This window comes from Gordonia alkanivorans (assembly GCF_004011905.1).
Classification (GTDB): Bacteria; Actinomycetota; Actinomycetes; order Mycobacteriales; family Mycobacteriaceae; genus Gordonia; species Gordonia alkanivorans.
In genome coordinates, this window is sequence record NZ_CP027114.1 from 4,194,484 (window position 1) to 4,425,169 (window position 230,686).

215 protein-coding genes, 2 tRNA genes, 3 pseudogenes and 1 riboswitch (2 of these 221 running past the window's edge) are annotated in these 230,686 nt (G+C 68.1%); of the genes and pseudogenes, 109 read left to right on the top strand and 111 right to left on the bottom strand.

Going from position 1 to position 230,686, the window contains the following annotated elements; genetic code table 11:
* On the bottom strand, window positions 1–919 hold the 5' portion of the coding sequence (locus tag C5O27_RS19015; protein ID WP_006359202.1) for a thymidine phosphorylase. 425 nt of this gene lie to the left of the window's left edge; 919 of the gene's 1,344 nt are visible here — the first part of the coding sequence; its start codon is at window positions 917–919; its stop codon lies off the left edge, out of view.
* Complete coding sequence (locus C5O27_RS19020) at window positions 916–1,320, bottom strand: cytidine deaminase (RefSeq protein WP_006359201.1); 405 nt, start codon at window positions 1,318–1,320, stop codon at window positions 916–918. Before C5O27_RS19020 ends, C5O27_RS19015 begins: the two co-directional genes overlap by 4 nt.
* 225 nt (window positions 1,321–1,545) lie before the next feature.
* On the opposite strand from C5O27_RS19020, the gene sdhC reads away from it, so the two are divergent.
* Genes sdhC through C5O27_RS19040 form a run of 4 tightly spaced genes read left to right on the top strand, consistent with a single transcriptional unit; the run spans window position 1,546 to window position 4,975 of the window.
* Window positions 1,546–1,950 (top strand): succinate dehydrogenase, cytochrome b556 subunit, encoded by a 405-nt coding sequence (gene sdhC / locus C5O27_RS19025; protein WP_006359200.1) that lies wholly within the window; start codon window positions 1,546–1,548, stop codon window positions 1,948–1,950.
* Between the two features lie 12 nt (window positions 1,951–1,962).
* A complete protein-coding gene (locus C5O27_RS19030) occupies window positions 1,963–2,418 on the top strand; it encodes a succinate dehydrogenase hydrophobic membrane anchor subunit (protein WP_005195959.1) in 456 nt (151 codons plus the stop codon).
* A gap of 14 nt (window positions 2,419–2,432) precedes the next feature.
* Window positions 2,433–4,187: a succinate dehydrogenase flavoprotein subunit gene (gene sdhA, locus C5O27_RS19035; protein ID WP_006359199.1), complete on the top strand. Its 1,755-nt coding sequence runs from the start codon at window positions 2,433–2,435 to the stop codon at window positions 4,185–4,187.
* Window positions 4,187–4,975 (top strand): succinate dehydrogenase iron-sulfur subunit, encoded by a 789-nt coding sequence (locus C5O27_RS19040; protein WP_006359198.1) that lies wholly within the window; start codon window positions 4,187–4,189, stop codon window positions 4,973–4,975. The genes sdhA and C5O27_RS19040 overlap by 1 nt, the downstream gene beginning before the upstream one ends.
* A 106-nt stretch (window positions 4,976–5,081) precedes the next feature.
* Here C5O27_RS19040 and C5O27_RS19045 read toward each other — a convergent pair whose 3' ends face one another.
* Window positions 5,082–5,648, bottom strand: a complete 567-nt coding sequence (locus C5O27_RS19045; protein WP_127963392.1) for a TetR/AcrR family transcriptional regulator — start codon at window positions 5,646–5,648, stop codon at window positions 5,082–5,084.
* Window positions 5,649–5,821: 173 nt separating this feature from the next.
* Here C5O27_RS19045 and C5O27_RS19050 point away from each other — a divergent pair, with 173 nt between their 5' ends.
* From C5O27_RS19050 to C5O27_RS19065, 3 genes are all read left to right on the top strand, one after another.
* Window positions 5,822–6,985 carry a cytochrome P450 gene (locus C5O27_RS19050; RefSeq protein ID WP_127963393.1) on the top strand — a complete coding sequence of 388 codons (1,164 nt, stop codon included), beginning with the start codon at window positions 5,822–5,824 and terminating at the stop codon, window positions 6,983–6,985.
* Between the two features lie 564 nt (window positions 6,986–7,549).
* Window positions 7,550–9,088, top strand: coding sequence for an APC family permease (locus tag C5O27_RS19060; protein ID WP_127963394.1), 1,539 nt, complete (start codon window positions 7,550–7,552; stop codon window positions 9,086–9,088).
* Window positions 9,078–9,995 (top strand): universal stress protein, encoded by a 918-nt coding sequence (locus C5O27_RS19065; protein WP_127963395.1) that lies wholly within the window; start codon window positions 9,078–9,080, stop codon window positions 9,993–9,995. The genes C5O27_RS19060 and C5O27_RS19065 overlap by 11 nt, the downstream gene beginning before the upstream one ends.
* 25 nt (window positions 9,996–10,020) lie before the next feature.
* On the opposite strand, the gene C5O27_RS19070 is transcribed toward C5O27_RS19065, so the two are convergent.
* Both C5O27_RS19070 and C5O27_RS19075 read right to left on the bottom strand, forming a co-directional pair.
* Window positions 10,021–11,451, bottom strand: a complete 1,431-nt coding sequence (locus C5O27_RS19070) for an NAD(P)/FAD-dependent oxidoreductase (RefSeq protein WP_127963396.1) — start codon at window positions 11,449–11,451, stop codon at window positions 10,021–10,023.
* The gene (locus C5O27_RS19075) at window positions 11,448–12,947 is read right to left on the bottom strand and encodes a gamma-aminobutyraldehyde dehydrogenase (RefSeq protein ID WP_127963397.1); all 1,500 of its coding nucleotides are present in this window, start codon (window positions 12,945–12,947) and stop codon (window positions 11,448–11,450) included. Before C5O27_RS19075 ends, C5O27_RS19070 begins: the two co-directional genes overlap by 4 nt.
* Before the next feature lie 110 nt (window positions 12,948–13,057).
* Here C5O27_RS19075 and C5O27_RS19080 point away from each other — a divergent pair, with 110 nt between their 5' ends.
* The 3 genes from C5O27_RS19080 (at window position 13,058) to C5O27_RS19090 (ending at window position 16,312) form a co-directional block, all read left to right on the top strand.
* Window positions 13,058–13,522: an Lrp/AsnC family transcriptional regulator gene (locus C5O27_RS19080; RefSeq protein ID WP_035750597.1), complete on the top strand. Its 465-nt coding sequence runs from the start codon at window positions 13,058–13,060 to the stop codon at window positions 13,520–13,522.
* A 16-nt stretch (window positions 13,523–13,538) separates the two neighbouring features.
* Window positions 13,539–14,930 (top strand): aspartate aminotransferase family protein, encoded by a 1,392-nt coding sequence (locus C5O27_RS19085; RefSeq protein WP_035750595.1) that lies wholly within the window; start codon window positions 13,539–13,541, stop codon window positions 14,928–14,930.
* A 77-nt stretch (window positions 14,931–15,007) separates the two neighbouring features.
* Window positions 15,008–16,312: a D-alanyl-D-alanine carboxypeptidase family protein gene (locus C5O27_RS19090; RefSeq protein WP_127963398.1), complete on the top strand. Its 1,305-nt coding sequence runs from the start codon at window positions 15,008–15,010 to the stop codon at window positions 16,310–16,312.
* Window positions 16,313–16,332: 20 nt separating this feature from the next.
* On the opposite strand, the gene C5O27_RS19095 is transcribed toward C5O27_RS19090, so the two are convergent.
* Genes C5O27_RS19095 through C5O27_RS19105 form a run of 3 tightly spaced genes read right to left on the bottom strand, consistent with a single transcriptional unit; the run spans window position 16,333 to window position 19,368 of the window.
* On the bottom strand, window positions 16,333–17,397 hold the full coding sequence (locus C5O27_RS19095) for a YhjD/YihY/BrkB family envelope integrity protein (RefSeq protein ID WP_127963399.1): 1,065 nt from the start codon (window positions 17,395–17,397) through the stop codon (window positions 16,333–16,335).
* 51 nt (window positions 17,398–17,448) lie between these two features.
* The gene (trpS, locus tag C5O27_RS19100) at window positions 17,449–18,483 is read right to left on the bottom strand and encodes a tryptophan--tRNA ligase (RefSeq protein WP_127963400.1); all 1,035 of its coding nucleotides are present in this window, start codon (window positions 18,481–18,483) and stop codon (window positions 17,449–17,451) included.
* 48 nt (window positions 18,484–18,531) lie between these two features.
* On the bottom strand, window positions 18,532–19,368 hold the full coding sequence (locus C5O27_RS19105; protein WP_127963401.1) for an exodeoxyribonuclease III: 837 nt from the start codon (window positions 19,366–19,368) through the stop codon (window positions 18,532–18,534).
* 168 nt (window positions 19,369–19,536) lie between these two features.
* On the opposite strand from C5O27_RS19105, the gene C5O27_RS19110 reads away from it, so the two are divergent.
* Window positions 19,537–19,719: a (2Fe-2S)-binding protein gene (locus tag C5O27_RS19110; protein ID WP_006359176.1), complete on the top strand. Its 183-nt coding sequence runs from the start codon at window positions 19,537–19,539 to the stop codon at window positions 19,717–19,719.
* Between the two features lie 107 nt (window positions 19,720–19,826).
* Window positions 19,827–20,312: a bacterioferritin gene (bfr, locus tag C5O27_RS19115; RefSeq protein ID WP_035750583.1), complete on the top strand. Its 486-nt coding sequence runs from the start codon at window positions 19,827–19,829 to the stop codon at window positions 20,310–20,312.
* A gap of 10 nt (window positions 20,313–20,322) precedes the next feature.
* On the opposite strand, the gene C5O27_RS19120 is transcribed toward bfr, so the two are convergent.
* Together C5O27_RS19120 and C5O27_RS19125 are read right to left on the bottom strand one after the other, a co-directional pair.
* Entirely contained in the window at window positions 20,323–21,597 is a 1,275-nt protein-coding gene (locus tag C5O27_RS19120; protein ID WP_042376719.1) for an MFS transporter, read from the bottom strand.
* Window positions 21,598–21,686: 89 nt separating this feature from the next.
* Window positions 21,687–23,591 carry a cutinase family protein gene (locus C5O27_RS19125; RefSeq protein ID WP_042376717.1) on the bottom strand — a complete coding sequence of 635 codons (1,905 nt, stop codon included), beginning with the start codon at window positions 23,589–23,591 and terminating at the stop codon, window positions 21,687–21,689.
* A 271-nt stretch (window positions 23,592–23,862) separates the two neighbouring features.
* A riboswitch (SAM riboswitch) is annotated at window positions 23,863–23,984 on the top strand.
* Window positions 23,985–24,047: 63 nt separating this feature from the next.
* On the opposite strand from C5O27_RS19125, the gene C5O27_RS19130 reads away from it, so the two are divergent.
* Both C5O27_RS19130 and metX read left to right on the top strand, forming a co-directional pair.
* Window positions 24,048–25,370 carry a bifunctional o-acetylhomoserine/o-acetylserine sulfhydrylase gene (locus tag C5O27_RS19130; protein ID WP_127963402.1) on the top strand — a complete coding sequence of 441 codons (1,323 nt, stop codon included), beginning with the start codon at window positions 24,048–24,050 and terminating at the stop codon, window positions 25,368–25,370.
* Between the two features lie 16 nt (window positions 25,371–25,386).
* Window positions 25,387–26,541: a homoserine O-acetyltransferase MetX gene (gene metX / locus C5O27_RS19135; protein ID WP_006359171.1), complete on the top strand. Its 1,155-nt coding sequence runs from the start codon at window positions 25,387–25,389 to the stop codon at window positions 26,539–26,541.
* 41 nt (window positions 26,542–26,582) lie between these two features.
* Here metX and C5O27_RS19140 read toward each other — a convergent pair whose 3' ends face one another.
* From C5O27_RS19140 to C5O27_RS19150, 3 genes are all read right to left on the bottom strand, one after another.
* Window positions 26,583–28,112: an Hsp70 family protein gene (locus C5O27_RS19140; RefSeq protein WP_035750896.1), complete on the bottom strand. Its 1,530-nt coding sequence runs from the start codon at window positions 28,110–28,112 to the stop codon at window positions 26,583–26,585.
* Window positions 28,113–28,275: 163 nt separating this feature from the next.
* Window positions 28,276–28,509: a DUF3017 domain-containing protein gene (locus C5O27_RS19145; protein WP_210735478.1), complete on the bottom strand. Its 234-nt coding sequence runs from the start codon at window positions 28,507–28,509 to the stop codon at window positions 28,276–28,278.
* Window positions 28,510–28,676: 167 nt separating this feature from the next.
* Window positions 28,677–29,582 carry a bifunctional methylenetetrahydrofolate dehydrogenase/methenyltetrahydrofolate cyclohydrolase gene (locus C5O27_RS19150; protein ID WP_208651396.1) on the bottom strand — a complete coding sequence of 302 codons (906 nt, stop codon included), beginning with the start codon at window positions 29,580–29,582 and terminating at the stop codon, window positions 28,677–28,679.
* Between the two features lie 55 nt (window positions 29,583–29,637).
* Between C5O27_RS19150 and C5O27_RS19155 the strand changes: the two genes are divergently transcribed.
* Both C5O27_RS19155 and C5O27_RS19160 read left to right on the top strand, forming a co-directional pair.
* Window positions 29,638–30,576 carry a serine/threonine dehydratase gene (locus tag C5O27_RS19155; protein ID WP_127963404.1) on the top strand — a complete coding sequence of 313 codons (939 nt, stop codon included), beginning with the start codon at window positions 29,638–29,640 and terminating at the stop codon, window positions 30,574–30,576.
* A gap of 46 nt (window positions 30,577–30,622) precedes the next feature.
* The gene (locus C5O27_RS19160; protein WP_006359166.1) at window positions 30,623–31,087 is read left to right on the top strand and encodes a tRNA (cytidine(34)-2'-O)-methyltransferase; all 465 of its coding nucleotides are present in this window, start codon (window positions 30,623–30,625) and stop codon (window positions 31,085–31,087) included.
* On the opposite strand, the gene C5O27_RS19165 is transcribed toward C5O27_RS19160, so the two are convergent.
* Complete coding sequence (locus tag C5O27_RS19165) at window positions 31,084–31,311, bottom strand: DUF167 domain-containing protein (protein WP_006359165.1); 228 nt, start codon at window positions 31,309–31,311, stop codon at window positions 31,084–31,086. The genes C5O27_RS19160 and C5O27_RS19165 overlap by 4 nt on opposite strands.
* A 46-nt stretch (window positions 31,312–31,357) precedes the next feature.
* Entirely contained in the window at window positions 31,358–34,642 is a 3,285-nt protein-coding gene (locus tag C5O27_RS19170) for an error-prone DNA polymerase (protein ID WP_006359164.1), read from the bottom strand.
* 171 nt (window positions 34,643–34,813) lie between these two features.
* Between C5O27_RS19170 and C5O27_RS19175 the strand changes: the two genes are divergently transcribed.
* Together C5O27_RS19175 and C5O27_RS19180 are read left to right on the top strand one after the other, a co-directional pair.
* The gene (locus tag C5O27_RS19175) at window positions 34,814–36,754 is read left to right on the top strand and encodes an SDR family oxidoreductase (RefSeq protein ID WP_127963405.1); all 1,941 of its coding nucleotides are present in this window, start codon (window positions 34,814–34,816) and stop codon (window positions 36,752–36,754) included.
* Window positions 36,751–37,836 carry an alanine racemase gene (locus tag C5O27_RS19180; protein WP_127963406.1) on the top strand — a complete coding sequence of 362 codons (1,086 nt, stop codon included), beginning with the start codon at window positions 36,751–36,753 and terminating at the stop codon, window positions 37,834–37,836. Before C5O27_RS19175 ends, C5O27_RS19180 begins: the two co-directional genes overlap by 4 nt.
* A gap of 5 nt (window positions 37,837–37,841) precedes the next feature.
* Here C5O27_RS19180 and C5O27_RS19185 read toward each other — a convergent pair whose 3' ends face one another.
* The 3 genes from C5O27_RS19185 to C5O27_RS19195 form a co-directional block, all read right to left on the bottom strand.
* A complete protein-coding gene (locus C5O27_RS19185; protein ID WP_127963407.1) occupies window positions 37,842–39,488 on the bottom strand; it encodes a DNA polymerase Y family protein in 1,647 nt (548 codons plus the stop codon).
* The gene (locus C5O27_RS19190; protein ID WP_035750570.1) at window positions 39,488–40,255 is read right to left on the bottom strand and encodes a hypothetical protein; all 768 of its coding nucleotides are present in this window, start codon (window positions 40,253–40,255) and stop codon (window positions 39,488–39,490) included. Before C5O27_RS19190 ends, C5O27_RS19185 begins: the two co-directional genes overlap by 1 nt.
* Before the next feature lie 289 nt (window positions 40,256–40,544).
* Window positions 40,545–41,576, bottom strand: a complete 1,032-nt coding sequence (locus C5O27_RS19195; protein ID WP_127963408.1) for an Rv2578c family radical SAM protein — start codon at window positions 41,574–41,576, stop codon at window positions 40,545–40,547.
* A 78-nt stretch (window positions 41,577–41,654) separates the two neighbouring features.
* Here C5O27_RS19195 and C5O27_RS19200 point away from each other — a divergent pair, with 78 nt between their 5' ends.
* Window positions 41,655–42,914 (top strand): serine/threonine-protein kinase, encoded by a 1,260-nt coding sequence (locus C5O27_RS19200; RefSeq protein ID WP_040535576.1) that lies wholly within the window; start codon window positions 41,655–41,657, stop codon window positions 42,912–42,914.
* Window positions 42,915–43,006: 92 nt separating this feature from the next.
* Here the strand turns inward: C5O27_RS19200 and C5O27_RS19205 are convergent, their stop codons facing one another.
* Entirely contained in the window at window positions 43,007–43,753 is a 747-nt protein-coding gene (locus tag C5O27_RS19205) for a LuxR C-terminal-related transcriptional regulator (protein ID WP_244216541.1), read from the bottom strand.
* Entirely contained in the window at window positions 43,750–45,024 is a 1,275-nt protein-coding gene (locus tag C5O27_RS19210; protein ID WP_075862861.1) for an ATP-binding protein, read from the bottom strand. The genes C5O27_RS19205 and C5O27_RS19210 overlap by 4 nt, the downstream gene beginning before the upstream one ends.
* 152 nt (window positions 45,025–45,176) lie before the next feature.
* Between C5O27_RS19210 and C5O27_RS19215 the strand changes: the two genes are divergently transcribed.
* Window positions 45,177–46,661: a PspC domain-containing protein gene (locus tag C5O27_RS19215; RefSeq protein ID WP_042376710.1), complete on the top strand. Its 1,485-nt coding sequence runs from the start codon at window positions 45,177–45,179 to the stop codon at window positions 46,659–46,661.
* Window positions 46,658–46,888, top strand: a complete 231-nt coding sequence (locus C5O27_RS19220) for a hypothetical protein (RefSeq protein WP_006360732.1) — start codon at window positions 46,658–46,660, stop codon at window positions 46,886–46,888. Before C5O27_RS19215 ends, C5O27_RS19220 begins: the two co-directional genes overlap by 4 nt.
* Before the next feature lie 61 nt (window positions 46,889–46,949).
* On the opposite strand, the gene guaA is transcribed toward C5O27_RS19220, so the two are convergent.
* A complete protein-coding gene (gene guaA, locus C5O27_RS19225) occupies window positions 46,950–48,542 on the bottom strand; it encodes a glutamine-hydrolyzing GMP synthase (protein ID WP_127963409.1) in 1,593 nt (530 codons plus the stop codon).
* Window positions 48,543–48,591: 49 nt separating this feature from the next.
* Between guaA and C5O27_RS19230 the strand changes: the two genes are divergently transcribed.
* From C5O27_RS19230 to C5O27_RS19240, 3 genes are read left to right on the top strand one after another with little or no spacing between them, the layout of a single operon-like run.
* Entirely contained in the window at window positions 48,592–49,218 is a 627-nt protein-coding gene (locus tag C5O27_RS19230; RefSeq protein ID WP_127963410.1) for a biotin transporter BioY, read from the top strand.
* Window positions 49,219–49,243: 25 nt separating this feature from the next.
* Window positions 49,244–49,918: an energy-coupling factor ABC transporter ATP-binding protein gene (locus C5O27_RS19235; RefSeq protein WP_127963411.1), complete on the top strand. Its 675-nt coding sequence runs from the start codon at window positions 49,244–49,246 to the stop codon at window positions 49,916–49,918.
* Window positions 49,915–50,517 carry an energy-coupling factor transporter transmembrane component T family protein gene (locus C5O27_RS19240; RefSeq protein ID WP_006360728.1) on the top strand — a complete coding sequence of 201 codons (603 nt, stop codon included), beginning with the start codon at window positions 49,915–49,917 and terminating at the stop codon, window positions 50,515–50,517. The genes C5O27_RS19235 and C5O27_RS19240 overlap by 4 nt, the downstream gene beginning before the upstream one ends.
* Window positions 50,518–50,576: 59 nt before the next feature.
* Here C5O27_RS19240 and C5O27_RS19245 read toward each other — a convergent pair whose 3' ends face one another.
* The 3 genes from C5O27_RS19245 to guaB all read right to left on the bottom strand — a co-directional run bounded on the left by C5O27_RS19245 (window position 50,577) and on the right by guaB (window position 55,160).
* Window positions 50,577–52,340, bottom strand: a complete 1,764-nt coding sequence (locus tag C5O27_RS19245; RefSeq protein WP_127963412.1) for a GMC family oxidoreductase N-terminal domain-containing protein — start codon at window positions 52,338–52,340, stop codon at window positions 50,577–50,579.
* A 51-nt stretch (window positions 52,341–52,391) separates the two neighbouring features.
* Window positions 52,392–53,546, bottom strand: a complete 1,155-nt coding sequence (locus tag C5O27_RS19250) for a GuaB3 family IMP dehydrogenase-related protein (RefSeq protein ID WP_075862860.1) — start codon at window positions 53,544–53,546, stop codon at window positions 52,392–52,394.
* A 102-nt stretch (window positions 53,547–53,648) separates the two neighbouring features.
* The gene (gene guaB / locus C5O27_RS19255) at window positions 53,649–55,160 is read right to left on the bottom strand and encodes an IMP dehydrogenase (protein ID WP_035750559.1); all 1,512 of its coding nucleotides are present in this window, start codon (window positions 55,158–55,160) and stop codon (window positions 53,649–53,651) included.
* Between the two features lie 168 nt (window positions 55,161–55,328).
* Here guaB and C5O27_RS19260 point away from each other — a divergent pair, with 168 nt between their 5' ends.
* Entirely contained in the window at window positions 55,329–55,718 is a 390-nt protein-coding gene (locus C5O27_RS19260; protein ID WP_005195870.1) for a DUF5319 domain-containing protein, read from the top strand.
* A 91-nt stretch (window positions 55,719–55,809) separates the two neighbouring features.
* On the opposite strand, the gene C5O27_RS19265 is transcribed toward C5O27_RS19260, so the two are convergent.
* From C5O27_RS19265 to C5O27_RS19275, 3 genes are all read right to left on the bottom strand, one after another.
* Window positions 55,810–56,871 carry an anti-sigma-D factor RsdA gene (locus C5O27_RS19265; protein ID WP_127963413.1) on the bottom strand — a complete coding sequence of 354 codons (1,062 nt, stop codon included), beginning with the start codon at window positions 56,869–56,871 and terminating at the stop codon, window positions 55,810–55,812.
* Complete coding sequence (locus C5O27_RS19270) at window positions 56,855–57,442, bottom strand: sigma-70 family RNA polymerase sigma factor (RefSeq protein ID WP_035750555.1); 588 nt, start codon at window positions 57,440–57,442, stop codon at window positions 56,855–56,857. Before C5O27_RS19270 ends, C5O27_RS19265 begins: the two co-directional genes overlap by 17 nt.
* 120 nt (window positions 57,443–57,562) lie before the next feature.
* Entirely contained in the window at window positions 57,563–58,429 is an 867-nt protein-coding gene (locus tag C5O27_RS19275; RefSeq protein ID WP_127963414.1) for a hypothetical protein, read from the bottom strand.
* 417 nt (window positions 58,430–58,846) lie between these two features.
* Here C5O27_RS19275 and C5O27_RS19280 point away from each other — a divergent pair, with 417 nt between their 5' ends.
* Window positions 58,847–59,143 carry a WhiB family transcriptional regulator gene (locus C5O27_RS19280; protein ID WP_006360721.1) on the top strand — a complete coding sequence of 99 codons (297 nt, stop codon included), beginning with the start codon at window positions 58,847–58,849 and terminating at the stop codon, window positions 59,141–59,143.
* A 139-nt stretch (window positions 59,144–59,282) separates the two neighbouring features.
* On the opposite strand, the gene groL is transcribed toward C5O27_RS19280, so the two are convergent.
* From groL to alr, 8 genes are all read right to left on the bottom strand, one after another.
* A complete protein-coding gene (gene groL, locus C5O27_RS19285; RefSeq protein WP_075862858.1) occupies window positions 59,283–60,899 on the bottom strand; it encodes a chaperonin GroEL in 1,617 nt (538 codons plus the stop codon).
* 121 nt (window positions 60,900–61,020) lie between these two features.
* Complete coding sequence (gene groES / locus C5O27_RS19290; protein WP_004019185.1) at window positions 61,021–61,320, bottom strand: co-chaperone GroES; 300 nt, start codon at window positions 61,318–61,320, stop codon at window positions 61,021–61,023.
* 211 nt (window positions 61,321–61,531) lie between these two features.
* Window positions 61,532–62,578, bottom strand: coding sequence for a tRNA (adenosine(37)-N6)-threonylcarbamoyltransferase complex transferase subunit TsaD (tsaD, locus tag C5O27_RS19295; protein ID WP_127963415.1), 1,047 nt, complete (start codon window positions 62,576–62,578; stop codon window positions 61,532–61,534).
* Window positions 62,575–63,084, bottom strand: a complete 510-nt coding sequence (rimI, locus tag C5O27_RS19300) for a ribosomal protein S18-alanine N-acetyltransferase (protein WP_006360716.1) — start codon at window positions 63,082–63,084, stop codon at window positions 62,575–62,577. Before rimI ends, tsaD begins: the two co-directional genes overlap by 4 nt.
* Window positions 63,081–63,818, bottom strand: coding sequence for a tRNA (adenosine(37)-N6)-threonylcarbamoyltransferase complex dimerization subunit type 1 TsaB (gene tsaB, locus C5O27_RS19305; protein WP_075862857.1), 738 nt, complete (start codon window positions 63,816–63,818; stop codon window positions 63,081–63,083). The genes rimI and tsaB overlap by 4 nt, the downstream gene beginning before the upstream one ends.
* Before the next feature lie 3 nt (window positions 63,819–63,821).
* Entirely contained in the window at window positions 63,822–64,349 is a 528-nt protein-coding gene (gene tsaE, locus C5O27_RS19310) for a tRNA (adenosine(37)-N6)-threonylcarbamoyltransferase complex ATPase subunit type 1 TsaE (RefSeq protein ID WP_075862856.1), read from the bottom strand.
* A complete protein-coding gene (locus C5O27_RS19315) occupies window positions 64,346–65,488 on the bottom strand; it encodes an alpha/beta fold hydrolase (protein ID WP_075862855.1) in 1,143 nt (380 codons plus the stop codon). The genes tsaE and C5O27_RS19315 overlap by 4 nt, the downstream gene beginning before the upstream one ends.
* A complete protein-coding gene (gene alr / locus C5O27_RS19320) occupies window positions 65,485–66,642 on the bottom strand; it encodes an alanine racemase (RefSeq protein ID WP_127963416.1) in 1,158 nt (385 codons plus the stop codon). Before alr ends, C5O27_RS19315 begins: the two co-directional genes overlap by 4 nt.
* Window positions 66,643–66,810: 168 nt before the next feature.
* Between alr and C5O27_RS19325 the strand changes: the two genes are divergently transcribed.
* Window positions 66,811–67,260, top strand: coding sequence for a hypothetical protein (locus tag C5O27_RS19325; protein ID WP_006360711.1), 450 nt, complete (start codon window positions 66,811–66,813; stop codon window positions 67,258–67,260).
* Here the strand turns inward: C5O27_RS19325 and C5O27_RS19330 are convergent.
* From C5O27_RS19330 to C5O27_RS19355, 6 genes are all read right to left on the bottom strand, one after another.
* Window positions 67,217–68,674 carry an NAD(P)H-hydrate dehydratase gene (locus C5O27_RS19330; RefSeq protein ID WP_127963417.1) on the bottom strand — a complete coding sequence of 486 codons (1,458 nt, stop codon included), beginning with the start codon at window positions 68,672–68,674 and terminating at the stop codon, window positions 67,217–67,219. The genes C5O27_RS19325 and C5O27_RS19330 overlap by 44 nt on opposite strands.
* A 10-nt stretch (window positions 68,675–68,684) precedes the next feature.
* Complete coding sequence (gene glmS / locus C5O27_RS19335) at window positions 68,685–70,547, bottom strand: glutamine--fructose-6-phosphate transaminase (isomerizing) (RefSeq protein ID WP_006357761.1); 1,863 nt, start codon at window positions 70,545–70,547, stop codon at window positions 68,685–68,687.
* 97 nt (window positions 70,548–70,644) lie between these two features.
* Entirely contained in the window at window positions 70,645–71,634 is a 990-nt protein-coding gene (locus tag C5O27_RS19340) for a dienelactone hydrolase family protein (RefSeq protein WP_006357760.1), read from the bottom strand.
* 10 nt (window positions 71,635–71,644) lie between these two features.
* Window positions 71,645–71,905: a hypothetical protein gene (locus tag C5O27_RS19345; RefSeq protein WP_006357759.1), complete on the bottom strand. Its 261-nt coding sequence runs from the start codon at window positions 71,903–71,905 to the stop codon at window positions 71,645–71,647.
* Complete coding sequence (locus tag C5O27_RS19350) at window positions 71,902–72,888, bottom strand: hypothetical protein (RefSeq protein WP_127963418.1); 987 nt, start codon at window positions 72,886–72,888, stop codon at window positions 71,902–71,904. The genes C5O27_RS19345 and C5O27_RS19350 overlap by 4 nt, the downstream gene beginning before the upstream one ends.
* Window positions 72,885–73,247 carry a hypothetical protein gene (locus C5O27_RS19355; RefSeq protein WP_006357757.1) on the bottom strand — a complete coding sequence of 121 codons (363 nt, stop codon included), beginning with the start codon at window positions 73,245–73,247 and terminating at the stop codon, window positions 72,885–72,887. Before C5O27_RS19355 ends, C5O27_RS19350 begins: the two co-directional genes overlap by 4 nt.
* A gap of 260 nt (window positions 73,248–73,507) precedes the next feature.
* Here C5O27_RS19355 and C5O27_RS19360 point away from each other — a divergent pair, with 260 nt between their 5' ends.
* The 13 genes from C5O27_RS19360 (at window position 73,508) to C5O27_RS19420 (ending at window position 87,782) form a co-directional block, all read left to right on the top strand.
* The gene (locus C5O27_RS19360; RefSeq protein ID WP_127963419.1) at window positions 73,508–74,542 is read left to right on the top strand and encodes an LLM class flavin-dependent oxidoreductase; all 1,035 of its coding nucleotides are present in this window, start codon (window positions 73,508–73,510) and stop codon (window positions 74,540–74,542) included.
* Complete coding sequence (locus tag C5O27_RS19365; protein WP_127963420.1) at window positions 74,539–76,185, top strand: long-chain fatty acid--CoA ligase; 1,647 nt, start codon at window positions 74,539–74,541, stop codon at window positions 76,183–76,185. Before C5O27_RS19360 ends, C5O27_RS19365 begins: the two co-directional genes overlap by 4 nt.
* 10 nt (window positions 76,186–76,195) lie before the next feature.
* Window positions 76,196–77,371, top strand: a complete 1,176-nt coding sequence (locus C5O27_RS19370) for an LLM class flavin-dependent oxidoreductase (RefSeq protein ID WP_127963421.1) — start codon at window positions 76,196–76,198, stop codon at window positions 77,369–77,371.
* Window positions 77,352–78,152, top strand: a complete 801-nt coding sequence (locus C5O27_RS19375) for an alpha/beta fold hydrolase (protein WP_127963422.1) — start codon at window positions 77,352–77,354, stop codon at window positions 78,150–78,152. Before C5O27_RS19370 ends, C5O27_RS19375 begins: the two co-directional genes overlap by 20 nt.
* Entirely contained in the window at window positions 78,149–78,880 is a 732-nt protein-coding gene (locus C5O27_RS19380) for an SDR family oxidoreductase (protein ID WP_127963423.1), read from the top strand. The genes C5O27_RS19375 and C5O27_RS19380 overlap by 4 nt, the downstream gene beginning before the upstream one ends.
* 149 nt (window positions 78,881–79,029) lie before the next feature.
* Entirely contained in the window at window positions 79,030–79,452 is a 423-nt protein-coding gene (locus C5O27_RS19385) for a nuclear transport factor 2 family protein (RefSeq protein ID WP_005195822.1), read from the top strand.
* A gap of 89 nt (window positions 79,453–79,541) precedes the next feature.
* Window positions 79,542–80,633 carry an LLM class flavin-dependent oxidoreductase gene (locus C5O27_RS19390; protein WP_006357751.1) on the top strand — a complete coding sequence of 364 codons (1,092 nt, stop codon included), beginning with the start codon at window positions 79,542–79,544 and terminating at the stop codon, window positions 80,631–80,633.
* Between the two features lie 82 nt (window positions 80,634–80,715).
* Window positions 80,716–81,216, top strand: coding sequence for a flavin reductase family protein (locus tag C5O27_RS19395; RefSeq protein ID WP_006357750.1), 501 nt, complete (start codon window positions 80,716–80,718; stop codon window positions 81,214–81,216).
* Window positions 81,213–82,523, top strand: coding sequence for a bifunctional 3,4-dihydroxy-2-butanone-4-phosphate synthase/GTP cyclohydrolase II (locus C5O27_RS19400; protein WP_006357749.1), 1,311 nt, complete (start codon window positions 81,213–81,215; stop codon window positions 82,521–82,523). Before C5O27_RS19395 ends, C5O27_RS19400 begins: the two co-directional genes overlap by 4 nt.
* Before the next feature lie 64 nt (window positions 82,524–82,587).
* Window positions 82,588–84,444 (top strand): GAF domain-containing protein, encoded by a 1,857-nt coding sequence (locus C5O27_RS19405; RefSeq protein ID WP_127963424.1) that lies wholly within the window; start codon window positions 82,588–82,590, stop codon window positions 84,442–84,444.
* A gap of 86 nt (window positions 84,445–84,530) precedes the next feature.
* Window positions 84,531–85,622 carry a phosphotransferase family protein gene (locus C5O27_RS19410; protein WP_127963425.1) on the top strand — a complete coding sequence of 364 codons (1,092 nt, stop codon included), beginning with the start codon at window positions 84,531–84,533 and terminating at the stop codon, window positions 85,620–85,622.
* Between the two features lie 71 nt (window positions 85,623–85,693).
* Window positions 85,694–86,980, top strand: a complete 1,287-nt coding sequence (locus C5O27_RS19415) for an acyl-CoA dehydrogenase family protein (RefSeq protein ID WP_127963426.1) — start codon at window positions 85,694–85,696, stop codon at window positions 86,978–86,980.
* Window positions 86,981–87,029: 49 nt separating this feature from the next.
* On the top strand, window positions 87,030–87,782 hold the full coding sequence (locus tag C5O27_RS19420) for an SDR family NAD(P)-dependent oxidoreductase (protein WP_006357745.1): 753 nt from the start codon (window positions 87,030–87,032) through the stop codon (window positions 87,780–87,782).
* A 9-nt stretch (window positions 87,783–87,791) separates the two neighbouring features.
* Here C5O27_RS19420 and C5O27_RS19425 read toward each other — a convergent pair whose 3' ends face one another.
* From C5O27_RS19425 to C5O27_RS19450, 6 genes are all read right to left on the bottom strand, one after another.
* Window positions 87,792–88,505 (bottom strand): HAD family hydrolase, encoded by a 714-nt coding sequence (locus tag C5O27_RS19425; RefSeq protein WP_006357744.1) that lies wholly within the window; start codon window positions 88,503–88,505, stop codon window positions 87,792–87,794.
* Window positions 88,502–89,881: a phosphoglucosamine mutase gene (glmM, locus tag C5O27_RS19430; RefSeq protein ID WP_006357743.1), complete on the bottom strand. Its 1,380-nt coding sequence runs from the start codon at window positions 89,879–89,881 to the stop codon at window positions 88,502–88,504. The genes C5O27_RS19425 and glmM overlap by 4 nt, the downstream gene beginning before the upstream one ends.
* Window positions 89,882–89,883: 2 nt before the next feature.
* The gene (gene rpsI, locus C5O27_RS19435) at window positions 89,884–90,423 is read right to left on the bottom strand and encodes a 30S ribosomal protein S9 (protein WP_006357742.1); all 540 of its coding nucleotides are present in this window, start codon (window positions 90,421–90,423) and stop codon (window positions 89,884–89,886) included.
* Window positions 90,420–90,863, bottom strand: coding sequence for a 50S ribosomal protein L13 (gene rplM, locus C5O27_RS19440; RefSeq protein ID WP_035750536.1), 444 nt, complete (start codon window positions 90,861–90,863; stop codon window positions 90,420–90,422). Before rplM ends, rpsI begins: the two co-directional genes overlap by 4 nt.
* A gap of 178 nt (window positions 90,864–91,041) precedes the next feature.
* Window positions 91,042–92,349 carry a type VII secretion-associated protein gene (locus tag C5O27_RS19445; RefSeq protein ID WP_127963427.1) on the bottom strand — a complete coding sequence of 436 codons (1,308 nt, stop codon included), beginning with the start codon at window positions 92,347–92,349 and terminating at the stop codon, window positions 91,042–91,044.
* Between the two features lie 27 nt (window positions 92,350–92,376).
* Entirely contained in the window at window positions 92,377–96,474 is a 4,098-nt protein-coding gene (locus tag C5O27_RS19450; RefSeq protein WP_035750530.1) for a type VII secretion protein EccC, read from the bottom strand.
* Between the two features lie 99 nt (window positions 96,475–96,573).
* Between C5O27_RS19450 and eccD the strand changes: the two genes are divergently transcribed.
* Together eccD and mycP are read left to right on the top strand one after the other, a co-directional pair.
* A complete protein-coding gene (eccD, locus tag C5O27_RS19455; protein WP_035750527.1) occupies window positions 96,574–98,127 on the top strand; it encodes a type VII secretion integral membrane protein EccD in 1,554 nt (517 codons plus the stop codon).
* Window positions 98,127–99,524, top strand: coding sequence for a type VII secretion-associated serine protease mycosin (mycP, locus tag C5O27_RS19460; RefSeq protein WP_127963428.1), 1,398 nt, complete (start codon window positions 98,127–98,129; stop codon window positions 99,522–99,524). The genes eccD and mycP overlap by 1 nt, the downstream gene beginning before the upstream one ends.
* Window positions 99,525–99,536: 12 nt before the next feature.
* Here the strand turns inward: mycP and C5O27_RS19465 are convergent, their stop codons facing one another.
* On the bottom strand, window positions 99,537–100,490 hold the full coding sequence (locus C5O27_RS19465; protein ID WP_035750524.1) for a 4-hydroxy-3-methylbut-2-enyl diphosphate reductase: 954 nt from the start codon (window positions 100,488–100,490) through the stop codon (window positions 99,537–99,539).
* Window positions 100,491–100,542: 52 nt separating this feature from the next.
* Here C5O27_RS19465 and C5O27_RS19470 point away from each other — a divergent pair, with 52 nt between their 5' ends.
* Genes C5O27_RS19470 through C5O27_RS19480 form a run of 3 tightly spaced genes read left to right on the top strand, consistent with a single transcriptional unit; the run spans window position 100,543 to window position 102,847 of the window.
* Entirely contained in the window at window positions 100,543–101,328 is a 786-nt protein-coding gene (locus tag C5O27_RS19470; protein ID WP_127963429.1) for a lipid droplet-associated protein, read from the top strand.
* Entirely contained in the window at window positions 101,325–102,593 is a 1,269-nt protein-coding gene (gene xseA, locus C5O27_RS19475) for an exodeoxyribonuclease VII large subunit (RefSeq protein ID WP_127963430.1), read from the top strand. Before C5O27_RS19470 ends, xseA begins: the two co-directional genes overlap by 4 nt.
* A complete protein-coding gene (locus C5O27_RS19480; protein ID WP_006357733.1) occupies window positions 102,590–102,847 on the top strand; it encodes an exodeoxyribonuclease VII small subunit in 258 nt (85 codons plus the stop codon). The genes xseA and C5O27_RS19480 overlap by 4 nt, the downstream gene beginning before the upstream one ends.
* Window position 102,848: 1 nt before the next feature.
* Here C5O27_RS19480 and C5O27_RS19485 read toward each other — a convergent pair whose 3' ends face one another.
* Together C5O27_RS19485 and C5O27_RS19490 are read right to left on the bottom strand one after the other, a co-directional pair.
* Window positions 102,849–103,169, bottom strand: a complete 321-nt coding sequence (locus tag C5O27_RS19485; protein WP_042378375.1) for a hypothetical protein — start codon at window positions 103,167–103,169, stop codon at window positions 102,849–102,851.
* A gap of 211 nt (window positions 103,170–103,380) precedes the next feature.
* Complete coding sequence (locus C5O27_RS19490) at window positions 103,381–103,956, bottom strand: DUF4245 domain-containing protein (protein ID WP_127963431.1); 576 nt, start codon at window positions 103,954–103,956, stop codon at window positions 103,381–103,383.
* 144 nt (window positions 103,957–104,100) lie between these two features.
* Between C5O27_RS19490 and glpX the strand changes: the two genes are divergently transcribed.
* From glpX to C5O27_RS19515, 5 genes are all read left to right on the top strand, one after another.
* Window positions 104,101–105,096: a class II fructose-bisphosphatase gene (gene glpX, locus C5O27_RS19495; protein ID WP_006357730.1), complete on the top strand. Its 996-nt coding sequence runs from the start codon at window positions 104,101–104,103 to the stop codon at window positions 105,094–105,096.
* Window positions 105,097–105,214: 118 nt separating this feature from the next.
* On the top strand, window positions 105,215–106,912 hold the full coding sequence (locus C5O27_RS19500) for a fumarate hydratase (RefSeq protein ID WP_127963432.1): 1,698 nt from the start codon (window positions 105,215–105,217) through the stop codon (window positions 106,910–106,912).
* 7 nt (window positions 106,913–106,919) lie between these two features.
* Window positions 106,920–108,332 (top strand): class II fumarate hydratase, encoded by a 1,413-nt coding sequence (locus C5O27_RS19505; RefSeq protein ID WP_127963433.1) that lies wholly within the window; start codon window positions 106,920–106,922, stop codon window positions 108,330–108,332.
* Window positions 108,333–108,345: 13 nt separating this feature from the next.
* Window positions 108,346–109,029: a PIG-L deacetylase family protein gene (locus C5O27_RS19510; protein WP_127963434.1), complete on the top strand. Its 684-nt coding sequence runs from the start codon at window positions 108,346–108,348 to the stop codon at window positions 109,027–109,029.
* Window positions 109,030–109,196: 167 nt separating this feature from the next.
* On the top strand, window positions 109,197–109,361 hold the full coding sequence (locus C5O27_RS19515) for a hypothetical protein (RefSeq protein ID WP_006357726.1): 165 nt from the start codon (window positions 109,197–109,199) through the stop codon (window positions 109,359–109,361).
* 28 nt (window positions 109,362–109,389) lie between these two features.
* Here C5O27_RS19515 and C5O27_RS19520 read toward each other — a convergent pair whose 3' ends face one another.
* On the bottom strand, window positions 109,390–111,117 hold the full coding sequence (locus C5O27_RS19520) for a GAF domain-containing sensor histidine kinase (protein ID WP_127963436.1): 1,728 nt from the start codon (window positions 111,115–111,117) through the stop codon (window positions 109,390–109,392).
* A 246-nt stretch (window positions 111,118–111,363) separates the two neighbouring features.
* Here C5O27_RS19520 and C5O27_RS19525 point away from each other — a divergent pair, with 246 nt between their 5' ends.
* From C5O27_RS19525 to C5O27_RS19535, 3 genes are all read left to right on the top strand, one after another.
* Window positions 111,364–112,011, top strand: coding sequence for a response regulator (locus tag C5O27_RS19525; protein ID WP_006357724.1), 648 nt, complete (start codon window positions 111,364–111,366; stop codon window positions 112,009–112,011).
* A 183-nt stretch (window positions 112,012–112,194) separates the two neighbouring features.
* Complete coding sequence (locus tag C5O27_RS19530) at window positions 112,195–113,070, top strand: universal stress protein (protein ID WP_127963437.1); 876 nt, start codon at window positions 112,195–112,197, stop codon at window positions 113,068–113,070.
* A gap of 145 nt (window positions 113,071–113,215) precedes the next feature.
* Window positions 113,216–113,422: a hypothetical protein gene (locus C5O27_RS19535; RefSeq protein ID WP_035750516.1), complete on the top strand. Its 207-nt coding sequence runs from the start codon at window positions 113,216–113,218 to the stop codon at window positions 113,420–113,422.
* Here C5O27_RS19535 and C5O27_RS19540 read toward each other — a convergent pair.
* Together C5O27_RS19540 and phoH2 are read right to left on the bottom strand one after the other, a co-directional pair.
* On the bottom strand, window positions 113,409–114,356 hold the full coding sequence (locus C5O27_RS19540; RefSeq protein WP_127963438.1) for a L,D-transpeptidase family protein: 948 nt from the start codon (window positions 114,354–114,356) through the stop codon (window positions 113,409–113,411). The two genes, C5O27_RS19535 and C5O27_RS19540, sit on opposite strands and share 14 nt — an antisense overlap.
* 631 nt (window positions 114,357–114,987) lie before the next feature.
* Window positions 114,988–116,295 (bottom strand): RNA 5'-3' helicase PhoH2, encoded by a 1,308-nt coding sequence (gene phoH2 / locus C5O27_RS19545; RefSeq protein ID WP_127963439.1) that lies wholly within the window; start codon window positions 116,293–116,295, stop codon window positions 114,988–114,990.
* 467 nt (window positions 116,296–116,762) lie between these two features.
* Between phoH2 and C5O27_RS19550 the strand changes: the two genes are divergently transcribed.
* Complete coding sequence (locus C5O27_RS19550; protein ID WP_127963440.1) at window positions 116,763–117,782, top strand: IS481 family transposase; 1,020 nt, start codon at window positions 116,763–116,765, stop codon at window positions 117,780–117,782.
* Here C5O27_RS19550 and C5O27_RS19555 read toward each other — a convergent pair.
* Entirely contained in the window at window positions 117,779–118,651 is an 873-nt protein-coding gene (locus C5O27_RS19555) for an acyl-ACP desaturase (RefSeq protein WP_006357720.1), read from the bottom strand. The genes C5O27_RS19550 and C5O27_RS19555 overlap by 4 nt on opposite strands.
* A gap of 68 nt (window positions 118,652–118,719) precedes the next feature.
* Entirely contained in the window at window positions 118,720–120,027 is a 1,308-nt protein-coding gene (gene glyA / locus C5O27_RS19560; RefSeq protein ID WP_279636557.1) for a serine hydroxymethyltransferase, read from the bottom strand.
* A 128-nt stretch (window positions 120,028–120,155) separates the two neighbouring features.
* On the opposite strand from glyA, the gene C5O27_RS19565 reads away from it, so the two are divergent.
* Entirely contained in the window at window positions 120,156–121,175 is a 1,020-nt protein-coding gene (locus tag C5O27_RS19565; protein ID WP_127963441.1) for an IS481 family transposase, read from the top strand.
* Between the two features lie 19 nt (window positions 121,176–121,194).
* Here C5O27_RS19565 and C5O27_RS19570 read toward each other — a convergent pair whose 3' ends face one another.
* The gene (locus C5O27_RS19570; protein WP_006357719.1) at window positions 121,195–122,415 is read right to left on the bottom strand and encodes a hypothetical protein; all 1,221 of its coding nucleotides are present in this window, start codon (window positions 122,413–122,415) and stop codon (window positions 121,195–121,197) included.
* 126 nt (window positions 122,416–122,541) lie between these two features.
* On the opposite strand from C5O27_RS19570, the gene coaA reads away from it, so the two are divergent.
* A complete protein-coding gene (gene coaA, locus C5O27_RS19575; protein WP_006357718.1) occupies window positions 122,542–123,483 on the top strand; it encodes a type I pantothenate kinase in 942 nt (313 codons plus the stop codon).
* 20 nt (window positions 123,484–123,503) lie between these two features.
* On the opposite strand, the gene C5O27_RS19580 is transcribed toward coaA, so the two are convergent.
* Window positions 123,504–124,076, bottom strand: coding sequence for a TetR/AcrR family transcriptional regulator (locus tag C5O27_RS19580; RefSeq protein ID WP_006357717.1), 573 nt, complete (start codon window positions 124,074–124,076; stop codon window positions 123,504–123,506).
* A gap of 71 nt (window positions 124,077–124,147) precedes the next feature.
* Between C5O27_RS19580 and C5O27_RS19585 the strand changes: the two genes are divergently transcribed.
* Window positions 124,148–125,311, top strand: a complete 1,164-nt coding sequence (locus C5O27_RS19585) for an acyl-CoA dehydrogenase family protein (RefSeq protein WP_006357716.1) — start codon at window positions 124,148–124,150, stop codon at window positions 125,309–125,311.
* A 90-nt stretch (window positions 125,312–125,401) separates the two neighbouring features.
* Here the strand turns inward: C5O27_RS19585 and C5O27_RS19590 are convergent, their stop codons facing one another.
* Both C5O27_RS19590 and C5O27_RS19595 read right to left on the bottom strand, forming a co-directional pair.
* Entirely contained in the window at window positions 125,402–125,890 is a 489-nt protein-coding gene (locus C5O27_RS19590; RefSeq protein ID WP_006357715.1) for a carboxymuconolactone decarboxylase family protein, read from the bottom strand.
* Window positions 125,887–126,681: an SDR family oxidoreductase gene (locus C5O27_RS19595; RefSeq protein ID WP_006357714.1), complete on the bottom strand. Its 795-nt coding sequence runs from the start codon at window positions 126,679–126,681 to the stop codon at window positions 125,887–125,889. The genes C5O27_RS19590 and C5O27_RS19595 overlap by 4 nt, the downstream gene beginning before the upstream one ends.
* Window positions 126,682–126,778: 97 nt before the next feature.
* Between C5O27_RS19595 and pdxR the strand changes: the two genes are divergently transcribed.
* Window positions 126,779–128,281, top strand: coding sequence for a MocR-like pyridoxine biosynthesis transcription factor PdxR (gene pdxR / locus C5O27_RS19600; protein WP_006357713.1), 1,503 nt, complete (start codon window positions 126,779–126,781; stop codon window positions 128,279–128,281).
* Here the strand turns inward: pdxR and C5O27_RS19605 are convergent.
* Window positions 128,240–129,022 carry an isoprenyl transferase gene (locus tag C5O27_RS19605; RefSeq protein WP_127963442.1) on the bottom strand — a complete coding sequence of 261 codons (783 nt, stop codon included), beginning with the start codon at window positions 129,020–129,022 and terminating at the stop codon, window positions 128,240–128,242. The two genes, pdxR and C5O27_RS19605, sit on opposite strands and share 42 nt — an antisense overlap.
* Before the next feature lie 114 nt (window positions 129,023–129,136).
* Between C5O27_RS19605 and trhA the strand changes: the two genes are divergently transcribed.
* Both trhA and C5O27_RS19615 read left to right on the top strand, forming a co-directional pair.
* On the top strand, window positions 129,137–129,811 hold the full coding sequence (gene trhA / locus C5O27_RS19610) for a PAQR family membrane homeostasis protein TrhA (protein WP_006357711.1): 675 nt from the start codon (window positions 129,137–129,139) through the stop codon (window positions 129,809–129,811).
* Between the two features lie 337 nt (window positions 129,812–130,148).
* Complete coding sequence (locus tag C5O27_RS19615; RefSeq protein WP_035750507.1) at window positions 130,149–131,783, top strand: alkaline phosphatase D family protein; 1,635 nt, start codon at window positions 130,149–130,151, stop codon at window positions 131,781–131,783.
* Between the two features lie 36 nt (window positions 131,784–131,819).
* On the opposite strand, the gene C5O27_RS19620 is transcribed toward C5O27_RS19615, so the two are convergent.
* Entirely contained in the window at window positions 131,820–132,905 is a 1,086-nt protein-coding gene (locus C5O27_RS19620) for a 3-deoxy-7-phosphoheptulonate synthase (protein ID WP_006357709.1), read from the bottom strand.
* A 231-nt stretch (window positions 132,906–133,136) separates the two neighbouring features.
* Complete coding sequence (locus C5O27_RS19625; RefSeq protein ID WP_006357708.1) at window positions 133,137–133,583, bottom strand: Lrp/AsnC family transcriptional regulator; 447 nt, start codon at window positions 133,581–133,583, stop codon at window positions 133,137–133,139.
* Between the two features lie 255 nt (window positions 133,584–133,838).
* Here C5O27_RS19625 and C5O27_RS19630 point away from each other — a divergent pair, with 255 nt between their 5' ends.
* Window positions 133,839–134,240, top strand: coding sequence for a hypothetical protein (locus C5O27_RS19630; RefSeq protein WP_006357707.1), 402 nt, complete (start codon window positions 133,839–133,841; stop codon window positions 134,238–134,240).
* Window positions 134,210–135,457 (top strand): ornithine--oxo-acid transaminase, encoded by a 1,248-nt coding sequence (rocD, locus tag C5O27_RS19635; RefSeq protein ID WP_127963443.1) that lies wholly within the window; start codon window positions 134,210–134,212, stop codon window positions 135,455–135,457. The genes C5O27_RS19630 and rocD overlap by 31 nt, the downstream gene beginning before the upstream one ends.
* On the opposite strand, the gene C5O27_RS19640 is transcribed toward rocD, so the two are convergent.
* The 4 genes from C5O27_RS19640 to mca are packed head-to-tail and all read right to left on the bottom strand — an operon-like array spanning window position 135,449 to window position 139,219.
* A complete protein-coding gene (locus C5O27_RS19640) occupies window positions 135,449–135,949 on the bottom strand; it encodes a TspO/MBR family protein (protein WP_006357705.1) in 501 nt (166 codons plus the stop codon). The genes rocD and C5O27_RS19640 overlap by 9 nt on opposite strands.
* A 51-nt stretch (window positions 135,950–136,000) precedes the next feature.
* Window positions 136,001–137,989 carry a thioredoxin domain-containing protein gene (locus C5O27_RS19645; RefSeq protein WP_127963887.1) on the bottom strand — a complete coding sequence of 663 codons (1,989 nt, stop codon included), beginning with the start codon at window positions 137,987–137,989 and terminating at the stop codon, window positions 136,001–136,003.
* Between the two features lie 13 nt (window positions 137,990–138,002).
* Entirely contained in the window at window positions 138,003–138,323 is a 321-nt protein-coding gene (locus C5O27_RS19650) for a hypothetical protein (protein ID WP_006357703.1), read from the bottom strand.
* Complete coding sequence (gene mca, locus C5O27_RS19655) at window positions 138,323–139,219, bottom strand: mycothiol conjugate amidase Mca (RefSeq protein WP_127963444.1); 897 nt, start codon at window positions 139,217–139,219, stop codon at window positions 138,323–138,325. Before mca ends, C5O27_RS19650 begins: the two co-directional genes overlap by 1 nt.
* Before the next feature lie 48 nt (window positions 139,220–139,267).
* On the opposite strand from mca, the gene C5O27_RS19660 reads away from it, so the two are divergent.
* From C5O27_RS19660 to greA, 3 genes are all read left to right on the top strand, one after another.
* On the top strand, window positions 139,268–139,726 hold the full coding sequence (locus C5O27_RS19660) for a DUF4307 domain-containing protein (protein ID WP_006357701.1): 459 nt from the start codon (window positions 139,268–139,270) through the stop codon (window positions 139,724–139,726).
* On the top strand, window positions 139,723–140,499 hold the full coding sequence (locus C5O27_RS19665; protein ID WP_127963445.1) for a queuosine precursor transporter: 777 nt from the start codon (window positions 139,723–139,725) through the stop codon (window positions 140,497–140,499). The genes C5O27_RS19660 and C5O27_RS19665 overlap by 4 nt, the downstream gene beginning before the upstream one ends.
* A gap of 129 nt (window positions 140,500–140,628) precedes the next feature.
* The gene (greA, locus tag C5O27_RS19670) at window positions 140,629–141,123 is read left to right on the top strand and encodes a transcription elongation factor GreA (protein WP_005195705.1); all 495 of its coding nucleotides are present in this window, start codon (window positions 140,629–140,631) and stop codon (window positions 141,121–141,123) included.
* A 143-nt stretch (window positions 141,124–141,266) separates the two neighbouring features.
* Here greA and C5O27_RS19675 read toward each other — a convergent pair whose 3' ends face one another.
* Window positions 141,267–141,704, bottom strand: a complete 438-nt coding sequence (locus C5O27_RS19675; protein WP_035750500.1) for an Ltp family lipoprotein — start codon at window positions 141,702–141,704, stop codon at window positions 141,267–141,269.
* Window positions 141,705–141,819: 115 nt separating this feature from the next.
* Window positions 141,820–142,755, bottom strand: a pseudogene (locus tag C5O27_RS19680) (hypothetical protein).
* Window positions 142,756–142,938: 183 nt separating this feature from the next.
* Here C5O27_RS19680 and C5O27_RS19685 point away from each other — a divergent pair.
* Window positions 142,939–143,457 carry an SRPBCC family protein gene (locus C5O27_RS19685; protein WP_127963446.1) on the top strand — a complete coding sequence of 173 codons (519 nt, stop codon included), beginning with the start codon at window positions 142,939–142,941 and terminating at the stop codon, window positions 143,455–143,457.
* 12 nt (window positions 143,458–143,469) lie between these two features.
* Here the strand turns inward: C5O27_RS19685 and C5O27_RS19690 are convergent, their stop codons facing one another.
* The 4 genes from C5O27_RS19690 to C5O27_RS19705 form a co-directional block, all read right to left on the bottom strand.
* Complete coding sequence (locus C5O27_RS19690; RefSeq protein WP_127963447.1) at window positions 143,470–143,979, bottom strand: hypothetical protein; 510 nt, start codon at window positions 143,977–143,979, stop codon at window positions 143,470–143,472.
* Between the two features lie 327 nt (window positions 143,980–144,306).
* Window positions 144,307–145,509, bottom strand: coding sequence for a threonine ammonia-lyase (gene ilvA, locus C5O27_RS19695; protein WP_127963448.1), 1,203 nt, complete (start codon window positions 145,507–145,509; stop codon window positions 144,307–144,309).
* A gap of 40 nt (window positions 145,510–145,549) precedes the next feature.
* Window positions 145,550–146,722 (bottom strand): cystathionine gamma-synthase, encoded by a 1,173-nt coding sequence (locus C5O27_RS19700; RefSeq protein WP_127963449.1) that lies wholly within the window; start codon window positions 146,720–146,722, stop codon window positions 145,550–145,552.
* 12 nt (window positions 146,723–146,734) lie between these two features.
* A complete protein-coding gene (locus C5O27_RS19705) occupies window positions 146,735–148,129 on the bottom strand; it encodes a cystathionine beta-synthase (RefSeq protein WP_042375963.1) in 1,395 nt (464 codons plus the stop codon).
* A gap of 98 nt (window positions 148,130–148,227) precedes the next feature.
* Between C5O27_RS19705 and C5O27_RS19710 the strand changes: the two genes are divergently transcribed.
* Window positions 148,228–149,175, top strand: a complete 948-nt coding sequence (locus tag C5O27_RS19710) for an SGNH/GDSL hydrolase family protein (RefSeq protein ID WP_187346475.1) — start codon at window positions 148,228–148,230, stop codon at window positions 149,173–149,175.
* A 51-nt stretch (window positions 149,176–149,226) separates the two neighbouring features.
* Window positions 149,227–150,450 (top strand): acetyl-CoA C-acetyltransferase, encoded by a 1,224-nt coding sequence (locus tag C5O27_RS19715; protein WP_127963450.1) that lies wholly within the window; start codon window positions 149,227–149,229, stop codon window positions 150,448–150,450.
* On the opposite strand, the gene C5O27_RS19720 is transcribed toward C5O27_RS19715, so the two are convergent.
* The 5 genes from C5O27_RS19720 to C5O27_RS19740 all read right to left on the bottom strand — a co-directional run bounded on the left by C5O27_RS19720 (window position 150,443) and on the right by C5O27_RS19740 (window position 156,397).
* Window positions 150,443–151,003, bottom strand: coding sequence for a DUF6790 family protein (locus C5O27_RS19720; RefSeq protein WP_127963451.1), 561 nt, complete (start codon window positions 151,001–151,003; stop codon window positions 150,443–150,445). The genes C5O27_RS19715 and C5O27_RS19720 overlap by 8 nt on opposite strands.
* A 136-nt stretch (window positions 151,004–151,139) precedes the next feature.
* Window positions 151,140–152,006, bottom strand: coding sequence for a Bax inhibitor-1/YccA family protein (locus C5O27_RS19725; RefSeq protein WP_006357690.1), 867 nt, complete (start codon window positions 152,004–152,006; stop codon window positions 151,140–151,142).
* A gap of 126 nt (window positions 152,007–152,132) precedes the next feature.
* Window positions 152,133–152,834 (bottom strand): TetR/AcrR family transcriptional regulator, encoded by a 702-nt coding sequence (locus tag C5O27_RS19730; protein ID WP_035750487.1) that lies wholly within the window; start codon window positions 152,832–152,834, stop codon window positions 152,133–152,135.
* Complete coding sequence (locus C5O27_RS19735; protein WP_035750484.1) at window positions 152,791–155,118, bottom strand: MMPL family transporter; 2,328 nt, start codon at window positions 155,116–155,118, stop codon at window positions 152,791–152,793. The genes C5O27_RS19730 and C5O27_RS19735 overlap by 44 nt, the downstream gene beginning before the upstream one ends.
* 61 nt (window positions 155,119–155,179) lie before the next feature.
* Window positions 155,180–156,397: an oxygenase MpaB family protein gene (locus tag C5O27_RS19740; RefSeq protein WP_042375960.1), complete on the bottom strand. Its 1,218-nt coding sequence runs from the start codon at window positions 156,395–156,397 to the stop codon at window positions 155,180–155,182.
* 91 nt (window positions 156,398–156,488) lie between these two features.
* Here C5O27_RS19740 and C5O27_RS19745 point away from each other — a divergent pair.
* Window positions 156,489–156,562, top strand: a tRNA-Leu gene (locus C5O27_RS19745).
* 14 nt (window positions 156,563–156,576) lie between these two features.
* Here the strand turns inward: C5O27_RS19745 and C5O27_RS19750 are convergent.
* Together C5O27_RS19750 and C5O27_RS19755 are read right to left on the bottom strand one after the other, a co-directional pair.
* On the bottom strand, window positions 156,577–157,446 hold the full coding sequence (locus tag C5O27_RS19750) for an SGNH/GDSL hydrolase family protein (protein ID WP_244216542.1): 870 nt from the start codon (window positions 157,444–157,446) through the stop codon (window positions 156,577–156,579).
* A 75-nt stretch (window positions 157,447–157,521) separates the two neighbouring features.
* Window positions 157,522–158,361, bottom strand: coding sequence for an SDR family NAD(P)-dependent oxidoreductase (locus C5O27_RS19755; protein WP_006357685.1), 840 nt, complete (start codon window positions 158,359–158,361; stop codon window positions 157,522–157,524).
* A 131-nt stretch (window positions 158,362–158,492) separates the two neighbouring features.
* Between C5O27_RS19755 and C5O27_RS19760 the strand changes: the two genes are divergently transcribed.
* The 4 genes from C5O27_RS19760 to C5O27_RS19770 all read left to right on the top strand — a co-directional run bounded on the left by C5O27_RS19760 (window position 158,493) and on the right by C5O27_RS19770 (window position 161,861).
* The gene (locus C5O27_RS19760; protein WP_006357684.1) at window positions 158,493–158,738 is read left to right on the top strand and encodes a hypothetical protein; all 246 of its coding nucleotides are present in this window, start codon (window positions 158,493–158,495) and stop codon (window positions 158,736–158,738) included.
* A 99-nt stretch (window positions 158,739–158,837) separates the two neighbouring features.
* Complete coding sequence (locus C5O27_RS23175) at window positions 158,838–159,146, top strand: TetR/AcrR family transcriptional regulator (protein WP_341867523.1); 309 nt, start codon at window positions 158,838–158,840, stop codon at window positions 159,144–159,146.
* On the top strand, window positions 159,143–159,508 hold the full coding sequence (locus C5O27_RS23180) for an acyl-CoA-like ligand-binding transcription factor (RefSeq protein ID WP_006357682.1): 366 nt from the start codon (window positions 159,143–159,145) through the stop codon (window positions 159,506–159,508). Before C5O27_RS23175 ends, C5O27_RS23180 begins: the two co-directional genes overlap by 4 nt.
* 1 nt (window position 159,509) lies before the next feature.
* The gene (locus C5O27_RS19770; RefSeq protein ID WP_127963453.1) at window positions 159,510–161,861 is read left to right on the top strand and encodes an MMPL family transporter; all 2,352 of its coding nucleotides are present in this window, start codon (window positions 159,510–159,512) and stop codon (window positions 161,859–161,861) included.
* Between the two features lie 12 nt (window positions 161,862–161,873).
* On the opposite strand, the gene C5O27_RS19775 is transcribed toward C5O27_RS19770, so the two are convergent.
* Window positions 161,874–162,194, bottom strand: a complete 321-nt coding sequence (locus C5O27_RS19775; RefSeq protein WP_006357680.1) for a putative quinol monooxygenase — start codon at window positions 162,192–162,194, stop codon at window positions 161,874–161,876.
* A gap of 184 nt (window positions 162,195–162,378) precedes the next feature.
* Here C5O27_RS19775 and C5O27_RS19780 point away from each other — a divergent pair, with 184 nt between their 5' ends.
* Window positions 162,379–163,803, top strand: a complete 1,425-nt coding sequence (locus C5O27_RS19780; RefSeq protein WP_006357679.1) for an aldehyde dehydrogenase family protein — start codon at window positions 162,379–162,381, stop codon at window positions 163,801–163,803.
* An 82-nt stretch (window positions 163,804–163,885) separates the two neighbouring features.
* On the opposite strand, the gene C5O27_RS19785 is transcribed toward C5O27_RS19780, so the two are convergent.
* On the bottom strand, window positions 163,886–165,121 hold the full coding sequence (locus C5O27_RS19785) for a benzoate/H(+) symporter BenE family transporter (RefSeq protein WP_006357678.1): 1,236 nt from the start codon (window positions 165,119–165,121) through the stop codon (window positions 163,886–163,888).
* 118 nt (window positions 165,122–165,239) lie between these two features.
* On the opposite strand from C5O27_RS19785, the gene C5O27_RS19790 reads away from it, so the two are divergent.
* From C5O27_RS19790 to C5O27_RS19800, 3 genes are all read left to right on the top strand, one after another.
* Window positions 165,240–166,043 carry an alpha/beta fold hydrolase gene (locus tag C5O27_RS19790; RefSeq protein ID WP_127963454.1) on the top strand — a complete coding sequence of 268 codons (804 nt, stop codon included), beginning with the start codon at window positions 165,240–165,242 and terminating at the stop codon, window positions 166,041–166,043.
* A gap of 94 nt (window positions 166,044–166,137) precedes the next feature.
* The gene (locus tag C5O27_RS19795; protein ID WP_035750474.1) at window positions 166,138–167,637 is read left to right on the top strand and encodes an alpha/beta hydrolase; all 1,500 of its coding nucleotides are present in this window, start codon (window positions 166,138–166,140) and stop codon (window positions 167,635–167,637) included.
* A gap of 106 nt (window positions 167,638–167,743) precedes the next feature.
* Window positions 167,744–168,187 (top strand): hypothetical protein, encoded by a 444-nt coding sequence (locus C5O27_RS19800; protein ID WP_119031744.1) that lies wholly within the window; start codon window positions 167,744–167,746, stop codon window positions 168,185–168,187.
* Between the two features lie 92 nt (window positions 168,188–168,279).
* Here C5O27_RS19800 and C5O27_RS19805 read toward each other — a convergent pair whose 3' ends face one another.
* Window positions 168,280–170,328 (bottom strand): hypothetical protein, encoded by a 2,049-nt coding sequence (locus tag C5O27_RS19805; protein WP_127963455.1) that lies wholly within the window; start codon window positions 170,326–170,328, stop codon window positions 168,280–168,282.
* A 92-nt stretch (window positions 170,329–170,420) separates the two neighbouring features.
* Here C5O27_RS19805 and C5O27_RS19810 point away from each other — a divergent pair, with 92 nt between their 5' ends.
* A complete protein-coding gene (locus C5O27_RS19810; RefSeq protein ID WP_119031742.1) occupies window positions 170,421–170,969 on the top strand; it encodes a TetR/AcrR family transcriptional regulator in 549 nt (182 codons plus the stop codon).
* A gap of 46 nt (window positions 170,970–171,015) precedes the next feature.
* Here the strand turns inward: C5O27_RS19810 and C5O27_RS19815 are convergent, their stop codons facing one another.
* Together C5O27_RS19815 and C5O27_RS19820 are read right to left on the bottom strand one after the other, a co-directional pair.
* Complete coding sequence (locus C5O27_RS19815) at window positions 171,016–171,852, bottom strand: alpha/beta hydrolase (RefSeq protein ID WP_127963456.1); 837 nt, start codon at window positions 171,850–171,852, stop codon at window positions 171,016–171,018.
* A 50-nt stretch (window positions 171,853–171,902) separates the two neighbouring features.
* A complete protein-coding gene (locus C5O27_RS19820) occupies window positions 171,903–172,283 on the bottom strand; it encodes a hypothetical protein (protein WP_005195626.1) in 381 nt (126 codons plus the stop codon).
* A gap of 128 nt (window positions 172,284–172,411) precedes the next feature.
* Between C5O27_RS19820 and C5O27_RS19825 the strand changes: the two genes are divergently transcribed.
* From C5O27_RS19825 to C5O27_RS19835, 3 genes are read left to right on the top strand one after another with little or no spacing between them, the layout of a single operon-like run.
* Entirely contained in the window at window positions 172,412–173,383 is a 972-nt protein-coding gene (locus C5O27_RS19825) for a pirin family protein (protein WP_035750462.1), read from the top strand.
* 3 nt (window positions 173,384–173,386) lie between these two features.
* Window positions 173,387–173,869: a MarR family winged helix-turn-helix transcriptional regulator gene (locus tag C5O27_RS19830; RefSeq protein ID WP_035750459.1), complete on the top strand. Its 483-nt coding sequence runs from the start codon at window positions 173,387–173,389 to the stop codon at window positions 173,867–173,869.
* Complete coding sequence (locus tag C5O27_RS19835) at window positions 173,869–174,597, top strand: pirin family protein (RefSeq protein ID WP_127963457.1); 729 nt, start codon at window positions 173,869–173,871, stop codon at window positions 174,595–174,597. Before C5O27_RS19830 ends, C5O27_RS19835 begins: the two co-directional genes overlap by 1 nt.
* 14 nt (window positions 174,598–174,611) lie before the next feature.
* On the opposite strand, the gene C5O27_RS19840 is transcribed toward C5O27_RS19835, so the two are convergent.
* Entirely contained in the window at window positions 174,612–175,544 is a 933-nt protein-coding gene (locus tag C5O27_RS19840) for an LLM class F420-dependent oxidoreductase (protein ID WP_127963458.1), read from the bottom strand.
* Window positions 175,545–175,687: 143 nt separating this feature from the next.
* Between C5O27_RS19840 and C5O27_RS19845 the strand changes: the two genes are divergently transcribed.
* Window positions 175,688–176,104 carry a DUF6764 family protein gene (locus tag C5O27_RS19845; protein ID WP_006357658.1) on the top strand — a complete coding sequence of 139 codons (417 nt, stop codon included), beginning with the start codon at window positions 175,688–175,690 and terminating at the stop codon, window positions 176,102–176,104.
* An 81-nt stretch (window positions 176,105–176,185) separates the two neighbouring features.
* On the opposite strand, the gene C5O27_RS19850 is transcribed toward C5O27_RS19845, so the two are convergent.
* Window positions 176,186–176,689 carry a mycothiol transferase gene (locus C5O27_RS19850; protein WP_127963459.1) on the bottom strand — a complete coding sequence of 168 codons (504 nt, stop codon included), beginning with the start codon at window positions 176,687–176,689 and terminating at the stop codon, window positions 176,186–176,188.
* Between the two features lie 92 nt (window positions 176,690–176,781).
* On the opposite strand from C5O27_RS19850, the gene C5O27_RS19855 reads away from it, so the two are divergent.
* The 5 genes from C5O27_RS19855 to C5O27_RS19875 all read left to right on the top strand — a co-directional run bounded on the left by C5O27_RS19855 (window position 176,782) and on the right by C5O27_RS19875 (window position 182,462).
* Window positions 176,782–178,239, top strand: coding sequence for an LLM class flavin-dependent oxidoreductase (locus tag C5O27_RS19855; RefSeq protein WP_127963888.1), 1,458 nt, complete (start codon window positions 176,782–176,784; stop codon window positions 178,237–178,239).
* A 13-nt stretch (window positions 178,240–178,252) separates the two neighbouring features.
* Entirely contained in the window at window positions 178,253–179,326 is a 1,074-nt protein-coding gene (locus tag C5O27_RS19860; protein ID WP_127963460.1) for a methionine ABC transporter ATP-binding protein, read from the top strand.
* The gene (locus C5O27_RS19865) at window positions 179,323–180,030 is read left to right on the top strand and encodes a methionine ABC transporter permease (RefSeq protein WP_127963461.1); all 708 of its coding nucleotides are present in this window, start codon (window positions 179,323–179,325) and stop codon (window positions 180,028–180,030) included. Before C5O27_RS19860 ends, C5O27_RS19865 begins: the two co-directional genes overlap by 4 nt.
* A 72-nt stretch (window positions 180,031–180,102) precedes the next feature.
* The gene (locus tag C5O27_RS19870) at window positions 180,103–181,041 is read left to right on the top strand and encodes a MetQ/NlpA family ABC transporter substrate-binding protein (protein WP_127963462.1); all 939 of its coding nucleotides are present in this window, start codon (window positions 180,103–180,105) and stop codon (window positions 181,039–181,041) included.
* An 89-nt stretch (window positions 181,042–181,130) separates the two neighbouring features.
* On the top strand, window positions 181,131–182,462 hold the full coding sequence (locus tag C5O27_RS19875; RefSeq protein ID WP_127963463.1) for a YibE/F family protein: 1,332 nt from the start codon (window positions 181,131–181,133) through the stop codon (window positions 182,460–182,462).
* A 13-nt stretch (window positions 182,463–182,475) separates the two neighbouring features.
* On the opposite strand, the pseudogene C5O27_RS19880 reads toward C5O27_RS19875, so the two are convergent.
* From C5O27_RS19880 to C5O27_RS19890, 3 genes and pseudogenes are all read right to left on the bottom strand, one after another.
* Window positions 182,476–183,322, bottom strand: a pseudogene (locus C5O27_RS19880) (hypothetical protein).
* Window positions 183,323–183,471: 149 nt separating this feature from the next.
* Window positions 183,472–184,389 carry a serine hydrolase gene (locus tag C5O27_RS19885; protein WP_127963464.1) on the bottom strand — a complete coding sequence of 306 codons (918 nt, stop codon included), beginning with the start codon at window positions 184,387–184,389 and terminating at the stop codon, window positions 183,472–183,474.
* Window positions 184,389–185,957: a serine/threonine-protein kinase gene (locus C5O27_RS19890; RefSeq protein WP_208651516.1), complete on the bottom strand. Its 1,569-nt coding sequence runs from the start codon at window positions 185,955–185,957 to the stop codon at window positions 184,389–184,391. The genes C5O27_RS19885 and C5O27_RS19890 overlap by 1 nt, the downstream gene beginning before the upstream one ends.
* Before the next feature lie 101 nt (window positions 185,958–186,058).
* On the opposite strand from C5O27_RS19890, the gene C5O27_RS19895 reads away from it, so the two are divergent.
* Complete coding sequence (locus tag C5O27_RS19895) at window positions 186,059–187,267, top strand: TerD family protein (protein ID WP_127963466.1); 1,209 nt, start codon at window positions 186,059–186,061, stop codon at window positions 187,265–187,267.
* A 70-nt stretch (window positions 187,268–187,337) separates the two neighbouring features.
* Here the strand turns inward: C5O27_RS19895 and C5O27_RS19900 are convergent, their stop codons facing one another.
* The 4 genes from C5O27_RS19900 to C5O27_RS19915 form a co-directional block, all read right to left on the bottom strand.
* Window positions 187,338–188,585: an SfnB family sulfur acquisition oxidoreductase gene (locus C5O27_RS19900; RefSeq protein WP_127963467.1), complete on the bottom strand. Its 1,248-nt coding sequence runs from the start codon at window positions 188,583–188,585 to the stop codon at window positions 187,338–187,340.
* Window positions 188,582–189,694 (bottom strand): dimethylsulfone monooxygenase SfnG, encoded by a 1,113-nt coding sequence (gene sfnG / locus C5O27_RS19905; protein WP_127963468.1) that lies wholly within the window; start codon window positions 189,692–189,694, stop codon window positions 188,582–188,584. Before sfnG ends, C5O27_RS19900 begins: the two co-directional genes overlap by 4 nt.
* 58 nt (window positions 189,695–189,752) lie before the next feature.
* Window positions 189,753–190,931 (bottom strand): LLM class flavin-dependent oxidoreductase, encoded by a 1,179-nt coding sequence (locus C5O27_RS19910; RefSeq protein WP_127963469.1) that lies wholly within the window; start codon window positions 190,929–190,931, stop codon window positions 189,753–189,755.
* A gap of 335 nt (window positions 190,932–191,266) precedes the next feature.
* The gene (locus tag C5O27_RS19915) at window positions 191,267–191,926 is read right to left on the bottom strand and encodes a TetR family transcriptional regulator (RefSeq protein WP_244216543.1); all 660 of its coding nucleotides are present in this window, start codon (window positions 191,924–191,926) and stop codon (window positions 191,267–191,269) included.
* Window positions 191,927–192,085: 159 nt separating this feature from the next.
* Between C5O27_RS19915 and C5O27_RS19920 the strand changes: the two genes are divergently transcribed.
* The 4 genes from C5O27_RS19920 (at window position 192,086) to C5O27_RS19935 (ending at window position 195,710) form a co-directional block, all read left to right on the top strand.
* Window positions 192,086–193,210, top strand: coding sequence for a ferredoxin reductase (locus C5O27_RS19920; RefSeq protein ID WP_127963470.1), 1,125 nt, complete (start codon window positions 192,086–192,088; stop codon window positions 193,208–193,210).
* Between the two features lie 58 nt (window positions 193,211–193,268).
* The gene (locus C5O27_RS19925) at window positions 193,269–194,483 is read left to right on the top strand and encodes a fatty acid desaturase family protein (protein WP_127963471.1); all 1,215 of its coding nucleotides are present in this window, start codon (window positions 193,269–193,271) and stop codon (window positions 194,481–194,483) included.
* A 127-nt stretch (window positions 194,484–194,610) separates the two neighbouring features.
* Window positions 194,611–195,108 (top strand): hypothetical protein, encoded by a 498-nt coding sequence (locus C5O27_RS19930; protein ID WP_127963472.1) that lies wholly within the window; start codon window positions 194,611–194,613, stop codon window positions 195,106–195,108.
* Between the two features lie 104 nt (window positions 195,109–195,212).
* Window positions 195,213–195,710 carry a DUF4395 domain-containing protein gene (locus C5O27_RS19935; protein WP_127963473.1) on the top strand — a complete coding sequence of 166 codons (498 nt, stop codon included), beginning with the start codon at window positions 195,213–195,215 and terminating at the stop codon, window positions 195,708–195,710.
* An 82-nt stretch (window positions 195,711–195,792) separates the two neighbouring features.
* Here the strand turns inward: C5O27_RS19935 and C5O27_RS22785 are convergent, their stop codons facing one another.
* The 6 genes from C5O27_RS22785 to C5O27_RS19960 form a co-directional block, all read right to left on the bottom strand.
* Window positions 195,793–195,963: a hypothetical protein gene (locus C5O27_RS22785; RefSeq protein WP_164905332.1), complete on the bottom strand. Its 171-nt coding sequence runs from the start codon at window positions 195,961–195,963 to the stop codon at window positions 195,793–195,795.
* A 27-nt stretch (window positions 195,964–195,990) separates the two neighbouring features.
* On the bottom strand, window positions 195,991–196,938 hold the full coding sequence (locus C5O27_RS19940; RefSeq protein ID WP_127963474.1) for a Ppx/GppA phosphatase family protein: 948 nt from the start codon (window positions 196,936–196,938) through the stop codon (window positions 195,991–195,993).
* Entirely contained in the window at window positions 196,935–197,465 is a 531-nt protein-coding gene (locus C5O27_RS19945; protein WP_127963475.1) for a DUF501 domain-containing protein, read from the bottom strand. Before C5O27_RS19945 ends, C5O27_RS19940 begins: the two co-directional genes overlap by 4 nt.
* 11 nt (window positions 197,466–197,476) lie before the next feature.
* Window positions 197,477–198,175 (bottom strand): septum formation initiator family protein, encoded by a 699-nt coding sequence (locus C5O27_RS19950; protein ID WP_127963476.1) that lies wholly within the window; start codon window positions 198,173–198,175, stop codon window positions 197,477–197,479.
* Between the two features lie 12 nt (window positions 198,176–198,187).
* Entirely contained in the window at window positions 198,188–199,471 is a 1,284-nt protein-coding gene (gene eno, locus C5O27_RS19955) for a phosphopyruvate hydratase (protein ID WP_006867450.1), read from the bottom strand.
* 126 nt (window positions 199,472–199,597) lie between these two features.
* A complete protein-coding gene (locus tag C5O27_RS19960; protein ID WP_127963477.1) occupies window positions 199,598–200,368 on the bottom strand; it encodes a lytic transglycosylase domain-containing protein in 771 nt (256 codons plus the stop codon).
* Window positions 200,369–200,794: 426 nt separating this feature from the next.
* Here C5O27_RS19960 and efeU point away from each other — a divergent pair, with 426 nt between their 5' ends.
* Genes efeU through efeB form a run of 3 tightly spaced genes read left to right on the top strand, consistent with a single transcriptional unit; the run spans window position 200,795 to window position 204,299 of the window.
* Window positions 200,795–201,772, top strand: a complete 978-nt coding sequence (gene efeU, locus C5O27_RS19965; protein WP_127963478.1) for an iron uptake transporter permease EfeU — start codon at window positions 200,795–200,797, stop codon at window positions 201,770–201,772.
* Window positions 201,769–202,977: an iron uptake system protein EfeO gene (gene efeO / locus C5O27_RS19970; protein WP_127963479.1), complete on the top strand. Its 1,209-nt coding sequence runs from the start codon at window positions 201,769–201,771 to the stop codon at window positions 202,975–202,977. Before efeU ends, efeO begins: the two co-directional genes overlap by 4 nt.
* Complete coding sequence (gene efeB, locus C5O27_RS19975; protein WP_127963480.1) at window positions 202,974–204,299, top strand: iron uptake transporter deferrochelatase/peroxidase subunit; 1,326 nt, start codon at window positions 202,974–202,976, stop codon at window positions 204,297–204,299. The genes efeO and efeB overlap by 4 nt, the downstream gene beginning before the upstream one ends.
* A 101-nt stretch (window positions 204,300–204,400) precedes the next feature.
* On the opposite strand, the gene C5O27_RS19980 is transcribed toward efeB, so the two are convergent.
* Window positions 204,401–205,117 (bottom strand): GntR family transcriptional regulator, encoded by a 717-nt coding sequence (locus tag C5O27_RS19980; protein ID WP_244216544.1) that lies wholly within the window; start codon window positions 205,115–205,117, stop codon window positions 204,401–204,403.
* A 168-nt stretch (window positions 205,118–205,285) separates the two neighbouring features.
* Here C5O27_RS19980 and C5O27_RS19985 point away from each other — a divergent pair, with 168 nt between their 5' ends.
* From C5O27_RS19985 to C5O27_RS20010, 6 genes are read left to right on the top strand one after another with little or no spacing between them, the layout of a single operon-like run.
* Window positions 205,286–206,275 carry a BMP family ABC transporter substrate-binding protein gene (locus C5O27_RS19985; protein WP_127963481.1) on the top strand — a complete coding sequence of 330 codons (990 nt, stop codon included), beginning with the start codon at window positions 205,286–205,288 and terminating at the stop codon, window positions 206,273–206,275.
* 34 nt (window positions 206,276–206,309) lie between these two features.
* Window positions 206,310–207,830, top strand: a complete 1,521-nt coding sequence (locus C5O27_RS19990) for an ABC transporter ATP-binding protein (protein WP_127963482.1) — start codon at window positions 206,310–206,312, stop codon at window positions 207,828–207,830.
* Window positions 207,827–208,975, top strand: a complete 1,149-nt coding sequence (locus C5O27_RS19995; protein WP_127963483.1) for an ABC transporter permease — start codon at window positions 207,827–207,829, stop codon at window positions 208,973–208,975. Before C5O27_RS19990 ends, C5O27_RS19995 begins: the two co-directional genes overlap by 4 nt.
* Window positions 208,972–209,898 carry an ABC transporter permease gene (locus C5O27_RS20000; RefSeq protein WP_127963484.1) on the top strand — a complete coding sequence of 309 codons (927 nt, stop codon included), beginning with the start codon at window positions 208,972–208,974 and terminating at the stop codon, window positions 209,896–209,898. The genes C5O27_RS19995 and C5O27_RS20000 overlap by 4 nt, the downstream gene beginning before the upstream one ends.
* A gap of 23 nt (window positions 209,899–209,921) precedes the next feature.
* Window positions 209,922–210,905 (top strand): ornithine cyclodeaminase family protein, encoded by a 984-nt coding sequence (locus C5O27_RS20005; protein ID WP_127963485.1) that lies wholly within the window; start codon window positions 209,922–209,924, stop codon window positions 210,903–210,905.
* A complete protein-coding gene (locus tag C5O27_RS20010) occupies window positions 210,902–211,378 on the top strand; it encodes a nucleoside deaminase (protein WP_127963486.1) in 477 nt (158 codons plus the stop codon). Before C5O27_RS20005 ends, C5O27_RS20010 begins: the two co-directional genes overlap by 4 nt.
* A gap of 82 nt (window positions 211,379–211,460) precedes the next feature.
* On the opposite strand, the gene C5O27_RS20015 is transcribed toward C5O27_RS20010, so the two are convergent.
* From C5O27_RS20015 to C5O27_RS20035, 5 genes are all read right to left on the bottom strand, one after another.
* The gene (locus tag C5O27_RS20015; protein WP_127963487.1) at window positions 211,461–212,366 is read right to left on the bottom strand and encodes a nucleoside triphosphate pyrophosphohydrolase; all 906 of its coding nucleotides are present in this window, start codon (window positions 212,364–212,366) and stop codon (window positions 211,461–211,463) included.
* A gap of 56 nt (window positions 212,367–212,422) precedes the next feature.
* Window positions 212,423–215,998: a transcription-repair coupling factor gene (mfd, locus tag C5O27_RS20020; protein WP_042375942.1), complete on the bottom strand. Its 3,576-nt coding sequence runs from the start codon at window positions 215,996–215,998 to the stop codon at window positions 212,423–212,425.
* A 47-nt stretch (window positions 215,999–216,045) separates the two neighbouring features.
* Complete coding sequence (locus tag C5O27_RS20025) at window positions 216,046–217,299, bottom strand: Dyp-type peroxidase (protein WP_127963488.1); 1,254 nt, start codon at window positions 217,297–217,299, stop codon at window positions 216,046–216,048.
* Entirely contained in the window at window positions 217,292–217,837 is a 546-nt protein-coding gene (locus tag C5O27_RS20030) for a copper chaperone PCu(A)C (protein ID WP_127963489.1), read from the bottom strand. Before C5O27_RS20030 ends, C5O27_RS20025 begins: the two co-directional genes overlap by 8 nt.
* Before the next feature lie 75 nt (window positions 217,838–217,912).
* Window positions 217,913–218,452 (bottom strand): hypothetical protein, encoded by a 540-nt coding sequence (locus C5O27_RS20035; protein WP_127963490.1) that lies wholly within the window; start codon window positions 218,450–218,452, stop codon window positions 217,913–217,915.
* A gap of 74 nt (window positions 218,453–218,526) precedes the next feature.
* Between C5O27_RS20035 and C5O27_RS20040 the strand changes: the two genes are divergently transcribed.
* Window positions 218,527–219,075, top strand: a complete 549-nt coding sequence (locus C5O27_RS20040) for a GNAT family N-acetyltransferase (RefSeq protein WP_127963491.1) — start codon at window positions 218,527–218,529, stop codon at window positions 219,073–219,075.
* 7 nt (window positions 219,076–219,082) lie between these two features.
* Here the strand turns inward: C5O27_RS20040 and C5O27_RS20045 are convergent, their stop codons facing one another.
* Window positions 219,083–220,666, bottom strand: coding sequence for a cation:proton antiporter family protein (locus C5O27_RS20045; RefSeq protein ID WP_127963492.1), 1,584 nt, complete (start codon window positions 220,664–220,666; stop codon window positions 219,083–219,085).
* A gap of 165 nt (window positions 220,667–220,831) precedes the next feature.
* On the opposite strand from C5O27_RS20045, the pseudogene C5O27_RS20050 reads away from it, so the two are divergent.
* Window positions 220,832–221,628: pseudogene (locus C5O27_RS20050) on the top strand (dioxygenase family protein).
* A 33-nt stretch (window positions 221,629–221,661) separates the two neighbouring features.
* On the opposite strand, the gene C5O27_RS20055 reads toward C5O27_RS20050, so the two are convergent.
* Together C5O27_RS20055 and C5O27_RS20060 are read right to left on the bottom strand one after the other, a co-directional pair.
* On the bottom strand, window positions 221,662–222,363 hold the full coding sequence (locus tag C5O27_RS20055; protein WP_006359497.1) for a TetR/AcrR family transcriptional regulator: 702 nt from the start codon (window positions 222,361–222,363) through the stop codon (window positions 221,662–221,664).
* Window positions 222,364–222,467: 104 nt separating this feature from the next.
* A complete protein-coding gene (locus C5O27_RS20060) occupies window positions 222,468–223,130 on the bottom strand; it encodes a vitamin K epoxide reductase family protein (protein WP_006361225.1) in 663 nt (220 codons plus the stop codon).
* Between the two features lie 197 nt (window positions 223,131–223,327).
* Here C5O27_RS20060 and C5O27_RS20065 point away from each other — a divergent pair, with 197 nt between their 5' ends.
* The 4 genes from C5O27_RS20065 to C5O27_RS20080 are packed head-to-tail and all read left to right on the top strand — an operon-like array spanning window position 223,328 to window position 227,071.
* Window positions 223,328–223,972 (top strand): ABC transporter permease, encoded by a 645-nt coding sequence (locus C5O27_RS20065; RefSeq protein WP_035750881.1) that lies wholly within the window; start codon window positions 223,328–223,330, stop codon window positions 223,970–223,972.
* The gene (locus tag C5O27_RS20070; protein ID WP_127963493.1) at window positions 223,969–225,294 is read left to right on the top strand and encodes an ATP-binding cassette domain-containing protein; all 1,326 of its coding nucleotides are present in this window, start codon (window positions 223,969–223,971) and stop codon (window positions 225,292–225,294) included. The genes C5O27_RS20065 and C5O27_RS20070 overlap by 4 nt, the downstream gene beginning before the upstream one ends.
* Entirely contained in the window at window positions 225,291–226,106 is an 816-nt protein-coding gene (locus C5O27_RS20075) for an ABC transporter permease (protein ID WP_006361222.1), read from the top strand. The genes C5O27_RS20070 and C5O27_RS20075 overlap by 4 nt, the downstream gene beginning before the upstream one ends.
* Complete coding sequence (locus C5O27_RS20080) at window positions 226,103–227,071, top strand: glycine betaine ABC transporter substrate-binding protein (RefSeq protein ID WP_127963494.1); 969 nt, start codon at window positions 226,103–226,105, stop codon at window positions 227,069–227,071. Before C5O27_RS20075 ends, C5O27_RS20080 begins: the two co-directional genes overlap by 4 nt.
* 16 nt (window positions 227,072–227,087) lie before the next feature.
* Here C5O27_RS20080 and C5O27_RS20085 read toward each other — a convergent pair whose 3' ends face one another.
* The 3 genes from C5O27_RS20085 to C5O27_RS20095 form a co-directional block, all read right to left on the bottom strand.
* On the bottom strand, window positions 227,088–227,450 hold the full coding sequence (locus C5O27_RS20085) for a hypothetical protein (protein WP_005200954.1): 363 nt from the start codon (window positions 227,448–227,450) through the stop codon (window positions 227,088–227,090).
* 160 nt (window positions 227,451–227,610) lie between these two features.
* A tRNA-Gln gene (locus C5O27_RS20090) sits at window positions 227,611–227,682 on the bottom strand.
* Between the two features lie 119 nt (window positions 227,683–227,801).
* Window positions 227,802–228,557 (bottom strand): SDR family oxidoreductase, encoded by a 756-nt coding sequence (locus C5O27_RS20095; RefSeq protein WP_127963495.1) that lies wholly within the window; start codon window positions 228,555–228,557, stop codon window positions 227,802–227,804.
* A gap of 278 nt (window positions 228,558–228,835) precedes the next feature.
* Between C5O27_RS20095 and glmU the strand changes: the two genes are divergently transcribed.
* Window positions 228,836–230,299: a bifunctional UDP-N-acetylglucosamine diphosphorylase/glucosamine-1-phosphate N-acetyltransferase GlmU gene (gene glmU, locus C5O27_RS20100; RefSeq protein ID WP_127963496.1), complete on the top strand. Its 1,464-nt coding sequence runs from the start codon at window positions 228,836–228,838 to the stop codon at window positions 230,297–230,299.
* 81 nt (window positions 230,300–230,380) lie between these two features.
* Window positions 230,381–230,686: the beginning of a ribose-phosphate diphosphokinase gene (locus C5O27_RS20105; RefSeq protein WP_005200959.1), read on the top strand. It continues 672 nt past the right edge of the window; only the first 306 of its 978 coding nucleotides appear in the window; the start codon lies at window positions 230,381–230,383; the stop codon falls past the right edge of the window.

Genomic DNA, 230,686 nt, shown 5'->3' on the forward strand with positions numbered 1-230,686 from the left:
CGGGATCGGCGTCGGGAAGGCCTGCGGCGTCGAGCATCTCGCGAGCGAGTGCCAGGGTCAGCTCGACGACGTCGGCGGGTCCGCCGCCGGCGAGCACCTCGATCGATTCGGCGACCTCGACGGCGTTGCCGACGGTCAGGCCCAGCGGAACGCTCATGTCGGTGATCAGCGCCCGGGTGTCGACCCCGGCGTCGTGTCCGAGTTCGACCATCGTCGACGCCAGTTCGCGGGCATCGGACTCGTCGGGCAGGAAAGCGCCCGATCCGGTCTTAACATCGAGGACCAGCGCGCCGGTGCCCTCGGCGATCTTCTTGCTCATGATCGAGGTGGCGAGCAGCGGGATGGACTCGACCGTCCCGGTGACGTCACGCAGCGCGTAGAGCTTGCGGTCGGCGGGAGCGAGGTCGGCGCCGGCGGCGCAGATGACCGCGCCGACGCGTTCGAGCTGGGTGAACATCTCCTCGGTGCTCAACTCGGCCCGCCAGCCCGGGATCGATTCCAGCTTGTCGAGGGTGCCGCCGGTGTGGCCCAGACCCCGACCGGACAGCTGCGGCACCGCGACGCCGAACGACGCGACGAGCGGCGTCAGGGGCAACGTGATCTTGTCGCCGACGCCGCCCGTGGAGTGTTTGTCGACCGTGATCAGCCGACGGCCGTCTCGACGCAGGCCCGTCAGGTCCATTCGACGTCCGCTGTCGATCATGGCGCGGGTCCAGGTCGCGATCTCCCGGCGGTTCATCCCGCGTAGATAGACGGCCATCAACAACGACGACATCTGCTCCGGAGCGACCTCGCCGCGGGTGTAGCCGTCGACCATCCACGCAATCTGCGCGTCGCTGAGTTCGCCGCCCCCACGCTTGGTCGCGATGACCGAGACGGCGTGGATCACCTCGTCGGCGGTCTCGATCTCCGACGTCACGACACGACCTGGGCGATGTCGTCGGGCCCGAAGGCGTCAGGCAGCAGGTCGGAGAGGAGACGCGGACCGGCGGGGTGATCGACGAGGAGGTCACGGCCGCCGTGTTCGAGGAGCACCTGCCGGCACCGCCCGCACGGCATCAGGACCTTGCCGGAGGCGTCGGTGACGGTCACCGCACGCAGGGACCTGTCACCTTGTGAGATCAACTGTGCGACCAGCGAGACCTCGGCGCAGATCCCCAGACCGTATGAGACATTTTCCACATTGCAACCTGCGACGACACGCCCGTCGGAGGTGACTCCCGCGGCCCCCACGGGGTAGTGCGAGTACGGGGCGTAGGCATGGGACAGCATCTCAGTTGCTCTGTGTCGCAGGACATTCCACTGGATTTCGGTACTCACGCCCACCTCCTGGCAAATGGTGTAACCAACCGGACATGCGCAGTTCATCGGCGCAAAGGCTTGGGTAAGGCAAACCTAAGTCGTAATGTCTTGTGCCTCAAATCGGTTCGGGCAATTTATCACCGGAATGGGCATGGGTTTAGAGTCTCTTGTCATGGGTCCATGGTCGAGTCGGAGCATGCCGATTCGACGCGTCCATCGACGATGTTGGAGGCCACTTTTCCGATGAGCACCTCGACCGAAGTCGCACCTGACCCGGTGCGTCGACGTTCCCTGTATCGCGGCGACCCGGGCATGTGGTCCTGGGTTCTGCACCGCATCACGGGCGTCACCATCTTCTTCTTCTTGTTCGTACACGTGTTGGACACCGCGGTCATCCGCGTCGATCCCAACCAGTACGACCAGATCATCGAAACCTACAAGACCCCGATCATCGGTCTCATGGAGATCGCGCTGGTCGCGTGTGTCCTGTTCCACGCCTTCAACGGCGTGCGCCTGATCCTGGTGGACTTCTGGTCCAAGGGTCCCAAGTACCAGCGGCAGATGCTGTGGGTCGCCCTGACCCTGTTCGTCGTCGTGTTCGGTGCCGGCGCGATCCGCCTGCTGCAGATCCTGTTCAGCCACCTGTAGGAGACACCAGAGATGACCACCTCGGAAGCCACCGGTGTCGCCAAGACCCTCGGCAAGGAACACGACCGTCCGGCGAGCCTGGACAATCCCCGTTCGCCCCGCAAGCCCAAGGGCGGCAACTTCGAGAAGAACGCATGGATGTTCATGCGCTTCTCCGGCCTGATCCTCGTCTTCCTGACCATCGGCCACATGTTCATCATGCTGGCCTGGGACGGCGGCGTGCACCGCATCGACGCCTCGTTCGTCGCCGCTCGCTGGAGTTCACCCGGCTGGCAGATCTGGGATCTGACCATGCTGTGGCTGGCCCAGCTGCACGGCGGCAACGGTGTCCGCACCGTCATCGCCGACTACTCGCGCAAGGACTCGACCCGATTCTGGCTCAACGTGCTGCTGGCCGTGTCGATGATCCTGACCCTGGTGCTGGGCACCTACGCGATCCTCACCTTCGACGTCAACAGCGTCGGCTAAAGGAGACCAAGAACATGCAGGAACACCGCTACGACGTCGTCATCGTGGGCGCCGGCGGCGCCGGGATGCGCGCGGCGATCGAAGCCGCACCGCGTGCCCGCACCGCGGTTCTGACCAAGCTCTACCCCACCCGTAGCCACACCGGCGCGGCTCAGGGCGGCATGTGCGCCGCGCTGGCCAACGTCGAGGAGGACAACTGGGAGTGGCACACCTTCGACACCGTCAAGGGTGGTGACTACCTCGCCGATCAGGACGCCGTCGAGATCATGGCCAAGGAGGCCATCGACGCGGTGCTCGATCTGGAGAAGATGGGTCTCCCGTTCAACCGGACGCCCGAGGGCAAGATCGACCAGCGTCGCTTCGGCGGGCACACCCGCGACCACGGCAAGTCGCCCGTGCGTCGTGCCTGCTACGCCGCCGACCGCACCGGTCACATGATCCTGCAGACGCTGTACCAGAACTGCGTCAAGCACGACGTCGAGTTCTTCAACGAGTTCTATGCGCTCGACATCTGCCTCACCGAGAACGAGGACGGCGAGCAGGTCGCGACCGGTGTCGTCGCCTATGAGCTGGCCACCGGCGAGATCCACGTCTTCCACGCCAAGTCGATCGTCTTCGCGACCGGCGGCTCGGGCCGCATGTACAAGACGACGTCGAACGCGCACACGCTGACCGGCGACGGCATGGGCATCATCTTCCGCAAGGGCCTGCCGCTCGAGGACATGGAGTTCCACCAGTTCCATCCGACCGGCCTGGCCGGCCTCGGCATCCTCATCTCGGAGGCCGTCCGCGGTGAGGGCGGCATCCTGCGCAACGCCGACGGCGAGCGTTTCATGGAGCGCTACGCCCCCACCATCAAGGACCTCGCGCCCCGCGACATCGTCGCCCGCTCGATGGTTCTCGAGGTGCTCGAGGGCCGTGGCGCCGGACCGAACAAGGACTACGTCTACATCGACGTGACGCACCTCGGCGAGGACGTCCTCAACGAGAAGCTCCCGGACATCACCGAGTTCGCCCGCACCTACCTCGGCGTCGACCCGGTCACCGAGTACGTGCCGGTGTTCCCGACCTGCCACTACGTCATGGGCGGCATCCCGACCAACATCAACGGTCAGGTGTTGCGCAACAACGACGAGGTCGTCCACGGCCTGTACGCCGCCGGTGAGTGTGCCTGCGTGTCGGTGCACGGCGCCAACCGCCTCGGCACCAACTCGCTGCTCGACATCAACGTCTTCGGACGCCGCGCCGGCATCGCCGCCGCCGAGTACGCCAACAACGCCGAGTTCGCCGAGCTGCCCGAGCAGCCGACCGAGATGGTCGACAGCTGGCTCGACCTGCTCCTGTCGGATCACGGCCACGAGCGTGTCGCCGACATCCGCACCGAGCTGCAGGCGTCGATGGACAACAACGCGTCGGTGTTCCGCACCGAGGAGACCCTCAAGCAGGCACTGACCGACATCCACCGCTTCAAGGAGCGTTACGCGCACATCCGCGTCCACGACAAGGGCAAGCGTTTCAACAGCGACCTCCTCGAGGCGATCGAGCTGGGCTTCCTGCTCGAGATGGCCGAGGTCACCGTGGTGGGCGCCCTCAACCGCAAGGAGTCGCGCGGCGGACACGCCCGCGAGGACTACCCGGATCGCGACGACGTGAACTACAAGCGTCACACCATGGCGTACAAGAAGGGCACCGACCTTCTCGCGGACATCGAGTTGGACTACAAGCCAGTGGTCGAAACCCGTTACGAGCCGATGGAGCGTAAGTACTGATGACATCTGTTCTGGACAAGCCCGCACCGTCCTCCGACGAGCCGCCGCTGCCCCCGGTGCCCGAAGAGGCCACCATGGTGACGCTCAAGATCGCCCGGTTCAACCCGGAGAATCCGGATGCCCAGGGCTGGGAGAGCTTCCGCGTCCCGGCGCTCCCGACGGACCGCCTGCTCAACCTGCTGCTGTACGTGAAGGGCTACCTCGACGGCACCCTGACCTTCCGCCGCAGCTGCGCGCACGGCGTGTGCGGCTCGGACGCCATGCGCATCAACGGCGTCAACCGTCTCGCCTGCAAGCTCCTCATGAAGGACATGCTCCCCAAGGACAAGTCCAAGGAGATCACCATCACCATCGAGCCGATCCGCGGCTTGCCGGTGGAGAAGGATCTCGTGGTCGACATGGAGCCGTTCTTCGACGCCTACCGCGCCATCAAGCCGTTCCTGATGACCACGGGCAACGAGCCGACCCGCGAGCGCATCCAGAGCCAGAGCGACCGCGCCCGCTTCGACGACACCACCAAGTGCATCCTCTGTGCCTGCTGCACCACGAGCTGCCCGGTGTTCTGGACCGAGGGTTCCTACTTCGGCCCGGCCGCGATCGTCAACGCGCACCGCTTCATCTTCGACAGCCGTGACGAGGGCGCCGTCGAGCGTCTCGACATCCTCAACGACGTCGACGGCGTGTGGCGCTGCCGCACGACCTTCAACTGCACCGACGCATGCCCCCGCGGCATCCAGGTCACGCAGGCGATCTCGGAGGTCAAGCGCGCACTCATGTTCTCGCGCTAATCGATTCAGCTTTCTCTGCAGCCCGGCAACGGCCCGCACCGATCTCGGTGCGGGCCGTTGCTCATTCGCACATGTAGCGGATCGTGCTGCCGGTCGACACGAACCGCTACGTCTGGCGGACGTCCGATGCCTCGCCCCGGAAGATCCCCGCGATGATCGAGTCCACGAGCGCCGCCTCTTCCTCGGGGGTCGCCGGCCAGAGCAGCATGGTCAGCACCGACCGGATCGCGAACCGGGCGGCGACGGTGTCGTCGGGGTCGATGCCGATGAGTTCTGCGGCCACATCGAGCACGGTCGGTGAGGCGAGCACGGTCGGTGTCGTCGCGATCAGGCTTCCCGGCCGGAGGAACTGGCGGATCACCCGGTCTGCACGCAGGGCGCCGACCGCCGCGGTGATCGCGATCCGTGCGCGCTCATCCCCTGTCGTGCCGGCGGCCTCCTCGCGGATCGATTCCAGGACCGGGGCGGCGGTCATCGACAGCACCGCCTCGATCAGCTGGGCACGGCCGCCCGCATGGCGGTAGATCGTCGCTCGTGAGCAGTGCGCTCGGACGGCCAGTTCGTCGACGCTGAACGCGTCGAGTCCACGAGAGGCGATCAGCGCCGCGGCCTGGGAGACGAGCCTCCTCCGTGCCGCGTCGCCACGATCGCCACCCACGAGCCAGTCAGCCATCCACGCCCCTTCGTCGTCGCTTCTCATCATGAGACAACAAGCAACCCCTTGCGTGTGTTTCAGCCCAGGTCAGGGTCCATCGATGAGACATCGATGCCGGACGCCACGAACCGTTCGTATCGACTTCGAAGGGAACCGTTGTCCCGGCCGCGCCCGTCGGCGACGCTGGGGACATGCTCGCACTCGACGACCCCGCCTTCCTGTCGCGCTTCCACACCGGGTTCCCGGTACAGCAGATCGGCGACTCCCCGTTCTTCGCCGTCGGCTCCTGGGATCTCATCGCCGATGTGGTGCGACGACCCGAGGACTTCTCGTCGAACCTGACCGCCACGATGGTCTGCCACGACGACGGATCGGTGTCGGAGTTCCCGGTCGCCGGACTCGGCGATGCGATGCACGTCCTGGCCACCGCCGACGGCCCGCGCCACCGACTCCATCGGTCGCTGGTCATGCCGTCGCTGACACCCGCGCGCATCCGGGCACTGGAACCCTACGTCGCCGAGGTCGTGGACACCGCCTGGTCCGAGGGCCTCGACGAGGACACGATCGATTGGACGACCGCTGTGGCACAACGCGTCCCGATAACCGTGGTCACCGAGCTCCTCGGTCTCCCCCACGAGGACATCGACGATCTCGCCCACTGGGCGGGTGCTACCAACGTGCTGATCGACGGTGTGATCACCCCCGGCCAACTCACCACCGCGACCACCGCGGTCGCCGAACTCACCGCCTATCTCGGCGACGCGCTGGACTCGGCGCTACGGAACGAACGGGAGGGCACGCCGGGACGAGGGGTCCTCGCCGACATCGCGTCGGCCGTGGCCCGGGCCGACCTGGACCGTCCGGCGGCGGTGATGATTCTCCTGCAACTCGTCGCGGCGGGGTCCGACTCCACTGTCAGCCTCCTGACCAACGCGGTCCGGATCCTGGCGCGACACCCCGAGGTCGCCGCACGGTTGCGCCACGCGCCCGACCTCATCCCGGCCTTCGTCGAGGAGGCCCTGCGCCTGGAATCCCCGTTCCGGGGCCACTTCCGGCACGTCGTCGCCGACACCACGCTGGGTGACGCCCGCCTCCCGGCCGGCTCGCACATCTATCTCATGTGGCGCGTGGGCAACCGAGATCCCGAGCACTTCGACGCCGCGCCGGCCATCGACCTCGACCGTGCGACCGCGCGGTCCGGACACGGCTCGCACCTGGCGTTCGGCAAGGGACTGCACCTGTGCGTGGGAGCCGGCCTGGCCCGCCTGCAGGGCCGCCTGGCGATCGCCCGGTTACTCGGCGCCGCAACGGATTTCCGGCAGACCGCGACCCGCGAACTGACACTCGTCCGATGACCCGGGGAACCGATCGGCACCCGGCTGCGTCCAAGAAGGACCCAGTCACCCCGCCGAACGGAGCGCCGTCGTGGTCCGAATCCTGTACCTCCGCCTACTCCTCACCCTCCTGACCGGCACCGCCCTGTGTCTGGCGGTGTTCTCACCCGCCACGGCGGCACCGGCCCCCGCCCCCGAGCCCCAACGGATCACGATCACCCTGACCTCGGACCGGCAGCACAACGGCGCCGCCGTATGGTTCGACGCAGCCGCCCGTCTCCGCACCCAGACCCACGTCCCGCTCACGCACCAGGACGGACACACGAGGTTGTGGTCGGCATCCCTGGTGTACACGAGACATTCGCCGGGCGAACCACTCGACGCGCTATTCCAGTCCGGCGGAAGATTTTCCAGATGTCAGATCTGGGTTGAGTCCGAACTCGTCGCCGAGGACTCCGCCCGCGGACACGAACCGACGAGCAGGTGCCGAGCGCGCAATTGAGCCGGGTTTCGTACTTGCAGGGAGGAATCGGGAGCAGAATCGTACTCTGTCTTTCGTCGTGAACATGTGAGCGGAGAACCAGCATGGCGGAGCGCATCGAGACCGAGGCGGTCGGAGGCGGCGGCGAGGCCGGCCTCGTGGGCGATCCCGGCAACAAGGGCCTGCGACTCGGTTCGATCGGGCTGATGGGCAACGTCATCATCGGCTTGTCCGCCGTCGCACCGGCTTACAGCCTCGCCGCCACCCTCGGCTACGTGGTCGACAGCGTCCACGACAAGGCCCCGGCGATGTTCGTCCTCGCCTTCATCCCGATGTTGCTCGTCGCCTTCGCCTATCGCGAACTGTCCCGCGACACCCCGGACTGCGGCACGACGTTCACTTGGGGCACAAAGGCTTTCGGTCCGTGGATCGGCTGGATCGGCGGGTGGGGCCTCGCCGTGTCGGCGATCATCGTGCTCGCCAACGTCTCCGAGATCGCCGCGCTGTACCTGTTCAAGTTCCTCGGCCTCCACGGCCTCGCCGACAGCCTGCTCGCGAAGATCCTGCTCGGCAGCTTCTTCATCATCGCCATGACGTGGATCAGCATCCGCGGCATCGTCATCAGCGAACGCATACAGGCCATCCTGATGTTCGTCCAGTTCGCCGTGCTCATCATCGCGAGCGTGATCGCGCTGGTGAAGGTCGGCACCGGCCGGGCCGGCGACCAGGCGATCACACCGGAGTGGTCCTGGTTGTGGCCCAGTGGTCTCGACCAGTCGCAGATCGCTGCGGCGGTCATCCTGTGCATCTTCATCTACTGGGGCTGGGATGCGTGCCTGGCGATCAGCGAGGAGACCAAGGACCCCGACAAGACCCCGGGCCGAGCCGCCCTTCTCACGTGCGTGATCCTGGTCGCCACCTACGTGTTGGTCGCCTACGCGATCCAGTCGTTCGCCGGGTTCGGCGACACCGGGATCGGACTGGGGAACGACGCGAACGACGAGGACGTCCTGACGATCCTGGGCGAGCCGGTTGCCGGCGCGATCATGTCGTCGGCACTGCTGCTGACGGTCTGCGTCTCCGCGCTGTCCTCGACCCAGTCCACGATCCTGCCCACCGCACGCGGCAGCCTGTCGATGGCCGTCTACAAGGCACTGCCCGAGAAGTTCGCCTCGATCCACCCGCGCTACATGACCCCCGCCTTCGGCACCGGCGTCATGGGTGCCGCGGCCCTCACCTTCTACCTGGTCCTGTCACTGCTCAGCCAGGACACCCTCGCCGACTCCATCTCCTCCCTCGGACTGGCGGTCGCCTTCTACTACGGGATCACCGCCTTCGCCTGCGTGTGGTACTTCCGTTCGACCCTGTTCGCCTCCGCACGGAACTTCTTCCTGCGCGGCCTCTTCCCGTTCCTCGGCGGCCTCGCAATGGCGGCGGCCTTCATCCGCTCGGCGATCGACATGATCTCGCCGGACTACGGCGCCACCTCGGTCGGCGGGATCGGTGGCGTCTTCGTCCTCGGCGTGGGCATGCTGGTTCTCGGAATCCCGCTGATGCTCGCCTGTTTCGCCCACAACAGCGACTTCTTCCGGGGCAAGACACTGACCGCGACCACCGAGGTGAAGGTTCCCGATGTCTACTGAGACCGCCGCGACCCGACCCGACCCGGAGACGCCCGACGACCCGACCGCTCCCCGGCTCACGGTCGGATATCTCGCGACCCCCTCGGGCGCCGACGGTGTCGTGCTGGCCGTGGCGCTCGCGCGCGTGACCGGCGCGGCCATCGATCTCGTGTGTGTGGTCCGCCCGACGCCCTACGACGGCCAGCCCGGACTCGCCCAGTACCAGCAGCGCATCGAGGCACAGGCCGCCGACTGGCTCCGCGAGGGTGCCGCGCTGATCCCGCCGGGCTTCTCCTATCGCACCGTCGTCACGGTCAACGAGTCCTTCGCCGACGGTCTCGCCTCCCACGCGGTCGCCACCGGGGCCAGGATGATCGTCGTCGGCGGCACGGGCGACGGGCTGCTGAGTCGGCACACGCTCGGCACCATCAGCAACGAACTCGTCCACTCCTCGCCGGTTCCGGTCGCGTTGGCGCCGCGCGGATATGCGGATCGGGTCGACGCGGTCCTCGACATGGTGACCGTTGCCGTCCCGGTCAAACCCGGCACCGACAATCCCCTCCCGTTCGCCGAGAAACTCGCCGAACGCGCGAAGCTCGACCTCCGGCTGCTGTCGCTGGTCTCCCTCGAATCCCCCTTCGACGACGACTCGTCGAGAGATGTGCGAACCGCGCAGATCACCGTCGCGCGTGAACTCCTCGAGAAGACTCGCGCCGAGGTGAACTCCGAGCTCGAGGTCGACGTCGTCGTCGCCGACGGTGCGACGCTCGACGAGGCGCTGGCCAATCTCCCCTGGGACGCCAACGACATCGTCGCCATCGGCTCCGGCCACCTCGGATCGCCGAACCGGGTCTTCCTCGGCAGCACCGCTTCTCGCATCCTCCGGTGGACGACGGCACCGGTTATCGTGGTCCCCAAGAGCGGCTGACCGGTCGCGCCCACGGGCAACGGCGTCAGCTGTCGAAACCCAGCCCGATCTTGTCCAGCAACGCGAGCCATGCTCCGCGGCGTCCGTTGCGGCGCTCGCTGCGCGCCATCTGCTGGCGGGTCAACGTGATACCCGCCCAGCGGACCGGTTCCGGCGGGAACGGTAAGGGCTTGCGGCGCACCATTTCCAGGGCGGTGCGTTCCGTCCGCAGACCGTCGACGAGGTCGAGGGCGGCCGCGGCCGCGAAATGCGAGGCGCCGACGCCGAGTCCGGTGAAGCCCACCGCCGTCACCACGCGCCCGCCGTGGGAGGTGTCCCAGAAGGCGCAGAACCGCGAGCAGGTGTCGATCACCCCGCCCCACGTGTGCGTCGCGGTGATCCCCTCGAGCTGCGGAAACACCTGCAGCAGATGCTCACCGAGCAGCGCCCATTCGGCGGGCCGGCGGGCGCGGCGGGGGTCGTCGTCGGACCCGAAGTGATATGGCGCATCCCAGCCACCGAACAGCATCCGGTTGTCGGCGGTGAGCCGGAAGTAGTGAAACCGTGGACCACTGTCGGCGAGTCCCTCTCGCCCGGTCCAGCCCAGGGAGGCGAGCTGTTCGTCGGACAACGGTTCGGTCATCAGCGCGTAGTCCCACACCGGGACCGTGTAGAGCCGCAGCCTACGGACCAGGGATCGGCTCACCGACGTCGCGACCACGACCCGGTCGGCGCGTATCTGCCCGAAATCCGTTCGGGCGCACACCTCGTCACCCGCCGGCCCCGAGGTCAGGGCCAACACCTCAGTGTTCTCGAAGATCCGCACGCCGAGTCGTTCGGCTGCATCGGCGAGGCCGAACGCGAGTTTGGCGGGGTCGATGATCAGAACATTCGGGTCGTAGAGAGCGCCGCGGACCATCGGTGAGTTGACGCGTTCCCGGGCCGCGGATGTGTCGAGCAGGACGAGATCCTCGCCGAGTGCCTGCCCGGCGGCCGCGGTCTCGGCGAGGTCGTCGAACTGCCAGTCGGTGGTCGCGAGGTCGAGTTCCCCGGTGCGCTCGACGTCGGCGTCGATGCCCAGACGTGTCAACGTGTCCTGGATGGCGTCGAGTGTCTCGCGACCCATGCGCAGCAGCGTGGGCATCTCGTCGGGGAACCGCTGCAACCCGTTACCGAGTCCGTGCGTGAGGCTGGCGGCACAGAAGCCGCCGTTGCGTCCGGAAGCATGTTCGGCGATGCGGTCACGTTCGACGAGCACGATCGATCGGGACGGATTCCGTTCCGCGGCCTGCACCGCCGCCCACAGGCCGGTGAAGCCGCCGCCGATCACCAGCAGATCGGCACCGGTCTCGCCGACGAGTCGGGGCCGGGGTTCGGGACGCAGGTCGCGGTCGAGCCAGTAGGGGCGGGCCGCGGCCTGCGCGACCATCTCGACGCCCCGGTCGGTCGGCCGCGAGGCCCACGTCCGGCCGGTCACGCCGTCGGGCCGTCCAGGCTGAAGATCGTTCGGTGCCATTCCTTTTCGGCGACGCCGTGGATGTCACTCATGACGTGCTTGACGAGCAGGTACTCGTCGAGGGAGTAGGTCGACATGTCCTTGCCGAAGCCGGAGGCGCCGTATCCGCCGTGCGGCATCTCGCTGATGATCGGGATGTGGTCGTTGATCCAGACACAGCCGGCGTGGATCTCGCGCGAAGCCCGTTGTGCGCGATACACATCGCGCGTCCACGCCGACGCCGCGAGGCCGTACGGGGTGTCGTTGGCGCGACGGATCGCATCGTCGTCGTCGGTGAAGCGGCTGACCGCGAGCACCGGCCCGAACACCTCGTCGCGGTAGATCTCCGAATCCTCGGCCACGTCGGCGACGAGAGTCGGCGGGTAGAAGGCGCCCGGCCCGTCGGGGACGGTACCGCCGATGACCACGCGCGCTCCCGCTGCCCGTGCACGGTCCACCATCCCGGCCACCTTCTCGCGGTGGCGTCGGGAGATGAGGGAGCCGAGATCGGTTGCCGGATCGGTGGGATCACCGATGACGACCCGCGACATCAGGTCGGCGACGCCGTCGACGAAGTCGTCGTAGAGCGCGGGCGCGACGATCGCGCGGGTGGCCGCGGTGCAGTCCTGACCACCGTTGATGATCGAGCCCGCGACCGCACCATGGATCGCGGCCTGCAGGTCGGCGTCGTCGAAGACGACGAACGGCGCCTTGCCGCCGAGTTCGAGCTGGATGCGGGCGCCGGTGGTGGCGGCCTGTGCCATCACCTGCCGGCCGACCGCGGTCGAACCGGTGAAGGTCACCATGTCGACGCCGGGATGCCCGGCGAGATGGGCGCCGGCTTCCGGACCGGTGCCGACGACGATGTTGAGGACACCGTCGGGCAGTCCGGCCTCGGTGGCGATGCGGGCCATCGTGAGGGTGGTCAGCGGCGTGATCTCGGCGGGCTTCAGCACCACCGCGCAGCCGGCGGCCAGTGCCGGGATGACCTTCCAGACCGCCATCTGCAGCGGATAGTTCCAGGGCGTGATGGTGCCGACGACTCCGACCGGTTCCCGGCGGATCGACGAGGTGTGGTCCCCCGAGTACTCCGCGCTCGCCTTGCCGTCGAGATTGCGTGCGACGCCGGCGAAGAACTCGACGTTGTCGATCGATCCGGGGATGTCGAAATCGGTCGCGAGCCGGACCGGCTTACCGGTGTGGGCGACCTCTTCGGCGATCAACACGTCGGACTCCGCGTCGAGCGCCCTGGCCAACGCGAGCAGAACTCCCGCCCGTTCGGCCGGGGTCGCACGACCCCAGGACGGCTGTGCGGCGCGGGCACCGGCCACCGCGGCGTCTACGTCGCCGCGACCTGCGAGTTTCACGGTCCCGACCGGCTCATCCGTGGCAGGATTGACCACGATGTGATCGGTACCGGTCGAGTGATGGGGCTTTCCGTCGATCCAGCCGGACGGAATGCTGGTTGGTGAGGACATACCCCCAGATCCTACCGCCGCCGTTGCGGATTCACGTGTCGAAATCCGGTTTCATTGCGGTTTCAGTCGTGCGTGTTGCGGTTCGCTACGGAACGCGTCACGATCATGGGGTGGCCGACCCTGCATCCACACAGTTGGACGCAACCGCGAAGAAGATCATCGAACTCCTGCAGGCCGATGGTCGGAGCAGCTATGCCTCCATCGGTAAGGCGGTCGGCCTGTCCGAGGCCGCCGTCCGCAACCGGGTCCAGAAGCTCAGCGAGAGCGGACTCCTGCAGATCGTCGCGGTCACCGATCCCCTCAAGCTCGGGTTCGCCCGGCAGGCGATGATCGGAATCCGCTGTGTCGGCGACACGCAGGCCCTCGCGCAGCACCTCGCCGAACACTCCGAGATCGACTACGTCCTGCTGACCGCGGGATCGTTCGACATCCTGATCGAGGTCGTCTGCGAGAACGACGACCATCTCCTGGAGATCCTGAACAAGAAGGTGCGCGTGCACCCGGAGGTCGTCGGCACCGAGACCCTCGTCTACCTCAAACTCGTCAAACAGCAATACAACTGGGGAACCCGATGACCGACTGGAAGTCACGATGACACTGACCGCACCCTCGACACCGCCCAACTCCGCCCGGTCGCTCGGCGAGCGCAGCGCGGCGCACCTCTGGGGACACTTCGCCCGGCACGGCGACGCCATCACACCGCCGGTGATCACCCGCGGCGAGGGCATGCGCATCTTCGACGACCGGGGACGCAGCTACCTCGACGCGCTCGCCGGACTCTTCGTCGTGCAGGTGGGTCACGGTCGCGAGGAACTGGCCGAGGCCGCCGCCAAGCAGGCGAAAGAACTCGCTTTCTTCCCGCTGTGGTCGTATGCGACTCCCCCGGCCATCGAACTCGCCGAACGTCTCGCCGCCCATGCACCCGGCGACCTCAACCGCGTCTTCTTCACCACGGGTGGCGGCGAGGCCGTCGAGAGCGCCTGGAAGCTGGCCAAGCAGTACTTCAAGCTCGTCGGGAAACCCGGTAAGCACAAGGTGATCTCGCGTGCGGTCGCCTACCACGGCACCCCGCAGGGTGCCCTCGCCATCACCGGCGTGCCGGCACTCAAGGAAGCCTTCGAGCCGTTGACGCCCGGAGCTTTCCGCGTGCCGAACACCAACATCTATCGAGCCGCCGACGACCTGTCCGGCGACCCGAAGAAGTTCGGACGCTGGGCCGCCGACCGCATCGCCGAGGCGATCGAGTTCGAGGGCCCCGACACGGTGGCGGCAGTCTTCCTCGAGCCCGTCCAGAACGCCGGCGGCTGCTTCCCGCCGCCGCCCGGCTACTTCGAGCGAGTCCGCGAGATCTGCGACGAATACGACGTTCTCCTCGTTTCCGACGAGGTGATCTGCGCGTTCGGCCGCATCGGATCGATGTTCGCGTGCGACGACTTCGGCTACGTTCCCGACATCATCACCTGCGCCAAGGGCATGACGTCGGGCTACTCCCCGATCGGTGCGATGATCGCCAGCGACCGTCTCTTCGAACCGTTCCGCGACGGCACCACGACGTTTGCCCACGGTTACACCTTCGGCGGGCACCCGGTATCGGCTGCGGTCGCGCTGGCCAACCTCGACATCTTCGAGCGTGAAGGGCTCAACGACCACGTCAAGACCCAGGCACCCGCGTTCCGGGCGACCCTCGAGAAGCTGCACGACCTTCCCATCGTCGGCGACGTGCGCGGCGAGGGCTTCTTCTACGGGATCGAACTCGTGAAGGACAAGGCCACGAAGGAAACGTTCACGGCGTCCGAGTCCGAGCGCATCCTGCGCGGATTCCTCTCCACGGCACTGTTCGACGCCGGGCTCTACTGCCGCGCCGACGACCGCGGCGACCCCGTCGTCCAGCTCGCTCCGCCGCTGATCGCGGGTCAGGCCGAGTTCGACGAGATCGAACAGATCCTGCGGTCGGTGCTGGACCGGGCGTACTCGCTGCTGTAGATCGCGCGGCCGAACGTCGGACACGGCCGCATCGCACGTCGGCGAGCCTGCGCGGTTCCGCTGGTAACGTGCGATCGGTGACCTCGGGGTGGACTCGCCGGACCTCATCGGCGCTAGTCGCCGCCCTGCTCGGGCTGCTTCTGTGCGTGATCGCCGCAGGTCCGGCCGGTGTCGGACGGGCCGGCGCCGTTCCCGTCCCGACGGGTGCACCGCCGGCCTTCACGACGCCCGTCACCGATCACTGTCCGCACAGGATCGGCACCCCACCGGCCGTCGACGAGTCCGAGGTCGTCGCACCCGGTTCGACACCCCCGTCCTCACTGCCGGTCCCCACACCGGCGATCGGGGGCGAGGACCTCTCGTATTGCGGCGTCGTCGCCGACCCCGCCGCCGGCCCGCTTCCCGCTCGGCTGACGGCGGCCGGGTGGCTGATCGCCGACCTCGACTCCGGCAACGTCATCGCGGCCAAGGATCCCCACGGGCGGTACCGGCCCGCATCGACGATCAAGGTGCTGCTCGCGCTCATCGTTCTCGACGAACTCGATCTCGACGCGACTGTCGTCCCGACCGCGGAGGACTGGAGCACCGAGGGCGACTCGTGCGGAATGGGGCCCGGCGGCCGGTACACCGTCCGCGACCTGCTGACCGGACTGCTCATGGTGTCGGGCAACGACTGCGCCAACGCGCTCGCCCGGGAGCTCGGCGGTGTGGAGACCACGCTGGAGAAGATGAACGCACGCGCCCGCGAGCTGGGCGCCTCCGACACCCGCGCGGCCAGCCCGTCGGGTCTCGACGCCGCCGGAATGTCCTCCTCGCCGTATGATCTCGCCCTGATCTACCGGGAAGCGATGGCACAGGGGACCTTCCGTGAGTTGATCGCCAAGCCCACGTTTCGGTTCCCCGGATACCCCCGCCGACCCGACGTTCCCGGCGCCAAGGACCATCCGCCGTACGACATGTACAGCAGCAACCGCCTTCTGGTGGACGGCTACCCGGGCATGCTCGGCGGCAAGACCGGGTACACCGACGATGCACGGAAGACCTTCGTCGGCGCGGCAGAGCGCGACGGACGACGCATCCTCGTCGTCCAGATGTACGGGCTGTCGGTCGAGGGCGACATGTACTGGGATCAGGCGCGGGAGATGTTCGAGTACGGATTCCGGGCCGGGCCGGAGATCACCGTCGGACGTCTCGTCGAATCGTCCGGTGAGGCGGCCGAATCCACCGCACCGCGCGCCGCGTCGTCGGCGGACTCCCACCTCGCGAGCACCGGTTCCGACGCCGCCTCCCCCATCTCGGTCCGCATCCTCATCGGACTCCTCGCAGCCCTCGCCGCCGTGGTCCTGTTGCTGCTGGGATTGAGGCTCTTCGGGCGTAGGTGACGGATCAGATCCGTTCCCACTCAGCGCGCTCGACTCGACAACCATCCGATCAGCACGCTGATCCCCGCACCAACGCCCGCGGCGGCTGCGAGTGCCGCGGGCCGTGGCGTCGGGTTCACCTCGACCGTCGGCGAGATCACCACAGGCCGACGCAGTTCCGCGTCCGGGTCCTCCTCGACCTGGAACCCGGCGTTCGCCGGGTCGGTCGCACACCAGGCGGCGGCGTAGAGCACGATGCGTGACGCGAGGTAGGCGAACACCATGACACCGAGGATCGGGCCGAAGGCCACACCGGCGGGGCTGCTCAACACCGACTGAAGGTAGAGCCCGCCGACCGTCTTGACGATCTCGAAAGCGACCGCGGTGATCAGACCAGCTTTCAGGGTGTTGCGGAATGGCAACTGCACCAAGGGAAGCCGCGCCATGATGAATGTGAACAACGCCCAGGTGGCAAGGATCGAAACCGCGATGGACACCAGTCGGACGAGGACCGGCGCCCACGACGCATCGTCGAGGCCGACCCATCCGAGCACGGTCCGCGTGAGACCCGAATTTCCCAGGGCGGTAAGGGCCATCGTCACTGCGAACGCGACACCGAGTCCGGCGAAGGTCACCAGGTCCCAGACCTTCGACATCACCGCGTTGCGTTGCACCCGGCCGCCCCACATCTCGGTCATGCCGGTGCGTACACCGGAGATCCAGCCGATGCCGGTGAACGCGGCACCGAGCAGACCGACCACACCCACCGTGGTGCGGGAGTCGATGGCCGAGGTGATGATGTCGGATACCTGGTCGCCGAGCTGGCCCGGCATCTTCTCGACGACGGCGTCCTGGATGTTCTGCAACAACTCGGGCTGCCGGGCCAGCACGAAGCCGGCCACCGCGAACGCGACCATGATGATCGGGACGAGCGCGAGGATGCCGTTGAAGCTGATGCTCGCGGCATACAGGTTGCCGCGACGGTCGTTGTAGCGATCGACCGTCCGGAGAAGATGGTCGAGCCACGCCCAGCGTTCGCGCCGGTCCTCGTAGATCGACTTCGCCCGGGTGACGAGCGACTTCCCCGAATCGACCACCGAACTCACCGCACGCCTCCTCGTCGGGTCGCCGAGGGCGCCGGACTCTCGCAGACCGTGTCAGCGCCTCGGTGACAGGAAACCCACCTTGTCATAGACCGACTCCAGGGTCGCCGAGGCCACCGAACGGGCGCGCTCCGCGCCACGCGCGAGGATCACGTCGAGCTGGGCGGGGTCGTTCATGTACTCGGTGACGCGGCCGCGTAGCGGCGTGACGAACTCGGCGAGGACGTCGGCGGTCTCGACCTTCAGATCGCCGTATCCCTTGCCCTGGTACTTGTCGACGAGGACGTCCACCGGGGTGCCGCTCAACGCCGACTGGATGGTCAGCAGGTTGCTGACACCGGGCTTGTTCTCCGGGTCGAAGCGGATCTCGGTCTCGGTGTCGGTCACCGCGGAACGAATCTTCTTGGCGGACTTCTTCGGCTCGTCGAGCAGATTGATGAGGCCCTTGTCGGTCTCGGCCGACTTGCTCATCTTCGCGGTCGGGTTCTGGAGGTCGTAGATCTTGGCGAACTCCTTGACGATGTACGCCTGCGGGACCTTGAGAACCTTGCCGAACCGAGAGTTGAAGCGCTGCGCGAGATCGCGGGTGAGTTCGAGGTGCTGACGCTGGTCCTCACCCACCGGAACCTGATCCACCTGGAACGCGAGGATGTCCGCGGCCATCAGGATCGGATAGGTGAACAGCCCGACGCCCGCGGCGTCGACGCCCTGCTTGGCCGACTTGTCCTTGAACTGCGTCATCCGGCTCGCCTCACCGAAACCGGTGATGCACGACAGCACCCACGTCAGCTCGGCGATCTCCGGGATGTGCGACTGGACGTAGATCGTGGAGCGCTCGGGGTCGACGCCGACGGCCAGCAGCTGAGCTACCGACAGTCGCGTGCGCTCGGCAAGGGTCTTCGGATCGAACGACGCCGTGATCGCGTGCATGTCGGGGATGAAGTAGAAGGCCTCGAAGTCGTCCTGCAGGGCCACCCACTGGCGAACCGCACCAAGGTAGTTGCCGAGGTGGAAGGAATCGCTGGTGGGCTGGATTCCCGACAGTACGCGGGGGCGGGCGGCGCCGGATGCGGAGACGTCAGAACTCATCGGTCCATTTTCGCAGACCCGCAAAGCCCTTTTCCGCCGGTGCCCGCATCACTCGTAGACGACGGTGACCGGCGCGTGATCCGACCAGCGCAGGTCGTAGGCGGCTGCCCGATCCACTGTCGCCTTCACCGCACGCTCGGCGAGCGAACGGTTGGTGAGTTGGTAGTCGATCCGCCATCCGGAGTCGTTGTCGAACGCCTTGCCGCGCCACGACCACCATGAATATGGACCGCTCTCGCCGGGATAGAGCTCGCGGGTGACGTCGTGCCACCCGGCTTCGAGGAGGCCACCCACCCACGCGCGCTCGTGCGGCAGGAAGCCCGGGCTCTTGAGGTTGCCCTTCCAGTTCTTGATGTCCTCCTCGGCGTGGGCGATGTTCCAGTCGCCGCCGACGACGACGTGGCGGCGACGGCGGACGAGCCGGCCGAGGTGCGCGCCGAACTCGTCGAGGAACCTCATCTTCTCCTCGTACTTGACGACGTCCTTCTCGGCATCGGTGAACGCCGCACCCTTCGGCAGGTACAGACTGGCCGCGGTCACCGGCCCGAGGTCGGAGTCGAGGTCGACCTCGAGGTAGCGGCCGAGGTCGTCGAATTCCGCACTGCCGAAGCCGAAGCGGACGGCGGCCGGCTCGGTACGGGTCAGCACGCCGACACCGGCATGTCCCTTCACCGACGACTCGCTCATCGTGAGATGCCAGCCGGCGTCGAGCGCAGGAGCCAGGGCGTCCCGGGCGAGGTCCTCGCTCGCCCGCACCTCCTGCAGCAGCACGACGTCGAGCGACGAGTCCTCCAACCAGGGCAGGAAGCCGCGGTTGGTCTCGGAACGATGTTTGACCGCCGCGCGGATTCCGTTGACGTTGACCGTGGAGATGGAGAGTGGCACGGGGCCACATCCTACGGATGCGGTCCGACAGACCAACGCCCGCAAGCCTTCTTCGCGGACGGTTCCCGACGTCTCGGATTGAGACGAAAAAGAGGTAAGGCAACCCTTGTGCATCCCGGGAGAGATATGTAAGCATTACCTAATCCAGGCACTACGTTAGGTCCGAAGATGTTCGTTTGTATTTGCCGCGCTGTCACCGTCGACGAGGTCCACGAGCACTGCGATGCCGGTGCCTACACCATCGACGACATCAGCGACCGCTGCGGCGCGGGCGAGGGCTGCGGAACCTGCCTGGAGAAACTCGACAGCATCCTGAGCGAAAGGCTGGCCACCTCGACGAGCGCTGCATGACCTGACTTCAGACAACTCCAGCAACAACCTCGCCCGAGTACGCGCGTGGGGCGTTTTGCCGTGTTAGCTTCATCACTACGATTGTCCGGCTAACGGGAGGCTGTCATATGCGTGGCGACGACGAGGTCATTGCACTGCTCAACGAGCAGCTCACGAGCGAGCTCACCGCGATCAACCAGTACTTCCTCCACGCGAAGATGCAGGAGAGCTGGGGTCTCACGGAGATCGCGGCCAAGACGCGCGCCGAGTCCATCGAGGAGATGACGCACGCCGAGATCCTCACCGACCGCATCCTCTTCCTCGACGCGCTGCCCAACTACCAGCGTCTGCTGCCGCTGCGCATCGGTCAGTCCATCCGCGAACAGTTCGAGTCGGACATGGCGATCGAGGTCGAGGTCGTCGAACGACTGCGCCCGGGCGTCGCGATGTGCCGCGAGAAGGGCGACATCACCAGCGCGAACCTCCTCGAGAAGATCCTCGCCGAGGAGGAAGAGCACATCGACTACCTCGAAACCCAGCTCGAGCTGATCAACAAGATCGGCGAACCGCTCTACCTGTCGAAGACGATGGCGACGCCGCCGACCAACGGCTGACGTTCCGCGCTCAGGCGGGGACCGGGCGGCGACGCGCCGTCATGAACGCGACGACAGCGACCGCGATGCCGCCGACAGCGAGGACCGCGCCGATCACCGCCGGTGACAAGAATCCCCATCCGGCACCGACGACCACGCCTCCGAGGAACGCGCCCGCGGCATTGGCGATGTTGAGCGCCGAGTGATTGAGGGCGGCGGCCAACGTCTGGGCGTCGGCCGCGACGTCCATCAGACGTGTCTGTAGCGCGGGGATCATCGTCGTTCCGGTCAGCGCGACGAGGTACGTGAGTATCAGTGCCGCCCACGCATTCTCGGCGAGTACGGCGAAGGCGGCGAGCGCCACCGCACTGGTGGACAATCCGGCGAGGATCGCGGTCGAGACGTTGCGGTCGGCCGCCCAGCCGCCGACGAAGTTGCCGGTCACCATGCCCAGGCCGTACAGCATCAGGGCGATCGGCACGATCGAGACCGGCAGCCCCGTCACCGAGGTGAGAGCCGAGTTCAGGTACGTGTAGAAGGCGAACATCCCGCCGAAGCCGACGACACCGATCACCAGCGTGAACCACACCTGAGATCGCCGAAGCGCGCCGAGTTCGGTCAGCGGGTCGGTGATCGTCATGCCGGACAGGCTCGGGAGCACACGGACCAGTGACACGACGGTCGCGATGCCGATGGCGACGACGATCGCGAACGCGGTGCGCCACCCGAACGTCTCCCCCAGCCAGGCCGCCGCCGGTACGCCGACGACGTTCGCGACCGAGAGACCGAGCATCACCTGCCCGACCGCCTTGGCGCGATGACGCGGACCGGCGAGGTGCGCGGCGACCAGTGCCGCGACGCCGAAGTACGCACCGTGCGGAAGACCGGCGACGAACCGCGCCACGAGAAGGAGTCCGTACGACGGCGCCAGGACCGTGGCGAGGTTGCCGATCGTGAACGCCACCATCAGGGCGATCAGGAGCACCCGCCGCGACATCCGCGCGGTGAGCGCCGCGATCAGCGGAGCGCCCACCACCACGCCGAGTGCGTAGGCCGAGATGACGTGACCGGCGGTGGGCTCGGAGACGCCGAGGGAACCGGCGATGTTCGGTAGCAGACCCATCGCGACGAACTCGGTGGTTCCGATACCGAAACCGCCGAGGGCGAGCGCGAGGATGGTCAGCCTGCGGGCTCTGCTCGAGATCCCCGAGGAGGGGCGCTCTGCGACGTCCGACGTCGCGTCGTCGAGCACGTCGATGGCGAGGTCGTCCGGTGCACCGGTGGTCGTCGTGGGGGCTTCAGGCACGCCTCATGCCAACCGGCCCTCCGACACCACCATTCCCCGACGGCCGGTGAGTTCGTTCACACAGCGAACGACCAGTCGTTGTACAGCGCCTACTCCGAGCCGGAATCACCGCCGGAAGAACTGTCCGAACCGCCACCGCTGCCGTCGGAGCTGCTGGAATCCGAGCCACTGCCACCGGAGTCCGACTTTGAACCTCCGCTACTGCTGTCGCCGCGGCCGGAAGCGCTCGAATCCGAGCCCCCGGAGCCCGAGCCGCTGTCGGAACCGCTCGAATCCGAACCACCCGAATCCGGGGCCCCGGAGTCGGTGCTGCCGGAATCGTCGGTGTCGCTGTCAGGACCACCCGCACCCGAGGCGCCGTCATCCGACGACGGCCCGGCCGACGAGTCGGTCTCCGACCGCGTGACGCCCGGGTCGGTGCCTCCGGTCGACGAGTCGGTCCCGTCTCCACCACCGGCCGGGGTGTTGTCGTGGTCGGTGACCGGCGCCGAGGTGTCCGTGCCCGCAGACGGGTCGCCGATCGACTGACCGTCGGCCACCTCGGTGACCGCGGGCGAACCGCTACCGCTGCCCGACGCCTCGACTTCTGGAGCCGTGGTCTCGGGATCGTCGTCGACCGTGGCGACGAACCGGGCCAGCGCCACCGATGCCGAGGAGTCATCGTCGGCCGGCAGTGCAAGGGTGTTCGGCTGCGAGGTGATCGACGGTCCGACGATCGCGCCCGCCCAGTACCGCACGAAGTTCACCGGCAGCAGCACGATGCTGCGCACGCTGTCCGCGAGAGCAGTCACACCGCGCATGAGTCGTGCCGGGGACAGACTGACGATGCCCTGCAGGATGTCCTCGAACACGAAGAGGTCGGGCAGGTAGGCGCCGTAACCGAGTTGCGGCAGCGGGGGCAGGAAACCCTGGACCAGCCGCACGACGGGTTGCAGATTGGCCAGCGTGATGCCGAGCGGCAGGCCGATCGTCGGACGGCCGGACAGGAAGTCGCCGATCTCGCCGGTGTACCCGATGTCCTTCGCCCAGCCCTGGACCAGCTCGGCGAACGCCGACTTGGCCCCCACCATGCAGACCGTCCCGGACGGGGTCCCCGTGCCGCTGCACGAGACCGGCCGCGTATCCCACTGCGACGCGGGGTCGCGGTACATCGCCCACGGGTAGAGGAAGTGCTTCGTCTGGTATCCGAGGATGCCGTCGATGGCACCGATGGGGTCGTACAGCGGGTCCGGCAGGTCGCAGATGGGGTCGCCGTCGATGCACACCGAGACCACACGATCGGAGACCGTCCCGAATCCCGCGTCCGCACCGTTTGCGCCGCGCGGGCCCGACATCGTCAGACCGGGGATCACACCGATCAGCGACAGCTCGATACCTCGCCCGGTCTTGTCGCCGGCTCGCCGCGGATCGGAGTACAGCTCGCCGCTGATGACGTCCGGGTCGATGGTCACCATGACCGGGTTGCCCTCGTCGTCGAGGATCGGCTCGCCGTTCTCGTCGATCGCGGCGACCTCGCCGACCGTGCCGTTCCCGATCTCGGACAGCACGTCGCCGGCGACGCGGGCGCCCTGCGAATAGCCCGCCACGACGACGGGCTTGCCCTGACACTGTGACTGATAACCGGCAATCGCCGACTTGGTTGCCGCGGTCCCCTGCGCGACACTCGAGTCATAACCCGTCGCTCCCAGGGGCCACAGGGTCGTCGGATAGTCGGCGTAGATGACCTTGTAGGCGCCCTCGCCGGCGTACGGGGAGTTCGGGTCGGGGCTGTTGTCGGGTCCGAGCCCGGTGTAGCGCTGTTTGACGCCGACGAGGTGCTGCCCCTCCGGGTCGTTGGTGCCGCCCACGATGACGACCGCACCCGCGCCACACGAGTCCGCTTTCGCTTCCGGGACACCGCCGACCAAGCCGAAAGATGCGGCCACCGCCACGCCGGTCGCGGTTGCGATCAGAAACGACGTCCGACGCGACCTGAGATGCTTCATTGCCTTCATGAGGCCCACTCCTCACCACACCCGGACACGCTTCAGGGATGAAGAGGCGTCTTCACCGGGGTTGACCGGAACTCTAAAGGGAGAAAGCGAACCTGACAGGACGCTGAGAAATGCTAACGATTCTGAACAGGTGATTCACGCTTTCATCCGCCGATTTCACCCGCTCGGAGGACACGTCCACTACACGGTTCGGGCGGCTGACGAGGACTTCGATTCGGCGTGACCGGGAGGGTTCTCTGGCACTCACATCCGTGTTATATCCTTGTCGCCAGGTCATGAGTATCAGCGACAAGCCCCGGCTTGCTGATCGGCAACCCTCCAACCGCGGTGGGGTGCTCCGGGTGATGACCGGGTTGTGGGATCGCGGAAGCGAAGCCCCGGCAAGCGCGGGTCCGAAGGTCGGACCCCAACAGGGTCGAGTTTGGCCCTGCCGACCGTAGAAAGTGATCAACAGTCATGTCTGATGCCAACGAAGGCACCAATCTAGCCGACACGTGGAGCTTCGAGACCAAGCAGATCCACGTAGGCCAGGCCGCCGACGCAACCACGAACGCCCGGGCGCTGCCGATCTACCAGACCACCTCCTACGTCTTCAACGACACGCAGCACGCGGCGAACCTCTTCGGTCTCGCGGAGCCGGGCAACATCTACACCCGCATCATGAACCCGACCCAGGACGCGGTCGAGCAGCGGATCGCGGCCCTGGAGGGTGGCGTCGCGGCCCTGCTCGTGTCGTCGGGTCAGGCTGCCGAGACCTACTCGATCCTGAACATCGTCGAAACCGGCGGTCACGTGGTGTCGAGCCCGCGTCTGTACGGCGGCACCTACAACCTCTTCCACTACACCCTGCCGAAGCTGGGCATCGAGGTGAGCTTCGTCGAGGATCCCCAGGATCCCGCGTCGTGGCAGGCGGCCATCAAGGACAACACCCGAGCGCTGTACGGCGAGTCGATCTCCAACCCCAACAACGAGATCCTCGACATCAAGGGCATCTCCGAGGTCGCACACCGCAACGGCCTGCCGCTGATCATCGACAACACCGTCGCCACCCCGTACCTGATCAACCCGCTGGCCCACGGCGCCGACGTCGTCGTCCACTCGGCCACCAAGTACATCGGCGGACACGGCACCGCGATCGGCGGCGTGATCGTCGACGGCGGCACCTTCGACTGGCGCGTCCAGCGTGACGGTGAAGACCTGTTCCCCGGCTTCACCACCCCGGACCCGAGCTACCACGGTGCGGTGTTCGCCGACCTCGGCGCCCCGGCCTTCGCGCTCAAGGCCCGCGTCCAGTGGCTGCGCGACACCGGTGCCGCCATCGCACCGTTCAACGCCTTCCTGCTCGCCCAGGGCCTCGAGACCCTGAGCTTGCGCATCGAGCGCCACGTCGCCAACGCGCAGAAGGTCGCGAAGTTCCTCGAGGGTCACGCGCAGGTCGAGTCCGTCGCCTACGCCGGCCTCGAGTCCTCGCCGTGGTACCAGCGCGGCCAGGAACTCGCCCCCAAGGGCCAGGGTGCGATCATCGCCTTCGAGATCAACGGCGGTGTGGACGCGGGCAAGAAGTTCGTCGACGCCCTGAGCCTGCACAGCCATGTGGCGAACATCGGCGACGTCCGTTCGCTGGTCATCCATCCGGCCTCGACCACCCACAGCCAGCTGACCCCCGAGGAGCAGCTCGCCGCGGGTGTCACCCCGGGCCTGGTGCGCCTGGCCGTGGGCATCGAGGGAATCGACGACATCCTGGCGGATCTCGAACAGGGCTTCGCAGCCGCCAAATAGGACAGGTGAGGCAGTTTTGTCGGTGAGTATCGACCTGAACGCGCAAGCGTCTGATCAGCCCGACTGGGAATCGGTCCCGGACGGGAAGCTCGTCGGCATGAGCATCGGCTCGCTGCCTCTCGACAGCGGTGAACGGATCGACAACGTCACCCTGGCGTTCCAGCGCTGGGGGACGTTGTCGCCGTCCCGCGACAACGTCATCCTCACCCTGCACGCACTCACCGGCGACTCCCATGTCACCGGTCCCGCCGACGCCGAGCACGAGACACCCGGCTGGTGGGACGGCCTCATCGGCCCGGGCCAGGCCATCGACACCGACGAGTGGTGCGTCATCTCGGCCAACGTGCTCGGTGGGTGCAAGGGATCGACCGGTCCCGGGTCTCTCGCCTCCGACGGTCGGCCCTGGGGATCACGCTTCCCGCAGATCACCGTGCTCGACCAGGTCCGCGCCGAGGTCGCGCTCCTCGACCGCCTCGGAATCCGCAGCGTCGGAGCCGTTCTCGGCGGATCGATGGGCGGGGCCCGCGCACTCGAATGGGCCATCGAATACCCGGAGCGCGTTCGCAGCGCACTGGTGCTGGCCGTCGGTGCCCGCGCCACCGCCGACCAGATCGGCATCCAGACCACTCAGATCGCCGCCATCAAGTCCGACCCGGCCTGGCACGGCGGCAACTACCACGGAACCGGCCAGACGCCGCTGACCGGGATGGGCATCGCCCGTCAGATCGCGCATCTGTCGTACCGCAGCGAGCCCGAACTCGACGAGCGCTTCGCCAACGAACCGCAGGGCGACGAGCAGCCGCTGCTCGGCGGCCGGTACGCCGTCCAGAGCTACCTCGAGCACCAGGCGTCGAAGCTGATGCAGCGCTTCGATCCAGGCAGCTACGTGGTGCTCACCGAGGTCCTCAACCATCACGACGTCGGCCGCAACCGCGGCGGCGTGCAGAAGGCGCTCAACGAGTGCAAGGTCCCGGTCATCGTCGGCGGAATTGACTCGGATCGCCTGTATCCGTTGCGGTTACAGGCCGAGCTCGCCGAAGAACTGGGCAACTGTGTCGGCGGTTTGCAGGTCGTGCGCTCCGACACCGGACACGACGGCTTCCTCACCGAATTCGACGCCATCAGCGACCTGCTCAAGCGCACGGTCGAGCTCGCTCGCCGCGACGCCTGACTTTTCGGGATCCTCCCCGGTCTGAAACCGGCCGTCTGCGCTCAGCGCGGGACTGGTACCGGGGTGCTCGACGACGCCGGTGGTGCCGTCCGCACGGCTCCGGATTCCGGCGTCTCTTCGCGAGGCGATGACCCCGACGACCGATTGGGTACCGATCTGTTCGGTGTCGGCGTCAGCGGCGGCGGAGCCGGCGTGGTGTTCCGCGGCCGGATCTCCTTGGGCAACAGCGTCGGCGGGATCGGGGGTGTCGAGCCCGGCGCGAACGGCAGCGTCGGCCACGGGAACGGCGACAACGTGCGTGTGCTCGTCCCGGTCGACGGCGCGGTCGGCGGCAATTCGGTGGTGGCCCAGCCCGGCTGCTGGTTCCACGCCGGCGGCTCAACCGGTTGCAGCGGTTGGGTGGGCTGCTCGTAGGTCTGCTCGACCGGCTGGTCCGGGATCTGCGTCACCGGGGCCGAGGTGGTCGTCGGCGCCGGCTCGGAGCTCTGCTCGCTCGTCGTGGCGGCGGCGGGGACGCTACTCACCGTCGACGACGGCTCGGTGATCTGACGTTCGGCGAACGACGAGCTGACCGCATAGACGGTGATCAGGGCCGCGGCGATGATCGCGCCCGCAACCGCGAGCGGTGTGGCCGACAGCCACTCGCGCTGCCGTTGTCCGCCGATGAAGGCGAGGCGGGTTGTGCCCGAATAGGTTTCGCCGGCCAGGAGAGCCGCACCAGTCGCCGCGACCAGTTCCGGGGTCGACGGGCAGACCGTGTCGAAGTCGTGGCCGCGGGCCAGGTCGCGGACCGCAGGGAGATTGGCGAGACCGCCGACGAAGACCACCGCATCGGGGTCGACTCCGCGGGCGGACGCTTCGGCGACGTATCGGTCGAACACCTCGCGCGCCTCGCGGACCATCGGCGCCACCGCGTCTGCCACATGGGATTCGGTCAGCGCGACCCGCCCGGCACCGCCCGGGAGTGCCACCGAGGGACCGCCGGACCCCGAATGTCCGTAGGAGATCTCTTCTTTCGCCGTCCGGCAGGCGCTGAGCAACTCGCTGCGACCGGCGCGGCTGCGCGCAGCGTCCCCGAGCGACGGATTGTCGGCGGTGAGGTTCGCGGCGATGGCACGGTCGAGACGACGTCCGCTGAGGACCGTCGAGCGTTCGACCCCCGTGATCCGGCGACTGCGCGGATCGACGGTGTAGATCGACATGCCGGTGTCGCCGCAGTCGACGACGACGGCGGTGGAGAATCGATCGATCTCGCCGGTGTCGGCGAGGTAGGCGACCACGGCCTCGTCCTCGCCGACCAACCGGATCTGGCGACGGGGGCCGCTCCCCCGCGATCGCAGGTGGCGTCGTTGAGCGGCGGTCCGGGCAGCCACTCCGATCGGACCCACCCGGGCGCCCGCCTCGCGGGCGGCGCCGAGCATGACGTCGATGCCGGCGTTGACGCGGCCCGCACCGTCGAGACCGTCGGTCGGGTCGACGTCGATGACGCGGGAATCCACCACGCTGCGGCCGAGATCGTCACGCGTCAGCAGGACGTAGTGGATCATGCCGGCGCCTGCCGACACGCCCATCGACGTCGCTTCGTTCACATGGTCATCGGTCGGTGTTGCGGTGATACGTACTCCAGCGGTCGGTGCGTCTGCCCCAGCGTCGTACTCGGTGCGGCTCGGCAGAGAGTTGCCTGGTCAGGCGCGACCACTCGTTCTGAAGGTCACGCTCAGGTCTCTATTGTAATCAATCCGTGCCCAGAGAGTCGATCGATGTGGCGAGCCAGAGCATCACACCGCCGACCGTCGCCATCACCGATACGTCGAACAATTTCCCTCTGACCTGCAGCAATCCCGCCTGAGACGACGGGATGAACGCACGGAGCAGCGCTCCGACGAGAAGCGCCGCACCGAACACGAAGGATCCGCGTCGCCATCGGTCGAACATCACGAGCAGGGCAGCCGCCAGGACACCCAGCATGACCAGCAGGTACGGGATCTGAACGAGAACCGCACGCACCCCCCGCACCGGCTCGGGCCCGGGCTCGGCATCGTGATGTCCGTCACCCGAGGCCGGCGGCCGCAACCGATTCGGATCCGACGAGGGCAGATCCGCTCCGGTGGGACCGACGCGCGGCTCGTCCGGGCTCACGCCGTGCCGCCGCCCTCAACCCCGGCGACGGCGCCGGCATCGGCCTGCTGGGCGGCGAGCTGCTGCTCGGCCCGTTCGACGACGTTGACGAGCAGGAACGCGCGCGTCAGCGGTCCGACGCCGCCGGGGTTCGGCGAGACGTGTCCGGCGACCTCCCACACGTCGGGATGGACGTCGCCGACCAGGCCCTCGTCGGTCCGGCTGACGCCCACGTCGATGACCGCGGCACCCGGCTTCACCATGTCCTTGGTGATCAGATGCGGCACGCCGGCGGCCGCGACGACGATGTCGGCGCGCTCGACCTCCGACCGGAGATCCGCGGTGCCGGTGTGGCAGAGGGTGACCGTGGCGTTCTCGCTGCGGCGCGTCAGCAGCAGACCGATAGGCCGGCCGATGGTGACACCGCGACCCACGACGGTGACGCGGGCACCGGCGATCGGGACGTCATAACGACGAAGGAGGTGGATGACGCCGCGCGGTGTACACGGCAGCGTCGACTCCTTGCCGAGTACGAGTCGCCCGAGGTTGATGGGGTGGAGTCCGTCGGCGTCCTTGAGCGGGTCGATCCGCTCGAGCGCCGCGTTCTCGTCGAGGTGCTTGGGCAGCGGCAGCTGCACGATGTATCCGGTGCAGGCCGGGTCGGCGTTGAGTTCGTCGATCGCGGCGTTGAGCTGCTCGGTGGTCGTGTCGGCCGGGAGGTCCTTGCGGATGGAGGCCACCCCGATGCGGGCGCAGTCCGAGTGCTTGCCTTTCACATAGGACTGCGAGCCCGGGTCGTCGCCCACGAGCACGGTGCCCAGACCGGGGGTGATGCCCTCCTCGCGCAGTGTGTTCACCCGTTCGGTGAGATCTGCGAAGATCTCGTCGCGCGTGGTCTTGCCGTCCAGTCGTATCGCGGTCACGCCCGACATTCTTCCATCCACGGCGACTCTGCTGTGAGCCACTACTGTCTGTGCCGTGAGAGCAACACGGGCCGACGTCGACCTCGCTGCGGCAACCATCTCCCCGCTCGTGCGGCGGACACCGACGCTGCGCACCGCCATCGAGTCCGTCGACGGCCCCCGGGACGTCGTCTTCAAACTCGAATACCTCCAGCTCGGCGGCTGTTTCAAGGTGCGGGGCAGCCTGTGGGCGACGCTGCACGCACGCGCGGAGGGAACACTGACCGACGCCGGGGTTCTCGTCGCATCGGGAGGCAACGCCGCGATCGGCGCCGCCTGGGCCGCACGGATCGCCGGCGTGCCGTGCACCGTCGTGATCCCGGAAACCGCGCCCGAGGTCAAGGTCCAGACGTTGCGAACCCTGGGTGCGCAGGTGCACCTCGTCGGGCTGCGCTATCAGGACGCCGCCGACGCCGCCGTCGAACTCGCCGCCACCACCGGCGCGCTCCCGCTGCATGCCTACGACCTGCCCGACATCGTCGCGGGTGCGGGCACGATCGGCCTCGAGGTGACCGAGGACATCCCCGGTCCGCTCACCACCGTGGTCTGTGTCGGTGGCGGTGGCCTCATCGCGGGCCTCGCGGCGACCCTGCGTCCGGGCGACCGTCTCGTGGGTGCCGAACCCCTCGGGGCGTCATGTCTTCACCAGGCGCGGGCAGCGGGGTCGCCGGTCCCGGTCGAACTCGAGAGCGTCGCCGCCGACTCCCTCGGCGCCACCCGCGTCGGTGACATCTGCTGGGAGACCGCCGCGCAGCACCCCGGCGTCGACAGCGTGCTGGTGACCGACGACCAGCTCATCGCCGCGCGGCGGATGCTGTGGGACTCGCACCGCATCCTCGTCGAACACGGCACCGCTGCCGCCGTCGCCGCGGTGACCATCGGAGCGGTTCGGCCGGAACCGGATTCGACGCTGTGCATCGTGCTGTGCGGGGCAAACACGGGCTCCGACCTGTAGCGGCGCCGTCATCGACGCCGAGCCGTGCGACTACGCTGGGCACATCATGTTCCGGATCATGTTCTATCAACCCTGCATCCCGCCGAACACCGGAAACGCGATCCGGCTGGCCGCCAACACCGGGTGCGAACTGCACCTCATCGAACCGTTGGGGTTCTCGATGTCCGACGCCCAGGTCAAGCGGGCGGGGCTGGACTATCACGAAATGGCCAATGTAACCGTGCATCCCAACCTGGTGACGGCGTGGACCACGCTGAAGCCCGAGCGGGTGTTCGCGTTCACCGCACACGCAGAGCGCTATCACACCGATGTCGACTACCGGCCCGGCGATGTGCTGTTGTTCGGTCCGGAACCCACGGGTCTGCCCGACGAGGTTCTCGCCGAACCCGAGGTCACCGACCGGGTGCGCATCCCGATGCTCGCCGGCCGTCGATCACACAACCTCGCCAACGCGGCGAGCATCGTCGTCTACGAGGCATGGCGGCAGAACGGTTTCGCCGGCGCCGTTTAGTCGACGCGGTACCGCTTGGTGCGGGCGGTGGCCCCGCCGATGAGCGCGACCTTGCTCTTGGGTACGCCGAGATGTGAGGCGAGCAGTTCGGCGACCGCCTTGTTGGCACGACCCTCGGTGGCGGGTTCGCGAACGTAGATGGTGAGGGTTCCGTCGGGGCCGGCTTCCACCAGCGGCCCCTTGCTGCTCTTCGGCTTGACGGTCACCACGACCTGCTGCGACATCGATGTCCCCGATTCGTAGTTTGTCACTCCGGCAGGCCCTCACGGGCTACTGCCAGTCTCTGGATCTGGTTCCCACCCGAAGATCCATGCGCTGCAAACGATCTGCGACGACGGTCACGGCGCCTTCGGCATTCTGTACCCGACCGCGCACCAGCAATGCCGGTGCGGTCTGTGCCAATACACGGTACCGCGCCCAGAGGCCGACGGAACACACCACGTTGACCATTCCGGTCTCGTCCTCGAGGTTGATGAAGGTCACGCCGGAGGCCGTCGCAGGTCGTTGGCGGTGGGTCACCGCGCCGCCGATCAGTACGCGCGCGCCGTCGGGCACCGACAGCAACCGGTCCGCGGCCACCACCCCCATCGCGTCGAGCCGAGGGCGCAGGAACTGCGTCGGATACGACTTCGGGGTGATACCGGTGGCCCAGGCGTCGGTGGCCGCCAGCTCGATGTCGGACAGGCCGGGCAGCGTCGGCGTGGCACCCGCCGATCGCAGTTCCAGCTGGTCGTCACGAACGGTCGCGGCCGCCCCGGCCTCCCAGAGCGCCTGTCGCCTGCTGAGACCGAAACCGTCGAAGGCCCCGGCCCCGGCGAGACCCTCGAGTTCCTTGGCGCTCAACGCGGCCCGGCGGGAGACGTCGGTGATGTCGGTGTACGGGCCGTCGGCGCGCCGGTCGACGATCCGCTGGGCCACCTCCTCCCCGACCCCGCGCACCTCGTCGAGCCCCAGCCGCACGTCGAGGCCCTCGTTCTCCAGCGTCGCGTGAGCAAGAGAAGCGTTGATGTCGGGGCGATGGACCGCCACCCCGTGCCGGCGGGCGTCGGCGACCAGGGTCTGCGGCGAGTAGAAACCCATCGGTTGCGCCCGCAGCAGCGCCGCGCAGAACGCGGCCGGGTGATGCAGCTTGAACCACGACGAGTAGAAGACCAGCGACGCGAAACTCTGCGAATGACTCTCCGGGAAGCCGAAGTTGGCGAAGGCGGCCATCTTCTCGAAGATGCGGTCGGCGGTGTCCCCGGTGATGCCGTGGAGCTTCTCCATGCCGGCATAGAAGCGTTTGCGCAGGCGTTCCATCTTCTCCGGCGACCGTTTGGAACCCATCGCCCGACGCAGCTGGTCTGCCTCGGAGGCGTCGAAACCCGCGACGTCGACGGCCAGCTGCATCAGCTGCTCCTGGAACAGCGGCACACCCAGCGTCCGCTCGAGGGCCTTGTGCATCGACGGGTGTTCGACGGTGACCGGCTCGTCTCCGTTGCGCCGTTTGATGAAGGGATGCACCGAACCGCCCTGGATGGGTCCGGGGCGGATCAACGCCACCTCGACGACCAGGTCGTAGAAGCAGCGCGGTTTCAGCCGCGGCAGGGTCGCCATCTGGGCGCGGGACTCCACCTGGAACACACCGACCGAGTCGGCGCGGCACAGCATTTCGTAGACCGCCGGTTCGGCGAGGTCGAGCGTGGCGAGATCGACCTCGATGCCCTTGTGCTCGGCGACCAGATCGATCGCGTAGTGCAGCGCCGAGAGCATCCCGAGACCGAGCATGTCGAACTTGACCAGCCCGATGGCCGCGCAGTCGTCCTTGTCCCACTGCAGCACGCTGCGGTTCTCCATCCGCGCCCACTCCGTGGGGCAGACGTCGGCGATGGGCCGGTCACAGATCACCATGCCACCGGAGTGGATACCCAGATGCCTTGGCATACCGAGGATCTCACCGGCCAGATCGGTCACGTCGGATGGCGCGGCGTCCGGGGACTTGGCCCAGGCATCCTGCTGCCCGGGCGCATATCCCAGCGCCCTCGCCATGTCCCGGATCGCCGACTTGCCTCGGTAGGTGATGACGTTGGCCACCTGCGCGCTGCGATCCCGGCCGTACCGGCGGTAGACGTACTGGATGGCCTCCTCACGACGGTCGGACTCGATGTCGACGTCGATGTCGGGCGGCCCGTCGCGTTCGGGGGCGAGGAACCGCTCGAACAGCAGCTTGTTGGCGACCGGGTCGACGTTGGTGATCCCCAGGGCGTAACAGACCGCCGAGTTGGCGGCGCTCCCCCGGCCCTGGCACAGGATGTCGTTGGCCTTGCAGAAGTCGACGATGTCGGCGACGACGAGGAAATAGCCGGGGAACGTGAGGGTTTCGATGATGGCGAGTTCGTGTTCGATCTGCCGGTAGGCCTGCGGATGTTCGACGGGTGTGCCGTATCGGCGCCGGGCGCGGGTCATGGTGAGTTCGCGCAACCAGCTGGCCTCGGTGTACCCCTCCGGCACGTCGAACGGCGGCAACTCCGGCGCGATCAGACCGAGCCGAAAGGCGCAGTCTGCGGCGATGCCGACCGCGTTGTCGATCGCGTCGAGGTGAGCGGGCATCAGCCGGGCCATCTCGTCGCCGCTGCGCAGGTGTGCGCCGGCGACCCCCGGCATCCAGCCGGCGATGGTCTCGATGTCGGTGCGTGCCCGAACCGCCGCCATCGCCATCGCCAGCCGGCGGCGTCGGGGTGCGGCGAAGTGCGCACCCGTGGTGGCGACCGTCGGCACCCCGGCGCGTGCGGCGAGACCGGCGAGCACCGCATTGCGTTCGTCGTCGTCGGGCATGCCCTGGGCGGTGAGTTCCAGGACGACGTTGCCGTGACCGTAGGTCTCGATCATCTCCCGCAGCGCGATCTCCGCGGCCGGGACACCGCCGCGGTCCAGCGCCCGCCGGACCGCGCCCTTCCGGCAGCCGGTGAGGATCAGCCAGTGTCCGTCGCCGGCGCCGGACAGGGCGTCGCGGTCGTAACGCAGCAAGCCCTTCTCGCCCGCCACCATGTGTGCCTCGGCGATGGTCCGCGACAGCCGCCGGTAGCCCTCGCCGTCGCGGGCGAGGACCAGCAGGTGTTCTCCCGGTGGATCGTTGAGGCCGCTCCGGGCGATGTCGGGTTCCAGCGACAGCTCGGCACCGAAGACCGTCGGCATGCCGAACTCGCGGGCGGCCTCGGCGAACCGGACGATGCCGTAGAAGCCGTCGTGATCGGTGACGGCCAGCGCTTGCAGTCCGAGCCGTTCCGCCTCCTCGACCAGCTCCTCCGGCATCGACGCGCCGTCGAGGAAGCTGTACGAGCTGTGGGCGTGGAGTTCGGCATAGGCCACCGACGACGAGCCGCGCGCGATGTCCTCCGCCTGGTAGGCGCCGCGTTTGCGCGACCAGGCCGGGCTGTCGCCGCCGTCGCCCGGGAACATGGCGTGGTCGCTGTCATCGGGGCCGAAAGCGGTACCCGGACGCCCGCCGTCGGGTGCCCGACCGGAGAGCACCCGCTCCATCTCCGACCACGTCGGTGGTCCCTGATCCCAGCCCACCCGAGCAGTCTATCGAACATGCATTCGAATGGACATCTCGATTCCCGCCCCGCGGTCGTTGCGCTCGGCACAAGTAAGTGCAACTCTGAGTATCAGACAGATTCCATCTCCCATCGGGGGGAGGAGGACATCCAGCGGGCGACATGCCCGCTCACATGATGGGATCCCAACATGACCAGCTACTTCATCACCGGAGGCAGCGGATTCATCGGCCGACGCGTCATCGATCGACTTCTGACCGTCGACCCCGGCGCGACCATCCACGCCCTGGTTCGCGAATCCTCACGATCGGCGTTCGACGCCCTGCTCGACGAGCTCGGTGCCACCGGTCGGGTGACCCCGGTCGTCGGGGACCTGACCAGCCCGGGCCTCGGCCTCGACACGCATGACCTGCCGGAGTTCGACCACGTGGTCCATCTCGCCGCGATCTACGACATGGCCGCCGACGCCGAGTCGCAGCGCGCGGCCAACGTCATCGGCACCTCTCGCGTCGCCGACTTCGCCATCACCCACGACGCCCTGTTCCACCACGTGTCCTCGGTCGCCGTCGCCGGCGATCATCGCGGCCGGTTCACCGAAGCCGATTTCGAAGTCGGCCAAGGTTTTCCGACGGCATATCACCGGACAAAGTTCGAGGCGGAGCGGGTCGTCCGCGAGCGCGAGGGCCTGCGGTGGCGCGTGTATCGGCCGTCGATCGTGGTCGGCGACTCGCGAACCGGCGAGATGGACAAGATCGACGGTCCCTACTACTTCTTCGGGCATCTCGCCGCGCTCGGCCACCTGCCGTCGAGACTGCGGTTGCCGATGCCCGACCTCGGCACGCTCAACATGGTGCCCGTCGACTTCGTCGCCGCCGCGATGGTCGCGCTCATCGCCGTGGACCCCGAACGCAGCGGATTGGTGTTCCATCTCGGCGACCGGCGTTCGCTCACCACCACCGAGATGTACAACGCCCTCGCCCCGGCATTCGGAGCGCCCCGCGGTTTCGACGTCATCCCGCACTCGGTGGTCGAGCCCGCGCTCGCTCTGTCGGCCATGGGACCCGCCCGCGTCGGCCGCAATCTCCTTGCCGCCCAACAAGGTATCCCGTCAGCGGTGCTCGACGCGGTGTCGTTGCCGGTGGACTTCTCCTCCGACGCCACCCACGCCGTCCTCCACGAGCACGGGATCAGCGTTCCCGACTTCACCGAGTACGCACCCGGCCTGTGGCAGTACTGGTCTGCCCACCTCGACCGCTCCCGCAACCGGCGCCGTGACCCCCGGGGTCCGCTGGTGGGCAAGAACATCCTCATCACCGGCGGGTCGAGCGGTATCGGCAAGGCCACCGCCCGGATGTGTGTCGCCCGCGGCGCCAACGTGATGATCGTGGCCCGGTCTGCCGAGGAACTCGATTCCGCCGCAGACGAATTGAATTCGACGACCAGCAAGAAGGGCATCCCGCCGGGCCGGGCGGTGGCCTACCAGTGCGACATCACCGACGAGGAGTCGGTCAACGCACTGATCAAGTCGGTGCTCGCCGAGCACGGTCACGTCGACGTGCTGGTCAACAACGCCGGCCGGTCCATCCGGCGCGCCACCGTGAACTCTGTACAGCGCTCGCACGACTACCACCGGGTCATGGCGGTCAACTACTTCGGCGCGGTCAACCTCATCCTCGGACTCCTGCCGCACATGGTGGCCCGGCGGTCGGGACATGTGGTCAACGTGACCTCGATCGCGGTGCAGTCCCGCGGACCGCGCTTCGGTGCCTACGCGGCGTCGAAGGCGGCACTGGAGGCGTTCAGCGACGTCACCGGCACCGAGACCGTCTCCGACCACGTCACATTCTCCAATGTGCGTCTGCCGCTGGTGAAGACGCGGATGATCTCGCCCACCGAGGCCTACGACAACCAGCCCGGCACCTGGGATGTGGACAAGGCCGCGTCCCGCGTGTTGCACGCGATCGTCGACCGGCCCAAGCGGGTCAGCTCGGTCGTCGGGACGATCGCCGAGATCGGGCACCGCTTCACGCCCGACCTGACCACCCGCATCCTGCATCTGGAGTACCTGCTGTTCGGCGAGTCGGCGGCAGCGATGGGGCGTGCCCGCCGTTCGGGTGGTCGCGACGCGTGATCGACACCCCGTACCTCGAGGTCGACGTCGACCGCCTGGACCGCAACCTCGCCGCCCTCGCCGGAGCAGCCCGGAGCGTCGGGGTCGACGTGCGGCCACACGCCAAGACTCACAAATGCGCCGAGATCGCCCGCCTGCAGATCGAGCACGGCGCGGTCGGCCTGACCGTGGCGACCATCGGCGAGGCCGAGGCATTCGCCGATGCCGCGGATGTCACCGGGTGCACCGACATCTTCATCGCGTACCCGTTGTGGCCGACCGCTGGCCAGGCAGCTCGACTCCGCGCCCTCGCCGAGCGGGTCACCCTGCGATTGGGGATCGATTCGCTCGCCGGCGCACGGCATCTCGCCTCCGCGGTGGGTCCGGCCCGGTTGCAGGTGCTCGTCGAGGTCGACTCCGGCCAGCACCGCACCGGCGTCACCCCCGAACTGGCCGGTTCGGTCGGCGCGGCGGGTGTCGCGGAGGGACTCGACGTGATCGGCGTGTTCACCTTCCCCGGCCACTCCTACGGCCTCGGCGACACCCGACGCGACGCGGCCACCCAGGAGCTGGCCGCACTGGCGACGGCGGCAGACGGATTGCGCGCCAACGGAATCGAACCGCGGGTACGCAGTGGTGGCTCGACCCCGACGGTCGGCCTGCTCGACGCCGAGCAGGCGAACGTCCTGACCGAGATCCGGCCCGGCGTGTACCCGTTCAACGACGCACAGCAGGTGGAGATCGGCTCGTGCGGCTTCGACGAGGTCTCGTTGACCGCGGTCGCGACGGTGGTGCGCCGTGACAACCACCGGATCGTCCTCGACGCGGGCAGCAAGATCCTCGGTGCCGACCGCGCCGCCTGGGCGACCGGGTACGGCCGGCTCCTCGATCATCACGACGCCCGCATCGTGATGCTGTCGGAACATCATGCGGTGGTGGAGTTCCCGGCCGGGTCGTCCGACGAGCGCATCCCCGGTATCGGGAGTTTTGTTCGCGTGGTGCCGAATCACGTGTGCAACGCGGTCAACCTCGTCGACGAGCTGGTGGCGATCGACGGCTCGGACACCCGTTGGCCGGTGATCGCGCGGGGCCGCAACAACTGAGGCCCTCACTCGTAGACCCCTTCGACGATCCACTCACCGCCGCGGTAACAGAGCAGCAGGGCGCGTGAGTCGTCGAGCAGCACCTGAGCCCGCGCGATCAGTTCGGTTCCCGCCGCGGATGCGCGGTCCATTCCGACCGGCCACGGACCGGCCCACCAGCACAACCCCCAGCTCGTCTTCCGGCCTTTTCCGCCACCCGTCGTCTCCGACAGCCGGACGGTCACCGGTTCGGCGGTGAACGCTCCCCGGTCGGTCACCCGCACGGGTTGACCGAGGGCGTCGAGCACGCTGATCGCCGTCTCCACCAGAACCGTCGGGGTGGGTTGCGGCAGGTGCCCGGGCCACGGCGCGGACGGGTCGCGACGCGGTGTCCGTTCGTCGCCGAGGGACACCATCGTGATCCGTTCGGCTGGTCCGCGGCCACCGCTGAGCACCGGGATTCGCACCGCATCGCCGCCCAGCAACCCCTGGATGCGGACCAGGGAACGTCGAGCGCGTTCTTCGACGTCGGGGTCGACCGCCGAGCCACCCGCGAGCGTTTCCGTGAGCTGGTAGTGCAGGGCACCGGCCTCGACGACCTCCACCGGCTCCAGCCGCAGGCGCACGATCGGCGAGTCGGGGCGGGTGTCCTTGACCTGCCCTCTCGCCCGGCTGTTCCCTCGCCGGCCACCGGTCAGCCAGCCCTCCAACTGCCATCGGATACGGTCCGCGGTGGTCTCCGGGGTCAGCGGCTGCGCACAATTCCACGTCCTCGAATGCTGTTGTCCGCGTTCGGTGGTCGCCTCGATGGTGAGTCGGGTGCAAGCAACGGCGGCGTCGCGCAGTCGTTGGTGGAGCTTCTCGGCGAGGGTGCGGCCGATGAACGCCGCGGCATCGATGCGGTCGACTGGCGGATCGCAGGTGTGGTCGACATCGAGTTCGGCCGGCAGGTGGCGGCCCGACGGCACGCGGCCCGGCAACGCGTTGGCCAGACGGTGCGCGAGCACCGCGTCCCGGGCGAAGCGGGTCGCCACGTCGGCGATGTCCATCTCGGCGAATGCGCCGATGGTGCCTATCCCCAGACGCCGCAACAGATCCACCAGCTCGACACGCGACGGGTCGCTCATGCTCGGTTCGAGGGCGAGGTCGGCGATGGGCCGGCCGGCGAGATAGGCCCGGTCCCCACCCGGCTCCACCTGGTGGCCGCGCCGCGCGGCCAGGACCGCGGTGAAGATCTCGTCGGCGATGCCGACCTGCGATTCGATGCCGCAGGCCGACACGACGTCGACGAGCTCCTCGGCGAGCGCCTCCATGCCGCCGAAGTAGCGAGCCGCCCGATCACCGGGGATCACCAGCAGACCCGGCCGGAGCACCTCGAGGGTCGGGATCACGTCGCCCACCGCGGCCACCACCGGATCGAACAGCCGGCCGTCGCGGACCTCGTCGGCCGCGACGACGGTCATCTCCGGGCACAGCGCCTGCGCCTGGCGTTTGCGCATGCCGCGCCGGACGCCGACGGCCCGGGCGGTCGACGAGCAGGCGACCACCCGGTTCGCCGACAGCACCGCCACCGGATGCAGCGGCGGCAGGTCGGCCTCGGCGGCCGCCGCCATCGCCGGCCAGTCCGGGCACCAGAGCGCGAGAGTCCGCCTGGTGAGTTCCTGCCGTGTCATCAGTTCGCGACCGCGAGGACCGGACGAGTGCTCGTCGTCGAGACCATCTCCACCGAGCGGTCGGCACCCTGACCTCGTGCCAGGAGGTCGACCTCGGTGCTCTGGGTCTGTCTGCCGCGTCCTGATGCCGTGACCTGCAGTCTCATTCCGCCGATGCGGCCGTATCCGCTGCGTGCGGAGTCCAGGTCGGTGGCGCCGGACAGCAGCGGACTGTGCCGGTAGGTGAGCACTCGCGCCTCGATGGTCAGCTGCGCACCCGGCCAGGTACCACCGGCGACCAGCAGGACCGACGACTGCTTGCGGACGCGTCCCATCACCACGCGTGCACGCGACGGGGCGACCGCATCCGCCGTACCCGGCCCCACACGGCCGAGCACCACCAGGTCCATGCCGTCGAGCAGGACCGCGGCGACCTCCACCGGATCGAGGCCGGGATCGGGAATGGTGGCGATGCGCGAGAGGTCCGCACCCATCTCCACCGCCGACAACAGGCTCAGCCGGGGCATCCCGACGATCCCGACCTGGCCACCCGCACGGGTGGCCGACGCGATCATCGCGATCAGCAACGAGTTGGCACCGTCGAACCGGGCGACCGTTCCGCGAGGAATCCCATTGTGCGGCAGTATCTCTGACAGCGGCTCCGGAATCGGCAGCACGCCGGTGGCCGGATCGCGCGTCTCCACTGCATGCCGGTCGGGACGTCCCGACATCGCCGCCATGCGTCGGCGGAGGCCGGCCAACTCATCCGTACGGGACGACACATCCATGACACTCTCCAGTCGCGTGGTGGTTCTCGAGCGAGCCGGGAAGGTGCTGCGCCATCTGGTTCTCGAACCGCCGTGGGAATGATCCGAGAGGGTGATCTCGTCCGCCGATCATTCGAACATTGTTTCGATGATCAGAGAGTAGGACCACCCACCGACAAGCGTCAACCGAGACCGATCGGCGACCCGCGACCAGACATAACACGTTGCACTGGAGCATCTTTCGTCACAGAAGAAGGCGAACAGCTGCGTATCCCCGCCTCGCTGCTTCAGGCGCGGGGAGCAAGGGCCGTCAGAACAGGGTGAGTGCGTGCTGCAGTTCGGGTGCGGCCACGGACCCGGGCGACCCCGCGTCCGAGCCGGACTGCCGCAGGCCACCAGAGCCGGCCAGCCCGTGCCGCTGAACCATCGGTTGCATCCGCTCCCGCAACCACGACGAGTACTCCGGCGTCACGTAGGCACCGCGCCCGTAGAGACCGCGGTACCTACGGATCAGCGCCGGATGTTCCTCGGCCAGCCATTCCAGGAACCACGGCTTGGTCGAGGACCGCAGGTGCATCGGGAACGCGGTCACGCCCGCCGCCCCCGCGTCGGCGAGCGCCCCGAGCAGCTCGTCGAGATGAGATCTCGCATCCGTCAGATACGGGATGACCGGTGCGACCATCACGTGCGGGGCGAGGCCGGCGTCGGCGAGGTCGCGGATCAGCGAGAGCCTGGCCTGCGGCGACGGGGTGCCGGGTTCGACCTTCCTCTGCAGATCCGGGTCGATGATCGCCAGCGAGATGCCGATGCTCACCGGGACCTGACCCGCCGCCTGTCGCAGCAGCGGCAGATCGCGCCGGATCAGCGTCCCCTTGGTGAGGATCGAGAACGGGGTCCGGGACTCCGCGAGCGCGGCGATCACACCCGGCATGAGCTTGTACCGACCCTCCGCGCGCTGATACGGGTCGGTGTTGGTCCCCAGGGCGACGGTCTCCCGCGTCCACGAGCGGCGTTTGAGCTCCTTGCGCAGCACCGCGGCCACGTTCAGCTTCACGACCACCTGGGAGTCGAAGTCCTTGCCCGCGTCGAGGTCGAGGTACTCGTGCGTCGGCCGGGCGAAACAATAGCGGCACGCGTGAGTGCATCCGCGAAAAGTGTTGACAGTGAACTGAAACGGGAGATGAGATGCTTCCGGGACACGATTGAGAGCACTCTTCGCCAGCACCTCGTGGAAGGTGACACCCTCGAAGTCGGGTGTTCGCACCGACCGCACCAGGCCGGAGCGGCTCAGCCCGGGGAGCGCCCCGTCGTCGACCTCGACCGCCTGCTCGGACCATCGCATAGAGCGAGTCGAACACATGTGCGATCACACTGTCAAGCGCGGTGCCCGCCGACGAGCCCTCGCGGCTATCATCGCCGTATGCCACCGTCCGTCGGAACCCATCATGCCCCAGGTCCCCAGTACCTGGTGGCCGGCCGATACCGCCTGAAGTCGCGGATCGGCGGCGGCGGCATGGGCACGGTGTGGCTGGCCCGCGATCAACTCCTCGATCGCGACGTGGCCGTCAAGCAGGTCGTCTCCACCGAGGGCCTCACCGAGGATTCCGCGGACAACGTCCGCAAGCGCGCGATGCGCGAGGGTCGCATCGCGGCGAAGCTGTCCCATCGCAACGCCATCGCGATGCACGACGTCGCCCTCGACCGCGGCGAGCCGTGGCTGGTGATGGAATACCTGCCGTCGCGCAGCGTCGCCCAGATCCTGCACGCCGTAACAACACTCGAGCCGAGGGAAGCGGCCCAGATCGGCGCGCAGGTGGCCGACGCGATGGTCGAGGCCCACGCTGCCGGGATCGTGCACCGCGACATCAAGCCGGGCAACATCCTGATCGCCGAGGGCGGCCGCAACGCCGGGCTCGTCAAGATCACCGACTTCGGGATCTCGCGGGCCAAGGACGACGTCACCCTCACCCAGACCGGCGTGATCACCGGCACCCCAGCCTATTTCGCGCCCGAGGTGGCTCGCGGCGCGGAGCCGATGGAGGCCTCCGACGTCTACTCGCTGGGCGCCACGATCTACACGATGGTCGAAGGTCAGCCGCCGTTCGGCGTCGATGACAACTCGATCGCCTTGCTGCACAAGGTCGCTCGTGCGCGGATCAATCCGATGACCAAGGCCGGCGACCTCGAACCGGTCCTGTTGCGCCTGCTGGAACCGAGCCCGACGAAGCGGCCGACGATGGCCGAGGCACGCGATGCCCTCACCGCGTTCGCGGCGGGTTCGCGCGGCACCAAGGACCAGGTACTCACCGGACTCATCACCCGCCCCGGCGCCGGTACGCCCGTGTGGGCGCAGCGCAACAACCGATCGTCGACCACAGGGCCTCACCGCCCGGTGGCGGGCGCGACGCTGCCGCCCTACGCCCCGACCCTGGCCGGCGACCGCGGCTCACGCGACATCCCACACACCCGCCAGGAGCACCACTCCCCGACCCTGATGTCGACGCCGCCGTATTCGATGACGTCCCAGTCGTCGTCGCCCCACCGTCAGCCGATGAACCCCGGCTACGGAGAACCGACCCGCAACTCCGCGACCTCGAGCACCGCACTCGCGGTGTCGGTGTTCGTGTTCTTCGCTGTGCTGGCAGTGCTCGTGGTCCTGGCGATCGCGCTGCTGCGCTAGGGCTTTGGAGTTGAATGCGCCGCAGCTCCCGCGTGGCCGATTCCTTCCCGCTTACCGGATAGCGCCCGCGGGAGGTAAACGCTCCCGCGGGATCAGCCGATGTGGCGCGTGGCCGCCCAGCGGGTCAGCGCGTTCCGGTTGGACTGCTGGGTCTTGCGCAGCACGTTCGACGCGTGCGTCTCGACGGTCTTGATCGAGATGAAGAGTTCCTCGGCGATCTCCCGGTAGGTGTAGCCGCGGGCCAGCAGCCGCAACACCTCGAGTTCACGGCGGGTGAGGGAGTCGAGTTCGGGGTCCAGCGGCGGTTCGGGCGCCGACGACTTCCCGGTGAACGAGTCCAGCACGAATCCGGCCAGCCGGGGGCTGAACACCGCATCGCCCTCGGCGACCCGGCGCACCGCGTCGGCCAGTTCGGCGCCGTCGATCGTCTTGGTGACATACCCGCGGGCGCCTGCCCGGATCGTCGCGATCACGTCCTCGGCGGCATCGGAGACGCTGAGGGCGAGGAAGACCGGCGCCGTCTCCGCATCGGCGCCGACCCGGTCGAGGACGCCCCGCAGCACCGCAACCCCGCCGCCGGCGGGCATGTGGACATCGAGGAGCACCACATCCGGTGCGGTGGCCACGATCCCGGCGATCGCCTCCGGCACGGCGCCCGCCTCCCCGACCACACGTAGCCCCGACTCGTCGGCCAGTTCCGCGCGCACCCCGGAACGGAACACGGCGTGGTCGTCGACGAGGTACACGGTGTAGGTCGACGCCGCGGCGTCGGCGTTGTACGACGCTGCCGCGTCGGCCGTCGTGTCCGTCGGGTTCGGGATCTGCTCGGGGGTCGTCATCTCACCTTCCGGTCGTCCGTCAATTCGTTCTCTGACTGCAGCTGTTCCACCGGGGACGCCGCGACCTCGCCCGCGACCTCGGTCCCCGCCACACCGTCGATGCGCGGCATCGTGAGCGCGACGTTGGTGCCGCGCCTCGGTGTCGAGGTGATCGCCACGCGGCCACCCATCCGTTCCATCCGCGCCCGGATCGACCGGCTGATGCCCTGGCGGTCGTCGTCGACGACGTCCGGGTCGAAGCCGACTCCGCGGTCGCGGACGAACACCTCGACCTGATCGTCGGTCACCTCGCTGTACACGTCGACCGTGCGCTCACCGGAATGTTTGGCCGCGTTGACCAACGCCTCCCGGGCCGCGCCCGCCAGCGCCGACCAGCGCTTCGCATCACGTGCGTCGCGGGGCCGCAGGTCGCCGACGGTGATGATCTCGACCTCGACCCCGTAGGCGTCCTCGACCTCCGCGCCGACGCTGCGCAGCGCCGCGGCGAGCGAGCCGCGCTCCTGGGCGGGGTCGCCGAACAGCCACGCACGCAGCTCGCGTTCCTGGCTGCGGGCGAGGCGCGCGACCTCCTCCGGGCGATGGGCCTTCTTCTGGATCAGTGCGAGGGTCTGCAGCACCGAATCGTGTAGGTGCGAGGCGATCTCCTCGCGTTCGGCATTGCGGATGCGTGCGGCACGTTCCTCGTTGAGGGCGCGCCACATCCGCATCCACAGCGGCACGGTGAGCAGCACGACGCCGATCAGGGTCGCGATCACCGCGAGGATCGTCGAGTTGAGTCCGCCGAAGCTGCGATCGCCGGCGAGGACGATCACCACCAATCCGCCGACCACCAGCAGCACCCCGCCGATGAGCCGTGTCCAGGTGAGCAGCGGGGCACGCGGCGCGCGGTGAGAGGTGTCGAACTCGCGCCACACCAGGCTCGCGCCGATGGCGACGAACACGAAGGGGACGAGGTATTCCGCGGGCGTGCCCGACGCGGCGAAGCCGACGACCGACATCGCCACGAGCCCGATCACCGCGAGTCCGAGTGACTGCCGGCGCTCGCCCGGTGCGGGCGGTGCGGTGTCCTTGCCGGGTGGGCAGAAGAACCACAGCAGCCCGTAGGCCGCGACCCCGGCACCGGCCAGCGCGGCGAGCACCACGAACACGATCCGGACGCGGAAGACGTCGACCCCCAGATGGTCGGCTATGCCACCGGCGACCCCGGCGACCACCCGGCCGCCGTCCCGTCGTACCAGCCGCGGGGCAGGCTCCACCTCCGTTCCACTCACCCCTCGATGTTCCCACGGGCGACGAATCCGGACATCGGGGTTCACCCCTGTTTCTGTGCCCGCGGTCTCGGGGTGGAGGTTCGTCCCCCCGATCACCCCCGGGCGGAAATCAGGGGATCACCCGATGTGCTGCGGGTGCCCGGGAGAGCACGATGATCGCCATGGACACCAAGGAGTTCCAGAATCAGCTCAGGGAGATGTGGTCGACACGCCCCTACCGTCCGGAGAACCGGACCATCGCCGGCGTGTGCAGTGGCATCGCGGCCCGCTACCGCGTCGATCCGACGCTCGTGAAGATCGCCTTCGTGGTGTCCGCCTTCTTCGGCGGCAGCGGGCTGATCCTGTACCTGGCCGCGTGGATCGCGTTCCCGGGCCGGCAGCGCGCCCACACCGAGGCCCTTCGCGCCGCCCACTCCGGTGGTCGCGGCGGTCACCGCGGCCACGGCTGGGGCAACCCGCAGTTCATCGTGCTGGCCGTCCTCGCGATCGTCATCGTCACCTCGGTCGGCCCGAACCGCACCTGGGGATCGGGCGGACTGGTCGGCGCGATCCTCATGCTCGGCGGGTGGTACCTGCTCCACCTGCGCACCCCGACGCCCCCGCCCGGCACCAGCATCGACACCGTCGCCGTCACCGACGTCGTGGTGCCGCCGCCGACGGCGGGGCAGTTCGAACGCTGGGTCCCGCGCGCCATGGCCGGCACCGGGACCACCGGTGTCCCGGCGAACACACCGACCCCGACGAACGCCCCGGGCGTCGACTTGCAGAAACCCACATACGGCCCCGGAACGCAGCCGAGTCCGGCGACGAACGTGAACCCCACCACCGAGCCGGCCGTGAACTTCGCGGCGACAGAGGAGACGGGCTTGAGCCAGAACGACGTCGACACCGCTTCGGCCGGCACGCAACGCTGGTCTCCCCTGCCGACCCCGGTGCCCGCCTCCGACGACATCGACACCGCCCCGCCGGCCTGGGATCCGCTGGGCGTCGCCCCGTTCGCGTGGGATCTGCCCGAACCCGCCACACCGGTGAAGCCGGTCGAGCAGCGTCGTCGCCGGTCACCGTTGACGCTGATCGTCCTCGGGCTCGCGGTCATCGTCGGAGCGATCGGGACGGCCCTGCATCAGGCTGGAGTCGATTGGTTCACCGTGCCACGCATCCTCTCCCTGTCTCTGGCGGTCGTCGGTGCCGGCCTCGTGCTGGCCGCGACACTGCGCCGGCGCACCGGCGAGCACAGCACCGGCCTGCTGCCCGTCGCCATCCTGCTGGGTATCGCGACCATCGTGACCACCACGGTCTCCGGTGTCACCCTGCCCACCGGCGGGGTCGGCGATCGCAACTGGAAGCCACTGAGCGAGAACGACATCCAGCCCGAGTACACCCTCGGGATGGGTGAGATGACCCTCGACCTACGAGAGATCGACCTCACCGCCGACCGGCGGGTGGAACTACGGAACGGGATGGGCGTCATCGAGGTCGCGTTGCCCGAGAACATGAACGTCCGCGTCACCTGCGACACCGGCGTCGGCGACATCGAGTGTCCCGCCGGACTCGACGGCGGACGTGACGGCACCGACGGGCCCGTTCTCGAGATCGACGCACACACCGGCATGGGAGAGGTTCGGGTCACCCGATGAACGAGCAAACCGACAGCGGCCCGAACGCCGCCGACGACTACGCCGAATCAACCCATCGTGCACCGGGATTGGGGATCGTGGGCATCGCGGCCCTGGCGGTCGCGGGCTGGGGACTCGCCGGCGGACCGGCACTCCCCGACGCCGCCGACCTCGGCTGGGCCGCCGTCGGCGTCGGACTGCTGATCGGCCTGATCCTCATCATCTCCGGAACGCGTAGCCGGGGATGAGGGACGAGGGGTGAATGCAATCAGGCCGGCGCGATGATCACGCCGGCCTGATTGCGTTCGGTCATTCCCACTCGATGGTGCCCGGCGGCTTGCTCGTCACGTCGAGGACGACGCGGTTGACGTCGGGAACCTCGTTGGTGATGCGCGTCGAGATGACCTCGAGGACCTCGTAGGGCACGCGGGTCCAGTCGGCGGTCATCGCGTCCTCGCTCGAGACGGGACGCAGCACGATCGGGTGTCCGTAGGTACGGCCGTCGCCCTGGACGCCGACGCTGCGGACGTCGGCCAGCAGCACCACCGGGCACTGCCAGATCTGGGCGTCGAGGCCGGCGGCGGTCAGCTCCTCGCGGGCGATGAGGTCGGCCTTGCGCAGCATCTCCAGGCGATCGGCGGTCACCTCGCCGACGATGCGGATAGCCAGACCCGGGCCCGGGAACGGCTGGCGTGCCACGATCTCCTCGGGCAGGCCGAGCTCGCGACCGACGGCGCGGACCTCGTCCTTGAACAGCAGGCGCAGGGGCTCGACGAGGCTGAACTCGAGGTCGTCGGGCAGGCCGCCGACGTTGTGGTGGCTCTTGATGTTCGCGGTGCCGCTGCCGCCACCGGATTCCACGACGTCGGGGTACAGGGTGCCCTGGACCAGGAACTCGACCTTCTCCCCCGACTCGGCCTCCTCGCCGAGGACCTCGCTCACCGCGCCCTCGAAGGAACGGATGAACTCGCGGCCGATGATCTTGCGCTTGGTCTCCGGGTCGCTGACACCGGACAGCTCCTTGAGGAACGTGTCGGCGGCGTCGACGGTCACGAGCTTGGCGCCGGTCGCGCCGACGAAGTCGTGCTGGACCTGCTCGCGCTCACCGGCGCGGAGCAGTCCGTGGTCGACGAAGACACAGGTGAGGCGGTCACCGATGGCGCGCTGCACCAGCGCGGCGGCCACCGCGGAGTCGACACCGCCAGACAGACCGCAGATCGCCCGGCCGTCGCCGATCTGATCGGCGACCGCGTCGATGAGGGCGTCGGCGATGTTCGCCGCGGTCCAGGTGGCCTCGAGACCGGCGACCTCGTAGAGGAAGCGGGTGAGGATCTGCTGGCCGTGCGGGGTGTGCAGCACCTCGGGGTGGTACTGGACGCCGGCCATGCGGCGCTCGAGGTTCTCGAACGCCGCGACGGGGGCGCCGGGCGTCGAACCGGTGACGGTGAAGCCCTCCGGCGCGTGCTGCACCGCGTCGTTGTGGCTCATCCACACCGGCTGGGTGTCGGAGAGGCCCTGGTGCAGGATGCCCTCGCCGTTCGCCGTCAGGGTGGTGCGGCCGAACTCGCGGCCACCGGTGTTCGCGACCTCGCCACCGAGCTTCGCGGCCATCGCCTGGAAGCCGTAGCAGATGCCGAAGACCGGGATGTCCAGGTCGAATACGGCGGGATCGAGTTCGGGGGCGTCCTCGGCGTACACCGACGCCGGTCCGCCCGAGAGGATGATCGCGACCGGGTTCTTCTCCTGGATCTTCGCCAGCGGCGCGTCGTGGGAGATCACCTCGGAGTAGATCCGGGCCTCACGCACTCTCCGTGCGATCAGCTGCGCGTACTGCGCTCCGAAGTCGACGACGAGTACGGGCCGCGGGCCCTCGAGGAAATCCTCTGCAGAAGAGTCTGTCACCCCGTCGAGTCTAGTGGTCGACCACGACGTGAAATACTTCGACACCGACATGACTGCATCTCCCCGTACCACCGCATGGTCGCTGAGCATCGGCGATCTCACCCAGGCCGCCGTTTTCGCCGCGCTGATCGCCGCACTCGGCCTGCCCGGGACCATCAACATCGGCACCAGTGGCGTGCCGATCACGTTCCAGACCCTTGGTGTGATCCTGGCGGGAGCCGTCCTGGGACCCAGGAAGGGCACCCTCGCCGTCGTCATCTTCATGGTGCTGGCCATCGCCGGACTCCCCATCCTGTCGGGCGGACGCAGCGGCCTCACCGCGCTGGCCTCCCCGACCGCCGGCTACTTCGTCGGCTTCCTGCCCGCGGTCATCGTGATCGGCGTGCTCACCGCGGCGATGATGTCCGTCGGCGACAAACCGCGCTACCGCGTTCTCTGGGGCATCGGGATCAACGCGCTGGGCGGGATGTTCGCCCTGTACCTGTTCGGGGTGATCGGATTGGTCCTGCGCACCGACCTGACGGTGTGGGCGGCGATCACGTCGAACGGCCCGTTCATCATCGGCGACGTCATCAAGGTCGTCGTCGCCGCGGTGGTGGCCGCGCAGATCCATCGCGGTCGCCCCGGCCTCATCGAGCCGCTCCGACTGTCCCGGCGCGCCGGCGCCGGCAGCTGAGCCGCTCCGCGATCGCCCCGCTTCGATGATCGAGTTCACGAACGTCTCGCACGCCCACGACGACCGGGTCGTGCTGCGTGACGTCTCGCTGAATCTCACCGAGAACCGGATCGGCATCGTCGGGGCCAACGGCAGCGGGAAGTCGACCCTGGCGCGGATGATCAACGCGCTCGTCGTGCCCGGGACGGGCATGGTGACGGTCGACGGTCTCGACGTCTCCCGCAACAAACGTCAGGTCCGTCGCCGCGTCGGGTTCATCTTCTCCGACCCCGACCGGCAGATCATCATGCCGACGGTCATCGAGGACATCGAACTGTCGTTGCGCCGCACCGACCTAGACAAGAAGCAGCGCGCGATCCGGGCTCTCGAGGTGCTCGAGCGTTTCGGGCTGGGCGAGCACGCCGACCATCCCGCCCAACGGCTGTCCGGCGGGCAGAAACAGCTCCTCGCGCTCGCATCGATCTTCGTCACCGACCCGGCGATCATCGTCGCCGACGAGCCGACGACACTGCTCGACCTCCGCAACACGCGCATGCTCACCGACGTCTTCGCGACGCTCGACGAGCAACTCATCGTCGTCAGTCACGACCTCGACATCCTCGACGGCTTCGACCGCGTCATCGTCATCGACGACGGCCGGGTGGTCGCCGACGACGAGCCCTCGCCGGCGCTCGCCTACTACCGCACACTGATGTCGTGAACGTCCTCGGCGTCTACCGTCCCGGGAACACCCTGGTGCACCGGCTCCCGCCGGGGGTCAAGTTCGTCGCGATGGCCGTGGCGATCCTGGTGATGTCGCTGACCGTGCGGACGCTGCCCGCGTTGGGGATCGCGACCCTCGCGGTCGCGGCGACGTTCGCGCTCGCCGGGATCGGCCCGGTCGAGGCCTGGCGTCAACTCCGCCCGCTGCTCTGGATGTTGTTGTTCATCTTCGCTTTTCAGGTGATCTTCACCGATTGGCGACGCGCCGTGGTGATCTGCGGCGTGCTGGCGTTGTCGGTCGCGCTCGCCACGATCGTCACACTGACGACCCGCACCACCGACATGCTCGACGCCATTGTCCGCGGCCTGGGTCCGCTGCGCCACGTGGGCGTGCGCACCGACCTGATCGCCATCGCTCTGGCACTGACGATCCGAGCGATCCCGCTGATGGTCGAGGTGGTGCGCGAGGTCGACGAGGCACGCAAGGCGCGTGGGCTGCGGCCGGGTCCGCGCATCCTGGTGGCGCCGGTGGTGCTCGCCGCGCTCCGCACCGCGGACGGGTTCGCCGACACCCTCACCGCCCGCGGGCTCGACTAGCCGCAACCCGTAGAAGTCATGCGTGCCATGCACAGCCACATTTCTTCTCCGGAGTCCGGTCAGGCGGTGACGCCCGGTCGGGTGATCGGCGTGATCGGCAGGCGCAGCGCCCCGGGCGCATCCGCGGGGACGACCGGCGCCTTGGGCGTCGAGGGATCGATGCGCTGGTACGACTGCCCCTGCGACGGCCGGCGGTCTTCCTCACCCTTGTTCGGCCACAACGCGATCGCGCGCTCGGCCTGGGCACAGATCGTGAGCGACGGGTTCACACCGAGGTTCGCCGAGACCGATGCACCGTCGGTGACGTGCAGCGTCGGGTAGTTCCACACGCGCTGGTAGGGGTCGATGACGCCGGAGGACGGGTCGTCGGAGATCGCACACCCGCCGAGGTAGTGGGCGGTCAGCGGCATGTTGAAGATGTCGCCCCACGTGCCACCGGCGATGCCGCTGTTCATCTTGGCGGCGATCCGGCGAGTTGCCTCGTTGCCCTTGGGGATCCACGTCGGGTTCGGCTCGCCGTGTCCCTGCTTGCTGGTGACGTAGCGCAGCGGTCCCCGCTTGCGCACGAAGGTCGTCAGCGAGTTGTTGTTGTTCTGCATGACCAGCGCGATCACCGTGCGTTCGCTCCACTGCTTCACGACGAGCAGCCGAACCAGCAGGAACGGGTTCTTCGCGACCTGTTTCAGGAACTGCCCGAACCGGTTGCGGCGCGTGCCGCCGTCGGTGAGCAACGTCTGCAGGTAGGCGATCGCGTTGGAGCCCTTGCCATATCGCACCGGCTCGATGTGGGTGTTCGGCTCCGGGTAGAACGACGAGGTGATCGCGACGCCGCGCGAGTAGTCGTTCTCCGGATCGATCCGCGAACCCATCGCGCCCAGGATCGACTCCGAGTTCGTACGCGTCAGCTGTCCCATCGCATCCGAGATCTGCGGCAGCGTGGTCAGTTTCGCGTGATGCATCAGACGCTGGGTGTTGAACGTTCCGGCGGCGAGAATCACGTGACCGGCGGTGAAGGTGCGCTTGCGTCGTCCCAGCGGTCCCCACGAGGACGAGTGGTGTGTGCCGACCTGCCACGAGCCGTCGGCACGCTGGACGAGCGAGTCGACCGTGGTGCGGTCGACGATGGTGGCACCGTTGCGTTCCGCGAGTCCGAGGTAGTTCTTCAGCAGCGTGTTCTTGGCGCCGACGCGGCAGCCGGTCATGCAGGCTCCGCATTCGGTGCAGGCAGTGCGGTCGGGTCCCGCGCCGCCGAAGTACGGGTCGGGCACCGTCTCTCCGGGTGCGCCGGCGAGTCCGGTCTTGGCTCCGAAGAACACGCCGACGGGCGTGGGGGTCACGGTGTGGCCGACGCCCATCTCCTCCGCCACCTCGGCGACGATCCGGTCGGAAGAGGTGACAGTCGGGTTCTTGACCACGCCGAGCATCCGCCGGGCCTGGTCGTAGTACGGCGTGAGCTCGTCCTCCCAGTCGGTGATGTGGTTCCACTGGGGGTCGGTGAAGAACGGCGTCGGCGGCTTGTACAGCGTGTTCGCGTAGTTCAGCGAACCGCCGCCCACACCCGCACCGGCCAGGATCATCACATCCTTGAGCGCGTGGATGCGCTGGATTCCGTACAGGCCCAGCTTCGGCGCCCACAGCCAGCGGTTGAGACGCCATGAGGTCTTCGCGAACTCGTCGTCCTCGAAACGGCGACCCGCCTCGATGACGCCGACGCGGTAGCCCTTCTCCACGAGTCGCAGCGCGCTCACGCTGCCGCCGAAACCGGATCCGACGATGAGGACGTCGAAGTCCGCGGAGCTGTCGGATCGCTTCTTCACACCCATGAATACGATGCTAATGGTCGTTGTCACATGGGATGACCCAGGTCACCCTAACTAGGCGTGGACGGAAAGCCCCACCCGCTGGAACTCCTTGAGGTCGCAGTATCCGGCCTTGGCCATCGCGCGACGCAGGGCGCCGACGAGGTTGAGCTCGCCGAACGGGTCGTCGGACGGACCGTTGAGGACGCGCTCCAGGCTCGGGCGGTCGGCGTTGCCGGCCACCTGCAGGAGCGCGCCGCGCGGGGTGTCGGGGTGGGCGGCGGCCGACGGCCAGTACCAGCCACCACCGGGAGCCGACGCGGAGGCGGCGAGCGGCGTACCGAGCACAGCGGCGTCGGCACCACAGGCGATGGCCTTGATCAGGTCGCCCGAGTTGTGGATGTCGCCATCGGCGATGACGTGGACGTACCGTCCGCCGGTCTCGTCGAGGTAGTCGCGGCGGGCGGCGGCGGCGTCGGCGATGGCGGTGGCCATCGGCACGCCGATGCCCAGCACCTCACCGGTGGTGGTCGCGCCCGCGGCCGAGCCGTAACCGACGAACACACCGGCCGCACCGGTACGCATCAGGTGCAGCGCGGTGCGGTGGTCGTGCACACCACCCGCGATGACCGGGATGTCGAGATCGGCGATGAACGTCTTGAGGTTCAACGGTTCCCGGGCACCCTCGCCGTCGACCTGGGCGACGTGCTCGGCCGAGATGATCGTGCCGTGCACGACGAGGAGCTCGACACCGGCCTTGAGCAGCGCAGGGGTGAGTTCCGGCGCGTGCTGCGGGCTGACGCGGACCGCGGTGGTGACACCGGCGTCGCGCACCTGCGCCACCGCCTCGGCGAGCAGACCGCTGTCGAGGGGTGCCGCGTGCAGCTTCTGCAGATGACGCACCGCGGCATAGGGATCGGGATCGCCGGCGGCGATGGCGGCCAGCTCCTCGAGCTTGGCGTCGACGTCGCGATGCCGTGCCCACAGTCCTTCACCGTTGATGACGCCGAGCGCGCCGAGCTTGCCGAGTTCGATGGCCACCGACGGCGACACCAGGGCGTCGGTCGGGTGGCTCAGGATCGGCGACTCGAACCGGTAGGCATCGATCTGCCACGCGGTGGAGACGTCCTTGGAGGAACGGGTCCGACGGGACGGGACGATGCTGATGTCGTCCAGTTCGTAGGTCCGTCGGGCCGTCCGGCCCATGCCGATTTCGACGAGGTCACGCACCAGTGCGCCTTTCTGAGTGTTCAGGCTCCGGGGAGTTCAGCTGCACAACGACCCTACGGTGTCCCCGGTCCGGGCGGACCGGCGGGAACGACCGAGGAGACGTCAGCGGGAATAGTAGTTGGGCGCCTCGGCGGTGAGAGTGATGTCGTGCGGATGCGACTCCTTGAGCCCGGCCGCGGTGATCTGGACGAACCGCGCCGTCTGCAGATCGGTGATCGACGACGACCCGGTGTAACCCATCGCGGCGCGCAGGCCACCCACCAGCTGGTGGATCACCTGGGACAGCGGGCCGCGGAACGGCACCCGACCCTCGATGCCCTCGGGGACCAGCTTCTCCTCCTTGAGGACGTCGTCCTGGAAGTAGCGGTCCTTGGAGTACGACTTGGCCTGGCCGCGTCCCTGCATCGCGCCGAGCGAACCCATGCCGCGGTAGCTCTTGAACTGCTTGCCGTTGACGAGCACGAGTTCGCCGGGAGCCTCGGCGGTCCCGGCGAGCAGCGAACCGAGCATCGCGGTCGACGCACCGGCCGCAAGGGCCTTGGCGATGTCGCCCGAGTACTGCAGACCGCCGTCGGCGATGACCGGTACGTCGGCCTTCTGGCAGACGGCGACGGCCTCGAGAATCGCGGTGATCTGCGGTGCGCCGACGCCAGCCACGACGCGGGTTGTGCAGATGGAGCCCGGTCCGACGCCGACCTTCACCGCATCAGCACCGGCGTCGATGAGGGCCTGAGCGGCCTCACGGGTGGCGACGTTGCCGCCGACGACGTCGACGCGGTCGCCGACCTCGGCCTTGAGCTTGGCGACCATGTCGAGCACCAGACGATTGTGCGCGTGGGCGGTGTCGACGATGATCACGTCGACGCCGGCATCGGTCAGCGCCATCGCACGGTCCCACTGGGGTCCACCGGTGCCCACGGCCGCGCCGACGAGCAGACGGCCGTCGGAGTCCTTGGTGGCGTTCGGGTGCTGCTCGGTCTTGACGAAGTCCTTGACGGTGATCAGACCGGTGAGGCGACCGTTGCCGTCGACGATCGGCAGCTTCTCGATCTTGTTGCGACGCAGCAGCCCCAGGGCGGCCTCGGCGGAGACGCCCTCCTGCGCAGTGATGAGCGGCGCCTTGGTCATGACCTCGGCGACCGGACGGTTCTGGTCGACCTCGAAACGCATGTCGCGGTTGGTGATGATGCCGATGAGCTCGCCCTTGTCGTCGACGACGGGCAGGCCGGAGATGCGGTACCGCGCGCACATCGCGTCGACCTCGGCGAGGGTGTGGGTCGGCGAACAGGTGACGGGATCGGTCACCATGCCGGCCTCGGACCGCTTGACTGTCTCGACCTGGGCCGCCTGCGCCTCGATGGACAGGTTGCGGTGCAGCACGCCCATACCGCCGGCGCGCGCCATCGCGATGGCCATGCGAGACTCGGTCACGGTGTCCATCGCCGAGCTCACCAGCGGCACGCGAAGGGTCACGTTCTTGGTCACCCGCGAGGAGGTGTCGACCTCGCTGGGGATCACGTCCGAGGCCGAGGGCAACAAGAGGACGTCGTCGAAGGTCAGGCCGAGCATTGCGACCTTGCCGGGATCGTCTCCACCGGTGCGAACATGCGTCATCGGTCCATCGTATCGACTCGATGGATGCGGCGATCGTCACACGTGCACTGTGCGCCGGGGACGCGTCCGGGAGGCCGTGTTCCCGCCTCCCCGGCGCCTGCCGTATATCGCCTGAATACCTTCGGATGCCTGCGGCGTGACAGCCCCGGGATCGGCTACGGTGGTGGGGTGCGTGACCACCTGCCACCCGGCCTCCCGCCGGACCCGTTCGCCGACGACCCGAGCGACCCCGCTTCCGCATTGGACAGCGTGGAGCCGGGCATCCCGTTGGACGAGAACGAGCGGCTGGCGGTCGAAGAAGACCTGGCCGACCTCGCCGTCTACGAGGCGCTGCTCGCCCACCGCGGCGTCCGGGGCCTCGTCGTCGTGTGCGATGACTGCCACGAGGATCACTACCACGACTGGGACATGCTCCGCGCGAACCTGATCCAGCTCCTCATCGACGGCACCGTCCGCCCGCATGAGCCGGCCGTCGACCCGCGCCCCGACGCCTACGTCACCTGGGACTACTGCCGCGGCTACGCCGACGCCCGCAACCACTACGACGAAGGCCGCTGACCCTCGGGGCCCACAGACCACCGATCCCTCTCACACGACTGCGCCCGTACCGATCTCGGTACGGGCGCAGTCGTGTGTGGTTCGTGCGGGTCTAGCGGGGACGACCCTCGGACGCGTCGACGCCGGGCGGCGGCGTCCACGGGAACGCCGGGAAGTCGGCAGGTGTCCGCGTCATCGAGGAACTCGTGGGCGGCACCTCTTCGGTCGGCTCGCTCGGTGGGCTCGACGGCACCGGCTCCTCGCTCTGACCGGGCTCCTCGACCGGGGTGGGCACCTTGGTCGTGGGAGTCGTGGTCACGGAGGTGTCGGAGGGCGACGGCTCCCCGGACCGGTTGCGCACGTCCGGATTCGTGGTCGGCTCACCCGACTCGGTCACCGCGGGCTCCGACCGATCGGCCGACGACGTGGCCTCCCTGGTGGTCGGCAGACCGGCCCCGGCGCGCAGCCGGTTCATCCAGTCCGACATCTCCTCGCGGGTGTCCTTGTCGCGCATCGGCCCCATGCTGCCCTGGGCCTTGGCGATGAAGCTCGCGGCCGCCGCGGTGTCGCCGGCGGCGATGGCCGCCTCGGCGCGTTCGAGGTTGGCGCGTACGTCGTGGGCCGCCTGGGTCTCGGAGGCGGCCTCGGCGAACACGACCTGCTTGACGCCCCACAACGGGTCACCCGGCTGCGAGCCCTCGGACAGGACGGTCAGGCCGGCGGCCGCCACGATGACGATCGCGGCCGCGCCGGACACGACGCGGAGGTGGCGCACCATGCGACGGCCACGACTCGCGCGTTCGGTGCTCTCGATGGCCCGCTCGACGTCGTCGACGGAGACCAGCTCCGGCACCGGGGCCGACACGGTCTCGTTGCGCCAGCCCGAGAGAAGTTCGGCGAGTTCATATTCCGCGTCGTCACGCGTGGGGACGGGAACGTCGTGGGAGAGCGCCTCGAGGAAGTTCTCGTCGAAACCGACCTCGGCGAGGTCCAGCGACTCCCCGCCGAGCACGATCGGTTCGCGCTCGAGGGCGTCGTCGCCGGACACGGGACCACCGGTGGACGGGCCACTCGGACCGGGTCCCCGACCATGGGCCGGCGGCCGGCCGGGACGGCCGAGCTGATCACGCCCGTGGACAGAGCGACGATGACGCCAGTCAGATCCTCCGCTCATCGTGACCTCCTGTCCGTTTCAACTCGTCCTTCAACTTGGCCAGCGCCCGGTGCTGGGCGACTCGAACCGCACCCGCGGTGCTTCCGATCATCTGGGCCGTCTCCTCGGCTGACATGCCGACGACCAGCCGGAGTACCAGCACCTCGCGCTGCTTCTCCGGAAGTATGTCGAGCAATGCGCGCATCCGCCTGCTGCTGTCGGCGTCGAGAGCCGACTGCTCCGGCCCACCGGTGACGTGTCCGACCTCGGGCACGTCCTCCACCGGATCGGCCTTGACCCGGGCGGCGACCCGCATGGCGTCGGCGACCTTGTGTGAGGTGATGCCGTAGACGAAGGCCATGAACGGCTTGCCCTGGTCCCGATAACGGGGCAGCGCGGTCATCACCGCCATCAAAGCCTCCTGCGCGATGTCATCTGCGGAGAACAGATGACGTTCTCCGATTCCGATTCGCCCTCGGCAATAGCGCAGGATCGGTTCCTGCACGCTTTCGAGAACTGATGTGAGAGCTGCACGATCACCCTGGCCCGCGGCCCGGACGGCGTCGTCCAACTCACCACCTGTCAGCTTCATCGCGCGTAGGAATCCCCGTGTTACAGATCGGTTGACCGTTTGTGAGCCGGTCCTGTTACGGGCCCCGACACCCCGGAACGTCGTGACAACGCCGGGGCAGACCCTCAAACACCTTAGCCATCAGCCCTCGGGCATCAGTGCCATGCCCTTGCCGATCAGCGTGGCGCGAAGGTCCCGGTGCCTCTTCTCCTCTGAATCAGACGCCGCGACCATCCCGGTGAGCAGGCTCAGTCCCGCCCACTCCAGCGGCAGCAGACCGTGTTCACCTGCGTCGACGACTACGTTGCGGGCCCGGGCGGCCGACGCCTCGACCTCCCCCACACCCGCGAGGGCTGCCGCATGGATGAGAGAGGTCTTCACGCGGTGCCGCGCCGGTACGTCGGAGGTGTCGGTCAGATGCCGGACCAGCAAGTCGCCGGCCTCCGCGTGGGCCAACCCCGCCGCGACGTCTCCGGAGTACAGGCCGAGTTCGGCGCTGACCCACTCCCAGCGAAGCCGGCACCGGCCGTGGGTGGGCCAGTCGACCGGCGGTGCCGAGACCCAGTCTTCGGCGGGATCGGACAGCAGTGACCGCGCACGATCGAGGACTCGCGCCGACGCTCCGAAACGAAGGAGACCGAGGTTGTCCGCGGCCAGCCCGATGAGGGCGTCGGCGCGTGCGGCCCGCACCGGGTCGACACCTGCCTCGCCGCCCGGTGCCGGGTCGATCCCCGCGACGGTCGCGAACGCGAGACCGTCGAGCCCCAGCGAGAGGTCGTGGCGTCCGCCCTGACGCAGTAGAGAGGCCGTCGTGCTGCGGCACAGTGACAGCAGTGCCGCGGCCCCCGGTCCGCGCGGCATCGACCCGTGCGCGGACCGCACGTCCTCGCCCAGCCGGGCCAGCTCGGTGAGCGCCGCGGCGTACTCACCGCGTCCTCCCGCCTCCACGGCCGCCTTCCAACGCAGTTCAGGGGCCATGTCGAGGCCCTGCGAAGTGGTCTTGATCACTACGTCTCTTTTGGTTTGCATGAATTTAACGAACGATTCCCAACGTTAATCCTGAGACCAGATCATCGGCGGATAAGAAGCAGATTTCCTCGGTGTTAACCGTTGACATGGTCGTCGTTTGATGGTCGTTGCGTTCCCGCCCTCCAGACAAACGCCATTTTGCTGAATACTCGCAGCTCATCGATCGTTCCTTTCGTCCGGTCGGAGGGCACGCCGACCGCTGGGCAGCACTGTGCTATCGCCTTCCGTTCATCTAACGCGCCGTTAACATTTCCGAGACTTTCACCCGGCGGATCGCCGATTTCAGCGGTATTGACGTCATTTCTCACACCCGCTTAATGTGAGCCCCAGCGTTGCAGTAAATCGACGTTTCTCCACCGAGCACCTCGGTGCGGCCCTAGACAAGGAGCAGCTGCCATGCCTCAGCCCAACCATCTCCCCGGCCCCAACGCAGACATCTGGGACTGGCAGATGTCCGGCCTCTGCCGCGGCGTCGACTCCTCGATGTTCTTCCATCCTGACGGTGAACGCGGCCGTGCGCGCGCTCAGCGTGAGCGTCGGGCCAAGGAACTGTGCCACCAGTGCCCCGTCATCGCCCAGTGCCGCGAGCACGCGCTCGCCGTGGCCGAGCCCTACGGGATCTGGGGCGGGCTCTCGGAGTCCGAGCGCAGCATGCTGATGAAGCGCGGTGTCGGCCGCCGCATGGCGAGCTGAGCAGTCCGTAACCGCCGGCGGAGAGGGACCCGCCGACGATCAGGGCCACCGCGGCACCACCGCACACAACACAGGAGCCGGGCATCCGCAGAGGATGCCCGGCTCCTGTGTTGTGTACTACCGGCGCGATGCGCTCAGCTCAGTGCGCGTGACCGTGTCCGGCGTGACCGGCCGGCTCCTGCGCGGGCTGATCGGTGATCGCGGTCTCGGTGGTGAGCACCATGCGGGCGACCGACGCGGCGTTGACAACCGCGGAACGGGTCACCTTCACCGGGTCGATGATGCCCTCGCCGACGAGGTCACCGTAGGTGAGGCTCGCGGCGTTGAAGCCCTCGTTCTTGCCGAGGTCGGCGACCTTGGACACCACGACGGCACCGTCGAGACCGGCGTTGGAGGCGATCCAGAACAGCGGGGCCTTGGCGGCGTCCCGGACCACGCGGACGCCCAGCGCCTCGTCGTCGGTCAGCGAGGCGGCGAGCTCGTCGAGCACCTTCGATGCCTGGACGATGGCCGAACCGCCGCCGGGGATGATGCCTTCCTCGACCGCGGCCTTGGCTGCGGCGACAGCGTCCTCGACGCGGTGCTTGCGCTCCTTGAGGGAGGTCTCGGTGGCCGCACCGACGCGGATGACGGCGACGCCGCCGGCCAGCTTGGCCAGACGCTCGGCGAGCTTCTCCTTGTCCCAGTCGGAGTCCGACGCCTCGATCTCGCGACGCAGCTGCGCGGCGCGACCGGCGATGGCCTCCTTGGTGCCCGCACCCTCGACGATGGTGGTGGCGTCCTTGGTGACGACGACACGACGCGCCGAACCGAGAACCTCCAGGCCCACGGTCGACAGGGTCAGGCCCACGTCGGAGGTGACCACGGTGCCGCCGGTGACGACCGCCAGGTCCTCCATGAACGCCTTGCGACGGTCACCGAAGAACGGCGACTTCACCGCGACGGCGCGGATGGTCTTGCGGATCGAGTTCACCACGAGGGTCGACAGCGGCTCGCCCTCGACGTCCTCGGCGACGATCAGCAGGGACTTGCCCGCCTCGACGACCTTCTCCAGCAGCGGCAGGAACTCCGGCAGCGAGCTGATCTTGTCGCGGTACAGCAGCACGAGCGCGTCCTCGAGGACCGCTTCCTGGCTGTCGACGTCGGTGACGAAGTACGGCGAGAGGAAGCCCTTGTCGAACTGCACGCCCTCGGTGATCTCGAGTTCGGTCTGCAGACCCGAGCCCTCTTCGACGGTGACGACGCCGTCAGCGCCGACCACGCTCATCGCCTTGCCGACCATCTCGCCGATCTCCTCGTCACGCGAGGAGACGGTGGCGATCTGGGCGATGGACTGCTCGCCGTCGACCGGGGTCGCGGCGGCCAGCAGGGCCTCGCTCAGTGCGTCGGCGGCCTTGCTGATGCCCACGCCGAGTGCGATCGGGTTGGCACCGGCGGCGACGTTGCGCAGTCCGGCCTTGACCATCGCCTGCGCGAGAACGGTTGCGGTGGTGGTGCCGTCGCCTGCGACGTCGTTGGTCTTGGTGGCAACCGACTTCACCAGCTGGGCACCGAGGTTCTCGAAGGGGTCCTCGAGGTCGATGTCACGAGCGATGGTGACGCCGTCGTTGGTGACGCTCGGTCCGCCGAATGCCTTGGCCAGCACCACGTGCCGGCCGCGCGGGCCCAGGGTGACCTTGACGGTGTCGGCGAGCTGATCGATGCCTCGCTCGAGCGCCCGCCGCGCGGTTTCGTTGAATTCAATCTGCTTGGCCATGAATCTCTTTCTTCACGGGAGTCGTCCGACACAACGCACACCGCCCCGGTACCCCTGCACGGGGAGCCGGGGCGGTGCGTCGAGTCGCGAGACGACTCGCGGGGTCTGTGTGGCCCGAGTCCTACTTGCCGATGACGGCGAGGACGTCGCGCGCCGACAGGATCAGGTACTCCTCGCCGGCGTACTTGATCTCGGTGCCGCCGTACTTGCTGTAGATGACGGTGTCACCTTCCTTGACGTCCACGGGGACGCGGTTGCCCTGCTCGGTGACCCGGCCCTCGCCGACGGCGATGACGGTGCCTTCCTGCGGCTTCTCCTTGGCGGAGTCCGGGATGACCAGGCCCGAGGCGGTGGTCGTCTCGGCCTCGACGGCCTGCACCAGGATCTTGTCCTCAAGCGGCTTGATGTTCACGCTCGCCACGATGTGAGTCCTCAACTTTCGTACTGAGAAAGAATCTGCACGTTCATGGCCCTGGGACAAAACCTCGTCGTCGCGGGTGTCCGAGGCTTCACTCAGCGCCGACTAGCACTCTATACGTGCGAGTGCCAGCACTCAAGGGTGGAGGGTGCAAAATGCCGGAGTTTCGCTCGCCGCGAATACAGCTCGGCGCGTCGGGGCCCCCGAAGAGGCCTCAGAGCTGACTGACCCGCACCGACATCGCCGGGTCGGATGCGACCGTGAGCGGCGACGGCGCCGCGCCTCCGGCGATCACGTGCGCGCCCAGCGTCGCGATCATGACCCCGTTGTCGGTGCAGAGTCGCGGCTTGGGCACGCGCAGCGTGATGCCGGCGGCCGCGCACCGCTCCTCGGCGAGCGACCGAATCCGCGAGTTGGCGGTCGCACCACCGCCGAGGACGAGCGTGTCGACTCCCAGATCACCGCACGCACGAACCGCTTTCATGGTGAGCACGTCGGCGACGGCCTCCTGGAACGACGCCGCGACGTCGGCCACCGGGACCGCCACCCCGTCGCGCTCACACTTCTCCACGTACCGCGCGACCGCCGTCTTGAGACCGCTGAACGAGAAGTCGTGGCGGGCGTCGCGCGGGCCGGTCATCCCGCGGGGAAAAGCGATGGCCTCAGGGTCGCCGTCGCGGGCGGCACGGTCGAGGGCCGGGCCGCCGGGGAATCCGAGGTCGAGGATCCGGGCGACCTTGTCGAAGGCCTCCCCCGCCGCGTCGTCGACCGTGGTGCCGAGTTCGACGATCGGCTCGGCGAGATCGGTGACGTGCAGCAGATGAGTGTGTCCGCCGGACACGAGCAGGGCGACGCACTCGGGCATCGGGCCGTGCTCGAGGGTGTCCACCGCGACGTGCCCGCCGAGATGGTTCATCGCGTACAGCGGCACATCCCAGGCGAGCGCATAGGCCTTGGCCGCGGCGACGCCGACGAGCAGCGCGCCCGCGAGCCCAGGCCCGATGGTGACGGCGATGGCGTCGGGCCGGTCGATGCCGGCGGCCTCACGAGCACGGCGCATCGTCGGCACGATGGCCTCGAGGTGTGCGCGCGAGGCGATCTCGGGGACGACGCCGCCGAAACGGGCGTGTTCGTCGACGCTCGAGGCGACCTCGTCGGCGAGCAGCGTCGCGTGGCCGGGGGTGTCGCCGTCGGCCGGCGTCCAGCGCACGATGCCCACTCCGGTCTCGTCGCAGGAACTCTCGATGCCCATGACGATCATGCCGGGCCCTCCTCGGGGTCGAGCGGCCGTCCCGAACTCGGGACCCGCAACATCGTGTAGGCATCCGCACCGGACGGCTGATAGTAGTTCCGGCGGATTCCGGCGGTGCTGAAGCCATGCCGGGAGTACAGGGTGATCGCGACGTCGTTGTCGGTGCGGACCTCGAGGAACACCGGGGCGTCGACGGCGTCGGCCACCGCCAGCATCGCCTCCAGCAGGTCCTTGCCGATCCCCCGCCCGCGATGGGCGGGATCGACTGCGATCGTGTGGATCTCGCATTCGTAGGCGTCGGGCTGACCGAGCGTGGAGATCCCGGCGTAGCCGATGACCTCGCCGCCCGCGCGTTCGCGCGCCGCGAAGTAGGTGTTGTAGGGCGCGTTCAGTTCGGCCCGGAACGCCGACGCCGGCCACGGCGAGTCCTCGGCGAACATCAGCTTCTCCAGCGCCGCGCACTGCGGGATGTCGCCGTAGGTCAGCGCATCGATGATCAGCTCCGGCGCCGTCACCGCGCGGCCCCCAGTTTCCGGGCCTTCTGCTCGACCGCATCGGGACGTCGGAGATACAGCGGCACAAGGGGTTCGGGGATCTCACCGGCGATGATCGCGGGAGCGGCCGCCGCGACGAGTCCGCGAGCCGACGGCACGGTGGCCTGCGGCGGCGCGCCCGTCCAGCCGACCAGTTCGAGATGGGACGCCGAGCCGGACGCCGCCCCGACCTCGCCTGCGGTGAATACCGGGGACAGTTCCTCGGCGACCGTCGCCGGGGCGGTGACCTCGGGTCCGCGCACCCGCGCACCGTCGCGGTACAACGCCCAGTACACCTCTCGGCGCCGGGCGTCGGTGACGACGAGGACGTCGGAACCCTCGCCGGGCGGGGTCGTGTCGAGGTTGAGCGCGTCCAGCGAACACACGCCGTGGGCGGGGATGCCGAGTGCGTCGGCGAAGGCCGCGCCGGTGGCCATGCCCACGCGCAGACCGGTGAACGGCCCGGGGCCGCATCCGACGACCACCGCGGCCAGCGAGTCGCGGGAGATCCCGGACTCGGCAAGGCATTCCGCGATCAGGGTGGTGAGCAGTTCGGCATGCCGACGGTGGTCGGTGACCACGCGTTCGGCGAGCACCCGCACATCGGCGATCGTGTCGCCGGTCAGTTCGACGACCCCGGTGACCACCGAGTCGGTCGCGGTGTCGATCGCGAGCACCGTCCGGGCCGCGCCGAGACCCCCTTCACCGGAACTCATTCCTCACCTCACCCACTCCCACTCCACATGTCGCACATCGGTGTCCACATCCCGGCGCAACCGCACCACGAGATAGCGCTGCGCCAGCCGCTCGGCCACACCCTCACCCCATTCGACCACGACGACCGCATTCGTCAGCTCCGTGTCCAGGTCCAGGGCGTCGAGCTCGTCGAGACCGCCTCGCGCCAGTCCCCCGTCCCCGTCGCCGCCTGCCAGCCCGAGCCGGTACGCGTCGACGTGAACCATCGCCGGCCCTCCGGGACGGCCCGGCCGGTGCTCGCGCGCGATGATGAAGGTCGGCGAGGTGACCCGGCCCTCGATCCCCAGACCTGCGCCGATGCCGCGCGCCAGGGCGGTCTTGCCCGCACCGAGCGGGCCGTCGAGGATCACCAGGTCGCCCGGCGACAACACGGTGGCGAGTTCGGCGCCGAACGCCTCGGTGTCGGCGACCTCCGGTAACTCGCGGGTCCCGGTGCGGTCGGTGACCGGCGTCGGGCGGGTTCCGCCGGCGTGCGGCCTCTCCGGGCTCATGCCTTCGCCCGTCGCTTCCACCAGCGACGCCGGGGCGCAGGCAGCGCGACCCGGGCGCGGTCCACGAGATCGACGATCGCGTCGCTGACCAATCGGGGTTCCTCCATCTGGACCATGTGACCGGCTCCCTTGACCACCACGAGACGAGAATCCGGGCCGAGCTGGGAGTACATGCGCACCGAGTTCGGCAGCGGCGTCAGCCGGTCCTTGTCGCCGCACACGACGGTCGTGGGCACCTGCGCCAGCACCGGAAGCGCCGTCGACTCGTCGTGGATCTCCAAGGCGTGCAAGAAGTTCACGATGGTCTCGATCGGCGTGGACTGGATCATCTTCTCCACGGCGCTACCGAGCGCCGGACTGAAGAACGCCGGGCCGAAGCTGGCCGCGACGAGCACCGGTTCGAGGGCCTGGCGGGTCAGTCCGCGGCCGGCCTGGACCAGGCGCGGTGCGCGGCGGACGCTCAGGCGGAAGGCGTCGATCACCGGATTGCCCAATCCCTCACCGAGTCCCGCCTCGGTCAGGCCCCGCGAGGCGGTCGCGACCAGGCCGACCCCCGCAACCGGTCCGGTGGACGAGAACAGCGCCGGGTGCCGGCGCGCCAGACCCATCACCGTCATGCCGCCCATCGAATGCCCCACCACCACAACGGGTCCGCTGGTCACCGTCGAGCGGATCACCGCCGCGGCGTCGTCGGCGAGTTGCGCGATCGTGCAGGTCTCGGCCGGCGCGGGATCGCTCTCGCCGTGGCCGCGGTGATCGTAGAAGACGAAGCGGTAGTTGCGGTCGGCCCACTCGGCGGCAAGCTGTTCACATTGGAAGTGCCAGCTCGCCAACCGCAGGCTGAACCCGTGCACGAAGACGATGGTGAGCTCGGGATATGCGCCGTTCGGGACGTCACCGAGGTCGATGGTCCGGACCGCGAGATCGAGGCCGTCGTCGGTGGTCACGGTCCGTGCGTGCTCGTCGTACATCGTGGTGAGGTCGATGTCGGCGTGGGGATCCGACCTGCCGACGACGCTCTTGCGCGCCATGTTGCGCGCCGCGCCGATCGCCGCCAGGCCGCCCAGTGCCGCGACACCCGCCAACCCGGCCAGCAGCCCGACGCGTTCGGAATCGTCCACCACGCTCACCCCGCTCACTCGTCGGCCACCGCGTCACCGCGGGCCGGGCCCGCGTTCAGGTAGCGCCGGACCGCACGGTTGCCGACCTGGGAGACGATCTCGTAGTCGATGGTGCCGATGGCGTCGGCCCAGTCCTTGGCCGTGACGCCGCCGCGGGCGCCGGTGCCGAAGAGTTCGACCTCGTCGCCCTCCCGCACCCCGGCCCCGTCTGGTCCGAGGTCGACGACGAACTGGTCCATGCAGATGCGCCCGATGCCGTCGAACAGGCGATCGGCGATGCGCACCCGGATGCGGCCCGACAGCAGTCGCGGCACCCCGTCGGCGTAACCGGCCGGGACGATCGCGACGACGGTGTCGTGCGGTGTGATCCAGGTGTGACTGTAGGAGACGCCCTGCCCGGCAGCGACCTTCTTGACCAGGGCCACCCGCGCCGACAGCGTCATCGCCGGGATGAGCCCGAAGTCGCCGAATTCGGGGACCGGGGTCCGGCCGTACAGTGCGATACCGGGGCGGACGAGGTCGCGCGCCAGGTCCGGACGGGTCAGTGCCGCAGGCGAGTTCGCGATGTGCATGATCTCGGGCGCCGCGCCGAGGCGGGCGAGGTCGGCGGCCGCGGCGTCGAGTCGGGCTGCCTGCTCGCTGTTGAGGGGATGGTCGGGTTCGTCGCCGCGGGCGAGGTGACACATCACCGCGCGGACGGTGACCGCTCCCTCGGCGTGCGCCTTCGCGAGCTTCTCGGCGAAGTCGTCCCATTCGTCGACGGCGACGCCGCTCCGGTTGAGGCCGGTGTCCACCTTGGCCGTCACGCTCGCCGCGACACCGGTGGCCCGGGCGGCGGCGACCACCGCGTCGAGCTGAGCGACGGAAGACAGTGCGATCTCGATGCGGTCGGTGACGGCACCCGAGAAGTCCGCACCCGGTGTGTGCAGCCAGGCGGTGATCGGCGCGTCGATCCCGGCGGCACGCAGTGCGCGCGCCTCGGTGATGTGCGCGACGCCCAGCTCGGCGGCACCCGCGGCGATCACCGCCTTCGCGACCGGCACGGCGCCGTGGCCGTAGGCGTCGGCTTTCACGACCGCCATCACGGCAGCGTTCGAAGCAGTACGCAACACATCGAGGTTGTGCGCGATGGCGCCGAGGTCGACGGTCGCGGTCAGGGCAGCGGAAGTCATCGCCGACCATTCTCCCAGATCGTCACCACCGATTTGTGCGCGGCGACCCGCGGAACGCCATGACCAGCCATTTCACCCGGCCGTGTATGAGTAATCACACCGATGCGGCCGTCGCGGGGACGCGGTTGGCTGAACGACAGATGCAGCTCACCTCTTCAGAAAGCGGCCATGTACGCCACCATGAATCCCGTGTCCGGTCACCCCGACCCCGGTTTCCCCGATGACTTCGTCCCCGTGGACCCGCTCGTGTACGGCCCCGCCGATCCCGCTCTCCCCGCCGGCCGCACACCCGGCATGCGCGAATCGGTGACGGCCTGGGTGTCGAACGGCCTCGCCTGGGTCTCCCTGTTCACCAGCGCGGTCCTGTTCTTCGTCGCGATCCTCGAGGCGCTGGGTGAGAACGACGCGGACGGCTGGGTGTTCGCGGCGATGGTCCTGTACGTGGTGGGCGTCGTCGCGACCGTCGGCGCGGTGGTCGGGCTGCTCGTCTCGTTTGTCAGACGTCTCGGCGCCGACGAGCTGCACCGGGCGGGGCCGATCGTCGATCTGGTGCTGCTCTCGATCGTCACGCTGATCAGCGTGGCGGGGTCGGCGTCTCCGCTGCTGTTCTTCCTGTAGCGAACTCGCGGATCGCCGGGCGCAGCGCGGCGAGCAGCGCGGACGCACCGATGGGGGCTCCCCGGCTCGCCAGCAGCGCGGCGTGGGCGTGGACGCGAGCCGCCCAGGCACCCGCCTCCTGAGGTGACCGGCCGGCGGCGAGCAGCGAGCCGGCGATCCCGGCGAGCACGTCGCCGGCGCCCGCGGTCGCGGCCCAGGACGATCCGGCGTCGTTGCCGGCGACCCTTCCCGACGGATCGGCGACCAGCGTGATCCGGCCCTTCAACAACACCGTGACACCCCACCGGGCGGCGAGGTCGGCGACCGCGGACACCCGATCGGCTCCCACCTCGGACCCGGTCAACCGCGCGAACTCACCCGCATGCGGGGTCAGGAGCGTCGGTGCCGCGCGACCGGCGACGAGTCCGGGTTCGTTCGAGACGATGGTGAGCGCATCGGCATCGACGAGGACCGGTAGATCGGAGTCGAGAACGGTACGCAGCAGAGCCGTCGCGGCGGCGTCGGTACCCATGCCCGGGCCCACCACCCACGCCTGGACCCGGCCGGCGTCGGCGAGGTCCGGCGCGGCGACCACCTCGGGGAAGTGCGACACCACCTCGGCGTGCGCCGAACCGACGTACCGGGTCATACCCGAGGTCGCGGTGACCGCGGCCCCGGAGGCCAGGATCGCCGCACCCGGGTAGCGGTGTGAGCCGGCGATGACCCCGACCACGCCCTGGGTGTACTTGTCGTCCGCGGGACCCGGTACGGGCCAGTCGATCTCGGCGTCGGAGTACGAGATGAGCTGTCGCACAGCTGGTTCGACGGGATCGCCGATGCCGATGTCGATGACGACCACCCGGCCGCACCGCGGTGCCGCGAGGAGGTGTGCGCGACGAGGGAAGCCGAAGGTGACGGTGACATCGGCACGGACCGACGGGGTGTGCACCTCGCCGGTGTCGGCGTCGACGCCGGACGGCAGATCGACTGCGACGACAATTGTCTCGGGATCGAGGCCGGCGAAGACCGCCGCGGCGGCGGGCCGCAACGGTCCCCGGCCACCGATGCCGACGACCCCGTCGATGACGGCGTCGAGCCCGGCGGGCAACGCGTCGTCGACACGACCGCCGGCCGCCCGGAACGCCCGCAGCCCGGCCGGGTGCGCCTTGTCGGCGGCGAGCAGCACAGCGTGAGCAGCCACTCCGCGACGGGCGAGTTCGGCGGCGGCGAAGAGGGCGTCACCACCGTTGTCGCCGGCGCCGACGACGACACCCACGGACCGGCCGTAACAACCGCCGGACCGGTTCAGCTCGCCGACGACGGCCTGCGCGACCCCATGCGCGGCACGGCGCATCAGCGTCCCGTTGGCCAGCAGGTCTCCCGACGCCCGCTCGGCGTCGCGGACCTCGTCGGCGGTCAGGTACCGGGTCGGCATGGGTGCCGGTCTATTCGACGGTCACCGATTTGGCCAGGTTGCGCGGTTTGTCGACGTCGTAACCGCGGGCCTGGGCGACGCTCGCGGCGAACACCTGCAGCGGCACCGTGGAGACCAGCGGCTGCAGGAGCGTCGGCGTCTTCGGGATCGGGATGAATTCGTCGGCGACCGCACGGGCTGCCGCGTCGTCGGCTTCGGCGATGACGATCGTGCGCGCACCGCGGGCCTGGATCTCGCGGATGTTGCTGACCATCTTCGAATGCAGCACCGCGCGACCCTCCGGGGACGGCATCACGGTGATGACCGGCAGGCCGTCCTCGATGAGAGCGATGGGGCCGTGCTTGAGTTCACCGGCGGCAAAGCCCTCGGCATGCATGTACGCGAGCTCCTTGAGCTTCAATGCGCCTTCGAGTGCCACCGGGTAGCCGACGTGGCGACCGATGAACAGCACCGTGTTGTGGTGGGACAGCGACTGGGCGAGCTCGCGGACGGGCTCCATGGTCCCGAGAACCTCGGCGACCGAATCGGCCATGGCCTCGATGGCGGCGAACTCGCGGGCCACCTCGTCGGCGTACTTGGTGCCGCGCGCCTGTGCGAGAGCCAGACCGACCAGGTACGCCGCGACGATCTGCGCGAGGAAGCACTTGGTCGACGCGACGCCGATCTCCGGACCGGCGTGGGTGTAGAGCACCGCGTCGGATTCGCGCGGGATCTGCGCACCGTTGGTGTTGCAGATGGCCAGCACGCGGGCCTTCTGGTCCTTGGCGTGCCGGACGGCCTCGAGGGTGTCGGCGGTCTCGCCCGACTGGGAGATCGCCACGACCAGCGTCGACCGGTCGAGGACCGGGTCGCGGTAGCGGAACTCGCTGGCCAGCTCGATCTCGACCGGCAGCCGCGTCCAGTGCTCGATCGCGTACTTCGCCAGCAGACCGGCGTGGTACGCCGTGCCGCAGGCGACGACGAAGACCTTGTCGACGTCGCGCAGGTCGTCGTCGGTCAGCCGCTGCTCGTCGAGCACGATGCGCCCGTTCTGCAGGTGACCGAGCAGGGTGTCGGCGATCGCGCGCGGCTGCTCGGCGATCTCCTTCAGCATGAAGAAGTCGTAGCCGCCCTTCTCGGCCGCGGCGAGATCCCAGTCGATGTGGAACGGCTTGCCCGCGCGCTCGTTCCGGTCGAAGTCGGTGATCGTGTAGGTGTCGGCGGTGATGACGACGACCTCGTCCTGGCCCAGCTCGACGGCTTCGCGGGTGTGCTCGATGAACGCGGTCACGTCGGACCCGACGAACATCTCCCCCTGACCGACGCCCACCACGAGCGGGGTCGACCGGCGGGCGGCGACGATGGTGTCCGGATGGTCGGCGTGGGTGAACACGAGGGTGAACGCACCTTCGAGCCGCCGCAGCCCCGCGTAGGCACTCGCGACGAAGTCACCGGCGGTGGGACCGAAGGTGTAGTACTTCGAGACCAGGTGGACGGCGGTCTCGGTGTCGGTCTCCGACCCGAACTCGACGCCGTCCTGCTCCAGCTCGGCCCGCAGCTCGGCGTAGTTCTCGATGATGCCGTTGTGGACGACCGCGATCTTGCCGTCATCGCTGGCATGCGGATGCGCGTTGCGGTCGGTCGGCTTGCCGTGCGTGGCCCACCGCGTGTGGCCCATGCCCGTGGTCCCCGACAGCGACTCGCGGCCGACGGTCGCGATCTGCTTCTCCAGGTTCTCCATCCGGAGGGCCTTTTTCTGGATCGCGGTGTTACCGGCGCCGTCGAGGATGGCGACGCCGGCCGAGTCGTACCCGCGGTACTCCATCCGTCGCAAAGCCTCGACGACGATGTCCAGGGCATCGCGCCGCCCCACGTATCCGACGATTCCACACATAGCTAGTCAGCGTACCTGCGTGCTGACGGAACGACGCGCCCGCGCGGGGGAACGACGCGCCCGCGCGCTGACGAACGACGTGCCACCGTGCGGGGCGTCACTCCAGGGTCTTGGGGACCACGACATTCGGTGCCGCGGCGGGTACCGGAGACGCTGCTCGACGACGCTTGCGTTCCTTGGCGCCGAGCAGTTTGGCGATGCGGTCCTGCACCTCCGGCGGGTCGTCGAGGTCGACGGCCGGCACCTTGCCGAGAACGGTGTCGGGGTCGGAGAACGCCTGGTACTCGGCGTCCTGCGTGAGCGTGTGCAGCAGGAAACCGGTGGTCAGAGCACGCACGGCGGTGTGCGTCTTCTTGTCCGCGCCGTTGCTCCCCCACAGCGCACCGATCGTCCGGTGCTCGACGAGGCCGCGCGACGTCGCGCCGGGCGGCGTGCGCAGCACCACACGACGCTCGTCGTCCGAGGTGTGGTCGGCGCCGTACGCCTGGGCGAGCGGGAGTGCGTTGCCGTCGATCGTGTCGAGTTCGCCGATCGCGGAGACGATGAGACCGGGTGCGCTGACGCTACGTGCGGCGGGCAGGAGTCCGGCGGTGGTCGGCGCCGGGAACAGCGCGGCCACTCCTCGGACCTCCGGCTGCGGCTGACCGTGCAGGATGCCCTCCGACGCGGCGATGATCGCCGCCGACGCCCCGAACCCGTGACCGGCGAAACCCACCTTGGCCGGGTCGACGGTGATCTCACCGAAGCCCAGCCGGACCCGCGTCACGATCGACAGCGCCGAGCGCAGCTGAGCGGCCATCGCATCGTCGGAGACCAGTACGCCCCGCTGACCGGCCGGGATCGCCACCACGATGCCCCACGAGGCCAGGTGGTGGCACAGGTCGCGGTAGCGGCTCGGCGAGGACAGCCAGCCGTGGCCGAAGGCGATGGCGGGCAGTCGTTCCCCGCTCGCGGGGGTGAACACCTCACCGCGTGTACCGACGATCCCGAGATCGCCGCGCAGGACTCGGTGCGGCCCCCGACGGCCGAGCGCGGCCATCAGCTTCGCGGGCGGCTGCGATGGTTTCGAACGCTTCTTGCCTGGCACAGCAGACAGCCTATGCGTTCGGTGGCGGCAGATGCGGACTGGCGTCGGCCATGTCGGCGGGCAGCATGATGCCGGGCAGCGCATCGGCGGCGTCGGCCTCGTGCTCGAGTTGGGCACGCAGCCGGTCGGTCTCCGATTGCGCGGCGGTGCGCCGATGTTCGGTCATCGCGAGGTCGAGATCTCGCTGAGCAGCGGAGAAACGGTGCGAGGCGTCGGCGACCTCGGCGGTGGCCGAGCGCGCGAGCGCCTCGATCTGGTCGGCGAGGCTCACTGGTCACCTGCCAGGGCCAGGTCACCCGCGGACCGCTCGGGCGTCGCGGCGGTGTCGGGATCGGTCGATGGGGTGCTGCCGCCGCGGGTGTCGGCGACGACGTGGGTCGGGGTCGGCGTTCCCCCGCCGGGACCGGCCGCCGGCCTCCCCTCGACGGCACCGGCTGCTTCCACTCCGGGGACGCTCTGCGCGACTTCGGTTTCCACGGCCGGCGAACCGCTCAGCCGGAACGGGATGTCTTGCTGCTCCTGTTCCTCCTGCTGCTCCCCGGATTCCGGCGCCGCCCGCACCGTCTCGGTCGGCACGGCAGGCGGCTCGGCCGGAACCGGTAGCGGACGGGCCGACTCGACCGGATAGGGGTCGTCGTCGATCCCGTCGAGGGACCGGTTGAGGATGTCGAGGATCCCGGCGATCCCGCGCAGCGTTGCGTCGACCGAGGTGGTGAACAGCTCGACACGCGACCGGATGTCCTCGACCGCGACGTCGAGCGGGACAAGCCCGGTCAACACGGCCTGAGGTAGCTCGGCCGGCGGTGTTCCCGCGGCGCTCGGCGCCGACAGCCGGGCGATCGCGAGGTAGAAGGTGCGGAGCAACCGGTCGATCCCCGATGCGGCCGCGGAGGTGGCGTCGGTGACGGTGTGCAGAAGGTAGAGGTCGGATTCCGCGCGCCGCTGATGGTCGACGACCGCGCCGATCGCGAGTGACGCGGACCTGCCGTGCCAGCCGTCGAGCCGAACCCGCTGTTCGGGCAGGTGATGCAGCTGTTCGGCGACGGCTCGGTGGGCTGAGACCAGAACCCGGCTGTCCGCCGACAGCGCGGTGATGTCGAAGTCGTCCACCGCTCGGAGGCCGGCACGGACCGAGGCGTCGTCGGGGACGGGTACGCCCATCAGCCGCCCGGCCGCGAGCAGCCCGGTCAGCGCCGCGGCGCCGTCCTGCGCGTCCGTCCGCAACGCGGTCAGGGAATCCTGGCCCCTCCTCATTGCGCGGCCACCCCGGAACCCGGTGTCGGACGCGCGATCTCGCTCGCGGCCCGCGCGTCACCGTCGGCCATGGCGATCGCGGAGTCGCGCAGGTTCTGCGCGAGCACGGCCGCGGCCTGCGACTGCGTCCGGAGGCGGGCGGACAGCGTGGCGCTCATCTCGGCGTAGGTCGCGGCGGACGGCCCCAGCGACGACGCCGCGCCGGGGCCGGCATCGGTGCGCGCCCACCGGCCGAAGTCGTGCGCGGCGAGGTCGTCGGCGACGGCGTTGAGGACCAGCGACGAACGCCGGTAGTAGACCGAGACCGCGGACACCTGCTCGACGTCCATCGCGATCCGGTTCGGCTCGACGCCGCCCATCTGCTCACCCCCGTTCATCCCCTGCCCCCGATCCTCCCGGTCGCGGACGATGCCTGATCGTACCCATCCGGAGTGCCGTCGTCCCGGCCCGGCGACCTGCCAACTTGGACGCGCACGAGCCGATCTCGGTTCCATCCTTCCGGTAACCGGGATCGGCGTCCTTGGGATTTCCGACAACGACCCGGTCGGCGACACCTTCCCGTCGTCACATTCTTCACCGAGAGTGACACCGACCACACCGTCGGTGAAAGGACCATGCAATGAGTACGTCGGACGTCAACTTCGGACTCTGGTACGACTTCCGCAATCCGCCCGGGAACTCGCGCGGTTTCGGCGACTTCTACCGCGCAACACTCGACCAGATCACCTGGGCGGAGTCGATCGGGATCGACTCGGTCTGGCTGACCGAGCACCACTTCATGGAGGACGGTTACACGCCGTCGCCGTTCCTGCTCGCCTCCGCGATCGGCGATCGGACGACGACGATGAAGATCGGCACCAACCTCGTCGTGTCGCCGTTGCACAACCCGATCCGCCTCGCCGAGGACTCGGCCACGCTGTCCCTGCTGACCGGGGGACGATTCTCGCTCGGTGTCGGGCAGGGATACTGGGAACCGGAGTTCGAGGCTTTCGGACGGCGCCTCATCAACCGGCCGAGCCTGCTCGAGGAAGGCGTGGAGATCGTGCGTCGCTGCTGGTCCGGATCGGCCGAACCGTTCGACGGCAAACGCCTGCGCAAGCCCGCCCTGCCCGTCACTCCCACCCCGGAGACGACGCCCGACCTCCTGGTCGGCGCAATGGCCGACCCGGCCATCGAACGGGCCGCCCGCATCGGCGACGGCTTCCTCAGCACCCAGAACGCGCACCACGCGTCGTACCTGGACGCGCTCGAACGACTCGGCCGGTCCCGTGACGAGGGCCGGATCTTTGCCGGGCAGTGGACGATCATCGCCGACGATCCCGAACGGGAATGGTCGCGTATCGGCACCCACGCGCTCTACCAGATCAACAAGTACATCGAGATGGGCGCGTTCGGTCCCATCCCGCAGTTCACCGAGCCCGGCCAGCTCGTCGACGCCGGCTGGTTCACCCTCTGGGATCCGCCCACCGCTGTCGACGAGCTCACCGCGTTGCTGACCGCCACCCCGCAGATCGAGGACGTGCACTTCTGGGCGCAGCTGCCCGGTGAGTCCATCGACAGCGGCAGCGCTCGCATCGAGCTCCTCGCCGGCAAGGTCGTTCCGGAGGTCCGGGCCCGTCTGGCCGCGCGATCGTCCGTGGAGGTCCCTGCATGAACCACGGTCCGTCGGCCCACCCGCTGCTGATCACCGACTTCCTGTACCGGGCACGAGACATGTTCGCCGACAAGGAGATCGTCGATCACGTCGACGGCGCCGAGGTCCTCCGGTACACGTACCGGGACTATGCCGACCGGGTCCTGCGGCTCGCGTCGGCCCTCGTCGCGAGCGGCATCCGGCCGGGCGACCGGGTCGGCACGCTGGCCTGGAACCATCGGCGGCACCTGGAGCTGTACCTCGCGGTGCCGCTCGCCGGAGCGGTGCTGCACACGATCAACATCCGGCTCTCCCCCGACGAGATCGCCTACATCGTCGACCACGCCGACGATGCGATGATCTTCGCCGATCCGTCGCTGGATCACCTGCTGTCCACCGCCCGCGAACGCCGTCCGGGCATGCCGGTGATCCCGATCGACACCGACGACCAGGGCGCGCCGGCGGGAACGACTCTCGACTCGATGGTCGCCTCGGCGGAACCGATCGCGGCACCGGTCGCCCGCGCGGACGACGATCTGGCCGTCCTCTGCTACACGTCGGGTACGACGGGAGCGCCGAAGGGCGTTGGATATTCCCACAAGTCCCTGTACCTGCACACCATGGCGGCCTGCCTGGCCGACGGGCACGCGATCTCCGAACGCGACCGCGCCCTGCTGGTGGTCCCGATGTTCCACGCCAACGCGTGGGGAGTCCCGTTCGCGGCCTTGATGTCCGGGGCGTCGCAGATCCTGCCCGGACCACATCCCACACCCGCGCAGATCGCCGGCATCATCGCCGCCGAGCGGGTGACCTACACCGGGATGGTGCCGACGGTGGCGGTGGACCTGCTCGCCCACGCCCAGACCGCGGGTACCGACCTGAGCAGTCTCCGCGCGCTGGTCCTGGGCGGTTCGACGCCGACCCTCGGCCTGATCCGCGACCTCGAGGCACTCGGCATCCCGGTGTTCCAGGGCTGGGGCATGACCGAGATCTCGCCGATGGCGACGTTCTCCCGTCCCCCGGCATCCACCGACGACGACCCGGAACGCCGCTGGGCGTACATCCGGAAACAGGGGCGGCTCCTGCCGGGTCTGCAGTGGAAACTCGTCGACGAGGACGGCCGGGTCATGCCCCACGACGGGATCAGTCGCGGCGAGATCCTGATCCGTGGCCCGTGGGTCGCCACCGGCTACTACCGTGCCGATCATCCGGACAAGTTCGACGACGGCTGGTTGCGCACAGGCGACATCGGCGTCGTCGACGAACACGGTTACCTGACGATCGTCGACCGCACCAAGGACCTCATCAAGTCCGGTGGCGAGTGGATCAGCTCTGTCGCGCTGGAGGAGGCGCTGATCGAACACCCCGCCGTCCATCAGGCAGCGGTGGTCTCCGTTCCGCATCCGCGCTGGCAGGAGCGTCCTGTCGCGTACGTCGTCGGCGACGAGGGCCTCGACGTGGAGGCGGTGAAGGCCGAGCTCGCCGACCGCGTCCCGCGCTGGTGGGTGCCCGAATTGATCGTCGCCGTCGATGCCCTCCCGCGGACCAGCGTCGGAAAACTCGACAAACGGCGACTCCGCGAACAGGCGGCCGGTACACCCGACTTGTGGGAACCCACAACCGCCGCGGATTCTCCCGTTCCCGTGACGCACGCCGATTCCTAACGTCGACAGTGTGAAGTTCAGCCTGTTCTACGTGTTGGAGAGTCCGGACCGGGACTTTCGGCGGGCCTACGAGGAGATGCTCTCGCAGGTCGAGATCGCCGAGCGTCTCGGCTTCGACGGGGTCTGGCTCGCCGAACACCACGGCAGCGCCTACGGTTCGATGCCGTCGCCGCAGGTCGCGGCGGCGGCCATCGCGGCCCGCACCTCCCGGATGCGCATCGGTATCGCGGTCAGCAATCTGACGCTCGCCTGGCCGGTCCGGATCGCCGAGGACTTCGCGATGGTCGACGTGATCTCCGGCGGCCGGCTCGACTTCGGTGTCGGACGCGGCTACCAGCCCCACGAGTTCCGTGCGATGGGTGTCGCCGACAAGCAGGACGTCAGCCGTGAGGTCTTCGACGAGGCGTTCCAGATCGTCACCGGACTGTGGACCAAAGCGGTCGGCGAGCCGTACACGTTCCACGGCAGGCACTTCCACATCGACAGCGTGGACTGCCGGCCGGCACCACTCCAGCAGCCGACGCCTCCGATCTATGTGGCGTCGATCAGTCCCGAGACGTTCGACCTGGTCGCCGACCACGGACACAACATGCTCGTGACGCCGACGCTGATGACCCTGCCCGAGCTCAACGGCTTCGTCGTCAACGCCAAGCGCACGCTGATGCACCGCGGCCGCGATCCCCTCTCCCTCGACTTCCCGATGAACTGGCAGATCCATCTCGCCGAGGACGACGAGCAGGCCGTCCGCCGGGCCCGGCCGAGTCTCGAGTGGTACTTCGACAACGTCATGTCCGCCGTGCCGCAGGGTGCCGCGACCCCGGCGGGCTACGAGCGCTACGCGGCCTTGGCGGAGGCCGCGGCCGAGGGCGCGATGTCGCTGACCGGCCTGCGCGAGGGCGGCATCTGTTACGTCGGCGACCCCGACGGACTCATCCGCGAGATCGAGATCCTGCGCGAGGAAACGGGTCTCGACCATCTCATCTGCTGGATGCGGTTCGGCGGGATGCCCCACGACGACGTCGTGCGGTCGATGGAGCTCCTCGCCGAGCACGTCATCCCGCGTTTCGCCGACGCCCCACCACTCGTCCCCCGTGCCCTTCGGCACGAGGAACCCACCCAGACCGACAAATATTTCGAAATCGAGTTCGACGATGAAGGAGAAGTCCATGAGCTATCTCGCGGTTGAGAACGATCGCCGGATCTACTTCGAGCACCACCGCGGGGACGCGCGTCCCATCGTGCTGATCCACGGCTGGGGCGCCAACACCCGCTGCTGGGACACCACCGCCCCCGCGCTCAAGGCCGCGGGTCACGAGGTCGTGCTCGTCGATCTGCGCGCATGTGGCCGCTCCGACAAGGACTTCGAAGACGTCTCGATCGCGGCCCTGGCCGAAGACGTGGTCAAGGTGGTCGAGCATCTCGGCCTGACCTCTCCCGTCATCAACGGTTGGTCTCTCGGCGGAGCCGTCGCCACGGCCGCCGCGGCGTCCCTCGGCTCGCGTGCCGGCGGCCTGGTCCTGACCGGTGGCGCGTCGCCGCGCTACACCGCGACCGACGACTGGCCCTACGGCGGCTCTTCCGAAGACGTCGAGGGAGTCCTCGCCGGTGCCGCCGCCAACCGCGCCGACACCTTCCGCGGCGTGGCCGGCGCGGTGTGCGCGACTCCCCCGAGTTCGGATGTCCTGGATTGGATCTGGGGGATGTTCCTGGAGATGGGTCCGGCCGGGGACGACTCGCTGCGCGACCTCGCCCGTACCGACCTGCGCAAGGAGCTGGGCGGACTCGACATCCCGATCCTGCTCCTGCACGGCCGGGACGACGCCTTCGTCCCGTTCGCCGGGGCCGAGGCCGTCCTCGAACTCAACTCCCGTGCTCGTCTCGTCCCGTTCGACGCCTGCGGTCATGCCCCGTTCCTCGAGGACCGGGACCGCTACCTCGCCGAACTGACCGGTTTCCTGAAGTCATGAGCGCCCAACCCCGGGTCTGGATCGTCACCGGCGGATCGCGCGGCATCGGCCGGGCGGTCGTCGAGAAGATCACGGCCCGAGGCGATTCCGTCGTGTCCCTGGCACGCGGCGTGGCGACCACGCCGTTCGCCGGCGCGGAGCAGGTCCTGGAACTGAAGACCGACATCACCGACTCCTCGTCGGTGGCCCGCGCACTGGCCACCGTCAAGGAGGAGTACGGCGGCGCCCACGGCCTGATCAACGTCGCCGGCGTGCACCGCGGTGGACGGGTCGACGATCTGAGTCGCGAGGACTGGGATCTTGTGCTGACCACCAACCTCACCGGCGCCTTCGAGATGTGCAAGGCCACGGTCCCGATCCTCGAACCGGGTTCGTCGATCGTGAATGTCGGTGCGGTGGTCGGCTTTCGGGGATTCCCGGGCGACGTCGCCTACGGCTCGGCGAAGGCCGGTCTCAGCGGTCTGACGCAGGTCCTCGCCGCGGAACTCGCCCCGCGCGACATCCGGGTCAACCTGGTCATCCCCGGTTTTGTGGATACCGACATGACCTCCGGACTCAGCGACCGGGCTCGGGCACGCATCGTCTCGTCCATCCCCGCCGGGCGGACCGGCCGGCCGGAGGAGATCGCGCAGGTCATCGTCGATGTCGCACTGTCCACCTACATGTACGGCGCGATCGTGCCCGTCGACGGTGGACTGATGAACACCTTCAGCGGCGGCGGCCGGTGACGTGGGGCCGGGCCGCCTCGGCCCGGTTGTGACAACCCACAAGAGGCGCGAAACACGAGGGTGACTCACGCCACACCGACCCATAACGTCGTTGTTGCACACAGTTTCTCGCCTTCCTCGGAGGGTGACGGTCAGAAGGAGGCCAATCGGTGTCAACCAGTACAGCGAGCGTCAGCACGGAGCAGCAGAACAAGGCTCTGGTCGCGGAGTTCATGGAGGTGTTCTCCCGCGGCGACGTGGACGCCATCCTGTCCTTCCTGGCGCCGACGGCCACCTGGTGGGTGGGCGGAGAGATCGACGGTATCTCCGGAACCAAGAACAAAGAGGAATTCGGCGCAATGCTGGCCGGCCTCTCCGCCACCACCAAGACCGGCGCCATCGCGCTCACCCCGCTCGCCTTCACCGCCGAGGGAGAACGCGTGGCGGTCGAGACCGAGTCGTACTCGGAGATGAACAACGGCAAGGTCTACAACAACCTCTACCACTTCGTCTTCGTGGTCCGCGACGGAAAGATCCACGAGGTCAAGGAGTTCCTGGACACCGAGCACACCCGCGCGGTCTTCCTCGGCTGAGAACTCCTCCTCGGAGTTCCCAACACCCCCGTCCCCTGATTCTCCAATCCCCTCAATCTCCAACCCAACTGAACCAAGGAGTCAATGCAATGGATGTCGGCGTACTTCTCGTCTTCCAGAACTACCACGAGAACGTGAGCGACGAAGAGGTCTTCCTGCGCGACCTCGAGCTCGGCGTACTGGCCGAGAAGGCCGGTTTCGACTCGGTCTGGTCGGCGGAGCACCACTTCGACGACTACTCGATGTGCCCGGACAACTTCGCGATCCTGTCCTACCTCGCCGGCCGCACCTCGAAGGTCAAGCTCGGCATCGGCGCTACCATCCTGCCGTGGAACGATCCGCTGCGCGTCGTGGAGAAGGCCATCATGCTGGACCAGATGTCCGGTGGCCGTGTGCTTCTCGGCATGGGCCGCGGCCTGGCGAAGATGGAGTACGAGGCCTTCGGCATCCCGATGGACGAGGCCCGCCCGCGCTTCAACGAAGCCGCCGAGATGGTGCTGCGCGGCCTCCGCACGGGCGTCGTGTCCGGCGACGGCCCGATGTACCCGCAGAAGGAGATCGCGCTGCGACCGGCCCCGAACCCGAACACCTCATGGGACGGTCGGCTTTTCGCCGCGGCGATGTCGCCCGACTCGGTTCCGGTGGTCGCCGACCTCGGCGTCCAGATGATGACCTTCATGCAGTTCCCGTTCGAGCAGCACGCCGAGGCCATCAACGGCTGGAAGCAGATGTTCCGCGACGCCCAGGGCGTCGAGCCCGGCCCGCCGGTCATCCAGGACTTCGTCATCTGTCACGAGGACGAAGAGGAAGCCCGCCGACTGGCCTACGAGCACATCAACCGCTACTTCCTGTCGGTCATCAAGCACTACGACTTCGCCGGCAAGCACTGGCGTGAGACCAAGGGCTACGAGACCTACCAGGCGGGTGCGGACATGATCCGCGAGGCCGGCATGGAGGCCGCGGCCGATGCCTACGTCGAGGCGAACATCTACGGCACGCCCGAACAGTGTGTCGAGAAGTACGCCTACCGCCACGAGCTCATCGGCGACTTCCTCCCCAACGCGGCCTTCGCCTTCGGCGGTCTGCCCTTCGACGAGGCCGAGAAGAGCCTGAAGCTCTTCGGCGAGAAGGTCGTCCCCGAGGTCCACAAGATGAAGGCCAAGGCGCCCGCGGCGGTCTGATCCGCCGAACGACATCGCTGCGGCGCCGGCCCCTTCCCCGGCGCCGCAGCGACTCCAACCCCCAGATCATGCAGGAGGATCGGTGAACGAAACCGTTCTCGACCAGGTGGCCCTCGAGTTCCGTGAGGTCATGGCCAAGGTCTGCACGCCCGTCGCGGTCATCACGGCCTTCGACGACCAGCGACCGCACGGCACCACGGTCAGCGCGTTCACGTCGCTGTCGATGGGACCGCCGATGATCCTGGTCTCCCTCGACCGCGGCTCCGACCTCCTCGCGATCATCCGCCGCACCGGACGATTCGGTGTGAACGTGCTCGCCCACGATCAGGCCGACGTCGCGATGCGGTTCGCCCGCAAGGGCGCCGACAAGTTCGACGGGGTCGACTGGTCGGACTCCGCGCAGCTCCCCCGCCTCGATGGTGCCGCAGGCTGGCTGGGCTGCACCACCGCATCCCTGGTCGACGGCGGCGATCATGTTGTCGCACTGGGCAACATCGTCGAGACCGGCGTCACCTCCACCGCACCCCTCACCTACCACGACCGGGTGTTCGGCACCCACCGAGCATTCGAGGTCGCCCGATGAACACGACGCCCCTCCCCCAGGATCCCGACGCCCCGACGCCCATCGCGACGGAGGCGTCGACCCAGGCTGTCGCCCGCGCGGTCGCGGCCGTTGCCGCAGGCGGTTTCGTCGTCGTGGTCGACGACGACGACCGCGAGAACGAGGGCGACCTCATCTGCTCGGCGTCGTCGATCACCGACGAACAGATGGCGTTCCTGATCCGCCACACCACCGGCATCATCTGTGCCCCCATGACCGCCGACCGAGCCCGCCGGCTCGAGCTGCCGCAGATGGTCGAGGACAACCGGGACGCGCACGGCACCGCCTTCACCGTCACCGTGGACCACAAGGACGCCGGCACCGGGGTCTCCGCGCATGACCGAGCCCTGACCGTCCGGGCCCTCGCCTCCGACGGCACCGCGGCCGGCGAACTGCGTCGCCCCGGACACGTCTTCCCGCTGCAGGCGCGTGACGGCGGGGTCCTCACCCGCGCCGGTCACACCGAGGCCGCCGTCGACCTGGTCACCCTGGCCGGTGCCGGCGAGGTCGGGGTCATCGGTGAGATCATCGCCGACGACGGGTCGATGCGGCGTGGCGACGACCTCCTCGCGTTCGCCGAACATCACGGACTGCCCGTGCTGCGGATCGCCGACCTCGTGGCCCACCGGACCGCCGCCGGTTCGTTCGTCCACCAGATGGCCACCGCGGCGATGCCGACCCTGTTCGGCGATTTTCGTGCGGTCGCCTACCGCTCGGACATCGACGACACCGAACACCTCGCCCTCGTCATGGGCGACGTGGCCGCCGCCGGGGCCACCGCCGAGGGCGCGCTGGTCCGCGTGCACAGCGAATGCCTGACCGGCGACATCGTCGGGTCGCTGCGCTGCGACTGCGGAGCGCAACTCGAGCAGGCGCTGTCGGCCATCGCGGCGGAGGGCTGCGGAGCGGTCGTCTACCTGCGCGGACACGAGGGCCGCGGGATCGGACTCGGTCACAAGATCCGCGCCTATGCACTCCAGGAGCAGGGCCTCGACACCGTCGACGCCAACACCGCACTCGGACTCCCGGTGGATTCGCGCACCTACGGCACCGGCGCCGCGATCCTGAAAGACCTGGGCATCCGCCGCGTCCGCCTGATCACCAACAACCCCGCGAAGTACGGCGGACTCGGTGGCCACGACCTCGACATCGTCGGGCGCGTCGGCCTGCCGACCGTCTCCACCCCCCACAACGTCCGGTACCTCCGCACCAAGAAGGAGCGGATGGGCCACGTGCTGTCGGGCGACACCGTCGTGCGAGAGGCGCCGACCGGGACGACAGGTGCATGAATCACCTCACACGACATTGCTACTGTGAGGTTCATCATGATCTGTCGGTGAGGAGGCCGTGCCGATGACATCCATCGCGGAGCGAGGAGTCGATACCGGTCTCGACTCCGAGGGCGGGTCGGCACGTGCCACCGGCCGCGAACGCGATGTCATCGCGGCCTTCGCCGAGATCACCACCGAGGCCATCACCGACACCAAGCTCGAGGATCTCCTCAGCCTGGTGGGCCAGAAGCTCTGCGCACTCCTCGGCGTCACCCGCTGCTCGGTGTACCTGCGGCACGCCAACGGCAGCTATCGCGGTGCGGCGGGCTTCTGCGAGGACGCCGGCGACATCACCGAGGCCGTGAAGAGGCAGATCTCCGGCTTCGACGGCGACCTCTTCAGCCAGGAGGTCATCAACACCCGCGCGCCCGTCGTCATCGCCGACGCCCTCAACGACCCGCGTCCCCACCGCCGGACGATGACGCACTGGGACGTCCGCGCGATGCTCGGCGTCCCGCTCACCTTCGACGGCGCGGTGATCGGGCTGATCTTCGTCGACAGCCGCGGCCGCGAACACGAGTTCACCCCCGAGGACATCGAGGTGGCCGAACTGTTCGCGCGCCTCTCTGCCCTGTTCATCAGCCAGGCGATGCTCAACACCCGCCTGCGTGGTCAGGCCGCCGAGATCGCGCGCAACAACGCCACCCTGGCCTACCTCGCCGACGTCCACCACCGCCTGACCAGCGCGGTGCTCGAGGGCGCCAACATCCACCGCGTCGTCGAACTCCTGTCGGAGCTGTCGGCCAAGCCTGTGGTTCTCTACAACAACTCGTTCGACGTGCTCGCCTGGGCCGCGCCGGAGGCGCTCAAGCTGACCGCTCCCCCGGTGATGAGCGAGAAGGTGCGGGCCACCACCTCGGTGCGCCAGGCTCTCGCCGAACTGTCCGTCAGTACCCCGTCGGCGATCGTCCCCGCGCAGCTCGCGGTCGGGCTCGGTCGCCGGCATCTCATGTGCCGCCTGGTGATCGAGGGCAGGCAGACCGGTTTCCTCGGCATCGTCGAGGTGGGCCGCAGCCTCGAGGCCCTCGACGCGAACATCGCCGAACGCGGCGCGACCGTCCTGGCGCTGCAGATGCTCTCCGAGCGCCGGCAGATCGAGACCGAGGGTCAGGCGCGCGACGACTATCTGTCGGACCTGCTGCGCAACAGCCGCGACAAGGAACACCTGGTCCGGCGTGGCCCGCAGTTCGGCATCGACCTCACCAATCCCCATGTCCTGGTTCGGTTCACCGTGGACGACGCGACCGACCGGCTGACGGCGTCGGCGATCCAGTCGCTGGTCACCCGTACCTTCGCCTCGGTCATGTCCATCTCGCCGCCGCCGGCCGTCCGGCTGCCCGGGGCGGTCATCGTGATGGTCCGCCTGGAGTCCGACGACCTCGACGAGGTCGGGAGCGTCCGCGACCACGTGTCGACGATCCGCGAGCGGCTCTCCGGTGACCTCTCTCTCGGCGCGACCCTCATCTCCGGCATCTGCCGCACCCCCGTCGACTATCCGCACGCCCATCGCGACCTACGCGAGATGGGTTCGGTGGCAAAGTCGTTCGGGTGGGACGAGCGGGTGATGACCCTCGACGAACTCGGCCTGTTCCGGGTGATCGTGTCCAGCGGTCACGTCAAGGAGGCCCTGCACTTCGCGCATTCCTTCGTCGCGCCCGTCCGACAGCACGACGATGGCACGCTCCTCGCCACGTGGCGGGCCTTCGTGGCCGCCGACGGCAAGGTCCAGGCCACCGCGACGGCACTGGACGTCCACGAGAACACCATCCGGTACCGCCTCGGACGGATCAAGGAGATCGCACGACGCGATCCGACGTCGCTGGACTGCCTGCTGTCGGCGAAGATGGCCTTCCAGGTCCTCGACCTCGCAGGTCAGTGACCTGCGACGACACCCATTGGAGATTCCTCCAACGGGCTCGCAGGACGACGGTTCTCCCCGGGGCGGACACGCCATAGGTTCATCTCATGGCCCGCAGCACGATCCCCGACCGCCCCGCCCCCGATCAGATCCGGGTCGACACCGAGGAGATCCCGGTGGACACCGCGGCACTCGCGGCGTGGATGGACGACGAGGGCCTGCCCGGTGGGGACGGCATCGACCTCCGACCGCTGCACGGCGGCACCCAGAACATCATGGTGATCGTCAGCCGCGGCGGACGGGACTACGTGCTCCGGCGCGGTCCCCGACACCTGCGCCCGCAATCGAACGCCGCGATCGCACGCGAGATGACGCTGCTGTCCGCGCTGAGCTCCACCGACGTCGCACACCCCCGATTCGTCGCCGGCACCACCGACACCGACGTTCTGGGGGCCACCTTCTTCCTGATGGAGCCCGTGCAGGGGTTCAACGCGGCCGACAGCCTGCCGGCCGCCTACGCCGCGACCGCCGAGGGACGCGAGGCGATGGGTTACGCCCTCGTCGACGCGCTCGCCGGGCTGGCGGCCGTCGACCACTCCGCCATCGGCCTCGACGACTTCGGCAAACCGGACGGCTTCCTCGAACGGCAGGTGCCGCGGTGGCTCGCCGAACACGAACGGTACGCCGCCACACCGGGATACCCGGGCGGGACGTTCCCCGACCTCGACCGGATCGCCGGCTGGCTCGACGACCACCGCCCCGCTGATTTCCGGCCCGGTCTGCTGCACGGCGACTACCACGTGGCCAACGTCCTCTACGATCACCGCACCCCCGACGTCGCGGCCATCGTCGACTGGGAGATGGCGACGGTCGGCGACCCACTGCTCGATCTCGGTGTGTTGCTGGCCATCTGGCCCGATGACCCGCGGCAGCCGGACCTCTACGAGAGCGCGCTCGGCCAGGCCGGCGATCTACCGAACCGATCCGCGGTCATCGCCCGCTATGCCGAGCGCTCCGAGAGGAACCTCGACGCGCTCGACTGGTACACCGTTCTCGCGAGTTTCAAGCTCGGCATCATCCTCGAGGGCACCTATGCCCGCTCCTGCGACGGCAAGGCACCCCGCAAGGTCGGCGAGCGACTGCATCGCTACGCCGACGGCCTCTTCGTGCGCGCCCGCGAGATCATCGCCGGCTCCTGACACAGCCCCTCCCCCGGATCGGACCACGATCCCCTTCTCGTCAGACCCCCACAGAAACGGAGCACACCACCATGGCCTGGGATTTCTCCACGGAACCCGACTTCCAGAAGAAGCTCGACTGGATGAAGGACTTCGTCCGCACCGAGGTCTTCCCGCTCGAGACCCTCGACCTCGACTGGGACCAGCTGCGCAAGGCGATCGCCCCGCTGCAGGAAGAGGTCAAGGCCAACGACCTGTGGGCCGCCCACCTCGATCCCGAACTCGGCGGACAGGGATACGGCCAGGTGAAGCTCGGCCTGATGCAGGAGATCCTGGGTTCCACCCCGTACGGACCGCTCGTGTTCGGTTGCCAGGCACCGGATTCCGGAAACTGCGAGATCCTCGCCGCGGTCGGCACCGACGAGCAGAGGAAGCGGTGGCTCGAGCCGCTGCTCGCCGGCGAGTACTACTCGTCGTTCGCGCTGACCGAACCCGACAACGCCGGCGCCGATCCCACCAACCTCACGACCACCGCGGTCCGGGACGGGGACGAGTGGGTTCTCAACGGCCACAAGTGGTTCATCAGCAACGCGGCCACCGCCGACTTCATGATCGTCGTCGCTGTCACCGATCCCGACGCCGAACGCCACCGTCGCACATCGCAGTTCATCATCCCCATCGACGCCCCGGGTCTCGACGTGGTCCGCGACATCGGTTCGGTCGAGAACCCCCGCCCGCGCCCGTACACCTACGGCTCGCACTGCGAGGTCGTGTTGCGCGATGTCCGGGTCGACGACTCGGCACTGCTGGGCAACCGGGGCGACGGCTTCCTGATCGCGCAGAAGCGCCTGGGCCCCGGCCGAATTCACCACTGCATGCGCTGGATCGGCCAGGCGAGCCGCGCCTTCGACATGATGTGCGAACGCGCCACCTACCGGTACGCCCACGGATCGGTCCTCGCCGACAAGCAGACGGTCCGCAACTTCATCGCCGACTCCGCGGCCGAGATCCAGGCCCTGCGACTCATGACTCTGCACGCGGCCTGGCGCATCGACGAGGAGGGCACGGCGGCCGCCCGCAAGGACATCGCGCTCATCAAGTTCTTCGGCGCCAAGATCCTGCACGACGTCATCGACCGCGCGCTCCAGGTGCACGGCTCACTCGGGTACAGCGCGGACCTGCCGCTGGAGTCGATGTACCGGGCCGCCCGCGCCGCCCGCCTCTACGACGGCCCCGACGAGGTCCACCGCGACAGCGTCGCCCGCCAGTATCTGAAGGGGTACTCGCGGCCGGCCGACGACCGCCCCACCGAGCACATCCCCACCCGCCGCGAGGCCGCACAGCGTCGGTTCGCCGACCTCCTTGCCGAGCAGCCCTGACACCAGCCGCATTCACCCGTCCCGTCCCCTCACCAGAAAGCGAACACACATGTCTCTCAACGGAAAAACCGCGATCGTCACCGGCGCGGCACAGGGCATCGGTCAGGCCACCGCCATCCGCCTCGCAGCCGACGGCGCCCACGTCGTCGCCGCCGACATCCAGGACTGTGAGGTCACCCTCAAGGAGATCGCCGAAGCGGGCGGCTCCGCAGAAGCGATTCGTCTTGACGTCCGCGTAGCCGATGACTGGTCGGCCGCCGTGGAGCAGATCACCGCCTCCCGCGGGTCGATCGACTGCCTGGCCAACGTCGCCGGCGTCGTCAACATGATCAGCGAGGACACCGTCGTCGGCCTCACCGAGGAAGCGTGGGATCACGTCGTCGGCACCGACCTCAAGGGTGTGTGGCTCGGCATGCGGGCGGTCATCCCGGGCATGATCGCGGGCGGCGGCGGCCGCATCGTGAACATCTCGTCGATGGCCGCGCTGCGGGGTCTGCCGAACCTGGCGTCGTACTCGGCGGCCAAGGGCGGCGTCGTGGGTCTCACCAAGCAGGCGGCCTACGAGTACGGACCGCAGAACATCCTGATCAACGCCATTGCGCCGGGCACCATCGACACCCCGATCCTGGCCGACATCACCGAGGAGATGCGGCAGGCGAATGCCAACGCCCACATCGTGCGTCGGCTCGGGCGTCCGTCGGAGATCGCGTCGATGGTCGCCTACCTGATGCGTGAGGGCGACTTCCTGACCGGCGAGATCTACCCGGTCGACGGCGGCTGGGCCGCCAAGGGGAACTTCTGAGAGGAGATCTCAGGCGCGCAGTTCGATGCCGTGAGCCGTCACGGCATCGAGCAGCGCGGTCGGGCGATCGGCCGACGGCACGTCGTGCACCAACGCGAAGGAACATCCGAGCGTACGGGCACCGCCGTCGGCCTTGTCGCTGTCCCCGACCATCAGCACGTCGCCGGCCGGCACACCGATCGGGTCGAGTGCGGCGCGGAAGATGCGCGGGTCGGGTTTGATCGCGCCGACCTCATAGGAGAGCGCGTAGGCGTCGACGAGGTGGTCGATGCCGTGCAGCGCAAGGACTTTGCGCAGATCGAAGGCGATGTTGCTGACGATGCCGATCGGGATCCCGGCGCCGGCCAGGCGCGTCAGCACCTCGACGGTGTCGGCGAAGGGCACCCACGAGTCCGGGTCGAGGACCCGGTCGTAGAGCGCGTTGGCGTGACCGGCATTGCTCAAGCCGACCGTACGCAGCAGGGCAAGATACCCGACCCGATGCAGTTCCGGGTCGAGATCCCTTCGCTCCCAGGCAGTTCGGTCGTCGCCCTCGACACCTTCGGGCAGGCCGACCGGCGCAACCATCCGGCGGATGATGTCTGCCTGGCGTTCCGGGGTGAACGACTCACCGGCGTCGTCGAGGAGATCGACGAACCAGTCGTCGCGCGCCTCGAAGCGGAACAGGGTGCCGGAGAAGTCGAAGAGGACCGCCCGCGCCGTGTTCGTCTCACCCGGGGTCATGCGCCGGCAGCCGCGACGACGTCGGCGAGGCCACGGGCGACCGCGCCCGCCTGCTCCGCCGTGCCGGCCTCCACCATGACGCGAACAAGTTGCTCGGTTCCCGAGGGACGCAACAGAACCCGACCGGAGTCTCCCAGTTCGGCCTCGGCGTCGACCACCGCCTGCTTGACCGTCTGCGACTCCGCGACCGCATGCTTGTCGGCGACGCGGACGTTGATGAGCTCCTGCGGCAGCACCGTCACGATGCCGGCGAGGTCGGCCAGACGCGACGACGTGGCCGCCATGCGGGCCATGATCATCAGGCCGGTGAGGATGCCGTCACCGGTGGTTCCCGAACCCGGGACCACGATGTGGCCGGACTGCTCGCCACCGAGGGAATACCCGCCACGACGCAGTTCCTCGACCACATAGCGGTCGCCGACAGCGGTCGTGCGCACCGTGATCCCCGCCTCGCGCATCGCGATGTGCAGACCGAGGTTGCTCATCACGGTGGCGACGAGGACGTTCTCGTGCAGACGCCCCTTGTCGGCGAGCGACGTCGCCAGGATCGCCATGATGGCGTCGCCGTCGACGATCTGACCGGTGGAATCCACTGCCAGACAACGGTCGGCGTCGCCGTCGTGCGCGAGACCGAGATCGGCGCCGTGCTCGAGGACGGCCGCCTGCAGCTTGTCCATGTGGGTCGACCCGCAGTCGGCGTTGATGTTCAGACCGTCGGGATCGGCGTGGATCGTGATGACGTTGGCACCTGCGTCGGCGTAGGCCAGCGGCGCGAGTTGCGACGCGGCACCGTGTGCGCAGTCGACGACCACCGTCAGACCGTCGAGACGCTCGTCGATGGCCTGCGCCAGGTGACGGCGGTAGCGGTCCCCGGCGTCCGGTGCATCGAGGACGCGACCGACCGCGGCACCGATGGGCCGGACGAAATCGTCGTCCATCGCCGCTTCGATGCGGTCCTCGATCTCGTCGTCGAGCTTGTGCCCGCCGGCGGAGAAGAACTTGATGCCGTTGTCCGGCATGGGATTGTGCGACGCGGAGATCATCACGCCGAAGTCGGCGCGGTAGTCCGCGGTGAGGAACGCGACCGCCGGGGTGGGCACGGTGCCGACGCGGATGGCGTCGACGCCGGTCGCGGCGAGTCCCGCACACACGGCGGCTTCCAGCATCTCGCCGGAAGCACGCGGGTCACGACCCACCACCGCACGCGGACGGCGTGTGGCAACCGAATCATCCGGGCCGCTCGCTTCGCTCCCGGCGCCGGTGGAAATGTCTGAGAAAACGACCGCGGCGGCCGAGGCCAGGCGCAACGCGAGCTCGGGAGTGAGCTCGGCGTTGGCCAGGCCTCGGACGCCGTCGGTACCGAAAAGGCGTGCCAAGATCAGCGCTTGGAGTACTGCGACGCCTTGCGGGCCTTCTTCAGGCCGTACTTCTTGCGCTCGACCGCACGCGGGTCACGGGTGAGGAATCCGGCCTTCTTGAGGGCGGGACGATCATCCGGGGTGACCTCGATGAGGGCACGGGCGATGGCCAGACGCAGCGCGCCGGCCTGGCCCGAGGGGCCGCCACCGACGAGCTTGGCGAAGATGTCGAACGACTCGGTGCGCTCGACGAGAACCAGCGGAGCCTTGATCAGCTGCTGGTGCACCTTGTTGGGGAAGTACTCCTCCAAGGAGCGGCCGTTGAGCTTGAACTCACCGGTGCCCGGCATCAGGCGAACGCGGACGACGGCTTCCTTGCGGCGGCCGACGGTCTGGATCGGGCGGTCGATCACGATCGGCTCGCGGGCCTCTTCGACGGCCGGAGCGGCGTCGTAGTCATCGGCTGCAGCCTCGACGGCCTCCACTGCCTCCACGGCCTCGATGACCTCGACAGCTTCTTCGACGGCCTCGACGGCCTCGTTGATGTTCTCGTTGGTCACTGGGCCACCTGCTTGATCTCGAAGGGGACGGGGCGCTGGGCCGCGTGCGGATGATTCGGGCCTGCGTAGACCTTCAGCTTCGAGGCCATGGCGCGACCGAGCTTGTTCGAAGGCAGCATGCCCTTGATGGCCTTCTCGATGACGCGCTCGGGGAAGGTCTCGAGCAGCTCAGCGGTGGTGCGGGACTTCAGGCCACCGGGATGCCCCGAGTGGGTGTAGTTCAGCTTGCGCTCGGCCTTGTTGCTGGTCAGCGCAACCTTCTCCGCGTTGATGATGATGACGAAGTCACCACCGTCCATGTGCGGGGCGTAGGTCGGCTTGTGCTTGCCGCGGAGCAGGTTCGCGCTCTGCACGGCCAGCCGGCCGAGCACCACGTCGGTGGCGTCGATGACGTGCCACGTACGCGTGATGTCACCGGCCTTCGGGGTGTAGGTAGGCACAGTTGGTCCTCAACTCTTGTCTTTAGGGTGCTGGTCGGGCGCATGGCGGAGGTTGTTCCCGGCGACCAGTGGGGACCCGGGCCTCTTCTGCCCGTACACACGCGTGTGTGACAGGCGCCGAGCACCAGCGATCCAGGTTACGCGACCGTGCAGGTCAGGGTCAAAACGCCCACCCAGGTCACTCCACCCGTACCGAGCGAACGGCTCGCGCGCACTCGTCGTCGACCGACTCGGCGGTCGTCCCGGCCTGACATCCGATGGACACCTGCAGACCGTCGTCGACGATGACGTACCAGCGGATGGCGCTGCCCGAGGCAGGTGCCTCGCGATAGCTGATGACATCGCGTCCGGCGTACTGCGTGTCCGCGGAGAACTCCGTGACGACGTCGTCGCCCCGCTGCCCGATCCGGTTGCGGAGGCTGCTCGCGACCGATTGCGGGGTCGACCCGTCCCGCAGTTCGGTCAGCACCGCGATGATCCGCCGGCCGTCGGCCTCGGAGACGAAGACCGCGCGCCTCGTGGTCGGGTCGTCGGTGGCGTCGCTGGGCGTGTCCTGCCCGCTCTGCCGCCAGTCCCCGGGAACCGACAGCGTGGCGCGGCCGACGGCGACCTCGGAGTGCGCGGGTGCCGGGTCGTCCCGCTGCCACCAGCCGACCGCGAATGCGCCGGCCACGACCAGTACCGCCGCGGCCGCCGCACCGGCCAGCACCGGGCGACTGCGCCGCGTCGACACGCCCGCCGCCGGTTCCGCCGGATCGCCGGCCACCGGCACGGCGTCGTCCGCGGCACCGCCGGTCCGCCCGCCCAGACGGACGACGAGGTCGCGGTCCACCGGCACGACCCGGCCCGCGATCGCGTGCGCGGCGACCAGGTCGATCGCCGCCGACACCTCGACCGGGTCGTCGCCGTCGACGAAAACGGCCTCGACCGCGTCGTCGATGATCGCGAGTCCGTCGGCCTCCTGGTCCCCCTGCTCGATCAGCCCGGAGCGTTCGAGAAGCCAGCCCTCGGGGTGGCGTCGCACGATCTGTACGTCCCACGCCGCGGGCCGCGGACGGGCAGGATCGGCGGGCGGTTCCGGGATGTGGGTGGTCTCCACCACGGCACAGCGCTGCACGGTGATGTCGGCGTGGCTGCGCGCGATGAGGACCGCGCGCGGAAGAGACGTCAGCAGTGTCTCCCCCGCCCTCCCGCCGCCGACATCGGCCAGCGAGGACGCGCGTCGCGGTCCCCAGGTGCTCGGGTGCCCGACGATGAGCGGGCGATCGGGGTCGGCCGCGATCCCCAGGTCGGCGAAGGCCATCTGCCACGCCTGCCGCAGATGACGCCGACGGCCGTCGGCCACGACCGTCATCTGGTCGACGGCGTCCAGGAGCGGTCGCAGGTCGATCCCGGGATCCCGGATGCCGGTGGCGGGTTCGAAGATGCGGGGCCGGCCGTACGCGAGGTCGACGACCGTGCCACGACCCGGGTTCACCCCGCTCACGCCCGCACCTGTCTCACCCGACGCCGCTCAACGCTGGTCCTCGGCCGGTACGAGAGCGACCTGGATCATCTCCTGCGGACGCACGCGGGAGACCAGCTCACCGCGTCCGGGGACCAACCGCTGCATGCGGCTGCGACCGGCGATGAAGCCTTCGTCGCGATCCCCGCTCATGAGCAGGATGTCCGACGACAGGTCCTTCAGCCGGGCGATCACCGGGTCGAACATCGCCCGGCCGAGGCCACCGGAGCGGCGGGCCAGGATGATGTGGAATCCGATGTCCCGGGCGTGTGACGCGAACTCGATGACCGGCAACAGCGGATTTCCCGCCGAGGTGGACACCATGTCGTAGTCGTCGACGACGAGGTAGACCTCCGGCTTGCCCTCCAGCCACGAACGCTCCCGCAACTGCTGAACGGTCACGTCGTCCGGGGGCATGCAGCCCTTCAGGTACACCGCCAGCTGGTTCATCAGCGTCATCGCGTTGTCGTGCGAACTCGCATAGCCCGCGAGGTGATCACCGTCGACGATGCCGAGCATCGTGCGGCGGTAATCGATGAACGCGATCTTCACCTGCTCCGGGGTGCCGCCGGCGACGAGTCCGCGGACGATCGCTCGCAGCACGTTGGTCTTCCCGTGCTCGACGTCGGCGAAGACCATGAAGTGCGGCTGGGCGTTGAAGTCGAGGACCACCGGGGCCAGCTCCAGTTCGCCGACACCGATCGCGACCTGGTTGAGCGACAACGTGACCCCGGCCGCGGTGAGTCCGTTCTGCACCGCCGCCATCTCTATCTCGGTGCTCAGCTTGCGCACCGGCATCGCCGAACGGCCCGGATACGCGGCGGCGAGCTTCTCCGCCGAGGCCGCGACGCCGGCGGGCAGTGACTCGGCGCTGCTGACCGGGTCGAGACGCGGCAGCGCGATGAGCATGTGGAGTTCCTCGGCGGTGAGACCGCGGCCGGGACGGTTCTGCGGGACACCCGCGGCGGCGCGACGACCCATCTCGGAATCCGTCGGATCGCCGAGGCGCAGTTCGATGCGCGTGCCCAGGAGGTCGCGGACCGCCGGGCGGATCTCGGCCCACCGCGAGGCACTGACGATGACGTGGACGCCGAAAGACAGACCCTGGGAGACGATCGTGGTGATCTGCTCCTCCAGCGACTCGAGTTCGGAACGCAGGACGCTGATGCCGTCGAGCACGAAGAAGACGTCGCCGAAGCGGTCACCGGCCAGCGGATCGTCGGGGGCGAAGGTCCCGGTGGCGAACCAGTCCGCACGGCGGGCCCGGTAGTCGCGCATCGATTCGACGCCCAGGCGGGCGAACAGCATCTCACGGGCCCGGATGATCGCCCCGACCTCGGCCACCGTGCGGCGAACGGCATCCATGTCCCCACGGGACGCCACCGAACCCACATGTGGGAGTCCGGCGAGGCCGGCGAGGCTGCCGCCGCCGAAGTCCAGGCAGTAGAACTGCACCTGTTCCGGGGTGTGCGTGGCGGCCGCGGTCATGATGATCGTGCGCAGCGTCGTCGACTTTCCCGATTGCGGCCCGCCGACCACGGCGACGCTGCCGGCCGCGCCGGACAGGTCGACGACGAGCGGGTCGCGTCGCTGGTCGTAGGGGCGGTCGACCAGACCGATGGGCAGGGCCAGGTTGCCGGGGACCGCCGGTTTGGTCCAGTCCCGCGCACCCACGAGGTGTTCCACGGTCGGCGAGTTCTCGAGCGGGTCCAGCCACACGCGGTGTGCCGGCGGGCCGGCGCTCTCCATGCGGCCGATGATGGTCTGCATCAGCGTCGGCACCGACACCGAAGCGGATTCGAAGTCGGCGGGCCCGTCGGGCGCGGCGTCGAGGGCCGGGGGCTCCTCGTCGAGCAGGCTCGCCGCCTGGTCCAGCAGCGACCGCGACGAACCCTCGTCGAGCGGGACCGGCAACGCGGTGAAGACCTTGAGATTCCCCAGTCGCGGGGACCCCGGCGCCGCGGAGTCCACGGAGTCCTCGGCCACGGATGGCGAGTAGTACGGACCCGAGACGTACGAGGTGTTGAAGCGAACCGGGTCATCCGAGTCGCACTTCAGATACGCCGAGCCGGGAACGCTCGGCAGGTGGTAGGCGTCGGGGACACCGAGCACCGAACGGGACTCGTTGGCGGAGAAGGTCTTCAGACCGATGCGGTAGGACAGGTGGGAGTCGAGGCCGCGCAGCTTGCCCTCCTCGAGTCGCTGCGAGGCCAGCAGCAGGTGGATGTGCAGCGATCGGCCCAGACGGCCGATCGCGACGAACAGCTCGGCGAAATCCGGCTTCTGCGACAGCAGTTCGGAGAACTCGTCGACGACGATGAACAGCGCCGGCAGCGGATCGAGACGCACGCCCGAGGCGCGGGCGCGCTCGTAGTCGGCGACGTTGGCGTAGTTGCCCGCCGCACGCAGGACCTCTTGGCGGCGGTTCATCTCACCCGACAGCGCATCCTTCATGCGGTCGACCATCGACAGTTCCTGCTCGAGGTTGGTGATGATCGCCGCGACGTGTGGAGCGGACTCGAGTCCGAGGAACGTTGCGCCGCCCTTGAAGTCGACGAGGACGAGGTTCAGCTCGGTCGGCGAATGCGTCGCCAGCATGGCGAGGACAAGCGTTCGCAGGAACTCGGACTTGCCCGAGCCGGTCGCACCGATGCACAGGCCGTGCGGTCCCATGCCGCCGTGGGCGCTCTCCTTGATGTCGAGTTCGACGGGCGCGCCGCTCGGCGTGTAGCCGATCGGCACCCGCAGACGTTCGCGGCCGGTGCGCCCGCGCCAGGCGGTGGCCGGGTCGAATCGGGCGGCGTCGTCGATGCCGAGAAGTGCGGGCAGACCCGGATCGGTGGACGTCGCCTCGGATTCCAGGTTCGCCAGGGTCGCCGCGGTCGCCAGGCGGTACCGGGCCATGCGGCGGGCGATCGCCTCCGCCTCGGCGATGGTCAGCGAGTCCATGTCGGCGAATTCCTCGACGCCCGCGGCACTTCGGGCCGACACCTTGCCGCCGCGCACCACGAGCTGCAGGCCGCGCCGGACCGCGAGACCGTCCGGCGGTGCGGTCAGGTCGAGGACCGTGACACCCTCCATGCCGGCCGAGCTGAGGACGCGTTCGTCGCCGGCGACGTAGCCGTCGTCGATGATGACGACCAGGTGGGCACGATTCCCGCTCGGCGGGGCGGACCGGCTGAACCGGCCGCGTTCGAGAAGGTCCGCGGCCAGTGCGTTCTCGAGATCGGCGAGCGTCGGATAGATCATCCGCATCGGGCCGATCCCGTCGCGCAGCGTCGGATGACCTACGTGCGGAAGCCATTTCGCCCAGTCCCAGGCCTCGCCGGCCGGGTCGCCGGTGACGATGCCGATGTGCAGATGGTCGGGACCGTGGAAGGCGCACAGCTCGACGATCATCGAGCGGACGAGTTCGCGGGTCTCCTGCCGCGCGCCCTCGATGTTGATCGCCGGGAAGCCGCGCAGCGAGATCGACCGGGGCAGGCTGTAGACCGCCGAATGGGTGCGCACGAACCGTCGCAGAGCGACCATCGACACCGGTTCGATGTCCTCGAGCGGGCCGGTCTCCGGCGGCATCAGACGGGTGGCCAGGCGCTGGACGCCGACTCCCACACGCACATGGGCGAAATCGTTGTCGGCGGGACGCCGCTCCCACATGCGCCGGCTGCCGACGACGTCGAGCAGTGCGTGCGGGTCGGGATGACTCCACGTGCGTGCGGCGCGCTGGTTCTCGACGGTGTCGAAGACCTGGCCGCGCAACTGCCCGAGGTAGCGGAAGTAGTCCTTGCGTTCCTCGTTGAGTTCCGCGGCACGCTTGCCGCCGCTGCGCCCGCCGGCGGCGAACATGCCGAACATCGACATGAGCATCATCAGCGGGAACATCATGAACAGCGGGTTGGTCAGGATGTTGCGGCCACCGGTGACCATCATCAGCGCGATCATGCCGACGACGGCGACGATCATCACCACCGGCAGCAGCTTCATGAGCAGGTTGCCGGGTACCACGCGAGGGACGTCGGGCGGCGCCTGGATGTTGACCTCGCCCCCGGGCATGCGCGGCGGCGTGATGCGTGGCCGACGCACGAACCCCTCAGTGGTCGTGACCACTCGATCCCCCTGACACCCTCGAGCTGTGTATCCCCGGGCGGGCGAACCCGCTGAAGTTGGCTATGTTAGCTGCTGAACCCTGGGGGAGGATTGACCTGTATGTCACCTGTGGACGGATTCGCACCGGGATACCCGACGACCACCGCGGACGGCACCGCCGGTGACCGGTCACGCTCGGACACCGCGATCGAGCCGCAACTCGTACGCGTGTCGGTGCTGGGCGGCAACACCCAGCTCGACGTCGGCCTACCCGCCGGCATCCCGATCGCCGGTCTCATCGGTGACCTCGTCGCGCAGATCGAGTCGCGCAACCCAACCCGGCACGACCCGGACGACCCCGACGCCGATTCGCGCGGCCGCGGCCGTCCGCACGACCGGCAGAACCGCTGGACCCTGGCGCTCGTCGGGCAGGAACCGCTGCCCCTGCACCGCTCGCTGTCGGAATCGGGGATCCGCGACGGCGACCTGCTCCTGCTGACCTCGACCCGCACCGATGAGTCGCCGGTCCTCTTCGACGACGTGGTCGATGCCGTTGCGCGGCTGAACGAATCACAGTTCGTGGGTTGGACCGCGACGTCGGCGCGATACGTGGGACACGCGCTGGCCCTCGTCGCGGCGGTCGTTGCCGCGGCGGGGCTGGCCGCGAGCCGGATCGACAGCGGCGCGCTGTGGCTCTCGGGATTGTCCGGCCTCGCCGTGATCGGTCTCGTGACCGCGGCAACGATCGTCGCGCGCTACTACCGTGATCAGCTCAGCTCGACGATCCTGTCGGTCTGTGCGGCGCCGATGGCGTTCGTGACCGGCATGATCCTCACGCCCGGTTCCTACGGTGCCGCGCATCTGACACTCGGATTCGCCCTCACCCTGGTCACCGCCGTCATCACCTACCGGATGACCGCGGTCGGCGCGACCGCACACAGCGCGGTGACCGGCGCCGCTGTCCTCGGTGCACTCGGATGCGGTGCGCGTCTGCTCCTCGACGCCGACACCTCCGATGTCGCGGCCGTGATGGCGGCGGTGGGACTCCTGCTGATCGGACTGTCCCCCCGACTGACGATCCTGCTCGCCAAACTGCCGCTGCCGCCGGTGCCGACCGCGGGAGCTGCCATCGACATCAAGGACATCGAGCCGCAGCCGTCCATCGAAGGCATCGGCGCGATCGGGGCCACGGCACTGCCGAAGGCCGATGCGCTGGAACGACGCTCGTACATCGCCAACGCGTACCTGACGGGCATCGTCGGCGGCCTCACCGCCATCGTGGCGATCTCGGCGGTGCTCACCGCCGCTCCCCTCGCCGGCTTCGAGTGGAAGAGCGCCGCCTACGCCGCGATCATCGGCGTGGTCCTCTGTCTGCGCGGTCGCTCCCACAGCGACCTCTTCCAGGCGGCGATCCTCATCATCGGCGGCTCGCTCGTGGTGCTCACCCTGCTGGCGGGCCTGGCGTTCGGGGACGGCCGGTGGCCGATCATCTCCTTCGCGCTGGGCGGCGTCGTCCTCGTCGCCGCGCTCGTCTTCGGAGTCGTTGCGCCGCACCAGGATTTCTCCCCGGTAATGCGCCGCTGGGCGGAGATCGGCGAGTACATCCTCGTCGCGCTCATCGTCCCGCTGCTGCTGTGGTTGCTCGACCTGTACCGGATCGTCCGGGAGATCTGATGTCCCGGACGACGACCCGGGCTGCGGCGCCCGTCGCGCTGGCGCTGACCGCGACCCTGCTCGGGTTGACCTCCTCCCCCGCCGCCGCGGTGACCCCGCCGCGCGTCGACGCGTCGGCGCTGATCCGGTCGGCCCCGGTGGCACCGCCGGAACCGACCGAGCAGAGCCATCTCTGCAACACCGCGACCCTCACCCGCAGCACCGCGAATCCGACTGCTGCACAGTCGATGATGAACCTCGAGGAGGCCTGGCGCTTCAGTCGCGGCGCCGGGCAGCGGGTGGCCGTCATCGACACCGGCGTCACCCCGCACCCACGTCTGGGACGCGTCACCGCCGGCGGCGACTACGTCTCCGGCGGCAGCGGACTCGAGGACTGCGACGCCCACGGCACGCTGGTCGCCGGGATCATCGCCGCGCGGCCGAGCAGCTCCGACGCCTTCGCCGGGGTCGCGCCCGCGGCGTCGATCATCGCAATCCGCCAGTCCAGCAGTGCGTTCAAGGCCAAGAACAATCGTCGCGGCGACGATGCCGCACCGTCCGTCGGCTCCGGTTTCGGGTCCGTCCGCACGCTCGCCCACGCGATAGTCCGCGCCGTCGACCTGCGGGCCACGGTGATCAACATCTCCGAGGTGGCCTGCGCTTCGTCGGCGGCCAAGGTCGACGACCGCGCTCTCGGGGCGGCGATCCGGTACGCCTACGACCGTGACGTCGTCGTGGTGGCGGCGGCCGGCAACGTCACCCGGGACGGCGCCTGCCGTTCACAGAATCCGGCGCCCGCAGCCGGCAATCCTGACGACTGGAGTTCGGTCTCGACCGTCGCGAGTCCCGCGTGGTACTCGCCCTACGTCCTGACCGTCGGCGCGGTCGACGCCGCCAGTGGCAGACCGAGCGAGTTCAGTCTGCACGGGCCGTGGGTCGGGGTGGCCGCGCCGGGCACCGACATCGTGAGCCTCGACAGCGCGAGGGGGTCGAACCGGCTGGTGTCGGCGCAGACAGCCGAGGAGGGTCCGCTGCCGCTGATCGGGACGAGCTTCGCCGCGCCCTACGTCGCCGGCACCGCGGCGCTCGTTCGGGCACGGTTCCCCGGACTGAGCGCTCGCGAGGTGATGGATCGCATCACCTCGACCGCCCACTCCCCGGGCACCGGGCACGACCAGCGGATCGGCCACGGCGTCGTCGACCCGGTCGCGGCCCTCACCGCGGAGCTGTCCGCCGAGGAACAGGCCAGGCCGCAATCGGCCCCGATCGCCGCGCCCGCACCGCCGACGCCGCCGGATCACACCGCCCGCAACATCGCCATCGCCGGAGCGGGGATCAGCGCCGCGGTCATCGCGGCTGTCCTGGCCGTCGCTCTTCCCCACCGTCGGGTGCGCAAGCTCGATCCCGACGAGTTCTGATCGGGGAGATTCTCAGCCGGATGTCCGCGCGGGACGCAGCTCGCGCGGCAGCGCGAAGGTGAGGGTCTCGTTGGCCGTGTTGACGGTCTCCACCGTGTCGTAGCCGCGCTCGGCGAGGTAGTCGAGCACGCCGCGGACGAGGACCTCGGGCACCGATGCACCGGAGGTGACGCCGACGGTGTTCACACCCTCGAGCCAGGTGTCGTCGATCTCACGGGCATAGTCGACCAGATGACCTGCCTTGGCACCGGCCTGCAGGGCGACCTCGACCAGGCGAACCGAGTTCGACGAGTTCTGCGAACCGACCACGATGACGAGATCGCACTCGGGCGCCATCGCCTTCACGGCGACCTGACGGTTCTGGGTGGCATAGCAGATGTCGTCGCTGGGCGGATCGTTGAGCAGCGGGAACTTCTCCCGCAGGCGACGCACCGTCTCCATGGTCTCGTCGACCGACAGCGTCGTCTGCGACAGCCAGACCAGCTTGGACTCGTCGCGCACGGTCACCGAGTCGACGCTGTCCGGGCCGTCGACGAGCTGGATGTGCTGGGGGGCCTCACCGGCCGTCCCCTCGACCTCTTCGTGGCCCTCGTGACCGATCAGCAGGATGTCGTAGTCGTCCCGCGCGAATCGCTTGGCCTCCTGGTGCACCTTCGTCACCAGCGGGCAGGTCGCGTCGATGGTCCTCAGATTCCGTTCCGCGGCGGACGCATGGACCTGCGGCGACACGCCATGGGCCGAGAACACGACGATCGCACCCTCGGGCACCTCGTCGGTCTCCCCCACGAAGATCGCCCCGCGGTCGGCAAGGGTCTCGACCACGTGCCGGTTGTGCACGATCTCCTTGCGGACGTAGACGGGAGCGCCGTGCTTGTCGAGGGCGCGCTCGACCGTCTCCACCGCGCGGTCGACACCCGCGCAGTAACCGCGGGGTTCGGCGAGCAGGACACGCTTCGTCTCAGACATGTCTCCAGGGTACGGGTTACAGACGAGTGCCCTTTGATGGCAGAGTGTTGGCATGGATCGCGCACCCTACCCGGCCCGTATCGCCGCAGGTCTGATCGTCACCGCCCTCGAGGAGACGCGCAAGCTTCCCGCGCTGCTCGTCACCCTCCCGATGACAGCGGTCAGCCAGACCCTGCAGGCAGGTATGCGGGCGCAGCAGAACATCGCCGAACTCGCCATCAAGGGCGACGCCGCCCTGGGGATGCTGTTCGACAAGCCCAGCGAGCAGCCCGCGTGGGCCCGCTTCGACGAGGACGACGAGACCCCGGAACCCGGCGCCGACGCCCACGCCGGTGACGTACCGATCGAGAAGCCCACCAGCATCGTCGACGAGGTCGAGGCCGCCGCCGACGGCAACGATCCGGGGGACCAGCCCGGCGAGGCCGTGCCGTCCACCAAGACCGCAAAAGTGACCAAAGCCTCCAAGACCGGCGGTGCCACCAAGACCACCGAGGTCGACGCGGAGGCCTCCGACGCAGACCTGGCCGCGCCGCCGCGCGCCGACGCCGGTCGTTTCGCGCTGTACAGCTCGGCACCCGAGGACGTCGTGGACGCCGCCGAGAAGAAGCCGGCGACGCGTGCGGACAAGCCGAAGAACGGGGCGGCACCCGAGATCGTCGTCCTCATCGACTACGACACGCTGACCCTGGCACAGCTGCGTGCACGTCTGCGGACGGTCGGCACCGACGACCTCGAGAGCCTCGTCGACTACGAGAAGGCCAACCGTGGCCGCGCGCCGTTCGTGACGATGCTGGAGAACCGGATCGCCTCGCAGAACAAGCGCTCCACCGAGGCGTGACCGGGACCTCGCCGAACTCGGCCGAGAATCCGTGGCCGGTACGCACGGTCAACACCAAGATCGCCGACTGGATTCACCGGTTGGGCCAGATCTGGGTGGAGGGTCAGGTCACCCAGATCAGCCGGCGCCCCGGTACCCGCACGGCGTTCCTCACTCTGCGGGACCCGGCTGCCGACATCTCCATCTCGGTGACATGCAGCCCGGACCTGTTGTCGCGCACCGAGGTTCCGCTGACCGACGGCAGTCACGTCGTCGTACTGGGCCGGCCGAGCTACTACACCGGCCGGGGCACGGTGTCGCTGCGGGTCAGCGACATCCGTGCGGTCGGCGTCGGTGAACTGCTCCTGCGGATCGAACGCCTCCGGCAGTTGCTGGCCGCCGAGGGCCTGTTCGACGCCCGGCTCAAACGTCCGCTGCCGTTCCTCCCGCGCTCGATCGGATTGATCAGCGGGCGGGCCAGCGCCGCGCAGCGTGACGTGGTCAGCGTCGCCACCGACCGGTGGTCGGCGGTCCGCTTCGACGTCCGTGAGGCACCCGTCCAGGGGCCCACGGCGGTGGCGCGCATCCTCACCCATCTCGCGGACCTCGACGCGCATCCCGACGTCGAGGTCATCATCATCGCGCGCGGCGGCGGCAGCGTCGAGGATCTGCTGCCGTTCTCCGACGAGGCATTGCTGCGCGCGGTGTCCCGGTGTCGCACACCGGTGGTCAGCGCGATCGGGCACGAGCCAGACAACCCGCTGCTCGATCTCGTCGCCGATCTGCGTGCGGCGACTCCGACCGACGCCGCCAAACGAGTGGTTCCCGACGTCGAGGCCGAACTCGCCGGGATCGACGAACTGCGCCGGCGCAGCGCACAGGCGTTACGCAACTGGGTGCGTCGCGAGACCGGGGTCATCGACGGACTCCGACGACGCCCGGTTCTGGCCCGGCCCGGTGTGATCGTCGACCAGGAGTCCGTGAACGTAGCCGAGCTGCTGCGCGCGCTGCGGCGCGACGTCCTGCGTCATGTCGACACCGAGGACCACCGCCACGAGCATCTGGCCGCCCGGCTGTCGACGCTGGGCCCGGCGCAGACTCTCGCCCGCGGTTACGCCGTGGTGCAGCGCACCGACACCGACGTGACCCACGTGGTCAGCACGCTCGACGATCTGCCCGCGGGCGCCGAATTGCGTATCCGGGTCGCCGACGGCGCGGCGCGGGCCACCGTCACCGCGACCGAGGCACACACCTCCACTTCCCCTGACGACGAAGGAGATTCGTGAGCACCGACAGTGACGACACCGGCGAGGAGTACACGCCGGTTGCCGAACTCGGCTACGAGGAGGCGCGCGACGAGCTCGCCGACATCGTCGGCACGCTCGAGCACGGCGGCCTCGATCTCGACACCTCGCTGGCCCTGTGGGAGCGGGGCGAGGCGCTCGCGACGCGCTGCGAGGAACACCTCCGCGGGGCGCGTGAACGCATCGAAACCGTGATCGCACAGAAGAATTCGGCCGATCCGGACGACAACGAGTAGGTCACCCGAATCCGAGTAGTGCCTGCCGGTCGACGGTGGTCGCGTGGAATCGACCCTCCGCGGCGCGATGACCGACGACCAGCAGCGATTCCCGCCGGTCGGCCGGCGAGTCGACGCGCGCACACGGCACGCTGATCACCCGACCGCCGGTCGTCGCAGCGGCCGCACCGGCCCCGTACGCCGGGACCACGATCACGAGCAGCGCGACGAGAACCGCGACGAGAACGAGCCGTGCCCACACGACCGACAGCCATGCGTCGGCGTGGGCAGACAGCGACGAGGCCGGTGTCCACATGTACCTGTGCCAGATTCTCGCGGACATGAGCGCCTCCCGAACCAGACGCTATGACCGGACGCAGGAGATCTCGCGAGTAGTCGGCTACTCGATCGCGCGACTCTCGCCCTCGCAACTGCAAGTCGCCCCTGGACAGCACCCGGTGCAGAAGCGCCGACGATATATCGTCATCGGCGACTCTCTGGAGGGTGCTCTTCGGGGGCGGTTCTCAGCGGCACTTACAGGCGGTTTTCCGCGCTCAGGCGTCGAGCGGCTGCTGCGTCGCCACCGACGCCGCGATCGTCTCGATGTCGGCGTCGGGTCCGCGGGACAGCACGCCCACGCGCACGCTGCCGAAGTCGGTGATCCAGAACTTCTTGCCCTCGGCGGTCTCGTAGGTCACCCATTGCCGGCCGCCCGCCTCGCGGGTGCCGGTGGCACCGACGTCGCCGTAGTCGGTCCCGCTGCCACCGAGGTACGGCACCAGCAGGTCCTCCGACGCGTCGGTCTGGCTCAGCTGCACGTAGGCCTTACTCGCGCTGAGCCAGCCGACCGTGCTGACCCGGTGTCCCTCGATCGCGTCCGACGAGCCGGAGTTCGGCTTCCATCCCTCCGGTGTCGGCGGGCGGCGGATCGGGAACGGCATCTGTCGGGCGTCGGCGTCCAATGCGGTGACCACGTCGAACGCGGGCACCTTGCTGTCCGCCGGGTCCTGGTTCAGTCCGACCGAGCAATTCCCCGACGCGATCGCCACCAACGCGATGAGCGCGAGCAGCGGCACCAACGACCAGAACATGTCCTTGCCGTTGATGAGAATGCGCGGTTTGTCTGCCATGAGGCCGAGTATCCCACCACCAGGGTCAGTCACCGAACGGCCGGTGTGACATGCAAGGATGATCCCTGAGATCACCGCCACACCCACGGATCCCAAGGGCTGCGCCCCACTGGGATCCGGGCCACACCTGAGGAGCCGAAGCCGATGACAGCCAGCAGCCACCAAGCACCCGATCGCAACCTCGCGATGGAACTGGTCCGCGTGACCGAGTCGGCTGCACTCGCTGCCGGCCGGTGGGTTGGTCGCGGCGACAAGAACGGCGGCGACGGCGCGGCGGTCGACGCGATGCGTCAGCTCCTTTCGACGGTGTCGATGCGCGGTGTCGTCGTGATCGGTGAGGGCGAGAAGGACGAGGCGCCGATGCTGTACAACGGCGAGGAGGTCGGCAACGGCGAGGGCCCCGACTGCGACGTCGCGGTCGACCCCATCGACGGCACCACCCTGATGGCCGAGGGCCGGCCCAACTCGATCTCGGTGATCGCGGTCAGCGAGCGCGGCACCATGTACGACCCTTCGGCCGTCTTCTACATGGACAAGATCGCCGTCGGTCCCGACGCCAAGGGCGCCATCAACATCAACGAGTCGGTCGAGTGGAACATCAACTCGGTCGCCAAGGCCAAGGGCATCGACGTGGCCGACCTGACCGTCATCGTCCTCGATCGCCCCCGTCACGCCGACCTCATCGGCGAGATCCGCCAGGCCGGCGCCAAGATCCGCCTCATCTCCGACGGCGACGTGGCCGGAGCGGTCGCGGCCGCCGACGACTACTCGACCGTAGACATGCTCATGGGCGTCGGCGGCACCCCCGAGGGCATCATCACCGCCGTGGCGATGAAGTGCATGGGCGGCGAGATCCAGGGCAAGCTGTGGCCGCGCAACGACGAGGAGCGCCAGAAGGCCATCGACGCCGGCCACGACCTCGACCGCGTCCTCACCAACGACATCCTGGTGAGCGGCGAGAACTCCTTCTTCTGCGCGACCGGCGTGACCAACGGCGACATGCTGCGCGGCGTCACCTACCGCCCCAACGGTGCGACGACCCGTTCGCTGGTCATGCGCTCCAAGTCGGGCACCGTCCGCCGCATCGAGGCCGTCCACAAGCCGGCGAAGCTGCGCGAGTACGCCCGCATCAATCTCTGACACCTTGGTCTGAGACCCAGCACCGGCCCCGCGTCGGGGAGCCGTGACCGTGATCCACCTCACGAGTCCGGTCACCTCTGACGTGGGGCCGTTCTGCTGGGGCGATACGATCCGGTGCGTGAGTAAACCAGCCTCAGCCCCCGAGTTTCTCTACTCTGATCTGCTCCCCATCGGCGCCGACGAGACCCCTTACCGGCTCATCACCACCGAGGGCGTCTCAACGTTCGAAGCCGGCGGACAGACCTTCCTCAAGGTGGAGCCGGAGGCGATCCGCAAGCTCACCGCCGAGGCGATGCACGACATCAGCCACTACCTGCGCCCGGCTCATCTCGCGCAGCTCCGCAAGATCATCGACGACCCGGAGGCGTCGGGCAACGACCGCTTCGTGGCGCTCGACCTGCTCAAGAACGTCAACATCTCCGCAGGCGGCGTGCTGCCGATGTGCCAGGACACCGGCACCGCGATCGTGATGGGCAAGAAGAGCGAGGGCGTGCTGACCGGCACCGACGACGCCGAGGCGATCTCGAAGGGTGTCTACGACGCCTACACCCAACTCAACCTGCGCTACTCGCAGCTCGCTCCGCTGACCACGTACGAGGAGAAGAACACGGGAACCAACCTCCCGGCCCAGGTGGAGATCTACGCCACCGAACAGGGACCCAAGGGCCCGGAGTACAAGTTCCTGTTCATGGCCAAGGGTGGCGGTTCGGCCAACAAGTCCTTCCTGTTCCAGGAGACCAAGGCCATCCTGAACCCGAAGTCGATCCTGAAGTTCCTCGACGAGAAGATCCGCTCGCTCGGCACCGCGGCCTGCCCGCCGTACCACCTCGCCGTCGTGATCGGTGGCACCTCAGCCGAATTCGCACTCAAGACCGCGAAATACGCTTCGGCGCACTACCTCGACAACCTGCCGACGCAGGGTTCGATGTCGGCGCACGGCTTCCGCGACCTCGAACTCGAGGACGAGGTCTTCACACTGACCCAGTCCTTCGGTATCGGCGCCCAGTTCGGCGGCAAGTACTTCTGCCACGACGTCCGCGTGGTCCGCCTGCCGCGCCACGGCGCGTCGTGCCCGGTGGCCATCGCGGTCTCGTGTTCGGCCGACCGTCAGGCTCTCGGCAAGATCACCGCCGACGGCGTGTTCCTCGAGCAGCTCGAGACCGACCCGGCCAAGTACATGCCGGCTGCCGGTGTGGCCGAGGACATCTCGGGCGGCGAGGTGGTCGAGGTCGACCTGAACCGCCCGATGTCGGAGATCCTGGCCCAGCTGTCGCAGTACCCGGTGAAGACGCGCCTGTCGCTGACCGGCCCGCTGGTGGTGGCCCGCGACATCGCCCACGCCAAGATCAAGGAACGCCTCGACGCCGGCGAGCCGATGCCCGATTACCTGCGCGACCATCCCGTCTACTACGCCGGTCCGGCCAAGACGCCCGAGGGCATGGCGTCGGGTTCGTTCGGCCCCACGACCGCCGGCCGCATGGACTCCTACGTCGAGCAGTTCCAGGCCGCGGGCGGCTCCATGGTCATGCTCGCCAAGGGCAACCGATCCAAGCAGGTCACCGAGGCGTGCAACTCGCACGGCGGCTTCTACCTGGGCTCGATCGGCGGCCCGGCGGCCCGTCTGGCGCTCGACTGCATCAAGAGCCAGGAGATTATCGAGTACCCCGAACTGGGTATGGAAGCGGTGTGGAAGATCGAGGTCGAGAATTTCCCGGCCTTCATCGTTGTTGACGACAAGGGCAACGACTTTTTCACCGACCCGAGCGGGTCCGTCAACGTCCCGCTGAGCGGCATAAGGATTCGATCGAAGGAGTAGAACACCTATGACCCAGGCACAGGGCAAGCAGGAATTCCGCACCGAGCACGACACGATGGGCGAGGTGCAGGTCCCCATCGATGCTCTGTGGCGCGCCCAGACCCAGCGCGCGGTGGAGAACTTCCCCATCAGCCACCGCCCGCTGGAACGGACGCAGATCCGCGCGATGGGCCTGTTGAAGGCGGCCTGTGCCACGGTCAACTCCGATCTCGGACTGCTCGACGCGGAGCGGGCCGACGCGATCATCGCGGCGGCCACCGAGATCGCCGACGGCAAACACGACGACCAGTTCCCGATCGACGTCTTCCAGACCGGATCGGGCACGAGTTCGAACATGAACACCAACGAGGTCATCGCGTCGATCGCGAAGGCCAACGGCGTCGACGTGCACCCCAACGATCACGTCAACATGTCGCAGTCGTCGAACGACACCTTCCCCACCGCCACCCATGTCGCGGCGACCGAGGCGGTCGTCACCGATCTCGTCCCGGCACTCGAGCATCTCCGGAAGTCCCTGGCGGACAAAGCGACCGAGTGGCGTGACGTCGTCAAGAGCGGCCGCACCCACCTGATGGACGCGGTGCCGGTGACCCTGGGTCAGGAATTCGCCGGATACGCACGGCAGGTCGAGGCGGGCATCGAGCGCGTCACCGCGACCCTCCCGCGTGTCGGCGAACTGCCCATCGGCGGCACCGCGGTCGGCACCGGGCTCAACGCCCCGGCCGGGTTCGGCACCAAGGTGGTCGCCGAACTCGTCCGCCGCACCGGCGTCGAGGAGCTCTCCCTCGCCAAGGACAACTTCGAGGCACAGGCCGCCCGCGACGGCCTCGTCGAACTGTCCGGGCAGCTGAAGACGATCGCGGTATCGCTCACCAAGATCGCCAACGACGTCCGGTGGATGGGCTCGGGACCGCTGACCGGCCTGGGCGAGATCCTGCTCCCCGACCTCCAGCCGGGCAGCTCGATCATGCCGGGCAAGGTCAATCCCGTTCTGCCCGAAGCGGTCACGCAGGTCGCCGCGCAGGTCGTCGGCAACGACGCGGCGGTCACCTGGGGCGGCGGCAACGGCGCCTTCGAGCTCAACGTCTACATCCCGATGATGGCCCGTAACGTGCTCGAGTCACTCAAGTTGCTGGCCAACGTGTCCCGGCTGTTCGCCGACCGCTGCATCTCCGGGTTGCAGGCCAACGTCGATCGCCTCCGCACCCTCGCCGAGAGCTCCCCGTCGATCGTCACACCGCTGAACAGCGCGATCGGCTACGAGGAGGCCGCCGCGGTCGCCAAGCAGGCGCTCAAGGAGGGCAAGACGATCCGGCAGACCGTCATCGATCGCGGCCTCGTGGGCGACAAGCTCAGCGAGGAGGAACTCGACGCACGTCTCGATGTGCTCAAGATGGCCAACCTCGACCGGGAACGCTGAGTACCGTCTGGTCATGACCTCACCGGAGCCCTTCCCCACGGACTGGCAGACAGCGCTCGTCCTCGTCGCCCATCCCGACGACCCGGAGTACGGCATGGCCGCCGCGGTCGCGCGCTGGACCGGCGAGGGCAAGCGTGTGGTCTACGCGCTCGCCTCCAGCGGCGAACGCGGGATCGAGGGCATGACACCGGCGGAATGCGGCCCACTCCGGGAAGCCGAACAGCGTGCGTCGGCGAAGATCGTCGGCGTCGACGAGGTGGAGTTCTGGGGTTTCCCCGACAGCGACATCCGCAACACCCCCGAACTGCGCGCGAAGATCACCGAGACCGTCGAACGCATTGCGCCGCAGGTCATCCTGTCGCTCTACGGCGGACCGGAGTGGGCGCCCGGCCAACCGAACCAGCGCGACCACATGGAGTTCGCCGCGGCGGTGCTCGACGCCTACGACGCCCTGTCGGCCCATTCCGGCGAGGTTCCGGCGTGGCTGTTCGAGAACGGGCCGGCGGCAACCCATGCCGTCGACGTCGACGCGCAGTTCGAAGTGGCCGTCCGGTCCCTCGCCGCGCACGACCGCTACCTGTCGGTCCTCGACCCGGATACGCCCGTCCTCGATCAGGCCCGCGCCCAGATCGACCGGGCGACCGCGCCACGGGACGACGTACGGGTCGCCGGGTTCGAGCTCAAGCGAACCCGCTGACCGGCCCGGACACCAGCAGGGTCCCGAGGTTGGCCCTGTCGACTTGTGACCTTGGGCCCTCCCGGGAACGCCGTCGACACGAGAAGGTAGGGGGGTCAGTCTCTCGAACGCCCGGGAGAGTCCCCTCCGAGACAGTCGGGAGGTGACCGGTCATCACGCTCACCGGTGTGCTCGTCGTTTTCCTCGCAGCCTTCGCGGTCTGCGCGCTCGTCGGCCTGTCCATCTGGCTCATCGTGCTCTTCGGCCTCCTTTCAGGAGTGCAGGCCGTGGCATGGGTGACCGAACGGACCTCGGCCTGGCGACTGCCGGCCGAACCGGGCACCGGTCCGTGAACCGTCCTCACCCGGCAGCGCTGTCTCCCTAGAGCGGTACCGCCCACCGCACGGACAGGCCGCGGCCCGAATCGGGTGTGTTCAGGGCGAATGCCCCGCCCAACTGTTTCGCGCGGTGTCGGAGGTTCTTCAGCCCACTGGGCGTGACGTCCTCGGGCAGCCCGACTCCATCATCGGTGACCTCGACGGCCAGCTCGTCGCCGACCGAGATCGCCACCGTCACCGTCGTCGCGTGGGCATACCGGACCGCGTTGCTCAGGGCCTCACGCACCACCGCGACCACTTGGTCGGCGAGGCGCGGCTCGACGATCGACAGCGGGCCCGCCATCCGCACATGGGTCTGTATGGGCAGGTCATCGATCTGCTGGTCGATCGTCTCCTGCACCCGCTGACGGAGCCGGGTGGTCTCGGTTTCCTCCGCCTGCAGGTCGAAGATCGTCGAACGCACGTCCTGCACGATGTCCTGCAGATTGTTGATGGACCGCGTCAGCCGCGCGCGGATCTCGGACGACTGGGTGCGTTGGAGCGTCGCCTGCAGGGTGAGCCCCTCGGCGAAGATCCGCTGGATCACGTGGTCGTGCAGGTCACGGGCGATCCGTTCACGATCCTCCAGGACCCGCATCTCGTGGGCCTGGTTCGTCGCGCTGGCCAGCTGCAGCGCCAGGGCCCCCTGGTCGGCGAAGTTCGCGCTCAGGCTCAGCAGGTCCTCCGCGAACCCGTCGCGCCCTTTGGACCGCACGGCGATCAGCACGCCGCGGGTCGATTCCGCCGTACGCAGCGGCGCCACCATCACCGGGCTGTGCTGCGTGGACGAATCCCCGGAGATGTCGTACTCGAGCTCCTCGCGAAGGACCGGCCGACGTCGAACGAAGGCGTCGCCCGAGGTCGACCCCTTGATCGGCACCGTTCGTCCGCGGAAGACCTCGGCGTCGACCCCTTCGGCGACCGTGACGACGAGTTCCTCTACCGATTCCGCCGGCATCTCGTGGTCGTGGGGTTCGGCGATGCAGACCAGATCGGCGTCGGCCAGCGTGAGGACCTTGCGGGCGATCGATTCGAGGACGTCCTGCTGATCGGCCCCGGTCAACAGCTCCGCGATCACGTCGCGATTCGCCTCGATCCAGGCGAGCTGGGTCTGCGCCTGTTCGTACAGCCGGGCGTTCTCGATCGCGATACCTGCCGCCGACGCCAGTGCCTGGATGACGAGTTCGTCGTCCTCGGTGAACAAAGCACCGTTCTTCTTCTCCGTGAGGTACAGGTTTCCGAAGATCTCGTCGCGCACCCGGATCGGGGCGCCCAGGAAGCTCGTCATCGGCGGGTGGTTCGGCGGGAATCCCACCGACGCGGGATGCTCGGACAGGTCGGTGAGCCGTAACACCCGGGGGTCGTCGATGAGCTGCCCCAGCACGCCGCGGCCTGTCGGCAGGTGCCCTATCTCGGCGCGGACGTCCTCGCCGATGCCCTGCGCCAGAAAGGCCGACAGGTCGTGTCCGCTGCCGAGGACGCCGACCGCCCCGTACTCGGCGTCGACCAATCGTGTGCCCGCAGACACGATGGCCTCGAGCGTGGTTTCCAGATCGAGATCGGAACTGACCATCAGCATGGCCTCGAGCAGACCGTCGATGCGGTCACGAACATCGGCGATCTGCGTTATCCGGTCGCGGACCTCATCGAGGAGCTCACGTAATCGCATCTGCGACAACTCATTCTGCACCTCAGAAGACCCCACACCGCGTTCCCGGGATTCGCGGACCATATTTCGAATGATATACCCTCCGCTTCGTTGAGTATTGGGTTGACCAATTCTCGCCAGATAGTCTGAAAGCCCTCGAATCATCCTCCCCGCAAATCAATTCGGATTTCCGTGACCTCGTTTTCCCCGTTGAATCGGACATTTCGGGTATAGGTGGAAATCCGCCAGTCCGGGCAATCTGGGTGAAACACGTCGGGGGTCGACCTACAATTCGTCTCACGGCACCTGCGCCGGAGGGAGGTGTGGCCGATGTTCTCGGTTTTCCTCGTCGATGACCACGAGATCGTCCGGCGGGGTCTCGTCGAACTCCTGGACCACGATGACAACGTCCGGGTCGTCGGCGAGGCCGCGACCTGCGCGCAGGCCCTCGCCCGCATACCGACCGTGCAACCGGACGTCGCGGTCCTCGACGTCCGCCTACCCGACGGCAACGGGATCGAACTGTGCCGCGACTTGCTCAGCCGAGTCGACGGGTTGCGCTGCCTGATCCTGACCTCGATGACCGACGACGAGGCCATGATGGACGCGATCCTCGCCGGCGCCAGCGGGTACGTCATCAAGGACATCACCGGCATGGAACTCGCCCGCGCCATCACCGATGTCGGCGCCGGACGGTCGTTGCTCGACAACCGCGCGGCCGCAGCCCTGATGGACCGGTTGCGCACCCAACGCGAGAAAGAGGAAAAGCCCGGCGACGGATTGAGCGAGCAGGAGAGCACCCTGCTCGCCCTCCTCGGCGAGGGCCTGACCAATCGGCAGATCGCCGCCCGGATGCATCTCGCGGAGAAGACCGTGAAGAACTACGTGTCCCGGCTGCTGGGCAAACTCGGCATGGAGCGCCGTACGCAGGCGGCGGTGTACGCCACCAAAGCGGCGCGACGGGGTCACGCGCACTGAGTCGAGGCTCGCGAGTGATTCGCTTACCATATCCTGCGGGTTAGAGCACGACACGTGTCATTGGTCCCCATCCAACGGGACTCTTTACCCGGTGACTCACCCCTCGCCGGGGCATCTACTGGATTACACGGGCGATGCCGGCACCCCGGCACCCGATGCGTGGACCTCCAGGGGGACTGCCGTGTGACCGCATCCAGATTCACCGACGGACCTGTCGTCGTCGGCGTCGACGGGTCTGCCACCGCCCGCGCCGCCGCCCGCTGGGCCGCGCGCGACGCCGCCCTCCATCGGTCGGAGATCGAGATGATCGCGTCGGCGAATCTCTCGGCGGACGATCCGTACGTCCTCGAACCGCTACGAGCCCGATGCGAACGCGCCCTGGCGGAGGCACGCCGCGTCGCCGAGGACTCGAGCGACTCAACCGACCCGCTGAAGATCACGACCCAGGTCGTCGACTCCCCGCCGGTCACCGCCCTGCTCGAGGCATCGGATCGAGCCCGACTGCTCGTAGTCGGCAACCGCGGGCACATGGCCGGTCACCGCGTGGCCCTCGGCACGATCACCACCACACTCGCCGAGCACTGCAGATGTCCGCTGACGGTCGTCCGGGACTCCACGTCGAACTGGTCCCAGGCGAGCATCGCGGTCGGCACCGACGGCTCCCCGGGCGGTCGAGTCGCCGTCGACGCCGCGTTCGCCGCGGCCGACCTGCGCGGCGTCCCGGTCACCGTCGTCCACGCCTGGTGCGACACCGATGTCGCCGACATGTCCGTGCCGTGCACGATGTCCGAGTGGCCGAGCCGCCGCAGCCGCGCCGACGCCTGGCTCGACGCCGAACTCGACGAGGTGCGCCGCCGATATCCGCAGGTCACCGTCCGCTGTGCCGTGACCAGGGACCGCCCTGCCCGCGCCTTGCTCGACCACGCCCAGGCTGCGCAACTGCTCGTCGTGGGCGCGCGCGGTCGCGGCGGTTTCGCGGCCATGAGACTGGGCTCGACGAGCCTCTCGGTCCTGCGTTCGGCCCGAGGCCCGGTGATGGTGGTACCCCGCGACCGCTGACCTGCACTCGGTCCGCCGAACCATGTGCCATTCGGCCCTATGAGATCTACGTCACACCCGGTGACACTGAGGTGGTCGCTCGTCCGAGTCCGCCGACGAACCGACGGGACCGATTCGACACAGCGAGCACCAGAGGTCCACCGCCATGACAGTCATATCTCCGCTGTTCGCCGAAACCGAGGGTTCGGCCGACCGGAACTGCGACAGCTGCGGGCGCAGCTTCGTCCTACGACGACCACTCGCCGAGCCCGATCGGGATCAGTGGGCCAGGGTCAACGGCTGGCACATCGGGGTCGAGGAGACCTTCTGCCCCGCCTGCCGGCACGCTCGCTCCGAGATCAGCGACCCGTGAACTGCCCGAACAGGGCGGGAACCGCACCGACCAGCTGCGAGAGCAGTCCGGTCAGCATGTCGGAGGCCGGCACGTCGGGAGTCGACGGCGCGGCACCCGGAGTTGTTTGAGGGGTTGCTCCGGGCGCCTCGCCGGTCGGCGCACCCTGATTGACGCCGATCGTGATCTTCGGGCTCTTCGCGGGGTCGAGCCAGACGAGGATCTTCTTCATCAGCTCGCGCTCGATGGCGACGCAGCCCAGCGTCGGCTGGTCGTTGGTCACATGCAGGAACATCGCCGTCGCCTTGCCGGGCGTGCGCTGCGGATTGTGCGCGATGTTGACCGCGTAGTCGTAGACGGGACCCGAGTTGTACAGGTTCTCGCTGTCACCACCGGGACTCTGGGGCTGACGCACGTGGGTGTTGTAGGTCGGCGACTTGGGATCGGAATCCCACCAGTCCTGCGTATCGACCTTGAGGTAAGGCATCTTGGTGCCCGGATTCTCCTGGCGACCGAAGGCCTGGTCGAGCGGGAACGTTCCCTCCGGGGTGCGGGGCACGTTGTCCTGCGGCTCGCCCATCCCCAGGGAGCCGAGGAATGCCTTGGTCGGGCCGAGACCGGGGACCGGCTTCCAACTGCCGTCGTTCCCCTTCTCGAAGGCCGTGAGCGTGGCGGTGGTGTCCGACGCCTTGGGCGCGGTCACGACGATCATCTGACCGGTCGGGCCCCCGGCGCCGCCGGGAGCATTCGCGGAACCGTTGTCGCCCGACAGTTGGTTGAGCACCTCGTCGAGCAGTGGGATGCCGAGGCCCTCCCCCATTCCCGGCAGCGACGGGCTGCCCGGGGTGGTCGGTGGCGTGATCGGTGTCGTCGTCTCCGGATCGGCGAGGGCCTGACCCGCACCACCAGCGCACGCGGCCAGCACCGCAATCACCAATAGTCCCAGCAGTCTCATTCGCCTCATCAGTAACTTCAGCACCACAACAGTGTGACAGCGCGCAAGACCCCGTGAGTCACGTGATGGTCACGGTGCAGTGAGGATCGGATCAAGCGCTCCGACCCACCCGACTGTCCGCGACCGCCGGATCACCCGTCGATTGTCGAAGGAAAATCGGAAATGATCCATTGTTCGACGCGCAGGACAACGGCCCGAAAATGCGTTGCCGCGTTGCGGCCACGCAGAATTCACCGACCTTTTCTTTGCGGAAACGAAACATAATCGTTAGCGTCGGTAACGGCGTCGTTCGAGCAGCGACCTCGCCGAACGGAAAGTCACCGACAAAGGAGAGAAATGGGTTCCCTCGAGAACATCGAAGTCCTCACCGCACTCGTCGACCTGCTCAACGCGCTCAGCGACCTCGGCGGCACCGCCGCCTGACCCGACCCCTGAGACCGGCCCACCACCGAGAAATCCGTTGCGAGAGCAGCAGACTCAGCAGTGGGCCACCGTGACGGAAGGCCGCGACGATTCACTCCCCTCAGCGAATCGTCGCGGCCTTCCTCCTCTGAACACTCGCTACGCTCCCGGCGCGGACACAACCCGCCCGCTCGCTACGCTCCCGGCGCGGACACAACCCGCCCGCTCGCTACGCTCCCGGCGCGGACGGCCCGAACTCCTCCAACATCTCCGTCACCAACGCCGCGATCGGGGACCGCTCGCTGCGGGTGAGCGTGATGTGCGCGAAGAGCGGATGCCCCTTCAGCTTCTCGATGACCGCGGCGACGCCGTCGTGCCGGCCGACGCGGAGGTTGTCGCGCTGAGCGACATCGTGGGTGAGCACCACACGCGAGCCCGAGCCCAGGCGCGACAGCACCGTCAGCAGGACGTTGCGTTCCAGCGACTGCGCCTCGTCGACGATCACGAACGAATCATGCAGCGACCGGCCGCGGATGTGCGTCAGCGGCAACACCTCCAGCATCCCGCGGCTCAACACCTCCTCGATGACCTCCGGTGAGGCGAGCCCCTCGAGGGTGTCGAACACCGCCTGCGCCCACGGGCCCATCTTCTCGGCCTCGCCACCCGGCAGGTAGCCGAGCTGCTGGCCGCCGACCGCGTACAGCGGCCGGAACACGACCACCTTCCGCTGGGTCCGTCGTTCGAGAACCGCCTCGAGGCCCGCACACAGGGCCAGCGCCGACTTGCCGGTGCCCGCCTTGCCGCCGAGCGAGACGATGCCGACGCTGTCGTCGAGCAGCAGGTCCAGGGCGACCCGCTGCTCCGCGGAACGGCCGTGCAGGCCAAAGGCCTCACGATCTCCCCGCACCAGTTGCACACGCTTCTCCGCGTTGACGCGTCCGAGGGCGCTCGACGACGGACTGAGCAGACGAATACCGGTGTGACAGGGCAACTCCCTGGCCTCGTCCAGGTCGATGACGCCGTCGGCGAACAGTGCGTCGATCGCCGAGGTCTCGACGTCGAGTTCGGTCATCCCCGACCAGCCGGAGACGACGACGTCCTGCGCGTGGTACTCGTCGGCAGCCAGACCGACCGCGCCGGCCTTCACACGCAGCGGGGTGTCCTTGGACACCAGGGTCACGTCCTTGCCCTCGGCCCGAAGGTTCAGGGCACAGGCCAGAATCCGGGAATCGTTGCTGTCGGTGCGGAAACCGGCCGGCAGGACGGCCGGATCGGTGTGGTTGAGCTCCACCTGAAGGGTGCCGCCCTCCTCGCCGATCTCGATCGGTAGGTCGAGCCGACCGTGCGCGAGCCGCAGGTCGTCGAGCATGCGCAACGCCTCACGTGCGAACCAGCCGAGCTCGTGGTGGTGGCGTTTGCCCTCGAGTTCGCTGATGACCACCAGTGGCAACACCACTGAGTGCTCCGCGAAGCGCATGACCGCCCAGGGGTCGGACAGCAGCACGGAAGTATCGAGGACGTAGGTGCGTGTGGTCACGTGGAGCTCCTACGTTCGTGCGGCGCCCGCACAAACCTGTTCTCGCCGTTGACCGGCCGGGTCGAAGTCCGTTGCCCTCGGCGTCAGCCGAGGTGGACGAGGACCGGGGCCGGTCCCCTCGCGCTGCTGGTGCAATACACGAATCGAACCTCCCGGACGAACCGCTTCCCCGCGGTCCGTACCGTCAACGTACGCGCAGACCTCGCCGGCGGCGCGCCGGAGTCAGGTGTGTCGGCGTGAATTTCGCGTTAACCGCAGTATCGTCTGACCCAGGGACGCAAACGGCGCCACCAGGACATTTGTCGTCCTGATGGCGCCGTGCGCGCGTGTAGGGAAAGTGTCCCGGTGTCTAGCTGTACTGACCCGGGACGTTAGGTACAGAGTTCGGCGAGTCGACGTGACATAGGGAAGACCTCCGAGTGAGGTGTGGAGCTGTCTAAGAACCGCTCCTCAACCCGGAGGTCTTCATGTCCCACCGTAATTCACCGCTGTCCCCGACTGGCCGGTTGCGTCTGGCTCGGTGTGTTGTGGACGACCGGTGGCCACTGCGCCGCGCAGCTGACCGGTTCAACGTGTCAGTCACCACGGCCAAGCGATGGGCGGATCGCTACCGCGACCACGGGCCGGCCGGAATGGGTGATCGGTCCAGCCGGCCCCGATCGTGTCCGCATCGCACCAGCCGGCGCCGGGAACGCCGGGTCGTCGGGTTACGCGTCTCCCGCCGCTGGGGGCCAGCCCGGATCGGATACCACCTGGGGTTGAACGTCTCCACGGTGCACCGCATCCTCACCCGCTACGGCTGCCTACGACTGTCGTGGATCGACCCGGCAACCGGGGCGCCGGTACGTGCCCGCAGACGCGAGATTCGCCGGTACGAACACCAAGCGCCCGGAGACTTGATCCACGTCGACATCAAAAAGCTCGGCAGAATCCCCGACGGCGGTGGACATCGCGTACACGGCCGCGCCCAGGGCACCCGCAACTCCAGTGCCCACCGCGAGCCTGGACGAACCCGCAAAGTTGCTGGCCGCCCCAACCTGGGGTACGCGTATCTGCATCACGCCGTCGACGACCACTCCCGCTACGCCTACTCCGAGATCCTCGCTGATGAGAAGAAGGAAACCGCGACCGCGTTCATGACTCGGGCGTTGGCGCACTTCGCCTCGATCGGTGTCACCACCGCGCGAGTGATGACCGACAACGGCTCTTGTTACCGGTCCCGAATATTCCGGGACTTGTTGGACGAAAACGGGATTAAGCACAAGTGGACCAGACCGTACCGGCCGCAAACCAATGGCAAGGTCGAACGATTCAACCGGACCCTCCAGGAGGAATGGGCCTACGCCCGTCCCTACCTCAGTGAAACCGAACGCGTCGCAGCCTTCCCCGAGTTCCTTCGCATCTACAATCACGAACGCGGCCACACCGCACTCCGAGGCAACTCACCCGCCGACCGCGTACCCAACCTGGCGGGTCAGAACATCTAGCCGCGGGCGCGGGAGAGGATGCGCTGACGCGCCGCCTCGGCCTCGTCGCCCAGACCCTCGATGGAGTCGAGCTTGACCGCATCGGCGAGGGTCGCGGCGATCTCGCGCCACGTGTCCTCGTTCTCGTAGTCGGCCAGGAGCGCCCGCTCCGCATCGAAATCATCGATGTCGTGGCCGATCGCCTCGGCCCGACCCAGCGCCAGGGCCGAGTCGATCGCGATGACGGTGGCGTCCTGATCGGCGATGATCCCGGCGTTGAGGAACGCACCGAAGGTGTTGGCCTGCTGCTGGTCGTCGGCGGCGATCTTGGTGAGGATCTGCTCCAGGACGTCGTCGGCGGCGATCGCGCTGAGTCGCTTGATGAAGCTGACGCACTGGTTCTCGTGCACCGCCATCAGTGCGAGCACATCGAGCGGTCCGAGCGGGTCGACCTGCTCGGGGGTCTGCCGGTAACCCTTGGTGACGTGGACGAGTCGCCGGTTCTCGGCATCCACCGGATCGATCGCGCGACGCACGACGAGGTAGTCGCGCAGGACGATCGAGTGCCGGTTGTCCTCCGCGGTCCAGACACCGATCAGCTGACGCCACTCGGAGAAGGCCGGGAAGTGCTTCGCCAGCACGCGGTGGTACGACGGCAGGTTGTCCTTGGTGAGGAGCAGAGCCAGCAGCCCGGCACGCGCCTCGTCCGACAGTGTCGCCTGCGACGGGTCGTAGTCGTCGCCGCCGAGGAAGGCGAAGTTGCGTCCCTCGTCCCACGGCACCCAGTCGTGCGGGTTCCACGGAGTGGCGGCCGACTGGTGGTCTTCCGCGATCTCGGGAAGAGCCTTCTCGAGCGCGATGATCAGGTCGTCTTCAGTGAGTGCGTTCATCGCTGCAACGATACGGACGCCGCTCGGCGCGGGGCAATTCAGGTCACATCCGAGCGGTCGGCCACGGCTCAGATGCGGCTCATCAGTCCCCACTCCTCGAGTCCCTCGTACAGCGGGAAGTCGAGGGCGAGCTTGGAGACCCGGCCACGCAGGGCCGAGACGTCCGCCGACGAACCTGCGGCGAGCGCCGTCGCGATGATGTCGGCGACCTCGGTGAACTCCTCGTCGCCGAAGCCACGGGTGGCCAGCGCGGGGGTGCCGATGCGCAGACCCGAGGTGACCATCGGCGGACGCGGGTCGAACGGCACCGCGTTCCGGTTGACCGTGATCCCGACCTGGTGGAGCAGATCCTCGGCCTGCTGGCCGTCGAGGTCGCTGTTGCGCAGGTCGACGAGCACGAGGTGGACGTCGGTGCCGCCGGTCAGGACCGAGACGCCGGCTTTGGCGACGTCCTCACCGTTGAGGCGTTCGGCGAGGATGCTCGCGCCCGACATGGTGCGGCGCTGCCGCTCGGCGAACTCCTCGGTACCGGCGATCTTGAGCGCGACGGCCTTGCCGGCGATCGCGTGCATGAGCGGTCCGCCCTGCTGGCCGGGGAACACGGCCGAGTTGAGCTTCTTGGCCCACTCCTGCTTGGCGAGGATGATGCCGGAGCGGGGTCCGCCGAGGGTCTTGTGCACGGTCGAGCTGACGACGTCGGCATGCGGCACCGGCGACGGGTGCAGGCCCGCGGCGACGAGCCCGGCGAAGTGCGCCATGTCGACCCACAGGTGTGCGCCCACCTCGTCGGCGATCGAGCGGAACGCCTCGAAGTCGAGGGTCCGCGGGTAGGCCGACCAGCCGGCGACGATGACCTTCGGCTTCACGTCGAGGGCGATCTTGCGCACCTCGTCCATGTCGATCCGGAAGTCTTCCTTGCTCACGCCGTAGAAGGCGTTCTCGTAGAGCTTGCCGGAGAAGTTCAGGCGCATGCCGTGCGTGAGGTGACCGCCGTGGGCGAGATCGAGACCGAGCATGGTCTCCCCCGGCTCCATCAGCGCCTGCAACACGGCCGCGTTGGCCTGCGCGCCCGAATGCGGCTGGACGTTGGCGAAGTCGGCGCCGAACAGTTCCTTGGCGCGATTGCGGGCAATGTCCTCGACCACGTCGACGTACTCGCAGCCGCCGTAGTAACGACGTCCCGGGTAACCCTCGGCGTACTTGTTGGTGAGCACGCTGCCTTGCGCCTGCAGCACCGCGCGCGGCACGAAGTTCTCCGAGGCGATCATCTCGAGAGTGTCCCGCTGACGGCTGAGTTCGCCGTTCATGGCGGCGGCGACGTCGGGGTCGAGCTCCGCCAGGGACATCGAGTTCACGGATGACGAGTTCGCGGTCATGGCGACAAGTCTAGGTGTACTGACCCGGAACGTTAGGTACAGAGTTCGGCGAGTCGACGTGACATAGGGAAGACCTCCGAGTGAGGTGTGGAGCTGTCTAAGAACCGCTCCTCAACCCGGAGGTCTTCATGTCCCACCGTAATTCACCGCTGTCCCCGACTGGCCGGTTGCGTCTGGCTCGGTGTGTTGTGGACGACCGGTGGCCACTGCGCCGCGCAGCTGACCGGTTCAACGTGTCAGTCACCACGGCCAAGCGATGGGCGGATCGCTACCGCGACCACGGGCCGGCCGGAATGGGTGATCGGTCCAGCCGGCCCCGATCGTGTCCGCATCGCACCAGCCGGCGCCGGGAACGCCGGGTCGTCGGGTTACGCGTCTCCCGCCGCTGGGGGCCAGCCCGGATCGGATACCACCTGGGGTTGAACGTCTCCACGGTGCACCGCATCCTCACCCGCTACGGCTGCCTACGACTGTCGTGGATCGACCCGGCAACCGGGGCGCCGGTACGTGCCCGCAGACGCGAGATTCGCCGGTACGAACACCAAGCGCCCGGAGACTTGATCCACGTCGACATCAAAAAGCTCGGCAGAATCCCCGACGGCGGTGGACATCGCGTACACGGCCGCGCCCAGGGCACCCGCAACTCCAGTGCCCACCGCGAGCCTGGACGAACCCGCAAAGTTGCTGGCCGCCCCAACCTGGGGTACGCGTATCTGCATCACGCCGTCGACGACCACTCCCGCTACGCCTACTCCGAGATCCTCGCTGATGAGAAGAAGGAAACCGCGACCGCGTTCATGACTCGGGCGTTGGCGCACTTCGCCTCGATCGGTGTCACCACCGCGCGAGTGATGACCGACAACGGCTCTTGTTACCGGTCCCGCATATTTCGGGACTTGTTGCACGAAAACGGGATTAAGCACAAGTGGACCAGACCGTACCGGCCGCAAACCAACGGCAAGGTCGAACGATTCAACCGGACCCTGCAGGAGGAATGGGCCTACGCCCGTCCCTACCTCAGTGAAACCGAACGCGTCGCGGCCTTCCCCGAGTTCCTTCGCATCTACAATCACGAACGCGGCCACACCGCACTCCGAGGCAACTCACCCGCCGACCGCGTACCCAACCTGTCGGGTCAGTACATCTAGGGACCTGCGCCGCGATCCCCTAACCCGCTACCAGCTCACGGCGCAGGCTCGCCGGGATGAGCGGTTCGTCGAGCAGCCGTCCGAAGGCCGCGGCACGGTCGTCCGCGGCGTCGAGCCAACTCTCGAGCAGTCGGTAACCCTCGACGTAGGTGCTGATGTACGCCCGCCACAGCGGCGAGGTGAGGAAGCGCAGCATCTGCCGGGCACGCTCGGGCGGTGCGAGCAACCACGTCTGGAGGAAGTCGGCGACGGTGTCGGCGTCGGCGTGCTGGTCGTGCAGCATCAGGGCCGCGTCCTGACGGACGGTGAGGAGCCCGGAGGTCGCCCGTCCCACCCGCGTCGCCCGGTCGGCGTCGAAGCGCAGGCCGAGGTCGGCGTAGATCTCCTGCGCCCAGCCGCCCCACTCCTTGCCCATGATGGCGGTCAGGGCATGGTCCGCGAGCCCTTCGGCCATCAGGCATTGCGGGGTGTTGACGAGGAAGATCGACTGCTCGTGCTGCCCGGCGCCCACGAGCAGTTGTTCCTTGCGGCAGTGCTCGGTGTGGTGGCCGGGGTAGGCCTCGTGGGCGATCAGGTGTGGGAGCGACGACATGTACTGCGTCAGATCGGCGTTGATCGCGACCCGCGACCAGTAGTCGCCGAGGTAGTAGTTGAACCCCGACCACGGCTTGTCGGTGACGACCTCGAAGTCGACGATCTCGTTGTCCGGCAACGGATACTGCGCGCGGACACGTTCGCGAAGGGCACCACTGAACGCCCGGACGCATTCGTCGACCTTGTCGGCGGGGATCTCGTCGGCCCGACGATGAGCGGCGTAGGCGTCGCGGAGATCCTCGCCGCTGGCATCGGCGATACCGAGTGCGTCGGCGAGTTCGGTGTGGGCCTGCCGGTAGCGGTCGGGGTCGGCGAGGGCGATGTCGACGTCGAAGTAGGCGTTGACCTCGTCGACGAAGGAGATGTCGTCGCCGGCGAACTTGCGGGCCGAGCACTCGAGCGCCCGCAGGTGGGACCCGATGAACTCCGCCCGGTCCGCGGGGAGATCACCGGGGAGGTCGGCGCGCAGGGCCCGCGCCTGTGCGGCCAGGTGCGCCGGGTCGGGTGCGGGTCCGTTGGCGATCTCGGCGCGCAGTGCCGGGTCGCCGGTGAACGCGTCGACGAAACCTTCTTCGAGCCGATCGAACGCCAACCCCAGCCGCAGGTAGTCGGTGACGAGGTCGGGGGTCGCGTGATCGGCCGGCATACCGGGCACGTTACCGCGAGCGGACGCACCGCGCGGACCCACCGCGTCGCGGCGAGAGGTGGGCCCTAAGCTGTTACGCATGACGACCCGGGCAGCCGCGCTCACCATGACCCCGGAGCTGCGCTGATGGCTCGCAATGCCAGTGATCGGGACCCCAGTCTGTACCTGGAACTCGACCGCCGGCAGTGGCGCGAACTGCGTGAGTCGATGCCCCTCGTGCTGAACGAGGACGAGCTCGCCGAACTCGTGGGTCTCGGTGAGCAGATCGACCTCGAGGAGGTCGCCGACGTCTACCTGCCCCTCTCGCGTCTGATCCATCTGCAAGTCGCTGCGCGCCAACGACTCTTTGCGGCCACCTCGACCTTCCTCGGCGAGCGTCAGGTCAACCGGCAGGTCCCGTTCGTCATCGGTATCGCCGGCAGTGTCGCAGTCGGCAAGTCGACGACGGCTCGCGTGCTCGCGGCGTTGCTCGCCCGGTGGGAGTCGCATCCGAAGGTCGACCTGATCACCACCGACGGCTTCCTGTTGCCGACGGCGGAGATGCAGCGTCGAGGGATCTTGCATCGCAAGGGTTTTCCCGAGTCGTATGACCGGCGTGCGCTGCTCCGGTTCGTGACCGAGGTGAAGTCGGGTGCGCGCGAGGTGGCCGCGCCGGTCTACTCGCACCTCGCCTACGACATCGTGCCGAGCGTCTATCACTATGTGCGGCAACCCGACATCCTCATCCTCGAGGGATTGAACGTCCTGCAGACCGGCCCGACGCTGATGGTGTCGGATCTCTTCGACTTCTCGATCTACGTCGACGCCAAGATCGAGGACATCGAGGAGTGGTACATCTCCCGGTTCCTGCAGATGCGGACCACGTCGTTCGCCAACCCGGACTCCCACTTCCACGCCTACGCCTCGCTCACCGACGAGCAGGCCACGGCCGCGGCGCGGGACCTGTGGACCTCGATCAACCGGCCGAACCTCATCGAGAACATCCTGCCCACCCGCCCGCGGGCCTCGCTGGTGCTCCGCAAGGACGTCGACCACGCCATCAACCGGGTACGCCTGCGCAAACTGTGAGCATCAGGCCGACGTGACCATCATGTCGGTGTGAGCATCAGGTCCACCAGTTCCGCGCTGTGGCGTCCGGCGGACGCGCGGTCCTCCTCGGAGTAGGACAGGTGCAGCGCCCCGATGCCCATCGCGAAGATCCAGTTGGACCGGACCGACGCGGTCTTCGGATCCATTCCATGGTCGAGGAGACACCGGCGCACCGCTTCTCGCGCACGACGATCGGACGTCCGGATACTCGCCTCGGCATTCGGATCCGAGCGTGCCCATTCCCGCATCGCCCGTTCGATCATCCAGTGCCTCGGGCTCGTCAGTTGGGCGATCAAGCCCAGCAGGCGGTCGCGCGGCGGTAGGTCGGCCAGGGCCGCGAAGTTCTGGTGTTCCTCGTCGTTCCACTCGCCCCACCGTGCGACCAGCGCCGAACGATAGGCCGCGATGTCCTTGAAGTGCCAGTAGAAACTGCCCTTGGTGACTCCCATGCGTTTGCAGACGGTGTCGATCTTGATCTGCTTGAATCCGTCCTCGGCCAGGATCGCGTACCCGAGCTCGATCCAGTCGTCGGCCGACAGGTGGCCGCCGCCACCCTCCTGCGCTCGCCCCATTCCCTCACCCTAACCGCGGTTCTGGCCCGAACCAGACACCCCATACTTTTTTGTATGTTACGTTCCGATCCGTGGACACCCCGACATCCGGCACGGTGCTGATCACCGACGAATTCATCGCCTCCCTGGCCGAGCGCGCGGGCCGGGCGGAGGAACTTCGGCAACTGCCCGCCGAGACCATCCGCGACGCGACCGACTCCGGCCTCTTGGATCTGTTGATCCCCAGTAGGTTCGGCGGACTCGAGGCACCCTTCCCCGAGATCCTCGACCATGTCCGGCGGCTGGCCCACGGCTGCACGTCGAGCGCCTGGACGCTGGGCTTCTATACGTTGCACGGCTGGATCACCGCACTGTTCAGCGAGGCGGCGCAGGAGGAGGCGTTCGCCGACCGCCCGTACCTCGCACCGGCACCTCTGGCACCGACCGGCACCGCGGAGCCGCGGGATGGCGGTTTCTCCGTGTCCGGGCGCTGGTCCTGGGCGACCGGCATCATGGAGGCCAACTGGGTGATGGTGGGTGCCATCGTCACCGGCGACCGACCCGACGCCGTCCTCGCGCTCCTGCCGATCGACGACGCGCGGGTGGAGGACGTCTGGCACACCGACGGCATGCGGGCGACCGGGTCCAACGACGTGGTCGTCGAGAACGCCTTCGTACCGGCGCACCGCACCGTCCGAGTTCGAGATCTCTACGCGGGCAGGACACCTGGCGCGACCCTGCACGACAACTACTCGTATCGCTGGCCGATGGTCCCCGCTCTCGCCCTGCTTGCCGCGATGCCCGCCCTGGGCACGGCCGAGCGGGTCGCCGACCTGTACGCCGCACGACTCTCCGAACGGGTCCTCGCCTACCAGATGGTCAAGCAGAAGGACAAGCCAGCAGCGCGGATTCGCCTGGGCGACGCGCGAATCCGGCTACAGGCTCTTCGGGGCCTGCTTGCGCAGACCACGGCGACCATCGACGAAATCCTCGCTGCCGGAGGGACGGTCGACATCCGCACGCGTGCGCAGGCGCGTCTCGCCGCGGCCCGGATCGTGAACGAATCGAGAGCGGTGATCGGCACCCTGCTCGAGGCATCGGGCGCAAGCGTGCATTTCCTCGACCACCCGATGCAGCGTGCGCGCCGAGACGTCGACGTCCTGTCCGGCCACGTCGTCTTCGATTACGACGAGATCCGGGAGATCGCCGCTTCTCTCGAGATCGGCATGGAGATCTCGCCGTTCGCAATGGTGTAACGCGGCTGATGCGCGTAGCGCAGGATGATGAGCCCACTGCCGGATGAGGTGAGAGGAGCGCCGCGGACACCCGCCGGCGACAACCAGCGGTCAGCCGGCGGCCTGCGACACACGCCGTTCGTCCAGGCCCGCGGGGTACCCACCGGCAACGGCGATCCGGTTCCAGGCGTTGATCATCACGATCGCCGCGACCAGCTGGCCGGTGGTGGCCGCGTCGAAACATGTTCGTACATCGTCGAACACCGCGTCGTCGACACCACCCTCGCCGAGTCGCGTGAGTTGTTCCGCGAGCGCGAGGACCGCCCGCTCCCGTGACGAGAACAGCGACCCCGCCTCACGCCACGTGGCGAGCATCAGCAGCTTGTGCGGGTCGATCTGTGCGGCCAGCGCGTCCCCGGCATGCATGTGCAGGCAGTACGCACAACCGTTCAGCTGCGACACCCGCATCGAGATCAGCTCGCCGATCTCGACGTCGACACCCGCCGACGACGCCCGCTGCAGCGCGACGAGCGCCTTGTAGACGGCGGGATTGTCCTGCGGGATCCACATGCGTGTCGACGGGCGCGGGCGCACGCTCATCTCGCACTACCCGCGTGCGCGCCGGAACGCTGGGCGAGCCATTGTTCGAGCGTGGTCGGGGTGATCACGTCCGGATTCGCGGGCACGAGTCCCCCGCCTCGGATCGCCGATCCGCCTACGGCCGCCCCGATGATCCAGCGCGGCGATCCTCGCTGCGCCGCAACGGCTTTCGCCACGTCGACGAGGTTCATCTCGGCGGGCCCGGCGACCTCGATCTTGCGAACACCGCCGGCGTCGGCGGTCACCGGACCCGCCGTGGCGGTGTCCGCGACCACCTTCGCCACGTCCTCGGCGGCCGCGGGGCGACACCGCATCTTCGGCACGATCGCGACGGGACCGACAGCCATTCGTCCCATCATCTGTTCGGCGAGTTCGAACCACTGCACCGACGCCAGGATGGTCAGCGTCGCCGGGTCGACGACATCGCGGTAGGCGGCTTCCTGAGCCGCCTTGCCCTGGTAGTAACCGAATTTCGCGTTCACCGTCGGATCGTCCGCGTTGACGATCGAGACGCAGACGACGTGCCCGACCGCGGCTGCGGTCGCCGCTCGCCCGATGTTGCGCGCCGTCGTCCGGAAGAAGTCGACGGCCTTCTTCGCGCTCAGCGTCTCGACACTGAGGCAGTCGACCACGACATCGGCACCGGACATCGCCCGGGCCAGCCCCTCCCCGGTGTAGGCGTCGACCCCGGCGCCTCGGTTCGCCCGCACCACCTCGTTGCCGCGCTCGGCGAGCAGGTCCGCCACCCGGCTCCCCAGTACCCCGCTTGCCCCGATCACCACGATCTTCATCTCGCCCCTCCTCACCGACATCGTCGGCCTCTTGTCTGTTCTTCGGTTTCAGGACTTAGGCTAGTGCGGGATTAGCACAAGAAAGTGGTCCAATCCGATGGAAGAAAACAGGGTCAATCCGAGCGCGACCGCCACCGACCCGTGGGCGGAGGTGGCTGCGCGCCTCGGCGCCGATCTGTTTCTCGACCTGCAACCGGACCCGGGGGCCAGCGCACGCGGTCGCGGCGCGACGCTGCGCCGAACGCTCACGGAGGCCCTGCGATCGGCCATCCTTGACGGCCGCCTGCCCGCCGGAACCGCACTGCCGCCGTACCGTTCGCTGGCCGCCGACCTCGGCCTCGCCCGCGGCACGGTGTCGGCCGTGTATCAGGAGTTGATCGCGGAGGGTTGGCTGACCGCCCGCCAGGGTTCCGCCACACGCGTGGCCGACGGCGCGGCACATCCCGAGACCGCGAGCAACCGGAAAGCCGATGAACGCCCCTCGACGCCTTCGCCTTTCCGCTTCCCGCACGACTTCTCGCTCGGACAACCATGCGCGGGAATGTTCCCGCGAACCGACTGGATTCGCGCAACCCGTCGGGTTCTCACCGGTGCCGGGGACGAGGTGTTTGCACCGACCCACCCTCAGGGCCGGGCCGAACTGCGTCGCGCCCTCAGCGGGTACCTGAGCCGGACGCGCGGCGTCCGGACCACCGCCGACCTGATCGTGCTCGGCACCGCGGTCCAGTCCGCATTGGAACTGTTGTCACGCACTGTCTTCGGCGACGTCCTCGCCGTCGAGGGTCACGGCCTGCCCTTCCATTGGCAGGCAGTCGTACGGGGCGGCACCAGAGTGGTCCCGATCGCCGTCGACGACGAGGGGATGGTGATCGACGACCTCGAACGCAGTGGCGCCGCGGCGGTCCTGCTGTCCCCGAGCCACCAGTTCCCGACCGGGGTCCCACTGTCCCCGGCGCGACGCATGCAGGTGATCGAGTGGGCTCGGCGCACCGGCGCGGTCATCGTCGAGGACGACTACGACGGCGAGTTCCGCTACGACCGCGACCCGGTCGGTGCACTGCAGGCACTCGGCCCGGATGTGGTGATCCACGCCGGTTCGATGTCCAAGAGCCTCTCCCCCGCCGTGCGCGCCGGGTGGCTCGCACTGCCACCTCATCTGATGGATGTCGTGATGAACGCCAAGGGAGTACGAGAAGGCGACGCGAGCATCGTCGACCAGCTGATCCTCGCCGACCTGATCGACTCCGGCGCGTACGACCGACACATCCGCCGCAGCCGGCAGGTGTATCGACAGCGCCGCGACGCACTCGTCGAGGCCGTCACCGCGTGCGGTCTGGGTCTACCCGGCATCGCCGCCGGACTGCATGCCGTCATACCCGTCGACCACGCGGACGAGGGTGCACTCGTTCACGAAGCGTTCAGGCGAGGGATCGGGCTCGTCGGACTGTCGCTGTTCCGTCACCCGGACGCCGACCCCCTGCCGCACGGCGGTCTGGTCGTCGGGTTCGGTACGCCTGCGGCGTCGACCTTCACCGCCGACCTGCAGGCCCTTCGCGACCTACTTGCCGAATCGCCTGCTGCGCGCCGAGTAGTCCCGTAGCGCGCGCAGGAAGTCGACCCGGCGGAACTCCGGCCAGTACGCGTCGGTGAACCAGATCTCCGAGTAGGCGCTCTGCCACAGCAAGAATCCCGACAGCCGCTGTTCTCCGGAGGTCCGGATCACGAGGTCGGGATCGGGCTGCCCCTTGGTGTAGAGGTTGGCGTCGATCGCCTCGACGGTGACCGCCTCGATCATATCCTCGGCAGTGGCGCCGGCGGCACGCTTCTCGTCGAGCAACGCCCGCACCGCGTCGACGATCTCCTGCCGTCCGCCGTACCCGACGGCGACGTTGACGTTCATGCCGTCTCGTTCGCTGGTGCGCTCGGCCGCGACCCGCAGGCGCCCGGCGACGGCCTCGGGCAGGGCGTCGAGGGTGCCGACGATGCGGATGCACCAGTCGCCGTCGGGCGAGGAGATCTCGTCGACGATGTCGGGCACGATCTCGAGCAGAGCGTCGAGCTCGTCCGACGAGCGGTTCAGGTTCTCGGTGGAGAGGAGATAGATGGTGACGGCCTCGATGCCCAGGCCCGCGCACCAGCCGAGCATGTCGGCGATGCGCTGGGCACCCACGCGGTGTCCGTGACTGACGTCGTCGAATCCCGCCTCGCGCGCCCAGCGACGATTGCCGTCGCAGATGATCGCGACATGCCGCGGTAGGCGCTGGGTGTCGAGGAGTTGGATGAGTCGACGTTCGTAGATGGTGAGAGCTGGACGGCGCACCCGATCCGGCAGCAGCTTCATCCTTCGCGGCCTCGTGTCACGTGGGACACCTTACGCGCCGCGATGCGAGCAGAATGACCCCGCCGACCTCCGCGAGCCTCCCTACAGTCGAGTAACTTACGGTACCGTAGGTTTGTGAACACACTGTCGAGCCCGCCCCCGGACGTGGCCGATCGACCACGCCTGCGCGGCGTGATCCACCACTACTCCGCCTATGTGGCAGCGGTCGCCGGTCTCGCGCTGGTCATCGGGGCCGCGATCCTCGACGGCGCCGTCGCCGCGCTGACGTGTGGGATCTATGCGATCACCGTCGTCGGACTCTTCACCGTCAGCGCCACCTATCACCGCATCCCGTGGAAGACGGCGCGTGCCCGCATCCGGATGAAGCGAGCCGACCACGCGATGATCTTTCTCTTCATCGCCGGCACTTACACACCGTTCTGCGCCCTCGGCCTGCCGTCGCCGGTGAGCTGGTGGGTGCTCGGCATCGTGTGGGCGGGTGCGCTCGGCGGCTCGCTGCTGAAGATCCTCTGGCCGGGCGCCCCGCGCTGGCTGGGCGTCACGCTCTATATCCTGCTCGGCTGGGTCATCGTCGTGGTCGCCCCGGCGCTGGTCGAACAGACCGGCTACCTGATCATGATCCTGCTGGCCCTCGGCGGCGTCCTCTACAGCGTCGGCGGAGTCCTGTACGCGGTGCGCTGGCCCAACCCGTGGCCGCGAACCTTCGGTCACCACGAGGTCTTCCACCTCTGCACCGCGGTCGCCGCACTACTCCACTACGCCGCCGCCTGGCTGGTCGTCGCGGGGTAGTATCCGCTCGCCGACCCGCACCGAGGGTTCACATGTGCATCGGCGGCATCATGCCCATACCGTGCATCCACATCGTCATGTGGTGACACATCTGCATCATCTGGTCCATCATCTCGGTTCGCCTCCCTCCACCACTCCGCGACCCCAACCCCGCGGCCCCCCCTTCGTAATCCCACCCCGGATCGGCGCCCGGCGGTAGGGCCGACCGTCGTCCCCCTGAGGGACCAGGTACCCACCGCCGCCTGTGCCGCGCACACAAACCCTTCTTCACCCGAACATCATGTGCCCGATTCCTGCCGGTGCCGTGGAGGTCAGCCGTGGGTGATCGGGTGGGGCCGTGACGAGAACTGATCGTGGTCCGTCCGGTGCCGCACTACGGGTGGACCCCGACCTCACTCTTCGTAGCGGCGCCACCCGTCGACGATTCCTCACCGCAACAGGACTGGTGACGGGACTCGCGTTCACCCCCGGGCTTCTCGGCGCCACCCCACCTGCGACCCCCACCCCGGGGTCGTCCGGATCATTGTTCGCGCTCGGCGTCGCCTCCGGCGATCCCCTGCCGGACGGCATCGTGTTGTGGACGCGACTGGCGCGCAACCCATTCGCCCCAGGAGGAGGGATGGGTTCACGTCCGGTCCGCGTCGACTGGGAGATCGCGACAAACGCATCGATGACGCGTGTCGTGCGCCGGGGGACCGCCCACGCGACGCCGGAATGGGGCCACAGCATCCACGTCGATGTGCGCGGACTCGCCCCGGCCGCCGACCACTTCTACCGCTTCCGGGCACTCGGCGAGATCTCGCCGATCGGCCGGACCCGCACCGCGCCGGCCCCGACCGCCCGGCCGGGTGCGCTGTCGATCGCCGTGGCGTCGTGCCAGAACTGGGCTGACGGCTACTACCACGCTTTCGCCGACATGGCGGCGCACGCACCGGATCTGGTGCTGCACCTCGGCGACTACATCTACGAGAAGCCGATCCCGCTCGACGCCCGCCGCGGCGCGACCCGGCCGGCATCGGCGACCCACGAGGCAGTCGGCCTCGACGACTATCGGGAGCGGTACGCGCTCTACAAGTCCGACCCTGACCTGCAACAGGCCCACGCGATGTCGCCGTTCGTGATCTCCTTCGACGACCATGAGGTCGACAACAACTGGGCCGCAACGATTCCCGAGGATGAGACCACCATGTCGCAGTTCGCTCTCCGGCGCGCCAGTGCATTGCGGGCATGGTGGGAGAACACCCCGGTGCGGACCACCGCACGACCCGACGGCACCGTCATCCGCGCTCATCGGCGTCTCGCCTTCGGCGACCTCGCGGAGATCAACGTCCTCGACACCCGCAGCCACCGCGACGATCAGGCCAACGGGGACAACGACTCCCCGCAGAACGCCCGCACCGCGGATCCGTCCCGGACGATCCTCGGTGACGCGCAGGAACGCTGGCTACTCGACGGCCTGGCGTCGAGTAACGCCCGATGGGATGTCCTCGCCCAGCAGGTCCCGATGGCCGACCTCGCGCGCGGCGGGTCGCGGGCGGTCAGCATGGACGGGTGGAGCGGCTACGAGGCATCGCGACGACGCGTCCTAGACGGGGCGGCACGCCGCGGCGTACACAACCTCGTCTCCCTCGCCGGCGACATCCACCGGAGTGTCGTCGCCGACCTACGGGCCGACTACGTCGACGACTCCCCCACCCGCGGAATCGAACTAGCCACGACGTCGATCACCTCCGGCGGCGACGGCGAGGACAGCGACGACGGCGACCGCGCATTGAAGGCCGCCTCGCCGCACGTGCGGTTCGGCAACTCCCAGCGCGGCTACCTGCTCAATCGCGTGTACCGCGACCGCTGGGAGGCCGAGTTCCGCGTGGCGCCATCGGTGCGGTCACCACGCGGCTCATTGCGACGACGCGCCGTCGTCACGATTCCCGACGCCTCTCCCGAAGTCGACGTAGGCCAATCCGCTCCCTGAGTAGCCCCGGAGCTTGCGGAGGGGCGTATCGAAGGGTCAGGCGCGCGCGAGCGCGTCGAGGACGGTGGCGCTGGCCTCCCAGCCCATGCACTTGTCGGTGACGGACTTGCCGTAGACCAGCGGGGTGGCGTCGGTCGACTGCGCGCCGGGCTCGAGGAAGCTCTCCAGCATGACGCCGCTGATGTTCGACGCCTCGCCGGCCTCGCGAGTGGCACGCAGGATCGCCGCGATCTCGGTCGCGACCTCCGCCTGGCGGATGTGGTCCTTACCGGAGTTGGCGTGCGAGCAGTCGATCATCACGCGTGCGGGCAGACCGGCCTTGTCCAGGGCCGCAGCCGCAGACGCGATCGACTCGGCGTCGAAGTTGGGTCCGCGGGTGCCGCCACGCAGGATGATGTGGCAGTCCTCGTTGCCCGCGGTCTCGACGACCGCGCCGTTGCCGAAGTCGTCGACTCCGAAGAAGACATGTTCAGCCGCAGCGGCTTTCACACCGTCGATGGCGACCTGGACGTTTCCGTCGGTGCCGTTCTTGAAGCCGATCGGCATCGACAGGCCCGACGCGAGCTGGCGGTGCACCTGCGACTCGGTGGTGCGGGCGCCGATGGCGCCCCACGCGACGGCGTCGGCGATGTACTGCGGGCTGGTCGGTTCGAGGAACTCACAGCCGACGGGCAGTCCGAGGTCGATGATGTCGAGCAGCAACGACCGGGCGGTCCGCAGACCGCGCTCGACGTCGAAGGTGTTGTCCATGCCGGGGTCGTTGATCAGACCCTTCCACCCGACCGTGGTGCGCGGCTTCTCGAAGTAGACCCGCATGACGATCTTCAGACGATCGGCGTAGGCCTCGGCCAGCGGCGCCAGACGCCGTGCGTAGTCGATCGCGGCGATCGGATCGTGCACCGAGCACGGTCCGGCGATCACGAGAAGACGGTCGTCGCGGCCGGCGAGGATGTCGGCGATCTCGTCACGGTCGCGGGCAACGGCGAGCGCACGACGCGCGGTCAGGGGCAGTTCGGCGCGGACGGTGTCGGGAGACGGGATCGGACGGAAGGACTTGATCCGACGATCAGAGGTCGATTCGGCCTTGTCTGCCGTACGCGTGGAATCCGGGAGAGTGGTCACGGTGTGTGCCTTTCGAGGTCATGCCCTGTCGGTGGTCCAACCGGGGCACGCCTAGTGGTGGAGCCCCGCTCAAAACGACAAGAGCAGCGACCGTAGGGTCGCTGCTCGGGCTCCGGGTGTTACGTGCGCGCGCTTGGTCAGCGCTTCATCGTGGCCCCACCCGGAGCCTCGATAAAGCGCCAATATGCGCGCACGGTGCTGATCACGGCGACAACACTAACACAACGCGGTCTACGGGTGACCGCGGTCTATCAGTTCACTGAGGACGATGATCGACTCGGACTTGTCCACCGGACCGGCGGCACGGATGCGTTCGAGTGCCTGCTCGAGGTGGCGCACGTCGCGGGCCCGCACCCGCAGGATGGCGTCGGCCTGACCCGAGATGGTCGCCGCGCTGACCACCTCCGGGATCGGTTCCCACGACGCCTTGAGCTCGTCCGGCGAGATGTTGCCGCGGCAGTACACCTGCACATAGGCCTCGGTCGTCCACTGCATCGCGTGCGGATCGACGATGGCGGTGAATCCCCGGATCACCCCGTCGTCGAGTAGACGGTCGACCCGACGCTTGACCGCGGGGGCGGAGAGCCCGACCTCGTCACCGATCTGGGCATAGGTCGCGCGGGCGTCACGGGTGAGGCAGGCGATCACCTTCTCATCCAGATCGTCGAGCGTACGCAATGGATGACCACTCCCCTCTAGTGCTGTGACGTTTTGTTGCACTCATACGCAATCCACGGCGATTGTTTGCATAGATTGCCGACGATACGCTCGATTCATGACGCTGACGAGCCCGGGTATCGCCGCGCCCCCGGTACGCCAGGCGCGGCCAAGGACCTACGCGATGACCCCGCCCGTGCACTTCACGGTGTCCTATGCGATCAATCCCTGGATGGACACCTCGGTTCCGGTGGACACCGACCGGGCCCTCGCCCAATGGCACACCCTGCGATCGGTGTACGAACCCTCGAACTTGTCGACCCGCGGTTCTACCACCTCGACACCGCGCTGGGCGTCCTCGACGACCGCACGATCGCCTACCACCCCGCCGCATTCTCCGCACGCTCACGCCGACTGCGCGACGAGCTGTTCCCCGACGCCATCATCGCCACCGACGCCGACGCGGCCGTGCTCGGCCTCAACCTGGTCTCCGACGGACTCGACGTCGTGATGACCGATCGCGCACCGCATCTCGAGGCAGAGCTGCGCGAGGCCGGGTTCCGGCCGGTGACCGTCGATCTCTCCGAGTTGCTCAAGGGCGGCGGCAGGGTCAAGTGCTGCACATTGGAACTCCAGGAGATACGCTCATGTCCGACACGCTCATCCCCCACGGTGTGACATCTTCTGCAGGTTCCACGACCGACGCCGAACCGCATGTGGCACACAACTACTCCCCGATCCCGGTCACCGCTGCGACCGCCGAGGGTGTGTGGATCACCGACGTCGACGGCAAGCGCCACCTCGACTGTCTGGGCGCGTACTCGGCGGTCAACTTCGGACATCGCCATCCGCGGATCGTCGCCGCGGCACTCGAACAGATCGAACGGGTCACCCTCACCAGTCGTGCGTTCCGTTCGGATCGTCTCGAACCGTTCTGCGCCGCACTCGCGGAACTGTGCGGCAAGGAGATGGTGCTGCCGATGAACACCGGCGCCGAGGCCGTCGAGTCTGCGATCAAGGTCGCCCGAAAGTGGGGTTACGACGTCAAGGGCGTCCCCGACGGCCGCGCGACGATCGTCGTCGCCGGCGGTAATTTCCACGGCCGCACCACGACGATCATCTCGTTCAGCGACGACCCTGATGCTCGCGCCGGATTCGGTCCGTACACACCGGGTTTCGTCCGTGTCCCGTACGGCGACGTCGAGGCGATCGCTGCCGCGATCGACGAGACGACCGTCGGCATCCTGCTCGAACCCATCCAGGGCGAGGCCGGGATCATCGTCCCGCCCGATGACTACCTCCCGCGGGTACGTGCTCTGTGTACCGACAACGACGTCCTGCTGATCGCCGACGAGATCCAATCGGGCCTGGGTCGCACGGGACGTACCTTCGCCGTCGAACACTGGGGCGTCGTACCCGATGTCTACCTGCTCGGCAAGGCGCTCGGTGGCGGGATCGTACCGGTCAGCGCGGTGGTGGCGAACCGCGATGTCCTCGGCGTCCTCCACCCCGGACAGCACGGCTCGACCTTCGGCGGGAACCCCCTCGCCGCGGCGATCGGCCACACCGTCGTCGACATGCTCGCCGACGGCACCTGGCAGGAACGCGCCACCGACCTCGGCGACCACTTACACACGCGGCTGAGGGAGTTCGTCGGCCGCGGCATCGTCGCGACCCGCGGTCTGGGACTCTGGGCTGGTATCGATCTCGATCCGGTGCTCGGCACCGGCAAGGACTTCTGCCTCCGCCTCGCCGAGCACGGCGTGCTGGCCAAGGACACCCATGGATCGACGCTTCGGCTCGCGCCTCCCCTCGTCATCACCGCTCAGGAGATCGACTGGGCGATCGAACGATTCGCCGAATCGCTGGACGAACTGCGATCCCGGTCAGTGTGATACGCGCTCACGGTCGCGGTTGAGCCACCAGGTCGACGTCGACAGGACCGTGGCAAAGGCGCACCACGCCGGGTAGGCGGCGAGCGCGGCCCCGGCCGGCGGATTCACGGCCGCGGTACGCCGGGCCAGGTCGGCGCTGCTGACCGTGAGGGCCGCGGCGGCCACCGACGCGGTACCCAGCGCCCCTCTGCCGAAGTAGATCCAGCTCCACGCCCCGTTGAGAGCGAGATTGGCACCGAGCGCGGCGAGGTACGCCTGCTTCTCTTCTCGGGCCGGCGACTCGCCCAAACCGTCGATCGCGGTGGCGGAGGTGACCGCGATGTCGGCATAGAGGGCGGTCCAGGCCACCGGGAACACCCAGGTCGGCGGCACGAACGACGGCTTCTTCAGCCGCGGATACCAGGTCTCGACAGCGGGTTTGGTCACCACGCTGCCGATGGCACCGGCTGCGGCGGTGGCGAGCGAGGTCCCGATCAGAGTGGAGATGCGCATACTCATCAATACCCGTCCGGACGGATCCGACACCTGCGTGGTCTGCCGGCCTCACCCCAGCTGCGCGACGACCGATTCCTCGTCCGTGACCGGCAGCCCGCAGACCGTTCCCCGGCACACGTAGGCGGCGTCGCGTCCGTCGATCGGGCCCCGCGCGACGAGCAGCGGGTGTGAATCCTGTTCGCCGGCAACGACGACCGCTCCGCCGGGGACGTGCGACCACGCCGCCCGGGTCAGCGCATGGTTCGACGCCGACCCTTCTGCCACGGCTATCTGCACCGGCCCGGCGACCCGCGCCGACATCACCGACATCCAGTGCCCGGCCGATCGCGGCAGCTTGTCGACGATCACCGATGCGCGGGACAGACTGTGCTCCAGCAGTTCTGCATAACCGACCGCCTTGGCCGGGTCGGCGAGCATGGATGCGGTGAGCAGCGCCTCGGCCATCAGCGACGCCCCCGCCGGGGTGGCACCGTCGATCGGATCACGGGGCCGGGCGATGAGCCCTTCACCGGTGGCGTCGAACCAGGCGCCGGGCGCCTCCTGATCCGCGAACAGTTCGATCGCGGTGTCGAGCACTCCCGCTCCCGCTCCCAGCCACCGGGTTTCACCGGTGACCTGGAACAGCGTCAGCAGAGCCGTGCTCAGCGCCGCGTGGTCGTCGAGCCCGCCGTCGGTCTCGCCCACGTGTCCGCCGAGCGAGGAACGACGGAGCCGCCCACCGACCAGGTGGTTGCTCAGCAACTCGTCGGCGCAACGAACTCCCTCGTCGACGTAGCCGGTGTCACCCAGCCCGGCACCGGCCTCGGCGAGTGCGGTGATCGTCATGGCATTCCACGCGGTGACGACCTTGTCGTCGCGGGTGGGCTGGACACGCCTACCCCGCGCCTCGAGGAGCGCGGCACACACGGCAGCGAAGCGCTCGCGGTCGTCCGGGTCGGTCGGGAGCTGCAGCGTCGAGCGACCGTGTTCGAAGGTGCCCCGCTCGGTCACGACGAACAGCTCGGCGGCCCAGCGTCCGGTCTCCGGTCCGAGGACCTCGGCGAGTTCGTCCGGCGTCCACACGTAGGTGGACCCCTCCACGCCGTCGGCATCGGCGTCGAGAGACGAGGCGAATCCGCCCGGCACCCGCAGGTCCCGCCGGAGGAACGTGACCGTCTCCTCGACGACGCGGCGTGCCAACGGATCTCCGGTCCGCCGTGCCAGATGTGCGTAGGCCCGCAGCAGTTGCGCGTTGTCGTAGAGCATCTTCTCGAAGTGGGGTACCACCCAGCCGGCGTCGACCGAGTACCGGGCGAAACCACCGGCGAGCTGGTCGTAGATGCCGCCCCGGCCCATCGCGTCCATGGTTCGGGCGGCGGTCTCGATCGCAGCGGTGTCGCCGGTGCGTTCGGTGTGCCGGATCAGCGCTTCGAGGAGCGCCGAGGGCGGGAATTTGGGTGCGCCGCCGAATCCGCCGAATTCACGATCCTCGTCGTCGAGCACGGTGCGGACGCCGTGCGCGAGCAGTCGGTCGTCGACGGCGACGGTGCCCGCCGGCAACGGGGAGGTGTTCACCACGATGTGCTCGCGCACCTTCGCGGCGGTGTCGTCGAGGTCGGCGCGACGCTGCGTCCACGCCTCGGTGACCGCGGTCAGCACCTGACGGAAGGAGGGGATCTGCCCGCGCGGCCGCGGCGGGTAGTAGGTGCCGGTGTAGAACGGGTCGCCGTCCGGGGTGAGGAAGCAGGTCATGGGCCAACCACCCTGCCCGGTCATCGCGACGGTGGCGCTCATGTAGATGGCGTCGATGTCGGGACGTTCCTCCCGATCGACCTTGATGCAGACGAAGTCGCGGTTCATCTGGGCCGCGGTGGCGTCGTCCTCGAAGGACTCGTGCGCCATCACGTGACACCAGTGACAGGCCGCGTAGCCGACCGACAGCAGCACTGGCACGTCGCGTTCGCGTGCCAGGTTCAACGCGGCGTCGGACCACTCCTGCCAGTGGACCGGATTGTCGGCGTGCTGCCGGAGATATGGGCTCGTCGCCGAGCCCAGCATGTTCGACGAACCGTCAGGTGTCCGCCGGGCGTCGCTCATCGGTCCCGGTCGTGCTTGTCGCGTCCTGGCTTCCGGGTGCAGCGTCGTCGGTGGCAGCGATCGGCCCCGATGGGTCGGTGCCCTCGTCGAAGGCCTGATCCGCCTCGGGGTGCTCGGTGTCGAAGGACTCCGGCAGTTTCTTGAGCTGACGACTCATCGACCAGATCAGGAACGCGGTCCCGACCAGCAGCAACAGGATCACCAGGAGCCCGAGCGGGGACGACTTGCCGAATTCCGGTCCCTGCGGCTCCTCGGCCGCGACGACCATCACGGTGTTGACGATGTCGATGTTCATCACGTCTCGATTCCGGTGAACAGATCGGTTTCGGGGAGGGCGGTCTTCACGCGGGTCTTGGCCAGCTCGAACTCCTCGGTCGGCCACAGTCGTTGCTGCCATTCCAACGGTACGGCGAAGAACATGCCGTTGGGATCGATCTGCGTCGCATGCGCGCGCAGTGCGTCGTCACGCTGTGGGAAGTACTTGGCGCACTCGATCTGGGTGGTCACCCGACCCATCAGGTCACCTCGGCTCGGGTCCCACTTGCTGAGCCACTCGGTGAACGGGCTCTCCTGGCCGTGGCGCTCGAACTCGTCGGAGAAGAGCACCATCCGGTCGCGGATGAAACCGTGTGTGTAGTAGAGCTTCGACACCATCCACGGCTCACCGGTTCCCGGGAACGCGTCGGGGTCGTCGGACTGGTCGTAGGCCGCGACCGACACCTCGTGGCACCGGATGTGATCCGGATGCGGGTATCCGCCGTGCTCGTCGTAGGTGATCATCACGTGCGGGCGGAACTCACGGACCAGTCGGACGAGGGACTCGGTGGCCTCCTCCAGCGGGACTGTCGCGAACGAGCCCTCCGGCAGCGGCGGCAGCGGGTCTCCTTCGGGGAGTCCGGAGTCGACGAAGCCAAGCCAGGTCTGCTTCACGCCGAGAGCCTCGGCGGCCCGGGCCATCTCCTCGCGGCGGACCTCGGTCATACGTTCTTTGATGCCGGGACGGTCCATCGCCGGGTTCAGGATGTCGCCGCGCTCGCCACCTGTCAGGGTGACGACGAGCACCTCGTTGCCTTCGGCCGCATACTTGGCGGTCGTGGCCGCACCCTTGCTCGACTCATCGTCGGGGTGCGCGTGGACCGCCATCAGACGGAACACACCCGGCTGCGGGTCGTCGGCGTGGGATTCGGTCACAGTTCCTCACCTTCGGATCGCTACTGCTCCCATGGTAGGTATTGACGCGTGAACAGTTCGGATGGGGGCGCCGCGGAGCGCCCTCGCAGCGGCCCGCGCGCGACCTACCCGGAGGATTCCGCGTCCGCACAGACCCGTCGGCGCTGGTTTCGCGCCCTGTCGATACTCGTAGTCGTGGCCGGCGTCACGCTGGCGGCGATCGGTTACAGCAAGTTCGGCACCGCCGATGTCTCCGGCGAGGCGACCGGTTACGAGATCCTCGACGACAACACCGTCGCCGTGCAGTTCACCGTCGACCGCTCCGACCCGGGCAAGCCCGCGGCCTGTGTGGTGCGCGGACGATCGAAGGACGGCAGCGAGACCGGTCGTCGCGAGATCCTGATCCCGGCCGGCTCCGTCGAACGGATCGGCGTCCGCACCGAGGTCACCACCTCCAAGCCTCCGGTCATCGGTGAGGTCTTCGGCTGCACCGTCGACGTGCCCGCCTACCTCCAGCCCGAGTCGTGAGCACGCGGCAGACCGCACCGGGCGACGCCGCAGCACCCCGCGCCGCGTTCGCCTCCATCGGCAGCCGCCATTTCCCGCTCCTCGTCGCACTGTTCGTCGGTGTGATGCTGATCAGCAACGTCACCGGCACCAAGGGTGTCGTGCTGTTCGACGACTGGCTCAACCTCGACCTGGGGCCCATACACATGCAGGGCCTGGTCACCGACGGTGCCTTCTTCCTGTTCCCGCTCGCCTATGTCCTGGGCGATGTGATCAGCGAGGTGTACGGCTTCCGCGCGATGCGCCGCACGATCCTGGCGGGCTTCGCCGTGCTCATCCTGGCCTCGCTGTGCTTCTGGCTGACCATTCATCTACCCGCCGCCGATTTCTACGAAGGCCAGGAGGCTTTCGCAAGCGTCGCCGGCGTCGTTCCGCAATTCCTGCTCGCCGGCCTTGCCGGATATGTGGTGGGCGAATTCCTGAATTCATTCGTGTTGGTCAAAATGAAAGAGCGCGCCGGTGAGCGCCATCTCTGGGCACGCCTTCTGGGATCGACCATCGTCGGCGAATTCGCGGACACCCTCGTCTTCTGTTCGATCGCGGCAACCGCCCTCGGTATCTCCACCTGGGGAGATTTCGTCAACTACACGATTGTCGGATTTGTCTGGAAGACCCTGGTGGAGATCGTCATCATGCCGGTGACGTATTTCGTTGTGGGATGGTTGAAACGAGCCGAACCCACCTATCAGGAAGCACTCGACGCGGCAACGGCTGGAACAACGGATGTGCCATAGGTCTCATCGGCTGGTACGATGATCGGATACACGGCTCCGCGAGGGGTCGTGTTGCTGCATTTATAGCAGTCCATATGCCGCGCGGTGAAAGAGTCGCATCGCGGCGCGGACAACACGAAGGAGTGACCGATGACCGACACCCAGGTGACCTGGTTGACCCAAGAGTCGCACGATCGCCTCAAGAGCGAACTCGACTCATTGATCGCCAATCGTCCGGTCATTGCTGCCGAGATCAATGAGCGACGCGAAGAGGGCGACCTCAAGGAGAACGGTGGCTACCACGCCGCCCGCGAAGAGCAGGGCCAGCAGGAAGCGCGCATTCGCCAGCTGCAGGAACTGCTGAACAACGCGAAGGTCGGCGAGGCCCCGACCCAGTCCGGCGTCGCACTTCCCGGTTCCGTCGTCACCGTCTACTACGACGGCGACGAGAAGGACACCGAGACCTTCCTCATCGCGACCCGCGAAGAAGGCGCCTCGGGCGGCAAGCTCGAGACCTACTCACCCAGCTCGCCCCTGGGTTCGGCCCTCATCGACGCCAAGGTCGGCGAGACCCGCGAGTACTCCGTCCCCAGCGGCGCGACCGTCAAGGTGACCCTCGTCAGCGCGGAGCCGTACCACGGCTGATCCAGACCACGAAGCGAGCCCGGGACGACGGTTGTCCCGGGCTCGCTTCGTCTGATGAACCTCAACCCGACCGGCAGACGTCGATCGACGTCTGCCGGTCGGGACCGAGGTTCGCCTGTCCGTGTCAGAGCGGACGGATTCCGCTAGCTGTGGTCAGCTCCGTAAACAGCCTGCTGATAGGTGAATCCCTCGAACTCCAACTGTTCGATCAGGCCCTGCCTGGAGAACGGGGAATACTCGCGGTACTGACGGGCCGACTTTGCTGCCTGTACATACCAATTCACCTCGCCATCGGCCTCGAGCTGATCGACGGCGGCCGACGAGTCCGAGTACGAGAAGCCCTCGAACTCCAGCTGGTCGACCAGCCCCGACTTCGAGAAACTGGTGTACTCGAGGTATTCCCTCGCCTTCGCGACCGCGTTCGACTTCTCCGACACGAGCTTGATCGCGGGAGCCTGCACGCTCGGCGATGCCTGTGAGGAGACGTTCGTGCCGAAGCCGGCCACGACCCCGATCATCATCACGAACGCCGCCAGGACGCCTGCCGCCCACGGCCATCTCTTCTTCTGGGGGTTGCTCATCGTTCTTCCTTCTCTGCTCACGGTTCTGGGAAGCTGAACCGCGTCTGAGAGAAAGGTGTCACGGGGGTACGACAAAAACGTTGGCGCACAGTGTCATCCGATCAGATGATTCCGGTCAGGCCGCTGCGAACGCATCCAGCCACGGACGAAGCAGCCCCACCAGCTCGCCACGCTCGAGCGTCGCCCACGTCCAACGCACGACCATGATCCCTTGCGCTCGAAGGGCGTCCTCGCGTCGCTTCTCGCGGATCAGCGCGTCGCGCGGAGTCTCCCCCGGACGCAGCAACCGTCCGTACTTCTGCAGGCCGTCGAACTCGCCGACAAGCTCTCCCTCCCAATCGAAATCGGCACGCGCAGGTCCATCGCTCGTCTGGAACGTGTGCTGCAGACGCGGAATCGGCAGCCCGGCTGCGATCATCTGGGCACGACTCCACTATTCGCCGACGCTCTCCGACGCGGCGTCGGCGAGTGCGAGCGCCCGGCGTGCGGTGCCCACCCCACGCCATCGTCCGCGTGATTCGAGGATGGTCGTCATCGTTGCCAGGTCGGCTTTGAGCGCGAGTGCGCGGTCGAAGACGACCAGAGCTCGCTCGAAGTCGCCGTTCATCGCTATATCGACGGCAGAGCGCTCGAGTGTCGTGACCCGGACGCCGTCGACGTCGGTGATGTCGCCGGGCGACAGCGGGCCGGCATGGACGACGCGATGTCCGCGCACGAATCCGCCACGCTCGCGTGTCTTGGTGAGATGGACGAGCTCACGCTCGGGGTGCAGCTGGGACAGTCTGTGGACGGCTGCCGCAGAGTCGTGGCTCAGCGTCGACGTGTCTCCATCTCGTGCCGACGTCGCAACGGCAATCGACTTCAGGCGATACAGCTCGTCGTCGGCGGTGTCGGATTGAAGGTCCGGGTTCGCCACGGCGCAGACACCGGGAGCGAGCCGCACGAGTTCGCCGCGCCGCACGGCCGCCGTGACGACGTCGTCGGAAATGCCCAGCCTGAGGGTTGCTTCGCGTCGGATGAGTCCGTGCCGGTCGGTCGGGAAAGCAGTCATATCTCTTGGACGCAGCACAGCCGCAATCGGTTCACTCGTATTCGCCGAGCGGCCGGGGCGCCGACCGGCGAACCTCGACTCGGCAGGCAGACCTCGATCGAAGTCTGTGAGTCGAGCTGAGGTTCGCCGGTCCCATCGCGGAAGCGCCTGTGGGACCGGCTCGTCGATGCTTCAATGGGCCCCATGGGACGTTCCTATTCGCTGGAGACCTTCGACCTCGACTTCTTCGACGACGCACCGGTGCGTCACGTGATCGACGTCCGGCTGCCGGTCACGCCGCAGCGCGCGTGGGCGGAGTTCACCCGTCAGAACACCCTGGACTGGTGTCGCGCGATCAAGAAGATCGAGTTCACCTCTCCCCCGCCCTATGGCGCCGGCGCCACTCGCAAGGCTGTCCTGGGCCCGGGTTACGTGACGCTCGAAGAGGACTTCTTCCACTGGACCGAAGAACCCGAAACGGGCAGGTACCACAACGCATTCCGGGTCAAGAGCGCCAATGTGCCGGGTATCCGACGTTTCGGCGAGGCCACCCAGATCGACCCCGCCGACGTCGGCTGTCGCCTCCGGTGGACCTTCGCTCTCGAACTGCCCACCGACTCCAAGATCGTCACCGCTTTCTCGGGTCCGGCGTCGTCGACGGTGTACAAGTCGATCGAGGCGGACACACTCAAGCACTTCGCGAATCTGCCATCGGCGACCTAGGGCCACACGGGTTCACGCGGCGAAGACGGTCCGGGTTTGCTCGTCCAACATTTCCAGGTTCAGGGGTACCGACTCGTCGATTCCGACCTCGTCGAGCAGGGCTGCCACCAAGCGGACGGGAATCGAATCGACCTTCGGCTCAACACCTATCGGCAGCAAGAGCATCACGTCGACCTCGGCCTCGACCACCGACGGACGACGCCCGGTCGAGGCATGGTCTCGGCGTAGACCCCGGTCCCTGGTCAGAATATGGATGACCATCCCGTCGAGCTTCTTGTCGGGCAGCTCCTCGAAGATCACGTCGATGTGGTGCCAGTAGAGCCCGTCGATCGACACATCGAGCACCCGTCCGGCAATGGTGTCGTCGAAGCGATGGCGTCCGGCCGAGGTCTCGAAGACCACCAAGCCCTCTACGTCCCGTTCCACCCACTCGAGAATGCCCCAGAGGTCCGCTGCATCGTAGGACTCGCCGAAGCCCGTCAACACCGGTACCGCTGAGCTCTCGATCCACGTCAGAGGCAAGTTCGGCAGTGTCCGCATGGCATACTCCCCTGCATCCCGTGTCGTCTCCAGTCGCGGCTTCGCCTTCGCCAACCGTGCCCGACGCACGAAGTGCTCCCCGCAGACCGGTCCGTTGAGCGACTCGAGTTCTTCGAGCAGCGTCTCGCAGGTACGCCGAAGCCATCGCCAGCTCTGTGTCAGATCCTCCCGAATCCGCTCCGCATGCTCAGGTCCCCAGGCCGACTCGGTTGAGTGTGAACGTCTTCCCATGCACGGCAAGGTAGTTGCGTACCGACGCCCGACGACCAGAAGACTGCACAGGTGACCGCTCCATCCACAACCTGACGGTCAAACCTCCCGCAGAAACCCCGCCGCGCTCAGCGCACGACGAACGTCGCGCTGGTGGTCGGGGCCGCGGGTCTCGACGCTGACCGTCACCTGCACCTCGCCGAGGTAGAGGTCGTCGGCGACGCGTGAGTGCACGATGTCGATGACGCTCGCGCCGAGATCGCGGAGTAGTTCGAGCAGGGCGAGAAGTCCGCCCGGACGGTCGGAGACGGTGGCGGTGAACGTCAGGAACCGACCTGCGGCGGTGAGGCCGTGGGTCGTGACGTGGCGCAACAGCAGGGGGTCGATGTTGCCGCCGGACAATACGACACAGACCTTGCCCGACAGGTCGAGGGTTCCGCCGACCGCGGCGGCAACGCCTGCCGCGCCGGCGGGTTCGACGACCATCTTCGCGCGCTCGAGCATCAGCAGCAGCGCCGTGCTGAGTTCTTCTTCGCTGACCGTGACCACCTGGTCGACATACTCGGTGACGTGCGCGAACGGGACATCTCCCGGTCGGGCCACGGCGATGCCGTCGGCCATGGTGTTCATCGATGCCGCAGGCACCGGACGGGTGGCAGCGAGGGAGGTCGGCCAGGCGGCGGCCTGCGCCGCCTGCACACCGATGACGCGGACGTCCGGCCTCGACGCCTGTACCGCCGCCGCGACTCCGGCGAGCAGACCGCCGCCACCGAGCGGTACGACGATGGTGGTCACGTCGGGCATCAGCTCGAGGATCTCGATCCCGACGGTCGCCTGACCGGCGACGATGTCGGGGTGGTCGAACGGATGGATCAGCACCGCACCGGTCTGATCGGCGTACCGCTGGGCTTCGACGAGTGCGTCGTCGACGGTCTCACCTGCCAGGACCACTTCGGCGCCATAGGCTTTCGTCGCCGCGATCTTCGGCAACGACGCGCCGGTCGGCATGTACACCCGTGCAGAGATCCCCAGCTCGGTCGCCGACCACGCGACCCCCTGCGCGTGATTCCCCGCACTCGCCGCGACGACGCCGCGCTTCCGTTCGTCGGCCGACAGCCGGGAGATCCGCAGGTAGGCACCCCGCGGCTTGAACGAACCGGTTCGCTGCAGGTTCTCGGCCTTCAGCCAGACGTCGGCGCCGCTTCGCTCGGACAGCACACGGGACGCGATCAGCGGCGTCCGCCGGACCACGCCGGAGAGTTCTGCGGTCGCCTTCTCGATGTCGGCAGATGTCAGCAGCATGGGGTCAGTATCTACCGATGCCGTTCGATACCACCGTCGCTCAGCGCAGCGCGTTCTCCAGGTCGCCCAGGATGTCGTCGATGTCCTCGATACCCACCGACAGTCGGACCAGGTTGGCGGGGACCTCCAGCAGCGAACCGGCCGTCGACGCATGGGTCATCGCGCCGGGGTGTTCGATCAGCGACTCGATGCCGCCCAGCGATTCGGCGAGCGTGAAGACCTCGGTGCGGGCGCAGAAGGCCTTGGCCTCTTCGATGCCGCCCTTGACCAGGACCGACACCATGCCGCCGTAGCGCTTCATCTGCTTCGCCGCGACCTCGTGACCCGGGTGGTTCTCGAGTCCCGGGTACAGGACGGCCTCGATCTTGTCGTGCGAGTTCAGGAACTCGACGACCTTCTCGGCGTTGTCGCAGTGGCGGTCCATGCGGACGGCGAGCGTCTTGGTGCCGCGCATCGTCAGGTAGCCGTCGAACGGTCCGGGAACCGCGCCCGCGCCGTTCTGCAGGAAGGCGAAGGCCTCGTCGAGTTCTTCGCTGTCGGTGACCAGCGCACCGCCGACGACGTCGGAGTGGCCGCCGAGGTACTTGGTGGTCGAGTGCAGCACGACGTCGGCGCCGAGCGTCAGCGGCTGCTGCAGGTAAGGCGAGGCAAAGGTGTTGTCCACCACGAGCTTCGCACCGGCCTCGTGCGCGATGGAGGCGATCGTCTCGATGTCGCCGACGTTCAGCAGCGGGTTGGTGGGCGTCTCGGTCCAGACCAGCTTGGTCTCCGGACGGATCGCGTCGCGCACCGCGGCGACGTCGGACACCGGCGCCACCGAGTAGGTGATGCCCCACTGGGTGAACACCTTGTCGATGAGACGGAAGGTGCCGCCATAGGCGTCGTTGGGGATCACCAGGTGGTCGCCCGGACGCAGCGTCGAACGCAGCAGGCAGTCGGTGGCGGCCATGCCGGAGGCGAAGGCGCGACCGTAGGTTCCATGCTCGAGTGCGGCGAGGTTGGCCTCCAGCGCACGTCGCGTCGGGTTACCGGTGCGGGCGTACTCGAACCCGTCGCGGAGTCCGCCGACGCCATCCTGGGCGAAGGTCGAGCTGGCGTAGATCGGCACGTTCACCGCGCCGGTCTGGGGATCCGGGTCGTATCCGGCGTGGATGGCGCGGGTCGAGAAACCCTGCCAGCGAACCGAATCCGCGGCGCTGCGTCGTTCACTCACAGTGTGGTGCTCCTATCCGACGATCGGGTGGCTCGAGACGAACGCGAGCAGGTCGTGGCGCGTGATCACGCCGATGGGCTTGCCGTCCTCGACGACCATCAAGGCGTCGCTGTCACCGAGTGCCTTGGTGGCGGCACTGACCGGCTCACCGGAACCGATGAGCGGGAACGGATCTCCCATGTGCGCCGAGACCGGATCGGCCAGGCTGGCGCGACCCTCGAAGACGGCGCTGAGCAGATCGCGTTCGGTGACCGCACCGGCGACCTCGCCGGCCATGACCGGCGGTTCGGCGCCGACGACCGGCATCTGCGACACCCCGTACTCGCGGAGGATCTCGATGGCGTCGCGCAGCGTCTCCTGCGGATGTGTGTGGACGAGATCGGGCAGGGCGCCGGTCTTGCCGCGCAGCACGTCGCCGACCAGCGACTCCTTGGTGTTGGCGTCCAGCGGCGTGCGGAGGAAGCCGTAGCTGCTCATCCACTCGTCATTGAAGATCTTGGCCATGTAGCCGCGTCCGCCGTCCGGGAGCAGGACGACGACGACGGCGTCGGGGCCCTCACGCTCGGCGACCTGGAGGGCGGCCACGACCGCCATCCCGCAGGAACCACCGACGAGAAGTCCTTCTTCGCGGGCGAGGCGACGGGTCATGTCGAACGAGTCGGCATCGGAGACGGCGATGATCTCGTCCGGGATGCTCGGGTCGTAGGCGGCCGGCCAGAAGTCCTCACCGACACCCTCGACGAGGTACGGGCGTCCGGTCCCGCCGGAGTACACCGAACCCTCGGGGTCTACTCCGACGACCTTCACCGCACCGTTGGAGACCTCCTTGAGGTAACGCCCGGTGCCGGTGATGGTGCCACCGGTTCCGACGCCGGCCACGAAGTGGGTGACCTTGCCGTCGGTGTCGGCCCAGATCTCCGGACCGGTGGTCTCGTAGTGACTCTGCGGGCCGGCGGGGTTCGCGTACTGGTTGGGCTTCCATCCGCCCTCGATCTCGCGCACGAGGCGATCGGACACGCTGTAGTAGCTGTCGGGGTGCTCCGGCGGCACGGCGGTCGGGCACACGACGACCTCGGCACCGTAGGCGCGCAGCACGTTGCGCTTGTCCTCGCCCACCTTGTCCGGGCAGACGAACACGCACTTGTAGCCGCGCTGCTGCGCGACGAGCGCGAGGCCGACACCGGTGTTGCCGGACGTCGGCTCGATGATGGTGCCGCCGGGCTTGAGTTCGCCGGAGGCCTCCGCGGCGTCGATCATCCGGACCGCGATGCGATCCTTGCTGCTCCCACCCGGATTGAGGTACTCCACCTTGGCCGCGACCAGCCCCGATCCGGGCGAGGTGACAGAGTTCAGCTTGACCAGAGGGGTGTTGCCCACCAGGTCCACAACGTGATTGGCGATGCGCATGTCTCCATGGTCCCAGAACCGTCGTCGCCCCCATCACTCGGCCGTCGTCAACCCGCGGGTCCCTCTGCCACCCTGCCGTTCCCTCTAGACTGGCGGCCGTGTCCGGTTTGAGTCGTAGGGTCGGTACCGACAGTCGGTTCTGGGGTCGGGTCGCCCGCGACGTCGGGGCCACGGCGGCAGCCACCGCGGCCGGAGCAGGCGCCGGTTGGGCGGTGTGGAACTACCTCAACGACCAGGCCGCGACCGCCCGCACGGTGATTCCCCACCGCACCGACAACGCTCCCGACGGGGACGGCGTCTACCACCCGGACGGCCGGGTCACGCGCTACACCCGCGACACCCCGATCGACCTGTTCCTGACCGTCTTCGGCGATTCCACCGCCGCCGGGCTCGGCGTCGACACGGCCGACGAGACACCCGGCGTGCAGGTGGCGCGACGCGTCGCCGCCGAGACCGGCAAGACAGTCCGCTACGCCAACAAGGCCATCGTCGGCGCGACGTCGAAGGGTCTGGCCGCCCAGATCGACGCGATGTTCATCGCCCGCGAACGACCGGATGTCGCGATCATCCTGATCGGCGCGAACGACGTGACCTCCCGCAACGGAATCCGCGCGTCGGCCCGCCGGCTCGGCGACGCCGTACGCCTGCTCGTCGGCGGTGGCGCGAAGGTCGTCGTCGGCACCTGCCCCGACTTCGGGGTGATCACCGCCATCCCCCAACCGTTGCGAACCGTGTTGCGGCAGTGGGGCCTTCAACTCGCCGCCCGGCAGCGGTCGGCGGTCCGAGCCGCCGGCGGGTACCCCGTCCCACTCGCCGACCTCATGGCCAAGGAGTTCCGGGCCCAACTCGATTTCATGCTGTCCCCGGATCAGTACCACCCGTCGGCGGCGGGGTACGCACTCGCCGCCGACATCCTGATGCCCCCGGTCCTCGATGCGATCGGCGAATGGGGATCGGCGCCGCTGCCCGAGCCGCCCGAGGAATCCCCGGCCGTCGAGGAGACGCGAGTGTCCACCGGACTCCGCCGCCTGCTCAAGCAGGTGTGATCACCAACCCAATGCGACCAAGCATCTGCTTGGTTGGGGTAGCGTGAGCGCATGGCTGAAGCAGTTATCGTATCCACCGCCCGCTCCCCGATCGGCCGCGCCGCCAAGGGATCCCTCAAAGACGTCCGTCCCGACGAACTGTCCCGCCAGATGGTCGAAGCGGCCCTCGCAAAGGTGCCCGAACTCGATCCGGCCGACATCGAGGACATCCACTGGGGCATCGGACAGCCCGGCGGACAGGGCGGCTACAACATCGCCCGTGTGATCGCCGTCGAACTCGGTTACGACCACATCCCCGGCGTGACGGTCAACCGCTACTGCTCGTCGTCGCTGCAGACCACCCGCATGGCGCTGCACGCCATCAAGGCCGGCGAGGCCGACGTCATCATCTCCGGCGGCGTCGAGAGCGTGTCGAGCTTCGGTATCTCCGGCGGCGCCGACGGGGCCCCGAACTCCAAGAACCCGCTGTTCGACGACGCGATGGCGCGCACCGAACTCTCCGCCGCCGGCGACGCCGGGATCTGGCACGATCCCCGCCAGGACGGACTCATCCCGGACGTCTACATCGCGATGGGCCAGACCGCCGAGAACGTCGCCACCTTCACCGGCATCTCGCGTGAGGACCAGGACCGCTGGGGTGTCCTCAGCCAGAACCGCGCGGAGGAGGCCATCAAGTCCGGCTTCTTCGAGCGCGAGATCGACGCGGTCACCCTGCCCGACGGCACTCAGGTCACCACCGACGACGGTCCGCGCGCGGGTACGACGTACGAGAAGATCTCGCAGTTGAAGCCGGTCTTCCGCCCTGACGGCACCATCACCGCCGGCAATGCCTGCCCGCTCAACGACGGCGCCGCCGCACTGGTCATCATGAGCGACACCAAGGCCAAGGAACTCGGCCTGACCCCGCTCGCCCGGGTCGTCGCCACCGCCGCCACCGGCCTGTCGCCGGAGATCATGGGCCTGGGCCCGATCGAGGCGATCCGCAAGGCGCTCAAGATCTCCGGGATGTCGCTGTCCGACATCGACCTCGTGGAGATCAACGAGGCCTTCGCCGTCCAGGTGCTCGGCTCGGCGAACGAGCTCGGCATCGACCACGACAAGCTGAACGTGTCGGGCGGCGCCATCGCCCTCGGCCACCCGTTCGGCATGACCGGTGCGCGGATCACCACGACCCTGCTCAACAACCTCCGCACCCACGACAAGACCTTCGGCATCGAGTCGATGTGCGTCGGCGGCGGTCAGGGTATGGCCATGGTGCTCGAGCGCCTCAGCTGACGGGAGCCTCGACCCCTTCTTCGACGCCCCTCGCCGCGTTCGGTCCCAGGATCGCAACGCTGCGAGGGGTTGTTCGTCGGTAGATGACCCACGCGATCACGGCAACCCCGACGATGTAGATCTCGGCGGGAATGGCCCACGCGTTGTTCGTCGCGTGGTTGTCGTGGAGGTAGTACTGCGAGATGTGGCCGGCGAGGTCGCCGCCGTAGCTGATGGCCAGCGCCCAGACCGCGGCGTCGAGCCATCCGCCGCGGTTGCGGACCCGGAAGGTCAGCACGCACAGCAGCCCGATCGCGATGTCGTTCCAGCCGAGTTCCCATTGGAACATGCCGGGAACGTAGTCGGGTCCGATGTCCTTGGCGAGCTCCGCAGCGTTGGGGCCGACATGGCCGACGCCGGCGAGGACGCCGAAGACGCCGCCGGGTACGAGAATCCACAGCAGCACCAGTTCTGCCACGCGGCCGGTGGTGCGTCTCCGCGCCGACCGGTCCACCAGTATGTGCACGATCGCGCCGACGACCATCAGCGCCAACTGAAACAGGAACCAGACCATGCTCGATGGTCGGCATGTTTCCGGTTCGCCGAGGTGCGCTTGACGACGATTTCCCCCGCTCAGATGACAACGAACCCCGCACTCGAGAGTGCGGGGTTCGTCGTCGGGTCCGGTGCGGCCGTCGCCGCGTCGGGAACTAGTCCGAGTTGAAGTAGCTCAGCAGACGCAGGATCTCGACGTACAGCCAGACCAGGGTGACGGTCAGACCGAGGGCGACGCCCCAGGCGGCGCGGTCGGGTGCGCCGGCGCGGATCAGGCGATCCGCCGAGTCGAAGTCGAGCAGGAAGCTGAACGCCGCCAGCGCGATGCAGACCAGCGAGAAGATGATCGCGATCGGGCCGCCGTCGCGCAGGATGCCGGCCTCACCGGTGAACAGGCCGATGACCAGGTTGCCCAGCATCAGCACGAGCACGCCGATCATGCCGGCGAACAGCATGCGGGTGAAGCGCGGCGTGACGCGGATGGCGCCGATCTTGTAGACGAACAGCATGCCGAAGAACACGCCGAACGTACCGAGGACCGCCTGCCCGATCAGGGCTCCGGCCGAGATGTCACCGCCGACGACCAGGTTCGCGAAGACGAACGAGATCGAACCGACGAACAGACCCTCGAATGCCGCGTAGGCGAGCACGATGGCCGGGTTGTCCTGCTTGCGACCGAAGGTCGCCACCAGGACGAGGACGAGGCCGCCGATCGCGCCGACCATCATCAGCGGCAGCGCGAGGCTCGTCTGAGCGGCCTCGGTGGCCCGGCTGGAGATGCCGAAGTAGGTCGCGATCGCGACAACCGTGAGGACACCCAGGGTGATCGCGGTCTTGGTGACCACGTCGTCGATCGTGAGCTGGCGGGTGGCCGACGGTGCCTGCGGGCTGTACGGATCAGTGGCCTGACCGTATTTGTTCATCGAGACGCCGGCGCCGGCCATGCCGGCCCCGAATCCCGCGTACCCGGATTGATTGTCGCGGACCACACCGCGCATCACCGGATTGCTGCTCTCTCGCACGAAGCGCTCCTTAATCGGTACGGATGTATACCGTCTCAACGTCGGGTCATTCCTGTGAGTTCCCTGACGGGATCACAAGACGACCGTGTCGAATGCGACTTTACCGGCTCTTGACCATTCTGTCGTTCACGACCGCTCCCCGTCCTGCCGGGAACGGAGCGTCATCAGCCAGGACCGAGCGGTTTCGGAGTCCCGAGTTCCTGCGTTCACGGTCATCACCGCACGTCCCAGGCACACGGCCTTCAGCATCGACTCGGCCCGCTCGAACTGGTCTCCCCAGCCCAGGCCGGGCTTGGCGAGCATCAGCGAGGCGATGCCATGCGCGGCGGCCCAGAGTTCGAGGACGACGTCCTTCACCTCGTCGTGGTCGAACATGCCCTCGTCGGCGAGCTCGGTCACCGTGTCCACGAACCGCGTGTAGGCGCTGGCGGTCAGCACCTGGTCGACCTTGGAGGGATGTGCGGCGTCGGCGGGCTTCCCAAAGGCGACCCGGTAGAGCACCGGGGTCGCGACGGCGAATCGGATGTAGGCGAGCCCGAGTTGCAGCGCACGGTCCAACGGGTCGGTGATGTCCTCGGTGGCGGCGTCGAGCTGGGCGTCGAGTCGCTCGAAGTATCGGGCGCACACGGCGTCGAGCAACGCGCCCTTGTCGGCGAAGTGCAGGTAGATCGACGGCGGGGTCACCCCGACGCGAGTGGCGACCGCCCGGATCGACATGGCGGTGTCGTCTCCGTGCTCGACCAGGAGGTCACCCGCGGCCTCGATGATCTCCTCGGCGAGGATCTCACCTGCCCCGCGAGGCGACCTCGCCCGTCTGCGTGTCGTCACTGTTCTCCTGCGCTCGATCCTTCTCCTGAGTCCGGTACCGACGGGATGTGTCGTCCCCCGGGAGGTCTTCGGCAACTTCCTCGGACAACCCGAAGCGGTCGTGGAGCTTCCGCAGCGGGGGCGGCGCCCACCAGTTGGCGCGTCCGACGAGGCGCATGAATGCCGGCACCAGGAACATCCTGACCAGGGTCGCGTCCATCACCACGGCCAGCGCCAGCCCCACTCCGAACATACGCATGAACGACACCTGGGAGGCCGCGATCGCGGCGAAGACGATACTCATCAACAGGGCCGCCGCGGTGATCACCCGGCCGGTACGCGCGAGGCCTAACGCGACCGCGTGGTCGTTCGCCCCGCGGGTGCGGTCGGATTTCAGCCATTCCTCTCGCACGCGTCCGAGCAGGAACATCTCGTAGTCCATGGACAGACCGAACGCCACGCAGAACAGCAGGACAGGCACGGTCGCGTTGAGTGTCCCGGTCGCCGTCGTGCCCAGGCCGTCGAGGTGACCCTCCTGGAAGAACCAGACCATCGCACCGAAGGTCGCCGACAACGAGAGGATGTTGAGCGCCAGTGCCTTCAGTGGGAGGACAACGCTGCCGGTGAAGAGGAACAGCAGCACGAATGTGGCGACGGCGATGATGGCCAGCACCCAGGGCGTGTGGGCGAAGATCGAACTGACGGTGTCATCGGTGGTCGCCGCCAGACCGGTGAACAGGGTGTCGGTTCTCTCGGGTGCGGGTACCGCACGCAACGCGTCGAGCTGAGCCATGCCTGCATCGCTCGTCGGGTCGCGATCGGTGGACACGTTGACGACGTGCACGTCGCCGCGGCTCTCGTCGGGACTGCCGGGCGCGAGCGGCTCGCCGCGGACGAAGGTCCCCGCCGACGAACCGGCCGAGTTGACGTCGTCGACCTGCGACAGCGCTCTCGTGTACGCGGCGAGCGATTCCGGCCCCGCCGGCCCCTGCACGACAATGGTGATGGCCGAGGAGAGGTCGTCCTCGTAGTCGTCGCGGATCTCCTGCTGGATGGCGTGCGAACTGGCGGACTCCGGGAGCACGCGGTCGTCGGGGAAGCCCATCCGGAGTGAGAGGAACGGTGCGCCGAGGACCAGCAGGAAGATGGTGACCACCGCGGCGACCGGCAATGCATGGCGCAGCACCCACTGGACGAGGCGGTACCACCTGGTGTCCTCCGGCTCGCGCGGCTGCGGCGGCGGCAGACGCAGCAGCCGACGCACGGGTTTCCGTGCGTCGAGAGCGTCGATCCGATCCCCGAGGACCATCAGCACGGCCGGGGTGATGATGAGCGCGGAGAACGCCGCCACGGCCACGACTCCCAGGCCGGCGAAGGCGAAGGAACGCAGGAAGTACTGCGGGAACAACACCAGCGCACTGAGCGAGAGCGCCACGGTCACGGCCGAGAACGCCACGGTCCGACCGGCGGTCGCGAGAGTACGGACGATCGCGTCGGGACGTTCGAGTCCCCGGTCGACCTCCTCCCGGTAGCGCGTGAGCAGCAGCAACGTGTAGTCGATGGCCAACGCGAGACCCAGTGCGGTGGTCAGGTTCAGCGCGAACACCGAGACGTCGGTGACCGATCCGATCGCCCGCAGCAGCGCGAACGTCAGGATGATCGAGATGATCCCGATGCCGACGGGCAGGGCCGCCGCGATCAGTCCGCCGAACACGAAGATCAGCACGAGGAAGGTGATGGGGATGGCGATCGCCTCGGCCATCAACAGGTCGGACGAGGTCTGCTCGTTGACCTGGGAGTAGACGAGCGCCTGGCCGCCGACCCGGATCGAGAACCCGTCGCGTTCCCCGGTGAACTCCTCTTCGATCTGCGCGGCCCGGGCGGGGGCCAGGTCCTCGCCGCCCTCGAGGGCGGCGATGATCAGCGTCGACGTCCGGTCGCGGCTGACCAGCGCGGAGTCGAGGGCCGGGTCGGCCCAGACCGACAGGATCTGGTCTTGCACATGCTCGTTCGCATCGAGTTCACGGATAATGTTGTCGGCCAGGGCTTTCGCGGTCGGGTCGCGCGAGATGTCCACGCCGTCGGGACCGTCGAGTTTGAGGACGACCTGGATACCGCCGCGGTTGAACGTCTCGGCGAGCACCTTGTCGGCTCTCGCGGATTCGGCGTTCGGAGCGCTGTAGCCACCGGCCAGGAGATGTTCGGCGGCGGTCGCACCGTACGCGCCGCACACCACGATCAGCACGAAGGCGCCGAGCAGCACCCTCCTCGGCATCGCGATGATCAGCCGTGTCGATCGAACCACCGTGCGTCCCCCTCGCCTCGGTCGACTTACGGCGTTAAGTTATCAGCAGTAAGTTAGCGGGTCAACGGCGTTTCCCGGCGTGAACTTCCATCCCGAGCCCGCGACGCACGGTGCGGAGCTCGCGTTCGATGACGGCGGACTCCGAGCCGAGCAGCCCGGTCGTACGGATGATCTCCCGCAACCGGATCGCCGGGCGCGCGACGTCGACGAGGTGATGCAGCGGCGAACGACGTAAGCCCATCCGCCGCGCAACCGAGCGTTCCACCCACCGCGTCGAGATGGCGGAGAACGACGATCGGAGAACGGGACCGGTCACCGCATCGAGCGCGGAGACCAGGATCGAGGGCACCGGGATCGGCGCGGCACCGTGTACGACGCCGGGCAGGTCGTAGCCCTCGTGCAGCAATGCCTTGATGAGCACCTTCGACGAGTCGTCGGGCTGGAGTTCGAATTCGGCGGCCACCCGGAACAGGTCGGCTGCCTCGGCGTGGCTGGCCGGGAGCAGGTCGTCGTCGACGCCGATGACCCAACCGATCCACCGCCACAGATGCGTGATCGCCTCGCGTTCGGCGCTGCTGTAGTGGATACCGAAGTCACGTGCGACCAGCAGCGGCAGCGCGAGGAAACCGCAGGAGATGGTCATGACCGAATACGTCTGGTTGATCGGTACGCCCCACTCGGCTTCATCCCAGCCCGGCGCACCCTCGTCATGTGGGTGGCGAAGGACATCTCGGATGTAGGCGTGAAGCAACCGAATGCGCAGTGTCCCAACCCAACCCGGGTTCCCTGGAAGCATCGCGCCCGGTGTGGTGGCCTCGGCGACCCAGCGCGCGGTCGACTGCCCCCGATCGCGGGTTCCCAACCCGAGGCGCCCGGTCGCGACCAACGGCCGGACGAAGCCCTGCGCCTTGTATCCGTAGATCAGCGATTGGTAGAGCGTCGACGACTGAAGCGTGCCGAATCGCCACCACGCACGGGCCCCCGACGCCGCGAATGCCGCGTCGAACCAGGGTGGCGGGGCGCTCGTCACCTGCAGCAGGCGACGCATCGACGCCAGCATCTCGATCCGGTCGGGATCACCCGCCTCCGAATCCGCATGGGACTCCAGGAGATCGACGAGTGTCGAGAACGACATGCCCCGTTCGCGGGCCTCGACGACCACCGCGTCGGCAAGCGGATCGCCCTGCAACAGGCCGACCTCCAGACGGTCGACGAGTTCGGGATGCCGCGTGCGGACAGCCTCCCAGTTCCGTGCGCCGGTCACCGCTGCCGCGTCCATCCTCCGATGATCACCCGCTCAGGTGAGCGGGTCAAGGAAAGACGGGTCGAGGAACAAGCAGGTCACGGAGCCTGACTATGCTCACTCCGAAGCCCCCATAGCCCAAATGGCAGAGGCAGCCGACTTAAAATCGGCACAGTGTCGGTTCGAGTCCGACTGGGGGCACCGGGTTGTCGAACTCAGCGCGAGGTGCCGAGGTCCTCCGGCAGCGCCTCGGCGATCAGGCGAGCCATGGCCTCATTCCCCTTGAGGTTCTGGTGGAATCCGAGGTAGATGCTGGTCGGCACGAAGCCCTCGAACCACTTGTCCCCGGAGCAGGCGTCATGCCCGACGACCCGGTTCTGGATGTCGACGAAGACGGCGCCGTGACGTCCGGACACCTTCTCCAGAATCGTGTTGTACCGGGCCAGGAAGCCGTTCCGGATGAACCTGATGTCGGCGTCGCTTGCCGGGTTGGCCGGATAGCATCCGCGGTCGCCGAAGTACCCGCCCTGTCCGATCACAGCGATGACCGCCTTGGGCGCCCGCTTCCGGACGGCCTCGAGCGACGAGTCGACCGAGGCCTCGAGCGCGCGCAGCCCGTCGTTGATCCCGGTGACGTAGAAGGGATTGGTCCGGCAGCGCGAGTCCATGCCCTGGATCGGCGCGATACACCAGCGCGAGAGGTTGCCCCAGTTGGCGTCGTTGGCGCCGATCGAGATCGTGATCAGGTCCGTGTCGGGACGCACCGCCTCGATCTGCGGTGGATGGAATCCGTCGAACCGCAGCTGCGGCGCCGTGGTGATGTTCTCCCCGCGGGCGCCGACACAGGCCACCGTGCGGAACGACGTCGCAGCGATGGTCTTCGCGAGCAGGTTCGGGTAGGCCGTCTCCGACCGTGAGCATCCCTGGAACTGGGTGAGCGTGGTCGGGCTGGCCGCCCGCGAATCACCCAGGGCGACGTAGCTGAGCGACCTCCGCTCCCCGGCCGACGGAGCGGCGAGCGCCGGAGCGGCACCGAGCCCCACGACGACGGACATGGCAATCGCAGCGGTAACCACACGGGTCACGATGATGCGTGCAGCAGATGACCGGGAAGATCGCATGGTCGAATTCAACCAGTAGCCTCGGCTCCCGGCTCGATGTCATCCGTTCCGACGACGCACCGGCCGATAGACGAATCGGCCCACCTGTGCATACGCCATCCGCTCGCTTAGTCGTGAACTCAGCCTGCGTGCTCCGTTGAACACGTGGGCGTCCTTGCCGACCACCGCGCGCACCCAGCCGGCGAGCGCGGCGTCGATGATCAGGCGTGCAGCCTTTTCCGGGGCCATCGCGAAGTTCTTCGCCAGGGCTTCGGGGGTGCCGAGGGCCTTGGAGGTGTTGCGGACGAGGTCGGTCCAGATGGTTCCGGGGAGGACCGTGGTGGCGGTGACCTTCGATTTCTTCCCCCGCAGATCCTGTGCGAGGCCGTATCCGAAGAACGCAACCGCCGCCTTGCTGGCTCCGTAGAACGCCGCGCCCGGGAACGGTGCGAGCCCGGACAGGCTCGACGTGATGAGGACCAGTCCACCGTCGGGACGCTGTTCCAGATGCGGCAGGAAGGCCCGGGTGAGCCACACGGTGCCGTAGTAGTTGACACGCATGAGCAGGTCGATGCGGTCGTCGTCGACCTCGGCGATGGGTTGGGTGTCCTGCGGGATGCCGGCCATGTTGAACAGTCCGTCGACCTGCTCGACGTCAGCGAGCACGACCTCCGGAAACCGTTGCACCGCTTCGCGATCACTGATGTCCAGCTTGTGCCCGTGGAACCGGGAGTCGCCCACCAGCCGTCCGGTCTCCGCGAGACCGACCTCGTTGATGTCCGCGCCGACCACCCTCGCACCGCGGGAGATCAGTTCCAGTGCGACGCACCGGCCGATACCGTTGCCCGCACCGGTCACCACGAAGACCTTGCCCGTCAGTCCCTTGCCGTCGACGTCCACGCATCCTCCTCGACCGAGCCGATGCGGGAACCCTAGCAAGCGCTTGGTTGCCCTGTCTGTCCGGTGGTCGTACACGTAAGCCGCCCGGGTCAGCGGCGGGGTGATGCTGCGGTGGTGATGTACTCGGGGACATGTCCACCCGGGTTCTGGCCGTCGACTCCCCAGCCGCCGACGCTGTAGCCGCCGATTCCTCGGCCGCGCTGCTCACCCTCGGCATCTCGCTCTACTCGATCGCGATTCTCGTGTGCCTCGGCGTCGCGATCAACGCCGCACGGTTCCGTCGCCGTCGGCTTGCGATCACCATGGCGTGGGTGGTCGGCGTGCTGACGGTCGCGGGCGTGATCATCGCGATCCTCAGCAGCGTGCACGGAGGTTAGCCCGAACGCCGCCCCGGCGGCCTGATCCAGCGTGAGCCCCACCACTCCCGGCGTCGAGTGAGAGAACACACTCAATTTTGCACACGTCTGCAAGTTTGCATGGCTCTGCAACTTCCGTACCGTGGAGGAGTGCACCCGTCAGGACTCCGTGAGGCGAAGAAGGCCGCAACGCGTAAGGCGCTCGCCCGTGCCGTGCTCCGCCTGTCGACGCGCGACGGGATCGACCACGTGACCATCGACGCGGTCGCCGCGGAGGCGAACGTCTCGGTCCGCACCTTCCACAACTACTTCGCGGCAAAGAAGACGCCCTCCTCCACCTTGTGGACCTCCTACTGGATTCGGTCATCGAGCGGATTGAAGCCCGGCCGGCCGAGGAGAGCTTCTGGTGTTCGGTCCGGACCGCGGTGACCGAGACCGCCACCTCACTCGACGTCGGCGAGCCGGCCGAGATCGTTGCATTGCTGAGGCTTCTCGACACCGACCCGGCCCTGACCGCCCGATCCCGCGACATGGACCTCGACCAGACGGTCGAATCCCGGCTCACGCTGCTCTACGCCCGCCGCGGCCAGCGGACCGATGCGATGTATCCCCACCTGGTCGTCCACACCGCAATCACCGCCGCGCGAGTCGCCCTCGAGTTCTTCGTGGCTCGCGGCCGACCCGACCTGCCTACCGTGCTCGAGTCCGCCTTCGACCAGATGTCGGCGGGTCTGGAGCATTCCATTCCGCTCATGAGCCGCCCGGCCGACGCATCCCACAAGGAGCCCTGACGTGGCAACACACCTGTACCGACTCGGACGCTGGACGTACGAGAATCGCCTCAAGACGATCACGATCTGGGTTCTCGTCCTCATCGGATTGGGTGTCGGCGCAACACTGCTGGCCAAACCCACGTCCGAATCGTTCTCCATCCCGGGCATCCCGTCGGAGAAGGCGCAGGACCTGATGGTCGAGCGCTTCCCCGACGAACCCTCGTTCGGCTCGGACGTCGGCGTCACCTATGTGGTTCGCGCACCCCAGGGATCGACGCTCACCGAGCCCCGGTACCAGCAGGCGATCGACGACATGGTCGCCGACCTCAAGAACGTCGACGGGGTGTCGAGTCCCGACTCGATCGTCAATCCGTTCGTCTCCTACGGCACCGAACAGTCCCCCGGTCGACTCCGGGAACTGTCCCAGGCCTTCCAGGAGCAGACCTTCGGCAAGAGTGCCGCCGAGGCGGCGGCCGATGCCCAGGCGACCTCACCCATCAACTCCTCGGCCACCGTCGCGCAGTTCGGTACGTCCTTCGCCGTGGAGGCGTCGTCGGACATCACCGAGAGGTCCCGCGAGCAGATGGACGCCGTCGCGGAGGACGGGCGAGCCGCTGGACTCACCGTCGAGATGAAGGGCACTGCCACACAGCAATTCGAGCTCGGTATCACCTCCGAACTCATCGGGATCGGGGTCGGCGCACTGATCCTGATCCTCACCTTCGCCTCACTCGTCGCGTGGGGCATGCCGATCATCACCGCGATCGTGGGCGTGGCGATCGGCATGCTCGGCATCCAGATGGGCACGCACTTCTTCGATCTGAGCAAAGAGACCCCAATCCTCGCCACGATGATCGGACTCGCCGTCGGCATCGACTACGCCTTGTTCATCGTGTCGCGGTATCGCCACGAGGTCCATCGATCGTCGAACCGAGCTGACGCGGCCGGGCGGGCCGTCGGCACCGCAGGCTCGGCTGTCGTGTTCGCGGGTAGCACCGTCGTGATCGCGCTCGCGGCGCTGGCGATCGTCAACATCCCGTTCCTCACCGCGATGAGTGTCGCGGCGGCGGCCACCGTGATCGTCGCGGTGCTGGTGGCCCTGACCTTGCTACCAGCGATTCTCGGCCTGTTCGGCGGCAAGGCCTTCGGCGGGCGACTCCCTCGCCTCAACGCGCCCGATGTGGAACCGCACGAGGCCGAGCGCGTGCACAACGGCCAGCGCTGGGTCCAGCGCATCGTCGCCCATCCGCGCGCCGTCACCGCTGCGATCGTCGGCATCCTCGTCGTACTCGCGGTCCCGATGACCGGCCTCAAGCTGGCTCTGCCCAACGACGGGACCGCCGAGCCGTCGACGACACAGCGACAGGCGTACGACATGGTCGCCGACGGCTACGGGCCCGGGTTCAACGGCCCGCTCGTCGTCGTCGCCGATGGGCGCGGTATCGAGGACACGGGTGACCGGCTCCGCACGTTCGGCACCCTCGTCGACGACTTCGCCCAGATCGAAGGGGTGAAGATCGCGCAGATCGGCGCCGGCGGACTGAACGAGGCCCGCGACACCGCGAAGATCACCATCATCCCCTCAACCGCCCCGTCGGACGAGGCCACCCCGCAACTCGTCCAGACCCTGCGCGACATGGAGCCCCGCGTCGCCGCGGCCACCGGCATCTCGTACGGCGTGACCGGTCAGACCGCGATCGAGCTCGACATCTCCGACCGGTTGTCCGACTCGCTCATCCCCTACCTGCTGGTCGTGGTGGGGCTGGCGTTCATCCTGTTGATCATCGTGTTCCGGTCGATCCTGGTGCCCTTGACCGCCGCGCTCGGATTCCTGCTCAGCGTTGCCGCCACTTTCGGTGTCACGGTTGCGCTGTTCACCGACGGAGCCCTGGGCATCGTCGGGAATCCCCAGCCGGTGGTGTCATTCCTGCCGATCATGCTGGTGGGCATCGTGTTCGGACTCGCGATGGACTACCAGGTGTTCCTCGTGACGCGGATGCGGGAGGCCTACGTCCACGGCGCCGATGCGAAAACCGCCGTCGTCGAGGGTTACCGACACAGCGCTCGCGTGGTGGCCGCCGCTGCAGCGATCATGATCTCCGTGTTCGCGGCGTTCATGTTGCAGGACATGGCCTTCATCAAGGTGATGGGCTTCGCGCTGGCCGCGGCGGTGTTCTTCGACGCCTTCGTCGTCCGCATGACACTCATGCCCGCGGTGCTCACGGTGCTCGGCGACAAGGCATGGTGGCTGCCGCGGTGGCTCGACCGCATCCTGCCCGACGTCGACATCGAAGGAGAGAAACTCCGGCTCGACGACTCGGGCCCGTCGACCGACACCGCCCCGGATGCGGCGGTCCGCACCGGGCCCTGACGGCGGCGTCGGTCAGGCGACCTCGAACTCGCCCAGTTTCGACCACTCGTCCCCGTCAATGGTGGTGTTGATGACGTCCGGGGTCCGCTGCAGGTACTTGGGCAGCTCCTGCTGCGCCTGCTTGAAGTGCGGCGAGGTCACATGCGCCTCGGCCGCGTCGTCGTCGAATGCCTCGACCAGCACGTAGGTGTGCGGGTCGTCCAGCGAACGCGACCAGTCGAACCACTTGTTGCCCGGTTCGGCGCGCGTCGCCTCGGTGAACTCGCGCGACAGCTCCGGCCATTCGTCCGCATACTCGGGCTTGATGGGCCATTTCACGACGATGAGAATCATGCCTCGACCTTAGTCCCCGACCTCGGGACGAACTGTCGCAAAATGCGACTGGGACGGCTGTCCCAAAATGTCCCACCCGTCGACCTCTTCCGGCTACCGGAATCGCGAGACCTCCGCCGCCTCAAGGCATAGAGTGTGAAATCGACAACAAATGTCCTCACATCAGTGCGACAACGGAGGCGATATGCCGGACATCACCAAGTTCTACATCGACGGCCGGTGGGTGGAACCCGCCGAGCTCAACGTCATCGACGTGATCAACCCGGCCACGGAGAAGGCCGCCGGCCAGGTCGCGATCGGAAGCGCTGCCGATGTCGACGCCGCCGTGGAAGCCGCCCGTCGCGCCTTCGAGACCTGGGGCCAGACCACCGTCGAGGAGCGACTCGAGGTCATCAACCGGATCATCGCCGAGTACCAGAACCGCATGGGCGATCTCGCCGCCGCGGTCACCGAGGAGATGGGCTCCCCCGTCGGCCTCACCAACGCCGCGCAGGTTCCGATCGGCCTCGGCCACCTGATGACCGCCGCCGCCCAGCTACCCGGCTTCTCCTTCAGCGAGGACCGCGGCGGACACCGCATCGTCAAGGAGCCGATCGGCGTCTGCGGTTTCATCACGCCGTGGAACTGGCCGCTGAACCAGGTCATGTGCAAGGTCGCCCCGGCCCTGGCCACCGGCTGCACCATGGTGCTCAAGCCCTCCGAGGTGGCACCGTTCTCTGCCGCCATCGTGGCCGAGATCTTCGACGCCGCAGGCGTTCCCGCCGGTGTGTTCAACCTCGTCAACGGTGACGGACCGGGCGTCGGCGCCGCGCTGGCCGCCCACCCCGACATCGACATGATCTCGTTCACCGGGTCCACCCGTGCGGGCATCGAGGTAGCCAAGACCGCGGCCCCGTCGGTCAAGCGCGTCGCCCAGGAGCTCGGCGGCAAGAGCCCGAACATCATCCTCGACGACGAGGACTTCGCGAAGAACGTCGCCGGCGGCATCGCGGCGATGATGATGAACTCCGGCCAGTCGTGCAACGCCCCGAGCCGCATGCTCGTGCCGTCCTCCCGTCTCGACGAGGTCGCCGAGATCGCCAAGTCGGTCGAGCCGAACATCACCGTCGGCGATCCGACGACCGATGTGCAGCTCGGCCCGGTGGTCTCCGAGGCACAGTTCGAGAAGATCCAGGGCCTCATCGAGCGTGCGATCGCCGACGGCGCCACCCCGGTCATCGGCGGCGCGGGACGCCCGGAAGGTCTCGAGACCGGCTACTACGTGAAGCCGACGGTGTTCACCAACGTCACCAACGACATGGAGATCGCCCGCACCGAGGTCTTCGGTCCGGTCCTCGTCGTCATCGCCTACGACTCGATCGACGAGGCGATCAAGATCGGCAACGACACCGAATACGGCCTCGCCGGTTACGTCTCCGGCAAGGACATCGACGAGGTCCGCCGCATCGGTTCGCGCATCCGCGCGGGTTCGATCGGTCTCAACGGTGCCACGGTCGACCCGGTCGCACCATTCGGTGGCTACAAGAAGAGTGGCAACGGCCGCGAATGGGGCGACTACGCCTTCGACGAGTTCCTCGAGGTCAAGTCGCTACTCGGCTACGGCGCCTGACGCCACATCCTCTCTCAGGTCCGGCGGGCACATCCACATGTGCCCGCCGGTTTCCGTCTGTCGGTGCCGCGTCCGTCGGTGCTCAGACCGGGTCCTCGGCGCGGAAGTCGTTGCGCTCCACGACCCAGGACACCGCCATCCCGGCGACGAGCCCCCAGAAGGCCGAACCGATGTTCAGGACCGTCAGGTCCGACACCGAGACCAGGAAGGTCAACAGCGCGCCCATCGTGAACCGAGAGCCGAATGCCCCGCGGAACGCTCCCTGCAGCGCACCGAGGAGCGCCAGACCGCCAACCGTCGCGATGAACGCGGCCGGCATCGCCTGCATGAGCGTGACGAAGACCGGCGCGAACACACCGATCACGATCGCGAGAACACCGAAGGTCAGTGCCGCGATGTACTGACGGTCGCGACGGCCGCCCGCCACCAGCAAGGCATTGGTGGGGCCGGTCAGGCACGACGAGATGGCCCCGACAGACGCCGCGAGTGCCGACCACAACCCGCTCGCCACGGTGATCACGTTGACCGGCGGACGGTGTCCGGCGCCGCGCAGCACCGCGACCCCTTGTCCGTTCTGTACGACGATCACGGTGATGGCGAGCGGCACCACCAGTTCCATCGCTGCCCGGACGGTGAACTCCGGGACCGTGAAGACCGGCACCGCCACGATCGACGACGCCGGGGTGTCGATGTGAAAGGACCCGGTCGCGACGACCGCGATGGCACCCACCACGAACGCGCCGATGATCGGCGGGACCCGCCGGCTCACCGTCTGATGGCACTGGAGCGCGAAGAAGGCCACCACGATCGGTACCGCGACCCAGGGGTCGGTCCCGACCGCGCCCACGACGTCGAGGCCGAACTGCAGGAACACTCCGGCGACCATGCCCATCACGATGGGCATCGGTATCGCCGACATCGCCTGTCGCACACGCCCGGTCAGACCCACCAGGACGATCAGCAGGCCGGTCAGGAGAAACGCACCGACGACCTCTGCCCACCTCAGGTGCGCCGAAGCCGAACCGACGAGCACCGTGCCGGGGATCGTCCACGCGAACCCCAGCGGCATCTGATACACCCAGCTGGCAACCACCGTCAGGATGCCGTTGAGCACGAAGACCCCGAAGATCCACGACGACAGCTGCGCTGTGGTGAGATCGCCCGCCGCACCCGCCGCGAGGATCACCGCCACCGGTCCCGACGCGGCAAAGATCAGTCCGATCAGGCCGTTCGCCAGGTAGGTCCCGCCTGCATCGCGCAGCATCGACGACGGGCTCGGCCGGGTACCGGTGGGCCGCTCGAAGCCGGTTGCGTACATGTGGGCGAGGCTAGCTCCGTATCCGGCGAGGACAAGGACACAGATTCCCGGGATTGATCGCGTGTGTTTATCGCACGACGCCCACGCGTCGCAGGCGCCGTGAGTACGATCGGCCTTCATGCTGATCCCCACCCACCCCGACTCGACCACCGTCCTCGACGTCGAGGTGACCGGCACCGGCGAGCCGCTTCTGCTCATCGCGGGCATGTCCGCACACCGGGAGATGTGGACCGCCGAACTCCTCGACCGACTGACCCCGCATTTCCAGGTCGCCGTCTACGACCATCGCGGCATCGGCGGGAGCAGCCGCGCGGAGGGTTCGTTCACCATCGCCGACCTCGCCGACGACGCGCGTGGTGTCCTCGACGGCCTCGGCTGGGACACCGCGCACGTCCTGGGCACGTCGATGGGCGGCATGATCGCCCAAGAGCTGACCCTCGGCCACGCCGACCGTGTGCGCAGCCTGGTCCTCGGCTGCACCACCGCGGGCGGTCCGGGCGCGATCGGCACCTCAGGCGCGCTGCGCCTGGTCGAGGCCATCGCCGCCCGCGACGCCGCGCGCGTCGCCCGCACCGCGTTCGAGGTCAACCTGTCCCCCGGATTCTGTTCCGATGACGGCGCATTCGAGAAGTTCACGAAGTTCTCCACACTGCGCAAGGTGCCGTCGGCGGTGGTCGCTGCCCAGGCAGCGGCCTGTGCGGGCCACGACACCCGCGATCGGCTGGCCGCCATCGACGTCCCCACGACCGTCATCCACGGCGACGTCGACGACGTCATCGGCGTCGCCGAGGGCGAACGGCTCGCCGCGGCCATCCCCGACGCCTCCCTCGAAAGGTGGGCCGGCGTCGGGCACATGTTCTGGTGGGAACGCCCCGAGCAGACGGCCGAGGTCGCCATCCGAACAGCGAAGGCAGCAGGCTGAACAGAGCCGGCGTAACGCCGGTCGGGTCGTCGAACGACATTCTTGACATCGGCACCGACGCGATCTTCGGGTGGCCACGTATGTCAGGAGCTCTATGTCGCACTCATCCCAGGCCAGCCCTTCCGAGGCCCCCGGTTCCGAGGCCCCCAGCCCGAAGCCCCGTCGTCTCTCGCCGCGCCGGCGGGTGTTGACCGGTATCTCGGTCGTCGCCATCCTCACGCTCGGCCTGTTCGGGGCGAGCACGCTGTTCGACTCGTCGAACACCGCCAGCGCCCTGCGCGGGCATCCGGAGAAGTTGCGCCCGGGCTGCACCTGGGACTCCTCCGGATATTTCGTGCAGAACTGCAAGGTGTGGTCGGAATCCCAGCAACGTCACGTGATCGTCCAGATCCGCGCCTCCAGCGGCAGCGACAGCGGCGTCTACCTGCTCGACGGCATGCGCGCCAGCGAGACCCGCTCGGCGTGGACCACCGACGTCCAGGCCGCCCGTGTCTACGACGCCAAGGCCGACACAACGCTGGTCATGCCGGTCGGCGGCGCGTCGTCGTTCTACACCGACTGGGACGGTGGCGCAGGCAGCAACAACACCATCATCAAGCAGGAGACCTTCCTGACCTCCGAGCTCCCCGCGTACCTGGAGGAGCAATTCGGCGTCGCCCGCAACAACAACGCGATCGTCGGATTGTCGATGTCGGGCGGCCCCGCGGTGACGCTCGCCGAGCGGCACCCCGAGCAGTTCAAGGTCGTCCAGGCGATGTCGGGTTACTACCAGACCGACAACCCGATCGGCGCCCTCGGCGTCTTCGCGACGCAGAGCCTGGTGTCGAACTACGTCAGCGGCATCGTCAACATGTGGGGCAAGCCGGGCGGCACCCGCTGGACCGACAACGACCCGTCGAAGAACGTCGGCAAGCTCGCGGAGAACGGTCAGGTGCTGGTCATCTCGTCGGGCAACGGTTTCCTCACCCCGTCCGAGCTGGCGAAGCTCGCCCCGCAGGATCAGATCTCGGCGATCGCGCTGGAGATCCTGTCGGCGGTGTCGACCGTGCTGATGCAGCTGCAGGCCAAGCAGTCCGGCGCGTCGGTGATCTCGCTGCCCAACTACGGCGGCCACACCTGGGAGAACTGGGGTCGTGCTCTCGGCGACGGCAAGGGTCACGTCCTCGAGGCGCTGCGCAACAACCCGCCGGTCACCGCGAAGACGACGGTCGTGTCGGCATCGGGCAGCCCTGATCCCGAGGCCCCCGCGAAGGTCACGATGGCCGTGAAACAGGCCGCCGCGGCCTCCCCCGCCCTCGACGCCACTGTCCTGGCCGCACTGGAGTCGACCGACGCCTCCTCCCCGTCGTCGGAGACCTCGTCGTCGGAATCGGCCGGCCCGTCCGACGCCTCGGAGTCGGCTGCACCGTCGAGCGATGACGTGTCGGCATCCGTACCCGCCGCACCCGAGTCGGCAGCGGCCGAATCCGCCGCCCCTGCAGAGCAATCCGCCGCGACGACGACGGACCCCTCCGCACCGGAGCCCGCGCCGTCGGCTCCGCCGGTCTCGGAGCAGCCCGCGTCGTCGACGACGACCACGACACCGGTTCGGTAAGCCCGCTCCGTTGAGGGAGTCAGCAATAGGTATCGCTGAGCGATACCTATTGCTGGTCCATCTGTCGGCCCTCGTCGCCACCGCGCACAGCGGATAGGTTTACGAGGTGAACTCCGCCGATCTGGCCGACCTCGTCGGCACCGACACCATCGCCGTGGTGATCGCCTCCGGGCTGATCCTGGTCTGGGGTCTGGCACTGGGTGTGTGGAAGTACCACGGGATCCGCACGTCGCCCGAACACACCGCGCACGTCTACGTCGACATCGCTCATCGGGCGGCGCTGATGTACTCGTTTGCGACCCTCGTCCTCGCGGCCCTCGTCGAGCTGAGTGCGTTCTCGCCGGTCGTCAATGTGCTGGCCGCCGCGGTTCCGATCGTCTTCTTCGTCGCCGCGACCGGGGCGTACTGCATCCACGGCGCCCTGCGCGACACCACGAATCAGTTCGAGAACCCGATGCCGGGGACGTATCTGTTCATGCTCGCGCTGATCGTCGGCGAGATCGGCGGAGTGCTGGTGTTGCTCGCCGGCGTCGTAGTGCGCGTGGCCTGAGCACTCCCTCACGACAGTGGGCACCTGGGTCGGCGGCGGAATACCACCACAGACCCAGGTGCCCTTTTGACCACAGACAATCGGTGGACGCGTCAGGGAGCGTCGACGGCCCCCACGAGAACCTGACCTTCGTCGGTCTCCACCGCCTGGTCGTCGGCGGTTTCCTCTCCTGACCGGTCCGCCTTGCCCGCACGTCGCGATGCCCAGACGAGACAGACCACTGCCGCGGCCGCCCACGCACCCATGACCGCGAGACTGCTACCGACACCGGCGCCATCGAAGTAGATGACGTCACGGATCGCACCGAGTCCCTGCGCTGTGGGCAGAATCGCGTGCAGCACCCCGTAGAACGACGGCGCCAAGTCGAGCTGGACTGCGATACCGCTCGCGGCCACTCCGGGAATGATGAACACGAAGAGCGTGATGAGGAGCTGCGCGGGACCGATGAGCTTGAACCCGGCCAGCGTGATCAGGCCGATCGTGATCCCGAGTGCGGTGAGCATGCCGAACGCGGACAGCGCGCTGCCGTCGAAGATGTCGAACACCGTCCAGCCCCACAGCACCTGGATGGCCGCGCTGATCACGGCCACCGCGACCACGACGAGCGCCTGAACCCGGGTTCGCAGGCCGCCACCGAAGACACCGACGATCACCGCAGCGAGGAACCCGCCGACAGCGGCACCGATGCCGAGGTAGAGCGAACTCGCACCGACCGAGTCCTCGGCGGGCAGCGGTGCGACGTCGGTGATCGTTGCCGTGCGCCCACCCGACTCGACCACGCCGGTGAGCAGCGACTCGACCGCCGCAGCGGCCTGCATGCCCGCGGCGGAGGCGACGTAGACGTCGCCGCGCATCGGGTCCACCGCGCCACGAAGTTCGAGATCTTCGAGCTGCTGACGGGCCACGCCGGCATCGGGCACGACGACGACATCGAGCGCGTCGCCGGCTGCGGCCTCGAGGCCGGCGACCGTCTCCGTCACGGGCGCACCGGAGCCGATCACCGCTATCGGCATGGAACGCGGTGCCGGGCTGTGGAAGAGCCCGACGAACACGAGAGGCATGACGATCGCGAACAACAGCGGCAGGGTCATCACACCTGCGGTCAACCGCCGGGTGAAGAGGCGCCGCTCGGCCGGCTCCGTGGGGACGGCGATCGGGAGGACTTCCTCCCCGCCCTTCCCCGGCCGCTTCAGCGTCGCCAGCGTGAACATCCCGATCGCGGCCACGGTCCAGATCGCCAGCGTGGTCAGGTCCGCCGCGATTCCCGCGCCGTCGAAGTAGATGATCCGCCGGAGGGCATCCAGACCAGACGAGGTCGTCAGGAAGTGTTGCAGCGATCCGAAGAACCCGGGCACCATGTCGGCCGGAACCCCGGCACCAGAGGCGGGTATCCCGAGGATGATGAACAGGATGACCGACACGACGGTCATCTCGGAACCGATCAGCCGGAGGCCTCCCAGATGGATCAACCCGGTCACGGCTGACAGCACTGTGAGCATCGCGCCCACCGCGAGCAGGTTGGTGCTCAACGCACCGTAGACGCCGTAGGCGATCCACGTCCCGATCACCGCGGTGATCACGCTCATCCCACCCAGGATCGCGAGATGGCGTCCCAGTCCGAGACCGGGCAGCACCATACCGAGCATCGTCGCGGTGGTGAAGCCGGCCAAGATCGCGGCGAGGCCGATGAAGAGGAACGACACCCCGACCCGGTCCTGCTCGGGCAGCGGAGCCACATCGGTGACGCTGAGTGTCTGACCGCTCTGACCGGCGACTTCGGTGAAGACGGCGGTCACCGCCTGTGCCGCTGCTGCGCCTCCCGCCGAAGCGATGAAGAGGTCGCCGGTCTCTGGGTCGTATGCCGCACGACTGTCGAGATCGGCCAGCGCGCGCTTCGCCGTCTCCGTGTCGGCGACCACCGCTGCGTCGAACCGGCCCTCGGTGCTGACACCGACTCCGGTCGCGAGCTTCTGGGCTCGGTCGCCGGTGCCCACGATCTGCACCACCATGTTGGTCGGTTCTGGCTCGTGGAAGGCGGCGAGATAGGCCGCGGGCATCGCGAGGGCCATGAAAATCGGAAATGCCAGAGCCGCCAGAAGTTTCGGCCAGCTCGTCGCGGCGCCGGGTGGTCCAGATGACATGATGAAAGGCTCCTCCACGAGAACGTTGTCTTACAGTTGTAAGAAACCTTACAGATGTAAAATAGCGATCGGCAAAGTTGAAATGAGTGACGATGACGACAGTCGGTCGAACCAGCACGGATGCACGCTCGGTACGCAGTCGGACTGCGCTACTCGACGCCGCTCGTGGCCTCGTCCTCGAGCAGGGGTCGGGGGCAATCACGATCTCGGCCATCTGCCAGCGCGCACAGGTCAGCCGGCCGACCTTCTACCAGCACTACTCATCACCTGATGAACTCCTGGCGGACATGGTCCGATCGCGGTTCGACGACATCCTCGCCTCGGTCCCTGAATCCGACCGAGACGACACACCTGCGGTCATCAGACGCGTTCTCGCCGACATCGGCGCGCAGCCCCGGGCCTTCGCGGGCCTTCTCGGTGACCGGGCGACGTGGGGTCAGGTCCGCTCGGCCTTCGAAGAGTGGTTGACCGAGCACCTCGCCGAAGCCCACCCGGATGCACGCCCCAGTGACCTCGACTTCGCCGCGGGAGGCACCGTCAGGTTGGTCGCAATCGCACTCGCCGCGGGCAACGAGTCCCAGTTGGATCAGACCGCAGACGACGTATGGCGACTCGTGCAGGCCGTGCTCGACCTGCCGTAGCGATCAGCGGTCCCACACCGGGCAGTTTCCACCGGCAGAACCAACATCACTTCACACGAGTGTGGGCGACAAGCCAGCTCACGACCTCGCCGAGGACCACGTCCTGCTCGGGTTCGTTGAAGATCTCGTGGAACAGGTCGTCGTAGATGACCAGCGTCTTGTCCTCCGAACCCGCGAGCCGCTCGACGAGTTCGCTGCCCTTCGGGTCGGTGAGGGCGTCGGCGCCGCCATGCATCACGAGCACCGGCAGCTGCAGTGACGGCAGGCGCTCCGGGAACGACTGCATCGTGGCGATCATCGCCCCGCCCAGCCCGGCCGGGATCTTTCCGCGCGAGACGAGCGGATCGGCGTCGTAGGCCGCGACGACGGCCGGATCGCGGGAGATGCTCGACGAACTCAGCGCGGTGGTCGGCAGTCCCGGCGCGATCCGCCCGAGAATCGGCGCGACCTTGACCGCGAGCGGAGACAGGTCGTTCCCCGGCAGCACCGCGGCACCCGACAGGATGAGACCGTCGAGCTTCTCCTGATGGTCGAGTGCGTAGTCGAGCGCGATACAGCCGCCCATGCTGTGGCCGATGAGGAACGTCGGGAGAGCGTCGTCGGAGACGTGGGCGATGACGGTGTCGAGGTCGCCGGTGAACTCGCCGAAACGGCGCAGGCGCATCCGCTTGCCGCCGGACCGTCCGTGACCGATGTGGTCGGGGAGCGCCACCAGATAACCCGCGTCCACGAGGCGCTGGGCGACGTGACCGTACCGTCGACCGTGTTCGGCGAGTCCGTGGGCGATCACCACGACGCCGCGCGGATCGCCCTCGGGCCGGTGCACGTCGTAGACGATGGTCTGGCCGTGCGGTCCGCGGAAACTGTGCTCTTCCGGTGTCATTCCCTGCTCTCTCGTTTCCTGCTCTGGCGCCCTGCTCACACGAACGCGGATCAGTGGAGGCCCAGCCGCGCCGCGACCGACTTGCCCGCGGACTCGAGCACTCCGAGCGGACGAAGCGCGGCCTCGCCGATCCCCACCAGCACCTCGACCCGGGCGACGACCCGCTCGAGCCGCGCCACGACATCGGACATCCGGCCGACGGTGGTGTCCACCTTGTCGAGTGTTCCCGACATCCGTACGAGAGTCGCATCCAGCTTCTCGATCGTCGCGTCGAGATTCCCCATGGTCGGGCCGAGGCCCTCCAGGGTCTCGCCCATGTCGGCGAGAATCCCCTCCAGCTGCTCGACCGTCACGTCGGCATTGAATGCGGCCTGCGCCAGCTTCTTGATGCGTTGACGCTCGGGCGGCTTCGATGACGAGGTGTCGACCATGGGCTGGATTATCGCCCACCGGTCGGCCACCGGGAGAGCGAACGCGTGAGGAATAGTCCGGCGCCCTCGACGGTTGAGGCACACAGAGTTGCTCAAATTTGAGTGACTCACGAACGAAGGAGCACCTCCTGCCTGCCGTCTCCGCCGACACCTTGACTCTGGCGCGCCTGTCCTCGCCCGGGGTCGACGCCATCGAACGACCCGTCCGCTCGGTCACGCGCGGACCGCGCGGATACGAAGGAGAAGGGTTCCCGGTGGTGCGCGCCTTCGCCGGCGTCTCCGCCGCCGACCTCGATCCCTTCATCCACATGGACCAGATGGGTGAGGTCGACTACGAACCCGGCGAACCGCGGGGCACCTCCTGGCACCCGCATCGCGGCTTCGAGACCGTGACCTACATGATCGACGGCCGGTTCGCCCACCAGGACTCCGCCGGGGGCGGCGGCCTCATCGAAGACGGTGCGACGCAATGGATGACGGCCGGGTCCGGCATCCTGCACATCGAGACCCCACCGGCCGAGCTGGTCGAGTCGGGCGGGCTGTTCCACGGCATCCAGCTGTGGGTGAACCTGCCCGCCAAGGACAAGTTCCTCCCGCCCAACTACCAGAATCTCGAGGGCGGTCAGGTGGGCCTGGTGACCTCCCCGGACGCCGGGTCGCTGATCCGGATCATCGCCGGCGAGATCGACGGCCACCGCGGGCCGGGATCGACCCACACACCTATCACCCTGGCCCACGCCACGGTGCAACCGGGTGCAGGGGTGTCGATTCCGTGGAATCCCGAGTTCAACGCGCTGGTCTACGTGCTGTCCGGGCGTGGGCGGGTCGGCGCGGAGGGTCCTCCCATCGAACAGGGGTCGCTCGCGGTGCTCGGCAAGGGTGACCGGATCACCGTGGCCGCCGACGGTTCGCAGGACAGCAACCGTCCCGCGCTGGAGGTCCTGCTGCTCGGCGGCCGGCCGATCCGCGAGCGTGTGTTCCAGTACGGTCCGTTCGTCATGAACACCAAGCAGCAACTCGTCGAGGCGATCGAGGACTATCAAGCCGGCCGACTTGGTGTCATCCCCCCGGATGCGCTGATGCCGCACACCGTTCGCTGATCCATGGCCCGACACTCCCCCGCCGGGTCCGACGATCTGCAGGCCGCGTGGCGCGTCTTCATCGAGACCGCCGCGCGGCTGCAGACCATGCTCGACGACGACCTGCGTGCCACCGCCGGGATGAGTCTCGCCGACTACAGCATGCTGCTCATCCTGCACGAGAGCGAGGGCGGCCGACTGCGGATGCGAGACCTGTCTTACCGCATGGTGTTCTCCACGTCGCGTCTGTCCTACCAGGTCGACGCGATGGTCAAACGTGGTTGGCTGCAGCGCGAACGCGCCGCCGAGGACCGGCGTGGTAGTTACGCGGTGCTCACCGAGGCCGGGCGTGCCGCTTTCCGCGAAGCCGCCCACGACCACGGTCGGTGCGTCGACGACCTGTTCTTCACCGCACTCCGCCCCTCGGACGGACGCGAACTGCGTGCGGTGATGGAAAGACTCGCCGCGCATCTCGACGCCACCCACCCGAGAAACCAGGAGACCTGATGTCGCTCACCATCATCCGTGCCACCGAGCGCCATCACTGGCGCAACGAGTGGCTCGAGTCCTGGCAGTCTTTCCCGGCGACGGGCAACTTCGACCTCGCCGCGAACGCCCACGGAGTCCTGCTCGTGCACAACGACGATCGGGTCGACGCGGGCGAGGGGCTCGACCGCCATCAGCACCGCGATGCCGAGATCGTCACATGGGTTCTCGAAGGAGCACTGCGCCACCGCGATTCCACGGGCAACGACGGAATCCTGAAACCCGGAGTGGTGCAACGCATGACGGCCGGTCGCGGGATCGCCCACAGCGAGGGCAACGCCACCGGCCGCCTCGACGGCACCGACCTGCGCGTCGTCCAGATGTGGGTCGCACCCGACGAGGCCGGCCTCGAACCCGGATACGCCGAGGCCGACGTCTCCGGTGCGCTGGCGACCGGCGAACTCGTGGTGGTCGCCTCCGGACTGTCCCGCGACGCGACGACGACGCCGGTGACGATCAACAACTCCGCCGCCGCCCTACATGTGGCACGGATGCCCGCCGGAAAGACGGTGACGCTGCCCGACGCACCCTACGGTCACCTGTACGTCGCACGAGGGAGCGTCGAACTCGACGGCACGACCCTCGGCGAGGGTGATGCCGTTCGCACGCGAAACGCCGGCGAGATCTCCCTACACCGCACCGGCGGAGCCGAGATCCTGTTCTGGGAGATGCACGCCGGCGTCGCCTGAGCCTTCCTGCCGGGTCAACCGCCGAGCTGCGGTGCCACCTTCGACGCCACCAGGTCGAGGTGGTCGAGGTCGTCGAGATCCAGTGTCTGGAGATACATCCGGGTGATACCGAGTTCGCGGTAGCTCTCGATCTTGGCCGCGACCTCGTCCGGCGTGCCCGCGGCGCCGTTCTCGCGCAGTTCGTCCGGTTCCCGGCCGATCGCCTCGGCGCGACGCCGGAACTCGGCTTCGGTACTGCCGCAACACAAGACGAGAGCTCCCGAGTACGTCATCGTCTCGGGACGACGCCCTGCCGTGGCACAGGCCGCGCGCACGTTGCCGATCAACTCGCGAGCGACGTCGACGGGCTGGAACACCACGTTGAACTCATCGGCGAACCGCGCCGCCAACGCCGGCGTGCGCTTCTTTCCGCTGCCACCGACGATGATCGGCGGACGCGGGTTCTGCACCGGCTTCGGGAGTGCCGGGGAGTTGCTGATCTGGAAATGCTCACCGCGGTAATCGAACTGACTGCCCTCAGGCGTGCCCCACAGGCCGGTGATGATCTCGAAGCTCTCCTCGAGACGATCGAACCGTTCCTTGATCGACGGGAACGGGATCCCGTAGGCCTTGTGCTCGGGCTCGTACCAGCCGGCCCCGAGCCCCAGTTCGATTCGGCCGCCACTCATCTGGTCGACGTTGGCGACCGCGATCGCGAACGGGCCCGGGAGACGGAAGGTGGCCGACGAGACCAGCGTGCCCAGGCGGATGCGCGAGGTCTCACGCGCGAGACCCGCCAGCGTGATCCACGCGTCGGACGGGCCCGGCAACCCGTCGCCACCCATGCCGCTGTAGTGGTCGGAACGGAAGAAGGCGTCGTAGCCGAGATCCTCGGTCGCCTTCGCCACGGCGAGCAGCTGATCGTAGGTCGCACCTTGCTGGGGTTCGGTGAAAATTCGCAATTGCACAGTTTCAACTTACGCGCAATGGGCATCCACCTCGTGCGGGACGATTTCCCCGGCCGCCCATCCGGCCCCGCGGCGAATCCGAATCGCATATGCACGACACCCCAACCCGGTACTGGCCGAGTACTAGACAAAGGAGTCCGAAAATGAAGACAGTTGCGCGTACAGCCCTCGGTTTTGTCGTCGCGGCGGCAGGTGCCACCGCGGTATCGCTCGCCGCCGCCCCGTCGGCCGGTGCAGCACCGTCGGTGTGTCCGGCCCTGCCCGGTCAGAGCTCCTCCACGACCTCCTGCAGCGCCGAGTCGGGCCCCAACGGTCTCGCGCTCGCCATCACCGACAACGGCGGCAAGGCCACCTCGACTGCGGACAACTTCGCCGGACCCGCGGCCATCGCACTCGGCCCCGGTGCGACCGTGACCATGACCGGTGTGCGCGGCGGCCTGGCCATCGGCATCGCCGGACCGGGCGCCGAGGTCGTCGTCGACGGCAAGAACGCCCCGACCTGCAAGGGCGGCCCCGCATTCGCCGGTGACTTCCAGACCTTCAAGGGCTGCAGGTCCTGATCCTTCGCGCCTGACGGGTGCGAACGGGGCGACCGGCCTGGAGCCCTAGGGTCGGCCTGCCTCTCCATCCGGTACGGCGTGTCAGCCGAACAGCCCGCGCAGATATGCGGCCTGTCCGACGTGTTGCGCGTCGTCGTCGATGACGCTGACCAACCGGACGCCGAGCGTCACCGGCGGATCCCAGTTGGTGTCGACGATCCGGTCCAGATCCGAATCGGTCAGCGCCGCAATGTAGTCCACGCTGACGGCGTGCGTGGCGTCGTAATAGTCGCGGAGCAGGCCCGCATCGTCGACGACGACCCGGGCCACCTCATCGGTCGAATGACCATAGCCGGTGTCGGCCGGCGAGAACGGCAGATCGAATCGCTCGGCCCAGCCGGCGCTCACCCACACCTCGTCGGCGCCGGCGACGTCGGCGACCTGCGCATCCTGAACACGTGTCAGATGCCAGACCAACCAGGCGATCGTGTTGGCGCCCGGCGCCGGGGCCCGGTTCAAGACCTCGGGTTCCAGGCCGCTGAGCACTGCGTGAACATTCTCGGAGACGCGACCGAGACCGTCGATTAGCACATCTGTGGCACGCATGCGGCAATTTTAGTTCGCCGTGCGCGCAAAGATGGCGGGTCCGCACATCCGTCAGCATCATTCTTCCGGTGTCTGAACAGAACCAGCCTGCCGTGACCCCCGACAACGGCACGCGCTCCACCCGCAAGATCCGCTTCAACGCGTTCGACATGAATTGCGTTGCGCACCAGTCCCCCGGCCTGTGGCGCCATCCGAGCGACCGGTCGTGGAACTACAACACCATCGACTACTGGGTCGATCTCGCCCGCCTGTTGGAGACCGGCGGCTTCGACGGCCTGTTCATCGCCGACGTCCTCGGGACTTACGACGTCCTGTCCGGCACCGACGAAGCCGCGATACGCCAGGGCGCCCAGATCCCCGTCAACGACCCGCTTCTGCTGGTCTCGGCGATGGCGCACGCGACCAAGAACCTCGGCTTCGGCGTCACCACCGCGACCGGTTTCGAGCATCCCTATCCGTTCGCGCGCCGCATGTCGACGCTCGACCACCTGACCCGTGGTCGCGTCGGGTGGAACGTCGTGACCGGCTACCTGCCGTCGGGTGCGCGCAACATGGGCGACGACGACCAGCTCGCGCACGACGACCGCTACGACCACGCCGACGAGTACCTGACCGTGCTCTACAAGCTCTGGGAGGGTTCTTGGGAGCGGGACGCGGTCCGGCGCGACCGCGAGGCGGGCATCTTCGCCGACCCGGCCAAGGTCCACCACATCGGACACGAGGGCAAGCACTTCAAGGTCCCGGGCATTCATCTGTCCGAGCCGTCGCCGCAGGGCTCGCCGGTCATCTACCAGGCCGGTGCCTCTCCTCGCGGGCGCCGCTTCGCGGCAGAGAACGCCGAGGCCATCTTCGTCGCCGCGCCGACCAAGGCCATCCTGCGCGACGTCGTGAGCAAGATCCGCGAGGAACTCGTCCTCGCCGGGCGCGACGCCTACGACGCCAAGATCTACACGCTGCTCACCATCATCACCGACTCGACGCCCGAGGCGGCGCGCGCGAAAGCCGCCGAGTACCAGTCCTATGCGAGCGAAGAGGGCGCACTGGTGTTCATGTCCGGATGGATGGGCATCGACCTCGCGAGCTACAACATCGACGAGCCGATCGGCAACGTGGAGAGCAACGCCATCCAGTCGGCGGTCGCCGCGTTCCAGCAGGCCTCGGAGAGCGGCGAGGAATGGCGTGTCCGCGACATCGCGGCCTGGGGCGGCATCGGCGGCATGGGACCCGTCCTGATCGGCTCGGGCGACGAGGTCGCCGAACAGTTGCAGGACTGGGTCGCCGAGACCGACGTCGACGGCTTCAACGTCGCCTACGCCGTCACCCCGGGTTCCTTCGAGGACATCGTCACCCACGTGATCCCCGCGCTCGAGCGCCGCGGCGTCTACGATCGTGAATACGTCCCGGGCACGTTGCGGCACAAGCTCTTCGGTCGTGGCGACCACCTGCCCGAGAACCACCGCGGTTCGACCTACCGGGTCGGCGGCGTGAACTCCACGATCGACGACTCGATCCGTGAGCGCAACCGCCTCGCCGCCGCCGGAACGAAGTGATCGGGACCGCACGATGATCGAAGTCGTTGGACTCACCAAGGTTTTCGGGGTCGGATCGCCGAACCCGACCACTGTTCTCGACGAAGTGGAGTTCACCGTCGACTCCGGCGAGATCTTCGCCGTCGTCGGACCGTCCGGCGCAGGCAAGAGCACGCTCGCGCGCTGCCTCAACCTCCTGGAACGCCCCACTTCGGGCAAGGTCGTCGTCAACGGTGAGGACCTCACCGCCCTCGGCACCTCCGGACTGCGCGACGCCCGCCGCCGGATCGGCACGGTCTTCCAGTCGGCGAGCCTCCTCTCGCGACGGACCGCCGCCCAGAACGTTGCCCTTCCGCTGGAGTATCTGGGGGCGACAAAGGCGTCCACCCGGTCACGGGTCGCCGACCTACTCGACCTGGTGGGCCTGGCCGACAAGGCCGATCTGTACCCGCATCAGCTCTCCGGCGGCCAGCGTCAACGTGTGGGCATCGCACGTGCTCTGGCGCTGAAGCCGTCGGTGCTGCTGTCGGACGAGGCCACCTCCGGACTCGACCCGGCCGCCACCGACACCTTCCTCCGGCTGCTGACCGAGGTTCGGGACGAGTTGGGCCTCGCGGTCGTCTTCATCACGCATGAGATGGACACCATCGTGCGGGTCGCCGACACCGTCGGCCGACTCGACCACGGCCGGATCGTCGAACACGGACGCCTCGAAGAGCTCGTGCTGGACCCGGATTCCGTTCTCGGACGTGCGCTTCGGCCCCGTGGCCCCAGTGCGTCCGCGTCCGGCGACCAGACCGCGGTCAACGTCGTCTACAACTCGACGACCGTGCCGGCCGACTGGCTCACCCGTATCGGCGGAAGCCTGGGCATCCCGATCTCGGTCCTCGGAGCCAACGTCCAGACCATCGACGGCACCGCCTTCGGCGATCTCACCGTCTCCGTCCCGACCGGCCATGCGTCCGCATTCGTCGGTGCGGCGAGCGAGCTCGGACTCGCCGCGCGCGTCGGGGAGGCACCCGCACCGGACACCGATCCCGTCGGCGGTATCGAGAACCAGGCCGACAACGACGCGCTCGAGAAGAAGAAGGCGGGGGTGGCAGCATGAGCACGATCAACCTGGCCGCCATCACCGTGCCGCTCGACGAGATTCCCGATCTGCTGTGGCCGGCGTTCATCGACACAGTCCTCATGGTCAGCATCGTGATGGTCGTCGTCCTCGTCGTCGGCGTCCCGCTCGGTGCGCTGGTCCACAATCTGGCTCCCGGTCGACTTTTCGAGAACCGGGCGCTGCACACGCCGCTGTCGTGGATCATCAGCATCGGCCGATCGTTGCCGTTCCTTGTCCTGATGACGGCGATCATCCCGTTCACCCGCCTCGTCACCGGCACCAACATCGGCATCGCCGCGGCGGTGGTCCCGATGTCGATCGCCGGTATCGCCTTCTTCACCCGCATCGTGGAGAACTCGCTGCGGTCGGTGCCTGCGTCGACCATCGACGTCGCCCGGGCCTCGGGCGGCTCGAACGCCCAGATCATCTGGAAGGCACAGGTTCCCGAAGCACTGCCGAGCATCGTGGGCGGCCTGACCATCAACACCATAGCGATGATCGAGTACTCGACCATCGCCGGCACGATCGGCGCCGGCGGCCTCGGCTACGTGGCGGTCACCTACGGCTACCAGCGCTTCGACCAGGGCGTCATGGTCGCCACGATCATCGTGCTGGTGATCACCGTGGCGCTCATCCAGCTGGCCGGCGACGCACTCGCACGCAGCCTCAACCCGGCGACCTCCAAGCGCGTCAACCACTGACCCCAGGTCTTTCCGGGTCACCGCACGTACACCCCTCGCATCACCCTCACCACACACTTGAAAGGTCCAACCATGTCTCAAGACACCGGTTCCGCCACCGGCGTGTCGGGCACATCGTCCGAAACACCGCCTCCCGCAGGCAATTCCGACATCGAGATCTCCCAGCGGCGGCGCTGGCCGCTGATCGCCGGCGCCCTGGTCGTCGTCGCCGTACTGGCCGGTGTGCTCGGGTGGCGCTTCCTCGGATCGGATGAGGCCTCCCCCAACGAGACCCCCGGCGCGACGCTGACCGTGGTCACCGCCGAGGGCAACGCCGCCGAGCAGGCCCTCGTCGAGTTCATCGCCGAGAAGGTCGCACCGAAATACGACATCAAGGTCGCGTTCAGGGGCCTCGCCGACTCGACGACCCTGAACCGCGCGGTCAGCGACGGAGAGGTTGCCGGCACCATCTACCAGCACAAGCTGTGGTTGTCGCAGGTCCTCGAGGCCAATCCCGACTTCAAGGAAGTCGCCGCCACCCCGGTCTTTCGTTGGGGCTTCGGTATCTGGTCGGACAAGTACAAGACCCCCCAGGACCTCCCGCAGAACGCAAAGGTCTCGCTCTACTCCGATCCCGCGAACGAGGCCCAGGGGCTCTGGCTGCTGGAGCGCGCCGGCCTGATCACCCTCAAGCCCGGCATCGACAAGTGGAAGGCGACCCAGAAGGACATCGCCACCAACCCGCGCAAACTGCAGTTCGTGCTGCTCGACTTCGCCGCACAGTCCCGGTCGCTGACCGACCTCGACGCCACCGTCGGTTACACCGAGTACTACCTGGCCGCGAACATCCCGATCGAGAAGCAGATCTACGCTCCCCCGGCCCCCGACGAGTTCGCCGGACAGCTGACCATCGGCACCGAGTGGGAGAACACCGACAACATCAAGAACCTCGTCGCCGCGTTCAAAGATCCCGCCGTGCAGGAATTCCTGGCCACCGATCCGCAGGTGAAGAACATCCTCCTGCCGCTGTAGGTCACGATCTGTGACGGGTTTCCCCGCACCGCCGCCGGGCGCCCGGGTCGCATACCGCGATCCGGGCGCTTGCGCATAGGCTCACCGGCGTGGAGCGCAAACATCACGGTCACCCGCACTCGCTGACCGACATCTCCCACATGCTGTCCCCGTTCGCCCGGTGGCTGGTCATCGGGACACTGGCGGTCACCGCGGTGGCCGTGACCATCGGCATGATCGTCCTGTGGCCGTCGGATTCCGAACATCCGGTGCCCACCCAGTTCCGGTCGGCCGACGGCGGGTCGATCCAGACGGTCAACGGCGAGGTCGTCGACCAGTTCCGCGCCAACTGCCTGAACCCGGCGGCGGGCTCGGTCCTCGAGACCGCCGACATCCCCGTCAACCCGGTCGCCGGCGGTCCCTGCATCCTCAATGCGGTGCGCTTCGACTCCGGCGAGGTCGAGGGCCGGTACACCGTGCTGGAGATCCCGACGAAGCGCGCGCAGTCCGGCGCCGAACCGGGTCCCGAGGGCGCGCCCGTACCGGGTTCTCTCGACGAACCCCAGGCCGGTCAGCCCACGCTGCACGTCGGCGACGCGATCCGACTGTCCACGGTCCCCGGCCCGGAGGGCAACCGGTACACGTTCTTCGACTTCCAGCGCGGCACCGCCACGATCATCTGGGCGATCCTGTTCATCGCGGCGATCGTCCTGGTCGCCGCGTGGCGTGGGTTCCGGTCGATCATCGGTCTCGCCTTCGCCTTCATCGTCCTCGGCGGGTTCACCCTGCCCGCCATCCTCGACGGTTCCTCCCCGGTCGCGGTCGCCGTGGTGTCGTCGGCGGCGATCCTGTTCGTCGTGCTCTACCTCGCTCACGGCGTCAGCCTCCGCACGAGTTCGGCCCTGCTGGGCACGCTGACCTCGCTGCTGATGGCAGGCCTGCTGAGCTGGCTCGCCATCGAGACGATGAACCTGACCGGACTGTCCGGCGACCAGACCACCAACCTGCAGGTCTATTCGGGCAACATCTCGGTCAGCGGCCTCCTGCTGGCCGGGTTCATCATCGGAACCCTCGGTGTCCTCAACGACGTCACCATCACGCAGGCGTCGGCGGCCTTCGAGTTGGCCGCCGCCGGTGAACCCACCCGACTCGCGACGTTCAAGGCCGCGATGCGCGTCGGCCGCGACCACATCGCGAGCACCGTCTACACGCTGGTCTTCGCCTACGCCGGCAGCGCCCTGCCACTGATGCTGCTCTTCTCGGTGGCCCAGCAGCCGCTCGGCGGTCTGCTCACCACCGACGTGGTGGCCGTCGAGCTGGCCCGATCCTTCGTCGGCGGCATCGCCATCGCCCTCTCGGTGCCGCTGACAACCGCGATCGCCGCAGCCCTGTGCCGGCCGGCGGGCACACCGGCAGCCGCACCCGCGCACGCGTCGAGCTGAACGCTCCGACCGCTCAGCACCGTCCCTTGGGCAGCTCGGCCAGGTTCTTGCCGAGCCAGTTGCCCAATCGGGTGAGCATCTTGGTGCCGTCGGTGAACGATCCGCTCCGCGGGATCGCCGCCATCGACACCGCGACCTGACCGTCGACCGTGCTGATGATGCCGAGCTGACGCACCAGGTGGCCGCCGGATTTCGACGTTGCCGGTCCCCAGCCGCCCTTGACTGCGGTCACCGCTCCCTTGTTCCGGCCGACCTTGGCGATGCCCCACTGCTGATTCGGGGCGACGTCACTCATGAGGCGGATGATGTTCTCGCTATCGGGAAGACACGGCAGGTGCGCACCGAACAGCGCTTGATCACGCAGCGCCCACGAGGTGTAACCCGGGAACGACGCCGGGGTGTCGACCTCCGACGAGACGTGCGTCCGGGTGTCGTGCCCTTCGCGGAGCACCGCGGTCACGGCGTCGACGGAGGCGTGACCACCGCCGAGCGCACCCCACAGCTCACCCGCGGCGTCGTTGTCGGAGAAGGTGATCGCCTTGCTCTCCATCACTGCGACGGCCGGCCCCCCGCTTGCGTTGGGCCGCCAGCGAGACCGGCACCTTCATCGTCGACCACGCCCGCCCCGCCTTGAGCGATCCCAGCGAGATGACCTGGTCGCCGCCGATCGGCGCGATCGCGACGCCGAGCTGCCCGGGGAGCGACTTCTTCATCGACTTCTGGAGTGCGGCGTAGCTCTTGGCCAGCTTCTTCTCGACCGGCTCCGGCGGGGTGAACCAGGATGCAAACGGTTCGGGCAGCGGCGGGAGCGCTGGGAGCGGGACCGCGTTCACGCTCCCGGTTCCGACGACGACGGACATCATCAAGGCTCCGATGACCAACGCGCACCGAGTCACAACGTTCACAATATTCTCCTGAGTCACTTTAGAAACAGAAGACTACTGCGACCGTTGGACGGGTGACCAGCTCGTATACCCAATCGGGACCTTGTCGCGACCGGGAACCTCCGTCAGGCGCTGCAGCGGCCGCGCGGCAACCGGGTCATGTTGGCGTCGAGCCAGCCGGCCACCGCATCCAGTGCCGCGATCCCCGCGGTCATCGATCCGCCGACCGCGCTCATCGCCACCGCGGTCCGCTGACCGTCGCGGTAGGTGAACAGGCCGATCTGTCGCACGAGGTAACCCTCCGACATCCCCGGGCCCCAGCCGCCCTTCACGGCGGTGGCCCGAGGCGCCTGCATGACCTCGACACCCCATTGCTGGTTTCCGGCGACCTCCCCCATGAGGGTGACCACCGACCGCGCACCACCGAGGCATGGGAGGTGTGCGGTGAAGGTCGCGGCGTCGGGCAGTGCCCATATCGTCTGCCCGAAGATCGTGTATCCCGGCCGGCCTGGCGTCGCGGGGACGACCGTGGTGGTGTCACCACCGTCCCGCAGAACAGCGGTGACCGCGTCGGCTGCCGCCTGGCCGCCGCCCAGCGAGGACCACAGCGCCTCGGCGGAGCCGTTGTCGGAGTTGATGATCGCTGCAGAGGCGGCGGGGATCGGCCCGTTCTGACGTTCGGCGGCGACCGCGAGCGGCACCTTGATCGTCGACCACGCAACCCGAGGGGTGGTGTCCCCCAGGGTCAGCGCGGGGACCGCATCGCCACCTACCGGCGCGACCGCGATGCCGACGGTCAGCCCGGTCGACGATGCGACTTTCCGGAAGCTCGCGGCGAGCGCGCCGTACGACGCAGAACCCGACGGCGCCCCGGGGGCCCCGACGGAGGTCGACGGTGTCTGCGGCACCGACGGCGTGGAGGTCACGGTCACGGTGACAGGGCTGATCGGAGCCGGATCAGCGGGGGTCGTGCACCCGGCGGCGACGGCCACGACACAACCGAGGGCGATCGCCACGGACTTCATCCGCTGTGGAGTCGTCATCAGTAGATGTGCACCACCGCGTCGTTCCCGCCGCGGCACGTGACGATCGCACCCTCGGGAACGCAGCTCATCGCATACGACTGACCGGTGACCGGACTCGCCGCGGTCACCACCCGCGGGGACCGGTCCTGTCCCGCGCGGAAGTACGCGTCGCGGACCGCGAAGGCGAACGGGCAGCTGGTCACCGACGTCCCCACTCCGACCGTCCCGTCGCACGGCGCGGACCCCGGCGGCGGCGCCGCCGGAGCGCGGGGCCCCTGGGGTGCGTTCTCGACGGTCGGCGGGGCGACCGTCTCGGTGACGGTCGGGGTGGTCGGCTCGGCGGCCTGCTCCGAACTGCCGCCACCCGAGTCGGCGAGCAGGATGCCGACGACGACAGCGATGCCCACCAGGACGATCGCGATCAGCCCGAGGAGGATCGGTATGGCGGCCGAACGCCGGCGCCCCGGTTGCGGATAAGGCGGATAACCGGGCGGTGGCCCGTAGGCGGACGGATACTGCTGGGGTCCCGAATACTGCTGGGGCCCTGAATAATACGGCGGAGCCGCGATCTGCTGCGACTCGCCGAAGGTCTGCGGACCGGACATCTGCCGGGTTCCGGGGGCGTTCTCGGGACCGGTCGTCTGGCGCACCTGGGTCGGTTCGTGGGCCGAGTCGGCGGGAGCGATGACGGTGTGGGGCGCCTTGATGATGCTGGTCGCCGGGTCAGCGGGCGCCTTCTCGAGCGAGACACCGGTCAGTGCTGCACGGGCGGCCGCGGCCAGTTCCCGCGCCGACCGGTAGCGCTCGGACGGGTCGGGGGCGAGGCCCGTGCGGATGACCGCGTCCATCGCCGGAGGGACTTCGGCGTTGACCGAACTGGGCGCGGGCGGAGGCGACAGCACCGCCGCCTTGATCGCGGCACTCACGGTCTTCGCCGGATGAGGCACCTGGCCGGTGAGGCATTCGAACAGCACACAGGTGAGCCCGTAGATGTCGGTCCCGGGTCCCGGTGATGCCGCGTCGAACAACTCGGGCGCCATGTACGCGATCGAGCCGACAGCGGTACCGGTCTGGGTGAGATGGGTGTCGTCGGCGCCATAGGCGATTCCGAAGTCGACGAGATAGGCGAAGTCGTTGGCGTCGACGAGGATGTTCTCCGGCTTGATGTCCCGGTGTGTCAGTCCGTCGGCGTGCGCGGCGTCGAGTGCAGCCGCCACCTGCTCGACGACCGAGACCGCACGCGCCGGTTCCAGTCTCGTCTCGCGGGCGAGCAATGCCCGGAGGTCTTCGCCGTTGACCAGGCGCATGTCGATGAAGAGCACGCCGTCGATCTCGCCCCAGTCATGAATGGGGATGACGTGCGGTTCGCCGAGACGCGCGGCGGCATGCGACTCCCGGCGGAACCGCTCCTGGTACATGGCGTCGTCGGCGAGACCCGGGTTGAGCAGCTTCACCGCGACGGTGCGTTCCTTGGTGGTGTCGTAGGCGCGATAGACCTCACCCATGCCGCCCCGGCCGAGCAACGCGTCGAGACGATATGGCCCGAACTGCGTGCCGACCCGGCTTCCTGTCATGACGAGCAGCATAAGCTGCCCGACTGACACTTCTCTGTCGCCTGGTCGATCGCATCTGTCGCCCGGATGATCACGTTCGGAGGCCGTCTGAGCCGGTGACTACCCTGAGCACCATGCCCTCGCTGACCAAAGGCCAGAACGGCCCGCTGTCGACCTCCCAGATCGTCGTCACCGTCGACCTCTCGACCGCCGCGGACGTGTCGGCTCTGCTGGTGACCGACCGCGGCGTCGTCCGCAGTGACAACGACTTCGTGTTCTACAACCAGCCCACCGGCCCCGGTGTGTCGCTGCAGCAGTCACCCAACGGCCCTGCGCGCTTGCACATCTCGACCAACCAGATCCCGGCGGACATCGACTCCGTCCGGGCCGTCATCACACTCGACGACCCGAGCTCGACCTTCGGCCGGTTCGCGCCGCCGGTCGCGCGCGTCACCGATGCCGGGGGCCGCGAACTCTACGACTACACCGTCACCGGCCTCACCTCCGAGTCGGTCGTCATCGCCCTCGAGATCTACCGCCGCAATCTGGACTGGAAGGTGCGCGCCGTCGGGCAGGGTTATGCCGGCGGCTTCGCCGACCTCGTCCGCGATCACGGTGTCAGCGTCGACGACGAGCCCACTCCCGCGCCTGTCCAGGCCGCGCCGACATACGCACCGCCGGTCACTCCCCCGCCGGCCCCGCCCGCTCCGACTCCCCCGCCGGCACCCACACCGCCGCCGGCCCCGCCACGCGCACCGGAGATCAGCCTGAGCAAGGATCGTCCGGTCAGCCTGACGAAGGGTCAGAAGGTCACGCTCCGCAAGGAGGGCGGCGTCAAGCTCACCAACATCCGAATGGGCCTCGGCTGGGACCCGGTGACCCGCCGGTTCGGCCGGTCGAGCGCCATCGACCTCGACGCGTCGGTGCTGATGTTCTCCGGAGGCCGGTGCGTCGACACGGTCTACTACGGGCACCTCACGAGCGACGACCGGTCGATCATGCACTCCGGCGACAACCTCACGGGTGCGGGCGAAGGCGACGATGAGGTCATCAACGTTGCGCTGCAATCGGTTTCGGCCTCCGTCGACGCACTGATGTTCATTGTGACGTCGTACCGCGGGCAGACCTTCGAGGAGATCGACAACGCCTTCTGCCGGCTCGTCGACAACACGACCTCGGCCGAGCTGGCGCGCTACACCCTCAAGGGCGGCATGCCGTTCACTGCCGTCGCGATGGCCGTGATCAGCCGCGAGGGCGGCGAATGGAAGCTGCGCGCCATCGGTGACGGCTTCAACGCCAAGACCCCCAAGAAGGCGCTACCCCACGTAGGCAGGTACCTGTAGGACGCACATCGCGTTGCGTTCGACCCCGAAAGACGGGAGCGTACGCAACGCGATTGCCTTACAGGCGGATTCAGATCACACCGTGCAGCGGCGGGTCCTCTCCGCGGAGAAGCCAGCGACCGATGTGCTGGTACTTCCACCGGACGGGGTCGTGCAGCGTGTGCGTCCGCGCGTCTCGCCAGAACCGATCGAGCCTGTTTCCTGCTGCGGCGCTGCGGGTTCCGCTCACCTCGAACAGTGCCGACGCCACCGGCGTCGCGACCCGGTCGGCCACGGCCTTCGCCCGGGCCACCGCGATCGACGCCTCGGCGACGAGTTCCCGACGCGGCGCACCGGCCGAACCGGCCACCGCCTCGTCGACCTTGCGACCGGCCGCGGCGAGCATCGCCTCGGCAGTCGCGACGTCGACCTCGAGTTCACCGAAACGCTGGACCACCAGCGGGTCGTCGACGGCACGGTCGACGCCCGCCTCGAACCACGGACGGGCCTTGGTGCGCACGAACTCGACTGCCTCGGTCAGTGCACCGCGAGCGATACCGACGTCGATCGCGGCGTGCAGCAGCTGTGCGTACGCACCGTAGGCGGTGGGTGCCGACGTCGCCGACGCGCGGGCCACGAGGTCGGCCGCGGTCACCTCGACACCGGAGAACCGGACGGTTCCCGAGCCGGTGGTCCGCTGCCCCACGGCATCCCAGTCGTCGACGATCTCGACGCCCGCCGAGTCCGCCGGGATGAACGCCACGTACTCGCCGGGTGCGAGGTCGCCGGCAGGCGCTTCGAGCTTCGCCAGGACGGCGAGAGTGTGCGCGAACAGCGAACCCGTGCAGTAGAACTTCTCACCGTCCAGGACGAACCGGCCGGCGTCGCCGTCGACCGGGGTCAACCGGGTCGAGATGTCGGCGATGGTCTTGCCGCCGCGCTCCGACTGGGCGTTGGCCACCCGGCCGCCGGCCAGGACGTCGGTGAAGATGCGTTCGGCCAACGCTTCTCCCGCGGAGAGTCGTACCAGATTGAGGTAGACGAAGTGGCTGTGCGGGATCTGCGCGATGCTCGGGTCGGCGGCGGCGAGGATCGAGACGACCTCGGCGAGCACGCTCGGCGCGACGTCGAGTCCACCGAACCGTGCGGGCACGGTCAGAGCGAGAAGACCCGACTCCGAGAGGCGATCGATCTCCGCGTGCGGCAACCGGCGATCGCGGTCCCGCTCGGCGGCACCGGTCGCGAACGCCGCCGCCAGCTCCCGTGCCACGGACAGGGCTTCGGTGGTCGACCCGATCCGGCTCGCCGAATCGGGTCGGACCTGACTGACAGCGGTCACAGCACTGCTGCGGGTGTCTGCGATGCCTCGAGTTCGCGCACGAGCGGGAGCACCTTCTCGCCGAAGTACTCGATCTCCTCCTGGAAGTGCAGGAAGCCACCGAGGATGAGGTCGACGCCGAGGCGCTTGTAGGCCACGATGCGCTCGGCGATCTGCTCCGGCGTGCCGATCAGCTGCGTCTTGAAGCCGTCGTTGTACTGGACGAGATCCTCGAACGTCGAGTCCGCCCACATGCCCTTCTTGTCACCGGTCGAATTGCCGGCCTGCTGCACGGCATCTCGGAATCCTTCCACCGCAGGACGATTCGCCTTCTCGACGATCTCGCGCAGGGTGTCGCGGGCTTCCTTCTCGGTGTCACGGGCGATGATGAAGCCGTTTAGGCCGAACTTCACCGAACGGTTGTGCGCCTGGGCGACGGCACGCAGGTCGTCGATCTGCTCGGTCACGCCGTCGAAGTCCTTGCCGTTGGAGAAGTACCAGTCGGCGAAGCGGCCGCCGTTGTTGCGCGCCGCGGTCGAGTTGCCGCCCTGGAAGAGCTCCGGGTTCGGACGCTCGGGGGTGTTGAGCGGCTTCGGCTTCAGGGTGAAGTCGTGGATGCGGTAGAAGTCGCCACGGTAGTCGACGTTGTCCTCGGTCCAGATCTTGCGAATGACCTCGAGGAACTCGCCGCTGCGGCGGTAGCGCTCGTCGTGCTCGAGCCAGGGCTCACCGAGGTGGGTGAACTCGTCCTTGAACCAGCCGCTGACCACGTTGATGGCGAAACGACCCTTGGACAGGTGGTCGGCGGTGGCGCCAAGCTTGGCGAGGACCGCCGGGTGCCACAGGCCGGGGTGCACCGCGGCGATGACCTTCAGCCGCTGCGTCGCGAGGAGCAGTGCCAGGCTGAAACTCGTCGACTCGTGCTGGTATTCGGCGCCGTAGCTGGCTTCGTAACGGACCTGCGAGAGCGCGTACTCGAAGCCGTTGTTCTCGGCGGTCTGGGCGAGCTTGATGTTGTAGTCGTAGCCCCAGTCGGTGCGCTGCTCGATGGTGCTGGTGACCAGGCCGCCGCTGACGTTGGGCACCCAGTAGGCGAACTTGATCTCGTCCGCTATGGAGTCGGTGGACATGGTGTTACCTCCGGAGGTGGGTTCTCAGGTGGAGATTGGATCGGTCAGGACGGTGCGATCACGACGAGGCGGCTTGGAGTCGCGGCAGGAACGCGGTGCGGACCTCTTCGCTCGGACGCGCATCTGCCGCGTCGAGCAGGCCGCGGCGGGCGAGCGCCGGTCGGACTCCCTCACCGAAGTGGTAGGCCTCCTCGAGGTGCGGGTAGCCGGACAGGATGAAGTGGTCGAGACCGAGGGCTGCGTACTCACCGATGAGCTCCGCGACCTCGTCGTAGGAGCCGACGAGTGCGGTGCCGGCACCGCCGCGCACCAGACCGACGCCGGACCAGACGCCCGGGTGGATCTCCAGCGAGCGCGGGTCGGGCGAAACCTCGAAAGCGGCTCCGCGGCCGTGCAATTCGGACATGCGGCGTTGGCCCTCGGACTCCGACTGGGCGAGGTTCCGCTGCGCGGCGGCGACCTGTTCGGGATCGAGGTTGTTGAGGAGACGTTCGGCCTCGGCCCAGGCCTGCTCAGAGGTTTCGCGGGCGATCACGTGGAACCGGATGCCGTGGTCGAGGGTCCGGCCCTGGGCTGCGGCGAGTCCGTTGATCCAGGCGATCTTCTGGGCGACGGCCTCGGGACGCTCCCCCCAGGTGAGGTAGGTGTCGGCGTACTTGGCGGCCACGTCACCCGCGGCAGGCGACGACCCACCGAAGAAGACCGGCGGGGTCGGGGTGGGGCGGCGGCCGAGGAGGGCGTTCTCCACGCGCAGGTGCTTGCCGACGAAGTCGACGGGCTCGTCCTGGGTCCACAGGCGGCGGATGATCTCCAGGTATTCGCCGCAGCGCTCGTAGCGGGCGTTCTTGGCCAGGAAGTCGCCGAAGGCACGCTGTTCGCTCGACTCTCCGCCGGTGACGACGTTGATCAGCAAGCGGCCCTCGGAATGCCACTGGAAGGTCGCCGACATCTGCGCCGCGAGGAGCGGCGAGATGAGGCCGGGGCGGAAGGCGATCAGGAACTTGAGCGTCTCGGTCGAGTCGATGAGCGCCGCGGTGGTCAGCCATGCGTCCTCACACCAGAGTCCGGCCGGGGTCAGGACGGCTTCGAAGCCGTTGACCTCGGCCGCACCCGCGAGCTGCTTGAGGTAACGAAGGTCGGCCGGCCGGTCCCCGTTCATCTGGCTGCCGTGCCCGCCCGCGATCAGATTGCGGGAGTCACCGTAGGTGGGCAGGAACCAGTGGAAATGCAGAGACACCGCGAGGGCACCTTTCGTCGTAGAGCGTCGGGGGTGGAGCGGCAGGCGTGACCGGCAGCTGGGACCGAAGACCCGCGCTGCGACACACATGTCGAGTCCAAGTGTCGGGCACCGGTGAGACGCGAGGCCACAATTGAAATCGCCGTGACGCCAAGTGGACAACGCCCCACACGGTTCGGTAGAGGCCGCGTTTCCGCAGGTCAGCGACACGTGAGAGACAAGGGTAGGGCGGCCGACAACACCCGTCGCCAACGAAGTCGACAACCAGGTCCCGAATACGGGGAACACCGCCCCGCTCTTCGGAGGGGTCCGGTCAGGACCAGCTCAGCGGGGCCTCACTCCGACGGTCGCCACTGCCCCATTCCGAGGAACACCATCACCAATTGGCGTTCGGTGCGCTCGACGATCTGCTTCTCGGCGCCGCGTCCGCGGTACTCGCCGTCGAGCAGATCGGCCACGGCGGTCAGCATGATCGTGACGATGAGCTCGGCGGCGATCTCGAGGTCTTCCGGCTGCCACGGGGCGAGGTCGGGGATCCGGGCGAGGTCGATCGTCAGCTCCTTGGCGAAGAGCCGGAGTTCGGTGTCGATGGCGCGGCGGATCTCCGCGATACCGCCGTGCTGCTCGCGGATCAGGAAGCGGAACTGCGATTCGTTCTCGCGGACGTGACGCAAGAGGATGTCGAGAGAGTTCTTCGCGGTCGGCATCGCCTGACGCGCGGCGAGATCACGCCGACCTTCACGCAGAGCTCGACGCAGGACTCGCATCGAGTCCTCGACCACGGTGACCCCGAGATCCTCCATCGAGGCGAAGTGCCGGTAGAAGGCCGTGGGCACGATGCCTGCACCGCGGGCCACCTCGCGCAGGCTGATGCTGCCGAAACTGCGTTCGCCGACGAGGGATCTCGTGCTGTCGAGGAGCGCTTGCCGCGTCTGGTTCTTCTTGTCCGCACGCGTCTGCGCATCGCGCTGGTCCGAACTCCGCGTGCGTGTCACAGAGCCGAGTGTATTCGCCCCGACCTCCGACCCCGGCCCCGACCTCCCGACGATCGTGATGGCCGTCACACGACTCTTCGCTTGACTAGTACAGGCGTCAACATGTCACACTCGTTTGTGTACACCTGTACACCCAAATCATGTGAACGGAGCCCATCCATGAGCATCCGCACCTCCCATAACCCGACTCCGCGTAACGCCGCCGGCAGCCCCGGCCGCTGGAACCGCCTGGTCGGCTCGATCGTCGAGGCGGCATTGTCCCCGCATCCGGTCGACCGTTATCTCGAACTGCTCGATCCGATGCTCACCTGGCGCGACCTGCGCGGCGAGATCGTCCGGGTCGAGCATCCGACACCCCGCACAGTGCGCCTCACCATCCGTCCGACCCGTCAGTGGCGCGGCCATCAGGCTGGACAGTTCGTGCAGCTCAGCGTCGTGATCGACGGCGTCCGGCACACCCGGTGCTTCTCGCCGGCCAATGCCGCCGCCGGCCCGGACGGCGACATCGAACTCACCATCACCGCCAACGACGACGGCCTCGTCTCCAAGCACCTGGCCGCCGAGGCCCGGACCGGCGATGTGGTCGGACTGTCCCAGGCCGACGGCGAGTTCGCGCTGCCGGAGACCGACCCGACCTCGGCCGTCTTCATCAGCGGCGGCAGCGGCGTTACACCTGTGCTCTCAATGTTGAGGACACTCGTGGCCCGAGACTACGCCGGACCGATCACCTTCGTGCACTACGCGCGCACGGCGTCGGAGGTCGCGTACCGCACCGAGCTCGCCGCCCTGGCGGCCGGGCATCCCAACCTCGATCTCCGGATGCACCACACCCACGAGGAAGACAACGGCCACTTCACCGCCGCGCACCTCGACGACATCCCCGGCCTGGCCGACGCCGATGTGTTCGTCTGCGGACCCCGGGGCCTGATGAATGCCGTCGCCGAGGCGCACGCCGAACTCGGCATCACGCAGCCGTTGCACAGCGAGGCGTTCACCCTGGCCGCACCGACGGTCGTCGACCCCGATTCGGTCGAGGGCGAACTGACGTTCTCACGGTCGGGTGCAACGGCAACCAACGACGGTCGTCCGATCCTCGACCAGGCCGAAGCCGCCGGGCTCACCCCGGAATCCGGTTGCCGCATGGGGATCTGCTTCTCCTGCACCGCCGTGAAGAAGTCGGGCTGCACCCGAAACGTGCTCACCGGTGAGACCGACACTGAGTCCGACACCCAGATCCAGCTGTGCATCAACGCCCCGGTCGGTTCCGTCGACATCGAAATCTGACGGTCGGCCACCTCGCCGACCTCCACCCATTCCACTCCTACCCAGCAGGAGGCACACCATGACCATCGACATCGCCCAGGACACCCGTCCCGCACCCACCGAGAACCTGCCCGCCGTCGTCGAGGCCGAGAACATCACCGCCGAGAACAGCGACCCCAACACCGTCGTCCTGTCCTATGAACAGGTCGAGGCGCTGGGACGTGACCTGGACGAGCTGCGCTCCCGGATCGTCGACGATCTCGGTCAGAAGGACCGCGACTACCTGTACTCGGTCATCCGCGCCCAGCGCGGGTTCGAGATCGGCGGCCGCGCACTCATGTACCTCGGGTTCTTTCCGCCGGCCTGGATCGCCGCCGTGGGCGCACTCTCCGTGTCGAAGATCCTCGACAACATGGAGATCGGCCACAACGTGATGCACGGCCAGTACGACTGGATGCGCGAGGACACCTACAACTCACGGGAATTCGAGTGGGACACCGTGTGCCCGGCCGACCAGTGGAAACACAGCCACAACTACCTGCACCACACGTTCACCAACATCCTCGGCGAGGACCGCGACATCGGTTACGGCATCCTGCGGATGGCGCGTGACCAGAAGTGGAATCCCTACTACCTGGGCAATCTCGGCTATGCAACCGCCCTCATGCTTCTGTTCGAGTGGGGTGTCATGCTCCACGACCTGGAGGCGGAGAACGTGATCCAGGGCAAGCGCAAGTGGAGTGACATCAAGGGCCTGGTGAAGGGCATGTGGCGCAAAGCCGGTCGACAGGTCCTCAAGGACTACGTCGTCTTCCCCGCGCTGACCGGCCCGCTGTTCGTCCCGACCCTCATCGGCAACGCCACCGCCAACCTGGTGCGCAACGTGTGGACGTACTCGATCATCTTCTGCGGCCACTTCCCCACCGGTGCACAGACCTTCACCCCGGAGGAGTGCCAGAACGAGACGCGCGGCCAGTGGTACCTGCGCCAGATGCTCGGCTCGGCCAACATCACCGGCAGCCCGCTGTTCCACATCATGAGCGGCAACCTGTCCCACCAGATCGAGCACCATCTGTTCCCGGACATCCCGGCGAGCCGCTACCCTACGATGTCCGCCGAGGTGCAAGAGATCTGCGAGCGCTACGGCCTGCCGTACAACACCGGCTCGCTCAGCCACCAGCTGGCGTCGACCTGGAAGAAGATCGCGAAGTTGTCGCTGCCGAACTGGATGACCCGCGACGATGACGACCTCACCGTCATCGTCGAGCGCGAGAAGCCTGCGTCGGCCGCCTGACCTGCGCATTTGAGAACCGTTTGACCGACTGGTCCCGGGGGTAACCTCGGGACCAGTCGCGTTTCACAGGCGCGCACGGACAGGCACACGCCGGGGGCAACACCCTTAAGAACCCAGGGGGTCACAGATGGTCGACAGCATCGAACGGAACAAGGACCTGATGCAGGAGCTGATCGAGTCCACGGCAACCCACGTGGGTCGCATCGCCACCATCATCACCGGCGCCGTCGCCGGGGTGACCCGCGAGATCGGCGAGATCGTCACCGACGGGTTCGAGATGCGGGAGGCCGCACGCAAGGCCAAGGCCGACCTCGCCCAGGACCGTGAGTGGGGGATCATCGACGCCGAGTTCGCCTACGCAGAGACGATCAACGACGCCGACCTGTCCGAACCGTTTTCCGAGTCCGAGCAGGCACGAAAAGTCACAGGAGTGGACATGGACGAGATCCCCGATCGCATCGACGTCGGTGAGCAGGCCGGGATCGACCAGGAGGGAGAGGTCTCCCGGGAGGCCGAACTCCCCAACGACGGCGGCGTGACCGACCAAGACGAGCCCGACGTCGACGACCCGCGGGAGATCGCCGCGGAGGAGCCCCGGATCGCACCTGACACCGATCACTTGTGAGACGACGCTCACCCTCTAAGGATCTGGGTGGATAGAACCTTTGCCAAACGACCGACGCACCCGTAGCTTGGTCCTGGTTTTCCTAGTTCATGGAGGTTCTGTCGATGTCGGTGCGTGAGGTTCTCACCTTTCCCAACCCCGTGAACGACTACGCGGCCCGCACGACCGCCGGCCTGGTCGTCGTGCTGGCCGTCATCGCGGTCGCGGTCGACAACCCGATCCTCTACGGCATCCTCGCTCTCGGCTTCGCGCTACGCGTGGCGTCTGGCCCGACGCTCTCCCCTTTCGGACAGCTCTCGGTGAAGTTCATCGTCCCGAAGATCGTTCGCAAGGAGAAGCTGGTCCCGGGTCCGCCGAAGCGCTTCGCCCAGACCATCGGTCTGGTGGTCAGCGGTACGGCGTTCGTGCTCAGCCTCCTCGGTTTCGGCCTGGCCGCGCAGATCACCACCGGCGTCCTGATCTTCGCGGCGACGCTCGAGTCGGTCTTCGGATTCTGCCTCGGCTGCACCGTCTTCGGTTTCCTGCAGCGCGCGGGCATCATCCCCGAGTCCGTGTGCGAGGCCTGCAACAACATCTCGCTGCGCAACCCCGCAGCCGTCTAGCTCCGCAAACCCACCCTTTATCCGTAAAGCCACCACCCGCGCGGGTGGTGGCTTTACGGATAATGGGTGGGTTTGCAGCGAGTCAGTCCTTCACCGCGCGATCGGGCACGGTCATCGCCATCATCATGATCTCGGTCTCGCTGTAGTCCCGGCCGGGATGTTCGGCCGCGAGGTGGGCCTGGACTTTGGGGACGAAGTCGTCTTCGAGGGCGGTGATGGACTCGCCACAGGGGCAACGCAGGTTGTATGCCATGCGTCACATCCTATCGGGACCGGTCCTTCAGTCCAGGATGCCGAGTGCGATCCCGTCGAGGATGTCGTGCTCGCTGACGACGAGTTCGGTGATGCCCGCCCGTTCGGCCAGCACCTTCGCCAGTTCGAGCGTGACCAGCGATCCCCCGCCGATCACATCGACGCGACCGGGGTGCATCGGCCCCAGCGCGGCACGGTCGGCGCGGGTCATGTGGACGAGATCCCAGCACACGCGGTCGAGGTCGGCCAGCGAGATGCGGGAGAGGTGGATCTTCTCCGAGTCGTACTCGGTCAATCCGGCGCCGAGCGCGGCGATCGTCGTCATCGTGCCAGCGACGCCGACCCACGTCCGTGCGGGCTCGACGGGCACCCGCGCGAAGGCCTCGGCGAGTCGCTCGGCGGCGAACACCTGGGCGGCGGCGATCTCCTCGATTGTCGGCGGATCGGATGGCAGGGTGCGTTCGGTCAGACGCACGCACCCGATGTCCGCCGAGTACGCGGCGTGGACGCCATCGGTGTCGCCGAGCACCACCTCGGTCGAGCCTCCCCCGAGGTCGGTGACCACGAAAGGCCCACTGGCGGGGTCCAATTCGCCGACGGCTCCGCGGAAGGACAGTCGCGCTTCCTCGTCGCCCGAGATGACCTCGGCGATGGCGCCGTCGGAGACGCAGCTCAGCAGGTCGGCGGTCATCGCGAAGAATTCGTCGCGATTCGACGCATCGCGTGTCGCCGACGTCGCGACCATCCTGACCTTCTCGACGCCGAGCGATTCCATCGTCGTGACGTAGTCGGCGAGCGCGACCCGGGTGCGTTCGATCGATTCCGGGGCGAACTGTCCGGTCGCGTCGACGCCGTAACCCAGTCGTACGACGCGCATCTCGCGATGCAGGTCGACGAGGCGGCCGTCGTCACCGGCCCGGGCCACGAGGAGACGGATCGAGTTGGTTCCGCAGTCGACGGCGCCGACGATCGTCACGCGTCGTCTCCGGCGGTCTCCATCGGCGGCAGTGTGTCGGGCCAGTCGGCCGGGATCGCGGTGCCCCGCAGGCCGTTTGCGGCAGCCAGTGCCACCGCCTCGTCGCCGAACGGGTTGAGACCCGGCCCCTTGGCAAGCGAGTGCGCGATCAGCACGTGCAGGCACTTCACCCGGTCGGGCATGCCGCCGCCGGTGAAGTCGGTGTCCAACGACTCGATGGCGTCGCGCTCGGCGAGGTAGTCCTCATGGGCGCGAAGATAGGCGGCCGCGAGCTGCGGATCGGACGACAACCGCGCGGTCATCCCCCGCATGATGCCCGCCGATTCCTGACGGCTGGCCTCGGCGGTGAGCCGCGGATCGGTCAGGTAGTACAGCGTGGGGAACGGCGTGCCGTCGGGCAGCCGCGGCGCGGTCTTGACGACGGCCGGCTGGCCGTCCGGTGTGCGATAGCTGATCTCGATGACGCCCCGCGGCTCGCGTCCCAGCTGCGCTGCGACGGTGGCGAGGTCTTCTTCTGACACGCTCACGGTCTCTGACCTCACTGCGCGGCAGGCGGAGTCGACAGGGTGTCCCAGAGGTTGCCGTACCAGGGTGCGCGGGCGCGCTCCTCGGCACGTTCAGCGGCCTCACGGCGGGCCTGGTCGGCGGGGAACAACATCACGAGCGGGATCTCTCCTGGCTTGACGAACTGCAGACGCGTCCGCGCCTGAGCCTCGATGTAGGCGGGGTCGTTCTGCTCGTTGACCTTCTGCTGGTAGTCGGCGACCTCGCGCCGCAGCTGTTCGTTCGACGCGGTCAGCTGCCGGAACTCCGACCGCTGACTGAAGTACGTACGCAGCGGCATCGCCAGCGTCAGGGCGACGACGCAGACCACGACGACCGTGATGACGAGTGTCGCCACGGTACCCGGGGTCATCTCGAAGCGGCGCAGACGAGCACTCAATCCGGACCGCATCCCGTTCCGGGACGCGTTCGCCCGGGAGCGACGAACCCGCTCGGCCGACGGTGCGGCGGTGTCGGCCGCGGACGCCTGGGCTTCGGCTGCGGTGTCCGCAGTGGCGTCGCCGATCAGCTCCTGTTCACCGGTCGCTACGACCGAGACCGGCGCGACAGGCCGAGCCGGACGTCCGGACCGATCGTGCCGTCGCGTGCGACGGGCGTCGCGTGCGCGCGGATCGGCCTTCCGACCACGCGCACGCTGACGCCCGTCACCGCGGTGACGTCGCTCCGAACCCATGAAGACAGCTAATCACGAACCAAACGAGAAACGCGGGAAGGCGAGGTCCCCCGCGTAGCGTGCCGCATCTCCGAGACCCTCTTCGATGCGCAGCAGCTGGTTGTACTTGGCGACACGCTCGGAACGAGCGGGCGCACCGGTCTTGATCTGACCGCAGCTGCAGGCGACGGCGAGGTCGGCGATGGTGGTGTCCTCGGTCTCACCGGACCGGTGGCTCATCATCGACTTGTAGCCGTTGTTGTGCGCGAGGGCCACAGCGTCGAGGGTCTCGGTCAGCGTGCCGATCTGGTTCACCTTGACCAGCAGCGCGTTGGCGATGCCCTTCGAGATGCCCTCTTCGAGGCGCTCGGGGTTGGTGACGAACAGGTCGTCGCCGACGAGCTGCACCTTGTCGCCGATCGACTCGGTCAGCTTGGCCCAACCGGTCCAGTCGTCCTCGGACAGGCCGTCCTCGATCGACACGATCGGGTAGTCGCTGATGAGCTTCTCGTAGAACGACACCATGGCGTCGGCGTCGAACTCCTTGCCCTCGAGCTTGTAGACGCCGTTGGAGTAGAACTCGGTCGACGCGGCGTCGAGCGCGATGACGACGTCACGGCCGAAGTTGTAGCCGGCCTTGCCGACGGCCTCGCCGATCACGGCGATGGCGGCCTCGGTGTTCGGCAGGTCGGGGGCGAAGCCGCCCTCATCGCCGAGCGCCGTGTTCAGGCCCTGCTTGTGCAGCACCGACTTCAGCGCGTGGTAGACCTCGGCACCGCAGCGGAGGGCTTCCTTGAAGGTGGGAGCGCCGACCGGAGCGATCATGAACTCCTGGAAGTCGATGCCGTTGTCCGCGTGCTCACCGCCGTTGATGATGTTCATCATCGGGACCGGCAGGATGTGGGCGTTGGGGCCGCCGATGTAGCGGAACAGGGGCAGACCGGCCGACTCGGCCGCGCCCTTGGCCACCGCGAGCGACACACCGAGCAGCGCGTTGGCGCCGATGCGGCTCTTGTCGGGGGTTCCGTCGCAGTCCAGCAGTGCCTGGTCGACGAGACGCTGTTCCTCGGCCTCGATGCCGATCACCGCGGGTGCCAGCTCGCCGAGGACGCCCTCGACGGCCTTGGTGACGCCCTTGCCCAGGTACCGCTCGCCGCCGTCACGGAGCTCGACGGCCTCGTGTTCGCCGGTGGAAGCGCCCGACGGAACGGCGGCGCGGGTGAAGGTGCCGTCGTCCAGGACGACCTCGACCTCGACCGTCGGGTTTCCCCGCGAATCGAGAATCTCGCGCGCACCTACCTGCTCGATGATTGCCACGGCTGAACCCCAATCTCGGTGGACGTGCCGGCTGTGATGCCGGTCGGTAGGTCAAAGAGTAGTGGCTGCATCCACGGTCCACGAGACAAGGTCTCGTGGTACGGCTGCAGCCGCCCGGCCCCGGGCTCAGAAACGGACGTTGATCGAGTAGGCGTTGGCGTGATCGCGCACGTCGAGGACATAGGCCATCGAGTTGTTGTACGTGCGGACCGCCTTCTCCCAGCCCTCGGCGACGGTCATGTCGTTGCCCGACGAGACGCACAGGTAGCGGGCGGCGGACAGCGCCGCGTCGTCGATGTTGTCCGGGTCGGGGACGCCGTCGCCGTTGGCGTCCACGCCGTAGCGCTTCCACGTCTCCGGGATGAACTGGAAGGGGCCCATCGCGCGATCGTGGGTGGGGTCACCGTCGAGGCTGCCCCCGTCGGTGTCGCGGATCTCCATGTTGCCCTTGGTGCCGTCGAGCTGCGCGCCGCGGATCGGCGGGCTCACGTCGCCGTTCTCGGCCACGCTCGAGCCCCGGTAGCGCCCGTGCTTGCTCTCGACGCCCGCGATGCCGGCCAGTGTGGTCCACGCGATGCCGCATTCGGGGTGCTGCTGCCGCTGGATCTCCGCGGCGTTGCCGTAGGCCTGCAGGGACACGATGGGGATGCCGGTCGACTCCGAGATGGGTTCGGCCCACGCGTGCATCTTGTCGGCGGTGCGGCCGGGCGCGTTGATGTCGATGTAGGGCTGCGGCACACCCGCGCCGGGCGGGATGCCCTCGGGGATGTCGGGCCTGTTCAGCGACGGGAGGTCGATGCATGCGGAGAGCAGCACCGTCGAGGCGACCGCCACACAACCCGCCACCAGCCCGTTTCTCCACGAGCGACGGTTCCGCCCCCGGCCCAACACACGCATTCCCCGTTCACTCCTGACTCAGGTCTGTCGAATGGATCTAGGGCGAGCCTATGCCCGCCCGAGCGACCACGATCGCACATGCCGCGGCGTGCTCGCCTCGGCAACACACAGCGGCCCGGTCACAGTGGACAACTACCGGCGGTCGCCTTCGGTTCCCGATGGTGGGTCGGGACTTCGATGCGGCGTCGCCCACCGTTCGGAGTCCGATGTTCGACGCTGGTCCCGACATACCGGTCACGGCACCGGCGGAGGTCTGGAATTCACTGTGCGTCGAATCCCGCTGATCAGGCCCCCTCTTGGCAGGGATCCGATCCACCGGTGGGGCGATGTGCCCTATGCGACACACCCTCGCCGGTCTAACGTTCCTATGGCTAGCCTCACCAACCACATGTCGCCGCTGGGCGTCGAGGAGATGGACCACCGGGAATGTATTACGTATCGGCACTCGCCTCGAGCGGCACTGCGGTCCTGGCCGCCGACGGACCGTCGGTGTGGACGCAGATGGTCGGGAGCGCGCTCATCGGTCTGCGCGAGGGCCTCGAAACCGGGATCGTGGTCATGGTCCTGATCGCGTTCGTCGTGAAGACCGACCGCCGGGACGCCCTCAAGTGGATCTGGGCGGGCGTCGGTGCGGCAGTCGCGATGACCCTCGTGGTGTTCCTCGTGATCCACTTCGGCACATCGACGATGACGCCGCTCGCGGCCGAGACCATTGCCGGTGTCGCGTCGCTGGTGGCGGTCGGAATCGTGACATTCATGGTCCTGTGGATGAGCGAGGCCTCCTCCCACATCTCCGCCGACCTCAAGAGCGGGATGTCGAAGGCGCTGCTGACCGGCGGCGCATCGGTGCTGGGTCTGGCGTTCCTGGCCGTCGGCCGCGAGGGCTTCGAGACGGCGCTGCTGATGGTCGGTTACGCGGAGAGCGTGTCGGGCGGACTGTGGCCGTTGCTCGGACTCGTGATCGGCATCCTCGCCGCCGTCGCGCTGGCAGTGCTGATCTACCGCGGAGCGATCCGCATGAACCTCTCGGTGTTCTTCACCTACACCGGCCTGTTCCTGATCGTCGTCGCCGCCGGAATCCTGACCTACGGCATCCGGGCCTTGCAGACGGTCGGCTGGCTGCCCGGCCTCGGCAACACCGCCTTCGACATCTCGGCGACCTACGACGCCTCCTCCTGGTACGGCACGATCCTCGGCGGCATCTTCAACGTGCGCCCGGATCCGACAATCCTGCAGGTGATCGCCTGGATCGTCTACGTGGTGGTCGTGACCACGATCTTCTTCCGTCGACAGCGCGCCGGCCATCGGGCCCCCACCTCGAAGACCCGCGCCGCCCGGAAGAGCGCAACCCCCGACGAGAGCTCCGCGCCCGCGGAGCCCGCCCCCGAAAGGAATCCTCAGTGACTCGTAGACCCGTGGTGGCCGCAGCTGCGGCCGCGGTGGTGATCTCCCCTGTGCTCCTCGCCGGTTGTACCGAGAAGGGCAGCTCCGAGGGCGCGATCGCGGTGACCTCGACCGCCGACGCCTGCGATCTCGCGACCACCGACGCGACGACCGGCAACGTCGATTTCGCGATCACCAACTCCGGCGACAAGGTCACCGAGTTCTACGTCTACGGCAACAACAACCGCGTCCTCGGCGAGGTCGAGAACATCGGCCCCGGGTTGTCCGGCAATCTGACCGTCGAGATCGTCGAACCCGGCACCTACACGGTGGCGTGCAAGCCCGGCATGGTCGGCACCGGAATCCGAACCGAACTCAACGTCGGCGGCGAACGCAAGGAGAAGGCCGACGTACCCGCCGACGTGACCGCCGCCAAGGCGCAGTACCTCGAGTACGTCCGCAATCAGCTGAACACCCTGCACGCCCAGACGACGTCCTTCGTCGACAGCGTCAAGAACGGCGATCTCGACGCGGCGCGTGCGCAGTTCGGTCTCACGCGTACCCCGTACGAACGGATCGAGCCGGTCGCCGAGTCCTTCCCCGATCTCGACCCCGCCATCGACATGCGATGGGACGACACCGAGGACGGCACCCAGCCGTTCACCGGCTTCCACCGTCTCGAACGGTTCCTGTGGCCGCCGCAGCCCACCGAGATCGGCGATGCACCCGGCCAGATCACGCCGTCGGATGCCGCGAACGCCAAGGCGACCGACAATCCGCAGGCCATCGCCGAGATCGCCGACGGTCTGCTCGCCAACGTGACCAGGCTCCGCGACTCGGTCAGCAAGCCGGACTTCGAGTTCGAGACCCTCTCGTTCGTGAAGGGCCCGCAGGCCCTCATCGACGAGGTCGCCGCCACCAAGGTCGACGGTGAAGAGGACCGGTACTCCCACACCGACCTGTGGGACATCGCCGCCAATCTCGACGGGTCGGAAACCGCGATCGCGACGATGCAGCCGATCATCTCCGCCAAGAACCCGGCGCTGATGGACAAGATCACCGCGCAGTTCACGACCGCGCGCGACTCGGTGAACAGATACCGTGACGGCGACGGCTACGTGTCCTACATCGAGGTCACGCCCGAACAGCGCAAGGAGCTGTCCACTCAGATCGACGCGCTGTCGGCCACCCTGTCCCAGGTGCCGGGAATCGTGTTGCAGCAATGAGTGATCCGGCCCGCCGCCCCGACGACGCGCAACCAACCGAGCCCGTAGGCCGCACGACGCGACGTGGTCTGTCGCGTCGTGCGGTCCTCGGCGGCACCGGTGCCGGACTGCTCGTCGCCGCGGGCGGGATGGCCGTCGGCCGTGCCACCACGCAGGCCCCGGCGGCCGACCACATCGTCGAATTCCGGGGTCCACGGCAGGCCGGGATCATCACCGCCGCACAGGATCGGCTGCATTTCGCGAGCTTCGACGTCGTCACCGACAACCGAGACGAGCTCGTCGCGGTGCTGCAACGCTGGACCGACGCGGCCGACCGCATGACCCGCGGCGAGGAGACCGTCCCCGACGGCGCCACCGGCCTCGGTGAGTACACACCACCCGCCGACACCGGGGAAGCGTTGGGGCTGAGCGCTGCTCACCTCACGCTCACGATCGGCTTCGGTCCCGGGCTGTTCGGTCCCAGCGCGTCGGCTCCCGACCGCCCCGACCGGTTCGGTCTCGCCGACCGTCGACCGCCGGCGCTCGTCGACCTGCCGATGTTCGCCGCCGAGAAGATCGACCCCGCACGGTCGTACGGCGACATCTGCGTGCAGGCCTGCGCCGACGACCCGCAGGTGGCGGTCCACGCCATCCGCAATCTCGCCCGAATGGCGGTGGGCGTCATGGCCGTCCGCTGGTCGCAGCTAGGGTTCGGCCGCACGTCGTCGACGACGCAGTCCCAGGACACTCCCCGAAACCTGTTCGGGTTCAAGGACGGCACCGCGAACCTGCGCGCCGAGGACACCGACCTCCTCGACCGCTGGGTCTGGGTCGCCCCGGAGGACAATCCACCGTCGGCGCAGTGGATGACCGGCGGGACCTACCTCGTCGCCCGGCGGATCCGGATGGACATCGAACCGTGGGACCGCGCCAACCTCTTCGAGCAGGAACAGATCGTCGGACGCACCAAGCGATCCGGCGCACCGCTCGGGAAGGCCGGCGAGTTCGACGACCCCGACTTCGCGATCACCTCCGGGGGCACCCCGATGATCGCGCGCAACGCCCATGTCCGGCTGGCACATCCGGACAACCTCGGCGGGGTGCGGATCCTCCGCCGCGGCTACAACTTCACCGACGGCACCGACGGCTTCGGCCACCTCGACGCCGGCCTGTTCTTCATCGCCTTCAACCGCGACACCGGCAAACAGTTCGTGCCCATGCAGCAGGTCCTGTCCCGGCAGGACGCCATGACCGAGTACCTGATTCCCAACAGCTCGGCGAACTTCGCGATCCCGCCGGGTCTGGAGCGCGGCGAATGGTGGGGGCAGCGGCTTTTCGAGTGAGTTCCCGCGTGCGGGTTTCCTTTCCGCCCGGACAACTCCCTCCCGCGGGTCAGGCCTGCCACGCGGGAAGAAAACCGGCAAGCGGGAAGTCGGGTCCGCCCTCAGGCCCCACCCCGCCGGCGGCTCTTGGTGAGGTGCACCGGGTCGATGTCACCCTCGGACCATTCGGCGGCCATCTTCAGGCTGGCCTCGCGTCCGGAGTGCACGTGATGGAACGCCGAGTGAGCTGCGCGTTCGGGGTCGTGGGCGGCGATCGCGGCGAGGAGTTCTTCGTGTTCGCGGCATTGCACGCCGGCGTCGCGGTCCCGGGTCAGATGGAACAGCCACTGTGTCCGCGCCCCGAGTGGTTGCAGGAGCGATTCGAGCAGAGGGTTGGCGGCGAGATCGACGATCAGGCCGTGAAAACGCGCATTGGCTTCGGCGATGGCCGCTTCGTCGCGGCGTTCGGTGGCGTCTCGGGCGATGTCGAGCTGGGCTGCGAGTGCGGCGAGTCCCTCGTCGGTGGCGCGTTCGGCGGCCAGCCGGGCCGCAAGCACTTCCAGACTCTCGCGGACGTCGAAGAGGTCGCGCACGTCGTCGACGGTGAAGGGTGAGACGATCGCACCCTGGCGGGGTACGACGACGACCAACCCGTCACGCTGCAACCGCTGGAGTGCTTCGCGCAGCGGAATCCGGGAGACTGCCAGCTCCTCGGCCAGGTCGCGTTCGATCAGTCGCGTGCCGGGTGGAAGCTCGAGTCCGACGATGCGGGCTCGGAGTTCGTCGTAGGCGACGTCCCGCAGCGATCTACGGTTGGTCACGTCCTCTGCGGCTGTCACCGTTGACCTCCTTCTCTCTCAATACTTTCCAGCATCCGCGACCGGCACACTTAACGGTATACCAGTAACAGTCTTCTTACCGGCTCGACATCCGCCGGTAATAGAACGACCCGATCCTTCTCGTAACGGTATACCGCTAACAAACACCACTGGATCGGGAGAAACCCCATGAAGATCACGACCGCCAAGACCCTGTCCCTCGTCGCCACCGGAATGCTCGCCCTGGGTCTCACCGCGTGCGGCACCTCCGACTCCGGCTCGTCCGACGACACCCTGTCCGTCGGCGTCTTCCTCCCCGGATCGATCAACGACACCGGCTTCATGGAATCGGGATACGCCGGCATCGAACGCATTCGGGCCGAGTACGGCGACAAGGTCGACATCAGCTTCGTCGAGCAGGTCGCCGCCGCCGACTACCAGCAGACCCTGCAGCGGTTCGCCTCGCAGAACGAGCTCGTCATCTCCGTCGGCGGTCAGACCGACTCCGACCTGCGCGCCGTCGCCCCGCAGTTCCCCGACGTCACATTCGTCGAGATCGGCGGACCCGCGGACGCCGAACCGCTGCCGAACCTGGCCTACTACGACCCGCAGCAGGCCGAGGCGGAGTTCCTGTCCGGCGCGGTGGCCGCGTCGTCGTCGAAGTCCGGGACCGTCGGCTTCATCGGCGGGGTGGAGCTCCCCGCAATCGTCAACGCCGCCGGGGCTTTCGGCAACGGCGCCCGCTTCGTCCGGCCGGATGTGAAGGTCCTCGCGCCGCAGTACGTCGGTGACTTCAACGACCCGGCCAAGGCCAAGCAGGCCGCCGGCGCGGCCTACGCGAGCGGCGCCGACGTCCTCGGTCAGATCGTGAACCTCGGCAAGCAGGGCATCGAGCAGGCCGCCAAGGGCTCGGGCAACCGTTTCAACGGCGGACCCATCCCCGGCGACTGCGCGAACCCCGTCTACGCCGGCTTCGTCCGGACCGACATCGGCACCGAGATCGAGTACGCGGTGTCCTCGGTGCTCGACGGAACCTGGACTGCCGCACAGGTTCCCTTCGGTATCACCTCCGACAAGGGCGGCACCGACTTCATCGTGTGCTCGACCGACCCAACCGTGACCGATGCGCTGTCGAAGGCCAAGGACGCGGTCATCGCCGACTCCGTCGAGCTGTACTGACGGTCGCGAGATCCTCAGACGAGAGGCGATGACGATGAGCACCACCGCGCTGCTGTCGATGGAAGAGATCGGCAAGTCGTTCGGCCCGGTCCGCGCCCTGGACGCGGTGACACTGACCGTGCGACCCGGTTCGGTCCACTGCATCCTCGGTGAGAACGGCGCAGGTAAGTCGACGCTGTGCAACACCATCTACGGCACGGTCTCCCCCGACACCGGAACCATGTCCCTCGCCGGCGCCGAGTACCGGCCCCGCAACCCGTCGGACGCGCTACAGGCCGGCGTCGCGATGGTGCACCAGCACTTCTCGCTGATCTCGACGATGACGGTCGAGGCCAACCTCCTGTTGGGACGCAAGGGTTTCCGCCCGCCGCGTCGCGCACTGGCGGCAGACCTCGACCGGATCGCCGACGCCTACGGGTTGCAGATCGACCCGCACGCCACGGTCGGCGACCTGACGGTCGGCGCGCGGCAGCGGGTCGAGATCGTCAAGGCCCTGCTGCACGACCCCCGGTTGATCCTGCTCGACGAGCCCACGGCGGTACTCGATCCCGACGAGATCGACGCGCTGATCACGACCTGCCATGCGTTGGCCGCCGACGGCCGGTCCGTCGTGCTCATCACGCACAAACTCGGCGAGGTGGCCCGCGCCGCCGACGAGGCGACCGTCCTGCGCGGCGGGACCGTCGTCGGCGGAGGGCGGCTCGCCGACGTTCCGCTGCCCTCGCTACTGACCCTGATGCTCGGCGACAAGAAGCCCCATACCGCGACCTCGCTTCGACGCCAGGGAGATTCGGCGCCCGCCGTCGAACCGGTGCTGGAGCTCGACGGTCTCACCGTCACGCGCCCGGACGGCAGCACCGCCTTGACCGATGTCTCGCTGAGCGTCGGGCGCGGCGAGATCGTCGGGGTCGCCGGAGTGGAGGGCAACGGTCAGTCCGAACTCACCGCCCTGCTGTCGGGCGCACTACCCGCCGACGCCGGCACCATGAAGCTTGACGGCGTCGACCTCACCGGCCGGTCGCCGGCGCACCGCACCGCCGCGGGCCTGGCGGTGATCTCCGAGGACCGGCACGCCGAGGGCATCATCGGCGATCTGTCGATCGCCGAGAACCTCGCGCTGCCAAGGCTCAAGGACTACCGCCGCTGGGGTCTGCTCGACCGCGCCCGCATCCGCGCCGACGCCGTCACCGCGATCGCCGACTACTCGATCCGTGCCGCCGGCCCCGACGCCCCGATCGGTTCGCTGTCCGGCGGCAACCAGCAGAAGGTGGTGCTCGCCCGCGAGTTGTCCACCCCGGGACTGCGCGCCGTGGTCGCCGCCCAGCCCACCCGCGGTCTCGATGCCGGAGCCGTCGCCTTCGTGCTGGAACGCCTGCGCGCGGCCGCCGACGACGGAGCCGCGGTGCTGGTCACCTCCAGCGAACTCGACGAACTGCTGGCCGTGTGCGACCGGATCGTTGTGGCCTACCGCGGCACCCTGCTCGGACCGGTGAGCACCGACTCCCCCACCGCCGCCACCGATATCGGCGTCCTCATGACCGGAGTACCCGCATGACCCTCGACTCTGCTCCCTCACGATGGCGGAGTCTGCCGTCGTCGGACCGTCTGCACCTGCGCCATCCCCTCGTGATCGCGGTCGCCGCACTGATCGTCTCGGCGCTCGTCGGCCTGGGACTGGCCGCCACCGCCGGCGCCGGCCCTGCCGAGGTCGTCACCGCACTGGTAGACGGCACCCTGGGTTCGCCCTTCGCGATCGGCACGTCATTGAACAGCGCGGCGGTCCTGATGTTGGTGGCGGTCGGATTCACGATCGCCTATCGCGCCGGGCTGGTGAACGTCGGCGGCGAGGGCCAGATCTGCCTGGGCGGGATCGCCGCGACCGCGGTCGGTGTCTCACTTCCCGATTCGACGCCCCTGCCGCTCGGCCTGACGCTGGTGCTGCTCGCCGCGGCGCTCGCGGGTGCGGGCTGGGCCGCGATCGCCGCGTGGTTGCGGGTGCGCCGCGGCACCAGCGAGATCATCACCACCCTGCTGCTGAACTTCGTCGGGCTCGCCCTGGTGGTACTGATGGTCCAGGAGCCCTCCCTGCTGCGGCAGCCGATGACCTCGTCGGAAACCCTGCCGCAGTCGGAACCGCTGTCCGACGCCGCCCGACTCCCGCTGCTGGAGCTCGACAAGAGTCCGGCCACGATCGCCATCGTGATCGCGGTGGTCGCCGCGATCGCCGTGGGAATCATGCTGCGCCACACCGTCACCGGCCTGCGGTTACGGAGTGTGGGGCTGTCGCCCACCGCGTCGGCCCGATTCGGCGTACCCGTCGACCGCGCCTCCTCGCTCAGCCTGGCCGCTGCGGGCGGGTTCTCGGGGGTCGCCGGCGGACTGCTGGTGGCGACGGCGCCGTTCGTCCTCGCCGACGGGTTCTCCTCCGGGTTCGGGTTCTCCGGTCTGGTCGTCGGGCTGCTCGCCCGGGGATCGATGACCGCCGTCGCCGCGGTGTCCCTGCTGTTCGGCTTCCTGGTCTCGGGCGGCATCAATCTCCAGCTCGCCGCGGGGGTTCCGGCCTCGACGATCACGGTCGTACAGAGCGTGCTGATCATCCTCATCGCGGGCGCCGCCTGGTGGACGACCACCAACCGCCCACCCCGCAAACCCTCATCCGCGACCACCACCGACAGCGCCGCCGAGGAGGTGCTCGTATGAACGCCGACATGATCACCGAAGTGCTCACCAGCGGAGTCGCCTTCGCCATTCCGCTACTGTTGGCCGCCACCGGGGAATCGATCTCCGAACGCGCCGGGGTGCTCAACCTGAGCATGGAAGGCATGATGCTCACCGGTGCGTTCGCCGCCGTGCTCTCCTCGGCGACAACCGGTTCGGCCACCATCGGCGCCGTCGCCGGGGTCTTCGCCGGCCTCATCTTCGGTCTGGCCCAGGCGTTGCTGAGCGTGCGGTTGCGCGCCGATCAGATCGTCACCGGCGTGGCCGCCAACGCACTCGCCCTCGGTCTGACGACCTTCGGGGCGCGGGTCCTCCTCGGCGACGGCAAGGGGCAGAACGTGCCCGCCTTCGACGACATCCACATCCCGGTCCTGAGCGAGCTGCCGATCGTCGGACCCGCAGTGTTCGGACAGACCGTCCTGGGCTACGCCTGTCTCGTGATCGTCGCGGCGCTGGCCGTGGTCTTCTCGCCCCGCACCATGACCGGAATCCGGGTCGACGCGGCCGGCGAGGATGCGACCTCGGCGGGCTGGACCGGAGTGGCGGTCAACCGGATCCGCGTTCTCATGGTGCTCGTCGCGGCCGGAGCCGGAGGACTGGCAGGCGCTCAGCTCGCACTGTCCGAGGTCGGCTCCTTCAGCGAGAACATGACCGCCGGCATGGGTTATCTCGCGGTGGTCGCGGTGATCGCCGGCCGCTGGAAGGTGTCCGGGATCATTTGGGCGACCCTGCTTTTCGGCGCGGCCCGGGCGCTCCAGTTCGCCCTGCCCGCACTCGGCGTGAACATCCCCTACGCAGTGCTCGTGATGCTGCCCTACATTCTCGCGATCGTCGCCGTCAGCGGTTTCGCCGGAGGGCGCAAAGCCCCGTCCGGTCTCACCGTCCCGTACGTCGGCCGCGTCTGACGTCTCCAGGAAGGCCCTGTTCCATGACCCTCGTTCTCACCCACTCCGACATCTCGGCGCTGATCGACCGCCACGCGGTCTTCGACGCCGTCGAACGCGCCCACGCGGACCTGTCCACCGGCACCGCTGCCAACCCGGCCCCGGCCGTGATGCCCCTGCCCGACGGCGGGTCGGTGCTGCCCATGGCCGCCACCGCAACCCGCCAGCGCGCCAGCACCGTGAAGCTGCTGTCGGACATGCCGGGCAACCGTGCGGCGGGCCTGCCCACCCAGCGGTCGACCATCCTGCTGGTGTCCGATCGCACCGGTGAATGTGAGGCCGTCCTGGACGGGCGGCTCATCACCGCCATCCGGACCGCCGCGGCGAGTGCTGTGGCCACCGCCCACCTCGCACGCTCGACGAGTTCGACCCTCGGCCTCATCGGGGCGGGCACCCTCGCCGTCGAGCACACCCGCGCGATCGCCCGGGTCCGGCCGATCGACAAGGTCGTCGTGTGGTCGCGCACCGAGGCGACCGTCGACGAATTCCGACGCCGGACAAGCGATCTGGATGTTCAGGTCGTCTACGCCGACACACCCCACGACGTCCTCGCGACCGCCGACATCGTGTGCACGCTGACCCCGTCGAAGGACCCGATCGTCCGTGGTGCCTGGTTCCGCCCCGGGTTGCACCTCAACGCCGTCGGCGCACCGCCGCGCGCCGATCACCGTGAGATCGACGGGCCCGGCATGGGCACGGGCCGACTCGTCGTCGACAGTCGCGCCACCGCGCTGGCCAAGTCGGGAGATGTCCTGCTCGCGGTCGCCGAAGGACACCTGGCCGACGACGCCGTCACCGTCGAGTTGGGGGACGTGATCGTCGATCCCCGACTCGGCCGACGCAGCGACGACGACATCACCCTGTTCAACTCCGTGGGCATCGGCCTGCAGGATCTCGTGACCGCCCGCCTCCTCGTTGACGCCGCCCTCGCGTCCGACATCGGAACCAGAGTAGAGATGAGCGCATGAGCGAGAACGCATCACAGCAAGGGTTCCTGACGCGAGCCATCGACCTCGCCGCCGAGGCCGCTGCCGGAGGGAACCGCCCGTTCGGTGCCGTGCTGGTCGACGCCGGCGGCGCGGTGCTCGCCGAGGGCCGCAACGAGGTGGCTTCCGCCGGGGATGTCACCGCGCACGCGGAACTCGACGCGATTCGCCGGGCCACCGCCGACGGGCACGCCGACCGATTCGCCGGCGCGACGATGTACGCGAGCGGGGAACCGTGCCCGATGTGCGCCACGGCCTGCGTGTGGGCCGGGGTCACGCGCATCGTCTTCGCCGCCTCCACGGCGGGGTTCTCCACGTTCCTCACCGAGGGGCCGCACTTCTCGCTCACGTGCGCCGACGTCATCGCCGCCACCGACGCGGACGTCACGGTCGTCGGAGGCGTCCAGGAGACCGAGGCCCTGCGGGTCATGCGCACCGCGGTGACGCCCCGGTAGCACGCCAAGCGCGTCGCTCACGAAATCCGTTCCCGCTCAACCTATTCGAGTGAGCGGGAACGGATTCGGTGAGCGAAGACCATCAGCCCCCGAACGCACTCTCCCAGGCCTCGCGCGAATTCAGTTCGATGCCGAGCTCGCTCGCGCGCGCCTCGGCGTCGCGGACCGACGCCATGAGCGCCAGGGCCTTGTCCCGGGTCTGCGCCTCGATGCTGTCGTCGTCGGCGGTGACGGTGACGGTCCACGTCTCGGCCGGGATGGTGTCCACCGGATACGACGCCGCGACGAGTCGTTCGAGGATCTTCTGCAGCAGGGCCAGCGACGGCTGGGTCGTCGCGACGCCGTCGAGGGCAGACCCGCGCTTCTTCTCCGCGGCCTTGCGTTCCTCCCACTCGCGGATCTGGGTCTCGAGGTCGGAGTGGGCACCGGACAGCACGCCCGGGGTACGGCCCATCACCTTGGTGGTGAAGCTGCGGGCGACGTCGTCGATGTCGAACGGCGCCTCGGGGTCGTCGGCGGCGATGCGCGCGTGGAAGAGCACCTGCAGCAACAGGTCCCCGAGCTCCTCCTTTAGTTCGACCTGGTTGCCGGCCTCGATGGCGTCGAGCAGCTCGTAGACCTCCTCGAGGAGGTAGCGACGCAGCGAGTGGTGGGTCTGGGCGCTCTCCCACGGACCGTTGCGGCGCAGGGTGTCCATGAGGGCGACGGAGTCGAGCAGGGCCATCCCCGACACCTTCGCCGCAGTGATGATCTGCTCACCGCGGGCGAGACGGGCGCGGACGAGTGGGTGATCGGCGTTGGTGCTCACCAGCACGGAGTCGACGGGCGTCTCACCGAGCACCTCGTCGAAAACCGGTTCGACACGGTCGAACTCCCAGAGCAGGGCAGCGGGCACGTCCTCGGTGACCTTGACCGATCCGGTGAGCCAGGCGCGCGCCCGGATGGGGATCAGGTCGGGCCGTGCCGGGTCCAACAGCACCACCGTCATTCGTTGTACGCCCTCTCTCGACCCCCGTGGATTTTCCTGCCCCGCTGAGTGGTGTTCTAAGCGTTCGGCTCCGGCTTGAGCTGCGTGAGGAACGTCGTGAGGTACTCGATGAGCTCGTCGTCGCGCAGACGTGCCGAACCGACTCCCCCGGTCCGCGGGATCGGGAGCGTGACCACCGACGTCGTCGCGCGGAAGGTCGCCGAGGAGTAGAGCCTGCGGAGACGCACCTGCTCGCTGTCGAGGAGCGGCAGCGGCGAGATCTTGACGCCCTGTCCGGCCAGTCCGATCTCGGTGATGCCGCGCTCGCGGCAGCGCAGACGCAGGCGGGCGATCGACGCCAGACGCGTCGTCTCGACCGGCGGCGGACCGTAGCGGTCGTTGAGTTCGACGAGCACCGCGTCGACCTCGGCGTCGTCGGTGGCCGACGCCAGCTTGCGGTACGCCTCCAGACGGAGACGGTCCGAGTCGACGTATTCGACCGGGATGTGCGCATCCACCGGCAGGTCGATCCGCACCTCCCCGGTCTCCTGGGTCTCGACGGGCTTGCCGTCGGCCGCGGCGCGATACGCCTCGACGGCCTCGCCGACGAGCCGCACGTAGAGGTCGAAACCGACGCCCGCGACGTGGCCGGACTGTTCGGCGCCGAGAACATTTCCGGCGCCACGCAATTCGAGGTCCTTGAGCGCCACCGCCATACCGGCGCCGAGTTCGTTGTTCTGCGCTATCGTCGCGAGCCGGTCGTAGGCGGTCTCGGTCAGCGGCCGGTCCGGGCTGTAGAGCAGGTAGGCGTAACCGCGTTCACGACTACGTCCGACTCGTCCGCGCAGCTGATGGAGCTGCGAGAGACCGAGGTTCTCGGCGCGGTCCACGATGAGCGTGTTGGCGTTGGAGATGTCGAGACCGGTCTCGATGATGGTCGTACAGACCAGCACGTCGTACTCGCGGTTCCAGAACCCCGACACCGTGCGCTCCAGCTGATCCTCACCCATCTGACCATGCGCGACAACGACTCTCGCCTCGGGGATCATTGCGGCGATGTCCTTGGCCGTCTTGTCGATGGTCGAGACGCGGTTGTGCACGTAGAAGACCTGGCCGTCGCGAAGCAACTCACGACGGATCGCCGCGGCCACCTGTTTCGGCGCGTAGGCGCCGACATAGGTCAGCACCGGGTGGCGCTCCTCGGGTGGGGTGAGGATCGTCGACATCTCGCGGATGCCGGCCATCGACATCTCCAGGGTGCGCGGGATCGGCGTCGCCGACATGGTCAGCACGTCGACGTGGGTGCGCAGCGACTTGATGTGTTCCTTGTGTTCGACGCCGAATCGCTGCTCCTCGTCGACGATCACGAGGCCGAGGTCCTTCCACGTGATACCGGTCTGCAGGAGGCGGTGGGTGCCGATGACGATGTCGACCTCGCCCTTGGCCATCGCCTCGGTGATCTCGCGGGATTCCTTGGCGTCGGTGAAGCGCGACAGTCCGCGTACCCGCACCGGGAAACCGCTCATCCGCTCGGTGAACGTCTGCAGATGCTGTTGCGCGAGAATGGTCGTCGGCACGAGGACGGCGACCTGTTTGCCGTCCTGCACCGCCTTGAACGCGGCGCGCACCGCGATCTCGGTCTTGCCGTAACCGACGTCGCCGACGATGACGCGGTCCATCGGGACCGGACGTTCCATGTCGGACTTGACCTCGGCGATGACGGTCAGCTGATCGACCGTCTCGGTGAAGTCGAAGGCATCTTCCATCTCCTGCTGCCACGGGGTGTCGGGCCCGAAGGCGTGGCCCGGGGCGGCATGACGCGCGGCGTAGAGCTGCACCAGCTCGCCGGCGATCTCGCGAACGGCCTTGCGCGCCTTGCGCTTGGTGTTCTGCCAGTCCGACCCGCCGAGCTTGGACAGCGACGGCTGCTCGCCACCGACGTACCGGGACAACTGGTCGAGCGCGTCCATCGGCACGTACAGCCGGTCGGCGGGCTGGCCGCGTTTGCTCGACGCGTACTCGAGGACCAGGTACTCGCGACGCGCACCCGAGACGGTGCGTTCGATCATCTCGACGAACTTGCCGATGCCGTGCTGGTCGTGCACGACGAGGTCACCGGCGGCCAGCGCCAGCGGGTCGACCTGGTTGCGGCGCTTGGCCGGGAGCTTGCGTCCGTCACGGACGTTCGCGACGCGCGTACCGGTGAGATCCGCCTCGGTGACCACGACGAGTCCGGCGTCGGCACAGACGATTCCGGCGCGGAGCGTGGCCCCGAAGACCGTGACCTCGCCCGGTTCGGGACGATGCCCCGGCTCGGCGATCACGTACGGCACCTCGGCCTCGGACAGCCGCTCGCCGACTCGCTGGGCGGTGCCCTTGCCGGTGACGACGATCGCGGCGGTCTTGCCGTCGGACACATGCGCCCGGAGCTGGGCGAACGTGGCCGCGATCTCGCGCTCGTCGCCGCGCGGTGCGGGTCCGGGGGTGAGGTCGAGTTCGAGTTCGTTCCCGCTGCCGGTGGACAGCGGTGACAGCGTCCACCACGGGCGTTTGGCCTGTAGTGTCGCTTCGCGCACGTCGCCGAGCGAACGATAGGCGCTGGCCTGCAGGTCGATGCCGGTTCCTGACCGCGGGTCGATCGGGGCGTTCGCGCCCATCGCCGCGGCCGTCCACGACGCCTCGAGGAACTCCGCACCGGTCTTGGACAGGTCCGCGGCGCGGGTCCGGACCTTCTCGGGGTCGAGGATCAGCACGCGTGTCCCGTCGGGGACGACCTCGGTGAGGAGTTGCATCTCGCCGTCGACGAGCGCCGGGATGAGCGCTTCCATTCCCTCGACGGGGATGCCCTCGGCCAGTTTGCCGAGCATCTCGGTGAGTGCGGTGTCGTCGGGGTTCTTCGCCGCGAGATCGCTTGCGCGTGTGCGCACCTTCTCGGACAGGAGTAGTTCACGACCCGGATGGATGCGTACCTCGGACGCGTCGACCTCGGGCTGGCTGCGCTGATCGGCGACCGAGAACGCCCGGATCTCGGTGATCTCGTCGCCCCAGAACTCGACGCGGACCGGGTGGTCGGCGGTCGTCGGGAAGACGTCGAGGATGCCGCCGCGGACCGCGAACTCGCCGCGGCGTCCGACCATGTCCACCCGTTCGTAGGCCATCTCGACGAGCTGCGCCAGCAGTCCGTCGAAGTCGACCTCGATGCCCTCGCGCAGCGTTACCGTGGCGACCTCGCCGAGGCCCGGCGCCATCGGCTGCACGAGCGAGCGGACCGTGGTGACCACGACCCGCAGCGGGTTGTCGCCGGGATTGGCGAGACGGTGCAGCACCGCCAGTCGCTGGCCGACGGTGTCCGCGCTCGGCGACAGCCGCTCGTGCGGGAGGGTCTCCCACGAGGGGAACTGGGCCACCGAGTCGGCGTCGTCGAGGAGTTCGGCCAACTCGGCCGTCAGGTCATCGGCCTCGCGACCGTTGGCCGAGACGACCAGCAGCGGGGCCTCGGCGCCGGCGGCCAGACAGGAGACGAGGAACGGCCGGGCGGCGTCGGGTGCGGTGATGTCGAGGCGACGTTCGGCACGGCGTTCGTGCACCTCGCGGAAGGATTTGTCCGCACACGCGAGCGCGGCCAGACCGGACAGGGCACGGGGCGTCGACACTCCGCCGATTGTATGTGCCGCGCCTCGTGCCCCCTCAGGCCGGTCGATCAGCCCAGCAGGCCCTGCCCCAGTACCTCTCCTCGACGAGCCCCGGGAAGGACGGCGTAGACCGCCGATCCGATGGGCGTCGTCCATTGATTCAGCGCGTCGTGTTCGGCCAGCCGCGCCTGGACCGGCACGTATTGGGCGTCGACATCGCGCTGGTAGGCGGCGAACAGGAGGCCGCTGTTGGAGATGGGGATGGTCCCGTCGGCATCGGGTTCCGGCGGGTCGTCGTAGTTGTAGCCACGCCGCAGGAATCGCTCCGTCGGTGTCCGGTGACGGGCGCGGGCGATGTGCGAGGACGCCGGGATGGCGGGCAGCCCGTCGACGATCTTGTCGAAGTCCGGGTCGTCGTGTTCGCCTCCCCCGCTCAGCGGCGCACCGTCGGCGAGGGTGCGTCCCACCGACAGTTCCTGGCTGCGCGGGTCGACCTCCTGCCATCGGTCGAGATCCATGGCGATCCGACGCAGCACCATCGACGTCCCGCCGGCGAACCACGGCTGTTCGGCGCCGTCGTCCCAGACCAGGGTGTCCAAGTCGGCGGGCCCGAGGTTCACGGTTCCGTCGACCTGCCCCATCAGGTTGCGCATGGTCACCTTCTCGTCCTGGCTGCCGCGGGAGTTGCGGAAGCCGCGCTGGACCCATCGCAGTCGGACCCGTCCCGCCACGTTCGCCGTCAGGACCCGGGTCGCGTGGGCGACGGTGACCGGGTCGTCGGAGCAGATCTGCAGCAGCAGGTCCGTCTGTCCCCAGCGCCGCTCGTCGAGTCGGTCGATGGGGTATGCCGGAAGCGGATGCAGCCACCGGGGCCGTCGGCCCTCCAGTCCCGTCGCGGTGAAGGCGCCGGGGCCCAGGCCGACCGTGACGGTGAGCCTGGCGGGCAGTCGGGCGAGTTCCGGTTCGCTGTCGGCCAGCGCCGGCGTACCCCTCGTGAGCCGGGCGGCGTCCTCGGTCCAGACCCGGAGAATCCCGGCGAGCGCCTCCCGCGCCTGCGGCCCCCGATCTGCCGAGAGATCGAGTCCGACGTAGTTGACGTGCGCGGTGGGCGGGGTCGTCACCCCGGCCTGGTGCACGCCGTGGAACTCGACGACGTCGCCGCCGTGCGTGGCGTCCCCGGCGGCGTCCGTGGACCGCGCTATCGCCGTGGCTCCGACACCGAGGCCGGCGGCTCCCGCGACGCCTGCGATCAGGCTGCGTCGCGAGAGGGCCGGGCCCCGGCCCCGTCTTCTGCCGTTACCGTGGCTGGTGGCCTCAGCCATCACTGCCGGTGTCCGACGAGCCGTGGCCCGGCGTGTACTCCTCGTTGGCTCCACGGAAATCGCGTGCGTGCGCGACCATCTCGCATGTGGAACCGTCGCCGAAGCGCAAGGTGATGGTGACCGTCTGACCGGCCTCGATCGGCCGCTTCAGGTCCATCAGCATGATGTGGTTCCCGCCGGGTTCGAGCGAGACCGTCTGACCGCCGGCGATCTTCAGGCCGCCGTCGACCTGGCGCATGGTCATGGTGCCGTCGCCGGCCGGGGCCATCTCGTGCACCTCGACGCGTTCGGCGACATCGGTGTCACCACCGGTGAGGGTCACCTCGCGGTCGGAGGTGTTGGCCACGGTGCCGAACGCACCGGTCATCTGCTTGTCGGATGCCTTCACCCACTGGTCGGTGATGGTCACCGAGTCGGCCTGGGTGGCGGGGGTCTCATCGGAGGAGCATGCGGTCGTGACGGCCAGCGGAAGTGTCAGCGCGGCGAGGATCGCCAGCGGGCGACGAGCCCGGCGGGTCGTGGAAGTGCTTGAGAACATGGATTTTTCGCCTTTTCGGGTACGCGAGTCACCACCGGGGCTCCTGGGCGCCGGCGGGAAATGGAGGAATCAGGGTCAGACCGGGAGGACCGGCGGACCCCGAGTCCAGATACCCGTGCGGCCGAACAGCGGTCGCAGCGGATCGACCGCACCCGCGACCACGAGGACATCCCCGACCGCGATCAACGGAGGCGTCGTGGACGCCAGGATGCGTGAGCCGACACGGCGTGCACACTCCTGCGCGCCGACGAGCAGACCTGCGGAGATCAGCAGCGCCGCAACGTGAAAACCGATCATCGTCGGGCCGGGTAGCAGCGGCGTCGACGCGTGGTGGCCGCCGGTGTGCATCGCCAGATGCCCGAGAAGCTGCGCGACGGTGAGTGCCGCACCGACGGAGAGGATCTCGGTCGCGCGTCCCCGCGTCCCGCCCACCGCCCCGCTCACCCAACCGAGTCCGACACTGATGGCGACCAGAAGGACCACGTGCGACGACGTCGGGAGGCCTCCCCCGGCGAGCGCGTGCGCCCCGACGCTCAGCGACCCGGACGTCATGGCGGCGACGACCGACCAGTGCACGCGCACAAGTCGTTCGGCCGGATCGGACGCCACAGGCATACCCCCGAGCGTACGCCCGCTATTACGCGGAGTAGTAGCCAAGTGGTGGCCCACACACCACTAGTCTCGTCAGAATGCAGGGAGCCCGGACCGACGACATGGGGGTGACGGTGCGCGACGCCGTCGAGACCGACCTCGCGGGCGTGGCGGACATCTACCGCCACTACGTGGAGAACACCGTCGCCACCTTCGACTACGTGGTCCCCTCGCACACCGCTTGGCTGGCGAAGTACCGCACGATCCGCGAGGCGAACAGGCCCTTCGTGGTCGCGACACTGTCTGCGGAGTCCGACCAGCACATCGTCGGCTACGCCTACCTGGGCACATTCCGCGCCATGCCGGCCTACGACCGCTCCACCGAGGACTCCATCTACGTCCGCCCCGGCCTGGGGGGCCGCGGCGTCGGATCGGCGCTCATGGCCGGGATGCTCGATCGGGCGGATCCTCAGAACGTGCGACAGATCGTGGCGGTGATCGCGGCGACCGGTGGCGAGGGATCGGTCGCCCTGCACTCGCGGTTCGGGTTCACCGAGGTCGGTCGCCTGCGGTCGATCGGCCACAAGGCCGACCAGTGGATCGACTGCGTCTACATGCAGAAGGACCTCTGGGAGCCGTCCTCGTAGTCAGATCTCAGCGGTCGAGGCCCGCGGCCTCGGCGGCGGCGTCGGCCAGACCGACGCCGGTGCCCTCGTAGATGTGGAAGGCGACGTCGGCACCCCGCCCGAGCAGTTCGTCGCGTTCGTCGTCGTACTGCGCGACGACGGCGATGGTCCCCTCGAATTCACGCTCCTCGACTCGGTCCAGCGCCACCAGATTGGACCCGTGGAACGGCATGGCCATCACGAGGATGTCGAGGTCGGAGACCCCTTCACACCGCTCCCAGAACCCCGTCTCGGTCGCGTCCGCCTCGATCACGCGGAATCCCCGCCCGCGAAGATTCGCCACCTTCACCGGATCGTTCTCGACGCCGACGACATTCAGCCCGTACTCGTCGACGAGACGGTTGTAGACCGAACTGCCCACCCGGCCGAGACCGAAGACGACGGCACGGGCGGGAGCGAGGTCGATCGCCGCGTCGTCGGGATGGGCGCTCGCGGCGGCTGTTCTCGGGACGTAGGCCGAGAGCCGGGCCACCAGCCCGGACCCGCGACGGTTGACGAGGGTCGAGAACACGAAGCTCGCCGCGACCGCGACCGAGGTGACCACCAACCAGTCGTCGTCGAGCAGGTCGTTGCTCACGCCGTTGGAGATGACGATGAGGCCGAACTCGGAGAAGTTCGCCAGCGCCAGACCGGCCAGGATCGAGGTGCGCCGACGTAGGCCGAACATGGCCAGCACGAGGGTGAACAGGGCCGCTTCGAGCGGCAGGAGGACCACGAGGACCAGGCCGAGGAGCACGGTGTCGAGGGTGGGTGTGACGTGGAGTCCGATCGAGACGAAGAATCCCACCAGGAGCAGTTCTCGGAGACCGAACAACGTGCGGGACAGCTCTCCGGCACGCGGATGCGAGGCCAGCAGCACGCCGACGACCATGGCACCGAAGTCGCCTTTGATGCCGACCGATTCGAACAGCCAGTATCCCGGTACGAGCGCCATCGTCACGCCGAAGAGGGTCTGGAGTTCGCCGTGTCCGAGGCGGTTCCACAGTCGCCGGACCACCCAGGCACCCGGGATCAGCAGGACCAGCGCGAACGCCCAGGGACTCGGCGGTTCCCCGCTCATCGACGTGAGGTAGGCGACGGCGACGACGTCCTGGAGGACCAGGATGCCGATCGCGATTCGGCCGTACAGCGAGCGGGACTCCGAGCGTTCGTCGAGCACCTGGACCACGAACACCGTGCTCGAGAAGGACAGCGCGAAACCGAGGAGCGCGAGCGTCTGCCAGCCCTCACCCATGAGCATCCGGACGCCGATGGTCGAGAGCAGTCCGAGGAAGCCGGTGGTGAGACCCATGATCACCGCGAGGTTGATGGCGGTGGTGAGGAAGACCTCGCGCCGGAACAGCATCCGGAGGTCCAGCTTGAGGCCGATGGTGAACAGCAGGATCGTCACGCCCAGATCTGCGAGCGTGTCGATGATCGGCAGGTCGTCGATGCCTGGGGCGTGCAGGATGAATCCGGCCGCCAGGTACCCGACCAACGTCGGCAGACGGACCAGTCGAGCGAGGAATCCGCATCCGAAGATGACGACGAGATAGATGCCGACTGTCTCCACGCGCCGGGAGTCCCTTTCTCTCTGGGCCGCGAGCGGCCGACGGTGATGTCTGGAACGTTATAGCCGCACGCGAGACGACGTGCGGCGGCCACGCCGATTGCCCGACCAGAGCGGGCATCCTGGGCCTCGGGAACAAAACGGACCGCAGTCCGGTTAAGATCGGGTATGTCCAGCTCGAACTCCCCCACCCGGCAGCCGGCCCTGTTCCTGTCCCACGGCGCCCCACCCCTCGTCGACAGTCCCACCTGGGTCCGCCAGCTGAAGAAGCTCGCCGGCGGCCTCGCACGGCCGACAGCGATCCTCATCGTGTCGGCGCACTGGGAGGCGGCGCCCCTCACCATCGGCTCCACCGACTCCCGGACGCCGCGCTGACCTACGACTTCGGCGGCTTCCCGGAGAAGTACTACCGCGTCCAGTACCGGTCGCCGGGCGCCCCGGACCTGGCCCGACGCGTCGCCGCGATGATGCCCGACGGCGAGACGATCGCCCACGACCCCAACCGTCGCCTCGACCACGGCGCGTACGTGCCGATGACCGTCATGTACCCCGAGGCGGACATCCCGGTACTGCAGATCTCCCTACCGACCCTCGACCCGGAGCGGCTGCTCGACCTCGGCCGACGCCTCAAGCCGCTGCGCGACGAGGGCGTGCTGATCATCGGGTCCGGTTTCACCACCCACGGCCTGCCGTTCCTGCGCGACTGGCGACCCGAGGCGACTCCCCCGAGCTGGTCGGCCGAGTTCAACTCGTGGGCCGCCGAACGATTTGCCGCGGGAGATGTGGAGTCGCTCATCAGGTTTCGCCAGACCGCGCCGGGGATGCCGTATGCGCATCCGACGATCGAACACTTCGCGCCGCTGTTCGTCGCGCTCGGTGCCGGCGACGACGTCGAACAGCGTCCGGATCAGGTCATCGACGGGTTCTGGATGGGACTCTCGAAGCGGAGCCTGGTTCTGGCTTGACTGCTGCCTCAGGTGCGAGGAAGCCTCGAAGCGTCAGGAGTCCTCGGCGGTGGTCCGTTCGCGGGGCTCGACGTAGTCGGGGCCGACGAGATCGGGCGACGGGTCGAGGCGGGTGAGCCCGTTCCAGCAGAGGTTCACGAGGTGGGCGGCCACGACCTCCTTCGACGGCTCGCGGACGTCGAGCCACCACTGCGCGGTCGACGACACCATGCCCACCAGGGCCTGGGCATACAGCGGGGCGAGGGCGGGGTCGAAGCCGCGGCGCTCGAAGTCGCCGGCCAGGATGTGCTCGACCTGGCTGACGGCATCGTTGAGAAGGCTTGAGTAGGTGGCCGTCTCGCCGGTCGCCGCGGTGCTGTCGCCGCGGACGAGGATGCGAAACCCGTCCGTGCGCTCCTCCATGTAGGTGAGCAACGCGAGCGCGACCTGCTGGATGCGGTACAGCGACCGGTTCTTCGACAGCGAGGCGGTCACCATCTCGAGCAGCGTCTCCATCTCGCGGTCGACGACGACCGCGTAGAGACCCTCCTTGCCGCCGAAGTGCTCGTACACGATCGGCTTGGAAACGCCTGCGCGCTGCGCGATCTCCTCGATGGAGGTGCCCTCGAAACCGCGTTCGGCGAACAGCCCGCGCGCCACCTCGATCAGCTGTAATCGCCGCTGCGCACCGGTCATCCGCGCCCGGGGCGCGCGCTGCACCTCGGTCGCACCCTCCGCCGGACGTCCGATCGCCATGGGCCCAGCCTAGGACGAGTCGTCGCGGAATCAAGAATGTTGCGCCAATTGTCGCTCCCTGAGGTGCGAGGAGCGTAGCGACGAGCCACGAAGGGTCCCCGCCCTCAGTACAAGCTCGACCAGTACGACCAGAACCGGATGGCGATGAGCACGATCACGAGCCCCACGGCGAGGACCAGGATCAGGGCGTGGCTACGGGCGACCGCGAGCGCCGCCCCGGATCGCGAGGTCAGTCCGCTCGCATGGAGGTTGCGCACGCTGACGAAGACGAAGATCGGCAGGGTCGCCGCCCACACGACCATGCAGTACGGGCACAGTGCGCCGATCGAGTAGAGGCTCGAGTAGATCAGCCAGCAGATGAAGGCCATCGCCAAGGTCACACCGACCTGCAGACCCGCCCAGTACCAGCCCGCGAGACGTGCACCCGCGAGGATCGCCACGCCGGTGGTGATCACCACCGCGAATCCCGCGATGCCGAGCAGCGGGTTCGGGAACCCGAACAGGGCAGCCTGCGGCTTGGCCATCACCGAACCGCAGCTCAGGACCGGATTGAAGTTGCACGACGGCACGTAGTCGGGGTTCTTGAAGAGTTCGATCCGTTCGACCGTCAGCACGAACGACGCCACGAACCCGATCGCGCCGCCGACGCTCAGGACCCAGGCGACGATCCGCGTCCAGGAACGGACGGCTTCGGCCAGAAGGGCCCGGTCGTCCGGATCGAGCTCTGCTGTGGTCGGTGTTGCATCGGCGGGGGCGCTCTCACTCACCCATCCAGGATGACACTGCCCGACGTGGTCACCGACGGTCGGCGTGCACCGAATCGTGCCGACTCTGCACCGGCCGCAACCGGTGGAGGGTTATCCGCCCACGGTGAGGGTAAAGGCACGCGTGATCGGACAAACGTCGGCACCGGCCCACGCCGATGCGTAATGTCGGATTCACCAACGGGGATGGGAACACAACCGTGCAATTGTGGGATTACATCGGCGACAACGCTCGCTCTCTCACGTTCTTGACATATCAACACGCGTCGCTGTCATTCCAGACCGTGCTCGTCGGCACCCTCGTCGCCATCGCGGTCGCCGCGCTCGTCTACCGGCTTCCGCTGGCCGCCGCGCTCACGCTGACGTCTAGTCGTGTGGCACTGACGATTCCGTCGCTCGCCCTGCTCGCGCTGCTGATCGTCCCGTTCGGGCTCGGCGTGACACCATCGTTCCTGATGCTGGCGTTCTTCGCGATGCTGCCGGTGATCGGCAACGCGGTGGTCGGCTTGCGATCGGTGCCGCCCGCGGTCGTCGAATCGGCCCGCGGCATCGGGCTTTCGCGGTGGCGCATCCTGCTGACGGTCGAACTACCGATCGCCTGGCCGGTGATCCTGACCGGAATCCGGGTGTCCACACAGATGATCGTGGGCGTCGCGGCGATCGTCGCCTACGTCCTCGGCCCCGGCCTCGGATCACTGATCTTCAACGGGCTCGCACGGCTCGGCGGCGCAAACGCCCTCGAATCAGCGCTGGCCGGAACGCTTCTCATCGTCGTCATCGCGCTCGTCTTCGACGCTCTCCTGGTTCTGCTCGGCCGACTCACCATCTCCAAGGGACTCTCATGACCGACTCCACCACCGCCCCGCCGTCGAAATCCTCGGCAGGCCAACCGTCGTCCGGCGCGAACGGTCGCGTCGTCACCGGCGAATCGATACGTCTCGAAGGCGTCGTCAAGCGCTACCGGGGCCAGACCAAGCCTGCGGTCGCGCAACTCGACCTCGAGATCGACGCCGGTGACATCGTCGCCTTCGTCGGCCCGTCGGGCTGCGGCAAGACGACGACCCTGAAGATGATCAACCGGCTCATCGAGCCCACCGAGGGTCGTATCTACATCGGCGGGCGTGACGTGACCGCGGAGAACCCGGACAAGCTGCGCCAGTCCATCGGTTACGTCATCCAGTCCGGCGGGCTCTTCCCCCACTGGTCGGTCAGCAAGAACATCGGCACCATCCCGCGAATCCTCAAGTGGGACAAGAAACGCATCGCCGAGCGCACCGAATACCTCATGGACCTGGTCGGACTCGACGCCGCGACCTTCGCCGAACGTCTGCCCAAGGACATGTCGGGCGGTCAGCAGCAGCGCGTCGGTGTGGCCCGTGCTCTGGCGGCCGACCCGCCCGTCCTGCTGATGGACGAGCCGTTCGGTGCCGTCGACCCGATCACGCGAGCCCGCCTGCAGGACAAGCTCATCGCCATCCAGCACGAACTGGGCAAGACGATCGTCATCGTCACCCACGATTTCGAAGAGGCAACCAAACTCGGCGACAAGGTCCTGATCCTCTCCGAGGGCGGGCACATCGAACAGTTCGCCCCGCCAGAAGAGATCCTCGCCAACCCGGCCAGCCCGTTCGTCGAGGAGTTCGTCGGTTCCGGTGCGACACTGGCTCACCTGACCCTCACCCGCGTACGCGATGTCGAGATCCGCCAGGTGGTCACCGCCCGCGTCGGCGAAGGGTCCGGCACCGTGGTGAACCGCGCCCGAGCCGCCGGCGAGGACTGGCTGGTCGTCGTCGACGAACACGGCCGGCCGCGAGCCTGGCCCAGCATCGCGGAGGTCTCCGCCAAACCCGAGGTGTCGGATTACCTCGACCCGCGCCTACCGGTCGTCGCACAGTCGTCGACGCTCAACGACGCGCTCGACTCGATGCTCGCGACCAGCCAGGGCGGCGTCCTCGTCACCGACGGACGCGGCGCGGTCATCGGCGCGCTGAACATCGCGTCCGTGATGGAGGCCATCCGCGGACAGCTCGCGGATGTCCGCGACGACGACCACGTCGGCTATCTCGACCACACCGAGGGGTCCGCACCTGTCGACACACCGGTCATCGCAGCCGAGGACGAGTCGTCCGCCGCCGACACGGCCGACGAACCGAGCGCCGAACGATGACCTCCGTCGCCGACGAGTCCGCGCGGGTCACCGCGGCAGCAGAGGCACCGGTCCAACCACCTCGGAGCGGTTTCCGACGCCGGTTCGCGAAGCTGCCCATCGACGTCTGGTTCGAACCGCTGGTCATCATCGTCATCGGCGTCGGGTTCCTGATCTGGTATCAGCGCACGACGTTCACCTCCACCGAGAGCGCCTCGATGGCATGGCCGGCGCTGCGAGCGACCATCCTCGACCACATCGAGCTCACGCTCGTCGCCACCGTGATCGTCGTGTGTATCGCCATCCCGCTCGGCATCGCACTGACCCGACCATCCCTCAAGTGGCTCAACCCGATTGCGGTCAACATCGCCAACATCGGGCAGGCCGCTCCCGCCATCGGCCTGCTGGTGCTGTTCACGTTCTGGCTCGGCACCGGTTTCAACACGGCGGTCATCGGTCTCGTCGTCTACGCGGTGCTCCCGATCCTGCAGAACACGATCGTCGGCCTCCGGCAGGTCGACCAGCGCACGGTCGAGGCCTCCCGCGGCATCGGATTGTCCGCGGTGCGAACGCTTTTCCAGGTCGAGTTGCCGCTCGCGGTGCCGGTCATCCTGAACGGTGTGCGCACGGCGCTGGTGATCCTGGTCGGCACCGCGACCCTGAGTACGTTCATCGGCGCGACGAGCCTCGGCACGCTCATCACCACCGGTATCACCCTGTTCCTGCCGAAACTGCTGGTCGCCGGCGCGGTGCTCGTCGCACTGCTGGCGATGACGATCGACTGGCTCGGACGGCTCGTCGAGTTGGCCGCGACACCGCGGGGGATCTCATGAGAAAGACCGTCCTGGCCGTCTTCACGGCGATACTCATTGTCGTGGTCGCAGGCTGCGGGCTGGTCAGCTCGTCTGGCACCTTCCGCGAGGCATTCCTCGCCGACGGCTCGACGCCCTTGGAGGGCACCGAGATCCGGGTGACGTCGAAGAATTTCAGTGAATCGGTGCTGCTGGGCAAGATCACCGCGACCTACCTCGGCGCGGCGGGGGCGGCGGTCAAGGATCTGACGAACGCACCGGGTTCGATGTCGTCGCGCCAGGCACTCCTCAACGGCGACGCCGACATCCTCTGGGAGTACACCGGAACCGCCTGGCAGACCTACCTCGGCGAGACCGAGACGATCTCCGACCCGAACGAGCTGTGGAAACGGGTCCGCGACGCCGATCGCGCCAACGGCGCCGAGTGGTTGCCGCCCGCGGCTTTCAACAACACCTACGCGTTCGCGGCGTCGGCACCAACGGCCAAACGTCTCAACGTGAAGACGATGTCGGACATCGCGAAGCTGCCGGTGTCGGAGCGGACGTTCTGCATCAACGACGAGTTCCTGAGCCGCGCCGACGGAATGATTCCGATGCTGGAGGCCTACGGAATCCCGCTGGGCACGCCCGATGGCGTACCGAAGGACAACGTGACAGTCATGGACTCCGGGGTCGTCTACACCTCGACGGCGCGCAGCGAACCGTGCAACTTCGGCATGGTGTATTCCACCGACGGCCGGATCAAGAACCTCGATCTCGCGGTACTCACCGACGACCGGAAGTTCTTCCTGCCGTACAGCGGTTGCGTGGTCTTGAGCACGCGCCTCAACAAGGAGGCTCCCCAGATCGCCGAACTCATGGCACCGGTGTCTGCGAAGCTCACCGACTCGGTGATGCAGGAACTCAACGGCCGCATCGACATCGACGGTGAGGACCCCGCCGACGTCGCCTACGACTGGTTGCAGGCCGAAGGCTTCATCGCCTAGGACTGCTAGCCGTACCTCAGAAGTAGTAGCTCTTCCACGCTTGCGCATTCGTGACACTGTCCTGCACCGTCACCCACTGGACCGCTTGCTTCAGCCGTACGTTCTGGCACTGAAGCTGTGCGGTGAGCGTGACTCTTCCACGGCTGGGTACGGCAATGCGCGCCCAGCGCTGGCCGTTCGCATTGACCCGGGTACCACCTGGCGTGGCCGCGACCTTGACGTGCTGGATCGCAAAGCCCTTCATCCCACAGTTGCGGTCCGCGTAGTTCGGGAAAATCGTCACCTTCCCGGCCGCGTTCGCGTCGGGCACCGGACCGATCACCGCCGCTGACAACAGGATCGAGACAGCGGCGAAGCCTGCGGAGAGTGCTTTCTTCACGGTGAAGCCCTTCGGTGGATCGGACGGTAGCCCGATCCTGCCGGAAGCAGTACCTCGAGCGGTGTCCCCCGATAGAGCGAATCCGTCATCCGTACTCAGCGCGTACGTGTCTCCTCGAGCTGCATCGGGGTCTGCGGAGCTTCCACACCGTCGAACTGAGCTCCCCCACCAGGACTCGAACCTGGAATGCCTGAACCAAAATCAGAAGTGTTGCCGATTACACCATGGGGGAATACTGCGCTGACGATTGTGCCACAGCGCTCCGGCGGCGACGTGACGCCACCGGTCGACCTCATTCCGACTCCCAGACTTCGATCGAAGTCTGGGAGTCGAGACGACGTCTGTAAGTCGTCAGTCCTTCGGCCCGCCGGCGACGTAGACGACCTGACCGGACACGAAGCCCGCACCCTCGCTGATGAAGAACGACGCGGTGTGGGCGATGTCCTCGGGGACGCCCACGCGGTTCACCGGGATCTGGCTGGCCGCGGCCTTCTTGAAGTCCTCGAAGGGCACGCCGACACGCTCGGCGGTGGCGGCGGTCATCTCGGTCTCGATGAAGCCGGGAGCGATGGCGTTGGCGGTGACGCCGAACTTGCCCAGCTCGATGGCCAGCGTCTTGGTGAAGCCCTGCATGCCGGCCTTGGCGGCCGAGTAGTTGACCTGGCCGCGGTTACCGAGGGCCGAGGTGCTCGACAGGTTGACGACGCGGCCCCAGCCGGCGTCGACCATGTACTTCTGGGCGGCCTTGGTGACGTTGAAGGCACCGCGCAGATGGACGGCCATGACGGCGTCCCAGTCGTCGACGGTCATCTTGAACAGCAGGTTGTCGCGGGTGATGCCGGCGTTGTTGACGACGACGGTCGGCGCACCGAGCTCGGTGGCGACCTTCTCGACGGCCGCGTTCACCGACGCCTCGTCGGCGACGTTCGCGCCCACGGCGATGGCCTTGCCGCCCTTGTCGGTGATGGCCTTGACGGTGTCGGCGCAGGCATCGGCGTCGAGGTCCAGGACGGCCACGGCCAGGCCGTCGTCGGCGAGTCGCTTGGCCACGGCAGCACCGATGTCCCGTGCCGCGCCGGTGACGATCGCGGTCTTCTGCGTGCTCATTAATACCTCCGTTTGTCAGGTGTGCGGGCCGGGTCACCCGGCCCGCGCTGGTCCGCTCCCCGCCTGCGCGTCGAAGCCGAACGCCCATGACGCACCGATCGAACGCTCGGGGAATCGCGGTCCCTTGTGTTCTATCAGGTGACGTCGACAGACGTGTGTCCCATCACGTGACAGCGTCGCATTCAGCGAGAACGGTGCGGCGCGTTATTACACCGCCGTACCGGTGCGTAGGATCGCACCCGACGTGAACACCGATGAAGGAAGAGGGTGGGCATTCGATGTCGGGAACGTCGCCATCTGTGGCCGTGATCGTGCTGGCCGCGGGTGCCGGTACCCGGATGAAGTCCAAGACCCCCAAAATCCTCCACACGATTGCCGGCCGATCCCTCCTGGGTCACTCGCTCCACGGCACGTCGGGTATCGATCCCGAGCACCTCGTCGTCGTGGTCAGCCATGAGCGTGAACGGGTCTCCGCGGCCGTCGCCGACATCGCCGCCGCGCTGGGCCGCGACATCGCGATCACCGAGCAGGACGAGCCGCGCGGAACCGGCGACGCCGCCCGCGTCGGACTGACCGGACTCCCCGAAGACTTCGCCGGAACCGTCATCGTCACCGCCGCCGACGTCCCGCTCCTCGACGCCGACACCCTCCGCGGGCTCATCGACACCCACACCGCCGACGGCGGCGCCGCGGTCACCCTCACCAGCTTCATCGCCGACGACCCGACCGGCTACGGGCGGATCATCCGCGCCGACGACGACTCCGTGCGCGCCATCGTCGAGCACAAGGACGCGACCGAAGAACAGCGTGCGATCACCGAGGTCAACGCCGGTGTCTACGCCGTCGACGCCGCCGCGCTGCGGGACGGGCTCTCGAAGCTGTCGACCGACAACGTGCAGGGCGAGTTCTACCTCACCGACATCGTCGAGATCGCGCGCGACGCGGGCCAGGCCGTCCGCGGTTTCACCGTTGCGGACCCCGTCCTCGTCGCCGGCTGCAACGACCGCGCACAGCTCGCCGACCTCGGCGCCGAACTCAACCGCCGGATCATCCGCCGCCATCAGGTCGACGGCGTCACCGTCGTCGATCCGGCCACCACCTGGATCGACGTCGACGTGACGATCGAGCCGGATGTGCGGATCGAACCCGGCACGCAGCTCTACGGCCGCACCCACATCGCCGCCGACGCGGTCGTCGGGCCCGACACCACGCTCACCGACGTCACGATCGGCGAAGGCGCCCACGTCATCCGCACCCACGGCAGCGACGCCGTCATCGGCGGCAACGCCTCGGTCGGCCCGTTCGCCTACCTGCGACCGGGAACCGTGCTCGGCGTCGCCGGCAAGATCGGCACCTTCGTGGAGACCAAGAACTCGACGATCGGCGACGGTTCCAAGGTCCCCCACCTCACCTACGTCGGCGACGCCACGATCGGCGAGCACACGAACATCGGCGCGTCGAGCGTCTTCGTCAACTACGACGGCGTGAACAAGTACCGCACGGTGATCGGCGACCATTGCCGCACCGGCTCGGACAACATGTTCGTCGCCCCGGTGAGCATCGGCGACGGGGCATACACCGGAGCCGGAACCGTCGTGCGGCAGAATGTACCGCCGGGAGCCCTCGCGGTCTCGGCGGGAACACAACGTGTCATCGAGGACTGGGTCGTGCGCAAACGGCCCGACACCGCGGCGGCACGCGCGGCACTCGAGGCACGCGACAAGAACTCCGGGACCGCATAACGGACCCGAGCAGTCCTGCCGTTCACGGCAGGCAGCCCAACTGATCGACCCATAGATCGACCGAACGGACAGAAAAGTTTCATGACCTGGACCACCGACAACCAGAAGAACCTGATGCTGTTCTCTGGTCGTGCCCACCCCGAACTGGCTGAAGCAGTCGCCGACGAACTGGGCATCAAGGTGACCCCCCAGACGGCACGCGACTTCGCCAACGGCGAGCTGTTCGTCCGTTTCGAGGAGTCCGTCCGCGGCTCGGACGCGTTCGTGCTGCAGAGCTGCCCCTACCCGCTGAACCAGTGGGTCATGGAAGCCCTGATCATGATCGACGCACTCAAGCGCGGTTCGGCCAAGCGCATCAGCGTGATCCTGCCGTTCTACCCCTACGCC

Coding starts and splice junctions, on each gene's coding strand:
- sdhC (WP_006359200.1), top strand. CDS start 1,546: ATGAGCACCTCGACCGAAGTCGCACCTGACCCGGTGCGTCGACGTTCC.
- C5O27_RS19030 (WP_005195959.1), top strand. CDS start 1,963: ATGACCACCTCGGAAGCCACCGGTGTCGCCAAGACCCTCGGCAAGGAA.
- sdhA (WP_006359199.1), top strand. CDS start 2,433: ATGCAGGAACACCGCTACGACGTCGTCATCGTGGGCGCCGGCGGCGCC.
- C5O27_RS19040 (WP_006359198.1), top strand. CDS start 4,187: ATGACATCTGTTCTGGACAAGCCCGCACCGTCCTCCGACGAGCCGCCG.
- C5O27_RS19045 (WP_127963392.1), bottom strand. CDS start 5,648: ATGGCTGACTGGCTCGTGGGTGGCGATCGTGGCGACGCGGCACGGAGG.
- C5O27_RS19050 (WP_127963393.1), top strand. CDS start 5,822: ATGCTCGCACTCGACGACCCCGCCTTCCTGTCGCGCTTCCACACCGGG.
- C5O27_RS19060 (WP_127963394.1), top strand. CDS start 7,550: ATGGCGGAGCGCATCGAGACCGAGGCGGTCGGAGGCGGCGGCGAGGCC.
- C5O27_RS19065 (WP_127963395.1), top strand. CDS start 9,078: ATGTCTACTGAGACCGCCGCGACCCGACCCGACCCGGAGACGCCCGAC.
- C5O27_RS19075 (WP_127963397.1), bottom strand. CDS start 12,947: ATGTCCTCACCAACCAGCATTCCGTCCGGCTGGATCGACGGAAAGCCC.
- C5O27_RS19085 (WP_035750595.1), top strand. CDS start 13,539: ATGACACTGACCGCACCCTCGACACCGCCCAACTCCGCCCGGTCGCTC.
- trpS (WP_127963400.1), bottom strand. CDS start 18,483: ATGAGTTCTGACGTCTCCGCATCCGGCGCCGCCCGCCCCCGCGTACTG.
- C5O27_RS19110 (WP_006359176.1), top strand. CDS start 19,537: ATGTTCGTTTGTATTTGCCGCGCTGTCACCGTCGACGAGGTCCACGAG.
- bfr (WP_035750583.1), top strand. CDS start 19,827: ATGCGTGGCGACGACGAGGTCATTGCACTGCTCAACGAGCAGCTCACG.
- C5O27_RS19125 (WP_042376717.1), bottom strand. CDS start 23,591: ATGAAGGCAATGAAGCATCTCAGGTCGCGTCGGACGTCGTTTCTGATC.
- C5O27_RS19130 (WP_127963402.1), top strand. CDS start 24,048: ATGTCTGATGCCAACGAAGGCACCAATCTAGCCGACACGTGGAGCTTC.
- C5O27_RS19140 (WP_035750896.1), bottom strand. CDS start 28,112: ATGGGCGTGTCGGCAGGCGCCGGCATGATCCACTACGTCCTGCTGACG.
- C5O27_RS19145 (WP_210735478.1), bottom strand. CDS start 28,509: ATGCTGGGTGTCCTGGCGGCTGCCCTGCTCGTGATGTTCGACCGATGG.
- C5O27_RS19160 (WP_006359166.1), top strand. CDS start 30,623: ATGTTCCGGATCATGTTCTATCAACCCTGCATCCCGCCGAACACCGGA.
- C5O27_RS19165 (WP_006359165.1), bottom strand. CDS start 31,311: ATGTCGCAGCAGGTCGTGGTGACCGTCAAGCCGAAGAGCAGCAAGGGG.
- C5O27_RS19175 (WP_127963405.1), top strand. CDS start 34,814: ATGACCAGCTACTTCATCACCGGAGGCAGCGGATTCATCGGCCGACGC.
- C5O27_RS19185 (WP_127963407.1), bottom strand. CDS start 39,488: ATGACACGGCAGGAACTCACCAGGCGGACTCTCGCGCTCTGGTGCCCG.
- C5O27_RS19190 (WP_035750570.1), bottom strand. CDS start 40,255: ATGGATGTGTCGTCCCGTACGGATGAGTTGGCCGGCCTCCGCCGACGC.
- C5O27_RS19195 (WP_127963408.1), bottom strand. CDS start 41,576: ATGCGATGGTCCGAGCAGGCGGTCGAGGTCGACGACGGGGCGCTCCCC.
- C5O27_RS19200 (WP_040535576.1), top strand. CDS start 41,655: ATGCCACCGTCCGTCGGAACCCATCATGCCCCAGGTCCCCAGTACCTG.
- C5O27_RS19205 (WP_244216541.1), bottom strand. CDS start 43,753: ATGACGACCCCCGAGCAGATCCCGAACCCGACGGACACGACGGCCGAC.
- C5O27_RS19215 (WP_042376710.1), top strand. CDS start 45,177: ATGATCGCCATGGACACCAAGGAGTTCCAGAATCAGCTCAGGGAGATG.
- C5O27_RS19220 (WP_006360732.1), top strand. CDS start 46,658: ATGAACGAGCAAACCGACAGCGGCCCGAACGCCGCCGACGACTACGCC.
- C5O27_RS19230 (WP_127963410.1), top strand. CDS start 48,592: ATGACTGCATCTCCCCGTACCACCGCATGGTCGCTGAGCATCGGCGAT.
- C5O27_RS19235 (WP_127963411.1), top strand. CDS start 49,244: ATGATCGAGTTCACGAACGTCTCGCACGCCCACGACGACCGGGTCGTG.
- C5O27_RS19245 (WP_127963412.1), bottom strand. CDS start 52,340: ATGGGTGTGAAGAAGCGATCCGACAGCTCCGCGGACTTCGACGTCCTC.
- guaB (WP_035750559.1), bottom strand. CDS start 55,160: ATGACGCATGTTCGCACCGGTGGAGACGATCCCGGCAAGGTCGCAATG.
- C5O27_RS19265 (WP_127963413.1), bottom strand. CDS start 56,871: ATGAGCGGAGGATCTGACTGGCGTCATCGTCGCTCTGTCCACGGGCGT.
- C5O27_RS19270 (WP_035750555.1), bottom strand. CDS start 57,442: ATGAAGCTGACAGGTGGTGAGTTGGACGACGCCGTCCGGGCCGCGGGC.
- C5O27_RS19280 (WP_006360721.1), top strand. CDS start 58,847: ATGCCTCAGCCCAACCATCTCCCCGGCCCCAACGCAGACATCTGGGAC.
- groL (WP_075862858.1), bottom strand. CDS start 60,899: ATGGCCAAGCAGATTGAATTCAACGAAACCGCGCGGCGGGCGCTCGAG.
- tsaD (WP_127963415.1), bottom strand. CDS start 62,578: ATGATCGTCATGGGCATCGAGAGTTCCTGCGACGAGACCGGAGTGGGC.
- tsaB (WP_075862857.1), bottom strand. CDS start 63,818: ATGAGTTCCGGTGAAGGGGGTCTCGGCGCGGCCCGGACGGTGCTCGCG.
- tsaE (WP_075862856.1), bottom strand. CDS start 64,349: ATGAGCCCGGAGAGGCCGCACGCCGGCGGAACCCGCCCGACGCCGGTC.
- alr (WP_127963416.1), bottom strand. CDS start 66,642: ATGACTTCCGCTGCCCTGACCGCGACCGTCGACCTCGGCGCCATCGCG.
- C5O27_RS19325 (WP_006360711.1), top strand. CDS start 66,811: ATGTACGCCACCATGAATCCCGTGTCCGGTCACCCCGACCCCGGTTTC.
- C5O27_RS19330 (WP_127963417.1), bottom strand. CDS start 68,674: ATGCCGACCCGGTACCTGACCGCCGACGAGGTCCGCGACGCCGAGCGG.
- glmS (WP_006357761.1), bottom strand. CDS start 70,547: ATGTGTGGAATCGTCGGATACGTGGGGCGGCGCGATGCCCTGGACATC.
- C5O27_RS19350 (WP_127963418.1), bottom strand. CDS start 72,888: ATGAGGAGGGGCCAGGATTCCCTGACCGCGTTGCGGACGGACGCGCAG.
- C5O27_RS19355 (WP_006357757.1), bottom strand. CDS start 73,247: ATGGGCGGCGTCGAGCCGAACCGGATCGCGATGGACGTCGAGCAGGTG.
- C5O27_RS19360 (WP_127963419.1), top strand. CDS start 73,508: ATGAGTACGTCGGACGTCAACTTCGGACTCTGGTACGACTTCCGCAAT.
- C5O27_RS19365 (WP_127963420.1), top strand. CDS start 74,539: ATGAACCACGGTCCGTCGGCCCACCCGCTGCTGATCACCGACTTCCTG.
- C5O27_RS19375 (WP_127963422.1), top strand. CDS start 77,352: ATGAGCTATCTCGCGGTTGAGAACGATCGCCGGATCTACTTCGAGCAC.
- C5O27_RS19380 (WP_127963423.1), top strand. CDS start 78,149: ATGAGCGCCCAACCCCGGGTCTGGATCGTCACCGGCGGATCGCGCGGC.
- C5O27_RS19390 (WP_006357751.1), top strand. CDS start 79,542: ATGGATGTCGGCGTACTTCTCGTCTTCCAGAACTACCACGAGAACGTG.
- C5O27_RS19400 (WP_006357749.1), top strand. CDS start 81,213: ATGAACACGACGCCCCTCCCCCAGGATCCCGACGCCCCGACGCCCATC.
- C5O27_RS19405 (WP_127963424.1), top strand. CDS start 82,588: ATGACATCCATCGCGGAGCGAGGAGTCGATACCGGTCTCGACTCCGAG.
- C5O27_RS19410 (WP_127963425.1), top strand. CDS start 84,531: ATGGCCCGCAGCACGATCCCCGACCGCCCCGCCCCCGATCAGATCCGG.
- C5O27_RS19415 (WP_127963426.1), top strand. CDS start 85,694: ATGGCCTGGGATTTCTCCACGGAACCCGACTTCCAGAAGAAGCTCGAC.
- C5O27_RS19420 (WP_006357745.1), top strand. CDS start 87,030: ATGTCTCTCAACGGAAAAACCGCGATCGTCACCGGCGCGGCACAGGGC.
- C5O27_RS19425 (WP_006357744.1), bottom strand. CDS start 88,505: ATGACCCCGGGTGAGACGAACACGGCGCGGGCGGTCCTCTTCGACTTC.
- eccD (WP_035750527.1), top strand. CDS start 96,574: ATGTCACCTGTGGACGGATTCGCACCGGGATACCCGACGACCACCGCG.
- mycP (WP_127963428.1), top strand. CDS start 98,127: ATGTCCCGGACGACGACCCGGGCTGCGGCGCCCGTCGCGCTGGCGCTG.
- C5O27_RS19465 (WP_035750524.1), bottom strand. CDS start 100,490: ATGTCTGAGACGAAGCGTGTCCTGCTCGCCGAACCCCGCGGTTACTGC.
- C5O27_RS19470 (WP_127963429.1), top strand. CDS start 100,543: ATGGATCGCGCACCCTACCCGGCCCGTATCGCCGCAGGTCTGATCGTC.
- C5O27_RS19485 (WP_042378375.1), bottom strand. CDS start 103,169: ATGTCCGCGAGAATCTGGCACAGGTACATGTGGACACCGGCCTCGTCG.
- C5O27_RS19490 (WP_127963431.1), bottom strand. CDS start 103,956: ATGGCAGACAAACCGCGCATTCTCATCAACGGCAAGGACATGTTCTGG.
- glpX (WP_006357730.1), top strand. CDS start 104,101: ATGACAGCCAGCAGCCACCAAGCACCCGATCGCAACCTCGCGATGGAA.
- C5O27_RS19505 (WP_127963433.1), top strand. CDS start 106,920: ATGACCCAGGCACAGGGCAAGCAGGAATTCCGCACCGAGCACGACACG.
- C5O27_RS19510 (WP_127963434.1), top strand. CDS start 108,346: ATGACCTCACCGGAGCCCTTCCCCACGGACTGGCAGACAGCGCTCGTC.
- C5O27_RS19520 (WP_127963436.1), bottom strand. CDS start 111,117: ATGGTCCGCGAATCCCGGGAACGCGGTGTGGGGTCTTCTGAGGTGCAG.
- C5O27_RS19525 (WP_006357724.1), top strand. CDS start 111,364: ATGTTCTCGGTTTTCCTCGTCGATGACCACGAGATCGTCCGGCGGGGT.
- C5O27_RS19535 (WP_035750516.1), top strand. CDS start 113,216: ATGACAGTCATATCTCCGCTGTTCGCCGAAACCGAGGGTTCGGCCGAC.
- C5O27_RS19540 (WP_127963438.1), bottom strand. CDS start 114,356: ATGAGACTGCTGGGACTATTGGTGATTGCGGTGCTGGCCGCGTGCGCT.
- C5O27_RS19550 (WP_127963440.1), top strand. CDS start 116,763: ATGTCCCACCGTAATTCACCGCTGTCCCCGACTGGCCGGTTGCGTCTG.
- C5O27_RS19555 (WP_006357720.1), bottom strand. CDS start 118,651: ATGAACGCACTCACTGAAGACGACCTGATCATCGCGCTCGAGAAGGCT.
- glyA (WP_279636557.1), bottom strand. CDS start 120,027: ATGACCGCGAACTCGTCATCCGTGAACTCGATGTCCCTGGCGGAGCTC.
- C5O27_RS19565 (WP_127963441.1), top strand. CDS start 120,156: ATGTCCCACCGTAATTCACCGCTGTCCCCGACTGGCCGGTTGCGTCTG.
- C5O27_RS19570 (WP_006357719.1), bottom strand. CDS start 122,415: ATGCCGGCCGATCACGCGACCCCCGACCTCGTCACCGACTACCTGCGG.
- coaA (WP_006357718.1), top strand. CDS start 122,542: ATGGCTCGCAATGCCAGTGATCGGGACCCCAGTCTGTACCTGGAACTC.
- C5O27_RS19580 (WP_006357717.1), bottom strand. CDS start 124,076: ATGGGGCGAGCGCAGGAGGGTGGCGGCGGCCACCTGTCGGCCGACGAC.
- C5O27_RS19590 (WP_006357715.1), bottom strand. CDS start 125,890: ATGAGCGTGCGCCCGCGCCCGTCGACACGCATGTGGATCCCGCAGGAC.
- C5O27_RS19595 (WP_006357714.1), bottom strand. CDS start 126,681: ATGAAGATCGTGGTGATCGGGGCAAGCGGGGTACTGGGGAGCCGGGTG.
- pdxR (WP_006357713.1), top strand. CDS start 126,779: ATGGAAGAAAACAGGGTCAATCCGAGCGCGACCGCCACCGACCCGTGG.
- C5O27_RS19605 (WP_127963442.1), bottom strand. CDS start 129,022: ATGAAGCTGCTGCCGGATCGGGTGCGCCGTCCAGCTCTCACCATCTAC.
- C5O27_RS19630 (WP_006357707.1), top strand. CDS start 133,839: ATGGCACACCCTGCGATCGGTGTACGAACCCTCGAACTTGTCGACCCG.
- rocD (WP_127963443.1), top strand. CDS start 134,210: ATGTCCGACACGCTCATCCCCCACGGTGTGACATCTTCTGCAGGTTCC.
- C5O27_RS19640 (WP_006357705.1), bottom strand. CDS start 135,949: ATGCGCATCTCCACTCTGATCGGGACCTCGCTCGCCACCGCCGCAGCC.
- C5O27_RS19645 (WP_127963887.1), bottom strand. CDS start 137,989: ATGCTGGGCTCGGCGACGAGCCCATATCTCCGGCAGCACGCCGACAAT.
- C5O27_RS19650 (WP_006357703.1), bottom strand. CDS start 138,323: ATGAACATCGACATCGTCAACACCGTGATGGTCGTCGCGGCCGAGGAG.
- greA (WP_005195705.1), top strand. CDS start 140,629: ATGACCGACACCCAGGTGACCTGGTTGACCCAAGAGTCGCACGATCGC.
- C5O27_RS19675 (WP_035750500.1), bottom strand. CDS start 141,704: ATGAGCAACCCCCAGAAGAAGAGATGGCCGTGGGCGGCAGGCGTCCTG.
- C5O27_RS19685 (WP_127963446.1), top strand. CDS start 142,939: ATGGGACGTTCCTATTCGCTGGAGACCTTCGACCTCGACTTCTTCGAC.
- ilvA (WP_127963448.1), bottom strand. CDS start 145,509: ATGCTGCTGACATCTGCCGACATCGAGAAGGCGACCGCAGAACTCTCC.
- C5O27_RS19705 (WP_042375963.1), bottom strand. CDS start 148,129: ATGCGCATCGCCAATCACGTTGTGGACCTGGTGGGCAACACCCCTCTG.
- C5O27_RS19715 (WP_127963450.1), top strand. CDS start 149,227: ATGGCTGAAGCAGTTATCGTATCCACCGCCCGCTCCCCGATCGGCCGC.
- C5O27_RS19720 (WP_127963451.1), bottom strand. CDS start 151,003: ATGGTCTGGTTCCTGTTTCAGTTGGCGCTGATGGTCGTCGGCGCGATC.
- C5O27_RS19740 (WP_042375960.1), bottom strand. CDS start 156,397: ATGGACGCGGCAGCGGTGACCGGCGCACGGAACTGGGAGGCTGTCCGC.
- C5O27_RS19760 (WP_006357684.1), top strand. CDS start 158,493: ATGTCCACCCGGGTTCTGGCCGTCGACTCCCCAGCCGCCGACGCTGTA.
- C5O27_RS23175 (WP_341867523.1), top strand. CDS start 158,838: ATGGCTCTGCAACTTCCGTACCGTGGAGGAGTGCACCCGTCAGGACTC.
- C5O27_RS19775 (WP_006357680.1), bottom strand. CDS start 162,194: ATGATTCTCATCGTCGTGAAATGGCCCATCAAGCCCGAGTATGCGGAC.
- C5O27_RS19780 (WP_006357679.1), top strand. CDS start 162,379: ATGCCGGACATCACCAAGTTCTACATCGACGGCCGGTGGGTGGAACCC.
- C5O27_RS19785 (WP_006357678.1), bottom strand. CDS start 165,121: ATGTACGCAACCGGCTTCGAGCGGCCCACCGGTACCCGGCCGAGCCCG.
- C5O27_RS19790 (WP_127963454.1), top strand. CDS start 165,240: ATGCTGATCCCCACCCACCCCGACTCGACCACCGTCCTCGACGTCGAG.
- C5O27_RS19795 (WP_035750474.1), top strand. CDS start 166,138: ATGTCGCACTCATCCCAGGCCAGCCCTTCCGAGGCCCCCGGTTCCGAG.
- C5O27_RS19805 (WP_127963455.1), bottom strand. CDS start 170,328: ATGTCATCTGGACCACCCGGCGCCGCGACGAGCTGGCCGAAACTTCTG.
- C5O27_RS19810 (WP_119031742.1), top strand. CDS start 170,421: ATGACGACAGTCGGTCGAACCAGCACGGATGCACGCTCGGTACGCAGT.
- C5O27_RS19815 (WP_127963456.1), bottom strand. CDS start 171,852: ATGACACCGGAAGAGCACAGTTTCCGCGGACCGCACGGCCAGACCATC.
- C5O27_RS19820 (WP_005195626.1), bottom strand. CDS start 172,283: ATGGTCGACACCTCGTCATCGAAGCCGCCCGAGCGTCAACGCATCAAG.
- C5O27_RS19830 (WP_035750459.1), top strand. CDS start 173,387: ATGGCCCGACACTCCCCCGCCGGGTCCGACGATCTGCAGGCCGCGTGG.
- C5O27_RS19835 (WP_127963457.1), top strand. CDS start 173,869: ATGTCGCTCACCATCATCCGTGCCACCGAGCGCCATCACTGGCGCAAC.
- C5O27_RS19845 (WP_006357658.1), top strand. CDS start 175,688: ATGAAGACAGTTGCGCGTACAGCCCTCGGTTTTGTCGTCGCGGCGGCA.
- C5O27_RS19850 (WP_127963459.1), bottom strand. CDS start 176,689: ATGCGTGCCACAGATGTGCTAATCGACGGTCTCGGTCGCGTCTCCGAG.
- C5O27_RS19860 (WP_127963460.1), top strand. CDS start 178,253: ATGATCGAAGTCGTTGGACTCACCAAGGTTTTCGGGGTCGGATCGCCG.
- C5O27_RS19865 (WP_127963461.1), top strand. CDS start 179,323: ATGAGCACGATCAACCTGGCCGCCATCACCGTGCCGCTCGACGAGATT.
- C5O27_RS19870 (WP_127963462.1), top strand. CDS start 180,103: ATGTCTCAAGACACCGGTTCCGCCACCGGCGTGTCGGGCACATCGTCC.
- C5O27_RS19885 (WP_127963464.1), bottom strand. CDS start 184,389: ATGACGACTCCACAGCGGATGAAGTCCGTGGCGATCGCCCTCGGTTGT.
- C5O27_RS19890 (WP_208651516.1), bottom strand. CDS start 185,957: ATGCTGCTCGTCATGACAGGAAGCCGGGTCGGCACGCAGTTCGGGCCA.
- C5O27_RS19895 (WP_127963466.1), top strand. CDS start 186,059: ATGCCCTCGCTGACCAAAGGCCAGAACGGCCCGCTGTCGACCTCCCAG.
- sfnG (WP_127963468.1), bottom strand. CDS start 189,694: ATGTCCACCGACTCCATAGCGGACGAGATCAAGTTCGCCTACTGGGTG.
- C5O27_RS19920 (WP_127963470.1), top strand. CDS start 192,086: ATGAGCATCCGCACCTCCCATAACCCGACTCCGCGTAACGCCGCCGGC.
- C5O27_RS19925 (WP_127963471.1), top strand. CDS start 193,269: ATGACCATCGACATCGCCCAGGACACCCGTCCCGCACCCACCGAGAAC.
- C5O27_RS19930 (WP_127963472.1), top strand. CDS start 194,611: ATGGTCGACAGCATCGAACGGAACAAGGACCTGATGCAGGAGCTGATC.
- C5O27_RS19935 (WP_127963473.1), top strand. CDS start 195,213: ATGTCGGTGCGTGAGGTTCTCACCTTTCCCAACCCCGTGAACGACTAC.
- C5O27_RS22785 (WP_164905332.1), bottom strand. CDS start 195,963: ATGGCATACAACCTGCGTTGCCCCTGTGGCGAGTCCATCACCGCCCTC.
- C5O27_RS19950 (WP_127963476.1), bottom strand. CDS start 198,175: ATGGGTTCGGAGCGACGTCACCGCGGTGACGGGCGTCAGCGTGCGCGT.
- C5O27_RS19960 (WP_127963477.1), bottom strand. CDS start 200,368: ATGCGTGTGTTGGGCCGGGGGCGGAACCGTCGCTCGTGGAGAAACGGG.
- efeU (WP_127963478.1), top strand. CDS start 200,795: ATGTATTACGTATCGGCACTCGCCTCGAGCGGCACTGCGGTCCTGGCC.
- efeB (WP_127963480.1), top strand. CDS start 202,974: ATGAGTGATCCGGCCCGCCGCCCCGACGACGCGCAACCAACCGAGCCC.
- C5O27_RS19985 (WP_127963481.1), top strand. CDS start 205,286: ATGAAGATCACGACCGCCAAGACCCTGTCCCTCGTCGCCACCGGAATG.
- C5O27_RS19990 (WP_127963482.1), top strand. CDS start 206,310: ATGAGCACCACCGCGCTGCTGTCGATGGAAGAGATCGGCAAGTCGTTC.
- C5O27_RS19995 (WP_127963483.1), top strand. CDS start 207,827: ATGACCCTCGACTCTGCTCCCTCACGATGGCGGAGTCTGCCGTCGTCG.
- C5O27_RS20000 (WP_127963484.1), top strand. CDS start 208,972: ATGAACGCCGACATGATCACCGAAGTGCTCACCAGCGGAGTCGCCTTC.
- C5O27_RS20005 (WP_127963485.1), top strand. CDS start 209,922: ATGACCCTCGTTCTCACCCACTCCGACATCTCGGCGCTGATCGACCGC.
- C5O27_RS20010 (WP_127963486.1), top strand. CDS start 210,902: ATGAGCGAGAACGCATCACAGCAAGGGTTCCTGACGCGAGCCATCGAC.
- C5O27_RS20015 (WP_127963487.1), bottom strand. CDS start 212,366: ATGACGGTGGTGCTGTTGGACCCGGCACGGCCCGACCTGATCCCCATC.
- C5O27_RS20025 (WP_127963488.1), bottom strand. CDS start 217,299: ATGGCTGAGGCCACCAGCCACGGTAACGGCAGAAGACGGGGCCGGGGC.
- C5O27_RS20030 (WP_127963489.1), bottom strand. CDS start 217,837: ATGTTCTCAAGCACTTCCACGACCCGCCGGGCTCGTCGCCCGCTGGCG.
- C5O27_RS20035 (WP_127963490.1), bottom strand. CDS start 218,452: ATGCCTGTGGCGTCCGATCCGGCCGAACGACTTGTGCGCGTGCACTGG.
- C5O27_RS20040 (WP_127963491.1), top strand. CDS start 218,527: ATGCAGGGAGCCCGGACCGACGACATGGGGGTGACGGTGCGCGACGCC.
- C5O27_RS20055 (WP_006359497.1), bottom strand. CDS start 222,363: ATGGCGATCGGACGTCCGGCGGAGGGTGCGACCGAGGTGCAGCGCGCG.
- C5O27_RS20070 (WP_127963493.1), top strand. CDS start 223,969: ATGACCGACTCCACCACCGCCCCGCCGTCGAAATCCTCGGCAGGCCAA.
- C5O27_RS20075 (WP_006361222.1), top strand. CDS start 225,291: ATGACCTCCGTCGCCGACGAGTCCGCGCGGGTCACCGCGGCAGCAGAG.
- C5O27_RS20080 (WP_127963494.1), top strand. CDS start 226,103: ATGAGAAAGACCGTCCTGGCCGTCTTCACGGCGATACTCATTGTCGTG.
- C5O27_RS20095 (WP_127963495.1), bottom strand. CDS start 228,557: ATGAGCACGCAGAAGACCGCGATCGTCACCGGCGCGGCACGGGACATC.
- glmU (WP_127963496.1), top strand. CDS start 228,836: ATGTCGGGAACGTCGCCATCTGTGGCCGTGATCGTGCTGGCCGCGGGT.